Source organism: Enterococcus sp. UD-01 (assembly GCF_044909655.1).
Taxonomy (GTDB): domain Bacteria; phylum Bacillota; class Bacilli; order Lactobacillales; family Enterococcaceae; genus Enterococcus_L.
The window spans coordinates 1-230,686 of the sequence record NZ_JBIYEU010000003.1 but is presented as its reverse complement, the minus strand read 5'-3'; the positions used below and the strand labels follow the sequence as shown (position 1 = coordinate 230,686).

At 38.9% G+C, this 230,686-nt stretch carries 231 protein-coding genes and 1 riboswitch (1 of these 232 cut by a window edge); of the genes, 167 read left to right on the top strand and 64 right to left on the bottom strand.

The window, feature by feature from the left end; all coding sequences use genetic code 11:
• From ABH902_RS04755 to ABH902_RS04700, 12 genes are all read left to right on the top strand, one after another.
• Positions 1–77, top strand: partial view of an anthranilate synthase component II gene (locus ABH902_RS04755; protein ID WP_404589405.1) — the 3' portion only. 517 nt of this gene lie to the left of the window's left edge; the window shows 77 of its 594 coding nt (coding positions 518–594); its start codon lies beyond the left edge, outside the window; the stop codon is at positions 75–77.
• Positions 61–1,074, top strand: a complete 1,014-nt coding sequence (gene trpD, locus ABH902_RS04750) for an anthranilate phosphoribosyltransferase (RefSeq protein ID WP_404589430.1) — start codon at positions 61–63, stop codon at positions 1,072–1,074. The genes ABH902_RS04755 and trpD overlap by 17 nt, the downstream gene beginning before the upstream one ends.
• A complete protein-coding gene (gene trpC / locus ABH902_RS04745; RefSeq protein ID WP_404589404.1) occupies positions 1,075–1,833 on the top strand; it encodes an indole-3-glycerol phosphate synthase TrpC in 759 nt (252 codons plus the stop codon).
• A complete protein-coding gene (locus tag ABH902_RS04740) occupies positions 1,830–2,423 on the top strand; it encodes a phosphoribosylanthranilate isomerase (protein ID WP_404589403.1) in 594 nt (197 codons plus the stop codon). Before trpC ends, ABH902_RS04740 begins: the two co-directional genes overlap by 4 nt.
• Entirely contained in the window at positions 2,416–3,609 is a 1,194-nt protein-coding gene (gene trpB, locus ABH902_RS04735; protein ID WP_404589402.1) for a tryptophan synthase subunit beta, read from the top strand. Before ABH902_RS04740 ends, trpB begins: the two co-directional genes overlap by 8 nt.
• Entirely contained in the window at positions 3,606–4,370 is a 765-nt protein-coding gene (gene trpA, locus ABH902_RS04730) for a tryptophan synthase subunit alpha (protein WP_404589401.1), read from the top strand. Before trpB ends, trpA begins: the two co-directional genes overlap by 4 nt.
• A 95-nt stretch (positions 4,371–4,465) precedes the next feature.
• On the top strand, positions 4,466–5,056 hold the full coding sequence (locus ABH902_RS04725; protein WP_404589400.1) for a GNAT family N-acetyltransferase: 591 nt from the start codon (positions 4,466–4,468) through the stop codon (positions 5,054–5,056).
• Between the two features lie 18 nt (positions 5,057–5,074).
• Positions 5,075–5,692, top strand: coding sequence for a DUF1054 domain-containing protein (locus tag ABH902_RS04720; RefSeq protein ID WP_404589399.1), 618 nt, complete (start codon positions 5,075–5,077; stop codon positions 5,690–5,692).
• A 402-nt stretch (positions 5,693–6,094) separates the two neighbouring features.
• Positions 6,095–7,324: a nucleotide sugar dehydrogenase gene (locus tag ABH902_RS04715; protein WP_404589398.1), complete on the top strand. Its 1,230-nt coding sequence runs from the start codon at positions 6,095–6,097 to the stop codon at positions 7,322–7,324.
• Between the two features lie 65 nt (positions 7,325–7,389).
• Positions 7,390–8,655 (top strand): glycosyltransferase, encoded by a 1,266-nt coding sequence (locus ABH902_RS04710; protein ID WP_404589397.1) that lies wholly within the window; start codon positions 7,390–7,392, stop codon positions 8,653–8,655.
• Between the two features lie 77 nt (positions 8,656–8,732).
• A complete protein-coding gene (locus ABH902_RS04705; protein WP_404589396.1) occupies positions 8,733–9,125 on the top strand; it encodes a hypothetical protein in 393 nt (130 codons plus the stop codon).
• A 27-nt stretch (positions 9,126–9,152) separates the two neighbouring features.
• The gene (locus ABH902_RS04700; protein ID WP_404589395.1) at positions 9,153–9,671 is read left to right on the top strand and encodes a GNAT family N-acetyltransferase; all 519 of its coding nucleotides are present in this window, start codon (positions 9,153–9,155) and stop codon (positions 9,669–9,671) included.
• 61 nt (positions 9,672–9,732) lie between these two features.
• Here ABH902_RS04700 and lepB read toward each other — a convergent pair whose 3' ends face one another.
• Positions 9,733–10,281, bottom strand: coding sequence for a signal peptidase I (gene lepB, locus ABH902_RS04695; protein ID WP_404589394.1), 549 nt, complete (start codon positions 10,279–10,281; stop codon positions 9,733–9,735).
• 135 nt (positions 10,282–10,416) lie between these two features.
• On the opposite strand from lepB, the gene ABH902_RS04690 reads away from it, so the two are divergent.
• On the top strand, positions 10,417–11,502 hold the full coding sequence (locus ABH902_RS04690) for an ABC transporter permease (protein WP_404589393.1): 1,086 nt from the start codon (positions 10,417–10,419) through the stop codon (positions 11,500–11,502).
• Between the two features lie 34 nt (positions 11,503–11,536).
• Complete coding sequence (locus tag ABH902_RS04685; RefSeq protein ID WP_404589392.1) at positions 11,537–12,211, top strand: ABC transporter ATP-binding protein; 675 nt, start codon at positions 11,537–11,539, stop codon at positions 12,209–12,211.
• Between the two features lie 122 nt (positions 12,212–12,333).
• On the opposite strand, the gene rpsD is transcribed toward ABH902_RS04685, so the two are convergent.
• A complete protein-coding gene (rpsD, locus tag ABH902_RS04680; RefSeq protein WP_404589391.1) occupies positions 12,334–12,945 on the bottom strand; it encodes a 30S ribosomal protein S4 in 612 nt (203 codons plus the stop codon).
• Positions 12,946–13,568: 623 nt separating this feature from the next.
• Here rpsD and ABH902_RS04675 point away from each other — a divergent pair.
• From ABH902_RS04675 to ABH902_RS04665, 3 genes are all read left to right on the top strand, one after another.
• The gene (locus ABH902_RS04675) at positions 13,569–14,366 is read left to right on the top strand and encodes a formate/nitrite transporter family protein (protein WP_404589390.1); all 798 of its coding nucleotides are present in this window, start codon (positions 13,569–13,571) and stop codon (positions 14,364–14,366) included.
• An 87-nt stretch (positions 14,367–14,453) separates the two neighbouring features.
• Positions 14,454–15,101, top strand: coding sequence for a DNA alkylation repair protein (locus tag ABH902_RS04670; RefSeq protein ID WP_404589389.1), 648 nt, complete (start codon positions 14,454–14,456; stop codon positions 15,099–15,101).
• 22 nt (positions 15,102–15,123) lie between these two features.
• Positions 15,124–15,900 carry a Cof-type HAD-IIB family hydrolase gene (locus tag ABH902_RS04665; protein WP_404589388.1) on the top strand — a complete coding sequence of 259 codons (777 nt, stop codon included), beginning with the start codon at positions 15,124–15,126 and terminating at the stop codon, positions 15,898–15,900.
• A gap of 36 nt (positions 15,901–15,936) precedes the next feature.
• On the opposite strand, the gene def is transcribed toward ABH902_RS04665, so the two are convergent.
• Entirely contained in the window at positions 15,937–16,500 is a 564-nt protein-coding gene (gene def, locus ABH902_RS04660) for a peptide deformylase (RefSeq protein ID WP_404589387.1), read from the bottom strand.
• Between the two features lie 286 nt (positions 16,501–16,786).
• Here def and rpsO point away from each other — a divergent pair, with 286 nt between their 5' ends.
• The 7 genes from rpsO to ABH902_RS04625 all read left to right on the top strand — a co-directional run bounded on the left by rpsO (position 16,787) and on the right by ABH902_RS04625 (position 24,478).
• Positions 16,787–17,056: a 30S ribosomal protein S15 gene (rpsO, locus tag ABH902_RS04655; RefSeq protein ID WP_154776814.1), complete on the top strand. Its 270-nt coding sequence runs from the start codon at positions 16,787–16,789 to the stop codon at positions 17,054–17,056.
• A gap of 294 nt (positions 17,057–17,350) precedes the next feature.
• A complete protein-coding gene (gene pnp, locus ABH902_RS04650) occupies positions 17,351–19,465 on the top strand; it encodes a polyribonucleotide nucleotidyltransferase (RefSeq protein WP_404589386.1) in 2,115 nt (704 codons plus the stop codon).
• A gap of 168 nt (positions 19,466–19,633) precedes the next feature.
• Complete coding sequence (mreC, locus tag ABH902_RS04645; protein ID WP_404589385.1) at positions 19,634–20,494, top strand: rod shape-determining protein MreC; 861 nt, start codon at positions 19,634–19,636, stop codon at positions 20,492–20,494.
• Positions 20,495–20,501: 7 nt separating this feature from the next.
• Positions 20,502–21,011: a rod shape-determining protein MreD gene (gene mreD, locus ABH902_RS04640; RefSeq protein WP_404589384.1), complete on the top strand. Its 510-nt coding sequence runs from the start codon at positions 20,502–20,504 to the stop codon at positions 21,009–21,011.
• A 163-nt stretch (positions 21,012–21,174) separates the two neighbouring features.
• On the top strand, positions 21,175–22,497 hold the full coding sequence (locus ABH902_RS04635) for a coiled-coil domain-containing protein (protein ID WP_404589383.1): 1,323 nt from the start codon (positions 21,175–21,177) through the stop codon (positions 22,495–22,497).
• Between the two features lie 251 nt (positions 22,498–22,748).
• Positions 22,749–24,068 carry an NlpC/P60 family protein gene (locus tag ABH902_RS04630; protein ID WP_404589382.1) on the top strand — a complete coding sequence of 440 codons (1,320 nt, stop codon included), beginning with the start codon at positions 22,749–22,751 and terminating at the stop codon, positions 24,066–24,068.
• 95 nt (positions 24,069–24,163) lie between these two features.
• Positions 24,164–24,478, top strand: coding sequence for a hypothetical protein (locus ABH902_RS04625; RefSeq protein ID WP_404589381.1), 315 nt, complete (start codon positions 24,164–24,166; stop codon positions 24,476–24,478).
• A gap of 75 nt (positions 24,479–24,553) precedes the next feature.
• Here ABH902_RS04625 and ABH902_RS04620 read toward each other — a convergent pair whose 3' ends face one another.
• Positions 24,554–26,362 (bottom strand): M3 family oligoendopeptidase, encoded by a 1,809-nt coding sequence (locus tag ABH902_RS04620; protein ID WP_404589380.1) that lies wholly within the window; start codon positions 26,360–26,362, stop codon positions 24,554–24,556.
• 114 nt (positions 26,363–26,476) lie between these two features.
• Between ABH902_RS04620 and ABH902_RS04615 the strand changes: the two genes are divergently transcribed.
• From ABH902_RS04615 to ABH902_RS04605, 3 genes are all read left to right on the top strand, one after another.
• Entirely contained in the window at positions 26,477–26,986 is a 510-nt protein-coding gene (locus tag ABH902_RS04615; protein WP_404589379.1) for a VanZ family protein, read from the top strand.
• Between the two features lie 424 nt (positions 26,987–27,410).
• Positions 27,411–27,806, top strand: coding sequence for a YxeA family protein (locus tag ABH902_RS04610; protein WP_404589378.1), 396 nt, complete (start codon positions 27,411–27,413; stop codon positions 27,804–27,806).
• A gap of 265 nt (positions 27,807–28,071) precedes the next feature.
• Positions 28,072–28,797: a YebC/PmpR family DNA-binding transcriptional regulator gene (locus tag ABH902_RS04605; RefSeq protein WP_404589377.1), complete on the top strand. Its 726-nt coding sequence runs from the start codon at positions 28,072–28,074 to the stop codon at positions 28,795–28,797.
• A 48-nt stretch (positions 28,798–28,845) separates the two neighbouring features.
• Here ABH902_RS04605 and ABH902_RS04600 read toward each other — a convergent pair whose 3' ends face one another.
• Positions 28,846–29,778, bottom strand: a complete 933-nt coding sequence (locus ABH902_RS04600; RefSeq protein ID WP_404589376.1) for a LacI family DNA-binding transcriptional regulator — start codon at positions 29,776–29,778, stop codon at positions 28,846–28,848.
• A 19-nt stretch (positions 29,779–29,797) separates the two neighbouring features.
• Positions 29,798–30,088, bottom strand: coding sequence for a hypothetical protein (locus ABH902_RS04595; protein WP_404589375.1), 291 nt, complete (start codon positions 30,086–30,088; stop codon positions 29,798–29,800).
• Positions 30,089–30,266: 178 nt separating this feature from the next.
• Here ABH902_RS04595 and lacD point away from each other — a divergent pair, with 178 nt between their 5' ends.
• The 5 genes from lacD (at position 30,267) to ABH902_RS04570 (ending at position 39,156) form a co-directional block, all read left to right on the top strand.
• Positions 30,267–31,256 carry a tagatose-bisphosphate aldolase gene (lacD, locus tag ABH902_RS04590; protein ID WP_404589374.1) on the top strand — a complete coding sequence of 330 codons (990 nt, stop codon included), beginning with the start codon at positions 30,267–30,269 and terminating at the stop codon, positions 31,254–31,256.
• 387 nt (positions 31,257–31,643) lie between these two features.
• On the top strand, positions 31,644–32,720 hold the full coding sequence (locus ABH902_RS04585) for a M42 family metallopeptidase (protein WP_404589373.1): 1,077 nt from the start codon (positions 31,644–31,646) through the stop codon (positions 32,718–32,720).
• Between the two features lie 23 nt (positions 32,721–32,743).
• A complete protein-coding gene (locus tag ABH902_RS04580; RefSeq protein ID WP_404589372.1) occupies positions 32,744–34,375 on the top strand; it encodes a peptide ABC transporter substrate-binding protein in 1,632 nt (543 codons plus the stop codon).
• 557 nt (positions 34,376–34,932) lie between these two features.
• Positions 34,933–38,307 carry a M60 family metallopeptidase gene (locus ABH902_RS04575; RefSeq protein ID WP_404589371.1) on the top strand — a complete coding sequence of 1,125 codons (3,375 nt, stop codon included), beginning with the start codon at positions 34,933–34,935 and terminating at the stop codon, positions 38,305–38,307.
• A 354-nt stretch (positions 38,308–38,661) separates the two neighbouring features.
• A complete protein-coding gene (locus tag ABH902_RS04570; protein WP_404589370.1) occupies positions 38,662–39,156 on the top strand; it encodes a DUF1456 family protein in 495 nt (164 codons plus the stop codon).
• 236 nt (positions 39,157–39,392) lie between these two features.
• Here the strand turns inward: ABH902_RS04570 and ABH902_RS04565 are convergent, their stop codons facing one another.
• From ABH902_RS04565 to licT, 4 genes are all read right to left on the bottom strand, one after another.
• Positions 39,393–40,403: a linear amide C-N hydrolase gene (locus ABH902_RS04565; RefSeq protein ID WP_404589369.1), complete on the bottom strand. Its 1,011-nt coding sequence runs from the start codon at positions 40,401–40,403 to the stop codon at positions 39,393–39,395.
• A 187-nt stretch (positions 40,404–40,590) separates the two neighbouring features.
• A complete protein-coding gene (locus tag ABH902_RS04560; protein ID WP_404589368.1) occupies positions 40,591–42,021 on the bottom strand; it encodes a glycoside hydrolase family 1 protein in 1,431 nt (476 codons plus the stop codon).
• 70 nt (positions 42,022–42,091) lie between these two features.
• A complete protein-coding gene (locus ABH902_RS04555; RefSeq protein ID WP_404589367.1) occupies positions 42,092–43,990 on the bottom strand; it encodes a beta-glucoside-specific PTS transporter subunit IIABC in 1,899 nt (632 codons plus the stop codon).
• 134 nt (positions 43,991–44,124) lie between these two features.
• Positions 44,125–44,976, bottom strand: a complete 852-nt coding sequence (gene licT / locus ABH902_RS04550; RefSeq protein ID WP_404589366.1) for a BglG family transcription antiterminator LicT — start codon at positions 44,974–44,976, stop codon at positions 44,125–44,127.
• Positions 44,977–45,368: 392 nt separating this feature from the next.
• Between licT and celB the strand changes: the two genes are divergently transcribed.
• The 5 genes from celB (at position 45,369) to ABH902_RS04525 (ending at position 52,083) form a co-directional block, all read left to right on the top strand.
• On the top strand, positions 45,369–46,637 hold the full coding sequence (gene celB, locus ABH902_RS04545) for a PTS cellobiose transporter subunit IIC (RefSeq protein ID WP_404589365.1): 1,269 nt from the start codon (positions 45,369–45,371) through the stop codon (positions 46,635–46,637).
• A 252-nt stretch (positions 46,638–46,889) separates the two neighbouring features.
• Positions 46,890–47,735: a PRD domain-containing protein gene (locus ABH902_RS04540; RefSeq protein ID WP_404589364.1), complete on the top strand. Its 846-nt coding sequence runs from the start codon at positions 46,890–46,892 to the stop codon at positions 47,733–47,735.
• Between the two features lie 125 nt (positions 47,736–47,860).
• Positions 47,861–49,750, top strand: a complete 1,890-nt coding sequence (locus ABH902_RS04535) for a beta-glucoside-specific PTS transporter subunit IIABC (RefSeq protein ID WP_404589363.1) — start codon at positions 47,861–47,863, stop codon at positions 49,748–49,750.
• Between the two features lie 36 nt (positions 49,751–49,786).
• The gene (locus ABH902_RS04530; RefSeq protein ID WP_404589362.1) at positions 49,787–50,500 is read left to right on the top strand and encodes a glucosamine-6-phosphate deaminase; all 714 of its coding nucleotides are present in this window, start codon (positions 49,787–49,789) and stop codon (positions 50,498–50,500) included.
• A gap of 125 nt (positions 50,501–50,625) precedes the next feature.
• Positions 50,626–52,083, top strand: a complete 1,458-nt coding sequence (locus tag ABH902_RS04525; protein WP_404589361.1) for a glycoside hydrolase family 1 protein — start codon at positions 50,626–50,628, stop codon at positions 52,081–52,083.
• Positions 52,084–52,169: 86 nt separating this feature from the next.
• Here ABH902_RS04525 and ABH902_RS04520 read toward each other — a convergent pair whose 3' ends face one another.
• The gene (locus ABH902_RS04520; protein ID WP_404589360.1) at positions 52,170–53,102 is read right to left on the bottom strand and encodes a YhfZ family protein; all 933 of its coding nucleotides are present in this window, start codon (positions 53,100–53,102) and stop codon (positions 52,170–52,172) included.
• Positions 53,103–53,404: 302 nt separating this feature from the next.
• Between ABH902_RS04520 and ABH902_RS04515 the strand changes: the two genes are divergently transcribed.
• From ABH902_RS04515 to ABH902_RS04490, 6 genes are all read left to right on the top strand, one after another.
• On the top strand, positions 53,405–54,679 hold the full coding sequence (locus ABH902_RS04515) for a PTS transporter subunit IIC (RefSeq protein WP_404589359.1): 1,275 nt from the start codon (positions 53,405–53,407) through the stop codon (positions 54,677–54,679).
• Positions 54,680–54,715: 36 nt separating this feature from the next.
• Complete coding sequence (locus ABH902_RS04510; protein ID WP_404589358.1) at positions 54,716–55,759, top strand: galactitol-1-phosphate 5-dehydrogenase; 1,044 nt, start codon at positions 54,716–54,718, stop codon at positions 55,757–55,759.
• On the top strand, positions 55,759–57,279 hold the full coding sequence (locus tag ABH902_RS04505) for an FGGY-family carbohydrate kinase (protein WP_404589357.1): 1,521 nt from the start codon (positions 55,759–55,761) through the stop codon (positions 57,277–57,279). The genes ABH902_RS04510 and ABH902_RS04505 overlap by 1 nt, the downstream gene beginning before the upstream one ends.
• Positions 57,276–58,211, top strand: coding sequence for a hexose kinase (locus ABH902_RS04500; RefSeq protein WP_404589356.1), 936 nt, complete (start codon positions 57,276–57,278; stop codon positions 58,209–58,211). Before ABH902_RS04505 ends, ABH902_RS04500 begins: the two co-directional genes overlap by 4 nt.
• 184 nt (positions 58,212–58,395) lie before the next feature.
• Positions 58,396–59,760: an FAD-binding oxidoreductase gene (locus tag ABH902_RS04495; RefSeq protein WP_404589355.1), complete on the top strand. Its 1,365-nt coding sequence runs from the start codon at positions 58,396–58,398 to the stop codon at positions 59,758–59,760.
• 42 nt (positions 59,761–59,802) lie between these two features.
• The gene (locus tag ABH902_RS04490; RefSeq protein WP_404589354.1) at positions 59,803–60,624 is read left to right on the top strand and encodes a class I fructose-bisphosphate aldolase; all 822 of its coding nucleotides are present in this window, start codon (positions 59,803–59,805) and stop codon (positions 60,622–60,624) included.
• Between the two features lie 57 nt (positions 60,625–60,681).
• Here ABH902_RS04490 and ABH902_RS04485 read toward each other — a convergent pair whose 3' ends face one another.
• Both ABH902_RS04485 and ABH902_RS04480 read right to left on the bottom strand, forming a co-directional pair.
• On the bottom strand, positions 60,682–60,900 hold the full coding sequence (locus ABH902_RS04485; RefSeq protein WP_404589353.1) for a hypothetical protein: 219 nt from the start codon (positions 60,898–60,900) through the stop codon (positions 60,682–60,684).
• A gap of 1 nt (position 60,901) precedes the next feature.
• Positions 60,902–61,210 carry a putative quinol monooxygenase gene (locus tag ABH902_RS04480; protein ID WP_404589352.1) on the bottom strand — a complete coding sequence of 103 codons (309 nt, stop codon included), beginning with the start codon at positions 61,208–61,210 and terminating at the stop codon, positions 60,902–60,904.
• Between the two features lie 68 nt (positions 61,211–61,278).
• On the opposite strand from ABH902_RS04480, the gene ABH902_RS04475 reads away from it, so the two are divergent.
• The 10 genes from ABH902_RS04475 (at position 61,279) to ptsG (ending at position 72,266) form a co-directional block, all read left to right on the top strand.
• Positions 61,279–61,629, top strand: a complete 351-nt coding sequence (locus ABH902_RS04475) for a MerR family transcriptional regulator (protein WP_404589351.1) — start codon at positions 61,279–61,281, stop codon at positions 61,627–61,629.
• Positions 61,630–62,109: 480 nt separating this feature from the next.
• Positions 62,110–64,029, top strand: a complete 1,920-nt coding sequence (locus tag ABH902_RS04470) for a BglG family transcription antiterminator (RefSeq protein WP_404589350.1) — start codon at positions 62,110–62,112, stop codon at positions 64,027–64,029.
• Between the two features lies 1 nt (position 64,030).
• Complete coding sequence (locus tag ABH902_RS04465) at positions 64,031–64,504, top strand: fructose PTS transporter subunit IIA (RefSeq protein ID WP_404589349.1); 474 nt, start codon at positions 64,031–64,033, stop codon at positions 64,502–64,504.
• Positions 64,505–64,517: 13 nt separating this feature from the next.
• The gene (locus ABH902_RS04460) at positions 64,518–64,832 is read left to right on the top strand and encodes a PTS fructose transporter subunit IIB (protein WP_404589348.1); all 315 of its coding nucleotides are present in this window, start codon (positions 64,518–64,520) and stop codon (positions 64,830–64,832) included.
• Between the two features lie 23 nt (positions 64,833–64,855).
• Positions 64,856–65,926, top strand: coding sequence for a PTS fructose transporter subunit IIC (locus ABH902_RS04455; RefSeq protein WP_404589347.1), 1,071 nt, complete (start codon positions 64,856–64,858; stop codon positions 65,924–65,926).
• A gap of 83 nt (positions 65,927–66,009) precedes the next feature.
• A complete protein-coding gene (locus tag ABH902_RS04450; protein ID WP_404589346.1) occupies positions 66,010–66,705 on the top strand; it encodes an HAD family hydrolase in 696 nt (231 codons plus the stop codon).
• 258 nt (positions 66,706–66,963) lie between these two features.
• Positions 66,964–68,244 (top strand): class II D-tagatose-bisphosphate aldolase non-catalytic subunit, encoded by a 1,281-nt coding sequence (locus ABH902_RS04445; RefSeq protein WP_404589345.1) that lies wholly within the window; start codon positions 66,964–66,966, stop codon positions 68,242–68,244.
• Positions 68,245–68,546: 302 nt separating this feature from the next.
• A complete protein-coding gene (locus ABH902_RS04440) occupies positions 68,547–69,539 on the top strand; it encodes a sugar-binding transcriptional regulator (RefSeq protein ID WP_404589344.1) in 993 nt (330 codons plus the stop codon).
• A gap of 223 nt (positions 69,540–69,762) precedes the next feature.
• Positions 69,763–70,197 carry an RDD family protein gene (locus tag ABH902_RS04435; RefSeq protein ID WP_404589343.1) on the top strand — a complete coding sequence of 145 codons (435 nt, stop codon included), beginning with the start codon at positions 69,763–69,765 and terminating at the stop codon, positions 70,195–70,197.
• An 8-nt stretch (positions 70,198–70,205) separates the two neighbouring features.
• Positions 70,206–72,266 carry a glucose-specific PTS transporter subunit IIBC gene (gene ptsG / locus ABH902_RS04430; RefSeq protein WP_404589342.1) on the top strand — a complete coding sequence of 687 codons (2,061 nt, stop codon included), beginning with the start codon at positions 70,206–70,208 and terminating at the stop codon, positions 72,264–72,266.
• A 78-nt stretch (positions 72,267–72,344) separates the two neighbouring features.
• Here ptsG and ABH902_RS04425 read toward each other — a convergent pair whose 3' ends face one another.
• Entirely contained in the window at positions 72,345–73,121 is a 777-nt protein-coding gene (locus ABH902_RS04425) for a glycyl-radical enzyme activating protein (RefSeq protein WP_404589341.1), read from the bottom strand.
• Positions 73,122–73,266: 145 nt separating this feature from the next.
• Between ABH902_RS04425 and ABH902_RS04420 the strand changes: the two genes are divergently transcribed.
• The 16 genes from ABH902_RS04420 to ABH902_RS04345 all read left to right on the top strand — a co-directional run bounded on the left by ABH902_RS04420 (position 73,267) and on the right by ABH902_RS04345 (position 91,523).
• Entirely contained in the window at positions 73,267–74,010 is a 744-nt protein-coding gene (locus ABH902_RS04420; protein WP_404589340.1) for a DeoR/GlpR family DNA-binding transcription regulator, read from the top strand.
• A 136-nt stretch (positions 74,011–74,146) separates the two neighbouring features.
• Positions 74,147–76,588, top strand: a complete 2,442-nt coding sequence (locus ABH902_RS04415; RefSeq protein WP_404589339.1) for a glycyl radical protein — start codon at positions 74,147–74,149, stop codon at positions 76,586–76,588.
• 163 nt (positions 76,589–76,751) lie between these two features.
• Positions 76,752–77,432, top strand: a complete 681-nt coding sequence (locus ABH902_RS04410; protein WP_404589338.1) for a fructose-6-phosphate aldolase — start codon at positions 76,752–76,754, stop codon at positions 77,430–77,432.
• 26 nt (positions 77,433–77,458) lie between these two features.
• Entirely contained in the window at positions 77,459–78,553 is a 1,095-nt protein-coding gene (locus ABH902_RS04405; protein ID WP_404589337.1) for a glycerol dehydrogenase, read from the top strand.
• 166 nt (positions 78,554–78,719) lie between these two features.
• Positions 78,720–80,675: a BglG family transcription antiterminator gene (locus ABH902_RS04400; RefSeq protein WP_404589336.1), complete on the top strand. Its 1,956-nt coding sequence runs from the start codon at positions 78,720–78,722 to the stop codon at positions 80,673–80,675.
• Entirely contained in the window at positions 80,665–81,120 is a 456-nt protein-coding gene (locus tag ABH902_RS04395) for a PTS sugar transporter subunit IIA (protein ID WP_404589335.1), read from the top strand. The genes ABH902_RS04400 and ABH902_RS04395 overlap by 11 nt, the downstream gene beginning before the upstream one ends.
• 12 nt (positions 81,121–81,132) lie before the next feature.
• Entirely contained in the window at positions 81,133–82,470 is a 1,338-nt protein-coding gene (locus ABH902_RS04390) for a PTS galactitol transporter subunit IIC (protein ID WP_404589334.1), read from the top strand.
• Between the two features lie 12 nt (positions 82,471–82,482).
• Positions 82,483–82,767: a PTS sugar transporter subunit IIB gene (locus ABH902_RS04385; protein ID WP_404589333.1), complete on the top strand. Its 285-nt coding sequence runs from the start codon at positions 82,483–82,485 to the stop codon at positions 82,765–82,767.
• A gap of 15 nt (positions 82,768–82,782) precedes the next feature.
• Positions 82,783–83,631, top strand: coding sequence for a ketose-bisphosphate aldolase (locus tag ABH902_RS04380; RefSeq protein ID WP_404589332.1), 849 nt, complete (start codon positions 82,783–82,785; stop codon positions 83,629–83,631).
• Positions 83,628–84,332: a triose-phosphate isomerase gene (locus tag ABH902_RS04375; RefSeq protein WP_404589331.1), complete on the top strand. Its 705-nt coding sequence runs from the start codon at positions 83,628–83,630 to the stop codon at positions 84,330–84,332. Before ABH902_RS04380 ends, ABH902_RS04375 begins: the two co-directional genes overlap by 4 nt.
• A complete protein-coding gene (locus ABH902_RS04370; protein WP_404589330.1) occupies positions 84,329–84,844 on the top strand; it encodes a YjbQ family protein in 516 nt (171 codons plus the stop codon). The genes ABH902_RS04375 and ABH902_RS04370 overlap by 4 nt, the downstream gene beginning before the upstream one ends.
• A gap of 355 nt (positions 84,845–85,199) precedes the next feature.
• Positions 85,200–85,826 carry a PepSY domain-containing protein gene (locus ABH902_RS04365; RefSeq protein ID WP_404589329.1) on the top strand — a complete coding sequence of 209 codons (627 nt, stop codon included), beginning with the start codon at positions 85,200–85,202 and terminating at the stop codon, positions 85,824–85,826.
• Between the two features lie 159 nt (positions 85,827–85,985).
• On the top strand, positions 85,986–87,764 hold the full coding sequence (locus ABH902_RS04360) for a PDZ domain-containing protein (RefSeq protein ID WP_404589328.1): 1,779 nt from the start codon (positions 85,986–85,988) through the stop codon (positions 87,762–87,764).
• Positions 87,764–88,366 carry a LuxR C-terminal-related transcriptional regulator gene (locus tag ABH902_RS04355; protein WP_404589327.1) on the top strand — a complete coding sequence of 201 codons (603 nt, stop codon included), beginning with the start codon at positions 87,764–87,766 and terminating at the stop codon, positions 88,364–88,366. The genes ABH902_RS04360 and ABH902_RS04355 overlap by 1 nt, the downstream gene beginning before the upstream one ends.
• Positions 88,367–88,557: 191 nt before the next feature.
• Positions 88,558–89,253, top strand: a complete 696-nt coding sequence (locus ABH902_RS04350) for an ABC transporter ATP-binding protein (RefSeq protein ID WP_404589326.1) — start codon at positions 88,558–88,560, stop codon at positions 89,251–89,253.
• Entirely contained in the window at positions 89,250–91,523 is a 2,274-nt protein-coding gene (locus ABH902_RS04345; protein WP_404589325.1) for an ABC transporter permease, read from the top strand. Before ABH902_RS04350 ends, ABH902_RS04345 begins: the two co-directional genes overlap by 4 nt.
• A gap of 386 nt (positions 91,524–91,909) precedes the next feature.
• Here ABH902_RS04345 and ABH902_RS04340 read toward each other — a convergent pair whose 3' ends face one another.
• From ABH902_RS04340 to ABH902_RS04330, 3 genes are all read right to left on the bottom strand, one after another.
• Entirely contained in the window at positions 91,910–92,323 is a 414-nt protein-coding gene (locus ABH902_RS04340) for a hypothetical protein (protein WP_404589324.1), read from the bottom strand.
• 657 nt (positions 92,324–92,980) lie between these two features.
• A complete protein-coding gene (locus ABH902_RS04335; RefSeq protein ID WP_404589429.1) occupies positions 92,981–93,130 on the bottom strand; it encodes a hypothetical protein in 150 nt (49 codons plus the stop codon).
• A 410-nt stretch (positions 93,131–93,540) separates the two neighbouring features.
• Positions 93,541–94,389, bottom strand: a complete 849-nt coding sequence (locus ABH902_RS04330; protein ID WP_404589323.1) for a helix-turn-helix domain-containing protein — start codon at positions 94,387–94,389, stop codon at positions 93,541–93,543.
• A 114-nt stretch (positions 94,390–94,503) separates the two neighbouring features.
• On the opposite strand from ABH902_RS04330, the gene ABH902_RS04325 reads away from it, so the two are divergent.
• Positions 94,504–96,744 (top strand): ATP-binding cassette domain-containing protein, encoded by a 2,241-nt coding sequence (locus tag ABH902_RS04325; protein ID WP_404589322.1) that lies wholly within the window; start codon positions 94,504–94,506, stop codon positions 96,742–96,744.
• Between the two features lie 159 nt (positions 96,745–96,903).
• Positions 96,904–97,143 carry a hypothetical protein gene (locus ABH902_RS04320; protein ID WP_404589321.1) on the top strand — a complete coding sequence of 80 codons (240 nt, stop codon included), beginning with the start codon at positions 96,904–96,906 and terminating at the stop codon, positions 97,141–97,143.
• A gap of 51 nt (positions 97,144–97,194) precedes the next feature.
• Here the strand turns inward: ABH902_RS04320 and ABH902_RS04315 are convergent, their stop codons facing one another.
• Positions 97,195–97,947, bottom strand: coding sequence for a MerR family transcriptional regulator (locus ABH902_RS04315; RefSeq protein WP_404589320.1), 753 nt, complete (start codon positions 97,945–97,947; stop codon positions 97,195–97,197).
• 71 nt (positions 97,948–98,018) lie between these two features.
• Here ABH902_RS04315 and ABH902_RS04310 point away from each other — a divergent pair, with 71 nt between their 5' ends.
• Together ABH902_RS04310 and ABH902_RS04305 are read left to right on the top strand one after the other, a co-directional pair.
• On the top strand, positions 98,019–98,828 hold the full coding sequence (locus ABH902_RS04310) for an Hsp33 family molecular chaperone HslO (protein ID WP_404589319.1): 810 nt from the start codon (positions 98,019–98,021) through the stop codon (positions 98,826–98,828).
• Between the two features lie 106 nt (positions 98,829–98,934).
• A complete protein-coding gene (locus ABH902_RS04305) occupies positions 98,935–100,152 on the top strand; it encodes a hypothetical protein (protein ID WP_404589318.1) in 1,218 nt (405 codons plus the stop codon).
• A gap of 64 nt (positions 100,153–100,216) precedes the next feature.
• Here ABH902_RS04305 and ABH902_RS04300 read toward each other — a convergent pair whose 3' ends face one another.
• The 4 genes from ABH902_RS04300 to ABH902_RS04285 all read right to left on the bottom strand — a co-directional run bounded on the left by ABH902_RS04300 (position 100,217) and on the right by ABH902_RS04285 (position 104,762).
• The gene (locus ABH902_RS04300) at positions 100,217–101,233 is read right to left on the bottom strand and encodes a DUF916 and DUF3324 domain-containing protein (RefSeq protein ID WP_404589317.1); all 1,017 of its coding nucleotides are present in this window, start codon (positions 101,231–101,233) and stop codon (positions 100,217–100,219) included.
• A 160-nt stretch (positions 101,234–101,393) separates the two neighbouring features.
• The gene (locus tag ABH902_RS04295) at positions 101,394–101,924 is read right to left on the bottom strand and encodes a hypothetical protein (RefSeq protein WP_404589316.1); all 531 of its coding nucleotides are present in this window, start codon (positions 101,922–101,924) and stop codon (positions 101,394–101,396) included.
• 126 nt (positions 101,925–102,050) lie between these two features.
• Positions 102,051–103,745, bottom strand: a complete 1,695-nt coding sequence (locus ABH902_RS04290) for a BspA family leucine-rich repeat surface protein (RefSeq protein WP_404589315.1) — start codon at positions 103,743–103,745, stop codon at positions 102,051–102,053.
• Positions 103,746–104,186: 441 nt separating this feature from the next.
• The gene (locus ABH902_RS04285; RefSeq protein ID WP_404589314.1) at positions 104,187–104,762 is read right to left on the bottom strand and encodes a helix-turn-helix domain-containing protein; all 576 of its coding nucleotides are present in this window, start codon (positions 104,760–104,762) and stop codon (positions 104,187–104,189) included.
• Between the two features lie 749 nt (positions 104,763–105,511).
• Between ABH902_RS04285 and ABH902_RS04280 the strand changes: the two genes are divergently transcribed.
• Positions 105,512–105,880, top strand: coding sequence for a hypothetical protein (locus tag ABH902_RS04280; protein WP_404589313.1), 369 nt, complete (start codon positions 105,512–105,514; stop codon positions 105,878–105,880).
• 55 nt (positions 105,881–105,935) lie between these two features.
• On the opposite strand, the gene ABH902_RS04275 is transcribed toward ABH902_RS04280, so the two are convergent.
• From ABH902_RS04275 to ABH902_RS04265, 3 genes are read right to left on the bottom strand one after another with little or no spacing between them, the layout of a single operon-like run.
• On the bottom strand, positions 105,936–106,085 hold the full coding sequence (locus ABH902_RS04275; RefSeq protein ID WP_404589312.1) for a hypothetical protein: 150 nt from the start codon (positions 106,083–106,085) through the stop codon (positions 105,936–105,938).
• A 27-nt stretch (positions 106,086–106,112) separates the two neighbouring features.
• Complete coding sequence (locus ABH902_RS04270; RefSeq protein ID WP_404589311.1) at positions 106,113–106,652, bottom strand: DUF1697 domain-containing protein; 540 nt, start codon at positions 106,650–106,652, stop codon at positions 106,113–106,115.
• A 22-nt stretch (positions 106,653–106,674) separates the two neighbouring features.
• Positions 106,675–107,514, bottom strand: a complete 840-nt coding sequence (locus tag ABH902_RS04265; protein ID WP_404589428.1) for a helix-turn-helix transcriptional regulator — start codon at positions 107,512–107,514, stop codon at positions 106,675–106,677.
• Positions 107,515–107,911: 397 nt separating this feature from the next.
• Between ABH902_RS04265 and ptcA the strand changes: the two genes are divergently transcribed.
• The 4 genes from ptcA (at position 107,912) to arcC (ending at position 112,416) form a co-directional block, all read left to right on the top strand.
• The gene (ptcA, locus tag ABH902_RS04260) at positions 107,912–108,931 is read left to right on the top strand and encodes a putrescine carbamoyltransferase (protein WP_404589310.1); all 1,020 of its coding nucleotides are present in this window, start codon (positions 107,912–107,914) and stop codon (positions 108,929–108,931) included.
• 77 nt (positions 108,932–109,008) lie between these two features.
• Entirely contained in the window at positions 109,009–110,385 is a 1,377-nt protein-coding gene (locus tag ABH902_RS04255; protein ID WP_404589309.1) for an APC family permease, read from the top strand.
• Entirely contained in the window at positions 110,378–111,475 is a 1,098-nt protein-coding gene (aguA, locus tag ABH902_RS04250; RefSeq protein WP_404589308.1) for an agmatine deiminase, read from the top strand. Before ABH902_RS04255 ends, aguA begins: the two co-directional genes overlap by 8 nt.
• Before the next feature lie 11 nt (positions 111,476–111,486).
• Entirely contained in the window at positions 111,487–112,416 is a 930-nt protein-coding gene (arcC, locus tag ABH902_RS04245) for a carbamate kinase (protein WP_404589307.1), read from the top strand.
• A gap of 272 nt (positions 112,417–112,688) precedes the next feature.
• Here the strand turns inward: arcC and pdxA are convergent, their stop codons facing one another.
• The 3 genes from pdxA to ABH902_RS04230 are packed head-to-tail and all read right to left on the bottom strand — an operon-like array spanning position 112,689 to position 115,841.
• Positions 112,689–113,669, bottom strand: coding sequence for a 4-hydroxythreonine-4-phosphate dehydrogenase PdxA (gene pdxA / locus ABH902_RS04240; protein WP_404589427.1), 981 nt, complete (start codon positions 113,667–113,669; stop codon positions 112,689–112,691).
• 14 nt (positions 113,670–113,683) lie between these two features.
• Positions 113,684–114,880: a four-carbon acid sugar kinase family protein gene (locus tag ABH902_RS04235; RefSeq protein ID WP_404589306.1), complete on the bottom strand. Its 1,197-nt coding sequence runs from the start codon at positions 114,878–114,880 to the stop codon at positions 113,684–113,686.
• Positions 114,870–115,841 (bottom strand): 2-keto-3-deoxygluconate permease, encoded by a 972-nt coding sequence (locus tag ABH902_RS04230; RefSeq protein ID WP_404589305.1) that lies wholly within the window; start codon positions 115,839–115,841, stop codon positions 114,870–114,872. The genes ABH902_RS04235 and ABH902_RS04230 overlap by 11 nt, the downstream gene beginning before the upstream one ends.
• A gap of 187 nt (positions 115,842–116,028) precedes the next feature.
• Between ABH902_RS04230 and ABH902_RS04225 the strand changes: the two genes are divergently transcribed.
• Positions 116,029–117,747: a PrpR N-terminal domain-containing protein gene (locus ABH902_RS04225; RefSeq protein ID WP_404589304.1), complete on the top strand. Its 1,719-nt coding sequence runs from the start codon at positions 116,029–116,031 to the stop codon at positions 117,745–117,747.
• A gap of 524 nt (positions 117,748–118,271) precedes the next feature.
• Here the strand turns inward: ABH902_RS04225 and ABH902_RS04220 are convergent.
• From ABH902_RS04220 to ABH902_RS04195, 6 genes are all read right to left on the bottom strand, one after another.
• Positions 118,272–118,469 carry a hypothetical protein gene (locus tag ABH902_RS04220; RefSeq protein WP_404589303.1) on the bottom strand — a complete coding sequence of 66 codons (198 nt, stop codon included), beginning with the start codon at positions 118,467–118,469 and terminating at the stop codon, positions 118,272–118,274.
• Between the two features lie 805 nt (positions 118,470–119,274).
• The gene (locus ABH902_RS04215; RefSeq protein ID WP_404589302.1) at positions 119,275–119,739 is read right to left on the bottom strand and encodes a DUF2247 family protein; all 465 of its coding nucleotides are present in this window, start codon (positions 119,737–119,739) and stop codon (positions 119,275–119,277) included.
• Between the two features lies 1 nt (position 119,740).
• A complete protein-coding gene (locus ABH902_RS04210; RefSeq protein WP_404589301.1) occupies positions 119,741–121,186 on the bottom strand; it encodes a transposase in 1,446 nt (481 codons plus the stop codon).
• Positions 121,179–121,535: a DUF3958 family protein gene (locus ABH902_RS04205; RefSeq protein ID WP_404589300.1), complete on the bottom strand. Its 357-nt coding sequence runs from the start codon at positions 121,533–121,535 to the stop codon at positions 121,179–121,181. Before ABH902_RS04205 ends, ABH902_RS04210 begins: the two co-directional genes overlap by 8 nt.
• Positions 121,532–121,837: a TIGR04197 family type VII secretion effector gene (locus tag ABH902_RS04200; protein WP_404589299.1), complete on the bottom strand. Its 306-nt coding sequence runs from the start codon at positions 121,835–121,837 to the stop codon at positions 121,532–121,534. Before ABH902_RS04200 ends, ABH902_RS04205 begins: the two co-directional genes overlap by 4 nt.
• 258 nt (positions 121,838–122,095) lie before the next feature.
• Complete coding sequence (locus ABH902_RS04195) at positions 122,096–122,323, bottom strand: hypothetical protein (RefSeq protein WP_404589298.1); 228 nt, start codon at positions 122,321–122,323, stop codon at positions 122,096–122,098.
• 124 nt (positions 122,324–122,447) lie between these two features.
• Between ABH902_RS04195 and ABH902_RS04190 the strand changes: the two genes are divergently transcribed.
• On the top strand, positions 122,448–122,672 hold the full coding sequence (locus ABH902_RS04190; protein ID WP_404589297.1) for a helix-turn-helix domain-containing protein: 225 nt from the start codon (positions 122,448–122,450) through the stop codon (positions 122,670–122,672).
• Positions 122,673–122,766: 94 nt separating this feature from the next.
• On the top strand, positions 122,767–122,997 hold the full coding sequence (locus ABH902_RS04185) for a helix-turn-helix domain-containing protein (protein WP_404589296.1): 231 nt from the start codon (positions 122,767–122,769) through the stop codon (positions 122,995–122,997).
• 140 nt (positions 122,998–123,137) lie between these two features.
• Here ABH902_RS04185 and ABH902_RS04180 read toward each other — a convergent pair whose 3' ends face one another.
• Together ABH902_RS04180 and ABH902_RS04175 are read right to left on the bottom strand one after the other, a co-directional pair.
• A complete protein-coding gene (locus tag ABH902_RS04180; protein ID WP_404589295.1) occupies positions 123,138–123,458 on the bottom strand; it encodes a hypothetical protein in 321 nt (106 codons plus the stop codon).
• Positions 123,459–123,486: 28 nt separating this feature from the next.
• Positions 123,487–124,251 carry a helix-turn-helix domain-containing protein gene (locus ABH902_RS04175; RefSeq protein ID WP_404589294.1) on the bottom strand — a complete coding sequence of 255 codons (765 nt, stop codon included), beginning with the start codon at positions 124,249–124,251 and terminating at the stop codon, positions 123,487–123,489.
• A 311-nt stretch (positions 124,252–124,562) separates the two neighbouring features.
• On the opposite strand from ABH902_RS04175, the gene ABH902_RS04170 reads away from it, so the two are divergent.
• From ABH902_RS04170 to ABH902_RS04155, 4 genes are read left to right on the top strand one after another with little or no spacing between them, the layout of a single operon-like run.
• Entirely contained in the window at positions 124,563–124,958 is a 396-nt protein-coding gene (locus ABH902_RS04170; protein WP_404589293.1) for a DUF1310 family protein, read from the top strand.
• Entirely contained in the window at positions 124,948–126,222 is a 1,275-nt protein-coding gene (locus ABH902_RS04165; protein ID WP_404589292.1) for a hypothetical protein, read from the top strand. Before ABH902_RS04170 ends, ABH902_RS04165 begins: the two co-directional genes overlap by 11 nt.
• Positions 126,215–126,580 carry a hypothetical protein gene (locus tag ABH902_RS04160; RefSeq protein WP_404589291.1) on the top strand — a complete coding sequence of 122 codons (366 nt, stop codon included), beginning with the start codon at positions 126,215–126,217 and terminating at the stop codon, positions 126,578–126,580. Before ABH902_RS04165 ends, ABH902_RS04160 begins: the two co-directional genes overlap by 8 nt.
• Position 126,581: 1 nt before the next feature.
• The gene (locus tag ABH902_RS04155) at positions 126,582–126,848 is read left to right on the top strand and encodes a hypothetical protein (protein ID WP_404589290.1); all 267 of its coding nucleotides are present in this window, start codon (positions 126,582–126,584) and stop codon (positions 126,846–126,848) included.
• 103 nt (positions 126,849–126,951) lie between these two features.
• Here the strand turns inward: ABH902_RS04155 and ABH902_RS04150 are convergent, their stop codons facing one another.
• From ABH902_RS04150 to ABH902_RS04140, 3 genes are all read right to left on the bottom strand, one after another.
• Complete coding sequence (locus tag ABH902_RS04150) at positions 126,952–127,086, bottom strand: hypothetical protein (protein ID WP_404589289.1); 135 nt, start codon at positions 127,084–127,086, stop codon at positions 126,952–126,954.
• 125 nt (positions 127,087–127,211) lie between these two features.
• Positions 127,212–127,436 carry a helix-turn-helix domain-containing protein gene (locus ABH902_RS04145; protein ID WP_404589288.1) on the bottom strand — a complete coding sequence of 75 codons (225 nt, stop codon included), beginning with the start codon at positions 127,434–127,436 and terminating at the stop codon, positions 127,212–127,214.
• A gap of 89 nt (positions 127,437–127,525) precedes the next feature.
• Entirely contained in the window at positions 127,526–127,744 is a 219-nt protein-coding gene (locus ABH902_RS04140) for a helix-turn-helix domain-containing protein (protein ID WP_404589287.1), read from the bottom strand.
• 85 nt (positions 127,745–127,829) lie between these two features.
• Between ABH902_RS04140 and ABH902_RS04135 the strand changes: the two genes are divergently transcribed.
• The gene (locus ABH902_RS04135) at positions 127,830–128,144 is read left to right on the top strand and encodes a hypothetical protein (RefSeq protein ID WP_404589286.1); all 315 of its coding nucleotides are present in this window, start codon (positions 127,830–127,832) and stop codon (positions 128,142–128,144) included.
• Between the two features lie 389 nt (positions 128,145–128,533).
• On the opposite strand, the gene ABH902_RS04130 is transcribed toward ABH902_RS04135, so the two are convergent.
• The 9 genes from ABH902_RS04130 to ABH902_RS04090 form a co-directional block, all read right to left on the bottom strand.
• Entirely contained in the window at positions 128,534–129,901 is a 1,368-nt protein-coding gene (locus ABH902_RS04130) for a hypothetical protein (protein ID WP_404589285.1), read from the bottom strand.
• The gene (locus ABH902_RS04125) at positions 129,902–131,875 is read right to left on the bottom strand and encodes an ATP-binding protein (protein ID WP_404589284.1); all 1,974 of its coding nucleotides are present in this window, start codon (positions 131,873–131,875) and stop codon (positions 129,902–129,904) included. It lies immediately after the preceding gene.
• A 34-nt stretch (positions 131,876–131,909) separates the two neighbouring features.
• The gene (locus tag ABH902_RS04120) at positions 131,910–132,815 is read right to left on the bottom strand and encodes a DNA adenine methylase (RefSeq protein ID WP_404589283.1); all 906 of its coding nucleotides are present in this window, start codon (positions 132,813–132,815) and stop codon (positions 131,910–131,912) included.
• Between the two features lie 99 nt (positions 132,816–132,914).
• Positions 132,915–134,615: a DUF6119 family protein gene (locus tag ABH902_RS04115; protein WP_404589282.1), complete on the bottom strand. Its 1,701-nt coding sequence runs from the start codon at positions 134,613–134,615 to the stop codon at positions 132,915–132,917.
• A gap of 554 nt (positions 134,616–135,169) precedes the next feature.
• Positions 135,170–135,439, bottom strand: coding sequence for a hypothetical protein (locus ABH902_RS04110; RefSeq protein ID WP_069697125.1), 270 nt, complete (start codon positions 135,437–135,439; stop codon positions 135,170–135,172).
• Between the two features lie 12 nt (positions 135,440–135,451).
• Positions 135,452–135,760 carry a hypothetical protein gene (locus ABH902_RS04105; RefSeq protein ID WP_404589281.1) on the bottom strand — a complete coding sequence of 103 codons (309 nt, stop codon included), beginning with the start codon at positions 135,758–135,760 and terminating at the stop codon, positions 135,452–135,454.
• 14 nt (positions 135,761–135,774) lie between these two features.
• Positions 135,775–136,995, bottom strand: a complete 1,221-nt coding sequence (locus ABH902_RS04100; protein ID WP_404589280.1) for a hypothetical protein — start codon at positions 136,993–136,995, stop codon at positions 135,775–135,777.
• Complete coding sequence (locus ABH902_RS04095; RefSeq protein WP_404589279.1) at positions 136,995–137,390, bottom strand: hypothetical protein; 396 nt, start codon at positions 137,388–137,390, stop codon at positions 136,995–136,997. The genes ABH902_RS04100 and ABH902_RS04095 overlap by 1 nt, the downstream gene beginning before the upstream one ends.
• A 134-nt stretch (positions 137,391–137,524) precedes the next feature.
• A complete protein-coding gene (locus ABH902_RS04090) occupies positions 137,525–138,148 on the bottom strand; it encodes a helix-turn-helix domain-containing protein (protein ID WP_404589278.1) in 624 nt (207 codons plus the stop codon).
• A 160-nt stretch (positions 138,149–138,308) separates the two neighbouring features.
• Between ABH902_RS04090 and ABH902_RS04085 the strand changes: the two genes are divergently transcribed.
• From ABH902_RS04085 to ABH902_RS04065, 5 genes are all read left to right on the top strand, one after another.
• Positions 138,309–138,785 (top strand): hypothetical protein, encoded by a 477-nt coding sequence (locus ABH902_RS04085; RefSeq protein ID WP_404589277.1) that lies wholly within the window; start codon positions 138,309–138,311, stop codon positions 138,783–138,785.
• A gap of 235 nt (positions 138,786–139,020) precedes the next feature.
• On the top strand, positions 139,021–140,097 hold the full coding sequence (locus ABH902_RS04080; RefSeq protein WP_404589276.1) for a replication initiation factor domain-containing protein: 1,077 nt from the start codon (positions 139,021–139,023) through the stop codon (positions 140,095–140,097).
• A 63-nt stretch (positions 140,098–140,160) separates the two neighbouring features.
• Entirely contained in the window at positions 140,161–140,379 is a 219-nt protein-coding gene (locus ABH902_RS04075; RefSeq protein WP_404589275.1) for a DUF3173 family protein, read from the top strand.
• The gene (locus tag ABH902_RS04070; protein WP_404589274.1) at positions 140,363–141,577 is read left to right on the top strand and encodes a tyrosine-type recombinase/integrase; all 1,215 of its coding nucleotides are present in this window, start codon (positions 140,363–140,365) and stop codon (positions 141,575–141,577) included. Before ABH902_RS04075 ends, ABH902_RS04070 begins: the two co-directional genes overlap by 17 nt.
• Entirely contained in the window at positions 141,549–141,908 is a 360-nt protein-coding gene (locus tag ABH902_RS04065; RefSeq protein WP_404589273.1) for a hypothetical protein, read from the top strand. Before ABH902_RS04070 ends, ABH902_RS04065 begins: the two co-directional genes overlap by 29 nt.
• 154 nt (positions 141,909–142,062) lie before the next feature.
• On the opposite strand, the gene ABH902_RS04060 is transcribed toward ABH902_RS04065, so the two are convergent.
• Complete coding sequence (locus ABH902_RS04060) at positions 142,063–142,467, bottom strand: hypothetical protein (protein ID WP_404589272.1); 405 nt, start codon at positions 142,465–142,467, stop codon at positions 142,063–142,065.
• Between the two features lie 191 nt (positions 142,468–142,658).
• Here ABH902_RS04060 and ABH902_RS04055 point away from each other — a divergent pair, with 191 nt between their 5' ends.
• Positions 142,659–143,504, top strand: a complete 846-nt coding sequence (locus ABH902_RS04055) for a hypothetical protein (protein WP_404589271.1) — start codon at positions 142,659–142,661, stop codon at positions 143,502–143,504.
• Positions 143,505–143,630: 126 nt separating this feature from the next.
• Here ABH902_RS04055 and guaA read toward each other — a convergent pair whose 3' ends face one another.
• On the bottom strand, positions 143,631–145,187 hold the full coding sequence (gene guaA, locus ABH902_RS04050; protein ID WP_404589270.1) for a glutamine-hydrolyzing GMP synthase: 1,557 nt from the start codon (positions 145,185–145,187) through the stop codon (positions 143,631–143,633).
• Between the two features lie 408 nt (positions 145,188–145,595).
• Positions 145,596–146,519 (bottom strand): type I pantothenate kinase, encoded by a 924-nt coding sequence (gene coaA / locus ABH902_RS04045; protein WP_404589269.1) that lies wholly within the window; start codon positions 146,517–146,519, stop codon positions 145,596–145,598.
• A 203-nt stretch (positions 146,520–146,722) separates the two neighbouring features.
• Here coaA and ABH902_RS04040 point away from each other — a divergent pair, with 203 nt between their 5' ends.
• Complete coding sequence (locus ABH902_RS04040) at positions 146,723–147,313, top strand: SGNH/GDSL hydrolase family protein (RefSeq protein WP_404589268.1); 591 nt, start codon at positions 146,723–146,725, stop codon at positions 147,311–147,313.
• A 10-nt stretch (positions 147,314–147,323) separates the two neighbouring features.
• Positions 147,324–147,929, top strand: a complete 606-nt coding sequence (locus ABH902_RS04035) for a class I SAM-dependent methyltransferase (protein ID WP_404589267.1) — start codon at positions 147,324–147,326, stop codon at positions 147,927–147,929.
• 43 nt (positions 147,930–147,972) lie between these two features.
• Here ABH902_RS04035 and add read toward each other — a convergent pair whose 3' ends face one another.
• Positions 147,973–148,995 (bottom strand): adenosine deaminase, encoded by a 1,023-nt coding sequence (add, locus tag ABH902_RS04030; protein ID WP_404589266.1) that lies wholly within the window; start codon positions 148,993–148,995, stop codon positions 147,973–147,975.
• A 191-nt stretch (positions 148,996–149,186) separates the two neighbouring features.
• Between add and ABH902_RS04025 the strand changes: the two genes are divergently transcribed.
• The 13 genes from ABH902_RS04025 (at position 149,187) to ABH902_RS03965 (ending at position 163,116) form a co-directional block, all read left to right on the top strand.
• Positions 149,187–149,672, top strand: coding sequence for an AmiS/UreI family transporter (locus tag ABH902_RS04025; protein ID WP_404589265.1), 486 nt, complete (start codon positions 149,187–149,189; stop codon positions 149,670–149,672).
• Positions 149,673–149,851: 179 nt separating this feature from the next.
• Positions 149,852–150,880, top strand: coding sequence for a LacI family DNA-binding transcriptional regulator (locus ABH902_RS04020; RefSeq protein WP_404589264.1), 1,029 nt, complete (start codon positions 149,852–149,854; stop codon positions 150,878–150,880).
• A gap of 123 nt (positions 150,881–151,003) precedes the next feature.
• On the top strand, positions 151,004–152,302 hold the full coding sequence (locus ABH902_RS04015) for a pyrimidine-nucleoside phosphorylase (RefSeq protein WP_404589263.1): 1,299 nt from the start codon (positions 151,004–151,006) through the stop codon (positions 152,300–152,302).
• Between the two features lie 18 nt (positions 152,303–152,320).
• Entirely contained in the window at positions 152,321–152,983 is a 663-nt protein-coding gene (gene deoC / locus ABH902_RS04010; protein WP_404589262.1) for a deoxyribose-phosphate aldolase, read from the top strand.
• A gap of 24 nt (positions 152,984–153,007) precedes the next feature.
• Positions 153,008–153,403, top strand: coding sequence for a cytidine deaminase (locus ABH902_RS04005; RefSeq protein WP_404589261.1), 396 nt, complete (start codon positions 153,008–153,010; stop codon positions 153,401–153,403).
• Positions 153,404–154,006: 603 nt separating this feature from the next.
• Positions 154,007–155,101, top strand: coding sequence for a BMP family protein (locus tag ABH902_RS04000; protein WP_404589260.1), 1,095 nt, complete (start codon positions 154,007–154,009; stop codon positions 155,099–155,101).
• 228 nt (positions 155,102–155,329) lie between these two features.
• Positions 155,330–156,895, top strand: a complete 1,566-nt coding sequence (locus tag ABH902_RS03995) for an ABC transporter ATP-binding protein (protein WP_404589259.1) — start codon at positions 155,330–155,332, stop codon at positions 156,893–156,895.
• Positions 156,888–158,021 carry an ABC transporter permease gene (locus ABH902_RS03990; RefSeq protein ID WP_404589258.1) on the top strand — a complete coding sequence of 378 codons (1,134 nt, stop codon included), beginning with the start codon at positions 156,888–156,890 and terminating at the stop codon, positions 158,019–158,021. Before ABH902_RS03995 ends, ABH902_RS03990 begins: the two co-directional genes overlap by 8 nt.
• A complete protein-coding gene (locus tag ABH902_RS03985) occupies positions 158,021–158,983 on the top strand; it encodes an ABC transporter permease (protein WP_404589257.1) in 963 nt (320 codons plus the stop codon). The genes ABH902_RS03990 and ABH902_RS03985 overlap by 1 nt, the downstream gene beginning before the upstream one ends.
• Before the next feature lie 129 nt (positions 158,984–159,112).
• Positions 159,113–160,279: a phosphopentomutase gene (deoB, locus tag ABH902_RS03980; RefSeq protein ID WP_404589256.1), complete on the top strand. Its 1,167-nt coding sequence runs from the start codon at positions 159,113–159,115 to the stop codon at positions 160,277–160,279.
• An 8-nt stretch (positions 160,280–160,287) separates the two neighbouring features.
• On the top strand, positions 160,288–161,106 hold the full coding sequence (locus ABH902_RS03975; protein WP_404589426.1) for a purine-nucleoside phosphorylase: 819 nt from the start codon (positions 160,288–160,290) through the stop codon (positions 161,104–161,106).
• A gap of 25 nt (positions 161,107–161,131) precedes the next feature.
• The gene (gene deoD, locus ABH902_RS03970) at positions 161,132–161,839 is read left to right on the top strand and encodes a purine-nucleoside phosphorylase (RefSeq protein ID WP_404589255.1); all 708 of its coding nucleotides are present in this window, start codon (positions 161,132–161,134) and stop codon (positions 161,837–161,839) included.
• Between the two features lie 86 nt (positions 161,840–161,925).
• Positions 161,926–163,116: an iron-containing alcohol dehydrogenase gene (locus tag ABH902_RS03965; RefSeq protein WP_404589254.1), complete on the top strand. Its 1,191-nt coding sequence runs from the start codon at positions 161,926–161,928 to the stop codon at positions 163,114–163,116.
• 50 nt (positions 163,117–163,166) lie between these two features.
• Here the strand turns inward: ABH902_RS03965 and ABH902_RS03960 are convergent, their stop codons facing one another.
• The 3 genes from ABH902_RS03960 to rpiA all read right to left on the bottom strand — a co-directional run bounded on the left by ABH902_RS03960 (position 163,167) and on the right by rpiA (position 165,426).
• Positions 163,167–163,853 (bottom strand): 2,3-diphosphoglycerate-dependent phosphoglycerate mutase, encoded by a 687-nt coding sequence (locus ABH902_RS03960; RefSeq protein ID WP_154776697.1) that lies wholly within the window; start codon positions 163,851–163,853, stop codon positions 163,167–163,169.
• Between the two features lie 196 nt (positions 163,854–164,049).
• Positions 164,050–164,628 (bottom strand): recombinase family protein, encoded by a 579-nt coding sequence (locus tag ABH902_RS03955; protein WP_404589253.1) that lies wholly within the window; start codon positions 164,626–164,628, stop codon positions 164,050–164,052.
• 120 nt (positions 164,629–164,748) lie between these two features.
• Positions 164,749–165,426, bottom strand: a complete 678-nt coding sequence (rpiA, locus tag ABH902_RS03950; protein WP_404589252.1) for a ribose-5-phosphate isomerase RpiA — start codon at positions 165,424–165,426, stop codon at positions 164,749–164,751.
• A 345-nt stretch (positions 165,427–165,771) separates the two neighbouring features.
• Here rpiA and rpsL point away from each other — a divergent pair, with 345 nt between their 5' ends.
• The 40 genes from rpsL (at position 165,772) to truA (ending at position 192,437) form a co-directional block, all read left to right on the top strand.
• Complete coding sequence (gene rpsL, locus ABH902_RS03945; protein ID WP_069697083.1) at positions 165,772–166,191, top strand: 30S ribosomal protein S12; 420 nt, start codon at positions 165,772–165,774, stop codon at positions 166,189–166,191.
• Positions 166,192–166,247: 56 nt separating this feature from the next.
• Complete coding sequence (gene rpsG, locus ABH902_RS03940) at positions 166,248–166,718, top strand: 30S ribosomal protein S7 (RefSeq protein ID WP_069662405.1); 471 nt, start codon at positions 166,248–166,250, stop codon at positions 166,716–166,718.
• Between the two features lie 78 nt (positions 166,719–166,796).
• Positions 166,797–168,884 (top strand): elongation factor G, encoded by a 2,088-nt coding sequence (fusA, locus tag ABH902_RS03935; RefSeq protein ID WP_404589251.1) that lies wholly within the window; start codon positions 166,797–166,799, stop codon positions 168,882–168,884.
• Between the two features lie 129 nt (positions 168,885–169,013).
• Positions 169,014–170,201, top strand: a complete 1,188-nt coding sequence (gene tuf, locus ABH902_RS03930) for an elongation factor Tu (RefSeq protein WP_154776693.1) — start codon at positions 169,014–169,016, stop codon at positions 170,199–170,201.
• A gap of 267 nt (positions 170,202–170,468) precedes the next feature.
• Positions 170,469–171,635 (top strand): class I SAM-dependent methyltransferase, encoded by a 1,167-nt coding sequence (locus ABH902_RS03925; RefSeq protein ID WP_404589250.1) that lies wholly within the window; start codon positions 170,469–170,471, stop codon positions 171,633–171,635.
• Positions 171,636–171,974: 339 nt separating this feature from the next.
• Positions 171,975–172,283: a 30S ribosomal protein S10 gene (rpsJ, locus tag ABH902_RS03920; protein WP_002389727.1), complete on the top strand. Its 309-nt coding sequence runs from the start codon at positions 171,975–171,977 to the stop codon at positions 172,281–172,283.
• A gap of 24 nt (positions 172,284–172,307) precedes the next feature.
• On the top strand, positions 172,308–172,937 hold the full coding sequence (gene rplC, locus ABH902_RS03915) for a 50S ribosomal protein L3 (protein ID WP_404589249.1): 630 nt from the start codon (positions 172,308–172,310) through the stop codon (positions 172,935–172,937).
• A gap of 25 nt (positions 172,938–172,962) precedes the next feature.
• The gene (rplD, locus tag ABH902_RS03910; RefSeq protein WP_154776691.1) at positions 172,963–173,586 is read left to right on the top strand and encodes a 50S ribosomal protein L4; all 624 of its coding nucleotides are present in this window, start codon (positions 172,963–172,965) and stop codon (positions 173,584–173,586) included.
• Positions 173,586–173,879: a 50S ribosomal protein L23 gene (locus ABH902_RS03905; RefSeq protein WP_154776690.1), complete on the top strand. Its 294-nt coding sequence runs from the start codon at positions 173,586–173,588 to the stop codon at positions 173,877–173,879. The genes rplD and ABH902_RS03905 overlap by 1 nt, the downstream gene beginning before the upstream one ends.
• 39 nt (positions 173,880–173,918) lie before the next feature.
• Positions 173,919–174,749 (top strand): 50S ribosomal protein L2, encoded by an 831-nt coding sequence (gene rplB / locus ABH902_RS03900; RefSeq protein ID WP_404589248.1) that lies wholly within the window; start codon positions 173,919–173,921, stop codon positions 174,747–174,749.
• A 42-nt stretch (positions 174,750–174,791) separates the two neighbouring features.
• The gene (rpsS, locus tag ABH902_RS03895) at positions 174,792–175,070 is read left to right on the top strand and encodes a 30S ribosomal protein S19 (RefSeq protein ID WP_154776689.1); all 279 of its coding nucleotides are present in this window, start codon (positions 174,792–174,794) and stop codon (positions 175,068–175,070) included.
• Positions 175,071–175,090: 20 nt separating this feature from the next.
• Positions 175,091–175,438: a 50S ribosomal protein L22 gene (rplV, locus tag ABH902_RS03890; protein WP_154776688.1), complete on the top strand. Its 348-nt coding sequence runs from the start codon at positions 175,091–175,093 to the stop codon at positions 175,436–175,438.
• A gap of 147 nt (positions 175,439–175,585) precedes the next feature.
• A complete protein-coding gene (rpsC, locus tag ABH902_RS03885) occupies positions 175,586–176,242 on the top strand; it encodes a 30S ribosomal protein S3 (RefSeq protein ID WP_404589247.1) in 657 nt (218 codons plus the stop codon).
• 2 nt (positions 176,243–176,244) lie between these two features.
• Positions 176,245–176,679: a 50S ribosomal protein L16 gene (rplP, locus tag ABH902_RS03880; protein ID WP_002356208.1), complete on the top strand. Its 435-nt coding sequence runs from the start codon at positions 176,245–176,247 to the stop codon at positions 176,677–176,679.
• Positions 176,669–176,857 carry a 50S ribosomal protein L29 gene (rpmC, locus tag ABH902_RS03875; protein ID WP_010766220.1) on the top strand — a complete coding sequence of 63 codons (189 nt, stop codon included), beginning with the start codon at positions 176,669–176,671 and terminating at the stop codon, positions 176,855–176,857. The genes rplP and rpmC overlap by 11 nt, the downstream gene beginning before the upstream one ends.
• 23 nt (positions 176,858–176,880) lie before the next feature.
• Positions 176,881–177,147, top strand: coding sequence for a 30S ribosomal protein S17 (rpsQ, locus tag ABH902_RS03870; RefSeq protein WP_154776687.1), 267 nt, complete (start codon positions 176,881–176,883; stop codon positions 177,145–177,147).
• A gap of 58 nt (positions 177,148–177,205) precedes the next feature.
• Entirely contained in the window at positions 177,206–177,574 is a 369-nt protein-coding gene (rplN, locus tag ABH902_RS03865; RefSeq protein ID WP_010766218.1) for a 50S ribosomal protein L14, read from the top strand.
• Between the two features lie 34 nt (positions 177,575–177,608).
• On the top strand, positions 177,609–177,917 hold the full coding sequence (gene rplX, locus ABH902_RS03860) for a 50S ribosomal protein L24 (RefSeq protein WP_404589246.1): 309 nt from the start codon (positions 177,609–177,611) through the stop codon (positions 177,915–177,917).
• A 26-nt stretch (positions 177,918–177,943) separates the two neighbouring features.
• Complete coding sequence (gene rplE, locus ABH902_RS03855) at positions 177,944–178,483, top strand: 50S ribosomal protein L5 (protein ID WP_404589245.1); 540 nt, start codon at positions 177,944–177,946, stop codon at positions 178,481–178,483.
• 18 nt (positions 178,484–178,501) lie between these two features.
• Complete coding sequence (locus tag ABH902_RS03850; protein ID WP_002356214.1) at positions 178,502–178,687, top strand: type Z 30S ribosomal protein S14; 186 nt, start codon at positions 178,502–178,504, stop codon at positions 178,685–178,687.
• A gap of 35 nt (positions 178,688–178,722) precedes the next feature.
• A complete protein-coding gene (gene rpsH / locus ABH902_RS03845) occupies positions 178,723–179,121 on the top strand; it encodes a 30S ribosomal protein S8 (protein ID WP_010770626.1) in 399 nt (132 codons plus the stop codon).
• A gap of 30 nt (positions 179,122–179,151) precedes the next feature.
• Positions 179,152–179,688 (top strand): 50S ribosomal protein L6, encoded by a 537-nt coding sequence (gene rplF / locus ABH902_RS03840; RefSeq protein WP_404589244.1) that lies wholly within the window; start codon positions 179,152–179,154, stop codon positions 179,686–179,688.
• Positions 179,689–179,784: 96 nt separating this feature from the next.
• A complete protein-coding gene (rplR, locus tag ABH902_RS03835) occupies positions 179,785–180,141 on the top strand; it encodes a 50S ribosomal protein L18 (RefSeq protein ID WP_404589243.1) in 357 nt (118 codons plus the stop codon).
• 20 nt (positions 180,142–180,161) lie between these two features.
• The gene (gene rpsE, locus ABH902_RS03830) at positions 180,162–180,662 is read left to right on the top strand and encodes a 30S ribosomal protein S5 (protein WP_154776684.1); all 501 of its coding nucleotides are present in this window, start codon (positions 180,162–180,164) and stop codon (positions 180,660–180,662) included.
• A gap of 13 nt (positions 180,663–180,675) precedes the next feature.
• Positions 180,676–180,855 carry a 50S ribosomal protein L30 gene (gene rpmD / locus ABH902_RS03825; protein ID WP_404589242.1) on the top strand — a complete coding sequence of 60 codons (180 nt, stop codon included), beginning with the start codon at positions 180,676–180,678 and terminating at the stop codon, positions 180,853–180,855.
• Positions 180,856–180,892: 37 nt separating this feature from the next.
• Positions 180,893–181,333 (top strand): 50S ribosomal protein L15, encoded by a 441-nt coding sequence (gene rplO / locus ABH902_RS03820; RefSeq protein ID WP_069662429.1) that lies wholly within the window; start codon positions 180,893–180,895, stop codon positions 181,331–181,333.
• Positions 181,333–182,631 (top strand): preprotein translocase subunit SecY, encoded by a 1,299-nt coding sequence (secY, locus tag ABH902_RS03815; protein WP_404589241.1) that lies wholly within the window; start codon positions 181,333–181,335, stop codon positions 182,629–182,631. Before rplO ends, secY begins: the two co-directional genes overlap by 1 nt.
• 176 nt (positions 182,632–182,807) lie before the next feature.
• On the top strand, positions 182,808–183,455 hold the full coding sequence (locus ABH902_RS03810) for an adenylate kinase (RefSeq protein WP_404589240.1): 648 nt from the start codon (positions 182,808–182,810) through the stop codon (positions 183,453–183,455).
• A 197-nt stretch (positions 183,456–183,652) separates the two neighbouring features.
• A complete protein-coding gene (gene infA, locus ABH902_RS03805) occupies positions 183,653–183,871 on the top strand; it encodes a translation initiation factor IF-1 (RefSeq protein ID WP_002356224.1) in 219 nt (72 codons plus the stop codon).
• A 31-nt stretch (positions 183,872–183,902) separates the two neighbouring features.
• A complete protein-coding gene (gene rpmJ / locus ABH902_RS03800; RefSeq protein WP_002288710.1) occupies positions 183,903–184,019 on the top strand; it encodes a 50S ribosomal protein L36 in 117 nt (38 codons plus the stop codon).
• An 18-nt stretch (positions 184,020–184,037) separates the two neighbouring features.
• Positions 184,038–184,403, top strand: coding sequence for a 30S ribosomal protein S13 (rpsM, locus tag ABH902_RS03795; protein ID WP_154776680.1), 366 nt, complete (start codon positions 184,038–184,040; stop codon positions 184,401–184,403).
• A 27-nt stretch (positions 184,404–184,430) separates the two neighbouring features.
• The gene (gene rpsK, locus ABH902_RS03790; protein ID WP_154776679.1) at positions 184,431–184,820 is read left to right on the top strand and encodes a 30S ribosomal protein S11; all 390 of its coding nucleotides are present in this window, start codon (positions 184,431–184,433) and stop codon (positions 184,818–184,820) included.
• An 80-nt stretch (positions 184,821–184,900) separates the two neighbouring features.
• Positions 184,901–185,839: a DNA-directed RNA polymerase subunit alpha gene (locus tag ABH902_RS03785; protein WP_069662434.1), complete on the top strand. Its 939-nt coding sequence runs from the start codon at positions 184,901–184,903 to the stop codon at positions 185,837–185,839.
• 84 nt (positions 185,840–185,923) lie between these two features.
• A complete protein-coding gene (gene rplQ / locus ABH902_RS03780) occupies positions 185,924–186,307 on the top strand; it encodes a 50S ribosomal protein L17 (protein WP_404589239.1) in 384 nt (127 codons plus the stop codon).
• Between the two features lie 274 nt (positions 186,308–186,581).
• On the top strand, positions 186,582–187,784 hold the full coding sequence (locus tag ABH902_RS03775) for a hypothetical protein (RefSeq protein WP_404589238.1): 1,203 nt from the start codon (positions 186,582–186,584) through the stop codon (positions 187,782–187,784).
• A 15-nt stretch (positions 187,785–187,799) separates the two neighbouring features.
• Positions 187,800–188,969, top strand: a complete 1,170-nt coding sequence (locus tag ABH902_RS03770) for a M20 family metallopeptidase (protein WP_404589237.1) — start codon at positions 187,800–187,802, stop codon at positions 188,967–188,969.
• A gap of 223 nt (positions 188,970–189,192) precedes the next feature.
• Positions 189,193–190,032, top strand: coding sequence for an energy-coupling factor ABC transporter ATP-binding protein (locus ABH902_RS03765; protein ID WP_404589236.1), 840 nt, complete (start codon positions 189,193–189,195; stop codon positions 190,030–190,032).
• Positions 190,008–190,877 (top strand): energy-coupling factor ABC transporter ATP-binding protein, encoded by an 870-nt coding sequence (locus ABH902_RS03760; RefSeq protein ID WP_404589425.1) that lies wholly within the window; start codon positions 190,008–190,010, stop codon positions 190,875–190,877. Before ABH902_RS03765 ends, ABH902_RS03760 begins: the two co-directional genes overlap by 25 nt.
• Entirely contained in the window at positions 190,874–191,671 is a 798-nt protein-coding gene (locus ABH902_RS03755) for an energy-coupling factor transporter transmembrane component T family protein (protein WP_404589235.1), read from the top strand. Before ABH902_RS03760 ends, ABH902_RS03755 begins: the two co-directional genes overlap by 4 nt.
• Positions 191,672–191,690: 19 nt before the next feature.
• The gene (truA, locus tag ABH902_RS03750) at positions 191,691–192,437 is read left to right on the top strand and encodes a tRNA pseudouridine(38-40) synthase TruA (RefSeq protein ID WP_404589234.1); all 747 of its coding nucleotides are present in this window, start codon (positions 191,691–191,693) and stop codon (positions 192,435–192,437) included.
• A gap of 181 nt (positions 192,438–192,618) precedes the next feature.
• Here the strand turns inward: truA and ABH902_RS03745 are convergent, their stop codons facing one another.
• The 4 genes from ABH902_RS03745 to ABH902_RS03730 form a co-directional block, all read right to left on the bottom strand.
• Positions 192,619–194,124 carry a helix-turn-helix domain-containing protein gene (locus ABH902_RS03745; RefSeq protein WP_404589233.1) on the bottom strand — a complete coding sequence of 502 codons (1,506 nt, stop codon included), beginning with the start codon at positions 194,122–194,124 and terminating at the stop codon, positions 192,619–192,621.
• A gap of 191 nt (positions 194,125–194,315) precedes the next feature.
• Positions 194,316–195,668, bottom strand: a complete 1,353-nt coding sequence (brnQ, locus tag ABH902_RS03740; RefSeq protein ID WP_404589232.1) for a branched-chain amino acid transport system II carrier protein — start codon at positions 195,666–195,668, stop codon at positions 194,316–194,318.
• A 104-nt stretch (positions 195,669–195,772) separates the two neighbouring features.
• Entirely contained in the window at positions 195,773–196,267 is a 495-nt protein-coding gene (locus tag ABH902_RS03735) for a GNAT family N-acetyltransferase (protein ID WP_404589231.1), read from the bottom strand.
• Complete coding sequence (locus ABH902_RS03730) at positions 196,264–196,608, bottom strand: MazG nucleotide pyrophosphohydrolase domain-containing protein (protein ID WP_404589230.1); 345 nt, start codon at positions 196,606–196,608, stop codon at positions 196,264–196,266. The genes ABH902_RS03735 and ABH902_RS03730 overlap by 4 nt, the downstream gene beginning before the upstream one ends.
• 118 nt (positions 196,609–196,726) lie before the next feature.
• On the opposite strand from ABH902_RS03730, the gene ABH902_RS03725 reads away from it, so the two are divergent.
• Together ABH902_RS03725 and ABH902_RS03720 are read left to right on the top strand one after the other, a co-directional pair.
• On the top strand, positions 196,727–197,362 hold the full coding sequence (locus ABH902_RS03725; protein WP_404589229.1) for a histidine phosphatase family protein: 636 nt from the start codon (positions 196,727–196,729) through the stop codon (positions 197,360–197,362).
• A 40-nt stretch (positions 197,363–197,402) separates the two neighbouring features.
• Positions 197,403–197,969, top strand: coding sequence for a TIGR00730 family Rossman fold protein (locus ABH902_RS03720; protein WP_404589228.1), 567 nt, complete (start codon positions 197,403–197,405; stop codon positions 197,967–197,969).
• Between the two features lie 71 nt (positions 197,970–198,040).
• Here the strand turns inward: ABH902_RS03720 and ABH902_RS03715 are convergent, their stop codons facing one another.
• The 3 genes from ABH902_RS03715 to ABH902_RS03705 all read right to left on the bottom strand — a co-directional run bounded on the left by ABH902_RS03715 (position 198,041) and on the right by ABH902_RS03705 (position 203,520).
• Positions 198,041–200,749 carry a SpaA isopeptide-forming pilin-related protein gene (locus ABH902_RS03715; RefSeq protein ID WP_404589227.1) on the bottom strand — a complete coding sequence of 903 codons (2,709 nt, stop codon included), beginning with the start codon at positions 200,747–200,749 and terminating at the stop codon, positions 198,041–198,043.
• Positions 200,750–201,187: 438 nt separating this feature from the next.
• Complete coding sequence (locus ABH902_RS03710) at positions 201,188–201,931, bottom strand: amino acid ABC transporter ATP-binding protein (protein WP_404589226.1); 744 nt, start codon at positions 201,929–201,931, stop codon at positions 201,188–201,190.
• Between the two features lie 11 nt (positions 201,932–201,942).
• Positions 201,943–203,520, bottom strand: a complete 1,578-nt coding sequence (locus ABH902_RS03705) for an ABC transporter substrate-binding protein/permease (protein ID WP_404589225.1) — start codon at positions 203,518–203,520, stop codon at positions 201,943–201,945.
• 213 nt (positions 203,521–203,733) lie between these two features.
• Positions 203,734–203,905, bottom strand: a riboswitch (Lysine riboswitch).
• Between the two features lie 222 nt (positions 203,906–204,127).
• Between ABH902_RS03705 and ABH902_RS03700 the strand changes: the two genes are divergently transcribed.
• Entirely contained in the window at positions 204,128–207,121 is a 2,994-nt protein-coding gene (locus tag ABH902_RS03700; RefSeq protein ID WP_404589224.1) for an LTA synthase family protein, read from the top strand.
• A 132-nt stretch (positions 207,122–207,253) separates the two neighbouring features.
• Here ABH902_RS03700 and ABH902_RS03695 read toward each other — a convergent pair whose 3' ends face one another.
• Positions 207,254–207,550: a hypothetical protein gene (locus ABH902_RS03695; protein ID WP_216646695.1), complete on the bottom strand. Its 297-nt coding sequence runs from the start codon at positions 207,548–207,550 to the stop codon at positions 207,254–207,256.
• Positions 207,551–207,727: 177 nt separating this feature from the next.
• On the opposite strand from ABH902_RS03695, the gene ABH902_RS03690 reads away from it, so the two are divergent.
• From ABH902_RS03690 to ABH902_RS03675, 4 genes are all read left to right on the top strand, one after another.
• On the top strand, positions 207,728–208,432 hold the full coding sequence (locus tag ABH902_RS03690; RefSeq protein ID WP_404589223.1) for an NAD-dependent protein deacylase: 705 nt from the start codon (positions 207,728–207,730) through the stop codon (positions 208,430–208,432).
• A gap of 1 nt (position 208,433) precedes the next feature.
• Positions 208,434–209,276: a chorismate mutase gene (locus tag ABH902_RS03685; protein ID WP_404589222.1), complete on the top strand. Its 843-nt coding sequence runs from the start codon at positions 208,434–208,436 to the stop codon at positions 209,274–209,276.
• Between the two features lie 15 nt (positions 209,277–209,291).
• The gene (locus ABH902_RS03680; RefSeq protein ID WP_404589221.1) at positions 209,292–209,810 is read left to right on the top strand and encodes a transcription repressor NadR; all 519 of its coding nucleotides are present in this window, start codon (positions 209,292–209,294) and stop codon (positions 209,808–209,810) included.
• A 191-nt stretch (positions 209,811–210,001) separates the two neighbouring features.
• Positions 210,002–211,498, top strand: a complete 1,497-nt coding sequence (locus tag ABH902_RS03675; protein WP_404589220.1) for an aldehyde dehydrogenase family protein — start codon at positions 210,002–210,004, stop codon at positions 211,496–211,498.
• Between the two features lie 83 nt (positions 211,499–211,581).
• On the opposite strand, the gene ABH902_RS03670 is transcribed toward ABH902_RS03675, so the two are convergent.
• Positions 211,582–212,562 (bottom strand): L-lactate dehydrogenase, encoded by a 981-nt coding sequence (locus tag ABH902_RS03670; protein WP_404589219.1) that lies wholly within the window; start codon positions 212,560–212,562, stop codon positions 211,582–211,584.
• A gap of 329 nt (positions 212,563–212,891) precedes the next feature.
• On the opposite strand from ABH902_RS03670, the gene pth reads away from it, so the two are divergent.
• From pth to lysS, 13 genes are all read left to right on the top strand, one after another.
• Positions 212,892–213,458, top strand: coding sequence for an aminoacyl-tRNA hydrolase (gene pth / locus ABH902_RS03665; RefSeq protein ID WP_404589218.1), 567 nt, complete (start codon positions 212,892–212,894; stop codon positions 213,456–213,458).
• A 27-nt stretch (positions 213,459–213,485) separates the two neighbouring features.
• Entirely contained in the window at positions 213,486–217,022 is a 3,537-nt protein-coding gene (mfd, locus tag ABH902_RS03660) for a transcription-repair coupling factor (RefSeq protein WP_404589217.1), read from the top strand.
• A 1,260-nt stretch (positions 217,023–218,282) separates the two neighbouring features.
• On the top strand, positions 218,283–219,869 hold the full coding sequence (locus ABH902_RS03655) for a polysaccharide biosynthesis protein (protein WP_404589216.1): 1,587 nt from the start codon (positions 218,283–218,285) through the stop codon (positions 219,867–219,869).
• A gap of 4 nt (positions 219,870–219,873) precedes the next feature.
• Entirely contained in the window at positions 219,874–220,149 is a 276-nt protein-coding gene (locus ABH902_RS03650) for an RNA-binding S4 domain-containing protein (protein ID WP_404589215.1), read from the top strand.
• 62 nt (positions 220,150–220,211) lie between these two features.
• On the top strand, positions 220,212–220,664 hold the full coding sequence (locus ABH902_RS03645) for a septum formation initiator family protein (protein ID WP_404589214.1): 453 nt from the start codon (positions 220,212–220,214) through the stop codon (positions 220,662–220,664).
• Between the two features lie 55 nt (positions 220,665–220,719).
• The gene (locus tag ABH902_RS03640) at positions 220,720–221,193 is read left to right on the top strand and encodes a S1 domain-containing RNA-binding protein (RefSeq protein ID WP_154776657.1); all 474 of its coding nucleotides are present in this window, start codon (positions 220,720–220,722) and stop codon (positions 221,191–221,193) included.
• A 75-nt stretch (positions 221,194–221,268) separates the two neighbouring features.
• Positions 221,269–222,663, top strand: a complete 1,395-nt coding sequence (tilS, locus tag ABH902_RS03635) for a tRNA lysidine(34) synthetase TilS (protein WP_404589213.1) — start codon at positions 221,269–221,271, stop codon at positions 222,661–222,663.
• A gap of 163 nt (positions 222,664–222,826) precedes the next feature.
• Entirely contained in the window at positions 222,827–223,372 is a 546-nt protein-coding gene (gene hpt, locus ABH902_RS03630) for a hypoxanthine phosphoribosyltransferase (RefSeq protein WP_404589212.1), read from the top strand.
• Positions 223,373–223,467: 95 nt separating this feature from the next.
• On the top strand, positions 223,468–225,627 hold the full coding sequence (gene ftsH / locus ABH902_RS03625; protein WP_404589211.1) for an ATP-dependent zinc metalloprotease FtsH: 2,160 nt from the start codon (positions 223,468–223,470) through the stop codon (positions 225,625–225,627).
• A gap of 371 nt (positions 225,628–225,998) precedes the next feature.
• Positions 225,999–226,487, top strand: a complete 489-nt coding sequence (locus tag ABH902_RS03620) for a helix-turn-helix transcriptional regulator (RefSeq protein ID WP_404589210.1) — start codon at positions 225,999–226,001, stop codon at positions 226,485–226,487.
• A 179-nt stretch (positions 226,488–226,666) separates the two neighbouring features.
• Positions 226,667–227,563 (top strand): Hsp33 family molecular chaperone HslO, encoded by an 897-nt coding sequence (gene hslO / locus ABH902_RS03615; RefSeq protein ID WP_404589209.1) that lies wholly within the window; start codon positions 226,667–226,669, stop codon positions 227,561–227,563.
• A 12-nt stretch (positions 227,564–227,575) separates the two neighbouring features.
• Entirely contained in the window at positions 227,576–228,580 is a 1,005-nt protein-coding gene (gene dusB, locus ABH902_RS03610; protein WP_404589208.1) for a tRNA dihydrouridine synthase DusB, read from the top strand.
• Positions 228,581–228,674: 94 nt separating this feature from the next.
• Positions 228,675–230,171 (top strand): lysine--tRNA ligase, encoded by a 1,497-nt coding sequence (gene lysS / locus ABH902_RS03605; RefSeq protein WP_404589207.1) that lies wholly within the window; start codon positions 228,675–228,677, stop codon positions 230,169–230,171.
• The last annotated feature ends 515 nt before the right edge of the window (positions 230,172–230,686 follow it).

The window sequence follows — 230,686 nt, the reverse complement described above, 5'->3', positions numbered from 1 at the left end:
GAACACAGTACGGAGCAGCAATACTTCAAAATTTCATTGAATTAACGGAGGAATATGATGATGAAAACAATTTTTGAAAAAGTTTATCAGCAGGAGCATTTAACCCATGAGGAAGCGAGTTGCATAGCTGAGCTGATGTTCGAAGGGAAGCTGACGGATAGCCAAATTGCGGCGTTTTTAACTGCCTTAAAATGTAAGGGAGAAACGGCCGCAGAAATGGCAGGAATTGCGCAAACGATCCAGCAAAAGGCGCTGTCCATTGAATGCCAGCAGGAGAATGTAATGGATAATTGTGGAACTGGTGGGGATCAGTCCGGCAGCTTCAATATAAGTACGACGGCTGCATTTGTCTTAGCTGCTGGCGGCGTAACGGTAGCTAAGCATGGAAATCGCAGTGTTTCCAGTAAATCAGGCAGCGCAGATATTTTCGAATATTTAGGAGTAGAGATTAAGCTGACCTCAGAAAAAATCAGCTTTTTGCTTAATGAGGTGGGCTTAGCTTTTCTATTTGCCCCCCATATGCATCCAAAAATGAACTATGTGATGAACGTAAGAAAGGAACTGGGAACACCTACGATTCTCAATCTGATCGGACCATTAACGAATCCTGTCGCTTTAACTTCACAGTTGATGGGAACTTATCGGCGCGATTTATTGGAGGAAACAGCGGAAACTTTGGGACATTTAGGTCGGCGACGTGCAGTGGTCGTTAATGGCTTTGGCGGAGTGGACGAAGCAACCTTAGCCGGTACGACACATTTTGCTTTGCTGGAAGATCAGACGATTACGATGCATCAGTTTGAACCGGAAGATCTGGGCTTTAAACGTTTACCTTTAGCGGCTATTCAAGGCGGCAATGCTAAGCAGAACACGGAAATTTTACTTTCTGTCTTGAAGAATCAGGCAAGTCCTTATTTAGACACAGTTGTTTTAAATGCGGCTTTAGGCTTTTTCAGTAATGGTAAAGTAGCTACGCTTAAAGACGGCGTCGTACTGGCAAAAGAATGTCTAGACAGCGGTGCGGCCTTGGCTAAATTAGAGCAGCTAATCCGTCTGCAAAAGGAGGTCGCTTAAATGAATTTTTTAGAAAAAATAATTCAGGTCAAAGTAAAAGAAGTAGCAAACATGCCCTTAGAAGCCCTTCAGCCCCTTCGTTCGACGTATTCTTTTTACCAGCGAGTCAAAGAGCAGCCAGAGTATATGCATATTATCGGTGAAGTCAAACGTGCTTCTCCTTCAAAAGGGGATTTTCATCTTTCTGTTGATATCTGTGAACAAGCATTGGCTTATGAGCAAGCAGGTGTAACGGCGATTTCTGTTTTAACGGATGAGCAATTTTTCAAAGGCTCTATTGAAGATCTGCGTCAAGTGGCAAAGCGGGTAACGATACCGGTATTATGCAAAGACTTTATTATTGATAAAAAACAGCTAGTTCGGGCCCGCAATGCCGGCGCAACAATGGTGCTGCTGATCGTGGCCGCTCTTTCCAGAACAAAGCTAGAAGAGCTTTATAACCAAGCTCGTGATTTAGAGCTTGAGGTACTGATGGAGGTTCATAATGAAACAGAGCTGGCGATTGCCCAGCAGCTGGATGCGCAATTAATCGGTGTAAACAACCGTGATTTAAAAACTTTCGAGGTTGCTATTGAGGTCAGCAGGAGCCTTGCTTCGCAACAAACAACAGATGCTGTGTACATCAGTGAATCTGGCTTTGCAACAGGGGAGCAAGTGGCACAAGTCAAAGCAGACTATCAGGCTGTATTGGTAGGAGAAAGTCTTATGCGCAGTGGCGAGCCCCAAGCCAAGGTTCAAGAATTGCGGGTGAAAAGATGAAGGTAAAAATATGCGGTTTAAAAACAACAGAGCAGGTAAATACAGCAGTGGTCAATGGTGCAGATTACTTAGGCTTTGTCTTTGCTGAAAGTAAACGGCAAGTGACACCGGAACAGGTTCGCAGTATAACGACTCACGTTCCGAAAAGGATTAAAAAAGTCGGAGTCTTTGTATCGCCGGAAAGAACCGAGGTTGAACGAATTATTCAACTGGCTGGTCTGGATTTGATACAGCTTCACGGAAAGCTGAAAGCGATCGAGTATTCTGTTCCTTGGATTCAGGCCTTAGCGGTCGGTCAGGAACTGGAGCCGGCTGCTACAGCGGAATATATCTTATTTGATGCACCACCTAAAGAATTTATGGGTGGAAATGGCAAACCGTTTGACTGGCAAAAGCTGGATGTGAACAAATGGCGAGATAAGAAGATTTTTATTGCCGGAGGCTTAACTGCTCAAAACGTTCAGGAAGCGAGAAGAATATTTCAGCCTTATGCAGTAGATGTCTCTAGCGGCGTGGAAACAAAGGGTGAAAAGGATAGCGCAAAAATTGCAGCTTTTTTGAAAAAAGCAAAGGAGGAAAACAATGTATAATCAGCCAAAGGAAGGATTTTATGGAAATTACGGAGGTCAATTTGTCCCGGAAACATTAATGTATGCAGTCAAGGAATTGGCAGAGGTTTATGAAGCTTCAAAAACAGATGAAACCTTTCAGCAAGAGCTGGCGTATTATTTGAAGCAATATGTAGGACGTGAAACACCGCTCTATTTTGCTGAACGCTTAACGGATTATGCCGGCGGTGCGAAAATTTATCTGAAAAGGGAAGATCTCAATCATACCGGTGCGCATAAAATCAACAATACAATTGGTCAGATCTTACTCGCTAAAAAGATGGGTAAGAACAAAGTTGTTGCCGAAACGGGTGCAGGTCAGCATGGGGTTGCAACAGCAACGGTAGCCGCTTTATTCGGTATGGAATGCACGGTTTTCATGGGTGCGGTGGATGTAGCACGCCAAGCACTGAATGTTTTTCGGATGGAGCTGTTAGGTGCTAAAGTAGTTAGTGTCACTTCAGGAAGCGAAACGTTAAAAGATGCAGTGAATGAAGTGCTACGTTTTTGGGTAGCGAATGTTGAGGATACACATTACGTTATGGGCTCTGTGTTGGGGCCGCACCCATTTCCCGAAATTGTTCGTGATTATCAAAGTGTCATTGGCCTTGAGGCACGACGTCAATTTATCGAAGCAGAGCAAAAATTGCCGGATGCTGTAGTAGCTTGTGTGGGTGGCGGCAGTAATGCGATGGGCATTTTCTATCCTTTTATCAATGATGAAACCGCGTTGATCGGTGTTGAAGCAGCCGGTTTAGGTTTGGAAACAGATCAGCATGCAGCCACTATTACGAAGGGAAAAACAGGCATCCTGCATGGAGCAATGATGAAGTTGCTGCAGGATGATCATGGTCAAATCTTAGAAGCCTTTTCGATCTCAGCAGGTTTGGATTATCCTGGCGTAGGACCGGAGCATTGCCATTTAAATGACGCAAAGCGCGCCAGCTATGAATCAGTAACTGATGAACAAGCGTTAGCGGCATTTGAATTATTATGTCGAACGGAAGGGATTATTCCCGCGCTGGAAAGTGCGCACGCAGTTAGCTACGCCGTTGAGCTTGCGCAAAAGCTTGGCAAGGAACAGCAGATCATTGTTTGTCTTTCTGGACGCGGAGATAAAGACGTACAGCAGATCAAAGCATTAGTTGAAAAGGAGGCAGCGCAATGAAAACATTAACGAAAGTATTGACTGAACAACAGCAGGCCGGCAAAACGATTTTTGTTCCTTACATCATGGTAGGAGCACAGGGTTTGGAACGGCTGGCAGAAGAAATTCAGCTGCTCAGTGAAGCAGGCGCCAGCGCTATTGAGCTGGGAATCCCCTTTTCCGATCCGGTGGCAGATGGTCCTGTCATTCAAAAAGCTGGTTTAAAAGCTTTGGAAAAGCAAGTAACGCTGGAAAAAATTATTGAAACATTGACAAAAATTACGACAACAACACCTTTAGTGATAATGACGTACGTCAATCCTATTTATAGCTTTGGCTTGGAGCGTTTCGTTCAGGCTTTGGCAGCTACGCCGGTGCAAGGGCTGGTTATTCCCGATTTACCTTACGAGCATCGCGATCTTTTAGCTCCTTTATTGGACGAAAATGATCTGGCACTTATTCCGCTGATCGCTCTGACGACTCCGAGAGCACGAATGACTGAATTAATTGCAACGGGTGAAGGCTTTATTTATGCAGTTGCAGTGAATGGTGTTACAGGAACGGACAGAGAATATCAAGAGGCATTGGATGAGCATTTGGCGTATATTCAAGCAATCAGCGATAAGCCGGTACTAGCTGGCTTTGGCATTTCCAGTAAAGAGCATGTAACACGTTTTAGAAAAAGCTGTGCAGGCGTGATTGTCGGTAGTAAAATTGTCCAGCTGCTGGATGAAGGGAAAAATGCGGAAGTACGTTCTTTTGTCAAAGAACTAATTGGTTAAACAGAAAAATAATTAATGTACAAGGCTTCTTCTTTATTTTGGACTTGCTTAGTTAGCGTTCTTTCTGTAAAGTAGTATGAAAAGTGGGTGTAAGGATGGAACTTTTACTAAATCGTAATTTGGTTTTTGCTGAAAATCAGCGTTTGGAAACAGAACGCCTGATTTTGCGTCCGGTCAGCTTGGCAGATGCAGAGGATATGTTTGAATATGCTTCTGATGAAGAAACAGTGGTTTTTGTTTTCCCGCAACATCAGACACTAAAGGAAACCAGAGAAAATATCGCTAATTATTTCTTAACCGAACCGTTGGGAAAATATGGTATCGAGCTAAAAGAAACGGGAAAATTGATCGGAACCATTGATCTGCGCGTAGATGAGCAAAATAGTATAGCTGAAATAGGCTATGCCTTAAATAAACACTTTTGGGGGCAAGGCTTGATGCCGGAAGCAGGTAGAGAAATCCTGCGAGTAGGTTTTGAAAAATTACGACTGATTCGGATTTTCGCAAGTCACGATATTAAAAATCCTCAATCCGGTCGGGTAATGGAAAAGCTGGGGATGAAAAAAGAAGGACAAATTGCTAATGCACGGATGTGGAAAGGACAAGCTGTCACTGACATTTTGCGTGGCATTACCATAGAAGAGTGGCAGGAGTTTGCTAAAAAGAATGAAGCAGGCAATTTATAAATAGAGGAGCATCAGGCAATGTTAATGTTTACCGAAAAGGATTTTGAGATCTTTACAATCGAAGGCTTGGACGCACGAATGACTGAAATTCGTGCTGAAATTCAACCAAAATTTCAAGAATTAGATGAGTATTTCGCACAAGAATTGTCCCAGCAGCTAGATACGGAATTTTTCGTTCATATTGCCCAGCATAGACGAAGAACGGTATATCCACCGGCAAATACTTGGTCTGCATTGAGTCAGAAAAAGCGCGGCTACAAAATGGAGGCGCATTTTCAATTAGGCATTTGGCCGGAATATCTCTTTATGTGGCTGTCACTGATTGACAATCCCAAAAATGAAAAAGAAATAGCACAAGCCTTTCTAGATCATCCCGCCTTATTTGAACAGCTGCCGGAAGATTTTTATGTGTCCATTGATCATACGCAGCCCGAAATCGTACGTTTGTCAGAGCTGGATTTAGAAAAAAGTCTGCTACGTTTTCGTGATGTCAAGAAAGGTGAATTCCAAATTGGTCGCATCATCAAAAAAGAGGCCGCAATTCTTGCCACTCCTGAAAAAGCCAGAGCCTACATGCTGGATACCTACAAGCAATTAGTGCCATTGTATGAACTAGCCATCGCACAACAAAACTAGACAAATAAAAAGCTGAAGCAAGATCCGTTTTTCTTGAAAAAGAAGACGGATTTTTTTAATTATTTTTTACAATTAGTTATTTTATTTATCTCCTGAACGATAGACAAAATAAAAAAAGAAGATTTTTAACTATTATTTTAGACTTGTTTCGATAATAAAAATATATAAAATTCGATAAAATAATGGTTGTGAAGGTTATGCGAATTGCAAAATTATAATTTGCACTTGCTTTTTTGTACGTGTAGAACTGTTTTTATATAGTTTTGGTAAATAATAATTGTAATTATATGGTGAAAATAGAATAACTAAATGTTTTGAATATATATAGACAATTATATCGAAAATATGTTATCTTACGTGGAAGATAATATAATCAGATCGTGTACAATGGAGTGTGGGAAGATGAAAAAGGAAGTTGCTGTAATTGGGTTGGGGTATGTAGGGTTACCCAGTGTAATCAATCATGCAGAAAATGGCCACCAAGTCACTGGTTTTGATATTGATCAAAGAAAAGTTGACTTATTGAATCAAGGAACCAGTCATATCAATACAGTAGCTGACGAAACGGTTCAAGGCTTGCTGGAACAAGGAGTTATATTTACAGCAGATGAGCAGTTAGTGCTGCACAAAGATGTTTATATTATAGACGTGCCGACACCGATTGATGACAAGAAAACGCCAAATTTAAGTTATATTCAAGCTGCGATCAGCATGCTGGAGGGGAAAGTCAAAAAAGGTGCGTTGATTGTATTGGAAAGTACGACTTATCCGGGGACTACAGAAGAATATTTAGTGAATAGATTTACTTCTTTAGGCTACGAAATCGGCACGGACTTATTCATTGCGTATTCACCGGAACGGATCGACCCGGGCAATACTCAATCATTAGGTGCTAAAATTCCGAGAATTGTTGCCGGTTATACTGAACACTGTTTAGCGCAGGCAAAAGCTTTTTTTGGTGAGCATGTCACACCTGTTTCTGACTTAAAAACAGCAGAGCTGGCCAAAATATATGAAAATACCTTTCGTTTAGTAAATATCGCTTTGGCAGATGAACTGCAAAAAATTTCCGATAATTTAGCTATTGATGCAGGGGAAGTGATTGAAGCGGCTGCGACCAAACCTTTTGGCTTTATGAAATTCACGCCAAATCTTGGTATTGGCGGGCATTGTATCCCTGTAGATCCTTATTATCTAACATGGTTGATGAACAAGCGCGGAGTGGAAACGCCGCTAATTGAAGTTGCCGGAAAAATCAACGATTCGATGCTTGACTATTATTTACAAAAGCTGGAAGAGTACATGGCAGTGAACGACAAAAAGCTGACTGATTTAAATGTCGCTGTTTTAGGCATAACCTATAAGAAAAATATTGCAGATACGCGTATGTCGGGTGTCATTACTTTGATGGAAAGATTAAAAAAACTGGGGATTAACGTTGTCGCGTTTGATGATGTTTTGCACGCCTACGATTTAGAAACCGTAGAAAAAATTCATTGCTTAAAAGAAAACTATGATCAATTAAAAGACTTCGATTTAGTTATCTATGCTGTAGGACATGATTTATATGAAGCAAAAAAATCACTAATCGTTGAGAACAGTCAGCTGTTTTATGATTTAACCACCGTATAAATGAAGGAAGCACTAGAAAATCGGAGGAATTACTTAACGCGTAACGTAGAGTAGGGGGAGTAAAATTGACGAAGGCGATGAAATTTGTTTTGCCATATTTGTTAGGTACTTTTTTGATTTTTTTGATATTCGCCTTTAAACAATCAATGGATCCCGACTATAAATTTGTTTATCTTTTTTATTCAGTGAACTTTGTCTATTTAATGGTCAAAATAGTTTTTGCGTATCCTTACACGCCTTGTAAAAGCCCAGTGAAAAAATTCAAGGTTTCTGTAGTGATGCCCAGCTATAACGAATCCGAAGAATCGGTAGTTAAAGCGGTAAAAACGTTATTAAAACAAACCTATAAAATTCATGAGATCATTTTTGTCGATGACGGCAGTACTAGTGATGCTGCGTATCAGGCGGTGAAAAAGATTAATCTAAAGACATTAGCAGGAATTAATGAAGTCAACCGTTCTACAAAAATAATCTGTCTGCGCTTGGAAAAAAACGCAGGTAAGAAAAAAGCACAGGAAATCGGCTTTCAAAGAGCGACAGGGGAATTGTTTTTGTTAGTGGATTCTGATGGTGAAATTACGACTAATGCACTTGAAGAAATGATTCGACCGTTTTACTCGTCGCGGGTAGGTTCTGTAGTTGGCAGAGTGGAAGTGCGTAATGTCAATGATAGCTATTGGACCAGAGTGCAGGATATTTTTTATTCCAATTCTTTTCAAATCGGTCGAGCTGCTCAATCACAGACAGGCTGTGTCGTTGTTTGTTCAGGTGCGCTGAGTCTTCACAGAGCGAAATTTGTCCGCCGAAATATGCAAACCTTCCAAAAAGAAAAATTTTTCGGAATTCCTTGTTCGGCTGGTGATGATCGTTTACTAACAGATATTTCTTTAGAACGATCGTACAAGACCGTTTATCAGTCCACCGCTGTTTGTTATACAGATGTGCCGGTGACCTTTAAGCAATTGTTCAAGCAGCAGGCTCGCTGGGCCAAATCAGCGTATTTGATGACGATTTATTCTCTGCGCTATTTTTTCATTCGTCCGGTAGCTGTTCTGTGGTCAATGACTGAAACGTATCTGTGGCTGTATAATTTTATCGGCATGGTGGTTTTACTTTGCAAAGGGCAACTAGGGTTGAATCTACAAATGCTGTTGGCTGCGCTCGTCTATTTTGTATTAATTAGCTACTTAACGAATACCTATTATTCCAGAAAAAATTTACTTACTTATCTTTTTTCTTTTTACTATTCGATCGGCTATTCAGTTGTACTGCTGGTCATTCGCTTATATGCTTTGGCAACGATTTTTAAAACCGGCTGGGCCACACGATGATATAAGTTCAATAAATGACAGTAACATGTTATGCTGCTGTCTTTTTTGGTATACTGTAAATAAAAAAGGAGAAAATAATGACGTTGAAGTATAAGCCGAAAATTTGGCTGACACCTTTATATCTGCTGTTAATTTTAGGCAGCTTATTTATTTATCTTTCGAAAAGGTGGGAATTAGAGCTGTTTCTGTCAGTGTATCCGGATTTTTATTTACATGTATCTAATTTTTCCATCAGTTTAATATTTGGTTTGATTAGCTATATATGGCTGTTGTTTGGTATTGAATTTAAGTATGTTGTTTTCTATTTACTGGCGATTGTTAGTGCCAATTTTTTGTGTGAAACAGTGTTGGGCTTTATGAACACGACTGATATGACAGATGCTCTTTTTGGCTGTGTTGGTGTTGCTATCAGCTTTATTTTCTTACTCGTTACAGTAAAATATGGAATGGAAGAAATTGACGTACAATAAGAATAAGCGAATGAAAGGGGATTTTTTATGAGTGACATTCAAAAAATAGATCAGCGCAGTTTAGATACACTTCAAGAAATTAGCATTCGAACCTTTTCCGATACTTTTGCAAAAGACAATAAACCAGAAGATCTGGCAAATTATTTAACCCATGCCTATTCAAAAGAAAAACTAGGCAAGGAACTGGCGAATCCAAATTCGGAATTCTATTTTATCTATTCGCAGGATCAACTGGCCGGTTACATAAAGCTAAATGTAAATGAAGCACAAACAGAAGATCTTGATAAAAATGGACTGGAAATTGAGCGGATATACATTGATTCAGCCTTTAAGCGTTTAGGTCTAGGGAAAAAGCTATATGAATTAGCGTTGCAAAGAGCAGAAGAATTGAATAAAACGTCTATATGGCTGGGTGTCTGGGAAAAGAATTTTCCGGCAATTGAATTTTACAATAAAATGGGCTTTACACATGTAGGGCAGCATGCCTTCTTTATGGGCGAGGATGAACAAGTTGATTTCATCATGCAAAAAAAATTAACAAAATAAATCTGTATAATCCAGCTGAAAAAAGCTTTGCCGTTTATCAATGAGGCAAAGCTTTTTAATGTTATTGTAAACCAATTTTATTCAATGGATAGTATCGGAAGTAAACGACACCTGCAATTGATTCTTGATCCACAAAGCCGAAATAACGACTGTCATCAGCTACTCTGCGATTATCTCCCAATACGAAGTACTTTCCTTCAGGCACTTTAGTCGTGGCCCCGACTTGAATGGTTTCCAGTGAAAAATCGGCTGTTAAAGGCGCGTCGTCATTGACAGAGGCTTTAGCTTTGTCTAAATAAGGTTCGTCATATTTTTTATCATTGATATACAGCTGGTCGTTTTCCATGCGAATGGTGTCGCCGGGCAGGCCAATCACTCGTTTTAAAATTCGTTTGCCATTTCGTGGACTAGGGAAGGTGGCTACATCAAATCGCTTAGGACTGACTAAAGAGGTTTGCCATAAACGGTCAGTTTCATGATAATTTGGTTCCATTGAAATGCCGATAACCTCTACAGGAGTTAACACAAATTTCCTCAAAAATAAAACGAACAATAAAATAACCGTAAATTGAACAATTGTCTGGACAATGGTGGCTCTATTTTTAACCATAGAAAAACTCCTTTTTGTGTTTAGTATACCAGATTAAAGAGCAGTAAATGAAAAAAAGAAGCAGATGTTTTGTTCCATTTTTTTTCGTTTGTTATACTTCTGATAGAGCTTATCAACTGATAAGGAGGAAAATAGATGTTTTTAGCTTGGAATGAAATTACACGTTCAAAATTGCGTTACGCACTGATTATCAGTGTGATGTTTTTAATTTCCTATCTGGTCTTTTTTTTAACTGGACTAGCTTATGGACTGGCACAAGATAACCGAACTGCTGTGGATAAATGGCAGGCGGACGGTATTGTTTTGTCTGATGAATCGAATACGAATATTAATATGTCGATGATTCCCATGAAAACAATCGATAAAGTCGATGCGAAAGAAAAGGCTGTTTTGGGTCAAACTGCGGCGGTCATTCAATTAGATAAGAAGAAAGCTGAAAAAATCAACGCCAGCTTCTTCGGTATCGACAAAGAACAATTTTTAATGCCGAATATTATTGAAGGAAGAGCCTTCGAGAATGATGATGAAGCAGTTGTAGACAGCAGCCTGAAAGAAGAAAACAACATTAAACTGGGAGATACGGTCAAATTATCCGGCAATGACAAGAAACTCAAAGTGGTAGGCTTTACGGATAATGCGAAATTCAACGTGGCGCCTGTCCTGTATATCACCACAAATGCGTTCCAGCAAATTCGCTTTGAAAAATCGGATACATCGGAAAACGCACGAATCAATGCGATTGTTTTTCGGGCAAAGGATCATTCGTTAAAGAATGTAGAGTTAAAAGATGACGATCTAACGAGCTATGGTATAAAAAAATTTATTAATGAATTGCCCGGCTACAACGCACAGGTACTGACTTTTGGCTTTATGATCGGCTTTTTAATTGTGATTGCCGCTATTGTCATTGGGATTTTCATTTATGTATTAACGATGCAAAAAGCAACGATTTTCGGCATTATGAAAGCACAAGGAATCTCGGGCTCTTATATTGCAGTCTCGGTAATTGTGCAAACCTTTATACTAGCTCTTTTAGGAATCAGTATTGGTTTATTAGGAACAGTCGGCACCTCTTTAGTTCTGCCAACGGCCGTTCCGTTTCAAACAAATTGGCTGTTCTTTTTAGCGATTGGCGGCTTAATGCTGATTATTGCTGTGTTGGGTGCCTTATTTTCAGTAAGAACAATCGTAAAAATTGATCCATTAAAAGCAATTGGCTAATGATAGAACACAGGACAGAAGAAAGGAGATCAACATGAAAGCTATTGAATTTTCATCTGTGGATAAGCAGTTTTTAGATGGCGATACCACGATCGAAGCATTAAAGAAAACTGATTTTTCTGTGGAAAAAGGCAAGTTTGTTGCTGTAATTGGCCCCAGTGGTTCGGGTAAGAGTACCTTTTTGACATTGGCGGGCGGTCTGCAGACACCAACGAACGGAGAAGTGAAGATCAACAACCAGTCGTTCAGTACAGAAAACGAAAAAAGCAGAGCGAAGCTGCGTTTTGCCCAAATCGGCTTTATTTTGCAGGCATCGAACCTAGTACCGTTTTTAACTGTGGAAAAGCAGCTGCGTTTAGTGGACAAAGTCAAAAAAGAAAAGGCAGACACGAAAAAAATCAATGAGTTATTAACACAGCTGGGGATAGAGAAGCTGAAGAAAAAATATCCGGATGAAATCTCAGGCGGGGAACGTCAGCGAGTGGCAATTGCACGAGCATTGTACAATGATCCGGCGATTATTTTAGCGGATGAGCCTACAGCCAGCTTGGATTCCGAGCGTGCCTTTGAGGTAGTGGAAATCTTGGCTAGAGAAACCAAAGAAAAAAATAAAGCAACGATAATGGTCACGCATGACCAGCGTCTAATTGATTATTGTGATGAAGTTTATGTTATGAAAGACGGCGTGTTGAAAAAACAGGAGCCATGAAATTTGAAAAGAGGGAGTTAGAAGTGGAACTACTTTTAACTCCCTCTTTTGTATAAAAAAACCTTGTCCAACAAAGTCGGACAAGGGCTTCCAAAGTTCCACAATATCGAAATAATGGAATCTTAAAGTTTTTGGTTGTAGTATTCAACGACAAGAGCTTCGTCGATTTCAGGATATAGCTCATCGCGTTCTGGTAAACGAGTGAAGCTTCCTTCTAATTTTTCAGTGTCAAAGCTTACGAATGCTGGACGTCCAACAGTTGCTTCAACCGCTTCTTTAATTGTTACGATGCTTTGTGATTTTTCACGAACACCAATTACTTGACCAATTTCAACGTGGTATGAAGGGATATCTACACGTTTGCCATCAACAGTGATGTGGCCGTGGTTTACTAATTGACGTGCTTGACGACGAGTAGTAGCAAGACCTAAACGGTAAACAACATTATCTAAACGTTGTTCTAGTAAGATCATGAAGTTAACCCCGTGTTTACCTTCTTTAATTTTGCTTGCTTTCACGAACAAGTTAACGAATTGACGTTCGTTCATGCCGTACATATGACGTAATTTTTGTTTTTCAGTTAATTGCATACCATATTCAGACTGTTTGCCACGGCTGTTTGGTCCGTGTTGTCCTGGTTTGTAAGGGCGACGTGCTAGTTCTTTACCAGTTCCTGATAGAGAGATACCTAGACGACGAGAGATTTTCCATGATGGTCCTGTATAACGAGACATTCAAAATTCCTCCAATAAAATAAGTTTTTGGAGTAAAATAATCTTCTGAAAAATTCATATTCGTTCAGTTCATTCTTCAACCTTCACCTTTGCAGCCGCGGTTACGCAGTTGAACCTGAAAAGTGCATCTGGTCATTGACCGAAACACAAATCAAGGCAATGGACTGTTGACGAGACTATTATTTTTCTGCTGCATTATTTTACACGAAACTTAGTATACCCCAGAATAAGGGGAAACTCAAGTCTTTTCTTACAATGGAAAGCTGTTGGCTACCAGTCACCAGATACGCCACCACCACCACCGGAAGAATGAAGTGATAGTTGTCATCTGTAGAGACCTCTTTTATTTACGTCTGTGCTTTAATGTTAACCTATTGATTGTAAAAATACACTTGCGCATTTTTTTCATTTTCTTCGTATATATTGTATTATTTTAGTAAATGGAATGAAGATTAACCAATATATTATTGGAAATAAGCAGAAAATGTGATTGTTTTAACGAGGTTTGCAGAAAACTGTATTTTTCTGCGAAAAACACTAGACAAAACGCTGGTAGGTCATTAAAATAGTAAAGAATGTTTTTGAAAATAAATATTGAAAACAAATTGAAAAGGAGAAACGAAATGAAACCTGTATCGCCATTATTTGAACAGATAGACAAGTCGATTAGCAAAAAGATGAGCTTATTCCAAAATAGTTTTCTACGTTATGCGTTTCGGGCGATGCTTGCCTGTATGTTTTTAACGCTAGGAACTGCAGTTGCGTTTGTTATTGCCATGAAAGGTGAAGATATTGCACATGGTTTAGGCAAAATGCTGTATGCGTTTATGTTTAGTTGGTCGTTAGTTATGATTCTTTATATGAATGCAGAATTAGGAACCTCGAATATGCTTTATATGACAGTTGGTGTTTATCGTAAAAAAATCAATTTTTCTTTTGCTGCCAAGATTTTATTCACTTGTATCTTATTTAACTTAGTCGGCGGTGTTTTATTCGCTTATTTGGTTTCACTAACGGTACCTTTTCAAAATTTAGCATCTGACAGCTTCTTTTTTACCTCTATTGCTGGAAAATTAGATAAGACGACTACTCAGATTATTGTAGAAGGTATTTTTGCTAATATCGTGGTTAATACTGCTGTGTTAGTTAGTATGAGAATGAAGGACGATGCAGGAAAAGTCGCTGCGATTATCTTTATTATCTTTATCTTTGCCTTTTTAGGCTATGAACACGTTATTGCAAACTTCCCGGCATTCAGCTTGGCTTATTTTGCTTCTCACGGAACAATTGCTGCGATGACAGCCGGCAGTGTGGCACATAATTTAATCTGCGCGCTAATCGGTAACTTTATCGGCGGCGGTTTAGTGATGGGCTTGGGCTATGCTTGGCTGAATAATGCGGATACTACTTATTTAGATTAATACTTATTTAACGAATGCATGGAACTAGAATATAACTGGCAGGTTATACGCTAGTTCCTTTTTTATGAGTGGTCGAGGAGGAAAAGCATGAACGAAGTAATTTTTGAGCGGAATGAAGACAAAGCTGTGTCAATGGCGGCTTACATGAAAAATTTATTTCCGTTTGCTGGTATCCCTGCACCGGAAAGAATACAGTTGACCAAGCTTGCTCTCCGGGAAAGCAAGCAGCTTCCTTTTGACGAACTGGCAGCGTTGGTGCGCTTTTACTATGATAAGCCGGAACGTGAATATCAGTATTTAGCCATTGATTTAATCACAGCTAATGTTAAGCGACTGACTTTTGATCAATTACTGCACTTTAAACCCTTCGTAATAGAAAAAGCCTGGTGGGACAGCGTGGACGCCTGGCGAAAATTTTTTGGGCTCTGGGGAGCAGCGAATTTTACTGAAATGCCGCAGGTCTTCGCCGCTTTTTTTGGTGAAGCTGATTTTTGGCATCGCAGAATCGCTATCAATCTTCAGCTGATGTACAAGGAAAACACCGATACGGGATTGTTGAAAAAGGCCATCATTTATGATAAAACTACAAAGGAGTTCTTTATTCAAAAAGCCATTGGCTGGTCATTGCGCCAATATAGTAAATCCGATCCGGCTTGGGTCAGAGCTTTTATTGAAACGACGGAACTGAGTTCTTTAGCAGTTAGAGAAGGCAGCAAGTATCTGCCAAGAAATTAGAAAGCGAGCGAGTTATTTCTCCATGAAAAGAAAACTTTTTGCATTTGATATTGACGGAACATTATTAGGCACAGACAAACAGCCACTGGAAAGTACCAGAGAAGCCTTGCAGATCTTAAGACGACAAGGGCATCTTGTGACGATTGCAACAGGACGCAGCCGCTTTATGGCGCAGGATATTATTTTAGATTTAGGCTTTACAAATTATATTTTATGTAATGGCGCCGCTGCTTTTTTAGATCATGAGCAATATTATCAAAATCTGCTGGATCCGACGGAATTAGAGCGATTTGCTGCAGATGTGGAGCAAAGAGGAATCGGCTTAGCTTACGTGGGATTAGACGATGTTAAAAAAAATAACCATCATCGCTTAGCACAAATGGATGAAGCGATGCGCACTATTAATTACCAAGCCCCCGACTATGATGAAACGTTTCAAGAAAAAAACGATATTTATCAAGGCTTGGCGTTTTATGATGAAACGGATGATGGACTTTTCGATCAGAAGTACGATAAATTTCGTTTTATCCGCTGGCATAAAGAAAGCGTAGATATTGTGCCAAAAGGCGGGTCAAAAGCCGCGACTTTATTGAATTTAGCAGATCGTGTGGGCATCAAGCAAGAAGATATCATTACATTCGGTGACGGCGAAAACGACCGCGAAATGCTGCGTGAAGCAGGCGTTGGCGTAGCTATGGGCAATGCGGCACCTCACATTCAAAAAGAAGCAAAGCTTGTAACAGCTACCAATGATAATGACGGAATTTGGAAAGCGTTGAAGGAATTGAAAGCAATATAAAAAATGGGGCGTGACATTACAGTCGCGCCCCATTTTTTATTCAATAACCAGTACGCCTTCTTTTAATGCGAAAGGATTGTCTTGATTAATATGATCGTAAAACATGACACCATTCAGATGGTCGATTTCATGCTGAACCACAATCGCTTCGTAATTTTTTAAGCGAAGCTTTTGTTTTTCGCCTGCAGCGTCAATATAAGAAACAGTAATCTTGTTATGACGAACTACATAGCCCGGGACTTCCCGGTCAACGGATAAGCAGCCTTCACCCTCTCCAAGACAAGCATCCTGAACGGAGTGGCTTAAAATTTTAGGATTATACATCACGGCACTTAACGTAGGCTCCGGATTTTCCAGATCACCATTCGGCACGTGAACCGCGATAATTCGCTTAGAAATATCTAATTGTGGTGCTGCTAAACCAACACCGCCGCGTAATTTTAGCTCTTCAGCCTTCACAGGATCTTGACTGTTTTGTAAAAATTCCATCATATCTTTGCCTAATTGAATGTCCTCTTCAGAAAGCGGTAATTCAACTTCTTTGGCTACTGCCCTCAATGTGGGGTTTCCTTCACGGATAATATCCTCCATGGTAAGCATGGGATAATTCCTCCTTCAACTATTTGAAAATCTAGATTTGGCTGATTCAATGCAAATCTATCAGAGACCTCTATTTCATTTGCTCATTTAGTTTATCATAAAACCTTTGTAAATGGGGATAAATTGTTCAAAAAAGCAGTGGAATGTCAAGCTTGGTCTTGCATTTCTACAGGTTTTCCTGTAAAGTGTACCTGTATGAAATCATACCGTCTTTTTACTTGGTTGTGCGAATCACCAACGTATTACTCAGTAATAAGATGACTATTGAAAAGAAGAGGTGAAAAACATGGCAATGTCTAAAGAACAAAAAAACGAAATCATTAAAGAGTATGCTCGTCATGAAGGAGATACTGGTTCACCAGAAGTACAGATCGCTGTATTAACTGCTGATATCAACCACTTGAACGAACATGCCCGCGTTCACAAAAAAGATCATCATTCTTACCGTGGACTAATGAAAAAAATTGGACACCGTCGTAACTTATTAGCTTACTTACGTAAAACTGATATCCAACGTTACCGCGAATTGATCCAACGCTTAGGATTACGTCGTTAATCATTAAGAGGCTGAGTCAGAAGCGGGCTCCTGGAAGTAAGAAGAAATCTGCGAGGCTTTTAGCCTGTGCTTATTTCCGTTTATTTCGGATGGTGCTGCTTCTGTCTCGCCGTTTTTTACTTTTTAACCAAAATAGTAAGGCAAAATCTCTTGCCCGAAAATATAAAAAAACACGCCCTCATTGGGAAGGTTAAGTGAATCTACTAACCAAATAAAAGGACTCAATTCGTTTGAATCTTTTCATTTGTTTAGTAGCAGTCTGACTTTTCCAAAGGGTAAAAGGAGAGCAGAATTATGTCAGAAAAACAAGTATTTAAAACTACCTGGGGCGGTCGACCGCTGCAAGTAGAGATCGGCCAATTGGCAAAACAAGCGAACGGAGCTGTTTTAGTTCGTTATGGGGAAACCGTTGTTTTGAGTGCAGCTGTAGCGTCTAAAGATGCCAGAGACTTTGACTTTTTCCCATTAACGGTCAACTACGAAGAAAAAATGTACGCGGTAGGTAAAATTCCTGGAGGCTTCATCAAGCGTGAAGGTCGTCCAAGTGAACGTGCGACATTAACCGCTCGTTTGATTGACCGCCCGATTCGTCCGATGTTTGCTGAAGGCTTCCGTAATGAAGTTCAAATCACGAATACAGTGATGAGTGTGGAACAAGATTGCACGCCGGAAATGGCTGCTATGTTTGGTTCATCTTTAGCTTTGGCTATTTCAGATATTCCGTTTGACGGACCGATTGCCGGAGTAGAGGTAGGTCGTGTAGATGGCGAATACGTCTTAAATCCAACTGTCGAACAAGCAGAAAAAACAGATATTGAATTAACGGTTGCCGGTACGAAAAAAGCCATTAATATGGTAGAAAGCGGCGCAAAAGAAGTTTCTGAAGAAGATATGCTGGGCGCTTTGCTTTTCGGTTTTGAAGCGATCAAAGAATTAGTTGCCTTCCAAGAAGAAATCGTTGCTGCAGTCGGCAAAGAAAAAATGGAAATCAAATTATTACAAGTAGATGCTGATTTGAAAAAAGAAATCTTCGATGCTTATTATGGGGCAATGAAAGAAGCCGTTATGACCGAAGAAAAATTAGCGCGTGAAGTAAATATTGATGCAATCAAAGACCAAGTAAAAGAAGTCTATGCTGAAAAATTTGCTGGTCATGAAGAAGAAGATCAGTTCGCTAAAGAAGTGAAGCAAATTGCTGAAGATTTAGAAAAAGATGTTGTACGTGAACTGATTACAATTGACAAAATTCGTCCTGATGGTCGTAAGTTAGATGAAATTCGTCCATTATCTTCAGAAGTTGGTATTTTACCGCGTGTTCATGGTTCTGGTCTATTTACTCGTGGACAAACGCAGGCATTGTCTGTCTGTACCTTGGCTCCGCTTGGAGAACATCAAATTATTGATGGTTTGGGCGTAGAAGACAGCAAACGTTTCATCCACCATTACAACTTCCCGCAGTTTTCTGTTGGGTCAACAGGACGGGCAGGCTCTCCCGGTCGTCGTGAAATCGGTCATGGCGCGCTAGGTGAACGTGCGATGGCACAAGTGATTCCGAGTGAAGCTGATTTCCCTTATACAATTCGTGTTGTATCTGAAGTATTGGAATCAAATGGTTCTTCTTCTCAAGCAAGTATCTGTGCCGGTATTTTAGCGCTGATGGATGCTGGTGTACCGATTAAAGCGCCGGTAGCCGGCATTGCCATGGGTCTAGTCAGCGATGGTGAAAACTATACGATTCTAACAGATATTCAAGGCTTGGAAGATCATTTAGGCGATATGGACTTTAAGGTTGCTGGGACTAAAGACGGTATCACTGCATTACAAATGGATATCAAGATTCAAGGGATTACTGAACAAATCCTGACAGAAGCCTTAACGCAAGCGAAAAAAGCCCGTATGGAAATTCTAGCTGAATTAACGTCAACGCTGGCTGGTCCGCGTCCTGAATTAAGCAAATATGCACCGAAAATTGAAATGATCCAAATTGCTCCTGCTAAAATCAAAGATGTTATTGGTAAAGGCGGCGAAACAATTAACGGCATCATTGACGAAACCGGCGTAAAAATTGATATCGACCAAGAAGGAAATGTAAGCATCGCTTCAGCGGACGCAGACATGATTAAAAAGGCGATTAAGATTATTGAAGAATTAACCAAAGAAGTTGAAGTTGGACAAGTTTACCTAGGAAAAGTTGTTCGCGTAGAAAAATTTGGGGCATTCGTTAACTTAATTAAAGGTAAAGATGGACTGATCCATATTTCTCAATTAGCCAATGAACGCGTAAATAATGTAGAAGACGTAGTGAAACTGGGCGATGAAGTACTTGTAAAAGTAACAGAAATCGACAAGCAAGGTCGGGTCAACGTTTCGCGTAAAGCATTATTAAACGAAGAAAAGAAAGACAAATAAACTATTAACCGAGTAAAGTAGAGCAGGCGCAAGTGCCGCTCTGCTTTTTTTTGTGAAATAATACGGATTTACTAAAAAAAAGGTAAAGTCACACCACAGCCCTTTTGTTTGCCAGAAATTAGTGGTAAAATTATTGCTATCAGTCTAAAGATTAGTCGGGGTGTCGAAGTGAAAAAATTTAATCCAAATAAAAATATAATCATCACATTGATTGTTGTCATTATTGTTGTAACAATCATCAGCTTAACTGCCGCTCATCGGGCAAATGATGGTAAAACCAATCTTGGTCAGTCTGCTGTTAATGATAGCGTCGGCTTTATCGATAAGATTATTACATTTCCAGCAAGAGCTGTCAGCAATGGCTTTTCATCCATTGGCTCATTATTTAATACATATGATGAAAACGAGCGCTTAAAAGAAAGAATCGATAGCTATGGCGAATTATCCATTCAAAACAGTAACCTGAAAAAGGAAAATGAAGCGCTAAAAAAAGAATTGGAACTTAATGCTACTTTAGGCAATTATGAAAAAGTTTCAGCAACCGTTATTTCCAGATCACCTGACATGTGGCAGGATTTACTAATTGTTGATCGCGGCTCAAAAGACGGCATCAAGCCAAACATGGCGGTTATGGCACAAAAAGGCTTAATTGGACGTGTCATTGAAGTAAATGCTGCTTCTTCAAAAGTGGAGCTGCTAACTTCTGAAAACCAAAGCTCCAACCATTTTCCAGTCCAAATCAACTCCCAAAATGGTGATTCTTATGGATTACTAAAAAAATACGATGACAAAGAAAATGCCCTAGTTGTTACTCAAGTAGTGGGAGACGTCGAAATTAAAGAAGGCGATGTGGTTCAAACCTCCGGACTAGGTCAAAATTCACCAGCGAACCTACCTGTTGGCGTTGTTAAAAAGGTGAAACCTGACAGCTATGGTTTAGAAAGAGAAATTTATGTAACACCTTATTCAGAAATGTACGGTATCCCCGTTGTCACCATTGTCAAAAGACTAGCTGGAGCGGGGGAATGATGAGCTGATGATTCAAAAAGAAAATGTAAAATATTATGCGCCGGTAGTTTTCTTTCTATTGATGCTCATTGATGGGCAACTGACTAAAGGGGCTGTTACTCTAACCGATAACGTTTATTTTGCGAATGCCCATTTTTTACTACTGGCTTTTTTGATGGCGATACCGAACCTTTCGAAGCGGTATTTGCTAATCGCTGCATTGATCTTAGGCTGGATTTGCGACAGCTATTATATCGGAATTATTGGCATCTACACGGTAGCTTTAACCGCGACCGTTATGATGATGTATCGTTTCCAGCGTGTTGTTCACACAAATCTGTTGACTTCTTTTTTTGGTATGATCATTTTTGTCACGGTCTATGAACTGATCGCCGTAGCTATGCAGATTATTTTTCATTTGTCCAATGTCGCACCGTTGTTATTTGTCATAAAAGTATTAGGACCGACCTTACTTTTCAACATGCTGATTTTTGTTTTATTTTCATACTTATTAAAGAGACTATTTGCAAATGAATAGTCTTTTCTTTTTGAAAAGAGAAAAAAAGGCATAGCGGTGAAATGTTTTTGTAATCTTTCTTTTATCTAACTGTTATACTGCTATGATACAATAATGCCGTTGCTAAATTAGAATATGATGAAATATTATTCAAAAATCGTAAACCACCGGAGGATTAATTAGCGTGAAAAAAAGTATATTATCGGCCCTGATGGTCTGTTCAATAACCTTGACGTCAGTAAGCTTGCCTATAGCTGTATCTGCAGAAGACTATGATTCAAAAATTCAACAACAAGACGACAAAATCAATGAATTAAAAACTAAAGAATCAGAAGCAGAAACAAAACTTGCATCAATTGAATCAACCATGCTTGAAACAGCTACCAAAATTGATGAATTGAATACTAAAAAAGAAACACTTACTAAAAAAATAAAAAAATTATACGCTGAAATTTCTGATTTGAATGTTCGTATTCAAAAAAGAGAAGTCCAAATGCGCAATCAAGCAAGAGATGTGCAGGTTAGCGGCTCAAATTCCAATTATTTAGAAGTGATTATCAATTCTGAATCAATTTCAGATGCGATTAGCCGTGTGCAGGGGATTTCTACTTTGGTTAATGCGAATAACGAATTATTAAAACAACAAAACAACGATAAGAAAAAAGTAGAAGAAAAATCTAAAACTGCTGAATCACAATTAACAGATTTAGAAACAGCTAAAAAAGAGCTTGACTCAAAACAAGCTTCTTTAAACACGTTAAAAATTGAACAAGAAATTGCCAAAAATGAATTAGAAGCACAGCGTTCAACTGAGGAAAAGAAAAAATCTGAATATGTTGAACAAAAAGCTGCTGCTCAAAAGAAATTAGCAGAAGAACAGGCAAAACAAGCGAAACAGGCGGAAGAACGCCGTAAAGCAGAAGCGCAAGCTGCTGCAAAATTAGCAGAAGCACAAGCTGCTAACCCGGGTCTTGCTAAAACAAACGTGGTGAATCAGGATGGCACAACTCAAAGTGCGGAAACTCCTGTCCAAACGCCATCTGATAATGGAAATACAGGCAATAGTAATAGTATTGGTCAGGGCGGAGTGTCTGCCAAGAAGAAAAAAGCAGCACAAATCGCTTTAAGTGCCGTAGGTCAAACCAATCCTACAGGTTGGGGACAAAGCGGAGAATGTATCGTAGCTGTTCAAAACTGGTTGAACGCTGCTGGGATTACTTTTAGTCCGGGCGGCCCGCACAGTGGCTATACACAATCGGGTGCAGTTCAAGTCTCTTGGTCTGACGTTCAAGTAGGAGACGTTGTTCAATATGAGAATGCAATGAGTCCGGATTCTTGGCTTGATGGTGTTCATACTGTCTTAGTTGTAGGTGTGAACGGCAGCACTGTCCAAATTGTTGAATCGAATAATCCGGCAGGCTCCGGGTATGTGTCGACAACTACCGGCTGGACGCCAAGTCCATATGCAGCTGGATTTAGAGCCGTTGTTTGGCGTTTCCCAGGTTAAATTTGATTATTAAAAGTCTAGGCTAACTATAGAGGCAGCCTAGACTTTTTTGCTTGCTCTTGACGAGTAAGTTAAAGAAAAAGCTTTGTAAATTTTCATTGTCACTTTACTATATTCAAATGAAATATTCCTGTAACATTATTTTTATCTCTATGACATGTGGTTATGCTACAATAACTTCGTTACTTATAAAAGAATGTAAATTACTCAGACGATGAATATAATTATATGTAAATTCGGAGGAATGAATAGTGAAGAAAAGTGTATTACCGATTTTGATGGTTTGTTCATTGACCCTTACTTCTATTGCGATGCCATTGGGAGCATCAGCTGATGAAGTGGATTCGAAAATCCAACAAAAAGATCAAACAATTACTGGTCTAAAAGCTCAAGAAGCAGATGCGCAAAACCAAGTTGCAGCTGTTCAAGAACAAGTTGCATCAATCAACGAAAAAGCACAAAGCTTACTAGCTGAACAAGGCAAGTTAAGAAGCACAACTAAAAACTTAGAAAAAGAAATTACTCAATTAAATAACCGCATCAAAAAACGTGAAGTGGCTATCAAAAAACAAGCACGTGATGTACAAGTAAACGGCAACAGCGCAAGCTACATGGATGCTGTTTTAAATGCAAAATCTTTCTCAGATGCGATCACTCGCGTAACAGCAATGACAACAATTGTTAATGCAAACAATGATCTTGTGAAACAACAACAAGCAGACAAAAAAGCTGTAGAAACGAAAAAAGCTGAAAATGAAAGCAAATTAAAAGAACTTGAAGCCAATCAAGTAGAACTTGAAGCTCAAAAAGGCGATCTTGTAAAAGCAGAAGCTGATTTAAATGTATTACAAACGACTCTTGCAGCTGAAAGAGCAACTGCTGAAGATCAAAAAGCTGGTTTAGTGAAAGAAAAAGAAGCAGCAGTAGCAGAACGCGCACGTATTGCTGAACAAGAAAAACTTGTAGCAGAAAATGCTAAGAAAGAAAAAGAAGCGGCGGCAGCAGCAAAAGAAACAGCAAGCAGCTCTACAACAGCTTCATCATCTTCTAGCGAAGAACAATCTACTACACCAAGTAGCTCAACAGAAACACCTGCTAATACTGGAACGACGAATACAGGAGGCAATGAAACTCCTGCTAATAACAATGGTGGCGGCGGTTCAAATGATCAGCCATCTACCCCAATACCAGATCCAGATCCAACTCCTGTACCGGAACCAACTGGCGGTTCAGCAGTTGCGATTGCAGCAGCACAAGTTGGCAAACCTTATGTATGGGGTGCTAAAGGACCAAACAGCTTTGACTGTTCTGGCTTAGTATACTATGCTTATATGCAAGCAACTGGCCGTAATGTCGGTGGTTATACAGTAGCACAAGAAAGTGCTGGTACACGTATCTCAGTAGGCGAAGCGCAAGCTGGAGATTTATACTTCTGGGGTAGCCCAGGTGCTTCTTATCACGTAGCGATTGCTACAGGTGGCGGTGGTTATATCCACGCCGGTAACGAAAGTACAGGTGTTGAATACAGCAATGTTGGTTCATTTACACCAAGTTTTGCAGTTCGTATGTAATTATATTAAATTACCAAAGAGAGAAAACAGCGTAATGTTTTCTCTCTTTTTTGTGTTAAACTTGTAGAAATAGACTTATAAAGGAGATGTTGAAAATGAAGAAAAGAATTGTTGTGATGGTTAGTTTAATAATAGGACCAATAATTGCAGGAACCGGTATTGGGTTTATTATTAATATTCCAATGCTATACATCATAAGTGTGATCTATGCACTTATGCTTTTCATCATGATTCCTTCAGATGTTTTTTCGAAAAGTACACTTGATTACACCATAAAGTCTGTGAATCCATCGTATAAAAAAGAGCCGTTGGACATTCACGCTGGAACGAAAGAGCAGCTACTTAATTTTCTTCTAGTCACAGTAATGCTCATTATCTGCTTACTAAGTATTTATTTTTTAGATCATTAATTTTTAAAGGTTGTTCATTACAGCTAAAAGAAACCAACCTGAGCTTAATCATCAGGTTGGTTCTTTGTATTGGCATTATTTGGTTACATAGCCTTCAGTGAGCTGCATAAATTCGTTCACGTCTTTTATGACTTGATCGATACCTGCTTGCCAAAAATCGGGCTGTGTCAGATCTACACCAAGATGTTTTTTCGCTAAATCCTCTGAACTCATAGAAGCAGTATCGCGAAGTAGAGCAATATACTGATCTTCAAAATTGCTGCCTTGTTGATTTGCGTATGCATAAATTCCCATGCTAAATAAGTAGCCAAAAGTGTAAGGGAAATTATAAAAAGGAACGTCATCAATAAAGAAATGTAATTTGCTTGCCCAGAAATGAGGATGATAGGTTCCCAAGCTGTCTTGGTAGCTTTCCTTTTGAGCTTCAAGCATTAATTCCGTTATTTCATCTTCACTCAATAGTCCGTTTTGGCGAGCGGTATAAAATTTATTCTCAAAAATAAAGCGAGCATGGATATTCATAAACATGGCAATAGCATTTTGCATTTTTGTGTCCAGTAGATTGATTTTCTCTTCTGGTGTTTGTGCTTCCTTCAAGGTCGCATCTGCCACAATTAATTCTGCAAACGTACTAGCTGTTTCAGCAACGTTCATGGCGTATTCTCGATCCAAAACAGGAAGATCCCACATGACACTACTGTGGAAGGCGTGTCCCAGTTCATGTGCCAAAGTAGCTACTTCATTAATAGAATTACCAAAGGTCATAAAAATGCGTGATTCTTTTGTTTCAGGTAGTTCTGTACAATAGCCGCCGGGACGTTTGTCCGGGCGATCTTCGGCTTCAATCCAGCTTTTTTCAAAGGCTGTTTTAGCGAAATCCGCCATTTTAGGACTGAATTTCTGAAAATTTTCTAAGATGAATTCGGCTGCAGCATCGAAACTAAAGGTCTTTTCCTTTAAGTCGCCCAGAATAATCGGCGCATCCTGATCCTGCCATTCCATCTTATTTTTTCCAAAGAGCTGGGCTTTACGAGTTAAGAAGTCGACAAAAGGCTGTTTATTTTTTTGAATTGTCGCCCACATGGCATCTAAGGTTTCCTTTTTCATGCGGTTATAGTTTAATGGATTTTCTAAGAAGTCAGTTTCTCCATGAAGCTGATAATTACTCAAGCGGAAGCCGTCTAAATGATTTAAGGTATCTGCTAATAAGGGCGCTTTTTCACTCCAAGCGGCTTCCCATTTGTCAAAAAGAGCTGCTCGTACTTCAGGATCTGGATCTCCCATCATACGATTGAAGGCTTGACCAGCAGAAAGCTGTACTTCTTGCCCATTTTCCTTGAAAGGAATAGTGATTGTGGCAACGATTGTATCGTAATGACTACTCCAAGCATTTAAACCGTCAAGTGATAAGGTATTGATAATATTTTCAGCGTCTTCGGATAAAAGCTTTTGACCGTCACGACGAATTTCACCTAAACGAAAAGCAATCGGCTGAAAGTCTGGCAACGTAATTAACTGCTGCCATTGTTCATCGGAAATCGCCGTGATTTTTTTACTAAAAATTGTTTCAGCTAACTGAATAGCAGGTAATAAAGCGTACAAATCGCCGGATAGAATTTTGGCTTGTTTATCTTTTATATTGGAAGACAATAAGGCGTTGATGAAACTGTTGCACTGAGAAAAGCCATCTGAAATGCTTCCTTGTAGCTCCAAAATTGCCGTTAGTTCCTGATAGTTGGTGTCGGCTTCCGGTTGCCACTGATCGATGAGCTGATGATAGCTATGGGTTTGTTCTTTTAATTTTGTCATACGTTGGGCTAATTGAGCTGACTGGCTGCCGCCAGGGAAAATGCTGTCTAAATCCCAGTTTAGGGAATAGGTCATGTGGATTCCTTCTTTCTACTTGCTATTTCTTCTAGTATAGCATAAGTAAAAAAAATTGAGAGATTGTTTCTTTTAGATAAAAGAGCCTTTATAATAGAGGAGTGAGGTGACGAGTTGAAAAAATATCTGAAAAGTGGAGATTTCTATATTGTTGTCGCTTTTTTAATTATGGCGATTCTTTTTTATAGTTCTTCACAGACATATGAACAGCAGTCGCAGGTCGGCTTGCTGAATAAGTGGTTAAATGGTCAGCCCTTTAAAGAGCAGCTACAGGGGATTTCGTTTATTTATGCTGGCGATACTGTCAGTATTCAAGCGAAAGGCTATGCTAAATTTATTGAGTTTTTTATTAGAAAAGGTGCGCATTTCGGAACATATTTTCTATTAGGCGGCAGCTGGTTTTTAGGATTAAATGCCAAGCTGAAGCAGCCGCTTTTAATTGCTGTAGTTGCTTGGCTGAGCGCGACTGGTTATGCTGGGCTGGATGAATTTCATCAAATGCTGACAGGCGGCAGAACGCCGTTGTTTCAAGATGTAATGCTGGATGCGACAGGTGCATTAACGGCTGTATTGTTTTGTCTGATAGTTATTGGCGTTAAAAAAATGCATAAAAGAAGCCGCTGACTTCAAACCACCGTTTAATCAAGGTTGAGTTAGAAGTCGTTAAGGTTCGAGCAATTGGAGTAAAAGCTGACAAATGCGTTATTGGCATTGACAGCTTTTATGAAATTGCCGAAGAAGCTGACTTCAAACCACTGTTTAATCAAGGTTGAGTTAGAAGTCGTTAAGGTTCGAGCAATTGGAGTAAAAGCTGACAAATGCGTTATTGGCATTGACAGATTTTATGAAATTGCCGAAGAAACTGACTTCAAACCACCGTTTAATCGAGGTTGAGTTAGAAGTCGTTAAGGTTGGAGCGAAACTATTTTTAGTTTTCGTTCCAGCCTTTTTCGCTTTGTTTCGTAAATCAGACTTAAGCTGGATGAAAAGAACACAAAAAACGGCTAAGATAGCTAATAGAGAAAAAAGGTGAGAGAGGAGGATTCGGATGAAATGCTTTTGTAAAACACTCGTAACGGCAGTGCTTTTTTTCATTGCTATATTGGTTGGTTTAAGAATATATACTTATAATAATATGTCTGATGCTGCAGCAATGATTGATCGTCTGAATCCTTTTGTCAAAACGAAAATCCTTTATACTAAAACAAGTGAAAAGTATGAATACTGCTATCCGGATGCTGTGAGCAAGGTCGATAATTACACCTATCAACAAACCTGTTATACGGGTGAAGGAGAGCCAAGGAAAATGAAGTTTGTTTCTTTTTCCAAGAAGCTGCATGCGGACAGATACCTCAAGCTGACAGTTAAAGGACAGCACGTATTACTGTGGGAGGAAATTAGCCAAGATGAACTGCCGGAAAAAGCAGCGTTGAAATTAGAATAACTGATTATTAAGGAGAATGGTTGACTAGGTTGAATAGTGCGGTGGTATAATAGAAAAAAAGAGCGAGAAAACAGCTGATGACCGCATGAGCTTTTGCTGAAAAGCACAATGGAAAAATTGAACTGATGAACGGTATAAGACTTGCTGGGAATCACAACGAAAGAAAAGAGTTGATGATGAACAGTACAAGACTTTCGTAAGAAAGTGTTGTACATTTTTCTACAAGGCTAAGCGGCTCATTCCGCTTTTAAATCAGGAGGTTTTTATGGCTGGTCATAGTAAATGGAAGAATATTCAAGGTAGGAAGAATGCGCAGGATGCTAAGCGTGGGAAGATTTTTCAGAAGTTATCCAGAGAGATTTATGTCGCTGCCAAGGCAGGAGGAGGAGATCCTTCTGTAAATGCAGCGCTGCGTTTGGTCATGGATAAGGCGAAGGCAGCTAATATGCCAAACGACAATATTGAGCGGGCGATTAAAAAAGCCAGTAGTGCCGGCGACAATGAGCATTATGATGAGATTACTTATGAAGGATATGGACCGGGAGGCTCTGCTATTTTGGTGTATGCGTTGACGGATAATCGAAATCGGACGGCAACGAATGTGCGGGTGGCCTTTACACGCAACGGTGGTTCTTTAGGTGAAACAGGTTCTGTGAGTTATTTGTTTGATCGTAAAGGCTATCTAGTGATTGAACGGACGGCATTGACAGTAGATGAGGATGTAATGCTGGAGCTTGTGCTGGAGGCCGGAGCGGAGGATTTAGAAACATCTGATGAGGTGTTCGAAATTTACACTGCGCCGGAAGATTTTACGGCTGTTCGTGATGCGTTGGAAAAAAGTGGCTATACGTTAGCGCAAGCGGAACTCACGATGATTCCACAAACGCTTGTTGCACTAACGGATGACCAAAAAGCACAATTGCAGCAATTAATAGACAAATTAGAAGATGATGACGATGTTTCAGAAGTTTTCACTTCTGCAGACATCTAGAAAAATTTCTAAAATAACAGACAGCTAACTTTTAAAGCCAGCTGTCTGTTATCTTTTGTTTCTTTCAATATAAGTATGGGGAATCGTTATTGTTTTTTTCTTTTTTTCAAACAATAACTGAAAGGCAGCTTCACCGCACTGATCTAAATGATGATCCACAGTAGAGAAATTTAATAAGCGGCTTGGTAGCAAATTTTCTTCACCGATGATATCGATTGATGTTAACGCGTCGTTTTGCAATACACCAGCAGCAACATCATCTCCGTTGGTAACGATAACTTCAAGTGATTTTAAGGTGGCAAAATAATCGCCAGCTTTTACGCCATCTTCAAAGGTGCGGCAGTTTTTTACAATGTATGTATCGTCTTTTCGACCGGTCACAGAGCGATAAGTGTCTAAAACGATACTGGTACTGGCACTGTCCTTTGCGGCCCGGCCGACAATTAAGCCGATATTGCGATAGCCTTTTTCTATGAGGGCTGTAAAAAGCTCATGATAGGATTTTCTGCGATCGATGGCGACACAAGAGAGCGGATAGTCTCCGGTTTCTTCGCAGCAAACAATCGGAGCGTATTTTAAATAGGAAGAAATCACTTCAAATGAAAGCTTCTTTGAAGTGATGATCATACCGTCCCAGGCTTGAGCAGCAAGCTCATCTAAGTAACGTTTTTCAATCGTTGGATCATAATTCGTCGGCAGCAATGTTACTTTATAGCCAGCTTCAAAGGCGGCACTTAAAATGCCGCTGACGATTTTATCTGTACAAGGATGAGTGGCAAATGGAATCATTACCGCAATGTGTTTGGATACGCCAATACTTAAATTTCTGGCTTTGATATTGGGAATATAATCTAATTCTTTAATGAGCGCCAAAATTTTTCGCCGTTTTTCTTCTGAAACATAAGGATGATTGTTTAAGACGCGAGAAACGGTGGCAACAGAGTAGCCTGATAATTTAGCAATATCTCGAATAGTTGTCATAGCAGTCTCCTTTTATATACTAAGGATGAAGCGTTGCAGGAAATAGGATCGCTTTGAAAAACGGCAGAATCTGGTTGCCATATTCCACAAAGTGAAAATGTTCCTTATTATAATCAAAACATACATAACCCAGTCCTGCTGATTCTTCAATGATTAAACCTTCTATTTCCGCCAATTGTACTTCTTTGTGGATGGCTTTGCAATAACTATTCAGACTTTGGATGAAAAGTGTGTTCCCTTCTTTTTTCAATGAAACAAAGTAATAATCCATTCCTAGTTGATCGGTTAGTTCAAGCATTCCATGATTCATAATGATTTCCTCCTGTCTTTTTTTTACTATAAAGTATGAAACGCGTATCAGGTCAAGGGGTGCTTGCTACTTTTTTTCTTTTACTGCCGATTATTCTTCTTATTTGTTTTTATAAAAAGCGCGAGTATACTCTAGTTAAAGAAGTTCTCTTACAAAAATGTGTAAAGGAGACAGGAGCATGATTAAAATCAGTCAAGCGAAAATGGATGCTTTAAATCGTTTATCCAATGATCAAGGCTTAATCGAGGCGTTGGCAATCGATCAGCGCGGTTCTTTGAAAAAAATGATTGCCGATGCCAGTACGACAGCGACAGGAGAGGAAATTGTTGAGTTTAAAAAAGTCGCTTCTGAGGAATTGACTCCTTATTCAACGGCAATTTTACTTGATCCCGAGTATGGCTTGCCTGCCGTTGAGGTCAAGAATAACAATTGTGGCTTGCTTTTAGCTTATGAAAAGACCGGCTATGATGCGACTGTTCCGGGACGAATGCCGGATTTGCTGGAAGACTGGTCAGTCTCCCGTTTGAAAGCGGCAGGTGCCGATGCGATTAAGTTTTTACTTTATTATGATCCGGATGAGCCACAGGCGATTAATCATTTGAAACATGTATTCGTGGAGCGGTTAGGCAGTGAATGTTTAGGCGAAGATATTCCATTTTTTGTGGAAATTGTGACGTATGACACAGAAATTACCGATGCAAAATCTGCTGCCTTTGCTAGAGTGAAACCGCATAAAGTATTTGAGTCAATGATTGAATTTTCCAAGCCAGAATATCACATCGATGTGTTAAAAATGGAAGTGCCGGTAAATATGCAGTATGTGGAAGGATTTGCAGAAAGTGAAGTTGTTTATAGCAGGAAAGAAGCGCTTGGTTATTTTAAAAAGCAAAGCGAGTTAACGGAGCTGCCTTTCATTTTCCTAAGCGCCGGTGTATCAACCGAGCTGTTTCAAAAGACGCTGGAATTCGCGAAAGAAGCAGGTTCGACTTTTAGTGGGGTACTATGTGGACGAGCGACTTGGCGTGAAGGAGTAAAACCATTTGCGGCCGAAGGCGAAGAAGCAGGCAGACAGTGGTTTGCTACACAAGGAAAACAAAATATTGAAACCTTAGATGAAATTGTCGGGCGTTGTGCAACGTCATGGCGCACAAAAGTAGAAGTGAAATAAAGAACAATCAAAACCTTCGTCAAAAGTTAAACTTTTGGCGAATTTTTTTGTTTAAAATGCGCTTTAAATAACATAGTTGTGAGTAATGACAATGAGGAACTTTAACAGAGTTTTTTAATTCTTTAAGTCTGATATAATGTATAAATTAGTTAAATTATTGAAGATTCTTGAGATATCAAGTATAGTATAGCTTTGTTTAAGATTTTAATTAAGATAAAAATATTTTTTTGTTATGTATTGCAGATGAACTTTCATTAAACTATAATCTAATTAGTGGAATTTAAAAGATAAAATAATAGACAGCTTGCATCGCTAATTTGCCGGAGGACCCATTAATCAGTCGTGCAAATTAGTAATTATAGTGTTATTAGGAGGAAAAGCGAAGCAATGGAAAAAAAAGAATCATTAGAATTAATCGAACGTTTATCCAATGCATCGGGTGTCTCAGGTTTTGAAGATGATGTCACGGCCGTTGCCAAAGAATTTTCTGCATCTTTTGCGGAAGTATCGGAAGATCACATCCGCAATGTGTATATGCGGGTCGGAGAACAAAAGGCAGATCGCCCGACGATCGTCTTTGATGCACACAGTGATGAAGTTGGATTCATTGTTCAAGCGATCAAACCAAACGGAACGCTGCGCTTTTTACCTTTAGGCGGCTGGGTGCCGAATACTATTCCGGCGCACCGTGTCCGGATCAAAACAGCTGACGGCAGCGAAGTACCGGGGATTATTGCCAGCAAGCCACCGCATTTTATGACTGACGCCGAACGTCAAAAGGTACAAACGATTGACGATATGGTTATTGATGTTGGTTGTACCAGTGCGAAAGAGGTTGCGGAAAAGCTAAATATCGCAATCGGTGATCCTGTCATTCCTGATGTTCATTTCGAATATCTGGAACCAACGGATGTTATGATCGGTAAAGCTTTTGACTGTCGTATCGGCTGTGCTTGTTTATTGGAAACGCTAAAAGAGCTTTCAGCTACAGCGCCTGATTTTAATTTAATCGGCATGATGACAGCTCAAGAAGAAGTCGGTGAACGCGGCGCAACAGTCGCTATGAACAATGTGAAGCCTGATTTAGCAATTGTTTTTGAAGGCTGTCCTGCTGACGACACCTTTTCCGAGGAATATATGATTCAATCTGGCTTAAAACGAGGACCAATGCTGCGTAATTTTGATGTCTCCATGATTACGAATCCACGCTTTCAACGTTTTGCGAAAGAAACGGCTGAAAAGTATGGCTTACCAATGCAAAGTTCAGTAAGAAAAGGTGGAGGTACGAACGGAGCCATTATTAATTTAACCAATAAAGGTGTACCGGCGATTGTAATTGGTGTACCGGTGCGCTATGCACATACGCATTATGGCTATGTTGCTTATGAAGATTACCAAACGGCCTGTAAATTAGCTGTTGCTATCGTGAACGAGTTAGACAAAGACACGATTGACAGTTTTTAATAAAGATTCTAGGAGGAAAATAAATGACTATGAAAAAGTGGCTAACCACAACCGTTGCTGCTGGGGCTTTAATGTTAACGCTGGCTGCCTGCAGTACTGGAAGCAAAAAAGATGAATCAACTGGCGATAAAAAGCAAGTATTAAAAGTATTAGAAAGTGCTGAATTACCAACCATGGATCTTTCACAGGCGACAGATGTTGTCAGCTTTTCTGCAATCAGTCAAGTAATGGAAGGCTTATACGAATTCGCTGATGATAGTACCTCTGCGCCGGCGATAGCCAAAGAAGTCGCAACGCCGACAGATGACGGGAAAAAATATACGATTGAACTACGTGACGATGCGAAATGGAGCAACGGCGATCCAGTAACAGCCAACGACTTTGTTTATTCTTGGAAACGTACGGCAGATCCGAAAACAGGCTCTGAATATGCGTATCTATTTGATGGCTTTAAAAACTACTCAGCAATCTCTAAAGGGGAAAAACCTGCTTCTGAGCTAGGTGTCAAAGCAGTAGATGATTACACGCTGGAAATTGATTTGGAATACCCAATTCCTTATCTATCTTCTCTTTTAGCAAAACCAACCTTCTATCCTTTGAATGAAAAATATGTTGAAGAAAAAGGCAAAGAATACGGTACAAGCAGTGACAACATGATTTATAACGGACCATTTACTCTTGAAGACTGGGACGGCACTAGCATTACGTGGAAATACGTGAAAAATGACAAATACAGAGATGCTAAAAATGTAAAATTAGACGAAGTAAATGTTCAAGTAAGTAAAGAAATCGGAACAAACGTTAACCTGTTCAAGGGCGGCGAAACCGATATTGCGCCGATTAAAGGCGAATATGTAGATCAGGAAAAAGAAAATCCAGAGCTAGTAATCCGTACGTATCCGTCAACTTCTTATTTACAATACAATACGGAAAATCAGATTTTTGCGAATAAAAATGCTAGAAATGCGATCACTAAGCTGATTGATTCTGATCAAATCGCTAAAAATATCTTGAAAGACGGCTCTAAAGCCATTAATGCATTTGTGCCGAAGGGAATTTCGAATCAGGATACAGGAAAAGATTTTGCTGAAGAAGCCGGTGCATTGATGAAGACTGATGTTGAAGGCGGCAAGAAACTTTGGGAACAAGCGAAAAAAGAATTGGGCATTGATTCTGCATCCATTACGCTATTAACCTCTGATACCGATTCAGCGAAAAAATTATCTGAATATATTCAAGGCTTACTAACGGAAAATCTAAGCGGCTTAAAAGTAACGATTTCAAGCGTGCCATTTAAGAATCGTTTAGACCAAATGAGCAAAGGCGACTTTGATGTTGTATTAGCCGGCTGGGCTGCGACTTATGCTGATCCATACGACTTCTTGCAATTGCTTAGATCAGACGGTGAACAAAACTACGGTAAGTTCAAAAACGAAGAATATGATAAATTATTAAACGATTCTGCCACAACCTATGCAACGGATAATGAAAAACGCTGGAATACACTATTAGATGCTCAAAAAGTCTTTATGGAAAACTCTCCAGTAACACCATTGTACCAATCATCAGAAGCATTCCTAGTGAATGATCGTGTAGAAGGCTTAGTTTACCGCGCTTTAGGTGCACCTTACTACAAAAATGTTTCTGTAAAATAGTAATTTAGTGATTCATACGGTATATGATTTTTCTGTAGATAGAACGTTAACGTAAAAAGACCGACCTGTATACGCTGTTTAATGTCAAACTAAAAATGACGACAGTGATGTACAGGTCGGTTATTTTTGTTTTTTTTTTAATTTTACTAGTTTGTTGTCCGAAGTAAGTTATAGGGAAAGAAAAGGATTGAAATAGAATGCTCATCACAGTAAGAGGTTCGTTAAATAGCTGCGGTCGACTACGAACAGCTACATACTCTATAAGTTATCTGCTGCTAATTTTTTCTCGAATATTTCATTTTTATTCGTTTTTTATATTAAAATTATTGAATTTTGATATAATTTAAAGTAAGATAAGCTTATAGTGAGTAAAATGATTCTTTAGATAAAGTTTTTCTAATCATAATTCAGCTGAATCTTTTGATGGACGGATTTGATTTAAAATCATCTATTTGTGGGGAATAAGATGGATTTATAAAGGTGTTTTAGCTCTTTTATGATTATATGATTTAACTTTTTAGAATGAATTATTTAAAAAATAATGATGAGGTGTTTATTTGTTAAAGAAAGTGTTTGTTTTTTTGATGTTTATTTTTTGTGCTTTAATGCCAGCTATTTCAGTGCAGGCAGAGGAAATGGTGAATATAACTGCAATACCGAGAAGTGATCCGGCCAGCAGTACGAGCAATGAGCAGCGTGGCTTCCATCACTCTTCCTTTGAAGTAACAGGTCTATTTTTACCGCAGGGTGAAGAAATAGTCGTAGAAGTTGAAGAAGCCCCTGAGAATGCACAGATAATGATCGGTCAATGGGGTGAATATAATGGTGTTGAAAATATAACCAATGGAAAATTAAATTTTGGCGGTGGTTCTTTTAAATTAGTGAAAGGAGAAAACCGCTTTTCTAATACTAAAACAGGCGGCATGGTGTACATTAATAACCTTTCTGATACTCAAACGCTGCATGTTAAAGTTACAGGCGGACGCAAAGTGCCGCTGTATATTCAAGGAACGACGGATATAAATGAATTTAAAACAGCGCTGACGAATGCTCAGGATGTGCCGTTTATGGAGTTAGTCAATGATAAAGTAATTGTTACAACTCGAATTGATCGTACAAAAGATATCTTTTTAAAGGGCAATCAAGCAGATGATTTCTTGACTTACGCAAAAGAAATTGTTGATTTGGAAAATCAAGCAGCAGATTTATCGATGGAAGGATCCCATTCATCGAAGAAAGCTCCGCAACGCTTGCACATTGCCAATCCTACGACAGGGGCAGGCAAATTTTATTGTACAGATTATTTTTTAGGAATTCACAGTGAGTCAACCGGCGATCGCACGGTCTTCAGCAGTAAGTCTGGGCAAAGCTCGTGGGGACTTTTTCATGAAATTGGGCATTCCTATCAAAATCCATACTATACTTGGAATAATATGGGAGAAGTAACGGTTAATATCTACTCTAATTATGTTAGCGGACATATGTCAGGGATTAACAGCCCATACGATGCTGTGGAAAGTAAAACAAAAAATAATTCCTATCGAAGCGTAATAAAGCGTTATTTTGACAATAAAGCGAAAGATTCTACTTGGTCTATTGAAAAAGAAACTGCCGCTTATAGTTCAAATTATCATTATGGTGTCTTAGGAATGTATGTAGGGCTGGAACGCGCTTTTGGAGATAATTTTTACCCAATGTTAAATCGTCTTTATCGAACGACCCCAAGCCAGCAGCTGCCGACTAACAACCTTGAGAAGCAGCAATATTTTGTTATTCAAACTTCTAAGTTAACGAAGACAGATTTAACACCCTATTTTGATTTTTGGGGAGTACCGATTACTGAAGAAACACGTAAAGAATTAGACAGTTTAGGGTATCCGATTTTAAAGAAGGAAATTTGGAAAGATTTATTAGCGACTGAAGCAGAGGAAAAAGCCGGCACATATCGGATTTCAAAACAAATTCAATCAGTGGAAAGTTTTCCGCAGGCAACACCGCGTAATGATGTCACGGAATTAAAGGTTCAAGAGTTAAATCGCATAAATGCCAAAGATTACTTCACTGATTTGCATTCTGAGCCAACACCATCAAAAGTAACATCTGTTGTTTTTGAAGAGGGAGATTTCTGGCGATTGTCGACTCAAACTTCCAAAGTCTTTTTGAAAAATGAGCTGGGAGTAAGTGAGAGAGCATTCTTCAAGTTAAAAGTAGTCCCGCAAGATACGTATGTGATGTCCGGACAGCGAGGCGTGTACATGATTTTGGATTACGATAAGGTCAATCAGGAATTAGTCGCTAAAGGGCGTAATGTCAAAATTTTAGAAAACTTACCTAATAATGTCTATCCTGTCGTTACTATTTACGATGAAAATTATACTATGAAAAAAGAAGTGACAGGTAAAGGAAGTACTTACGGGAATCAACTAGCCCGCCAATTGGATAAAGAAAAAGTAGCCGTGGGCGATATTGTCAAAATTTACCATAAGGAAGCACAGAAACGCTCAATGCGCTATGTTAACGGTTCAAAGGTAACAACTTCACAAGATACTTATTACTACAAGATTACTGAAAACGGCTGGCTGCCGGTTGAACCCAAACCAACAGGCAATGGAGTGGAACGAACTATTCGCATTGGCGAAGAAGTGACCGCAGAAGATATGGTTACGAATGTCGATCCGGTGATTGGTAAGCAGCTTAAAATTGCTTGGAGTAAACTGCCGGTTTATGCTGGTAATTTTGGTAAAGATGATCTGGTTAATATGCAGGAAGTTTCAGTTAAATTAACGAATGGAATCGGCGAAAATACTTGGATATTTACAGATTTGACTATTAAACGCGGCAATAGTTTGAAAATCACCGGAGAATCTCATAAAGAAAAAGTTTCCATGGTTGTCAATGAGAAGCACCAGTTAAAAGCTTATGGAGCAAACAGCACTTTCCATAATGGAACATATAAAGAAAAGAATTATAATCAGATTCAGATTTTTACAAAAGAGGGTACATTAAAAAAAGCCGTGACTTCTTTTGGTAAAGATACAGGAGCTAGTGCAGCCGAGCAACTGCACAATCTGCAGTTAGAGGTGGGCGATTATATTAGGGTCATCTCGGCAGAAGGCGACAGTCACTTTTTTGCATATGAACAAGATCAAGTAGCACCTAAAAAGAGTACCAGCGGTGATCTTATTACGTATCAGGTGACGAATGATGGCTGGGAGCAAGTAGTCGTTCAGCCGAATATAACTAGTCAAAATCAAACGTTCCAAATCGGTCAGACACCGACTGCCGAAGATTTTGTCAGTGCAAGTGACTATTTATTCGGCAATGAGCTATTGTCATTTAAATGGGGAACAAATCAGCCTAAAACACTGAGTAAAGGGGTGTCCTTGTCCGACTATCTGCAACAACAGGTAATGATTGAGCCGCTTGTTTCAAAAATGCCTGCGAGTCAAGTGTCCGCGTCATTATCGTACCGATTGAATAATACAATCAATGTCGTTCGACATGGCGGTTATGGAACGTTTATTACCTATGACCCGTCCATTCAAAAGCTGACAGCTCAAGGGACCGATCCATATACGTTAAATGGCAGCAACAAAGATACGAAAACCCCTCTGCTAACGCTTGAAGTAATCTATCAAGCTGCTGATAAACAGCCGTTTATGCTTCAGGTCTTTAATAATACGAAAGCCAGTGAACTAACGAGCCGCATAAATAATGCCAATCTGCAACTTGAAATCGGTGATATCGTTAAAATCACTCACGCTCGCCAAAATCAAGAGGGACTTAGCTTAGATGCAGACACAAAAAAATATGTAACTAAAGCAATGACAGCATTCATTGACGATCAGAAAATCGACCAGTTCAGCGGAACAAGTCAATACTATTTAATTACGCCGGCTGGCTTAGAGCTTCATCAAAACGCTTTAGATTAAACGAATAACTACGTAAAAATAAGTAGCTACTTAAAGCAACAACAGAATCAACGGGGAAGTTAAAAAAATGAATGAAAGCTCGTTCCCATAAAACATTTATGAGGGAAAAGTAACGTTGACCGCCCAAGCAATCGACCTGACCACTATTTTCTATCCCATTAAACAGATAGAGATGGTGAACAGGTCGATTTTTTATTAAAAAGCCGATAGTGAAGCAGGAGAGAACAAAAGTTTTTATTATTGGCTTTTTACACTTTTATAATCAGATTATCTTTTTAGCAAACAGAATAATTTAGTGCATTCCGCCAACGAAACCGATATACTAGAAACGAAGACAAGTTTTGGAGGCTGAGAATGAATAATAACGATATTTTGATTCGTCTACGCTATGCGTTGGATCTTAAAGATACAGAAATGCTGAAGATTTTTGAATTAGGCGGCAAGAAGGTTACTCGTGAGGAACTGCGGGTGCTTTTAACCAAACAAGATAAAGAAGAACTGCCAAAGGATGCAGTATGTGACAATCATACGCTGGAGACTTTTTTGAATGGCTTCATTACCTACAAAAGAGGCAAACCGCCTGTTAAAAATGGTGTAGCGCCTAAACCAACGTTTTTAATTACCAATCTGAGTAATGTCAATAACGTCCTGTTAAAAAAGGTCAAAATTGCCTTAGCTTTAACCAGTGATGAGATGCTTGACGTGTTAAGGCTTGCAGGCGTTTACGCGTCTGACAGCGAGTTAAGTGCGATCCTTAGAAAAGAAGGTCATCGCAATTATCAGAAATGCGGCGACCGTTATGCTCGCAACTTTTTGAAGGGCTTGGCCATTAAGTATCGGGAAGTATAAGAAGAAAGAAGGGCGACTGTTTTTGTTTTCTCATTTTGCCTTCTGAAAAATTGACGCAGTACGTTGCCTTTTGTGAGGAAGCTTGTGGTTGCTGCAAGTGATAGTTTACGGCGCAAATGATCTCTAAATAGACTTTGATTCAAACAAAATTCTTTGTAAGCTATCAACGATTAATACAAAGAAACAGCTGTAGGGCTCTTTGAACCTTATAGCTGTTTCTTTGTTTATTGTATATTTTAAGAAAGAAATTCTTGTTTTCTATTACGATAAAGAATATCTTCTGTTTCATTGCTGGACCAAATTTTACCGTTTGTAGCATCAAAATCTTCATTATCCAGCTGAATACAGCGAATCCGTTGGTTGTCATAAGTTTTGTAGTAATATTTCAATGAGCTGTTGACCATAATTGCTGTATATTGTGTATAGTCAAAGGCTTTCGAGGTTTTTACTACGCCTTTGGGAACGGAAACATTGGAAAGTAAATGGAAAACTGCAGTGATACCATCCATTTCTGTTTTAATATCCTGTAAGCAGGATTTCAAAAAGGCCGCACGTACAAATCTTGATGGAGAAGTGAAATCTCCGGGAAGACCAAAAGAGCCGCCGCCTTCACCAAAAGGTTTCATGACCATATTTTCTAACTGAAGCTCTGTTTTTTGACTAGGCGCAAGGCCAATATAATTTCTAAGGTTAGTAGTATGCCAAGTATATTCAGGACTGTTGGTCATAATGCCGACTGTGTTATCATGGATAGCTAGCGTTTGATTGGTGTATTCAATGACGATGCTTTTACCGGAAGCATCCGTTACTACCCAGTGGAGCGGCAGTACAATGCCTAGAAAGTCCAGCACTGTATTTTCTACCTGTGCATTTTCCATTGTGCGGGCAACTTCTTCAACAGAGGCACACGTTGAAAGTAAAAAAGGAACTACATCATGAGGAGCAAGGGAGTATTTTTTATGTTCATCCTGGCTGTTGTATTCAGCATAATCAGAGAAATAAAGCGTTGCACAAGACAAGCCTCTTTCATTTAGACCATCTGCAAAAACGAATTGTTCATTAGAGATTTGGCGGGCCATCCCGACAAACGCATACTCATTTTGTCGATTATAGCCATTATCATGATCAAAAACAAATTTCTTTCTAGGAATAAAGGTTGGTTCAGTTTCTAAAATAACTGCAAAATCCATTGTTCTAGCTAACAGCACCGTTTGATCTTCGGTGGTCATTGTGATGCTTGTACACATAGTTATCGCTCCTTTTCTATGAAATATGTATTTTTATAAAATAAAGAAAGAATATCCTTATAAAAGTTTAACTTAATTCATTTTTATATTCAATTAAATGATATGTATTTATATTTTGTTTAAAATAATAGAGGCTAAAGTGAAAGTTACATAGTTTCTTTCACTTTAACCTCATAGCTAATTTTGATTAATCGGTGGTCAAATTTTCTCCGTTTGATTCAATGACTTGTTTGTACCAGTAAAAGGATTTTTTGCGGCTTCGATCCAGTGTGCCGTTTCCTTCATCATCCCGATCGACATAAATAAAGCCGTAGCGCTTGCTCATTTCACCAGTTCCTGCACTAATTAAATCGATACAGCCCCATGGTGTGTAGCCGATCAGCTCAACGCCGTCGTCAATTGCTTTGCCCATTTCTTCAATATGTTGTTTGAAATAATCAATTCGATAGTCATCGTTAATGGAGCCATCAGCTTCGACTTCATCAAAAGCCCCCAGTCCATTTTCTACTACCATTAAAGGAACTTCATAGCGAGAATAAATCTGATTCAACGTGTAACGCAGACCAATCGGATCAATTTGCCAGCCCCAATCGCTAGTTTCCAGATATTCATTCGAAACGCCGCCAAAAAGATTTCCGCCTGATTTGTCGTCCCGCTGATCGAGATCTGCGGCAATACAGGTTGTCATATAGTAGCTGAACGTGTAGTAATCCACTGTGCCCGCTTGTAAAATCTGCTGATCTTCTTCTGTGATTTCAAGCGCAATGTTGTTTTTGGCGAAATAGCTCTTCATGAAGTAAGGATAACGGCCTTTCACTTGAACATCTCCGCAGAAGTAATTAAATTTATCGTTCATTTGCTGTGTTTTCAACACATCTTCCGGTCGACAGGTTTTCGGATACATCGTGATATAAGCCAGCATACAGCCGATTTGGAAATCCGGATTGATTTTGTGCCCGGCAATGACTGCTTTTGCAGAAGCTAAAAAGATGTTATGCAGCGCTTGATACTGCTCTGTTTCAGTATATTCACGGTTAAATAAGCCATTGATGCGTAAACCATGCGCCATTGTCCCAAAGTTAATTTCATTGAAGGTCAGCCAATATTTTACTTTATCTTTATAGCGTTCAAAAAGAGTTGTTGCGTATTTTTCATAGAAGCCGATGGTTCGTTTATCTAAAAAGCCGTCGTAGTTTTTCCCGAGATTAAACGGCAATTCGAAATGTGAAATAGTCACCAGTGGTTCAATTCCATATTTCGCTAATTCATCAAATACCTGATCATAAAATTGCAGGCCGGCTTCATTCGGCTCGGTATCGTCGCCATTTGGAAAAATACGTGTCCACGCAATTGACAGACGATAAACCTTAAAGCCCATTTCGGCAAATAAAGCAATATCTTCTTTGTAGCGATGATAGGAGTCAATTGCCGTATGACTTGGATAGTAATACTTATCCGTATCAATCACTAAATCAAAAGTCCGTGAAGTGCCGGCAGTTCTACTGCCGGCGCGGTTATGATCACTGATTGAATCGCCTTTGCCGTCAACATTCCAGGCACCTTCACATTGATTGGCAGCTGTTGCGCCGCCCCATAAAAAATTCTTTGGAAAACTCATATCCATATACTCCTTTATTATTTAGGTTTAATGTGTAGCTTGTTTTTTAACTTTTGACACACTTTCTCAATTAATTCGCAATAACAGTGGTAATCAGTACATCCCCTGGTTTTACAGAGGGTTCAGCAGTAGCGATGACATCCGCATAATCTGCCGTATTAGTCACAATAATCGGTACCTGAGTATTATAGCCGGCTTCTTCAATTGCTTGAACATCAAAATGTACCAGCTTATCCCCTTTCTTCACGACAGCATTTTGTTCAACGAAGGCTTCAAAACCTTCTCCTTCCAGCTGAACAGTATCAATACCGATATGAATCAATACCTCTGTACCATTTTCTGAAATTAAACCAATGGCGTGGTTCGTCGGGAACAGAGTCATCACTGTACCGTCAAATGGAGCTATAATATCGCCGTTTGCAGGTTCAATGACTAGTCCTTTGCCCATAATTCCTTCTGAAAAGGCAGCATCTCTTGCTTCACTTAGCGGCAACACATTACCGGCAATTGGAGAAAAAACTTCATCCTTCGCTAATTTCTTTTGTTGCCCTGTAGCAGCTAGTTTGGCTTCTTCCTTTGATAGTGCCACAGTAGGCTCATCGTCTTTAAAGCCTAACGCCCACGCAAGAGCAAAGCCTGCACAAAGGGCTGCCGCATCCAAAATCATGTTATAAATGGCAAATCTCATGTTTCCGTCTGGAGCAATGGTTCCTGTATATCTGAAAATCCCTAAGCCGCCCATTTGATAAGCTTGAATCCCTAGACCCATAGCGATTGCACCCGTTACACCACCGACAATACAAGAAGCCCAAAATGGTTTTTTCTTCGGTAAAGTAATCCCGTAAATTGCGGGTTCAGTTACACCAAAGATTCCTGAAATAAAGGCTGGAATCGCCAGCTCTTTTAAGCGTAAATTTTTCGTTTTTAGCATAACGGCAAGTACCGCACCGGTTTGAGCAAAGGAAACACTACCTGAGCCTGTTAAAAGTGAAGTAGGCTGACCTTGAGACAAGGAAATAATCACAAATGGAATCAAGGCCCAATGCATACCGAACATGACCAGAATCTGCCAAGTAAAGCCGACAATCGCACCGAAGATAATCGGGTTGAACGCTTGAACCGCCAGTAAGCCGTTTCCTAAGCCGTCAGCAACAACATTCATGACAGGACCAATGACTAAGAAGGTTAATGGAATCGCAATTAAAGCGGTAAAAAATGGTACTAAGAATAATTTCACAACATCCGGAATAATTTTTCTTAATTGTTTTTCCAGAAACGCACTAAAGGCTGTTGCCGCAATGATCGGCATCACTGTGGAGCCGTAACCTGCAGCCGGTATGGAAAACGGAATCCCAAAGAAATTCAGTCCGCCCGCTTCCGCAAAAGTCGTTGTGGCTGATCCATCAATAAAGCCGGTATACACTAAGCTTGAAGCAATCATCATCCCTAAAAATGGTGAACCGCCAAATTTTTTCATCGCCGTATAGCCAATGAAAATTGGTAGAAATAAGAAGAGTCCATCGCCCATCGCATTAAAGACAGCGTAGGTAGAGCTGCCGGAAAAGCTGCTGCCAAGTGCAAAAGCCAAAATGGCATTTACCCCTTTCAACATACCAGCCGCTGATAATGGTGCCAAGATTGGCTGGAAAATACCTGAAATCATATCAACGAAACGATCAAATAAATTGCCTTTCGGTCCTTCATCAGCAACCGGCTCCAACACGCCAAGAACTGCATCCACATCTTTACGAACATCAGGCACATGATTGCCAATGACAACTTGATATTGTCCGCCGGCCTGCATAACTGTTACTACGCCATCCATGTTTTTCAGTACCTCTGTATTCGCTTTGCTTTCGTCTTTCAGCTTAAAACGGAGACGCGTAATACAGTTTGTTAACGAATTGACATTTTCTTTACCGCCGACTTCCTTGACAATCTTTTTTGCAAGTTCTTCGTATTTACCCATGTTTCATTCCTCCAAATGTATTGTTATTTTTATTTAGAGGTTTCGCCAACTTAATGTCACGATCCTGACCTTTTCCAGAGGCAAACGTCTTCGCCGCTCCTTTCGTCGTGAAATTATCGCAAGAGAGTAATCTCTTAACACCTTGTTTTTTCAATGATTCGAGCTAAATGAATGGTGATATACACCTGTTCGTCCTTTGAAATCGTATAGTTGCGCCGTGTTTTTAATAATTCGGACACCTTTTTAGTGACCTCAAATGCTTCCGGGTACTGCTTGGTTATCAGCAGGTAAAGTTCATTTTCTAGTTGATCATCGGGTTCTTTCGTTGCTTGATTGTTTAGTACGCGTTCAGAAAAGAATTTTAGATGTGTAATGAAACGCTGAAAATATATATCATTTTCTACGAAATTCATTTTAAGTGTATATTTTATAACGGTTAAAATCTCTTCGATCAGCTGAGTAAGGCTGACGGCATCTTCATGATTACTGTCAATACCGGCATTGGTAATATGTAGGGCTAGAAAACCGGCTTCATCATCCGTTAAATGTACCTGCAGCTGCTGATTTACCAGTTGAATGGCTTTACGTGCAATTGCCAGCTCCTTTGGGAAAAAACGTTTAATATCCCACAATAAAAAATTTTTAACGGGAATATTTTTTTGTTCTCGTAAAATAGCGGAATGCAGATGATCGGCAATCGCCAAAAAAGAGGATTTATTTAATTCCTTTTTCAGTGACTGCTGGGCATGAGCTAAAATTTCGTAGGAAATCTTAATAATGTCTTCGGGAATTTCAGTGAAGAGCTTTTCGATTTGTTCTGCTTCTACTTGATTTTCCAGCTTGAATACTTTTTCAATTTTTGACGAGTCAACCCGGGAGCCGTTTTTCATTTGGAAGCCTAGACCATTTCCCATTAAGACAATTTCTTCACATTCTTCACTTACGGCAATCACGACATTGTTATTTAAAACCTTTAGAACTTTCATAATGATTAACCCCCAATTTCCTCGTCTGAAAGAGCTTTTGAATAGAAAAAAACCTAAACAAACCCGCTAAGGGAATTGTTTAGGTTTAGCTTAACTTAATAATCACTATCCTTCTAACAACTCAAATATACTTGATAAGGAAAGCGCTGTCAATAGCTTGTTTGAATGAAAAAGCTGTTAATAGTTATTAAAGAATAAAAGAATACTGTTCAAAAAAAATAGCGATATTTCGCCCTTTACTTAAAACAATGTTCAAATCGTAACAAATGTAGATGAAAATGTAACGGGAGATTATTATACTATTAGAAAGAAGGTTTATTTTTTTACGCAACGAATGTAAGCGCTTTTATTTTAAGGTTAACGAAAAAATAACTATGAATTGAGGTAGAGCCATGGAAAAATTTGAACAAATTATGTTGCCGTTAGCAGAAAAGTTGGATCGAAATCGTTATTTATCAGCTATAAAATCAGGCTTCTTTTTAGTAATGCCCTTATTAATTATTGGTTCAATGTTTTTACTTTTTTCTCAAATACCCTCTGAAAGCTATCAGAATTTTATGCAGCAGCTGTTTGGTGAAGGCTGGGATGCGACGCTGATCCAAATTAACAACGTAACGATGGGCTGTATGACTTTTTTTGTTATTATCGGCATGTCTTATGATTTGGCCAAGTATTATCAAGTAGATGGCATTTCCAGTGTTGTCATTTCTTTAGCCAGTTTTCTAACAGTAACTGAATTATTTTCATTAGAAGAAGGCACGCTGTCTATTTCTTTAAATAATTTAGGAGCAAGTGGGTTGTTTGTAGGAATGATCGTAGCGATTATTGCTACTGAAGTTTTTCGCTGGAGTGTCCAAAAAAATTTAGTAATAAAAATGCCGGATTCTGTTCCGGAAAATGTTTCTAAATCATTTTCAGCTTTAATTCCAGGATTTATTGTGATTATTCTTTTTGCTGTTATTCGCGTTCTTTTTGCGTTAACTGCTTATGGCAGTATTCAAAACTTCATTTTTGATAATCTGCAGACACCATTATTATCCTTGGGAAGCTCTTATCCAGCGACTATTCTGATTTTACTGATTGAAGCTAGTCTGTGGGTATTGGGGATTCATGGTTCTAATATTGTTTTAGCGGTAATGCAGCCGATTTGGATTGCGTTAGCTACTGAAAATGCGCAAGCCTTTGCAGCCGGCAAAGCGTTGCCTCACATAGTAAACTATCAATTTTACAATAATTTTATCAAGCTCGGCGGTTCCAGCGCGACGATTGGTCTGGCGCTTGCCTGTCTGTTTCTTGCTAAATCGACGCAGTATAAAACATTGGGGAGATTAGCGATTATTCCTTCTATTTTTAATATTAATGAGCCGTTGATTTTTGGCGTGCCGATTGTGTTAAATCCGATCATGATGCTGCCGTTCATTTTGGCTCCTTTAATCATGTGTACGCTGGGCTATTTTGCGATGAAACTAGGCTTGGTTCCTATAACGAATGGTTTGCAGATTCCTTGGACAACACCACCTATATTGGCCGGTTTTTTAATTTCAGGCTGGAAAGGCGCCTTGTTGAACATTGTACAGATTTTAGTGAGCGCCGCTCTTTATTGGCCGTTTTTCCGTGTAGTGGATCTGGATGCGCTGGATAAAGAACGGGAGCAGGGATAGGTATCAGGCAGAAGTTTGGGGCAGACCGCAGGTAGCATGTGTTTGCCTCTTTTAATCTGAAAAATAAATAATAAAATAATTTTAAAAATCCGATTGACAGCGTTTACTTATAATGCTATATTAACAAGTGTAATGGAATTGTTACTGATACGATCAGGCATAACCATAGTATAAGTCAATGCAATAAGTAGCTTTATTTATTGTTTTAACTTATGCTATGGTTTTTTCGTAACTAAAAAAGAGGTGAATGGAGTGCTTGTTAAAAAAAGGATAAATAACAATGTCGTCTTGGCTTGCGCCGAAGAGGATCAGACAGATGAGCTGATCTTAATTGGCAAAGGCATTGGTTTTCAGGTCTATCCTGACGATGTGATCGATACGAACAAAATCCAGCAAACCTTTCTTCCCTCTGAGAATCTGAGCGTATCCAAGATGGCCGCTGTTTTAACGGATTCTTCACTTGAGGATGTGCAGCTAGTAGAAGCGATTGTACGTTTAGGAGAAGAACAGTTAGGCAAAAAGCTTCCGTCCGGGATTATCTTTAGCCTGTTAGATCATTTAAATCTAGCTTTTCAGCGCTACAAAGAAGCCATTACGATAAAAAGTCCGCTGGAGTGGGAAGTGAAGCAGTTTTATCGCACTGAAATAGAAATTGGTAAAAAAGCATTAGCGCTTATTCAGCAGGAAAAGCAAATGCTGCTGCCGGATTCTGAAGCAGTATTTATCGCTTTGCATTTTATTAATTATGAGTATGAGCATCAATCAATGGCTGCAACAATGGAATACATGGAAATTATGAAAGACATTTCCAAAATGATTCAATATCAGTTTCAAGTAGATTTGGATGAGCAGTCCGTGGATTATCAGCGCTTTTTAAATCATTTACGCTATTATGTAATCCGCATTAAGGAACAAAAGAAAACCGCTAATTCCAGTAATCAGGAAATTGTGACAATGGTTCAAAAGAAGTACCCGAAAGCCTTTAAAATGAGTGTTATTATCAGTCAATATTTAGAGGATCGGTACCATACCAAAGCGAATATTGATGAAAACTTGTACCTGACGCTACATTTAACGCGCTTACTGCAAATTGAATAATCACGCACGAATACAGGCTTCGTTACAGTTTGGCTGGCATAACCTGATAGTGTACAAAAAGACAGGCTCTTTTTTGTGCATTATCAGGTTTTTTATATCTAAAAAATAGAAAGAAGGATCGAAAAATGAAAGAACTTGCTCAAAAAATTGTTGAACTAGTGGGCGGCGTGGATAACGTTGTTGGGTTAACCCATTGTGTTACGCGACTTAGATTTCAACTAAAGGATGAATCTGTTGCTCAAACGAAAGAACTGGAAGCAATGCCGGATGTCATTAGTGTTCAAAGAAAAGGCGGACAATATCAAGTCGTTGTGGGCGGAAAGGTCGGTAAGGTTTATCAGGAAATTATCCGTCAATATCCCAACCTATCAATGGAACAGGTCGTGGAAAAGGATAACGATCAAAGCTTAATCAACCGTTTGTTAAACACTATTTCTGCTATTTTGATTCCTAGCTTGGCACCAATTGTCGGCGGTGGGATGTTAAAAGGGTTTTTATTTGCACTAACTTCATTTAAACTGCTTGATGGTCAAGGAGATACTGCCATTATTTTAACAATCATGTCAGATGCGATGTTTTATTTCTTCCCGTTCCTGCTGGCAGTCAGTAGTGCGAGAAAGTTCAAAACCAACGATTATATGGCTTTGACCTTGGCTGGTGTTTTGATGTATCCGTCATTGATTGCGGCGGCGACTGAAGGTGCGATCACTAATTATAAATTTCTAGGCTTTATTCCTATTTTGGTCGTAAATTATAGCAGCTCAATCATTCCGATTATTTTATCTGTTTGGTTATTAAGCTATGTGTACCGCTTTTTAGAAAAATACATTCCCGATATGGTGACTGTTATTTTCACACCCTTACTTACATTGATGATTGTGGTACCGATTATGCTGTCTGTTTTAGCGCCGCTAGGGTATTATGCCGGAGAATATGTGGCACTTGGCATTGAAAGTCTGATTAATTTTTCTCCGCTTTTAGCTGGCTTTGTGATTGCCGGCAGTCGTCCACTGTTGGTTTTAATGGGCATGCACCATGCGATTCGTCCGTTGACACAGCAACAGATTTCCACTTACGGCTATTCAACACTGTCCAGTATGAACTTTATGAGTACTATGGCGCAGGCAACTGCAGCATTGGCTATTTATTTGGTCATCAAGGATAAGAAGATGAAACAAGTTGCGCTGTCTTCAACAGTATCCGGTTATTTAGGTATTACAGAGCCGGCGTTATACGGTATTTTAGTGAAATATCGTGCGGCCTTTATTGGAGCTTCGCTTGGCGGCGGTATCGGCGGTGCGGTCGGCGCTGTTTTAGGTGGGAAGGCGCTGGCAATGGTTATGCCAAGTATCTTGTCACTGCCGGTTTATTTGAACGATACAGCAATGGGCTTTTTACTTGGAATGGTTGTTTCTATTGTTAGTACCTTCGTTATCACTCTTTTCTTAGCGAAAAGTTTCTTTAAAGTGAATGAAGCAGAGGTGGTTATGGACACAGAACAGGGCGAAGCAGAGGCATATGTGATTCATTCGCCGGCAGCTGGTACGGTTTATCCATTAAGTGATGTGAACGATCCAGCCTTTTCAAAAGGCTTAATGGGCAAAGGAAACGCGATTTTGGCTACACAGGATGAAATTGTTTCACCGGTAAACGGCGTGGTGCAGGTTGTATTTAAAACCAAGCATGCGATTGGCTTGCGCAGTCAGGAGGGCGTTGAAGTTTTAATTCATGTAGGTATTGATACGGTTGAGCTGGAAGGACAAGGCTTTACAGCGTTATGTAAAGAAGGTGATCAAGTAACCGTGGGTACACCGTTGTTGAAAGTAGATCGTCAGCTATTGGAGGAAAAGGGCTATGATCCATCTGTGATTGTGGTTATAACTAATAGTGATGCTTATTTAGCCGTATTAGAAGTAGATCAGCAAAAAGAAGTACGTGCCGGTGACATGATGATTAATGTCGTACCGGAAAAATCTCAGAGTATGGCACAAGCATTAGTAAGTGAACAAGCGTAAGTAGAGAAATTACCCAAAACGACAGGAGGAATTTAAATGAGAATTATCAAAACAACATCAATGGAAGAATTTAATCAAGTCGGAGTCGAGCTATTATTAACAGAAATGCTGAAAACGGATGACCGGGTGAATCTAGCTATTACAGCCGGTACAACGCCAATTGGCATTTATGAACAGCTGGTACCTCGCGTGAAGGAGCGAGCGTATTTAACCAATGTGCACTATTACAATTTTGATGAAATTCCGCATAAGTTGTCAGATGATGAAGGAATTACGATGACGGATTTAAGAACGCTTTACTTCAATCCAGCTCAAATTGCGGAAGAAAAGATCCATAAACTGGACGAAAAAAATTATCCAACGCAGGATGAACGAATCAAAGTAGCTGGCGGTTTAGATGCGATTTTATTAGGGATCGGAGCAGATGGTCATTATTGCGGAAATTTACCGGGAACGACTAAATTTTCAGATTTAACGACCGAGGTTGCCTGCGATGAAAAAATGAAGCAGAGAATTGGCCGCTTGTTTAATGATGAAAACGACGTACCTGAAAGCTACGTAACGATGGGGCCAAGAAGCATTATGAACGCGAAGCATTTAATTTTGGCCGCTTGTGGCGCGCATAAAGCGGAGATTATTCGGACCTTTTTGGAAGGCGGAGTGGATGAAAAAATTCCAGCCAGCATCTTAAAAATGCATCCTAATCTAACGTTATTAGTAGATGAAGAAGCTGGTAAATGGGTGAAATAAAGCTGAAACCCAGCTACTAAAATAGCAATACATGAAAGGATTTCTTTCTCACTGGGGACACGATTTTGTCAGAGAAAAGAAGTCCTTTCAATCAGCAGTGACAAAGAAAGAGAGGAAAACGAACAATGGGATTTCCACAGAATTTTTTATGGGGCGGTGCGACTGCAGCCAATCAATATGAAGGCGGCTATTTAGCCGGCGGGAAAGGCTTAAGCACCTTAGATGCCATTACCGGCGGCAGTAAGGATCAGCCCCGTATGATTACGTTTAAAACAAAAGAAGGGGAAGTGCAGCAGGTCACTCGTGAATCGAGCTTGCCAGAAGGAGCAGTGGGCTATGTTGATCCTGAGCAGTATTACCCCAGTCATGTAGCAACAGATTTTTATCATCATTATAAAGAAGATATCGCTTTATTTGCGGAAATGGGTTTTAATTGCTTCCGTTTTTCAATTTCGTGGGCGCGTGTTTGTCCAAAGGGATTGAAGGAAATCAACGAAGAAGGGCTGGCATTTTACGATCGAGTGATTGATGAGCTGCTAAAATATAATATTGAGCCGGTAGTGACCATTAATCACTTCGATATTCCAATGTATTTGGCGGATACGTATGATGGCTGGTCCGATCGCAACGTAATTGATTATTTCTTGTTCTTTTGTGAAACTATTTTTAAACGCTATAAAGGCAAAGTGAAGTATTGGATGACGTTTAATGAAATTAATTTTCTGAGAAGCTGGACGCAAATCGGTATCCATAACAGTACGCCACAAAGTAAATTTCAAGCAGCTCATCACTTGTTCGTGGCAAGCGCTAAAGCAGTTGAGTTGGGCCACAGCATCAATCCGGAAAATCAAATCGGGATGATGGTGGCGTATATTCCAAGCTATCCAATGACCAGCAAACCAGAAGATGTCTGGGCAGCGATCGAGTACAATCGTCAACAGGAATTCTACATGGATGTTCAAGTGAAGGGGTACTATCCAGAGCATCAGCTAAAAAAATATGAGCGCGAAGGCATTACCATTCACAAAGAAGCAGGAGACGATGACTGGATTGCCAAAGGAACGGTTGATTTCATCGGCTTTAGCTATTATATGTCAACGGCTTCTACGGCAGATCCGGAAAATGCGAAATATGTTGGCGGCAACCAAGTACCGGCAGTTAAAAATCCGTATCTGAACGAATCTGAATGGGGCTGGGCTATTGATCCATTAGGCTTACGGATTTCACTGGTTCAAATGTACGAGCGTTATCATGTTCCGTTATTTATTGTGGAGAACGGCTTTGGTGCGGTGGATGAATTGACAGTGGCTGGAACAGTCGAAGATGATTATCGCATCGATTATTTTGCGAAGCATATTCAATGTATGAAAGAAGCTGTCGAGCTGGATGGCGTTGACTTGATTGGCTATACTCCCTGGGGCTGTATTGATCTGGTTTCAGCTGGAACTGGTGAAATGAAAAAACGTTATGGTTTTATTTACGTAGATATGGATGACCAAGGAAACGGCACGCTGAAGCGTTATAAAAAGAAATCCTTTGATTGGTATAAAGAGGTTATTCGAAGCAATGGGGAGAAGCTGTAAATAGAGAAGAGCTAACTTCTGGTTACTCTATAACAATAAAAAACGAATGCTTTTTGGCATTCGTTTTTTTAGGTTCATTTATTCCGTTAAAAAATCGCTTCGAGTTGATTATTCAGTACTTCTTTTTGAATGCGAATGACCTTATTAATATCAATGTGGCTAAGAAGATCAGCGACTAGTTTATTTTGTTGATTAATCGTAAGAACCGCCTCGCAAACCTCAGATAAATTGATCTCTTTAGACATTGCTTGTGTGATTTTTTCTGTGTGGATCAATGATTCGGAAAAGAAGCGTTGCTGAATGGTCCGGTGCCAAACCGCACAATCAATGGAATTATTTAAGACTTCAAAAGGAATATCCGCATATTTTACCTCTACATAATTGGCATTCGGATAAATTTTTCGTGTTAGTTCCGCCTGATCATAGGAATTCGGGTCAATACCAACACGTAAACTGGCATTTGCCGAAGTGTTGCTGGCTTTATTTTCCAATAGCATAAGACTGTGATTATCGTAGAAAGAGTGTTCTTTGAAATGTAAAGCAATCTCTAAATCAGAGGAGCTTTCTTGGCGATCCTTTGCTGAAGCTAAAGATGAGATGACAAAATCTTCCGGCGCATCATTTTCTAATATCCGGTCGAAACGAACTTTAGACCCATATCCATAAACAATAACCAGCGGGATATTAAAGTCATTTAAGGCCGTTCGGATACCCATTGCAAGTCCGCGCATTTCTAAGCTAAGCGGTTCCGGAAACAGGCCGACTAAATGTCGGTTGGGTAAAAATCCCCAAAGCTGTTTGATATCTTTATATTCTAAAATGGTACCATAACGCGGCTGAGCCTGTAATCGAATAATGCCGTTTTGTTCAAATTCTTTCATAGCACTTTGAATAGTACCTGTACCTACGCTAAGTTGTTTATGTAATTCACTGAAAGTTGGGATTTGACTGCCGATTTTGCAGGATAAAAGAATTTCAGCAAGCTTTTGCTGAGTACGTCCTTTTTGACTTAAATACATGCGGTTTTGCCACCTACCTTTGATATAGCTTCTTTTATAATTCTAACAAACGATTCATTTATATTCAATTTTACCTGAGATCAAGTCAAAATTAAATATAACACGTCTAAATGATGTAGCCAACCTTTTTAATAAAAATTGTGTTGACTATTTTTACATAATACAGTATCCTGTATATTGAATAAAGGGATATCGTAATAAGAGGGAGGAGTATAATTGATAATGGTCAGGGAGAAAGGAAGTCATGTATCATTATATTTTTTGGTACAAAAAGCAAACGCTTACAAAGGAGGAAAGAATGAATGGATATTTTAAAAAATGCGATTGATTGGTTTATCGGCTTAGGAGGTACGTACTTTGTGCCAATTGTAATGTTAATGATAGGTTTGGCGAGTCGAGCTGGGTTGAAGACCAGTATTACCAGTGCATTGTTAATTGGGATTGGTTTGACAGGACTGAATTTAATTACTGATTTTTCGGTTCAAGCAATGCAGCCGGTCACTAAGGCGTTATCTACACGTCTGAATACGGACTTTTCCATTGTTGATATCGGTTATGGCAGTGTTACAGCTGCTTGGAGCTGGCCGGGCGTACCTTGGGTCATATTGGGGATTATTCTGGTGAATCTATTGTTTGTCTCTTTAAAGTGGACGTCTACTTTGTGGGTGGATATGTGGAATATCTGGCATGGTGAAGCGCTAGGCGTTATGTTCTGGGCGTTTACCGGCAACTTATGGCTGGGAATTGCTGTAGGTGTTGGCACATTGGTTTTATCGATGTTTTTAGCGGATTTTCATGCAGAAAAGTTTCAGGAATTCAATAAGCTGGACGGTGTTACGATTCCAGCACCTTCAGCAACCTTTCCGGCAACCTTCGCCTTTTTCATGATGAAAATTATCAATGTAATTCCCGGCTTAAATAAAGTCAAAGCTTCTTCAGCTGATTTAAAAGAAAAATTTGGGTTGTTGGGTGAAAATAGTGTTATTGGCGCCTTGTTAGGAATTGTTATCGGAATTGTAAGTGGCATTGAGGTTGCGGCAATTATTCAATTAGCCATTAAATTGGCTGCGATTTTAGTTATTTTACCGGCTATGCTGCAGTTCGTGGCGGATGGTATTTTGCCAATTACAGCGAATTTATCGACTTTTATGAAGGAACGGTTCAAGGGACGTAAATTAAATATTGCCGTTGACCCGGTGATGCTCTTATCAGATCCGTCTGTGATGTCTACAGTAGTCATTATGTATCCAATTGCTATTTTTCTTTCTGCCTTTTTACCTGGAAATAACTTTTTACCGGTAGCCAGTCTGGCAGCCTTGCCTTATTGGATTGGCGGAATGGCGCCGTACACTAAAGGAAATATTATTTACAATGTTATTTTAACGACAATCTGGATCATTCCAACAACGTTAGTCGCGACTCAGCTTGCAGCGCTGACTACAGGAGCAGCAGATCTTACGAATGTTTTAAACGGAAGTGTGGCCAAAGATGTCTTAGTAAACTGCTGGGATGAAGGCGGCAATCTTTTGCTTTGGGTAATTGTCAAAATATCAGAGTTAGTGGGTATTGGCGGTTAGTGTAAAAGCAGTTGATTTATAAGGAGGAATATAGCAATGAAAGCTTTATTAGTGAAAGACAAAGAAAAAATGGAACTGGCTGAGGTAGCTAAACCGCAAATTAAAGATGATGAAGTGTTAATCAAAGTCGCGTTTTGTGGTGTTTGCGGTTCTGATTTACCGCGTTATTTTGAAGGTGCAGTTCACCAATTTCCGCAAATTTTAGGACATGAATTCTCCGGCACAATAGCCGAGGTAGGACAAAAGGTTTCCTCTGTTGCAGTCGGTGAACGTGTGATTGCCGCGCCTCTAACAGTTTGTGGAAAATGTGAGTTTTGTTTATCCGGACAACCGCAAATGTGTGAAAATTATGGCTTCATCGGTTCACATCAGCCGGGAGCCTTTGCTGAATATGTAGCTGTTCCAGCTCAAAATATTAATAAGGTGCCGGATCAAGTTAGTCTAAAAGAAGCTGCGCTGATCGAACCATTTACTGTGGGATTACATGCAGTGGAACGATTGCCGTTAAAAGCGGGTGAAACCTGTGTTGTTTTTGGAGCTGGTACGATTGGCTTAATGGTACTGACTGCTTTAAGAGCTAAAGGAGTAGGACAAATTATTATGATAGACGTAAATGATCAGCGCTTAGAATTTGCCAAAGCTTTTGGCGCTGATGTGGGCTTAAACCCCAGCAAGGTTGACTTAATTGCCTATTTTAGCGAGCATGCCCAGCCGACTGCTGTCTATGAAACGGCCGGTCATCCGACAACGCAGGTTCAAGCGATTACTGTGACGAAAAAGAAAGGCAAGGTCATCTATGTCGGTACCAGCCATCGGGATGTTCTTTTCAAGCCCAAAGAATTTGAACAAATTTTTAGAAAGGAATTGATTGTTACCGGTTCTATGATGTCTTATTCTGCACCATTTCCCGGCTATGAATGGGCGACAGCCTTAGATTTTATAGAGCGGGGTATGATTCATTTACGCCCTTTGATTACCGGTGTTTATCATCTAACGGATGCAGCTGAGCCGTTTTACGCTTTAACCGAAAAAAATTCAAAACACATTAAAGCACTCTACGAAATTGGAGGTGAAGAGTAATGAAAGATGCCTTGTTAGGTATTGATATCGGTACATCAAGCTGTAAGCTGACTGCGTTTCTGACAGACGGCACCGTTTTGGTTTCTGTAACAGAAAAGTATCCTGTTTATTATCCGGAAGCTGGCTGGGTGGAACAAGATCCTAATGAATGGTGGCAGGCAGTTTGTGCTGCAACTAAGAAAATATTAGGACATCAAGCAATGGCAGACAAAGCGATTCGCGGGATCGGGATTGACGGGCAGGGCTGGTCGATGATTCCAATCGATAAAGACGGCAACGTGGTCTACAACAATCCTATTTGGATGGACACACGTGCCGCTGCTCTTTGCGAAAAAGTGAAGTCTGAAATTGGCGAAGAGAAAATTTTTGAGGTGAGCGGCAATTCTTTTGAACCGACGTATAGCTTGCCAAAATTACTTTGGCTAAAGGAAAATGAGCCAGAAGTTTATGCCAAAATCGATCAGGTGCTGCAGGCAAACAGCTATATTGTCTACAAGCTGACCGGCGCGAAAACACAGGATATTTCACAAGGCTACGGCATGCATTGCTTTGATATGAGGAAAGGTGAATGGAGCGAGGAAATGTGTCAGCTGTTTGGCATTTCTCCCGACCTTTTACCGCCGATTTATAACAGTGATGAAGTCGTAGGGAAGGTTTCTGCCAAAGCTTCTGCTGAAACTTGGCTAGGTGAGGGCATTCCGGTAGTTGCTGGCGGCTTGGATGCGGCGTGCGGCGCTTTAGGTGTGGGTGTGATTGCTCACGGCGAAACACAGGAGCAAGGCGGACAAGCAGAAGGAATGAGCATTTGCTTGAAGGAATATGTGGCTGATCCTAGTTTAATCATGGGTTATCATGTTGTTCCGGGACATTGGCTGCTGCAGGGCGGTACAGTCGGCGGCGGTGGTGTGATTGACTGGGTGAAAAATAATTTCTGTTTTGAAGAAAAAACCAATGCGCAATATCATGGCACCAATGCTTATTATGAAATGGATCAATTATCCGCATCGATTTCAGCCGGCTCTGATGGAGTAATCTTTTTACCCTATATGAAGGGAGAGCGTTCGCCAATTTGGAATCCTTATGCAAAAGGAGTTTATTATGGCTTTGAATTCACTAAAACACGTGCGCATATGATTCGTGCTTCGCAGGAGGGCGTTGCGTATTCCTTACAACACAATCTGGTACTTGCCGAAAATACAGGTGCTAAAGTGGAAGAGCTGTGGGCAATGGGCGGTTCTGCCAATTCAGAAGTCTTTATGCAAATTAAAGCAGATGTGACAAATAAAACCATCAGGGTACCTTCTTCTGATACAGCGACCACCTTAGGAGCGGCGTTGTTGGCCGGTATTGGCGTAGGCATTTATAGAGATTATGCGCAAGCCCGAGAAAAGACGATTAAAGTGCAGCGGGTTTATGAACCAATTGAAGAGAATGTTCAAGTATACAAGCGCGGCTTTGAAAAATATCTAAAACTGTATCAACAGCTTGAATGCATGATGGTTGAGGAGGAAAACGTGTGATACTAACCGTTACAATGAATGCTTCAGTGGATATTACGTATGTTTTGAGTGAATTCCAGCTGGGTCAAACAAATCGAGTAGCAACTATTGAAAAAACTGCTGGCGGTAAAGGCTTAAATGTCTCCAGAGTGCTGCATCAGGTCAAAGGACAGGTGTGTGCCAGCGGTATGCTAGGCGGTACGACGGGTGAGTTTATTCAAAATTCGTTGACGGAACAGGGCTTAGAGCAGCATTTTTATCAAATACAGCAGGAATCCCGCAATAATATTTCGATTATTAGCGGAGCAGAGCAAACAGAAATTCTAGAAGCTGGTCCTACTGTAAGTGAAGAAGAGCAGCAACAGTTCGTTGCATTATTTAAAACTTTACTGGGACAAGTTGATACAGTCGTGCTGTCGGGAAGTTTGCCGGCAGGAATGAAGCCAAGCTTTTACAGCTGGCTGGTAGCTTGTGCCCAAGAACAAGGCAAGCAGGTTCTATTGGATACGTCAGGCGCACCGCTTAAAGAAAGTATTGAAGCGCCTATTAAGCCAACCCTGATTAAACCAAATGAGCATGAACTTGCGGATTTATTAGGAACAACTATTGATCCCGATAACTTGCCTGATTTAAAAGAAAAGCTGGCCGCGCCTATTTTTCAACGAATTCCGTGGCTTGTGGTTTCATTGGGAGCAGCCGGAGCGATTATTAAGCAGGGAGAAGAGTATTATTATGCCAAGGTACCGAAAATTCAAGCCGTCAATGCGATTGGTTCCGGCGATTCAGTGATTGCCGGCTTAGCATTAGGCCTTGATTTGCAGGAAGAGCCGACAGCGATTATTAAACGTGGTATGGCTTATGGGGTGTTGAATGCTTTAGAAGAACGTCCCGGATATTTAAAATTGGCAAAGCTTTCTGAGATTATCGCTCAAATTGAAGTTTCAAAAATTTAAAGCTAAAAAATAATACAGACTGTCATGCTGGAAACAGCATGGCAGCTTTGCTTTCGCAAAGAAAAATAGCTCGAATGCATCCGCACAATTGAAAAAAAGTAAAAAAATGGCGAAATACATTTGACTTATTTTTCATAATACAGTATTCTGTATATTGTAAATAAGAAAAGTAGGAGGAGTAAGAATGGATTTCATCACTGAGAAGGAAGCAAAGAAAAAATATATCATCGATTGGTGGCCGGCAATCAATAAATGGCCGCAAGCAAAACTAGACGCACATTTACCTGAAATTGTGGCAGTTCCTAAAGATGTTGCAGAGGTTCAAGAAGCTGTAAAATACGCATACGATCATAATTTGGCTGTAGTGCCATTTGGCGGAGCTTCCGGTGTTTTAGGCGGTATTGTTCCTGAAAAACCATCGTTAACAATTGACATGCAAAAAATTACTGGCGTTGTAGAATTCGACCAAGACAATCATTTAATCACAGTGAATGCCGGCATGTTCGGTCGTGAGCTGGAAGATTATTTAAATGAACGCGGCTATACAACCGGGCATTATCCTCAATCGATTGATTTAGCGACCGTGGGTGGCTTGGTAGCTACTAAATCTGCCGGAACGTTTAGTAGTAAATACGGAAATATTGAAGACATGCTGCAATGTGTGGAAGTTGTTTTACCCAATGGAGAAATTTTCAGCAACCGCAATGTGCCGCGTTCTGCGACTGGACCGCACCTTCCAACTCTCTTTATTGGTTCAGAAGGAAGCTTAGGAATTATTACTAAAGTAACCTTAAAAGTCTGGAAAATTCCGGAACGTCGTGAATTTCGCGGGATTGAATTTGATACGTTAGAAGATGCTATTATGACAGCGCGTGAATTTTATCGTCGGGACATTGTGCCTGCTGTTGTGCGTATTTACAACCCGGCGGAAGCTCAAAACCTTTATGAAAAAATCAATCATCGCTCCGATAAAGTATTAATGGTTGTTGGGATTGTGGGCGCAGAAACAGTTGCACCTGAGATCATGAAACAGGTATTATTAACAGCAGAGAGAAGAACCGGTCATGATCTTGGTTCTGAAATTGGACATGCTTGGGAGCAGCATCGTTACAATGCAGACTGGCTGGAAGATGGCAATGCTGAAGATACAATCATTGCAGATGCAATTGAAGTTTCCGGCAACTGGACGGTATTGCCAAAAATGTACGACGTTGTTTCTAAACGTTTGGAAGGTAAAGTGGATAAGCTATGGGCGCATTGCTCACATTGCTATCCAAGCGGTGCCAATATTTACTTCATTATCTTTGCTTCCGGTAAAGATGCGGCAGATACCTTAAACAAATTCAATGAAATTTGGGAAATTATTATGGAAGGCGTTCATGAAGCAGGTGGTTCAGGTGCACATCACCATGGCATTGGACGTCAGCGTTTGCCTTGGTTCAAAGAAGAAATCGGTGCGGTGTCTCACGAAATATTGGAAAAAATTAAACAGGACTTTGATGAAAAAGGTGCCTTCAATCCGGGAATTTTAGGTTTAGCTACGAAATAATTTTGAGCTACAAAAAAATCATAATAAAGGGAGAATAAAACAATGGTAGTGAAAAATACGAATCAAGTCGGCAAAGAATTACGCATTAGTCGTTTTTTAAATCCAGAATCACAGCGCTGTGTCATGGTCGCTTATGCACACGGAATTTTATTAGGACCAATTAAAGGCATGACTACAAATGAAGAAATAAAAGCGCAGACTAAAACCTTGCGTGCAGCAGATGCAATCTTGATGCCAATGGGCTTTTTACCAGCCTGTCAAGAGTTGTTTACGGGCAAAGATGCACCTGAAATGATTGCCTTGTACGACTGGCAAAGTGTTTCTCGTCCTAAAAACCATGTCGGCTATGTTGAAGGAGCAGTGGAGCCGGTTACTTCCATTGAACGAGTATTAGCCAGCGGTGCAACCGGTGTGATGACTTATTTATTTATTGGACAGGATGATCCAGAGATAGAAGCAAAAGAGATGCGCCGTAACTATGAAGTGAATGAACTCTGCCAAAAATATGGTTTAATTCATATCATTGAGCCGCGTGTGATTAAAAGTAAAGAAACCAATCCGGACGGTACTATGAAATTTGATTTAATGAAGGTTCACACACGAATGGCAGCTGAGCTGGGAGCTGATTTCATTAAAGTAAAATATCCGGATACACCAGAGCAACTAAAAGAATTGCAGGACATTTCTCCTGCACCGCTAATGGTTGCTGGGGGCTCAAAAATTGCGGACAGTGATGCAGATGCGATGGCTCAAGCCTCAGTAACTGCTGGCACCGCCGGCATCGTTTTTGGTCGTAATATCTACCAAGCAGATGATCCCAGAGCTGCATTAGAACGCTTCAAGAAAATTGTGCATAAAAATTAATCAATAAAAGATCGGGACAAACAGCTATTTTACTTCTGTCCCGATCTTTTATTTTATTTAGTAGAATAATTTTTTCAAAAAATGGTGCATTAATTGCGGTAAAAATCGGCCTAAGATCGTAATTAATACAAAAACCAGCAACCAAGTTTTCAGCCAGAGAAACCATCGAATAGAACCATTCGCCAAAAAGTGTAATAGTAAGGTCAGCAAGCCGGTAGTCACTAAAGAAGTCAGCAGTGAATGAACAAGAGTATAATATCTTTTCGACAGTTTCATCTTACAAGTGAACCTTTTCTGAGCTTTCAAAAAATTCAATTGTATCCAGCTCCGCTTTGAAAAATTCTTTGGTATAACTTTGTTCATGATGAGCATAAAAGGCTGCTTGATCCTGCCAAATTTCCCATAAGGCAAAGCGCTCCCGTTCCTTCTCCAAGGGAACTACTTGAAATAAAATACAGCCGGGTTCTTTGACTGTTTGTTCGCACAGCTTTTTTAACGCTGCGGTCAGTTCGGCGTAGGGGACTTTTCCAGTGGATTGAATTACAGCAGTACAGTACAAATAAGGTGTTGCTTCATTTAGTTTCATCGATTATCCTCCTTTATTTGTGTTAAGCTTAATCTATGGAGTATACTCGATAGCAAGGAGAAATGTAGATGTTAATTAAAGAATTTGCACTCAAAACTGGTCTTACGATTGACACATTGCGCTATTACGAAGAGGAAGGACTGTTGCTGCCGGATAGAGATGACCGGAATTATCGAATTTATACCGAGGAAGACTATTGTTGGGTCCAGTTGCTGTTAAAAATGAAACAAACAGGTATGACTTTAGCCGATATCAAAACCTTCGCTGCCCTGCAAAAGCAAGGGGATACGTCCTTGGCTAAACGAACTGCTATACTGGAAAAACATATGGTTAAATTACATGAGCAGCAAGAGCGCCTTTCAGAAACGATTGACTTTGTTACACATAAGATAGAAGGTTATCGTCGAACGCTCTCATAACCATTAGAATTGAGGAGCTTTAAGCTCAATTCCAATCATTCATCCTAAAAAGGTGAATGGTTGGAGTTTTTTTGTATGTAAATTGAGGTTGAGCCAAAAGTCGTTTAGGTTCGAGCAATTGGAGTAAAAGACGACCAATATGTTTTTTATATTGATCGTCTTTTATGAAATTGCCGAAGAACCTGACTTTTGGCCACCGTTTATTCGTAAGTAGATGGGACAAAACTGTTTTTAGTTTTGTCCTATCCACTTAGAACTAATAAATTTTCGGAAGCGGTGTTTTCGTCCTTTAAGAAATTTGTAAAACGTTAATAAGCCGCAAGAAAAACAAATTGCAACAACTAAACAAATGAATTGCAGTACTTGTTGCAGGAAAATGTAATATTCAAAGGATAACCGGGTCATTATAATGAAGATATATTCATGATAACGCTATCAAATAAGGGCCTTTATTATTAAGTTAAGGAAGTGTTTATCATTATGCTTACAAAACGGCAAAAAGAATTTCTTGAACTGTTGGCTGAACAAAGTGATTTTCAAACAGTTGAGTATTTTGCAAGCAAGTTAGGAGTTTCAAAGCGTACGGCTCATTCTGAGCTTAAGATTATTGAAGAATATATCCAAAAATCTGGTGAGTATTTGGAAAAAAAACGGGGAGTTGGCATTGCTTTAAGGAAGTTAAAGGAAAGCAGCTTGCTGGAGGAAGCTAGAGAGGAAAGTGATGTCTGCTCAACGATCAATCGTAGAATTCAATTGATGAACATGCTGCTCTTTGAAGATAAAAAAGTCAGTTTTAATTATTTATCTGAATTTTTTATGGTAAGTAAAACCTCAATTGTTCGAGATTTTGAACTAATCATGAAAATTTTGAAAGCGGGTTCATCGATTAAGCTGGCTAACGATGCAAAGGGAACTTTTTTAAGTGGAACGGAAGAGGATTTTCAAAAAGCCTTCCTGCAATTTAATCGTTATTTATTCAGTAATTCTGATTATTATTTAGGTAGTGATTTTACTGAAAAAATAAAATTGCTGGAGCCTTATTACGGTGAAACTTTAATCAGTGTTTGTACCAATATTTTGTACACGTATGTTAGAGAAAATATTAACGTTATTTCGGATTATTACATCCAAAACGTTTTGAATATTTTTGTTATTTTAGTTTATCGAATTCAGCAGCAACAACATTTAGATAAAAAAAATTTAAGACAAGTGAAGGAACAGGATTTGTTTTTTGAAAAGAGTGCGGTTCAAATGATTCACAAAGCAGCTTTACGCTTAAATTTAGCCTATACCAATGAAGATGTTCAATACTTCTCACAGCAGTTAATATCCAATCGTTTTGAACCATTGCCGGAGCAGGAAACGGATACGGACATTACTAACCAATTATTATTTAAGGTTTCAGAAGCGTTGACCATTGATTTTTCTAAGGATCGTGAGCTGGAAACACAATTGAAAAATCATATTCCTCCTATGTTATATCGCTTACGCTCTAACAATAAGGCGGAAAATCCGTTCACTTCACAAATCAAAAATGAATTTTCACTGACCTTCAATGTAATTTGGGTAGTTTTAAGCGAATATGAACAAAGCCTAGCTATTCACTTCAATGAAGATGAAATCGCCTTTTTGACGATGTATTTTCAGGCCGCTATTGAACGAGCGCGGATGAACCGTAAAATTCTAGTGGTTTGTCAAATGGGGATTGCGACTTCAGAGTTGCTAATTAACCGAATTAAAAGTGTGTTACCGTCATTGGACACCCTGGAGGTAGCATCTTTTGCTGAGTTAGAGCAAAAGGAAACAGCAGACTATGACTTAATTATTTCTACAATAAAAGTCACTATTCCCCACAAAAAGGTGGTATATGTTTCCCCCTTTTTAACGGATAAAGATATTGAAAAGATTCATAACTCCGGCTATCGTCCTAAAAAAATAAGTCAGGTGGCACAGGTTACGCGAGGGCATCATTTACAAAAATTTGTTCGCCGGGAGTTTATTTATTTAAATGCGGCTTATTCGTCTAAAGACGAGCTCATTTCTCAGGTTGGGCAGGATTTAATCGCCAAGGGCTATGTGCAGCCGAAATTTATTGAAAGTGTTAAAGAGAGAGAAGAGTTTGGAGGAACGGATTTACCTTCTGGAACTACTGTACCTCATGGGAATTCAATTTATGTAAACCAGACGGTGATCGTAGTGGTTAAAAACCGGAAAAAAATCAAATGGAGCAAGTACTCAGTTGATCTCGCTTTTTTGATCTGTATTGCCAAGCAAGACACGTTTCAAACGAGAAATATTTTAGCTGATATTTATAACCTAATTGATAATAATCAAGGCTTGAAAGAATTAAGGAATGCGAACTCAAAAGAAAGATTATACAAGAAACTCGGGAGTGAATAGGATGGGAAAAATGCAGGAAACAGAAAAAGGAGTCATTTCTCCGGAGCTGATTTTTTTGGATCAGAAAATGTCCAATCAAGAAGATGTCATTCAATTTATCGTAAAAAAGGCTGCTTCTTCAAACTATGTTTCAAACGCCGCAGAATTATATGCAGCTGTAAAAAAACGTGAAGCAGAGGTTTCAACCGCCATTGGCTATGACATTGCTATTCCTCATGGAAAAACAACCGCTGTTACACAGCCGTTTATTGCATTTCTAAGAGTGCAGGAAGCATTCCGATGGGCACAAAGTAACGAAGAAAATGTTCGGCTTATTTTTTTAATCGGTGTTCCTCAAGAAAGTGAAAATAAGCTGCATTTAAAGTTTATTTCTCAATTAAGCAAAAGACTGCTAAATGATGAATTCAGAGAAAAATTAATAACAGAAATTGACCCAAATAAAATTTTTGAGCAATTAAGCTCAATTGAAATTTAAGGAGGAATTAGTGATGAAAGTAGTAGCAGTTACAGCATGTCCCACAGGAGTGGCCCATACGTATATGGCTCAGGAAGCAATTGAAAAAGAATGTCGCAAGCGTGGTTATGAAGTGCAGGTAGAAACCCAAGGCAGTATGGGGATTGAAAATGAGCTTGAGCAAGCAGATGTTGATGCAGCAGATGCAGTAATTTTGGCCGTAGCCATTGGTATTGAAGGTGAAGAACGCTTTGATGAGAAAACGGATGCGGGAAAAGTTTTAGTCATTGACCCCGGTGAAATGATCAAGCATCCTGCTGAAATTTTAGATAAGGTAGAAAAACTTTAATAAGACACAGGGAGCTGAAAACAATGAAAAAAGAAAATAAATTTTTTAAGGATTTGCAGAAAGCCTTTAATACTGGGGTATCCTTTATGCTACCTGCCGTAGTAGTGGGCGGGATTTTTCTGGCGGTAGCCTTAGCCACGGGGAAAGCAACGGATGCAGGGATGGAAATTACCAGTCCCTTCATGAAAAACCTAAATGATCTGGGAGCAGCCGGTTTTGCTATGATGATTCCGCTACTTTCAGGATACATTGCTAATTCCTTGGCAGGCAAGCCGGCGTTAGCGCCAGCTATGATTTTAGGCTATATTGCGAACAATCCAATTGGCGAGGGTCAAGTAAAAACGGGCTTTTTAGGCGCGATGATCATGGGTGTAGCGGTTGGTTATTTTGTTCGCTGGTGCAAAACGTGGAAAGTACCTGCAACTATTCGTACGATTATGCCGATTTTAATTGTGCCTGTCGTGACAACCTTCTTTTTAGGAATGATTTATATTTATATCATTGCTGTTCCAATTGGAGCTGCAATGGATTGGTTAGTAAAAGTGTTAGGTCAGATGCAAGGCGGCAGCGCAATTATTTTAGGCTTGATTATTGGAGCAATGACAGCCGTTGATATGGGAGGACCAATTAATAAAACGGCAACTGCATTTACGTTAGCTTTAATGTCGGAAGGAATTTATGCCCCAAATGGCGCGCATAGAATTGCAGTTGCGATTCCACCTTTAGCGTTGGCGATTTCAACCTTTATTGACCGGAAAAAATATACTTCTGAAGATAAGGATTTGGGGATTTCCGCCTTTTTCATGGGCTTAATTGGTATTACAGAAGGTGCGATTCCTTTTGCCGTAAAAGATATTAAGCGGGTGTTGCCGGCCATCATTATCGGTAGCGCAGTTGGTGGAGCGCTCGGAATGGCCAATGGCGTTGAAGCGTTAGTTCCGCATGGCGGCTTGATTATTTTGCCGGTTGTAAATGGTAAGCTGTGGTATGTACTGGCAATGCTGATTGGAACATTGGTATCAGTTGCTATTTTACATTTTACAAAACCGAATCTGGATGAGCCGGACAATCAGAAAAATAAAGCTGAAAAATAAAAAGCAACGGACAAACTAGTGGAGATTGCGACATTAAGCAAAAACTTATGTTGCAGTCTCTATTTTTTAGGAGTGAAAAGATAATGGACGCTTTAATTTTTGATGTTGATGATACGCTGTATGATCAATTAGTTCCTTTTCGGCAAGCTATAGAGAAAAATTTTTCACTGGGGAATCTTTCAGTAGAGGCACTTTATTTAAAAAGTCGCCAGTTAAGCGATGCTGTTTTTCATTTAACGGAGAAGGGGGAAATGGCGCTTTTAGAGATGCAGATATATCGGATACAGCAGGCGTTAGCTTTTTTTGGAAGAACGATTTCGCGAAAAGAAGCCATTCAATTTCAGCAGGATTATCAGTTTTTCCAGCAGCATATTCATTTAATTCCTGATGTGGAGTCTACCTTGGATTTTTGTCTTCAAAAGAAGATTCAATTGGGCATTATAACTAATGGTCCGGCCCAACATCAAAGAAATAAATTGCAGCAGCTACAGATCGAAAGGTGGCTGTCACCTGAGCGGATATTTATTTCTTCAGAGGTTGGTTTGGCAAAACCTGATGTTCGTATCTTTAACTATGTTCAAAAGCAATTAGGCTTAACGAAAGCCGTGACTTATTATTGTGGCGATTCTTTGGAAAATGATGTTTTGGGTGCGAAAAATGCAGGCTGGCAAGCTATTTGGAGTAATCGCCGCCATTACCCGCCAAAGAGCCAAACGTATGATTATATGCTAACTGCTCAGCATTCTTTGTTTGCCTTTGTTCAAGCGCAGGTTTCTTAGTTTAAAAAGGGCAAAGAGCTGGATGGCGCAAAAGATGGAACGCTGGCTTTTTCTATTGTTGCTTTTCTGATGCAGGACAGTGCTTTTGATAGTTCTAGCCAATGTCTCTTGCAACGTGAAAACTTGCAACAAGTCTACAAGCGCGTGGTGAAACTTGTTGCAGAAAAATGTAATATTCAAGCTGTCTGGATGACCGTATACTTTAAGTGTGTTAACCAATGCTACTCAAAAAGTCAAAGAAATGGAGATGTAGACCCAATGGAAAAATTACCAATAAAGCAGGTGGTAGAAGGGTTACTGAAGTTGCAAGCAACAGGTGCGAGCGCTACCTTGCTGGGGATTGGCCCCATGTCAAAAAATTGTGTGCAGGCAACATTAGAATTATCTAAAGAAGACGATTATCCGGTGATGTTTATTGCCAGCCGCAATCAGGTAGACGCGGATGAATTAGGTGGCGGCTATGTTAATGGTTGGAATCAAGCGACCTTTGCCCAAGCAGTAGCAGAAGTAGCTGCTGACATTGATTATGATAATTTATACTATTTATGTCGGGATCACGGCGGACCCTGGCAGCGCGACAAGGAGCGCAACGACCATTTGCCAACTGAGCAGGCAATGGCTTTAGGTAAGCAGTCCTATGTTGCCGATATTGAAGCAGGCTTTGATTTATTGATGATTGATCCAACGAAAGATCCCTTTGAAGTTGGCAAAGTAATTCCTTTGGAAACTGTTTTAGAGCGGACGGTTGATTTAATCGCCTATTGTGAACAAGAACGTAAGGCGCGCAACTTACCGGAAATTGGTTATGAGGTAGGGACAGAGGAAACAAATGGCGGTTTGACCTCAACAGAAACGTATGAAACATTTATTATCCGCTTGAAAGACGAGCTGGGAAAACGCGGGCTACCAATGCCAACCTTTATTGTAGGACAAACAGGTACCCTGACTCGGAAAACAGAGCAGGTCGGTACGTTTAATTTAAAAAATGCCTATGACTTAGCTCAAATGGCTAAAAAATATGGTGTGGGTCTAAAAGAGCACAACGGGGATTATTTAGATGATGTCACGCTGCTGGAGCATATTCCTTCACAAATTACGGCAACAAATGTGGCTCCGCAGTACGGAACAGAAGAAACGCGGGCTTATTTAAATCTTGCTTCCGTCGAAGCTAAGCTAGTAGAATACGGCTTGGTGTCTGAACCCTCACAAACACGAGAGGTCCTTTTAGAACATGCAATCAAAAGTGAACGCTGGCGCAAGTGGATGATTGGTGAGCAAAAGGAATTAACAGTCGAACAAATTATGACTCAAAACGATACTGTTTTACAAGCTGAAATTCTAGATATTGCTGGTCATTATACGTTTAATGATCAAGAAGTAAAAGCTGAAATTGAAAAAATGTATGCCAATTTACACGCTCATAATATTGACGGTCAACGGTATGTAATTGACCATATCAAACGACCAATTAGAGATTATGCTGAATGCTACAATTTAAAAGGTGCAACTAGCCGAATTAAAGCGCAGCTTAATCGATAAACAAATATCGCTAAAAAAATAGCTGGAACAAGTCCGTGCGAATGTCACGATTTGTTCCAGCTTTTTTAGTATCTTTCCAGAGAGGGAGCAACTCTAGCGGGAAGACAAAACTAAAGAACACGTTTAAAATGGTGGCTAAAAATCATGCTTTTCAGTGAAATGCCTGATATAACCTAAAAGAACAATTAGCAGAAACGGGCTTACATTAGAAATCTAAATTCGTTTCATACGATGCTTTTTAATGATAAAATAAACGTAAGGATATTTGTAGATGACTAAAGTGTTAACGGAAAGGAGCAGGTATGAACGAAAAGAGAAAAAAATTATTGGCTAAGGTTGCCTATCTTTATTACATTGAAAATCAAACGCAAGCAGAGATTTCAAAGGCTTTAGGTATTTATCGAACAACCATTAGTCGCATGCTCGCAACAGCTAAAAAAGAAGGAATTGTCAAAATTGACATTAGCGGCTTTGATTCAAATGTTTTTGCTTTGGAAGAATACTTTAGAAAAAAATATGCGCTACAGCAGGTAGAAATCGCTGTGAGTCATTCTACGGCGACAGAAATACATAAGGATGAAGCACTGGCTGAGACAGCGGCCAGCTTTATTAGGAATCTTGTTGCGGATAATCAGGTGGTGGGTATTTCCTGGGGTGCGACCTTAAGCCGCATGATCGAGAAGCTGGAAAACAGACATGTGGAAAATACTGTGTTTTGTCCGTTAGCCGGTGGTCCCAGTCACATCAATTCTAAGTATCATGTCAATACATTGGTGTATGAAATGGCCAGAAAATTTCATGGAAAAAGTGCCTTTGTGAATGCCACAGTCGTACAGGAATCAGAAAGATTAGCCCAAGGCATTCTGCGGTCTAAGTATTTTCAGGATATTCTAGGATATTGGGAACATTTAGATATTGCTATTGTCGGCGTAGGTGGCAGTCTTGATGAAAGCAGTAATAGCCAATGGCGCGATTTACTAACAGCGGAGGACTATCAGGTGCTGGCTCAAAATAAGGCTGTCGGGGAATGTTCGTGTCGTTTTTTTGATCAAACAGGACAGCTGGTACACAATGAGCTGCAAAAGCGTACGATTGGTATTCCGCTGGAAAAAATCGGTGAGCTGCCTAAATCAGTGGCCATTGCTAGAGGAAAGTCAAAGGCTCAGGCTATTTTAGCCATGCTTCGTAAAAAATATATCAATTGCTTAGTGAGTGATCGCGAAACTATTATAGCGATTTTACGTTTGGATCAGGATGATTCATTCAAAACGAGTAGTTTGGATCAGGAGCGTTAGTAAGTACAGGAATTTCTTCCTAGTGCGTACTAACGCTTTTTTGTTAGGAAAAAGCTGCTCTTAAGAGGAGACAGGATTGTTTAGAGTAAAAAAATTTGAAAAGCACAAATGTGCAATTTGAATTTTATTGAACAACTGTTGTTGACGAAAACGTTTTCAAAAGATATTCTTTTACTTACGAAAGACATTTAATTTGGTTTCAAAAGAAGAAAGGAGAAAAGTTATGCAGGGAAGCTTAAAAAGGAAGAGAATTTTTGCTGCTGTGACGGATGTTTTTATTTTTTCTGTGTTGGTTCGTGTCTTGCTTTTTGGTTTTTATCAAGCAGGTCTTAAGCCAGAGGGAGCATTGTTTTTAAGCCTATTTAGTGGAGGAGTGTTGAATTATGTGGGTATTCCCTTGTTTTTAGGGAAGCAGACTCTAGGAATGAGAATGAACGGATTGATGTATAGCTTTGTGAAAAAGGGCACGTTTGAAAATGGACTTATATTGACTTTACGTTTTATTGTGCAGTTTGTGTTGAATGTTGTGTTTTTGGGCGCACCGCTGGCCTTGAATTTATTTTGCCTATTATGGCGCAGGGAAGGACGTACGCTGACAGATCAGCTTTTTTCTCGGGTGATGTCAATCGACTATTCATTGGTGATTAGAAAGGGATGAGGAGTTTTATGAAGAAATTATTTGGTATTTTACAGAAGGTAGGAAAGTCATTAATGCTGCCGGTAGCGACATTGCCGGCGGCCGGTATTTTACTCGCATTCGGTAATTTATTTCATCAGGAAACCGTGTTAACTCAGTTTACTTTTTTACAGGCCGGCTGGTTTCAGGTCGTTGCTGATGTAATGGAGCAGTCAGGCTCGATTATTTTCGGTAATTTGCCGTTGCTCTTTGCCATCGCGGTTGCCATTGGACTGGCCAATAATGATGGCAGTGCAGCTTTGGCGGGAGTTGTCGGGTATTTGATGATGAATATGGCGATGGGAGCTGTCTTAGGGATTACGCCGGAAATGGTGGCTGAAAATGGTCAAAAATATGCTACTGTTTTAGGAATTCCAACACTGCAAACAGGTGTTTTCGGAGGGATTATCGCCGGTGTTATCGCCGCAAATTGCTTTAATAAATTCTATAAAATTGAATTGCCTGCCTATTTAGGCTTCTTTTCAGGGAAACGCTTTGTTCCTATGGTGACGGCAGTGTTCTCATTATTAGCAGCGAGTATTTTGTGTTTTATCTGGCCGCCGATACAGGATGGTTTGAATGGTTTTTCAGCCACTGTTATTGAGGCCAATCAAACGTTAGCTGTGTTTATCTTTGGTGTCATTGAACGGGCTTTGATTCCCTTTGGCTTGCATCACGTATTTTATGCGCCATTTTGGTTTCAATTTGGCTCTTACACCTCTGCTTCTGGTGCGATCATTCATGGGGACCAACAGATTTTCTTCCAACAAATGCGTGACGGCGTTCCATTGACTGCCGGGGCCTTTATGACTGGTAAATTTCCATTTATGATGTTTGGCTTGCCGGCTGCGGCCTATGCAATGTATAAGGAAGCAAAACCAGAAAGAAAGCTAATGGCTAGCGGGATTTTACTTTCCGGAGCGTTAACTGCATTTTTAACTGGAATTACTGAGCCCTTAGAATTTTCATTTCTTTTTATTGCTCCAGCTTTGTACGGGATTCATTGCTTGCTAGCCGGTGTTTCGTTTGCTGTGATGAATATTTTAAAGGTAAAAATCGGTATGACTTTGTCCGGCGGTCTGATTGATTATATCTTGTTTGGCGTATTGGTCAATCGTACTGCGTGGTGGTTGGTGATTCCGGTGGGGCTCTGCTTTGCTGCAGTCTATTACTTTGTGTTCCGTTTTATGATTGTTAAATTAAACCTGCCAACACCTGGACGTGAAGATAATTCTAAGGAAGACGATCTGGATATCGTAACTAGCGGGGACAATCTGGCAGTAAGCTGGGGAATTATTGATGCACTGGGTGGTAAAGCCAATCTTCGCTCGGTGGAAGCTTGTATTACTCGCTTGAGAACTGTGCTGGCAGATAATTCCATTGTTGACGAAGCGACCTTAAAGAAATTAGGTGCGGTAGGCGTGGTTCATGTGGGGGATGGATTTCAAGCAATTTTTGGTGCAAAATCAGATATTTATGCAACGACGATTAATGAGATTATCGCTTCAAATATGCAAAAACCAGCTGAATTTGACTTTCAAAAAACAATTTCTGTAGAAGAGCCTTTAACGATTCAATTGCAGGATGCCTGCGCCGGTCTGAAAGATAAGATTGTTTCACCGGTGGCTGGGAAAATTCTGCCAATGAATGAAGTGCCTGATCCAGTATTTTCTCAAAAGATGATGGGCGATGGTTTTGCGATTCTGCCAGAGAATAAAACCATTGTTTCACCGATTGACGGAAAAGTAGTCAATGTATTTCCGACTGAACATGCCGTGGGTCTGATAACGGATTGCGGCATTGAAGTGATTGTTCACGTGGGTCTGGATACCGTGGCGCTAAAGGGCAAAGGGTTCCAAGTGCTGGTAAATGAAGGCGACCGAGTCTACAAAGGACAAAAACTTTTTGTGGTGGATTTTGATTATCTGAAAGCACAAGGCAAAAATACAATGACGATCGTCGCTTTCCCTAATTTAGTGAATAAAGAAATTAAGATTATTGCAGCGGACAATGTTTCTGAAAATCAAGGATTAATTGTCGATTTAGCTTAGTGAGCCAGAACAACCGTGTTTAGAGCAAGTAAAAAAGACGAGCAAGGTGGATGAACCGACCGTGCTTGTCTTTTTTACTTAGTGGACATAACAGGAAATAGCATGCTCTTCAAAAATAGTCTTAAAATAATCAAGTTCTTCTGTATGCAGCTGCGGAATATCTTTCATTGCATAATCGCGATCTAAAAAAGTATATTTCTTTTCGCCAAATTGGTGAAACGGCAGTAGCTCTACTCGGCCAACATCTAAACGGTTAAACAAACGCGCAAAAGCCTCGGCATTTTCATCTCCATCATTAAACCGGGGAATGACGGGCACTCTAACGACTAGGTTAGGGTGTGTGTGTAAGGCATACTGTAAGTTATTCAAGATTGGTTTTAAAGACACACCCGTTCCTTCTTTGTGTTTTTGCTCATCGTGATGCTTTACATCAAAATAGAGGAGATCCACTTGTTCAATATAGCGTTTAAAGACCGCTTCTTTAGCAAAGCCTGTCGTTTCACTGGCAGTGTGAATGCCCTTTTCCTTTAAACGGCGCAATAATTCAGTCGCAAATTCCGCTTGAAAAAGGACTTCACCACCGGATAAGGTCACACCGCCGCCGGATTCTTCATAAAAGGGCTGATCCTTCATTACCTCAGTGATGATGTCGTCCATTGTTTTATATTCTCCAACCAGCGACTGGGCTTTTTTATGAGAATCCCACATTTGTTCAGGGGTTCCCGCCTGCGATTCAGGATTGGAGCACCAAAAGCATCTTAAAGGGCAGCCTTTAAAGAAAACAACTGTACGAATACCGGGACCATCATGAATACTAAATTTTTGAATATTAAAAATACAGGCTTTATCAATCATCTGGACACACCTTCCTTTTTTGTTAATTTTAGCACAAGTTTATTCTTACGTAAATATATTTTATTTCGTACGAAAGTTATATGTTTTTCTATATTGTTGTCAAAAAGAAAATATGCTATTCTGATAAAAACAAAGGAGGAGCAGCATGTCCAGAGAAGAGGAAATCCTTTCTATAGTTAGCAAGAAGAAAAAAATCGAAGTCAATGAGCTTTCAGAATTACTAAACGTATCCAAAGTAACGATTCGTAAAGATCTCGATAAGCTTGAAGCTAGAGGCCTTTTGCATCGCCAGCATGGATATGCCTTATTAAATAATACAGATGATATTAATTACCGCTTAGCGCAAAATTATGATCTTAAAAGAAAAATCGCTTTAGAAGCCAGCAAGCTGATTCATGACGGCGATGTGATCATGATTGAATCCGGCTCAACCTGCGCCTTACTGGCAGAAGAAATTGCCTTTAACAGAAATGACGTGACGATTATTACGAACTCGTGCTTTATTGCTTCTTACGTTAGAAAAGCGGATTCAGTGAAGGTTATTTTAATTGGCGGCGAATACCAGAAAGAATCTCAAGTTAACGTAGGACCATTGGTGAAGCAGGTCATTAGCGAATTTTTTGTCGATAAATTATTTGTAGGCATTGACGGCTTAGACCCAAACAGGGGCTTTACCGGTAGTGATTTAACTAGATGTGATACTACGAGAACCTTAGCTACGGCTGCTAATCAGACCATCGTATTAACCGATTCAAGTAAGTTCACGCAAAAGGGCGTTGTCTCGGAATTTGGTTTTAACGAAATTAGCAAAGTCTTTACAGATGCCGGGATTGAAGAGCAGACGCTTGCCTTTTTAAATAAACAAAAAATTGATGTTATTACGGTTTAGATATTGCACAAATGTGCAATATTTTTTTTTCGCTTGTTTCCTTTATTCTGCAGTTGACGGCACTGATTTTCACGTGGTATTATTTCTTCGTAAGAAACGATAAATAATTACGAACGAAATAAAAGGAGGTAATATCATGAGTACTCAAATCAAAGAAAAAACAGTTGTGAGCAACCAGCCTTATTTTGGTCATTTATCTAAGCGTATGAACACTTATCGGGAAGCTGTTTTGAACAAAAAACCGTATATCTGTGCCGAACGCGCACTATTGGCAACGGAAGCCTACCAAAAATACCAAAATCAGCCGAATGTCATGAAGCGGGCGTATATGCTGGAAAATATTTTGAAAAAAATGTCGATTTATATTGAAGATGAAACACTAATTGTAGGAAATCAGGCCGCTTCAAACAAAGATGCGCCGATTTTTCCGGAATATACATTGGAATTTGTGTTGAACGAGCTGGATTTATTCGAAAAACGTGACGGCGATGTTTTCTATATTACTGAAAAAACGAAGGAGGATTTACGCTCGATCGCGCCTTTTTGGGAAAATAATAACTTAAGAGCCAAAGCCGGTGCTTTATTGCCGGAAGAGGTTTCTGTCTTTATGGAAACCGGTTTTTTTGGAATGGAAGGGAAAATGAATTCTGGCGATGCACATTTGGCTGTTGACTATCGCCAAGTGCTGGAGGTCGGTTTGGCCGGCTATAAGCAACGTACCTTAAAAGAAAAAGCGCAGCTTGATTTAACCGATCCGCAAAGTATTGATAAATACCACTTCTATAATGCGATCCTAATTGTATTGGATGCTGTAAAAGCCTACGCAGAACGCTTCGCTACTTTGGCACAGAAAATGGCAAAAACGGCAGCACCGGCTCGAAAAGCAGAATTACTGGAAATCAGCCGGATTTGTTCAAAGGTACCGAACCAACCGGCAGAAACTTTCCATGAAGCGGTGCAATCTGTCTGGTTTATTCAATTGATTTTGCAAATTGAGTCAAATGGACACTCACTTTCCTATGGCCGCTTCGATCAGTATATGTACCCTTATTTGAAGTCTGATTTGGAAAAAGGTAAAATAACAGATGAACAAGCAGTGGAGCTGTTGACGAATTTATGGATTAAAACCTTAACAATTAATAAGGTTCGCAGCCAAGCACATACCTTCAGCAGTGCCGGCAGTCCTTTATACCAAAATGTAACCATTGGCGGTCAAACCAGAGAGAAAAAGGATGCGGTTAATCCATTATCCTACTTGGTTTTACGAAGTGTGGCTCAAACGAAATTACCACAGCCAAATTTGACGGTTCGTTATCATTCCGGCTTAGATCCTCAGTTTATGAATGAATGTATCGAAGTAATGAAGCTTGGCTTTGGCATGCCGGCGTTTAACAATGATGAGATTATCATCCCTTCGTTTATAAATGTGGGCGTTAAAGAAGGGGATGCGTATGACTACAGTGCGATTGGTTGTGTGGAAACCGCTGTTCCGGGTAAATGGGGCTATCGTTGTACGGGTATGAGCTACATGAATTTTCCTAAGATCTTGATGATTGCCATGAATGATGGGATTGATCCTGTTTCAGGTAAACGTTTTGTCAAAGGCTATGGGCATTTCACTGAAATGAAAACGTTTGAAGAGCTGCAAACTGTTTGGGACAAAACAGTACGGGAATTAACTCGAATGAGCGTCATTGTTGAAAATGCGATTGATTTAGGTTTGGAACGTGAAGTACCGGATGTTTTATGCTCGGCGTTAACAGAAGATTGTATCGGCAGAGGCAAAACCTTAAAAGAAGGCGGTGCTGTCTACGACTTTATTTCAGGATTGCAGGTAGGGATTGCTAATTTAGCTGATTCATTGGCAGCGATTAAAAAGCTGGTTTTTGAAGAAGGAAAAGTCAGTCAAGCTGAACTTTGGGAAGCATTAATAACGGATTACGCAAGCGACCGCAGCAAAGAAATTCAGCAAATGATTATCAACGACGTACCTAAATACGGCAACGATGATGACTACGCCGATCAATTAGTGACGAAAGCCTATGACAGCTACATTGATGAAGTGAAAAAATACCCAAATACCCGTTATGGTCGCGGACCGATTGGCGGCACACGCTATTCCGGCACCTCCTCCATTTCAGCCAATGTGGGGCAAGGAAAAGGAACGATGGCTACTCCTGATGGTAGAAACGCTTGGGTACCTTTAGCAGAAGGCTGTTCACCGGCTCATAACATGGATAAAAATGGTCCGACCTCTGTATTGAAATCAGTTTCTAAGCTAAGAACGGATGAAATTATTGGAGGCGTCCTACTCAACCAAAAAGTAAATCCGCAAACCTTAGCCAAAGAAGAAGACAAACAAAAATTAATCATGCTGCTGCGGACTTTCTTTAATAAATTACATGGGTATCATATTCAGTATAATGTGGTTTCCCGTGAAACGCTGATTGATGCCCAAAAGAATCCTGAAAAGCATCGGGACTTGATCGTCCGGGTAGCCGGCTACTCAGCCTTTTTCAATGTATTATCCAAGGCAACACAAGACGATATCATTGAGCGGACAGAGCATGTCATATAAACCAAAAGCCTAATGAAGCATTCAGCTCTAAGAGCAATGATCAGTTGCTTCTTGGAGCTTGGCTTCTATTGGGCAAAAGCAACAATTAGACAGAAAATATTGTGAAAAACAGCACAAGATAAAACTACAGAAAAAGTAGAAAATAGAAAGTGAAGTGTACGGAATGGAATTTATGCTGGATACCGCAAATTTAGACGAGATAAAAAAATACGAAGCCATCATTCCCTTAGCAGGTGTAACCTCTAATCCTTCTATTGTAAAAAATGAAGGGAAAATTGACTTTTTTGCTCATATGCAACAAATCAGAGCCATTATTGGATCTGAAAAATCCCTGCATGTTCAAGTAGTTGCTACAGATTATGAGGGCATGCTGAAGGATGCTGAAACGATTTTAGAAAAAATTGACCGTAACGTTTTTGTCAAGGTTCCCGTTAGTGAAACAGGCTTAACGGTGATTAAAGAGCTGAAAGCTCGCGGAATAAACGTAACCGCAACAGCTATTTATACAAAGTTCCAGGCGTATCTGGCGATTGCTGCGGGAGCGGATTATATTGCGCCTTATTTTAACCGGATGGAGAACCTAAATATTGATCCAAAGGCTGCGCTTACGGAAATGGCACAGGAAATCGCCCGCACAAACAGCCGGACCAAAATTCTGGCTGCCAGCTTTAAAAATGTCGGTCAAGTCAATGCAGCCCTTGAATGCGGTGCACAAGCAGCGACGATGGGAGCCGCGATCATTCAGCAAGCCTTTGCTATGCCGTCCATTGAGCAGGCAGTGACTGACTTTACGCAAGATTGGGAAACGAGTTTTGGTGAAGGAACGACCATTTCTTCACTTTAATGAATACATTTTTTAGGAGGTTCGTTATGGAAAAAGTATTTGCAAGTCCCTCAAGGTATGTCCAAGGGAAAGGTGTGCTGGTCACAGGCATCAATCATATCAAAGCATTAGGCAGTCAAGCGCTGCTACTATGTGATGATGTTGTTTGGAGCATTGTGGGTGAAGCCTTTAATGAGAACTTGGAAAAAGCAGGGCTGACGGTGACGCATGTACCATTCAACGGTGAAGCTTCGACAAAAGAAATTCAGCGTGTGAGCGAAATTGGTACGTCGACTAACTGTGACGTTATCATCGGTTTAGGCGGCGGCAAGACGATTGATGCGGCTAAGGCGATCAGTGATCAATTAACCGTACCGGTGGCCGTGGTCCCTACCATCGCCTCAACGGATGCACCTACTTCGGCGTTATCCGTCATTTATTCAGAAACCGGCACGTTTGAAAAGTATCTGTTTTATAAGAAAAATCCGGAATTAGTGCTAGTGGACACAGGTGTTATTGCTAAAGCACCTTGTCGTTTACTGGCGTCCGGAATTGCAGATGCACTGGCAACTTGGGTAGAAGGACGCTCCGTGATTGAAGCACATGGTCAAACCATGAGCGGTGCGGCGCCAACCTTGGCAGCAGAAGCGATTGCAGCAAAATGTGAAGCAGTGCTGTTTGCCAATGCCTTTCAAGCAATGGAGGCTTGCCGGGCTAACGTAGTTACACCTGCTTTAGAAGCAGTAGTAGAAGCAAATACCCTACTTAGCGGGATTGGTTTTGAAAGCTGCGGCTTAGCAGCGGCACATGCGATTCACAACGGCTTTACGGCATTGCATGGCGAAATTCATACATTGACGCATGGTGAAAAGGTCGCTTACGGAACGTTAACACAATTATTCTTGGAAAACAAACCGAAAGAGCTACTGGATAGCTTTATTTCTTTCTATCAAGCGTTAGGTTTGCCAACAACATTGAAGGAATTAAAACTGGAAAATATTACTTATGAAGAGCTGCTGAAAGTAGGGAAATTAGCAACACAGCCAGGCGAAACAATTCACCAGATGGCAGCTAGCTTTACAGCTGAAGATGTGACGGATGCATTATTCGCAGTGGACGCATATGTTCATTCTTTGAACTAATTAAATGAGTAGGCAAAAAGAAGCGAGGGATCGCTTCTTTTTTTGTTTCTCTAATAGAAAGTCGGAGTAAGAATTACCACATTAATGTGGTAAGTACATATTATTTACTCTTAGGCCACCATCAACTAAGATATACATAAGGAAAGCGCTTTCTGGAGGTGGGTATATGTTTTTAAGTAAAAGAGAGAATCAATTATTACGTTTATTGCTGGAACAAACGGATTATCTACCGGCCGCATTTTTTCAAAAGAAGCTCTATGTTTCTCCCAAAACGGTGTACAACGATTTGGCTCATTTAGAAGAAAAAATTAGAGAAACAGGCTTGCACATCTCACGACTACCCAGGAAAGGAGTCAAGCTGGAAGGCGATCAGGCTGCTAAGCAAAAGGCCTATCGTTTATTGATTAAAAAAGAACAGGTTATTGATGCTTTTTCACCAGAATACCGCAAGCTGTTTATTTTCGCCAACTATCTTTTTGCGGAAAAGCCGATGCACTATCAAGAATTTGCGGATTATTTTTACGTCAGCTATCAATCGATCAAAAAAGATGTAGATGAAATTTTAAGCTTTTGCCGTAATCGGCAGATCCAGGGGAAGCTGACGTCAGCCGGTCTGCAGCTGGATACAGTAGAATCTATTAAACAGCGGACTTTCAAAGCTTTTCTAGAGGAATATATTGATAGCGCCAATGCGAACAGTCCATCTGTTCAAGGCCTATTTTCACCACAAATCATTGAGTTAACGAGAACATTGCTTTCAGAAATGTTACAGGCGATCGGTAGACAGCTAAACAACTATTTTATTGAATCATTGACTTTTTCATTGGCAATCTTTATAGCCAGAATTCAGAAAAATCAACATATCGAACGGCAGGAACAGTTAGTTTTTGATGAGCTTAAACAAATGAAACTGTATATGTTGGGGATTTCATTTGCGGAGAGAATGGAGCAGGAGCTGGCAGTAACCTTGACAGATTCGGATATTCAATATATTTGTTCGTTGTTATTGGCACACGGAATTGAACCGTATATGCAAGTGACTGAAAAGCAGGAAAATCAGGTCGTCGAAGGCACCAAAGAAATTATTCGGAAGATGTCGGAATTATTGAAAGTAGATTTAACGAAGGATCAACTCTTATTACAGGCATTATTATCACATATCGTCCCTATGATTCACCGGCTGAAAAATGGCATGTTTATCAAAAATCCGCTCATCAAAAGCATTAAAAAGCAATATTCTACCATGTTTACTTTAACGAAATATGCGATTGGCGAGCTGGAAAAAAGCTTTGGCATTTCTTTAACCGAAGATGAGGTTTCCTTTTTAACGATTCATTTTCAGCTGGCTTTCGAAAAGGTCAAGGTCACCAAGCATATTTTAATTGTCTGTAGCTCAGGTCTGGCGACTTCAGAGCTGATTTTTAACCGGATTAAGCAGACGATTTCAGCAGATGTCATTTTAGAAATTATTCAAGCAGAAAAGCTGGCCAGTACTTCACTGGAAGTTGTAGATTTGATTATTTCCACGATTCCTTTAGAAGAAGAAACAACACGCGTATTGTATGTTTCGCCATTACCGACAACGGAGGAAATCGCGAAAATATCCGCCAGCATTTCTAATTTGAATGAGAATGAAAAAAAGTTTCACTCACAGCAGTATCAAAGCTCGGAGCTATTGCAAAAATATTTAGATATAGCCTTTTTATTCATTAACCAATCCTTAGCAACCAAGGAAGCCGTTTTGGATTTTTTAGCGAATGATTACCTACAAAAAGGCTTGGTGACCGCAGACTTTAAACAATCATTGATCGATCGTGAAGAGCTGGGCAGTACGGGATTAAAGACGGGAGTTGCGATTCCTCATGCTGATCCGCAAACAGTAAAAACAACGAAGCTGGCCTTTGTTACGCTGGCATCCCCAATTCGCTGGGGCGATACCGAAATTCAGCTGGTTGTACTACTAGCTATCGCTGAAAAAAATATGACAGAAGCTAAAGAGCTAATTGCTTCTATTTATGATTTGTTTAATTCTGCTGAAGAAATTCGCTGGGTGGTCAGCAGCCAAAATCAAGAAGAGCTTTATCGTAGACTTTTAAGAGGAGGGAATGCGCATGTTTTTTGACCGTCAGATTGCCTTGCTGAAACAAAAACCAGCTTCGCAGGAAGCAGCCTTTCAGCTGTTGGCAGATGAACTTGTGAAAGAGCAATGTGTCAATGCAGATTTTTTAGAAAATATTATTAAAAGGGAACTTGTTTTTCCCACCGGGCTGGAAATTAATGGAATCGGCGTTGCCATTCCCCACACTGATAGTCAGTATGTGAAAGAATCTCAGGTCGCTTTTATGTCGCTTACAGAGCCGATTCCGTTTATCGAAATGGGAACAAACGACAAAGAAATTCAGGTTTCCTTATTGTTTATGCTGGCATTAAAGGAACCTCATGAACAATTGGAAATGCTGCAAAATTTAATTGAAATGTTTCAAAAAACGGGCGTATTAGAAAAGCTGCTCGCGGCTGAAACAATTGGGGAATATCAAGAAATTATTCAAAAAAATGGCTTAAATTAAGGAGGAAGCACCATGTTAAATGCGTTACAGTGGTTTGTTGATTTAGGTTCTATCGTAGTACTACCGATTTTGATTTTTATCTTCGGCATGATTTTAGGTACAAAACCGGGCAAAGCTTTTACCTCTGCTTTAACCGTCGGCGTTGGCTTTGTCGGCTTGAATCTGGTTATTGATTTATTAAGCAACAGTCTAGGACCGGCTGCCCAAAAGATGGTTGAACGCTTTGGCTTGAATTTAACGACGATTGATGTTGGCTGGCCGGCTGCTGCGGCGATTTCCTATGGTACGATTTTAGGCAGTTTGGCAATTCCGATTGGCGTTGTTTTAAATATTGTGTTGATTATTCTAGGGTTAACTAAAACTTTGAATGTGGACATTTGGAATATTTGGCACGCGGCGTTTATTTCTTCATTAGTTTATGCTTTAACCGGCAACTTTGCGCTGGGGATTGCAGCGACAGTGATTTACTTGATGATGATTCTGTTGATGGGGGATATCTTAGGACCGGTAATCAATAAGTTCTACGGCTTTCCGAATATTACCTTCCCTCATGGAACGGCTGCACCTGGTTTTGTCTTTGCATTGCCGATGAATTGGCTGTTTGACCGCATTCCTGGCTTAAAGGATTGGAAGGCGGATCCTGAAACGATTCAAAAGAAATTCGGTGTCTTTGGTGATTCAACCGTTATGGGCTTTTTGATTGGTTTAGTAATCGGTGTTCTGGCAGGATATGATGTGGCTGGAATCGGTCAATTAGCTGTGAAAACCGGAGCAGTTATGGTTATTATGCCGAAAATGGTTGCTTTGTTAATGGAAGGCTTAACCCCTATTTCAGAATCTGCCAATGAATTTGTCAAGAAACGTTTTCCGGGACGCGAATTATACATCGGAATGGATGCGGCATTGTCTGTCGGACATCCGGCGGTCTTATCATCTTCATTATTACTAGTGCCGATTACAATCTTACTAGCCGTTATTTTACCGGGAAATACCACTTTGCCGTTTGGCGATTTAGCAACGATTCCGTTTCTTGTCTGTCTGATGGCTGCGGTATTCGGAGGCAATATTATCCGAACAGTCATTGCCGGCACCCTTTATATGACCAGCATATTGTATATTACTTCTTGGGTCGCACCCTTGGTTACTGCCGCAGCGAAATCTGCGAACTTTGATTTGCAGGGGAATTCTACGATTACTGCATTGGCAGAAGGTGGTTTGTGGACTACTTGGGCTTATGTTGGCTTAACCAAGCTGTTGAGCTGGGGCGGTTTAGCCATCATCGGAGCTATCGTTGTCATTGGGTTAATTTACGTGAATAAAGTATTACCAAAAAGACAAGCAGCAAAATAGGAGGAAAGACTTATGAAAAAATTATTAATTATGTGCGGAACAGGCGTTGCTACATCAACCGTTGTCACCAATAAGGTCAAAGAATGGTTAAAGGAAAAAGGTTTATCCGATCAAGTGAAATTGTATCAGTCCAAGGTTGCTGATGAGGTCAACAGGATTGATGATTATGACATTGTCGTTAGTACAACGGTTGTGCCCGATTCTATTAAAGACAAGGTCATCATGGGCTTGCCGCTGTTGACAGGAATCGGCACGACTGAAATGTACGATGAAATTGAGCAAAAAATCAAGGCGTAAAGGAGAGTTAAACTCATGCTTGTAACAACGAAAGAAATGTTTGCAGCAGCTGAAAAAAATAACTATGCGATTCCCGCAGCGAACTTTTTCGATCTGGATAGTGCCCGCACCTTTGTGGAAACCGCGGATCGTCTGAAAAAACCATTAATTTTAGCTTTCGCCCAAGCGCATATGGAAATGATGAGCTTGGAGGAAGCTGCCCTAATCGGCAAGTATTTAGCCGAAAAAAGCAGTAGTCCAGTCGCTTTGCATTTAGATCATGGACAGGATGAAGCAGTGATTAAACAAGCCATCGAGCTAGGTTTTACCTCGGTCATGATTGATGCTTCTGAAGACTCATTTGCCGAAAATGTTCGCCGCTCCAAAGCGATTGCCGACTATGCCCATGAACGTCAGGTGGTAGTGGAAGCTGAAATCGGTCATGTAGGCTCCGGTGACAGCTTGGAGGCTAGCAACAGTGATTCCATTTACACCGATTTTCATGAAGCAGTCAACTTTGCGGAGCAAACGGGCGTTGATTCATTAGCGGTTTCCATTGGTACTGCTCATGGACATTATCATGGCATGCCGAAAATTAATTTTGAGGTATTGGCGCAGCTGCACGAGGCTTTGGCGATTCCATTGGTTTTACACGGCGGTTCTTCTTCCGGAGATGATAATTTGGAAAAATGTGCGCTGGGTGGTATTCGCAAAATCAATATTTTTACTGATTTTATTACCGCAGCTATGCAAGCAATCACAGCAAACAAACCAGCTGATTATTTTGAGCTAAAAAAACTCGCAAATCAGGCCATTGCAGAAACCTTAACGCATTATTTTACTGTTTTTCATACCGCTAATCAGGAGAAAGGAGCAGCCAAATGAAAACGAAGAGAACCTTGAGACGTCCATTTTTTGTCGTGAATCCCAAAGCCTATTTGTATGGAGAAGAGTCACTAAAGCTGGCGAAAGTCGCAGATCAGCTGGCCGACAAGCTGGATATCGACATTTTGTTTACGGTTCAGCAGGTGGATGCGGCTAAAATTAAAGCAGAAACAAAGCATCTGTTTATCACTGTTCAGCATCTAGACGGCCTTACTGTCGGTCGCGGTATGGGCTACATTTTACCGGAAGCAGTCGCTGCGGCTGGAGTATCGGCTACGTTTCTAAATCATGCGGAGCATCCAATGGCCGTATCCGATTTGGTTAAAGCGGTTAAAAGGGCGGATGAGTTGGGGATTTTAACAATTGTTTGTGCCGATTCTCTAACAGAAGCCAAAGCCTGTGCCGCTTTAAACCCAGATATTATGGTTTGTGAGCCCACGGAATTAATCGGTACAGGTCAAACGAGTGACTTAGCCTATATGGAAGCAACCAATGCAGCGATTCGTGCGATTAATCCAAAGATCAAAATTTTACAAGCTGCCGGTATTTCTACAGCAGATGATGTAGAAAAAGCGCTGCTTTCCGGCGCTGACGGCACCGGAGGAACCAGCGGGATTGTTTGTGCTAAAGAGCCGGCAAAGGTTTTAACGGAGATGCTACAGCGAGTTGACGCACTGAAACAGGGAGGGAAAATCAAATGAAATTTGCGAAAGAACAGCTGACCTTGACATCCAACGGCAGCCGGGTTACGTATCATAATATCACTGAAGAAGTGAAACGTTTTGTGGCAGAAAGCCAAATAAAAAACGGCATTTGCTTAGTCCAGTCACCACATACCACTTGCTCCGTTATCTTTGAAGAATTCATGCATGATACTGATTTTAATGGAGACGAATTTTTGCAGGTGGATTTGAATCGGATTCTGGATAAGATTATTCCAAGAGAGCTTTCTGAAAACACGGATTACCGCTATCCGGGACCAAAACATTTAGACTTTTTAATGAGCTTGGACGATCCCAATTATCCTACCGATCCGGGTACTATTTTAAATGGGGATGCACATATTCGCTCTACCTTTTTAGGGGCGAGTGAAAGCTTTATTTTAAGCGAAGGAAAACTGGAAATCGGTTCAGTAGGCTACATTTATTTTATTGATTTCGACCAAAATCGTGTGCGCAACAGAACCTGTCATTTAATGGTCATGGGTGAATAATCGCCTAAAAAGGGCAGGACAAAACTAAAAAAAGGTTTGTCTTGCCCACTACTTACAAATAAATGGTGGTCGAAAGTCAGGTTCTTCGGCAATTTCAAATAAGGTAAGATCATTAAGACTGTCGCCGATCGCAAAGCGAGTGGTGTCCGTAAGTTGATAGATGTTTTATGAAAAAAATCAGACGGATACATTTCATTGTAATAGTAATTATACTTAAAGGCTCAGGTAAATTTAGTGAAATGAGCAAAAATTAGTAAAAAAGTCCTCATTTTTAGAAAAAATAGGGCTTAAGACAGAGTTATTTTTCATATTTTTAGTATACTATTTTTAAAAAGGTATGAATGGAGAGAAAAATATGAAGAAAATTATTTTAAGTACTGCTATTTTATCATTGTCACTATTATTTATGGGCTGTTCAACTAATGAGAAAAACACAGCCGCTACTAATGCATCCAGTGCTAGCTCTAATGCTAATTCCAGCACTAACACAGCTACTAACACATCTTTGGTAGAAAGTAGCAGCTCCGCACAAAATCAAGCAATAAAAATTACTTTAGATCAAGCATTGGAAAAATATGAAGAAGCCTATCCTGATACTACAGTTACCTCTGTTGAATTAGACACCTCATTTGGCACCTACTATTATAAAATTGATGGTGTTGATGACACGAAAGAGTATGAGCTAAGTGTTCAAGCTGTGACTGGTGAAGTTAAAAAAGAACGTGAAGAAACTTTGGATAGGGATGAACAAAACGGCGTTAAAAAGCAAGAAGATGCGGTTGAAACAAAAGGAATTATTTCTGTTGAAGAAGCCGGTAGACTAGCGGAAAAAGAAGCAGGAAAAGGAACGGCAGAAGAATGGAAGCTTGAACAAGATATGGGCATTACGTATTGGGAAGTCAAGGTTGTAGACGGACGCCAAGAAGTTGAAGTAAAAGTAAATGCTAAAACAAGTGAAATTCTAGAAAGATCAGAAGATTAATAGTATGAGATAAACAGTTTTAAGGAAGAATCGGGTGTTTTTTATCCGGTTCTTTTTTATATATTATTTAATGATTGAATCCTATATAGTATAATGTTTGGTAAAACATACTTTTTAAATGATTCAAGATGCAAAAAATGAAAGAAATGAGAGATGAGAATGAAGAAGCGCCTTTGGTTAAAAACAACAAGAATTGTTTTACTATTGTTTGTGATCGTTTCTATTTTTTTCATTTTATCTATCAAAAATCAGACGTACTTAGGCATTAGAGCGGAAAAAGAGGGGAATGTCTGGGTGATTAAAAAAATTCAGTCTGGTGGTGCTGCTCAAGCACAGCTGCAAAAAGGAGATATTATTACACAAATTGATGATAAACAGCCAGATGAGAATGCTGTTCTGACGAAATGGTTAATAGTAGAAGGTGCTTCAGAAATCCACGTTTTTAGGGATGGAGAACAGCTGACTCTATCTTTTTCTGGAGGAAATAACATTTTAGCTGAACAATTCATCTTTACACTTATAGGGCTCATTTGCTTAAGTATTCTTTTTATTTTACCAACGCTCCTGTATTCATCAACGACTTACCGATTATTTTTTCTTTTTGTTACGACCCTTTCATTTTCGTTGATTTCCGTGATCCCTTCAAGTATTGGTAATGATTTAGCTAGAGTGATGATAATTTTAGTAGTCACCTTTTTACCTTTGTTTTACTTTAAATTTTCTGAATTTGGAAGAAGTTATTTTTACAGAACAAAGAGAATGACGACTATAATCATTTTCATATGTGTAATCAATAGTTTAATTTTAATTTTAAATCTATGCGGCCTGCGAAATTATTGGTTTTCAGAATATTTGGCAATTGGCATATTCTATGTCTTCGGTCTACTGTTAATCGCTCTTGTCTTGTCTAATATTTTTTTTACGACGGATATAGCTCAAACGATCGCTATGACGCAAGTCAATTTACCAGTAATTACCATTTTAAGTTTTGTGCCGTTTTTCTGTTTCTATGTGTTGCCACCGCAACGTAATGCCCCATTTCACTTAGTGATATTGTTTCTTCTCTTACCGCTAGCAGCGATTATTCATTTGCTTCTTATCAATCGATTAATTAAACATAAAGCGAAAGCCGATCCAGCAATTTTAACTGCTTTTATGGCAATCGGAGCTGGAAGTATCGTTGGTTTATTCATTGAATTAGGCAAGTATATTTCAACTATTTATCTAGGTTTATTTGCTGCCGCGCTGTTTTATGCATTGCAGCCCTTATTATCTGAATCATTATCGGTCATCAATAAAAGAAGAGCGGGTGCCCAGGGGATTCAGACATTTATTGCTGCAGAGGAAGAGCGGGAGAATATTTCGACTTATGTTCACGATACAATTATTCAAGAAGTTATCTTTGAAATGAATCGATTGGAACAAAAAGAGTCGATAGAACCGCAAGAAGTAAAAGTCGTTTTTGATGAAGTGATCTACGGTTTAAGAGAATTATGTACAGAAATTTACCCCTTAATGATTCAAGAGGTGGGTGTCGAAAATACCCTCAAAACCACCATTAATTCCATTCAACAAAAGTATCCCGTCATGATTGAGCTGACGCTTGATCCAAAAATTGAACAGCTTTCATTAAGGATCAAGAATTTCCTGCTTAGAACCATTCGTGAAACTATTACGAATAGTATTAAGCATGGAAAAGCAACAAAAATCGAAATAACTTTTCTTCATTCAGAAAAGAACTTTGTTTTAACGGTTTTTGATAACGGAGATTTTGCCGATCATTTGGAAACGAAAGAGAATCATTTCGGCATCCATTTAATTAACGAAAAAGTTAAGATGATAGGTGGTTTGGCTTCGTTGACTAAAGAAATAAACGGCACCCAGTTTCAGCTTGAAATGCCAAGTAGCTTTGAAAAAACTAATGAGGTGAGCACATAATGATTAAACTCGTATTAATAGACGATCATGCATTGGTCCTACAAGGAATGCAGGAAAAATTATCGCAATCTGCTTTAATTGAGGTCAGTGGTGTGTTTACTTCTGTAGAGGAATTCATATTATACGTTACCTATCAAGAATATGATGTCTTGATTATGGATTTGATGCTTCATGGTAATTACGGGTTTGACCTTGTCAGGAAGATACTAAATGAAATAAAACCAGACAGTAAAATAATCCTCATTTCCGGCTTTTATGATGAGCTGCTACATAAACGTGCGCTTGATCTTGGTGTTAAAGCTTTTCTTAGAAAAGAAGCTTCCTATGAAGAGCTGATCGGAGCAATAGTGAATGTCCATCAAGGTAATCATATTATTCCGGAATTTCTAATTGATACCACCTCAAATCAATTATTATCGGAAATAGAATTAAAAGTCTTAAAGCTGATTGTTGACGAATATACAAATGAAAAAATTGCAAAAGAACTATTTATCAGCAAAAGAACCGTGGAAAGTCATGTCTCGAATATATGTAGAAAACTCAATGTAAACAGTCGCATTGGTGCTGTAAGAGAAGCAATGCGGCTTAATTTAAATCAATAATTGCGGTGACTCGCAAAAAAGCATTCGTAAAATACGGATGCTTTTTATTTAGAGAAAATTTATGCTGAAATGTAAGAAACTAACGGAATGTGGCAATCAGCAATGAATTTGTCATGCTGCTGAGTGCTTACTTTTTGATTAATAAACGGCAAAGAGACGCATGATTGTTACTAAAACTTAGGAGGAAAGCAATGATTTACTTTGAAAATGTATCAAAAATATATGGTGAGGGTGATCATCAGGTAAAAGCTTTAAATCAGGTGTCGTTCAATATTGAGCCGGCAAAATTCACCTTAATTTTAGGTCCTTCTGGTTCTGGAAAAAGTACACTTTTAAATATACTTGGCGGAATGGATCGATTAACCGACGGGAAATTTTATTATGATAAAAAAGATCTGTCTCATGTAACGGACAATGCTCTCTCTGATTATAGGAAAGAGGTTATTGGCTTTGTTTTCCAATTTTATAATTTAATTCCCAGCTTAACAGCGTATGAAAATATCGCTATTGCAGCGGATTTGAATAATAATAAGGCAGCGGTGGAGCAATTGCTGGCTAATGTTGGTTTGACGCATCGGCGGAATAACTTTCCTGCTCAGCTATCAGGTGGGGAAATGCAGCGTGTGTCTATTGCCCGCGCTTTAGCGAAAAAGCCTAAGCTATTGCTTTGTGATGAACCGACAGGAGCGTTAGATTCAGAAACGGGCAGCAAAATTTTAGCTATTTTACGTCAGACCACTGAAACAAAGACAGCTGTAGTGATGGTGACCCATAACGAAGAATTTGTTCCATATGCTGATAAAGTTATTCGTTTGTCAGATGGAAAAATTCAAGCTATGACAGAAAATGATGCAAGAGAGAAATCGCGAGTGGAGGAAGAGGAATGAGGTTTCTTACGATTAAATTATTCCGAGATATTAAAAATAATTGGTCGCAGTTTTTTTCTGTTTTTTTGATGGCCTTTTTATGTGTCTTGGTTTTTATGGGGTTACAAGGAGCTTGGGGCGGCTTGGAGAAAAGTCTGAACACGTTCATTAGCAAAAATGATTTAGCGGATGGCTGGGTTATTACAACAGGTTTAACAAAAAACAGTGTAGAAGAAATCAAGAATCTCTCCGGCATAACAGAAGTGACAACAAAGTTCAGAGTGTCTGTTAAAAATCAGGCTCAAAAGGGCTCCTCTTTATCCTTGGACTCTTATTCAGATAAAAATATTTCTAAATTCTCGATTGCTGCAGGCAAAGGGTTAAAAAAAGGAAAGACGGATCAAGTTTTACTAAATAAAGAGTATGCGGAAGCAAATCAGTATAAAATTGGCGATACTCTTACTGTTGAGAACGATTTGGGCAAACAGACAAAGCTGATTATTTGCGGACTGATACAAGCTCCTGAGAAAATTTATTATACAGGAACGCAAGAGTTTATTGCACCAAACTATAAAAAGTACGGGTATGGCTTTGTAGCTGAAGAGACGATGAAGCAGGGCATAAGTTATCTGGGGGTACCAAACATCGTTGAATTTAAAGGACGGGCTAAAGATTATCGTAAAGACATTGAAGAAATATTGGGTGAATCTTACGTTTCCTATTTTAATCAAACTACCTTGAATGATGTTGCCAATGCGTTGGAGCGGGTGGGTCAAATTAAAAATCTTTCTTACCTTTTTTCTTTCTTATTTATTCTACTCGCCATTTTAGCGATGTATACAACGATCAGAAGATTAATTGAAACACAAACAAAGGAAATTGCTGTGCTAAAGGCTTTAGGCTTTTCAAATGTGCGGGTAGGTCTTCATTATGCCAGCTTTGGCTTGATTATCGGCAGTTTTGGGGCATTATTAGGAGCAGCGGCTGCACCATTGATTTCCTGGTTTGTTTTAAGTACTCAAAAAGAAATGTTTTCAATTCCGAAATGGTACGTTTCGTATAACTATAGCGCTCTTTTGCTCGTTGGTTTAGTGATAATAATTAGTACTCTTTCAGCCTATTCAGCTTCTCGCCAGGCACGGTCAGCGCTGCCGGCCGAATTTTTATCCGGCGGCAATGCCAAGAAGGTGCATCATATTTTGCTGGAAAAAATACCGGGCTGGAATAAAATCAGTTTCGGCAATCGCTGGGCTTTAAGAGATGTCACCCTTAATCGCGTGCGTTTTTTAATGGGAATTGTTGGTGTGGCAGGAGGTATGATGCTGTTACTTGCCGGCTTTGGGATGCCGGAATCTATCAATACACTGGTTGATAAAGCTTATACCGAAGATTTTACATATGATCGCAGGATCTACACACCGGATTATCAAGCATTGAAGGAACAAGCGGATATCGGCCAGTGGGTTCAACTTTCATCCGCGCATTTTCAGCCGGATGATGGCTATAATCGTCTGTTGATGGTAATTAGTGATGGTGAATTTGTAAATATGCAAACAGAAGACAATCAAGCAATAAAAGCGGACGGTATCTATATTACCAAAGGCTTTGCGCAAAGAGCTAAAATTAAAACGGGCGATCGTTTATCTGTTCAGCCTTCTTTAGAACGGAAAAAATATACATTTATTGTTGCTGGAATTATTACCAGTGAAACTAATCAAGGCGCATACATTAAACAAAGCTTATGGGAACAAAAAGGCGGAAGCTTTGCCCCGACGACCCTGTTGGTAAATAAAGAAACGAAGCTTTCTTCTATTTCAGGACTCAATACGATTACAGAAGTGATAAAACTTGCAGATCAAAAAAAGAACGCTTATGATTTTGTTGCCAGCTTGATGAGTATTTTCATGATGATTATCGGTTTTGCCATTCTTCTAGTTGTAGTTATTCTTTACAATTTAGGGTCCTTAAACTTTGTTGAGCGCATGAGAGATTTTGCTACATTGAGAGTGTTAGGCTTTAAGAAAAATCAGCTTCGTAGGATTACGATGTATGAAAATGTAGTAACGACATTTATTGGCTGGCTGATTGGTATGCCACTGGGTTTTTGGTTTCTTGACCAATACGTGAAAACTTTTTCTACGATTCATCTAGAGTATACCTCCCATATTGGTCTGTTGAATCTGACCTTGGCTTCGCTAGTTGTTTGGCTCTGTTCATTGTCAACCACCTTTTTCGTTGGCAGAAGAATTAAAAAAATAGATATGGTTAGTGCACTAAAAGGTGTGGAATAAGCATAGAATTGAAAAAAGTAAGGAAACTTGAACTCTGTCAAATAATTTTTGACAGGGTTCTTTTTAACGGGAGCTATCAATGAGTCACAAGGAATATAGAGAAGCTGCCAATCAATGTTATTGCAGCCAACACTATAAATAGAAACGCAAACGGACGCGGACAGAGAATGCTTTATAGCGCATACAACATTATTGAACTCGTGGGGCTACCATGACTTATCTGACGAGTTAAAAGCAAAGCTGGACAAGTCAGTATCAAAATCTACTGATAAAGAGAGCCGGTAGAAAGAGCTGTAGCATTTATGAAAAATCTAATAACCGTCTGCGCAGAAGATTATTATCACGCAGGCGGTTAATGCTATGTTCTATAAGTCAATTAGTTATTTTTAATTAGCAGTATCAATTGTTAAAGACATTTTTGAAATGGGGGTCCAAGTTTTAGACGTATCATAACGAAAGGCTGTAACTTGGCCTTCGCCTTTATAACTTGCCGTTTTCGAATAAGGACCTTCAGCAATATTCATTAGAGGAATCACACCCTCATAAAGGAAATAGACTACTTTTCCGTTACTATCTCGATTATATAAAGTCCGTGACGATTGAGCAGTCTCTGAGACTGCTGCACCTTTTTTCAAAATATTGTTGTTGACTAGTTTTGTCGTTTTAGGAACCTTCACATTATTGGGACCGCGATAGATAATTTTTTCCGCATGAGCAGAAGAAGGGACTAAACTTAAAGCTAGTCCAAAGCATAACATCATAACCACAACCAAGGTATTTCTTTTCTTTTTATTTTTCATTACTTGAGTTCTTCCTTTCTTTATTTTGAAGCTTAAAATAACATAGCATATTTAAGTTAACATGGTTTTACAGTGTATGTCAAAGGTATTAATTTGAGAAAATTATATCTTTTAAATAACAATTTCCATATTTTTTAGCATTGGAATTGTTAAAAAGTTGACGTGCTTACGATAACAATAAAAGTATTTTTTAGCGAAAATGATTTGGTTTTAGGACGTTTATTTTATAAAGTGTTTTAGAGTGACAAAAAAAAGCAAAGGACTCGAAAGGAGAGGGTGGCTTTTTTCATTTATTTTATGCCAGTTTTGTTTTAAGATAGCGTTTAAGTCTGCTTATGCAGATACAGCTAATGAAAATGCCGGAGAAAAAAGGAAAAGCAAAAGTTTGTTAGAAAAGTTTTGTCAATTCCTAACAGGAGTAAGCTGTATAAAGATAGTTCAAGGGCTTCTTTTTTTCAGAATGAGTAGGATTTTCCAGCTTATTTTTATAGTGTAAGCTATACTCTAAACTAGCCTAGAAATCCATGGCAAACGTTCGAAATTGAATCTCAACCTTGATTCTTTTAGTGTTGATAAGAAACTATACCAGTATCTCAATAATCACATGTACACTGCGATATCCGCTAGGCTTAGGTTTTTCTAAGTAGTTTTCTAATCTTAAAATTTGAATATCCGATGCCGCTTTAATGCGTCGTAAATATCATCGCTGTAAGAGCAAATAACTCTTAAGCCGGCGAAATATTGGCTGTTGGTAATAATGGTTTCTTTTGAATAATTTAGCTGCTTTCTATTTAGTTTATTAACAATACTTTTAAACCGCTTAATGCGTTTTTGGATCTGATGAATACTATTTTTCTACCTCTGTGACTATTGCTGCTGAGTCTCAATCAATAATTAATAAATTAGTTTCCGCTTCATCTAGTGCTGAATGATAATAGACCACCAACTCTTGATAAAGTTCAATAGCTTCAACACCCCTAACATCAGTTTCCTTATTCAAAACGTCGTCTAGGTGTGTGATTGGAAATTCAAGTATTCTGGTTCGTTCTTTTAGCAGCAGTATGCCATTACTACTATATTTAAATAGTAAAATAAATATCGACGTAACTACTTGTAACTAAAAAAGCGACCGTACTCTGTAAAGAGTTGATCGCTTTTTTGGTAATAGTACTAAAAGGATTTATGAATAGTTTTATTCAAGCCTTAATAAAAAGTAACTACTTAATTGGAATATAAATGTGAATGAAAGAAGTATCTTTTATGTAGTGTTCAAAGCTCTTTCGAGTAGCATCGTAGTTCCCCTGATAAGAATGAATCCAGATATTCCAAATGTAACGATAAGTTAAATCTAAAGAGTGATAAGTAGATGTGTGCTTGAAAATAGCATAATTACCACCTTCTACGATTTTATTTTTAAAGCGCATAGGCATTTCTTTATAACTGGATTTTTTTTTATAACACAAAAATTGATTAAAAATACTATCACCATTATCAGCCAGAAGGGCATTAGAACTTTCGCAAATAGCAAATGATTCATAGGTATCCGGTAAGAAAGGGTCTATTTCAGCATTAAAATTAGCCCATTGTAAATCCAGCTGATTATTTTTTAAGGAGGTAGTTACGAGCATACCAATAACTTCAAAGCTTGATAAAGTAGTTTCTTCTGGGATGAACTTCAAATGATTCATTACATGGTTTAATAGCGCCTCGTCGAAGTACGAATGGTTCATTAAGTAAGAGAACTTGTTGCTTTTCCGAAAATAAAACGGAGATCTACCGAATCTTTCTTTAATTTCACGGCTAAATGCTTCATAGGATCGGTAACCTATACTTGCTGAAATATCGATTAGGCTTTTTCGAGAATACAGTAGCTGAGACGAAGCAAAATCGATTTTTCTTATTTTTATGTAATTACCTAGGGTTATTCCTGTATATTTCAAGAAAATTTTCGAATAGTGATAAGGTGAATAATACGAATTTTTTGCAACGTCATGAAGGGTAATATCCCGATCGATATTCTCTTCAATGAATTGAATCCCCATTTTGATAGCCAGTATATAGTCCATGTTTGAAAACCTCCACACCTTATGTTAACAGGATTTAATTTGGAATTGTAGCAAGAATTATCAAGAATTAATAAATTTTTCTTGTTATGATTTGTTTGAAAGGAGCTGTTAAACATGAACTACATTAAAATTAGAGGATTGATGCAAAATAACCTCAAAAATGTGGATTTGGACATACCGAAACAAAAAATCAATGTCTTTACGGGTGTTTCTGGATCTGGAAAGTCCAGTCTTGTTTTTGATACCATCGCAACAGAGTCCAGCCGACAGATGAATGAAACATTTCCTGTCTTTATCAAAAGTAAGCTGCCGCAATATTCCAAGCCGAATTTGCAAAGTATTGAAAACTTGTCGCCAGCTGTTATTATTGATCAGTCCCCTTTGGGAGGAAACGCCCGCTCAACAGTTGGTACAGCGAGCGATCTGTATACAGATTTAAGAGTATTATTCTCAAGAATAGGTTTGCCATATGTGGGCAGTGCTTCTTATTTTTCTTTCAATGATCCTAAAGGAATGTGTCTTGAGTGTTCAGGTCTAGGAACAATCTTGAATTTAGATATTCATAAAATCATTGATTTTACTAAATCATTAAATGAGGGCTGTATAGCGGATACTACTTATGCTCCTCACACTTGGTACTGGCGGCAATATGCAGAATCTGGTCTGTTTGATTTGGATAAACCCGTTAATAAATATTCGACGGAAGAATTGAATTTATTATTATATGGTTCAACAGTAGTAGCGGGGGAACAACTGCATCCTAAAGTAATCGGAATCGCTAAGAAATATCGACAGACTTACTTAACTCGAGATATAAGTGATATGAGCAGAACGATGAAAGAAAAAGCGAGGAAGTTCACTACGAAGCAATTTTGTACTTGTTGCGGAGGTCAACGTTTAAATGCAGCGGTTCTGAATTGTAAGATTAATGGCTACTCGATTGCTGATATGTGTGAGATGGAACTCAAAGATTTACGAGAAGTAATTACAGAAGTCAGCAGTGAGCAGGTAGCTTCTTTAACCCTCTCTTTAAAAAATGGACTCACACGAATGATTGATATTGGCTTAGCTTATCTTCAACTAGGGAGAGCAACCAGCAGCTTGTCCGGAGGTGAAGCCCAACGGTTAAAACTTGTCCGCTACATGGGAAGCAGCCTATCAGATATGCTATATATTTTTGATGAACCCAGTACTGGAATGCATTTACATGATGTAAAAAAAGTAAATCGGCTTATAAAGAATTTAAAAGCGCGCGGAAATACAATTTTAGTGGTGGAGCATGATAAAGAAGTCATTAAAATTGCAGATGAAATTATTGATATTGGAATGTACGCAGGCCAAAAGGGAGGCAACATTGTTTTTCAAGGCAGCTATGAAGAATTATTGAAAGCACAAACATTAACGGCTAAATCAATACAAAAAAATAGTCCAATAAAGAGCGCTGTAAGAGTGCCAAAAACTTTTTATCCTATTAACAATGCAACAATGTATAATCTGAAAAACGTTACAGTTAAAATTCCAGCCGAAATTTTGACTGTGATAACGGGGGTTGCTGGTTCTGGTAAAAGTACATTAATTACTAAAATTTTTGCCGATACCTACAAAGAAGATGTTATCATAGTGAACCAAAAACCTGCTTTTGCGACAAATCGCTCAACGCCGGTTACATTTTTAGGTATTTTTGATGATATAAGAAATGTCTTTTCAAAAGAAAATAACGTGGCAAAGAGCTATTTTAGCTTTAACAGTAAAGGTGCCTGTAAAGAATGTCAGGGAAAAGGAGTGGTAGTGACCGAATTAGTGCATATGTCACCTGTGATTTCTACCTGTGAGTCGTGTAATGGTGGACGTTATAGTGAGTATGCTTGTTCCTTAACCTATAAAGGCAAAAATATTTTGGATGTGTTGTCAATGAACATAGATCAAGCATTGGACTTCTTTGCAGATGCCAAAATAGCAAAAAAAATAACGTCTTTAAAAAAAGTTGGACTCTCTTATCTTACCCTAGGACAGCCACTATCTACGTTATCTGGCGGCGAGATTCAACGAATAAAACTAGCACAAGCGCTAAATAAAAAAGGGAAGATATACATCTTGGATGAGCCGACAACTGGACTGCATGCTTCTGATGTTAGTAAGCAGATGGTATTGTTCAACTCTTTAGTGGATAAAGGGAACACAGTCATTGTGATAGAACATAATCTGGATGTAATCAAACAAGCGGATTGGATTATTGATATTGGTCCTGAAGCTGGCAAAAATGGTGGTCAACTCGTTTTTCAAGGAACCCCACAAGAAGCTTTTGACAATGCCGATACTTTAACAGGAAAGTGTTTGAGAGCCGATCTGGCTTGATCTTACAATGAATGTTATTTTGTAAAGCTATTCTGTTTTTTCTTTAATTGGAAAACAAACTTCTTTTTATCAATTATTTTTTGAACCTCCACATCTAGGAACCCAACAGAATCGTTGTTATGGACAATCGCTACGTCAAATGCAGGACTAGTATATTTGATGTTTGAGGACTTAGTATTTGATCAAGAGCATTCCATGATGACCATCCTGATCAAAAGAAATTATCCACATATTTTTCAATTAATTGTGTGTATTAACCCGTTTACTTACGTGATTGATTCATTGCGCAATATAATTACTGATAATTCTGTGAACTGGCAGTCATTTAGTCTTTCAGTTGGAATTATGCTAGTTTTAACTTTGTTTATCGGTACGATTACCATTAAAAAATTAAAGTAAGTAGCAACAAACGTCAAATATAAATAAAAAAAGACCAATGACTTGGAATTATCAATTCTTGTTATTGGTCTTTTGTACATCATTTTCCTCTGCATACACAACAAGTGCCTGATATAAAAACTGATTAAAGTTCTTACCATATTGCAATAAGTAATCCTTAGCTTCCGAATTTTCTAAATAGATTTTAGCAAAATTCGGAATATTTGCTAACCGAAAGGAGGCGCCATAGCTTTTTTGCAAATGAGAGACGAACAGTGAAATTTCATTTTGGATTGATGGGTCCGCTGGATTTTGTCCTTGATGCTGGGCAATTTTTTTGAAGTAACGGTCAAAAGGAATCGTTCTTGGGTTATTTTTTAGCTGCTGCAGGTCTTGAACATTCGTAAAATCTAAATCCCAAATCGTTGAAATTTTGTTCTTTAATGGATTGTTCTCGATAAAGGCTTTTTTTAGGGCTGCTTCTTCTAATGTTTGTTCATTTTTACTCATATCAATCAGCCACTCTAAATTAGCAAGCTGTTGCTTGATTTCTTGGGCTTTACGAATCAGAAGCTTTCTTTGTAAACGTAAGGAAGATGTTAAATCATTTGGACGCTCTAACTGGATATGCTGGCTAATTTCCTCTAATGTGATGCCCAGGCTTTTTAGCAAAATAATTTCATTTACTGTCACTAAGTTTGCGTAAGAATAAAGGCGGTGCCCGTTTTCTTTTCGATCAGGAACCAGTAAACCAATTTCGTCGTAATAGTGTAAAGTCCTGATGGTTAAACCGGTAATAGCTGAAAACTCAGTAATTTTAAACATTTTTATTGCACCTCACGTTACGTTATGAATTAAGCTGATTATAGCATAATTCCCATAGGAGGATAACACGAATGGAAAATACAATTACAAAGTACTTAATAGAAAATAAAGAAATCAGAATGTATTTGCTGGTCGGTAAACAGATTTATCATAAAGTTACAAACATGAGCATAGACATCAATAGAAAGGAACCGTTCATACAAGCACTCAATATTGCTGCCTTAGCCAATTCTCTGGATACTGAAAAACGACTTTCCTATTCCTTTATTTCCAAAAATAAAACCAGCAAAATAACAACAGAATCATTTTCTAATCAAACGATAACTGGATTACTGACTTTCAAAGAGGACAACCCTTGCTTTAAAGGCGGTACCTTACAAGTGATAGCAAGTGCAGATAGTCAATACAGTCGCTCGCATACTTCGTATTCTACAATTGAAGACGGTGATTTTTATAAAGCTATTGAACGTTTTTACCTTGACAGTGAGCAAACTGCTACGTACTTAGTTCCGCTGTCAGCCAAGCAAAATTCAGATAATATTGTTCTGCTCATTCAGCCGCTGCCATTTGTAAACGAACAAAAAGTCAAAGCGGTTTTAAAACAAATCAACGACATCAGACAAGAGTTGCGTCATTTAGAGTATTCAACAGTTGAAAAAAAGCTTTCTGCGTTATGGTCGGATCTCCTCTTTTTGGAAACAGTGTCGATTGATTATGAATGCGGCTGCTCAAAAGAAGCATTTTTAGGCATCCTTTTCTCACTAGCACAGGATGAATTTGAAACAATTATTTCTCAAAATAAAACACTAACGATTCCTTGTTCTTTATGCGGTGAGGAATATAGTTATACGGCAGAAGATATCCGTAATTATTTAAATTGATGAGGTTAAAAAAATTAATACAAAATAGGTCATTTTTATGCTACGCTTATTTTAAGAGAACAAACAAGTTTACTTAGAACTAAGAATATTTGACAAGGAGAACCCGATGGATAATCAATTGTTTAACATTCACCAAGGTAAGTTATTCTATGATAATAAAGCATTCTTGGGCGCCAATAAAACACCATTATTTACAAACTACGAGTTTCTCTCCATGCTGGGAGAAGGCGCTAACGGCATCACTTTTTTAGTACGCCATAAATTTTTGCAGGTAAAGCAGGTACTGAAAATCTATGCTGATACAATTTCTTATGATAAAGCGGTCAATGAAATTCGAAAAAATGCGCTGCTGCAGCTTCAATCAATCAACGCGGTTAATTGTGATGGCGGTGAAATCTGGGCACCTTTTCATTCCTGTTATGCCATAATGGAAATTGTTGAAGGGCATACGACATTGAAAAACTGGATTAGTAGTCGGGACCATTTCTATGAAAGCCTAGATCTACAAGGTCCGGATTTTAAAACTATAGAAGAATTTACTTATTCTGCTACATTGAATATGGCGGTTTCGCTTTTAAAAACGATCGTATTAAAAAATGAAACAACAATTGTGCATGGGGATTTAAATGATAATAATATTTTGGTTTACAATATTTTCGAGCACTTCAGCACAGAAAATGGTAATGATTGCAATAACGAAGCGCAGCTCGCTTTTGCCAACAAACATCGTAACTTAAGAATCGGTACGTTAAATGAATTTTCGAATAAATTAATTGATATGGGCACCAGTCAGGTGGAAGGGACAGATAAAGCATACGGTCAGGCGAGAGAGGCGTGGTTTATTTTTGACAATCTTAGAAAACTACTGAAGCCATTTTTTGTGACGACTAAGCTTAATTATAAGGAATTATTTCATTTCACGGTTGATACAAAGAAAAAGAAGCTGAGTACTGTCGCTGGTACGGCTGTAAATTATGAAATCTTGACAAATGATTTTGTAAGACTCATTTTGCTTTTTAACTTTATGCTGGGGCTTTTATATAATTGGGATGGCAAGCTGGATTTATTTGCCACGCTTGGCAAAAATTCCGATGCCAGATGGATTAATATTTTTGTTAGTGAAGACTTTACAGAGCTTTTATTACCTGAAATATGTGATGCTTCCTTGATGTACTCATTGTCTTTAGCAGCTAAAAAAAGCAAAAATAGTTATCTCGATTGGAATAAGGTGTGGCAATACTTTGGACAAAGATTTCCCAACAGTGGTTTGGAGCAATACATATTTCGCCCTGGGAATTATGGAATGGCCATTCACAGAAAATAAAAAGCTAAAAGAAATAGCCTAAAATCTGACAATGTATTTTTGCAGGTTTTAGGCATTTTTTTAGTTAAGCTTTCGGTTTTTTATTTCTTTGCAGCCACAGAAATAAGATAATCAGCAGTAAAATGAGAATGACAATTCCCATTCCAATAGTTAAATAGAGCCAGGCAGGAGTTGCTGCTGTTTTATCCACAGAAGTGGTATTGTATTGATTTTCTTCTTTTTTAGAGATGGAAAAATCTTTGGAGAATACCCATTCTTCGTCTGTGTTATTCAACTTAATGGTGTACGTGTATTTTCCGGCTGAAAACTTTTGGCCGAACAGTGTTTGCAGTGTAAAGGAGTGGTTAGGAGCAATACTTAAATTCTTTTTGGTTTCATTGACAATTACTTTATTGCTGCCTTTTTCTTTAATGGTAAATGTACCTGTCATTTTTGTTAATAATGTGGCAGTGGTGTTTTGAATAGACATTGTGACAGCATTATACGCGTTTTCTTGCGTTAAAGTGACTTTGCCTCCGACAAGTTTTGGTGTTACTTTCGTTTCGGTTTGTGTTACTTGGACAGCAATCACATATCGGTATTGGTTAGCGACCATTATCTGTGTCGCATTGGCATCATCAGCTTTTTTGGCAATTTGAATTCCGCCCAATAGAATGCCGTCAAAAGAAGTGGTAGGCATGGTTATTTCAACATAGACCGTTTGTTGACTAGCGGCAGGAATCGTAACTTCCTTTGATTCTATAGTAACTAAGTCGCGAATATTAATATTCGGTTCGCCGCTTAAGGTGACATCCTTAAGTGTATAGTCAACAATTCCATTACTATTCGTGGCTGCCGTGTGAAATTGGATGGAAAAGGTTGCTTCTTCCTCACTTTTATTTGCTATAGTAACCGGCAGCCTATCTTTTTGACTAGGCGCTAAGCGTAAATTAAAATAGCTACTGACTCCTTCAATTTGATTCGCAGTAGGAGCTATAGAAACAGTATAATCAGTTGTTGTATCAGTCGCTGATGCTGTATTAGGAAAGCTTCCAAAAAACAGGCACAAAATGAAAAAACCAAAACAACTTATTTTTTTCATCTTATTTCCTTTCTTAAATAAAATCGAGTATGTGTAGTGTATGGGAACGTGGAACAGCTGGCAAAGTGCTAAAAAGTGTTTATTTCTGCAACGTCATAGCATTGTTTTAGGGTGTGGGCGGAAGTGTTGTCGACTTTTGCCCACACCCTATTTTTGCAGTCTAGGTGGTCGGAGTTGCGCCTAAAGTCCAGACTACAGTTGTAGCATATGTTCCTGTTCCTACAGAAGCTGGGATTTCCAGCGAGCCGTTGTAAGTAACTGCCTGTGCGGCTTCATAATTTGAATCGGAAGCTGCTTGTGAAAAGGCTGGGCTATCGGTTGTGCCAACGGTGATTGTATCTTCAGCATTTTCCGTGTTGACTAAAGTCAATGACATACCAGTTCCCCAAGTCTGTTCAGTTCCTTGTGTACGTTTGACTGTTACTCCCCAGCCCTCAAAGTTACCGCGGGCATCATTAACAGTGATAGTGGCACTGTTGCCGGAAGTCGCAGTTAGAGGCGAACCTGTATAGGCTAGATCAGCAAATGTTAATTCAGCATCTGCCGTAATGCTCCAATCACCGGCAATGACTGTTGACGATACATTTGTTTCGCCAGAGGTTGCTGCCTGTACGGTAGTTGCAGCAAGCGCTAAGGAACCTGCTGTAGCTGTAAGGGTTAATGCTAAAACCCCGCATAGTTGTTTTTTCATGTGTGTTCTCCAATACTATTTATTTATAACAAAGTGATGTGAATCAGCTTTATTATTTCGTAATTAAGCCTGCTGTATTTTTCTGTTATTGTATAAAAATCAATGCACAGCAGAATAGAAAGACAGTTAGTTCTCCGGGCCAGCCTGCAGTGTCCAGGTAAGAACGGCAGAATAATCACCGGCGCCTACCGAAGGGTCTAATGCTAGCTTCAACCCTTCACTATCAGCAGAGGTGCCCCAATTTTCAGAGATGATCTGTGTTCCGCCGGAAGCGGCTGAAGCAATTGCTTGTTGTTGATCATTAAGTCTGATCTGATTAGAATCAGCATCTATATAATGGAAGACTGCGCCAGGTGCGACAGTTCCGGTAGCTTTATGCGTCATAGGTGTAGAGACGGAAACAAAAAGTCCCCAGCCCTCTTTTTCAGAAGTGTCCAATGTGTCTTTGACCACTAAGCTTTCATTTAAAGCAGTCCCTATCATTTGCGATTTTCCGGTATAAGTAATGGGACTAAAAGCAAAGCTGGTCGGCAGTAGTAAGCTGAGTTTTCCGATGACATTATACGTTACAGTCGTATCGACAGTGGCCAAATAAAGCAAGCTATTTTCTGGTCGTGTAACATCATATCCTTGTTCATCCAGTAGACGGATGGTCTGAGTAATAGCGTCAATAGTTGTTAAATCTACTTCATCCCACAAATTATAACCAGTCAATTTAAGTGTATAGTCAGATAGCACAGTATCTTTTTGCTGGAATGTAATGGTGAGAGTAGCTGGCACGGCTTCTACCACGATGGTGGCCGTTTTTGTTAAAGCGCCGTAGGTATAAGTAACTTCATAGGAATTCGCTGTTTTCGTATCCACAGCTCCGGCAACGGTAATAGCGGAAAAAGGAACTGCTTCCCCGTAATCATCCGTAGCTTGAACGAAATTATCTTCTGCAGACCAGCTGTCACTTGTTTTTATCACACTATCTTTTACCGTTAAGGTTGGCTGCTTTTGCCAGATATAAGTACCTGGATAGACAGGATTATAATTAACCATAAAGTCATCACTAGAGGAATACAAGACGCCGTGATTTGTATCAGAAGTACCAATCCAGCCACCAGTATATTCGCCTGAAGAATGATCAATTTCAGGTAAAATCATTTCGGTTGAAAGCAGACTTTGTGTACCTAAAGTCAGTTCTCGCAAATTAGTGTTTTCGAAAAACATATTTCTTGTTTCAGTACTGCTGGCGATAGTAAAGGAGGAGATATCTAATTTTTCTAAGCTATAGTTGTGGTAAAACATTCCCATAAAACTTGTTACGCTGCGGGTATCAAACGTGGTCGGGGCTAAAGTGGTCAGAAGTCTGGCGTTGGCGAACATCGCGCGCATATCGGTTACCTTGCTTGTATCAAAAGAGGATAAATCCAACTGAGAAACACCAACGAAATTAAACATATAAAACATATTGGTGACGTTGGATGTATCTAATAAATTCAGGCCATCAATGGCAGTGAGATTCGTTAATCCCGTACTACTATCACCAGTTCCAAATAAATACGAAGAGTTGGCAGGAGCAATTGTCTGATGGGTAAAGGTGATTTTAGTAATTGCTGTAGGATCTATTCCTTCCCCGTCTGTGTTCCACGGGGCACTTTTGTAATCAGCTAATTGTCCGCCAGCTGTAAACGTTAGCCTGCCTGTAGAATGATCATAACTCCAAGGCACATCCCCCCAAGTACCGATAATTTCTTCTGCATAAGCTGTTTTGAAGGAGAAAATTAAAAATATTATGAAAAATATGATTAAAATAAAATATTTATTCTGTTTCATTAATAAAATCCTCCAAATTAAAATAACAAACGTTCGTTAACTTGTTTTTGTCTTGAATATTGATTTAAAAGTATTTTATGAAGAAATACGTCTATTAATATAACTTTAATTTGAAAATATGTCAAATTTTTAACGATATTTGATATAAATTAGAACGGAAAATGATATAAAAATATATTTTTAATCTTTTTGATTTTATATAATATATCTAAATTTAGTGAATGAGTGATTAACCGGCTACTTAGTAAGGTAAATGGTGTAATGGATAATGAAAAAATTTCTAATTTTATCTATTTTTACGCACAAAAATGTGGGCGGACAAAACTAAAAAACAGTTTTGTTCCACCCACTACTTACGAATAAACGGTGACCGAAGAACCTGAACGATTTTTGGTTCAACCTCTATTTTTATTGAGAAAGGCATTATAAGTAGCTTCTTGTCTAAGTAAGCCAAAACCATAAAAAACCAATGACAACAGTCACTAATCCAGCTAACAATGAAACTGCCAAAACAATTGCGAACTTATGCCAGCTATCTTGTTTTTTATTCCGCAGTTTTCTTGCTGCTTCAATATCTCCGCCTTCAGTAAAAGCTAATATTTCCGCGTAAGTTTGAATATTTTTTTCTTTCTTGATCTTTTCAATTTTCATTGCAGCAATCATAGCAATTACCCAAAAAGCAAAGGAAATAATTGCTCCATACCAGCCCCATAAATCGAAGAATGGCAGTACCGTGATAATAAGTAATACAAGAAAAATAATCATTACCCATGTATACTTGTTCATTTTCTCCACATCAATACTAGCTTTCATTTTTTCTACATCTCCTTTAATTAACTCATCTAAGGTGACATCAAAAAGCGTGCTCAGCGCAATTAAATTATGAATATCAGGATAGCTGTGATCATTCTCCCATTTCGAAATCGTTTGTCGCGTAACATAAATTTTTCCGGCAAGCTCTTCTTGAGAAAAACCGTCCCGTTCCCGATACATTTTTAATTGTTTACTAAAGTTCATTTTTTGTTGCCTCCTTTGAATTTAGCATAGCTCAGAGAAGCTAGATTTGTCTGTCTATTTGAGTATACCTTGAAGAAAAATGGATGTATATCTTTGTTTACAGGTAGGGAAAGGTTGATGTAGAAGGATTTTGATAAGATAAACGAACTGAATCAGTTTGCTATTTTAGGAAAAAATAGAGAGGGACTAAGCTGTAAGTAGTATGATTTTTTTGAGGAGTACTGCAATGAAAGAGTATAAAATAGTTTAAAAGTTTCTATTTGTTAAAGAAAATTAGATTGCTTTCAAAACGAGATTTTGCTATCCTAATTAATGATAGCGTTTTCAATGTGATTTGAAAATTATCCTATATTATTTTTAAGTGAATCCAATGATTTAAAAGGGGGAGTCAAAAATAGGAAAAAAAGTATTGTATACGTTTTATTAATTGGGTTGCTATTCTTGGGAGGAATAGCTTATGCAGATGGCAGAACTGCTACTACTACAGACCATGATATAAATGTGCTATTAAACATTACTGGGCACATGTACAGTACGAACAATATGGAAAGATAAGTGAAGACAATCAAAAAAGTTAATCCCCAAAGCCATGTCTAAAACCTTGAAGGTTATGCCACAAGCTGTATCGAAATGAGAGCACTCCGGATCTACAAACGCTTTTAAACCTGAATAATTATTTAATGTTTCTGTTGATGAAATCTTACGTAAAAAAATCCAATCTTTTTTCTAAAATGAAAGGAAGCCAGCAAATGAAAACTACACAAAAACAAACAACGAACCAAAATCTAGCAAAAAGAGTAATGATTTTTGATATTGTGTTTAGTTTGATCACGGATCAAGGTCTTTTACCAACTCAAGAATTACATAGGAAGTTAGAATTACTTATGAAGAAGAAGGGACAAAATATTACGATCGAGACATACAATTCCAATAAGATAAAACAGTATGCCGAAGAAGCAGATCTCATATTATTAACCCCTTCTTTTGCCTATGCTAAAGAAGAGATCGAAGAAAATTTCCCCAAAGTGCCAGTTATAGCTATTTCTAAAAAAGAGTATGGCTTGTTAGATAGTGAAAAATTGTACGATGAAATAATTAAAGCATTGGGCATGGAATAATCAAAGCTGCTTAAACGCACACAAGGGTTTAAGCAGCTTTTGTTTTTTCAGCTATTCAACTCTTAACTTTTTTGGCTACTTCCTCTGGAGAATAAGCCTTCATCAATCGTTTTGTTTCATGTTCAATATTATAAATGAGCGCTTTGGTACTACCTAAATTTTTTAAGGCTAACGTTAAATAATTAAAAAAATCCTTCTCTGACAATTTCCTCACTCCTGTTCTATTAACTAATTATTTTACCGCTATTTTTCTTACTGTATTTGCTGTTCGAATGGTTAGTCTGTCTTTAACGATCGAGGTTGCAGTCTTCGACCACCAATTTGTCTTTTGATAATCCTTGCGGCTAAAAGACCAAAAAACAGTATTTTTATACGCATAAATTTTTTCATAGGCTTCATGTGGTGCACCAATTTCAGCATAAAGCTCTTCATAAGATAATGGAGGCAGGATAAATATAAGATTATCATAGCTCGCTTTATTTTCACTTCCCCACCAATCAGGCGCATAGGCTAATAATTCTTGTAACTCTTCTTGCAAAAGTACATAAACAGGAATCGCTAGTCCAAAAACTTGTTGTATCATTACTTTAATTTTAAAGGAAAGATCCTCAGTAGCTTCAATAGGACTGGAAAAGATAATATTACCACTGTTAAGATAAGTCACAACCTCCATAAAGCCGAGCTTTTCACATTCCTTTTTTAGCTCGGTCATACCCAGTTTGTTTTTCCCGCTTATATTTATTCCCCGTAAAAGAGCGATATATCTCTTCATAAGTCACCTCCAATCGTAGTAGTCATAGACTATGCTCCATTTGCTGTTTTGAAAATAATTGATAACTGGCAAAGACTTCCGAGCGTTTTTTCACATCTAGTTTCACAAAAATATTATGAATATGGGTTTTCACAGTGCCGATCGATAAAAAAAGCTCATTGGCAATATCTTGATTGCTTTTACATTCTAAAAGTAGAGAAATAACCTCCCGTTCTCTGTGGGTTAGTTGGTAAGTATCGCAAAACGGCTTTAACAGGATTAGTTCTTTTGAATCTGGTTCTTGGGTAATCAGTGGGTGCTCTGTTTTAGTAAATAAGGGAAAATCACGATTACAGAAATAAATAATGGCAATGGAGAGAATAATAGAATATATATCTTCTGAGAGATTGCGATTATTGATTTTAAAGACAATATCTGAATATTGATCGATATTAAAAATTACAAACGTGTCTTCTAAAAGAATTGCTAAGCCAAAGAAGATACTTAGCCAGCCCAGAAAACGCAAATATTTTTTTGCAAGCGTGGATAAATGCTGCGCTCGTAGCTTAAGTGCATAGAAGCCCAGATAAATTAAATATAATTGATTCGGCAAATAATACAGCCAGACCTTTAACGCAGAATTTTGAGAAAACGGAATGCCGATCATCCATAAACCGATTAGAAATAATAATATAAATTGAATTTTTTTTAGTTTAGTTTTTCCGATAGTTGCCATAATTTTTAAATAAGTAAAATTACAGCAAATAAAAATAATGGTTTTTAAAAAAGGCGCCGTCATAAAGGTTTGATTATACTCCGTTGCAAACGAATTAATAAATTCTGTCATATAAATAATGACATTATCGCAAATAAAAATGACCATTAAAAGGAGCAACAATAGAAAAATAGGCTGTTTGTTTTTTAGATAGAGGTTTAAGGTGAAGGTTGAGGTAAAGGAATACAAAATAATCAGTAAAATATTATAAATAAAAACGATTGTCACGGTTGGAAACCCCTTTCATCTTTTTATTTTAATAGAACGATTCTTCAGAATAATTATACCATTATCTATTCTCAGAGTGGTTGGAATCAACCGGAAAATTCACCTAAACTTTTATAAACCCTTGATAGACCAGCAGTTTATATCTTTAAATAAACTTTTTTTGAAGAGAAATATGTATGCTTGGTAAGCGTTTTCTATCTTTTGGCTGATAGTAAACATCCCCCTAAACTTGCTAAAGTCATCCTGTAAACAAAAACAACTTTAGGAGGAAAGAAGCATGAAAAGAGATTACATTACAACAGAAACTTATACGAAAGAGGAGATGACCTATTTAGTAGAACTATCCTTAAAAATTAAAGCAGCGATTAAAAATGGCTATTATCCACAATTATTAAAGAATAAATCCTTAGGAATGATTTTCCAACAATCTTCTACTCGGACACGGGTATCTTTTGAAACAGCGATGGAACAGCTGGGCGGGCACGGAGAATATTTAGCCCCAGGTCAAATTCAATTAGGCGGGCATGAAACGATTGAAGATACCAGCCGTGTGTTATCTCGTTTAGTTGATATTGTGATGGCTCGGGTGGAACGTCATCATAGTATTGTCGATTTAGCAAGATGCGCCACCATTCCAGTTATTAACGGGATGTCTGACTATAATCATCCAACCCAAGAGTTAGGCGATTTATGTACAATGGTGGAACATTTACCAGAAGGAAAAAAATTAGAAGATTGTAAAGTAGTTTTTGTCGGAGATGCCACACAGGTTTGCTTCTCATTAGGTTTAATTACAACGAAAATGGGAATGAACTTCGTCCATTTTGGGCCTAAAGGCTTCCAATTAAATGAAGAGCATCAAGCAAAATTAGCGAAAAACTGTGAAGTTTCAGGCGGCAGCTTCCTTGTGACAGATGATGAACATTCTGTAGAAGGATCAGATTTCTTATATACAGATGTTTGGTATGGTCTTTATGAGGCTGAATTATCTGAAGAAGAACGCATGAAAATCTTTTATCCAAAATATCAAGTCAATCAAGCAATGATGGATCGTGCAGGTGCGAACTGTAAATTTATGCACTGCTTGCCTGCAACTCGCGGAGAAGAAGTCACGGATGAAGTGATTGACGGCAAAAATTCCATTTGTTTTGATGAAGCGGAAAACCGTTTAACGTCTATTCGCGGGTTACTTGTTTATTTAATGAATGACTATGCAGCTAAAAATCCTTATGACTTAGAAAAACAAGCAGAAGCCAAAAAAGAACTGGAAGTATTTCTGGATACTCAAAGTCTGTAACATGTGGTTTGAGGTTGGGGCAGAGATCTGTTTGCTTCCTGTCCTAACCTTGGTTTACAAAGAGAGGAAGAATAGTCATGGAGGGAAAAAAGAAATTTAGTTTAGCCAGTGCCATTTTGTCGGTGATTTGCGTTGTTTTTGTGGCTGAAGCAGCTGCGCCGGTTGCCGCCATTGGCAATTCCCAATTTTTCTGGTGGATTTTCTTATTAATTGCGTTTTTATTACCGTACGGCTTAATTTCGTCTGAATTGGGCACCACGTATATTGGCGAAGGCGGGATTTATGACTGGGTCACCAAAGCGTATGGTCATCGCTGGGGCTCCAGAGTTTCTTGGTATTATTGGATTAACTATCCATTATGGTTAGCTTCGTTAGCGGTTATGACACCGGATTTATTAACGACAATCACAGGAATCAAGTTTTCCACGCCGATGATGATTGTGGTGGAATTGCTGTTTACCTGGATTATTGTTTGGATTAGCTTTTATCCGGTAAGTGATAGTATCTGGATTTTAAATGGTGCTGCGGTAATTAAAATGATTTTAGCGGTGCTGATTGGCGGACTGGGCTTATACGTTGCTTTGACGAAAGGTGTAGCGAATGAATTTACGCTGAAATCAATGATTCCAACCTTTGATTTGCGCAGCTTATCCTTTATTTCAGTGATCATTTTTAATCTGTTGGGCTTTGAAGTTATTTGTACCTTTGCGAATGATATGGAAAATCCTAAAAAGCAAATTCCTCAATCTATTATTGCTGCCGGTTTGGTGATTGCGGCCATTTATATTTTTTCAGCGTTTGGTATCGGTGTGGCAATTCCCACAGATCAAATTAGTACAGGTAGTGGAATGATGGACAGCTTTAAATTACTAACAGGCTCAACAGAAGGCTGGTTTATTATGTTAATGGCCTTTCTGTTCTTACTAACCTTATTTGGAAATATGATTTCTTGGTCATTAGGTGTGAATAGTACAGCGTGCTATGCTGCTGAAAATGGCGACATGCCAAAATTTTTCAAAAAGAGAAGTAAGAAAAACGACATGCCGATTGGTGCAGCGTTAATGAATGGCATCGTAGCTTCAATAGTGATCGTTCTAGCACCTATTTTACCCAATCAAGATTTATTCTGGGCCTTTTTCTCATTGAACTTGGTAATGTTCTTGCTGTCCTATGTGCCGGTCTTTCCAGCATTTTATAAGCTTAGAAAGATGGATCCGGACACTCCAAGACCATTTAAGGTAAGCGGGAAACCAGGATTTTTGAAGCTTTTAGTCGCATTACCGATGATTATGATTGTTATTTCTTTGATTTTCACTGCACTTCCTTTGGATTTTAGTCCGGATGCGTTAAGTGAAAAATTACCGATAACCATTGGTGCGATCATCTTTATTTTGTTTGGTGAAGGAATTATTTTTGTGAAAAAAATTAAGAAAGGGACGAAGGAAAATGGCTAAACGAATTGTAGGAAGTACCCCAAAACAAGACGGCTTTAGAATGCCGGGAGAATTTGAACCGCAGGAGAAGGTTTGGATGATTTGGCCGGAAAGACCAGACAACTGGCGTGATGGCGGCAAGCCGGTGCAAGAAGCCTTTACAAATGTCGCTAAAGCAATCAGTCAATTTACCCCGATGAATGTAGTCGTTTCACAGCAACAGTTTCAAAATTGTCGCCGGCAATTGCCGCCTGAAATTACAGTTTACGAAATGTCCAATAACGATGCCTGGGTTCGTGATTGCGGTCCATCGTTTGTGATTAATGATAAAGGCGAAATCCGCGGTGTGGACTGGACGTTTAATGCGTGGGGCGGTTTGGTAGATGGCTTATATTTCCCTTGGGATCAAGATGATTTAGTGGCGCAAAAGATTTGTGAAATTGAGCATGTTGATTCTTATCGCACCGATGATTTTGTGCTAGAAGGCGGCTCGATTCACGTAGACGGCGAAGGAACTGTTTTGACCACAGAAATGTGCTTATTAAGCGACGGTCGTAATCCACAGCTGACAAAAGCAGAAATTGAACAAAAATTATGTGACTATTTAAACTGTGAAAAAGTCCTTTGGCTAGGAGACGGTATTGATCCGGAAGAAACCAACGGGCATGTGGACGATGTGGCTTGCTTTATAGCGCCGGGAGAAGTAGCCTGCATTTACACCGAAGATAAAAATAGTCCGTTTTACGAAGCAGCGCAAGATGCGTACCAACGTTTAACTAAAATGACCGATGCCAAAGGTCGTCAATTAAAGGTTCATAAATTATGCTGTCCGGTTGAGAATGTGACGATTAAAGGCTCCTTTAAAATTGATTTTGTCGAAGGAACCATGCCGAGAGAAGACGGAGATATCTGTATTGCTTCCTATATGAACTTTTTAATTACAAATGATGGAGTAATTGTACCGCAATATGGAGATGCGAACGATGCCTTGGCTTTACAGCAAGTTCAAGCGATGTTCCCAAATAAAAAAGTCGTCGGCGTAAATACCGTGGAAGTCGTCTATGGCGGCGGCAATATTCACTGTATTACACAACAAGAACCGAAACGCTAGGAGTGAAGGACATGTCAAAAATAGTCATTGCTTTAGGTGGAAATGCCCTAGGAAATTCTGCCAAGGAGCAGCTGGAAAAAGCGAGAACGGCGGCAAAATCGATTGTTGATTTGATTGAACAAGGGCATCAAGTGGTCATTGCTCATGGTAATGGACCACAGGTGGGCAAAATCCGGTTGGCCTTTGAAGAAACCAGTCAGTCGCCGGAAGAGGTCGTTCCTTTTCCAGAATGCACTGCGATGAGTCAGGGCTACATCGGCTATCATTTACAGCAAGCCATTGATGAAGAATTAGTGGCACGAAATTTAGGTGAAAAACCGGTGGTCACCTTAATTACACAAGTAGTGGTTGATCCCAAAGACCCTGCCTTTCAAGAACCGACCAAACCTATTGGCGGCTATTATGATGAAGCGACAGCTAAACAATTAATGAAAGAAACCGGCAATGTTTATCAAGAAGATGCCGGCCGCGGCTGGCGCCGAATAGTTCCCTCACCAAAACCAATAGATATTTATGAAAAAGTCAGCTTGCGCACGCTGGTGCAAGCCGGCCAAATCGTGATTGCCTGCGGTGGTGGCGGTGTGCCGATTGCCTACGAAGGGCCTGTCTATCATGGCGTTGATGCAGTCATTGATAAAGATTTTGCAGCAGCAAAAATGGCAGAGCTGATTGAAGCGGATATTTTCGTGGTGTTAACCGCTGTAGAGCATGTCTTTGTGAACTTTGGCAAAGAAAATCAAAAAGCACTTAGAGATAGCAGTGTTGCTGAAATGCAGCAATATATCAAAGAAAACCAATTTGCTTCCGGCAGTATGTTGCCTAAAGTCGAAGCAGCGATCGGTTTTGCTGAAAGTAAACCAAACCGTCAAGCGATTATTGGGCTCCTCGAATTAGCTTCCGAAGCAATTCAAGGACAAAGCGGGACGCGTATTCATTTATAACATAACTCCTTATGAAAAATAATGCCTATTAAATGAAAGAATTTATATATTAGCTGAAAAGCCTTAATAACCCTTGCTCATAAGGATTATTAAGGTTTTTTCTTACTTTTACTTTGTTGTAAGTAAAATGTTTTTTAATGAAAATCCTCTACTGAATAACTATCATCTAATCAATAAAAAACCGTGCAGTAATCTTATCCCAAACTAGGATAAAGATTACTAACACGGTTTATCGTTTTAAATCATTAGACAACTAAAAAGCCAAAGAGCTTTTAAGCTTCCTCCGAAAATCTTACGCCAAGCTTGATCGCTTCAAGCATGGATTGTTCATTGGCAATTCCTTTGCCGGCAATGTTGAAGGCTGTACCGTGATCAACAGAAGTTCGAATGATCGGTAATCCTAAGGTAACGTTAACCCCTTCATCAAAAGCTAGAATTTTCATTGGAATATGTCCTTGATCATGATACATAGCTACCACGATATCATAGTCGCCATTTGCTGCACTGCGAAAGACCGTATCCGGTGGCACAGGTCCAGTGACATTCAGTCCTTCCTGCTGTTTTTGTTCAACCGCTGGCGTGATCTCTTCAATATCTTCATTGCCAAAGAGACCAGCTTCCCCAATATGTGGATTTAGACCAGCAACAGCAATGCGGGGCTGTTGAATGCCAAGCTTTAAAAGAGCCGCTTGCGCAAGATCAATACATTCCATGACTCGTTCCTTTTTGACAAGATCGCAGGCTTTGCGTAAGGCAACGTGGGTTGAGACATGGACAACACTTAATCTTTCACTCCAGAGCATCATAGTATATTTCTTTGTCTTAGTTAAGGTAGCGAAAATTTCCGTGTGTCCATCAAAATTGTGTCCGCCTAAATGCAATGCTTCTTTATTTAGCGGCGCAGTGACGACCGGACCAATCTTCCCTGCCAAAGACAGCTTAATTGCAACGTCTAAATATTGATAAGCAGCATCGCCGGAAGTTGCACTCACTTCACCAATCGGAATTTCAGCTAGTGGCAGATCTACAACATTAAAAAGATTTAGCGAGCCTTGCTTAAACTGGCTGACATCATCAATGACATTGATCGGCGTCGTAATATTAAGCAAATCACGGTAATGTTCCATAATGCTCAACGTGCCAAAAATAATGGTGTGATTCAAATAATCATTGTTGCTTTTTAAAGCCTTTAGAGTGATTTCAGGACCAATGCCTGAAGGGTCACCAATTGTAATACCGATTAAATCATTCATCATTCATACCTTCTTTATTTCATTTTTTGAATACTATTATACAAAGAATCTTCTTTCCCAAAAGCGCCCGCCTTGGTGGTAATCAGTAATCCTTCAAAAGCGCCGCCTAGTAATTGACATTGGACAATCCCAGGCTCGACCTCAGCTAAAATTTTACAGCCGGTTCCTTGAAGCTCATGGATTACTTCAATGGCAGTATCGCCGCCGGTTAGAAAAAGGCCGGAAACAGCGGTGCTTTTTAAGGTATTGGCGGTGATTTTTGCTAAGGACTCGCGAATGATTCGGCTGATTTCTTTTTTATCAGGAATGCCCAAACGATTGAACAAGTCAATTGTTTCGGTGTAATCATTTTTTTTGCGGGTGACTGTCAAAATCGTATCGCCTTTTTTAAGCGATTCTTCCAGCAGCTGGCTATATTTAGCAATGCGATTTTCCGCAACTAAATCATTTAAATCAATGGTGACAGATAGAACGCCGTTTTTCTCCGCGACGTTCATTTGCTGCAGGCTGACTTCACTCACGCTACCTACAACAGAGAGCGTTGGTAATTGTGGTTTTTCAAAAAGATATTCTGCTAAGCCGGCTGAGCCAACGAACAGCTGCTTCTTGTCGCGTTTTTTGGCAATGCTTGCCAAGCGTTCCAAATCGCTGTCCTCTTGAATATCGAAAATATGGATCAACCCTTCCGGCCAAATTCCTTGGGCTAAATCGGCTACTGAATGCAAAACAATCGTGCTGGTAAAATCCTTTTTCAATAACTCCATTATATCGTCTGTCCAGATGGGCGTTAATGGATCATTGGCGATTTCCGTTTCCATCAAGGGCTTACCGTCTAAATAATGGCGACCATTTTTAGTGGTTCGTTTAATTTTGGGAAATGCAGGCGCTATGATAATTTCATCCGGCTGTGTGACATCCATCACGGCCTGGATTTCTTTGGCGATATTACCTCTTAACGTGGAATCTATTTTTTTATAGATAAATTGAAAATCGTTATTTTGGGCAACCTTCGTTGTCAGCGCCTTCACCTTTTGATAAGCTTCCTCAGGCGGTAAAATGCGTGATTCTGTGTCTAAAACAACAGAATGATCTAAGGCTTCTTCTGTTGGAAAAAGCAATACTTCCACATCAAGTCCTTTTTTTCTTAATTGAACCCCAGTATCGTTGGAGCCTGTAAAGTCATCTGCAATAATCAATGCTTTATTGTTCATTTGTCAAAGCCTCACTTTTTCGATTGCGACGTTTTTTATCCACCCGATCCAAAAAGCTTACAAGGATAGGGCAAAGAATCGCAGTAATAATAATAGCTGCTGCAACTTGAGCAGTCGCTTCAGAAGCGATTTTTGAAAAGCTTGGATCAATCGCTGCCACCGCAGCAGGAGTACCGATCGCATTTCCGGCAGTAGCACCGACCGCTGCACCGACCGCCGGGAATTTGAATTTCAAAATCCGAAAGACAAAGAAACCAGCCAAACCAGTAATAAGTGTACAAAATACCCCTAAAAGAATGCCGGAGATTCCAGCAGTAAGCAACTGACTAAGATTTAAGCCAGCCCCTAAAGGAAAAGCAAAGAAAGGAATCAATAAAGAAGTACCGGGAGCTAAGAATTTTTGAATATTTTCATCTAAATTACCCAAAATAAAACCAATTAAAATCGGCATAACTGCTGCCAACAAAGCATTTAAAGGAATCTGTGCTAAGCCAGTCGCGCCAAAAGCAATCATCGTAAAGAAAGGACCATCACTTAAAGCAATGATTGACGTTGCACCAACATCTGTAGAATCACCATATTCACCGGCAAGCGCTGCATATAAGCCGCCGTTTTTATTCGTCAATGAAGAAACAATTGCAAGAGGACTAATACCTAAAACACCATAAATTCCGAAAAAATGATTCACTAAAATACCAAGTAACGCACCAATCAACACTTTAGTAATCAGTAAAACAACGCCTTTATAAACCGAAATTCCAGCTTGCTTCACATTAATTTGAGCGCCACTACAAAAAAGAAAAGCGCCTAAAAGAGCCGTCGCCCCTGTTTTAAAAAGAGCCTCTGTAAACCCACCCAAAGCAAAAAAGCTAGGGAAAAACGTATTCGTCAAGGCACCTAACAGCAATGGAACCACCATCATACCGCCGGGCACTTTTTTAACTGTATCTAATATTTTCATCAATCGAAACCTCCATAGAATTTTGTGCATCCGGATTACAAACTTATAATAAAACGATTACATAAATGGAACAATAGATGAAACCGCTTTTATTGTTTTATATTGAAACAATTTATAATTTGTTTTACACTATGTTTATACTTGCTATAAAAATTGTTTTAAAATGAAACGAATGGTGGCGGAGAACATGTTAAAAATCTTGGCGATTAGTCCCTATGAAAATTTACAAGTACGCTTTGAAGAACTGCGGAAAAAATATCCCGAGATTTATTTAGAAACCTTTGTAGGCGATTTGGAGCAGGGCGTTCAGATTGCTTTAGCGAAGGAAAAGTCATTTGATTTAATCATTTCCCGCGGAGGGACGGCGCAGGAGATTAGAAAAGCCAGCCGTTTGCCGGTGGTGGAAGTAGAAATATCAATTTTAGATATTTTAAGAATTATTAAAATGGTCGATCATTATGATCAAAAATATACATTTATCGGTTTTTCCAATATTACGAAACAGGTTCAAATTCTATCAGAAATTTTAGATAAAAATGTAGACGTCATCACTATCCAAAATCAAAGCGAGCTGCCTGACTTGATTGAAGCGCTGAAACGCAGCGGCTATTCCTTGATTATTGGAGACCGCATCACCTACAAAACAGCGCAAGCTATGGGTTTGAACTCAATTTTAATTGAGACTGGGGAAGAAAGTGTCGAAAATGCGATCAAAAATGCCTTGAACATAGGCAGTAATTTACAAAATCTGCGGCTACAATCGGAGCTTTTACAGAAACTACAAAAGAACCTAACTTTTTCTGTCGCAGTATTTAATCAGCAAAAACAGCTAGTCTACAGTGAAGTTGCCGGAGAAAACAAAGGCATCATTAGTTTAGTTAAGAATTATTTGAAAAAACAGGAAGTGAAAAGCGGGCAAAGAGTCAGCTTCTACGAACAATATTATGGCAAAATCTATCTGATCGAAGGAGCCAATGATGGTCAGAATTACTACTTTATTCTTTCGAAGACGCTGCCGGCTCCGACTACTCAAACTTTCCTTGAACCGATGATTTTTCAGCAAGAGCTAAATAAAAACAGCGCCCTCTTAATTGGCGATACAATCACTATTTTAGAAACAGAGCTTAAGCGTCAAAGTAAAATGATGATTATTGGCGAGCCGGGTACGGGAAAATCAAGCTTAAAGCAAATCATTCATTCGTTTGAAAAAGACCGAAAGTTTTGGCAGCTGCATTTAGATGCGAAGGCAACGGATAATCTGTGGTTTAACCTCTTTGATACCGCAAACTCGCCGCTATATGACTACGATGCGACCTTTTTTGTGGACGGTATTACAGAAAAAACGCTGGAACGCCTGCAGGATCTTCTCTATTTTATTAAACAGCAGGACAACAGCGAAAATCAGTGGCTCTTTTTTGCACCAAAACAACCGGAAGTAATCGAAGAAATCAGCTCTTTGGATGATTTGTACCAAATAGAATTACAATCGATCCGCGAGCGCAAAAGTGAATTAAATGCCATTATCAGTCTGTATATTTACGAAATTAATAACGAATTAAATACAGCTACGCTAGGCTTTGATACAGCAGCGATGGATGAAATGCTGAGCTATGACTGGCCGGGCAATTTTCGCCAATTAAAAAAAGCCATCCGTGCGATGATCAGCCAAACAAGAAGTGTGTTTATCTCACTAGAAACCGTGAAGAAGCAATTAAGCGTTGAAAGATCCATGGAGCAAAACAAGCCGAATCGCTCAGTTGATTTTCTAAAAGGCAAAACCATGGCCGAAATTCAAAGACTGGTAATCGAACAAAGCTTGGAAGAAAACAACGGCAACCGAACAAAAACGGCAGAGCAATTGCAAATCAGCCGCAGTAAAGTATGGCGGTTGTTGAAAGAAGGATGAATAAAACAGCATTGGAAGTGAATGTATTTACTTCCAATGCTGTTTTTTCATTTAATTGCTGTTCACTTGTTTTTTTGTCCAAGATGGTAATAGAATCAAGTATGAAACTTGCGATCAGAGCTAGAACAAAAACGAGTCCTGATAGTACATAAATATTTTTTTGAATGTATGATTTTTTTGCTTTCATTCGATAAAACATCGATCAATTGTAACGTCATAAAGCTTACTCAATGAAGATAGAACGTATAAAAAGCAATTGTACAAGCTTTGTTGCTGGATTTTCTACCACAGCAAAAGGAAATGGGCAACTCAAGAGAAACAAACATTTAAGCAAATGACTAGCAAATTTGATAAGTGCTAAGGCAGAGGTGTATCTTGATAATCAAAAATTAATTGTTATATAATATAACGTCGCAAGTAGAAGGGGATGTATTGCCCCGAAAATGTTTAACTTTTGGGGGTCTCTTCACTCGATAAATATCCTTCTACTTTTTTTGGATAAATTGCGTTTTAAACAGAAACACTTAAAAGTTAACGAAAAAACACATGAATGCGACTGCGATAAAAATCAAAGCAAATACTAAACTATTCCATAGACCTAGCATAATAAAAGGAGAAGTATTTTTATCTCCATCTTTCTTAAGACCAGTGAATGTACGCCAAGTGATTATGAACTGCCAAATACTTATTAATAAAAAAATAAATCCAAATAAATATCTCATATAATTACCTCCTCTATATAAGAATACTACTTAGAGAAAGCGTTATCAATCTTTGGATAATTTTCATTAGATACAATGAAAAAATATTTTGCATCTACTATAGATTCTTTTGAAAAAAGTTACAGAAAATGACGATCTTTTTGTTTACATTGGAAATAGCGAGTGTAGTGATTGCTCCATGTTCTCAAAAACTAAAAAAAAAAAGAAGTTGAAACATTTCCATTAAAAAATTCGCTATATTTGGTTGAAATCAGTAATATACATTCTGATAAGAAACGGTGGATGGATTTCAAAAGAAAATATGGTTTTAGCCAATCACCAGCATTTTTATTATTTAAAAATGGAAAAATACAAAGTATGATTGAGTGGTTTGAGCAGAAAGGATTAAGTCCCGAAGAGTTTTTCATAACTGGTTAGAGAGTAATAAATCAGTTATAAAACAGCTTGAGCGCTGAATTCATTATGAAATTTTTAGATGGGATAGCATTTACTCTGTCTTTCTATAAAAGTATCTAGTAAATGCTAAATATTGAATAGTTAATTTCTTTTGTAGAAAGTTTTTAGTTTGTAAAATGGTTGCATTACCAAAAAAACTGAGAGACCCTTTAATATCAAAGGGTCTCACGATTTCTTTAATTATTCCTACTCAAAAGTAAGTTGATTTTGTATAATAGGAAACAGTTGATTTTATACTGTTTTAAGCAATATAAAAAGATTTGAATTACGTGTATTTTTAACAGAGTGTTATCAAAGTGTGATCAGTTTGAATGGAATTAACACTAGACACATTCTAATAAATTACTTTTTAGTAGGACTCAAACTTGTCTTTAGCATTCTTTAAATACTCCTGCCATGATTCATCCATACTTTTTCCCTCAATTGAAGGCATGTAACCAATAAAACCAGCCATATCTTCTGGATAATCAAAATCAGCATAGATCTCTTCAACTTTTCCATTAAAATTATCAATATTAGCTCTTTGTTTATATAGTTCTTTCAAAAGTACGTATCTCCATTTATCTTTGATAAAACTATCCTGTTCAGGTGTTTCTAAATAGCATAACTCATGCAAATAGGAAACTATGTCCTCGTGTTCATCAGCTATAGCTATTTTTAATACTAAATCGAAGCCTTGAATGTCTTCTTCAAGAATGTGAGTAGCGTAATTTATAATATCTTTTTTTTCAATTATTTTGTTTTCTAAGCCAAATAATAATTCTTGCCAGCTCCATTTTTCTTCTGTTAGTGAAAAATCATATTTTTTATACAAATTAATAACCTCCTTTAGGAACTTTTTGATTTGGGAAACCTGTGATTTTACCACCTGTAATAAATCTTTGATGAGTTATCTTTCCCGTAGAATCTAAAATGTATTCGTATATTCCATCCACTCCATTTAAGTTTCCTTTTGTTTGAAGCAATGAATATGACTTATTATCACTACCAGTAAAACTTGTAACCCTTCCATTGGCAAGTTGTTCTTCCGACACAAAACTTGCAGATCTGTGGCTAGGATCATCTTTTAAGCCACTACCGATTCTATCAGCGTTAGGAATTTCCTTAGAAGCATATTCTCCCTTTAATTTTTCAAACTGTGATAAATCTTTTGAAGTTTGATTAAAATCGTTACTTTTCTTGTTATCCACAGTAACCGAACCATTTTGTGTCGCCATTCGATAGGTCGCATAGGTAAAGCCTAAGGTTTGTAAAGCAATGCCAATATCAGTTTCATTGATCCATGTATAAACATCTTCTGCATACTGTGAACCAGCCACTAAGCCGCCAAGTAAGGGATTATACGTTTCGCCCGTGACATAGTTGTAGCCGTTGCGCCAACCATCTTTGATCTTTGCATTCCAGCTGTCATAATCCATAAATTCGAACATATCAGGATCTAAATAAACACCTGCTTTGTCCAAATACTGATACAATTCGGGATTCATTAGACCTTTACCGTCTTTTTCCAACTGCCACATGACTTTAGGATTGCCGTCTAAATCATAGTAGACCACAGCGTATATCGTATATTCCTTTAGCTGTTCAACTTTTTGATCGTCAATTCCCTTCAGCCGCTTATCCCTTAGCTGCCAACTGGCACCAATTGTTCCGGTCCATGATAAATCTGTTGGGATAGTAAAAGAACTACCATTCCATGAGCTCGAGGCTTGTGCTCTACCTTTGTCGACAATTGCCTTTAAATTTGAGATGTTCGCAAATAATTGTGGCGAGGATGCTTCAAATTGCAGGAGCTTATTTAATTTGTCTTGTAGCATCGTTTTCATATTAAAGATACGTTCCATCGTTTGACCGTTTTGAAATAGTTGATTGCCTTTTATATTATCAGGAATATCTTTCAGAGAATTCTCTCGCCAAATGGCTTCTAAACGATTGATTTGTACCTGTGCTTCATTAATTTGTCTTTCCAAAACTTCTGAATCCAAGTCACAGCTATCTACTTCGGCTTGATACGTATCGGTAAATTTTTGACACGCCTCAGCTACTGCTTCGGTTAATAAAATGCTCGCTTTGACAAACGGAATCAACACAGAGCTGTAATAGTTTTTCGCATTATCATACGCCATAGATTTAAGCTGTTCTTCATTAACAAATAACTGTAATGACTGTATCAGATTTTCATACGCTTGTACAGTTGCGGTACTCTTTGAAGAAACGCTGGACGCTTGGGTTTGAGAAGCAGCGAGCACCATTTTAACCATGAGCCTTCTCCTCCTCAGCCAATAAACGTTTATGCGCATAAGCAAGTTCTTCGTATTCGTTTTCTAGCCCGCGTTGTTGTTTATGTAAAATTTCATGACTTTCCTCAAATGAGTTGAAAATGTTTCTCTGTTGGATTTGCAAATCAATTACTTGATCTTCAAGATACCAATGATTAGTAGAGTTACAATAAGCTGCTTGCAATTCGGAAGTATAATGAGTCAAGCGGTGAAAAAAATCATCATATTCTGCTTCAAGTTGGTGAATGTTGCGCCGTTGAGTTTCAATTTGCTCCATTTTCCTGTTCAACTGCCTTTTTTCAGCTTGAATAGTTTCGATTGTTTGGTTCATTGGCTGCTCCCTCCGCTAAAGGTAGGAAGCGGACTGGTAAAGATAGCTCTCGTCGCCTGATCCATCGCTTCAAAATCAGCCGCAATTGACTGTAAATTAGTGGAAGCTTGACCAACAGCTTGAAGCACGCTATTTGTAGTATCCGACATGGCTTGGATTGCTTCAGCCGCAGTTGTATTTCCTGAAATAGTCGTTTGAGTATCGCTTGTAATAACGCCGCCAGTGGATAAGCCATCTAACGATCGAGCGATAGAAGTGGCGATTAAACTTGCGGTGCCTGTATTGCTCTTGATGTTCGCCATAGATTTCCCTCCTTAATGTAAAATAATCTTTATATTAAAAATAGTTTATCATATGTAAATGTTTAACTAAAGGTGAATTTTGGGAATTGAAGAAGTTTAATTGCATGGTGATTGAAAAAAATAAAGAATAATACGATGAAAAAGCAGCTATTAAAGTTTAATTACTCACTTTAATAGCTGCTTTTCAATTTATTGTTGCTCAAGCTCGGTTCGGCTGATGCTTGGGCAATTTTAAAATCCTAATTTGCTGCTAGGATCTTAAATCACAAAGTATTTCAGTTTCTTTTTTCGTTTGAGCTTTTTCGCTTCATCATTCAAATCATTTACTATTTTCTCGTGTTCATAAAAGAAAGCATCGGAAATAGTCGGTTTTGGAGAATCTTCGTTTATTTGTTTGAATCTTTCATGCCAGTTTTCCAGTTGTTTTACTGAGTGAATCAGTTTATGTAAGTCTTGATAGGTAATCATTTTTATTGGGTGAGCCATGGGAATCCTCCTAACTTTTATTTTGATAGATATCTTCTTAAATCTATTTTAGAGTTTATTGCTCTAAAAGTCAATAGAGTTTATAACTCTATAATAAAATAATTTGAAAAAGGAGGAAAGAACTGTGAACTATTTTGAAAGGATACGAGCGCTGCGTGAAGATAATGATTACACACAAAGGGAAATCGCTGCATTGTTAAATGTAGGACAAAGAACCTATGCAGATTATGAATACGGAGAAACAAGAATTCCTGTCAGTTCGCTCATTATATTGGCTAAATTTTACGATGTAGATATGAATTATATTTGTGGTGTCAGTAATGCAAAAAAGGCATTTCCTAAATCCTGAGGAAAAGATTATGACTGTTTTAAGAGTTTATAACTCTAAAATGATATAGAGTTTTAAACTCTATTGTACGATGTTCAAAAAAAGGGGAATAGGGATGGACTATATTAACCGGATAAGATCATTACGTGAAGATAATGATTATACACAAAAAGAAGTTGCTAGGTTGTTAAATGTAGGGCAGAGAACCTATGCTGATTATGAATATGGGAAAACAAGAATTCCTTTGGATTCGATCATTAAACTTGCCAAATTTTATGATGTGGATATGAATTATATCTGTGGGGTTAGTCAGGTGAAAAAACATTTTCCAAACTCGAAAATGTAGCTATCAGTCCTTAGATATCTATTGATTTTGTTTCTTTTTTTAAAACAAAACAGAAAATAGGAAAGAAGAACAGGTAATAGAAACTGCGTCATTACCTGTTCTTCTTTTCCCCCTTCTTTAGTTAACTGAATTGCCAATGTTTAAAAAGTCGCGTATATCTTTCCTGTGTAGGTTACTTGCCATAAGCCGTTTACTAAAGTTGCATTTGTACGCGCTAAGCGTCCGCGCCACCAAGCGCCCATATTATACTCAGAGTAATCATAATATTGGGTGATTTGATTCCAATACAAGTATCTAGTAATTGACTTGTTAACAGATACTAATCCCCTAGGACTGATTTTTTTAATTGTTTGTGATTCCTCAAGGGGGGCTGTTTCTGCAGCCTCTGTTTTCATCGACTGCAAGAAGAATATACCTACAACTAAACTTACCCATAAAATTACTTTTACAATTTTTTTCATACAGTACCTCCTAAAATATTTTTTTAATTTAATCCGTTCTAAAAAAAGCAGTAATACTTTCATCCTCATAACGTAAGAAAACAAGCTGTTCTCCGGTCTTCTTTTTGTATTTTACTTCGGAACTAGTATCTTCTAGAACATCATTAAATTTTTGTAATGTTTTATATTGTTCTATTTGAATGTTGCCTCCAAATTTCTCTTGTAATTGCTGTTCACTTGTTTTTTTGTCCAAGATGGTAATAGAATCAATCGTATTTTTTTCATTTCTCATTATCTTCAATGTTGTCTGGGTTATATAGTCTGTATTTTTTATTGGCGACTGCACTAATTTCGTTTCAGCTCCATTAGGTAACGTATCAATAATTTCACTTATAAACGCTTTTTTATAAAAATAACTGTCATTAATAGTTTCGATATAATCAGCATAGTCTGCCCACTCATATTGTTGGATGCTATTTTTTGTTGTGTTATTTGTATGCAAAAGTGTAAAGCTTGCTATCAGAGCTAGAACAAAAACGAGTCCTGATAGTACATAAATAATTTTCTTGAATTTATGATTTTTTTTGCTTTCATTCGATAGAACATCAATCAATTGTTCATCCTCATTGATTAGCTGATCGACTGTTATGCTATAAAGCTTACTCAATGAAACGAGCATACTTAAGTCTGGATAGGTTCGGTTAATTTCCCAGCTGGAAATTGTTGAACGAGAGACACTTAAAATAGTAGCAAGCTCTTCTTGTGTGTAGCCATTTGCCACCCGAAGCTCTTTTAATTTATTTCCGATTTTCATAGAAGGCCTCCTTCATATTACAGGTTATTTCATGTCATGATTAGTGTACATTAAGTTGAACGATAGATAAAGATACTTTTTGTAACTCCTGATATGTAGGGCTTTGCTACAATATGTCGCTGGGAAAATGATTAAAAACAAGTGTCATGTTATAACAATTAAAGGAAAGTATCTACAACAAAAAATCTCCACTTAGAAATGAATTCTTAGTGGAGATTTTTTGATTGTTGATTAGTATGAATAATATTGCTTTGTGCTCTGTTTATTGTTACTCTTAAATAAGAAATAGTTTAGTTTTAGGAGGCGGGAAATTGAGAAAAAAATTGCTGGTCTTAGCGGGAATTATTATCTTGATTATTTTATTTATAGGGGGAAAAAAATATATGGATTCTAAAAAATTAAATGAAGAGATGACGAACATTGTTTATAGCAATGAAGCCAAAAAAATATTTGAAGACGGGTTAAAGAATTTAGATTCAAAAGCTTTAACCAATGACGGCATAATTAAGACTTATGAAATTGATAAAGAAAGTATTAAACATAATCCTATGGGTGGTATAAATGTTACTTTATTTATTAACGGGAATTCTAAATTATATGTATTTTTTGTATTGAATAGTACGGATGATAACAAGTTGATTGATGATGGGGGTGGTAATTCGTCCGAATTGGAAAAATTATTGGAGGGAAAAGGGAATGCCGACTAATGACTATACAGATGAGCAAAGAGTAGAGATAGCTAAGCAACAATACCTTCCGTATAGTGAATCTGATCCGGTAAAGATTGGGAAAAATAAAGAAAAAATAGGCTACGTATCTCAAGTAAACAATAAGCCAACTGGCGAACAATCCTTTGTAATCACTGATAAATACGTTCCCCCTACAGCTTCTCTCTCAGAAAGAAATCAAGTTCAAGAAATTACGGTTTTGTATAAGGGATCAACTGCACCATCTGTTAGCAACGTATTAAATCCATTTGATAAAGAATACGATGATGTAAGAAAAGACTGGCTAGATAATGACGTTCCAACAGCCATTCAAATAATTAACGGTGGCGCGCCGGTAGTGACACCGCAATTACAATCTTCTGCAAATACGCTAAAAGAAGCTATGAGGTTATATCCTAACGCTCAAGTCTATGTTTATGGTCACTCTTTGGGCTCGATGAATGCGCAGTATGCTGTTGCTAATGTAAATAAAAAAGATATCGGTCGTATTAATGGCGGGTTCTTTTATCAAGGGCCAAACATCTATTCTAACTTAACGCCAAAACAACAAGATACGGTCAAAGCATTAAACAGTTTAGATGTATTATTTAATTATGTAGACGCAAAAGACCTCGTCCCAATTGGCTATGGTGTAGGGAAGTCAACAGTGGGTCATTTAATAAGAGTAGATTCTAAAAAAGTAGGGGCTGTGGATCAACATATGTGGGGCGGCTACCAGTTTGACAAAGATGGTAACATTCTCACAGACAAAGAAGGCAGTCTTCAATTAGCTAAGTACGCAACAAATCAGCAATTATCAGCTATCAACAATTTACGCAAGGGTTTTATGAAAAGCGGCGGCGGCTTGTCTTCAGCAGAAGAAATCTTTTTAGATGCAGCAGAAGGATTGGCGATTACTCAAGGAATGAAACAAACGCTACAGGGAGAAATCAGAGATTTAAAAGCGATGTTTGATACAGCCATTGAGAACGCAAAAGAATTATGGCAAAACACGCTTTCCGATGCAAGAGGGATAGGATCAAAATTAACCGAGGCAGAAATACTTACAGCGTTATCAAACGGTGGGGCAACAGAAGCGAAAATCGTAGTAGAAACGGTACAAGAATGCGAAAAGTCATTAGCCGAAGCTACGAAAATAGAACAAGAATACGACCAGCTGTTACAACAAATCAACGAAGCAATAAAAAGTCAGGTAGAAACAGATCAACAATTAGCAAAACAATTAGGGAGTATGTATGGATAAACAAAAACAAGTCTTAGTAAAGTTAGAGATCTTAAAAGACGATTACAACAGAAAAAAAAGAGAATTAGACGAAACGATGACTGCGGTAGAACAAGAAAAATGGCGCTTTAAGCGAGAACTTGAGGAGCTTTCTGAACAAATGAGGTATATCTTCCATAAAAGAGAATATAATGATTCGAATAGCGTACAACAAGCCTACCGTATGATTAGTGCTACTCAAGAAGAAAGCGAATGGGCTATAAAAAAGGTAGTGAAAAAGTTAGACGATGAACAAGAAGAACAGCAAGCTGTATATAAGCAACAAGTGTTGTCTTATGAAGAAGAATTACATCAGTTAAAAAAGGAGAGTGGTACATGATATGTTAGAGGGATTAAAAGAAAATTTGTTAGAAGCACGTAAAAACCTAGAAAAAAGCTTGATCCAAACCTTTGTTGCGAGCCAAAGTCATGCAACCTCAGAAAACCGTAAACAAATGCTGAAAATAATGAAACAAGAAAAGATAGAAGGGATAAAAAGCAATTGTACAAGCTATGTTGCCGGACTTTCTACCACAGCAAAAGGAAAGTGGGTAACTCAAGCGAAACAAACATTTAAGCAAACGACTAGTAAGTTTGATAAATGTTGAGTAAGAAGCTAATTATATATAGATAAAAAGAATCTCGTTAAGAAAAAATCTTAGCAGGATTCTTTTTTACATCGTTTCGATTTTACTTAACGAACTTTTACAACTAATAAATAAAAGATTTTATGCTATTTATGTTTGCCAACGTCGTTTTTCTATCAACATCTTGCTTATCTTCTTCAAGTAAGAGAAACTCCTTTGCGCTCTCTTTACCTAAAATACCGGACAAAGCTTCAGCCATAGAATTAAATTACCTCATCATAAAATCCTTATCTTCTATCAATACAATCATCCCCTTATTTTGAAGTATGATCTAAATTTAAATAAGAACTAAAAAAGTAAAAGAATATCTTCATCGATATCCTTCTACTTTTTGTTTTTACCATAAGGTATTTTTATATCGGTAAGGTTTAAAAGATAATCTACACTTGTTGAATAATATTGCGCCAGTTTTATTAATGATTGACTGGGTATATCCAAATTACCAGTTTCATAACGAGAATAAGTGGTTTGACTGACGTTTAAGAGCTTGGCTAGCTGTTCTTGACTTAAATCCATATCCTCGCGTAAATTGCGAATGCGATAATACATAAGATCACCTCAAAATTATTTTACGTTATGCGGTTTTTGCATATTGACTTTTATGCGTTAAACGCATAAAACGGATTTAGAAATAAAAATTATTTTCTTGGATAGGGTTTTTGTTCATTAGTAAGTCCAACTAAATAATCAATACTTGTAGAATAATATTGAGCTAGCTTTATCAATGATTGACTAGGTATATCCAAATTACCAGTTTCATAACGAGAATAAGTCGTTTGACTAACATTCAAAAGCTTTGCTAGTTGTTCTTGGCTCAAATCAGCGTCTTCACGCAAATTACGAATACGATAGTACATAAAATCACCTCAAGGTTATTTTATAGTATGCATTTTTTGCATAGTTGTTTATATGCGGAAAACGCATAAAAGAAAGGGGATTAAAATGGAAGAGAAGGTAGTAAAAGATGGCAGTCTTCAATTAGTACAAAATAAACAGCCGATAAAAATGATTACTAAACAAGAAATTTATGATTTGAAAATTCACTTAGAACAATTAGCTTCTTGGAAAGAGCCCTTGAAATTATTGGACGAATTTTTTGAAAATCAAGCTATTCCTCTAAATAAAAAGAAAATTATCTATGAATTTCATGCACAAGCAAGAGTTTTTAGTATATTTTACATAAATTTTTTGCTAAGTATGGATATATTGGAGGAGAAGATTTCAAAATTAGAAAAACAGGGAAAATTAAAAACGTAAAAAAATCAGTACAGTAATACTGATTTTTAGGGAAATTAACTTTCCAGAAAAAGTTGATTTTCTGATATATAGCTTATCTCAGGTAATAATGAGATAAGTTTTTTGTTTCTAATGAGGAAAACGATATGTTTCGATTGATAATATTGCAAAGATTATGGATGCTATTGGAAATAGACTCATATAAATTATTAATAAGGAAAGACCGTTCTTTTTAGAAAATAAAAAAGTAATAATGTTTATCTTTTAATCACTTTTTTGATTTTGTGGATGACACGTAGCAACAGTAGTCTTAATAATAGAACATAGACAAACTAAAAACAGAGAGTATTGTACACTTTGATAGGTTTACTCTCTGTTTTTAGTTTATTTTGCTAGTCTCCGGATTGGAGTCACTTATTTAATTCTTGTTTTACAAATTTTTCTAAAATTGAGACTCCAGGTTTTTGAGAGATTGAAACTGCTTGATTAATAACTGAAATTGGTAATAGTGAATTCTCGTAGGAATTGCTTTTCAGAAGAGCAAGTGTACCTAATATTTTATCAACTTGACCAATTAATTGAGATTTATCACCTTCTTGATAATAGGCATTTGATTTCGAAGGAATACTTACAACGTAAATGTACCCTTTTTGAGCCTTAAATATTATTTTCCCGCTATAGTAAGATGTAGGGGCATATTCTTTATCTAAAATATATGTTGGTTTTATATTTGTATTGATGTATTTGTTGCTAAGGAAAAGTGCGTTGTAATCATTTATGTTATCTTCGATCATTAAGGCATGTTCTACGAAAGTTCCACTTTTTTCAACTCCCACCATATTAATTGTTTTATTTTTGCTATTAAAATAAATTATTAATTCTCTGAATAATTTATGAATGTTAGCCGTTTGTCCGAAGAAGCCTAATGGACCATCTTTAATAAATAATGTTTTAGATAGGAGTATAGGCTGTTTTTCGATAATATCTCTAATAAGTGAGAGCAACATAAAATGTTCTAATACGTTAGTAACATACCCCATAACACCAGTAGCACCTAACTCATTATCCACTACTTCAAAAAGTCGGAAAACATCTGTGAAGTAAATTAAACTCCCACAATGTTTACATGTAGTAGTGTAGTTTTCAATTAAGTCACGTTCATCTAATACAATATTTTTTTCAGTACATTGAGTATTTGGGCAACTAGCTAAAGTATAGCGTCCGTCAGACTCTTTTCGCTCTCTATTATTTTTATATTTTTTAAATAACAGCCAATAAAGATTATCAATAAGAGAATATGAAGAACCAGATTCTTTATTAAAAAATAGATCAAAAAATGCTTCTCGAAAAGAAGTTTCAAAATCAAAATTATGTTTGTAGTTTACATTCTTCATAGGTAAACAAAAATCATCATGTTCAACATTACGAACCTTTTTCATCATTTGAGTAGATATAAACTCTGATTCTTCTAAAGTTATCAGATCGTCTCGACGAAGTAATACTGCACCAAATTGAAAGAAACTTAGAGAAGATGAAGGAAAGGATTTTTTTATGGATATTTCACTGTATCCACCATCAATAGCAATAATAAATTCAAACATTTCCTTTTCAGATATTTCTTCAAAATGTATATCTGAAAAATCAATTTCATCAATACTTTTCGGAAGACTAACTTTCTGTAACAAATCTTGTATTGCTGGATTTTGTATTATTTTTGAATGCGACACACGACTAGCATGCTCGTTTCTTTTTCGCCCTTCTTTAGAAGTATAAGCCATTTAACTACTCTCCTTATTATTTGTAAACTTGTCAATTTGAGTAGGAACTACAAATGAACTTGAAAAGGTTTTGATTCTAGCAAATCCTTTATCAGAAGTATTACTATATCTTATAAGTGCATCCGTGAAATCGCTAAAATCATAATATTTTTTCAATTCTTTTGTTTCGTCAGAATTATTAAGGTGTGAAATAAACCAATTTTGCGTATTTTTCAATATATTTTTACTGATAGAACTTACTTCTTGTGTTGCATAAGTGATTCCTAACCTGAGTTTAGCACCTTCTTTAGCAAGACGATTATAGATATTTTTCAAATCGGTTTCATTTTGCTTAGGAAAAAGATTATGAGCTTCTTCAAAATAAAATTGAATATAATTATGGTTTTGTGTTTCATTTTCAGTGAACATTTTCATTGAGTCTGAGAAAATCCTTTTACTAAGCCTCTCAGAATTTATATTTTGGATTGACGAATCGCCTTGAGATAAATCTAGAATGACAATTTTACCAGCCCTCAGTTCACTCAAAATTTCAGTCTCATAAGATTTGTTAACTGTAGGGGTATGGAAGACTCGAACAGGTTCAATCTTTTTAAATCCACTAATATTTGACGATCCGATGTCCTTTCCTGCATTAGCTCTACATAAAACTTTAAGAATACTCTTTAAGTCTTCGTCTGCCCATTCTTTTCCCTTTTTTTCTTTGTATTCATTAAAATAAGGCGCTGTATAATTTTCCCACACACCTTCGAACCATAAACAAGCATCTTCTATGGGAATTCCTTTATCGGGGACAATTTCTTTACCTGAAAGACTATTTAAATCCTTATTACCAGCAAATCGTACGTTTATATTGTTTTGTTCAAACCCTGCTTTATATAGCACGCACTTATATGCAACTGTTGCTCTCAATAATCTTGTATAAGCACTCATATTTTTTTCTTTCAAAGCCTGAAGGTCGTCTTCGTCTGCCAACTCAATTCCAAGAAATGAGGCTATGTAGTCATTGCCACTAAGATCTGAGAAATGAGATTTAATATATTCAAATCCTGTTAAAATTTCTGAATAAAAATTGATTTTCATTTCTTTAAACCCATCTTTAGGCATGACACTATACCGACTGACATTACCAGAAAATTTTTCAAAAATAGAAGTATCATCTTGCTGATTTTTGTTTGCGTATTCTCCATTGATATCAAAAATAATTTGGCCTACTTTTTTATCCCCTAAATTTCCAACAATATGGGGATTGTTCTGTTCGATTTTATCATTAATAGAAACTGTTTCTTCGATGATCTTTTTCACGGTATTTGATTTACCTGTTCGAGTCATTCCAAATAAAGCAGTTCGTTTGCCTATAAGGTCTAACGGATCAATTCTAACTTCTACATCATCATCTTCAGACTGATAACGCATGCTGGAACTAAATCTCACTTTTCCGATTCGAACGGTGTCACCCTCAGTACCATCATAAAAATTGATTATTTTGTTTAAGACATTCTGCCTTGGTTTGTATATTTTGTAATTATTAGGAGAATAAAAATTTTCAACGTCAGATCCAAAACAAAGTTCATCACTTTTTCCATCTAAATAAAAAGTTCCTAAAATGCGACATTCTAAGCCTGAAAAACTCATATCAAAACGAGTAAAATCATCTAGCTCGTTCAATTTATCTGTAGTATCGATTCCTTCTTTGTAATATTCAATCATTGTCGAAACCATCTCATTATCAGTAGGGATTTTTATAGGAGAAAGAACACGAAGAAGTAAGGCTTCTTTATTTTCATTCATTGCACTATTATTATAAAATGCAAGCAAGAAGGAACTTTGGGGTATTCCATTTACTTTATTTTTATCAAAATCATTTGTAAGAAGGCTCAGCTTATCATAAGTTAATGAAAAAGCATTTCCAACAAAACGCTCTTCATCTTTTGATAAATCAAAAATATTTACGTCCATTTTTTTTAAAAAATTCATTGACACTCTACTCCTTTGTGTAAAACTAAAAATACTAAGTATTAGTACCTAACAACCTCGCCCAATCATTAAGTAAGGGGACATTAGGAAAGTTTAAATTGTCAGACAATGCTAAAAATTCATATTCATCACGCTTGTTTTTAACATAATATCTAAGTTTGTAGCTAAATCTTTGATTAATGTTTGAATATAATGGTAATAACTCTTCATGTAAATCATAAGTTAATAACCATTTATAATCAGTTTGAATAATTTTTTCTGCAAGTTTTTTATGTTCATCTATTTCATTGATAGGAAGGTATAGTCGTCGTCCTTCTTTAACATAAGGGGGGTCAATGAACAATAATGAGTTACTGATATCTATATAGTCAGGAATCAGGTTTTGAAAATCTTTAATCATATCTAGTCTAGTAACTGTTATTTGATCAGCATATTTGCCTATCTCTTCCAATAAGGGTCTTAGATTCTCTTTTTTAAACTGACAATCAATTTTCCAGTCACCGGTTTGATTGAGTCCGCCAATTGGGGTAGCTCCTCTAAGAATTCCAGAAAAATTAGTTCTATTTAAAAAGTATGTTGCAAAACCCAAGTCTAATTTTTGATTTCTGCCTAATTTCTTTCGACTAGATAGATCATCGAATATCATTTTTTGATTGTGCCACTCATCAATTGTCACCTGAATTAAATCGAACTTTACAAGGAAGTCATCATTTCTATTGACTATTGACCACCAAAAAGAATATACAGCGATGTCTAAATCATTTAAGATGATTTGCTCTACCTGATTTGTCAATAATAAATTGACGGCAAGACCCGCACCACCAGCGAAAGCTTCAATATAGGTTCCATCAATATCATTTTCTTTTAACACTTGTTTTACAAATTTTAACATATTATATTTTCCACCAGGGTATCTTAATGGAGATCTCCATGCTCGCATTGTTATCACCTCTTTACACAATTACCATTAGTTTACTCTATTTCTATATGCTTAACTAGCTAAATAAAAACTATTGTCTCTAAAACTAAGCTTATAAATTCATTTTTTTCTAGGTTTATCTATTGCAAAATATAATTTTGGATTATACCCGTGATCTTTTGTAAAAGAATACCAATCTATTATTTTAAGCTTTAACATTATCGACTTGAAATCCTTCAATTTGAAGCTTTGGGAGATAATTCCATCGAAAATATACTTTTTCTTATTATCGACGAGCCATAATACAGAAGCATTTTTGCAAGCAGTTATATTTGCTACATTGTTCTCTCGTATGTTAGGATACTTTTTAGCATTCTTATATTTTTTTCTGTTGTTATATTTAAGTAATTCTTTTTCTACCTTAAACTCCTTTTTATTTGCCAAAATTTGTACGGAAAGTAATGATTGTTCAAAGCTATACATAGCTAAAGAAGTGTCCGTTCCTCGTTTTATAGCAAAAAGTTCATCCTTTTTTTTATCATATATATCAGCTACTTCTATTGTGGTTCCTGACACAGATAGATTACGTTTATGAAGTTTTATCAAGTGATCTCTTTTAGAAATTTCTTCAATATATCCACCCTCACCAGAAAATTCGCCTGTTTCATAAGAGTCATACTCAATACTAAAATCATTTTCAAAAACTACTTTTTCATCTATTTCCAATAATTTTTCCTCAAGTAATTCATAGAATCTGTCATTAAAAAATCCCCAATTACCATTATCTAAAACATAAAGTGTTCCATCTAATTCTATCTCACAATAAACTAACTGAGAAAATGGTATCTCTTTTTTTATACAAGTTCCTTCTTCATTGTACAATGCAAATTTAATTTGTTCTGTACTTGAAATAATATCATCATTTTTTTTAATATATTCAATAATTTCTGTTCCACTTATTTCAATATCTTCTTCTTTTTTCCTTTTTTTGCCTGAAAGATAGATGCTCAATCTTTTTTCATTTTCTAGAATACTTATTCCATTTCCGATTAATTGTATTCTGTTTACATCTAGTAGTATTTGGCTCTTATTTGAATCAGCTTTCAGGTCATTTAATAGTGTAGTATTTAATTTATTATGTTTTTCATCTTTTTTTGAGACTTTGTGTAATCTAGGTATAGTTGATTTTTTGCCTTTCAGGTGTAAGGCAGTATCAATTTCATTAAATAATTGACAAAATTTTTCAACCCTAACTTTGTCTCTGAGATTATAGTTTTCTGCAAAAGTGATACCTGTTCCGCAATCTACACTAGATCCAAAAATATTTTCCATCTCAGGTTTTCCGCTGACATAAAAGTAGCTTTCGCTTGCTTGAGGAAATTCATTTTGATCTTTTTTATAGTTTGTAATCCCTCGCATCTTATTTCTTTGAATGTAACTTACGCTTTTCAATAAAATATCTTTACTTTGAATTGTTTTTTCAGCAAAATCTAATCCAAAATCTAAATTTGCTAATTTTTCAGCTACCCAGAACGCGTGACCTTTGGGTAATAAGTAAGTAGATTTTTCTGTCTGAACGACCATAATAGCGTTATACTGATTAGGAATTTCTGTTTCAAAAATATTTTCTGAATTAAAAAAAAGTAACAATTCCTCCACCCAATCTGGAATGGACTTTTTATGCAAATCAAAGAAGAGGGATATTTTAATTTTTGTATCCTTAAAATTTTTAGTATTCCCAATCTGCTTATACTGATTTTCAAGTAATGATTCTTGAATTTCAGCAAAAGTGTACTTTGATTTATATACCTTTGGCTTCACAATTGCAATCTCCCTTTAAACTTCCTATTTATAATATTTGAATATTCCGTGTTTAATGCACATACTATATATCAATTATATCATAATTTCTTCCTTTTTGTCATTTTATGTTAAGGTTGAATAGTTTTGCAATGTAAAAAATATTGAATATAATTATTTTTTATATTGTTCATACTTTACTAGTCCAATAGTTTTTTTATCAAAATTACATTTAGGATTATTCTCAAAAGAGTAACCGAATATAGCATATCATCTTCATATTTCGAGTTTACTTTAATATCTAAAAAAAAATTCCGCCAAAATTCTTGGCGGAATTTTGACGGAAAACCATATCAATTCATTACATTTCAATCCATTTTACAACACATGAAAACTTGTTAAATCAATGTTTACACATCAAGTGATGTATCTACATTATTCCCACTCAAAAATCAACGAGTTTTATCTAATGTAAAATAGTTAATTTTACGTCGTTTTAAGCGATTTGAAATCATTTAAAACGAGTACAATTTTAGTAGAGTGTTATCAAAGTGTTATCAATTTAATTATGAATGCTAAGAAGATAGCTTATCTAAAGTTTGTTGTTGTTTCTCAAAAGTTTCTGTTACTTTTTTTCCAAACTGCCCTTTAACAGCACCTTCTAAAGTTTGAGAGGAAGAAGACAATGCTGTTTTAGCACTTTCTATTGCTGTTTGACCTTGTTTCTCAGCCTCTTGTTTCTTAGTGTGTGATTTCTGTATTTTTGCTGAACCAATCGCTTGGACACGTATTTTCTCTAAATTCTTTTTAAGCTCTTTTAATAGTTTTTTAGCGAGTTCTTCCAACGTAGTAACCTCTTATTCTTCATTTATTTTCTGAAGATCCTTTCGATAGCTTTGTTCAAGTTCTTCTTGTTGCTGATAAACTTGTTTTTTTGCTCTCGATAACTCCTCTTGATAATCATTTTCTACTTGCATGACTGCTTGTTTTGCACGATCAAAAGGTTCGCTATCTACAGCTGACTGTTGAACAATACGATAAATATCTGACAACGTTTCTTGTATTAATTGATCCCCTTCTCTTTGTGTATTTTTTAGTATATCTTCATCATCTTCAAGTTCACGGCGTTTTCGCTGATAATCTGCTGTAATCTGTTCTTCTTTCATATTTTCGCTCCTTTTTAAGACCTTAGTTGTTGAGCTAATTGCTGGTCTAGTTGAACAAGTTCATTAATTTTACTTTTAATTTCTTTAGATAATGACTCAAATTTTTCATCCATCATTTTTGCTTTATTGATTTTTTGCTGAAAAAATTCTGTTGGTTCCCCTACTATTCGCTGTTCTGTAGCCCCTATTGCAGATAAGCTATCCTTCATTTCATTATCAGATAATTCTTCTATTTGAGCGCGTGCTTCCCTTAATGTTTCTTGCCAAATATCTTCTGCCTCTGTAATTGCATTCTGATATACTTTTATAGCATTTGCCATTGCATTTTGATAAGCAGATCGCCCAGTATTAACAGCTAATAATGCTTGTTGATCATCCAAATAGATTTTTTCGTTATTAGAAAGCCCTCCACCGCTAGCTGTTAGTTTTGCTTTTAATTGGTCTAGCATCGTTAATTGAGCTAAAAATCCACGCATAATAAAATGACTTTGTTGTATCATTGCTCCTTCAGAATTTCCCAAACTATCGGGAATTTTTAACTGTCCTGTTTTTTCGTCAAAGTCCCAACTTTCTAATTTATGACTACTACCATCCATCCAAACGATCGTTCCAAAATCATCACTATTTCCCCATCTTTTATTGAAATCATTCCATATTGTCACATCATCATTCTTCTGTCGATAATTTATAAACAAATGAGGATTTTCTTTCATAAATTTTTCTTCTGCTTCTGTCAACGAGCGGTATTGGAACCACCCACTAAATACCGTTGCAGGAATACCAAAATGAGCGCCAACTTTCAACATATAAGCAGACTGTGAATACCCTGATAACTGATTAATTGTCCAATCAGGGTGATCAGATATAAGATCACCCACATAGTTCAATGCCACATCATCTTGAGGAGAACCGTTGGGAGACATCCCTTTTAAAGCAGCTTTAAAATCTCTTCCATCGTCAGGATACGTTCCAGCTGCCACAACTGTTACTTGAGATACATCAGGTGTACCGTTTACTATCGGTGCCACAGCCATTCCTTGAAAGCCATAATCGCCGTCTTTTACTGATAATACTTTAAATTTTTTACCACCTGCGATAACTACATTTTTTTCATTCTTTCCTAAATTACCATCTGATTTATCTGTAAGCTTAGTTTTGTTTCCACCATCTTTAAAATTTGGATCGACTTTATAAACATTTTTATTTAAATCTCTCAATTCTTTTTCTGTCGCCATCACAATTCCCCTTCACTTGCATTAGAATAAATAATTTTGACTTTTTTCTCTGTGATCCCCTGTTCAAATTCAGTACCACCAATATAAGATTCTAAAGTTTTAGCCCTATTATTTGGTGAAAAATCAGTTCCTATAGTCCCTACAACACCATCGTCCGTAGATATCGTAACATCTACAGATGTAAATCCTGCTAAAGTATTTTCGACATAATCTTCAGAAAACTCAATTTTAGTCACATTCGCAAAGGTATTTTTAATTTGTTTCGCCGTAATTGTTTCCATTCTTACCATTTCTTGTTCTTTTCGTTCTGCCTCGTTTTGTTTAAACCACATGAACCCAACACCTCCAATTAGTATAAGTAAAATTAAACCAATAAACCATGTTTTCTTTTTCAAAGTCTCACACTCCTCAATGTATCAAGTTATTAGTATAAGAATATATACGTATATAGAATCGTTCTAAAAATTAATTATCTCAAATAAATCATATGGAGTAAATGTTTAGTTTGAAAATATAAGTAAAAGTAAGGTTATAAAAAATCATCTTCATATTCGTCATTTGAAAAGTAATCATCTTTTTCTAAAATTGACATATCATTTGCACGAATAGCACGAAATCCCGTAGCATATTCATCAAATCTTTTTTTGATTTGTGTTTCAGCTCGCGTTAGTTCATTTTCTATTTTTGAATCAAACATAAGCTCAATTAATTCTATTTTTTCTTCTCTTGTAATGTCCAACTTTCCTTTTAGAATTATATCTAGTTTTTCATCTTCGATCCCATCAGCAACCCTCTTTTTAAAATCAACTTTATCATAAATCAATCCAGCTATATCCAAGCCTTCTAAATGACGATAGTAGACACCGTTTTTGTCCATATAATCTAAATATTTTGCGATTTGTAATTTTCTTTTTGTATTTTCATCATCATCAATTATTTTTTCTAAAGATAAACCTAAAGCAGTTGCAATTGCTTCCATAACTACAGAATTTGGAACAGTATTTCTGTTTTCGTAATTTTGAATCGTTTTTGCTGATACACCTACAATTTGAGCTAATTTTTTTTGAGACATATTCAACTCTAATCTTTTATTTCGCATATTTTTACTAAAGTTATTAAATATAGAGGTGTAATTAATATAGCTATCTGACATTTTTTCAACTTCTTTCTCTTGAGGAAATATTTTTCCGTTAATTATTGACAGGGGAATAAAATTGCTCTAATATGTAGTTAGAGGAAATTAATTTCTCTTCTAAAGTATTATACTAAATTAATTTCTCTTTGGGAAGAGGAAGAGGGTAAGAGGTGAGAAAATGTATGAATCAGAAGAAGTTGTTTCATTGGTTGAAGGATTGAATAGTGTATCAACCTTTCATAGATGGCGAAAGCTGACAGAAGAATTGTGTCATGTTTCGTTCAAACGAAAAACAAAGCAAGTCGGAGAGACAAGCTACACAAAAATCTATCAATTTTCAGAAGTAGATATAGAAAAATTTCGTCAAGTTTCTGTTCTTCGGAACCGAGGACAACCCATTAAAGAAGCAATTCTTTTTGTATTTAAGGAAGAAAAAAAGCGGACAACTGTAGAAGAACAGAACAAACAGCTCTTTGACAAGTTAATAGAAGCAATTAGGACATTAGATGGAGAAAGACATAAGCAGACAAAATCTATCCATTCACTTGAACGTCAATGGCATCTGATGGTGCAGAGAGTGAATCAGTTAGAACAGCGAATTGAAGCAGTAGAGGTAGAGAAAATGGATAAACCGTTTCAACGTAAGAAATCTTGACAGCTTTCCCGTTCCACCTAGGGCGAGCCCCCAAGGCATAGCCCGACGGATGGAGCGTAGGAAAGATGGCAAGAGGGAGCTTCGCTTGCGAAGCGGAGACACAGTGATCTCTAATAGCACTGTGTAAATGATAATAACTAGTGTGGAAACCTTGCTGTAAAAGGCTTTGTAGGGGATAAATACCTGCACGATTTTTGCGAAAATGGAGGTGGCAAAGGCGAGAAGTAGAGAGTTTGTGACTGCTAAAATTGACTGGCTCCAAATTGTGTTTCATGGATGTGAAATTGAGGAAGTGTTAACAACTGCGCTCCAAATAGACCTTTCTTGCTTTCTGATAGAAAATGGTCGGGTGAAACACAAACCTTATGATATTTGTTACACATATGGCTCCATTAAAGTATTTACAGAAGAAACGCCTAAAACAGGTAACTTAGAATGTTACTTAGTATTGAGTGGAGAAGGTTGTACGATCTATGAGCGTTTATTACAGGCAATGGGATTGACATGGCGAGATTTTTTTCAGCGGTTATTTTGCTATTTTGAAGGGTACTTTGATGTTAAGCGATTGGATGTTGCGTTAGATGATCGTAATGAACAACCGTATTTTACAGTGAAACAATTAATTGCTAAAGCAGAGAAAAAGCAGTTTTATTCTCGAAATCGAAAACACGATGTCTACCAAAGTACAGCAGTAGGAAATAAAAACAGCTTCACTCTCTATATTGGAAAGCGAACATCAGATTTGATGTTTCGTATCTATGATAAAGATTTAGAAACAGCGAAACAGAAGCATTGTGCGGTAGAAGAAATTGGGTCATGGAAACGACTAGAAATCGAACTGAAACGGCAGGTAGCCCACTCTATGGCAAAAGTAATTGCCTTTGATGACCGTTCTTTAGAAGAGCTGATACGGGGCGTAGTAAAAGATGAATTGACCTTTTACACAGATGATACATGGGAAAAGGTTTGGCGACCATGGGAACGATACTTAGGAAACATTCAACCGCTCCATCTTTCGAGAGTGTATGAAATCACTGGTTTAACAAATACACAGGATTGGTTGATTCATGGCGGTGGATTGGCAGGAATCAAAGCTTTTCGATTTTTAGCGGAACATGAAGCATTAGGACATTTGGAGCAACTGGATAACTTGATAGCAGAAACAGAGTATACACGGTCTTTAGCGAAAAAAATTGCTGACCATCTAATAGATATTGGACGTGAAGAATTAATAGAGGTTGTTTATGACCAAACAAAAAAAGAGAACTTAGAAAAAAAGTCCAATGAGACCCCTTCTCCAAGCTCCACTTAAAACTCAACACTTTAAGTATAGCACATGAAGGGTAATCAATGGAAGAAAGATGGAGGAATTTAATTGATTACCATTACCAAAGAGGAATTGATTCAACTGGGATTTGGCACCAGTCAATCACAAACGATTATTCGATTAGCCAAGCATTATATGGTACAAGAAGGTTTTGATTACTACAAAAGTCGCCGATTAGGACGAGTACCTGTTCATGCCGTGGAACATATTTTAGGCATCACTTTAGAGATTTCAAAAGAGGTAGAAGTCCATGGCGAATGTGTATAAAGATAAGAAAAAGGGTACCTATTATTATGTCGCCAGTCTCGGATTTGATGATGTGACAGGCAAAAGAATCCAAAAATTAAAGCGTGGGTTTCCTACTCGGAAAGAGGCAGTACAAGCCTATAATGAGTTGATGAATGACTATGGAAAACTCGCCTTTAAAACTAATAGTACCATGAGTTATGGTGAATATTTTGAAAGTATTTTTCTTCCATGGTACCAAGGGAGAGTAAAAGAACGGACGTACCAGAATCGTTTATCTTCTATGCAGATTCACTTTAAGCCATTTTATAAAAAGAAAGTTTCAACGATTACACCAATTCACATTCAAAAATGGCAGAACGAACTGATGAAAACCATGAGTAATGCGTATGTGAGAAATATCTATGGGTTATTTTCCATGAGTTTAGAACGCGCCTATAAGTTGGGAATGATTCCGCAAAATCCTGCAAAAACAGTAGGAAATGTGAAGAAAGTAAAAGCAGATGTTGATTTTTGGACGAAAGCAGAATTCGAACAGCTTCTTTCTACTTTTGACCGAACAGATTATTATGAACATTTTTCGTTTATGGTGTTGTGGCTGTTTTTTATGACGGGTATGCGTTTTGGAGAAGCCCAAGCGCTACAATGGGAAACGGATATTCAGTTTGATGAAAAAACACTGTCTATTAGTAAATCAATGTTCTACAAAAATGCAAAAGAATTTTATGCTGTAGAAACAAAAACGCGAGCAAGTAAGCGCCTTGTGGCACTGGATGACACAACGATTTCTTATTTAAGAGAATGGCAGGCTCTACAACAAAAGAATATACAAGAAACAACCTACGTTCTTTCGTATAATGGACTACCAACCAATAAACATACGGTACGACACATTATCCGCCGTCATGCGGAATTGGCAGGGATTCACCCTATACGTATTCACGGATTACGGCATTCTCATGCGTCACTACTGATTTCAATGGGAGAAAATCCTTTAATCATCAAAGATCGTTTAGGGCATGAGGATATTAAAACAACGTTAGGCACCTATGGACATTTATACCCAAATATGAATCGAGAAGTCGCAACAAAGCTGACTCATGTATTAACGTGGCAACCAGACAAAGAAATAGAAGGAAAGAAAAAAGCTTTTCAAGGCAATCAATATATCAAGAAAGAAGGAATGGAACATGGCAGAATGGAAAATGAAAGATTTTGATTTAGTCGGACAATTAGGAAAAGAATTACTTTTGGTGGAGGTATCACCTAAACCAAAATATGAAAAAAATGAAGTGACGGGAAAAAATGAGCGTACAGGAGAAATTGATGGTTACACGTATGAGCTTCTCATGAAAGACAAAAAATACAAGAGTATTCGGGTATCTGTTTCAAGTTCAGAACCAATTATCACTCAGAGTGAGCTAGACAAGGCAGGAGAAACGTTTGTGACCTTGGAAGGTATCCATTGTAACCCATATGTATCAAATGGCTTTATCTCGCTTTCTTTCAAAGCAGAAGGAATCAATATTAAGAAAAAACAACCTGCATAAACAAACAAGGGGTATTCCAAAAAGGAGTACCTCTTTTTAGTTACAATCAACACCAATTAATTGCACTTGATTTTTTGTAAAGAAATGGGCTGTATTTCTTTACAAAAAATCGAGTATAGCAAACGGAAGTGCGGTAGTTATAAATCTAAAAAAGTTACTTAAATAAATCTTTTCTCAAAACATTTAACATCAGATTGAAAGATTCTTCATTTATTTGTTCAATGAAATTCATCGTTTGTGTGATAACTTTGGAATTATTAGTGATGAGCTGTAGTTTTGGAATAGTCATCTTTAAGTCGTTCACTGCGTTCTCAATACGTTCTTGTTCTGAAAGCTCTTGTATATTGTATCTTGCTACACCTAAAGAAAATTTAGCTTCTTTTGGATAAAGCGCAATTTGAGCGAAAGTAATAATTGATTCATAAACCCTCTGCTTTTCTTCAAATATATATTTTTTTCTATCTTTGAAGGGGTCAAAAAACAAACTTGATAAAATAAGGGTAAATATAGATGAACTCAAAATGCTAATTAATATAGTGAATATGCTAGTACTGTCCAAATTGAGTACCTCCTTTTTGAGTTTATAAAATATGTTTTAAAAGTACGTGATTACATTATACCAGAATAGTGAATAATAAATAAATTGTATAAATTCGGCAAGCCATTTATTCGTAAGTACGCTCTGGAGAATTCTTTTATCATTATAGTATAATGATATTTAATATATATTTTTTAATGGGAGCTAAGATAATGGATGAGAGAACGAATAATGAAAAAATAGTAAAGCATGAAACTGTAAATATTAAGTTGAGTTTTTCAAAGGATACAAGAATAATCAATCAAAGATGGTATAAAAAAATGGATATTAGAAAACTTTTTAAATCAATTTTCTCACGACTACTTACAATTACTTTGACTTTAGTATTTGCCGTACCTGCTACATATCATATTCAAGAGTTGTTAAAAATAAAAAAAGAAGAGATTACTTATAAAGTAGACTTTGATGCAAAATATATATCTGAGAATGAAATTCAACTTGAAAGAGGATATGGAAAAGAGTATAAATATTCGTTTGGTACGACATTAAATTTAAATATTAGTTCTGGATCATTACAATATGCGTATTTAGTTTATACAAAACACGATAATAAAGAAATATCTAGGACAGATTTCCATAAACTAGATTTTAATCTTCAATCAAATTTGAATGTATTTTCTCTTCTCGATATAACGATTAGGGGAGTTAGTGACGAAAAGATAATAGCGAATGCTGAAATATCTACAGAGCTTTCCTATGGTTCAATGGAACAAAATAAAGTAAAAGATATCTATTTACTTACTATAGACAATCAAAATAATTCTAGTGTTGTATTATTTACTATGCAAGGTACCCATGTTTCACAGCAACTATCAGGAAATGGACATAGCATTTTAAGCACGATTAATCCAACTCCTTTTCAATCTCCTGTAAAATTTGAACAAATAAACTCTTTTGATTTCTTAGATGTGGAAGTTCCAAATAATATTTCAGAATCCTTTGTTAAAAATAAAAAGCAAATATTATCTATTTGTTCAGATTTTACCTCTTTCAAGTAATTTATATTTAGTTTTAAGTGTTGTGAAGTTTAATAAAGATAATACAAACTGTTATCAAATTGTTATCACAGACAAAAGAAAAGCCTTGGAATTCCCTATAAATAAGGATTTCCAAAGCTTTTTGTCTTATTCCCACTCAACAGTAGCCGGTGGCTTACTCGTAATATCATAAACAATCCGATTCACATGAGATACTTCATTCACGATTCTCACAGAAATCTTCTGCAATACATCCCAAGGGATTCGCGCAAAATCAGCCGTCATCCCATCAATCGAAGTCACTGCACGGATACCAACCGTATAATCATACGTACGGCCGTCACCCATCACACCTACTGAACGAATACCAGGCAACACAGTAAAGTACTGCCAGATATCGCGGTCTAAGCCGGCATTAGCGATCTCTTCACGTAAAATCGCATCAGAGTCACGAACGATTTCTAGTTTTTCTTCCGTAATTTCACCAAGGACACGAATGCCTAAGCCAGGTCCCGGGAAGGGTTGGCGCCAAACGAGTGCTTCCGGCATGCCTAGTTCAATACCAAGTGCGCGCACTTCGTCTTTGAATAAGGTATTTAATGGTTCAATTAATTTGAACTGCATATCTTCCGGTAAGCCGCCCACGTTATGGTGAGATTTGATCGTTTGTGCAGTTTCAGTGCCGCTTTCAACGATATCTGTATAAAGGGTTCCTTGTGCTAGGAAGTCGATGCCGTCAAGCTTCGTTGCTTCGTCATCGAATACATAAACGAATTCATTACCAATAATTTTACGTTTTTCTTCTGGGTCGGAAATGCCAGCCAATTTATCTAAGAAGCGTTTTTTGGCATCAACTTTGATAATGTTTAAGCCGAATTTGCCGCCTAAACTTTCCATTACTTGTTCTGCTTCGCCTTTACGCAATAAGCCGTGGTCAACGAAGATACAGGTTAATTGATCGCCGATCGCTTTTTGTAAAAGCACGCCAACAACGCTGGAATCTACGCCGCCAGAAAGACCTAAAAGGACTTTTTTATCGCCGACTTGTTCACGGATTTTGTTGATTTCCATGTCGATGAAGTTATCCATTGTCCAGCTGCCGTCGCAATGGCAAATGTCAAAAGCGAAGTGACGCAGCAAGTCGTTGCCGTATTCTGAATGACGAACCTCCGGATGGAATTGCACGCCATAGAAATTGCGGCTGTCATCTTGAATTGATGCAATCGGGCAATCTTTGCTTGTAGCAATTTTAGTGAAGCCTTCCGGAATTTGAGTCACTAAGTCGCCGTGGCTCATCCAGACTGTTTGCTTAGCTGGTGTTGATTGGAATAAATGAGCATCTGTTCCAATAATTTCCAGCTCCGCTTTGCCGTATTCACGGTTTGCGGCCGGCTCTACTTTACCGCCTAAATTATAAGTCATTAGCTGCATGCCGTAGCAAATCCCTAGAATGGGAATCCCCAATTCATAAATTTCAGGATCGATACGAAAAGCATTTTCGTCATACACACTATTCGGTCCGCCGGAGAAAATAATTCCTTTGGGCGCTATTTCACGGATTTCATCCGCTGTGATTCGATGGCTCAAAAGCTCTGAAAACACACCAAACTCACGAATACGTCGAGTAATCAATTGATTGTACTGACTTCCAAAGTCTAAAACAATGATCTTTTCGACAGTTGTCAAATCGGCAACATTGGTCACGTATATTACCCCTATCCATTTAGATTTATCTAATTAATAGTCAAAAGCGAAATAGCTTCCAACCGATTTAGAAACAAAAAATTGCTGAGAATCACAGCGAAAGAATTGAGCTGATGATGAACAGTACAAGACTTGCTGAGAATCACAGCGAAAGAATTGAGCTGATGATGAACAGAACAAGACTTGCTGAGAATCACAGTGAAAGAAATTGAACTGATGATGAACAGTACAAGACTTTCGCAGAAAGTGTTGAACCTTCTTAATACAATCCAGCTCGTTCCGCTTTTCTATGATCCAGCTCCATGAAGCATCCCGCAAGGAAAATAGACAATCCTCAAATGGAACAAGAAGCGCTCCATCTTCAGATTCCTAATTTTCATACGGGATAACCGCTTCATTCCGCTTTTCCTAATACTTCCGCATATAGATTTTATCAACGATATGATTTTCAGTCTTATGAAGTATAATATCTGCTCTGCCTCGTGTTGGCAAGATATATTCTTCCAAGTTCTTCAAATTCACATTTTTCCAGACTTCTTTGGCCATAGCGAAGGCTGCTTTTCGGTCACCGATCGCATATTGATAATAATAATTATCCGGTTCACGGAAGGCTGTGTCCAATAAGGCGCCGAAGCGTTCCAAATACCATTTTTCAATCAGCTTAGGATCCGCATCCACGAAAACGGAAAAGTCGAAAAAGTCGCTGACGTAAATTTGCTGATTGGCAGGTAATTGTAAGGTGTTGATACCCTCAACGATTAAAATATCCGGCTGCTGGATGACTTCATATTCACCTTCGATAATGTCATACACACTATGAGAATACAGCGGAGCTTTGATTTCATCCTGACCGTTTTTAACCTGATTTAAGAACTGAATTAATTTTTCCATATCATAGCTTTCAGGAAAGCCCTTGCGATCCATAATGCCTTTTGCTTCGAGGACTTTGTTTGGGTATAAAAAGCCGTCTGTCGTAATCAATTGCACATTGCGGCGCTTGAAGGTTCTAGCTAAAATCGTCTGCAGTAGGCGGGCAGTTGTACTTTTGCCGACTGCGACACTGCCGGCAATACCGATGATAAAGGGCGGAACCGGTACATATTCATGCAAAAACAATCCTTTGCTGACAGTCAAAGACTCGAACTCTTTCATATATAAGTGGATCAAGTGAGTCAAAGGCACATAAATGTCCTGTACATCCTTTAAGGAGATTCGGTCATTAAAGCCTTTAATACTTTCTAATTCTTCTTCTGTCAAGGGAGCTTTGCCATTATGATAGAAGCCTTGCCATTCCTCTCTGGAAATGGGGTAGTAATTCATTTTATCGTCCATAATTCCTCCATCGAAGCTGCCTGATCTTTTTAGCTGTTTGTTTGTCACAGGCTAAAAATAAGCTAGGTTCTTTCCGTTATTTATTTTAACACAATTTAGCTATACCTAACACCAATTCCTGAAAGAATTCTTTACTTCGTAAAAAGTGGCGGGTTAATGGTATGATAAACGAAGAGAAAGCTTTGAGTGAAAGGAAAGTGTTTATGAAAAAATTAGTCTTATTTGGCGATAGCATCACTGCTGGCTACGGAGAAGAAGCGATTACGCCGATTCTGCAGGAGTTGATTGCTGCTGGTTTAGCTGCTCAAAATCTAGAAACGATCGAAATCGTAAATGCCGGTATGCCGGGAGATCGGACCGAAGAAGGGCTGCAGCGTTTGGATAAAGATGTGCTAGCTGAAAAACCAGATATTGTTACGATTTTCTTTGGCGCTAATGATACCAATAGTGATCGCTTAGTGCCGCTGGAAAAATATGCGGAAAATCTCGAAACGATGATTGAAAAAATCGGTCGTGAAAAGGTCATTCTACTAACGCCGCCTTACGTGGATTGTCAAAGAAAACCGACGCGTGATGATGCGCGGATTCGTATTTATGTAGAGCGTGTTAAAATCATTGGCGCAAACTATGAGCTGCCGGTCATTGATTTGTATCAGGCGATGGTGGTTTATCCGGGAACAGACGAATTTCTACAAGAAGATGGGCTGCATTTTTCTAAAACAGGCTATGAGTTTCTGGCTGCCTTGATTGTTCGTGAAATAAAAGGTAGACTGATGACAAAAGAAAATAGTTAGGAAGAAGACAATGGGAAATCATTATTATAGTGAAAATCCGGACCTTGCTCATGAGCTTGTGCAGTGGTCGTTTGAATTAAGAGGGAAGACGTTTCAATTTGTAACGGACAGCGGTGTTTTTTCCCGCAGCACAGTGGATTTTGGTTCAAGAGTATTGATTGATGCGTTCGAATGGGAACCATTACCGGAAGGACGTTTGCTGGATGTGGGCTGCGGTTATGGACCGATTGGCTTAACCTTGGCGGCTTTAAGCGGCAGAACGGTGGAAATGATTGATGTGAATCAGCGGGCAGTTGCTTTGGCACAGGAAAATGCGCAAAAAAATCGCATTGAAAATGTTGATATTCATTCATCAAATATTTATGCGGAGCTGCACGAACAGCAGTATGCAGCGATTATCAGTAATCCGCCAATCCGGGCCGGCAAAAAGGTCGTTCACGAGATTTTAAGTGAAGCCTATCCGCGTTTGGTGACTGGCGGCACTTTAACAGTCGTTATTCAGAAAAAACAAGGAGCACCCAGCGCCCAAAAGAAAATGGCGGAAGTCTTCGGCAATGTAGAGATTGTGACGAAGGATAAAGGCTATTATATTTTAAAAAGCGTGAAAGAATCTTAACGTTTATAAAAAAACAGTCAGCTTAAAATACTGACTGTTTTTGCTATTCATCAACTTTTTGATAAGCTTCTTCTAATAATTGATGCAACCCTTGCTTTTCTTTTTCAGAAATAAAGGCGCCGTTTACTGCGTTATGCAAAAGCTGTTCCATATCTGCATAGGTAATGCCGTACCACTCGTGGAGCTTCATGAATTCATCCGTTAAGGTAGTGTTGGAGACGGTTCGGTTATCCGTATTAATGCAGACCTTCAAGCCGGCTTCTTGAAATAAACGGAAAGGATAATCCGCTAGTGTCGTGACTGTTTTGGTTTGAAAATTGCTGGTAGGACAAATTTCGAGTAAAACATCTTTTTCTTTTATCAATGCGAAATGCTCAGATGTATCTTTAAGTGCGATGCCGTGTCCGATTCTAGTGGCGCCCAGCATGACAGCGTCTGCCACGTTTTTCCCACAGCCGCATTCACCCGCATGTAAGGTTAAAGGAATGTTTAGCTGCTTGACCAGTCCCAAGGTTTCTTCAAAGGTATAGGGTGGGAAATCAGCTTCATTACCAGCTAAATCAAAGCCAGCCACACCGGCTTCTTTAAACGTGTTAGCCAGCTGCACGATTCGTTCAATCTCATGGATTTCTTCATGACGCATGCCGCACAACAAGGCGTTGCTTTTCACACCATACTGCTGTTCTCCCTGATGTAAACCTGCTAAAACCGCTGTAATAATTTTCGGTAATGATAACCCTTGTCTGGTATGCAAAGAAGGGGCAAAGCGGACTTCTATGTAGCGAATATTTTCAGCTGCTGCCTGACTGATAACATCCATCGCAGCAGCTTTTAAAGCGTCTTCGGTTTGGAGGCAGGCTAAAACTAAATCAAAACGTTCTAAATAGTCGTTTAAATTTCGGCAGTCTTCTGGTGCGACTAACAGCTCTTTTAGCTGTGCATTGTCAGCTGGCAGCGCAATACCTTGTTGAGCAGCAATTTTGCGCAGTGTTTCCGGTCGGATCGATCCGTCTAAATGGCAGTGCAGCTCGATTTTAGGTAGATTTTTAACATGTTCACGTTTCACGATATCATCCTCTCTGTTTTGCTTGTACGGAATAAGTATTTTGAAGACTTTAACATGTGTGACAAGCTCTGTCAATAACCTGTTGGTAAGAGAAAAACGATTTAGAAAATAAAGTGGTTTTTTTCAATCATTTAAAGTAAAATGTTCCAGTAGTAACCGAGCTTTTTTGATAAGTTATTGGAGGGAATGTAGTGTTAGGCGTAGGATTATTATTTGTAGCGATCACGTTAATCAGCAATGGTTATTGCGGCTTAGCTGGCGTGGATAAAAAATCGACAGGTCTAATCAATTTGTTGACAGGAAGTTTATCCTTCATCATCAATACGATTTATTTGTTTAGAGGGGCTTATTATGATGCAGGAACAGGGTATTTATTTGCTTTTACCTATTTGCTGGTGGGGCTAAGTTATGTGTTTGATTTAGATATGCGCGTTTATGGTATATTTGCTTTATTTGTGGCTGTCAATACACTTCCGGCGGCCTATATTTCCTATACGATTGATGGTGACTGGCGCTTTGCTCTGATTTGGCTGTCATGGGGCCTTTTATGGCTGACAGGTTTTATTGAGTATGTATTGAAAAAGGAAATTGGTAAACCAGTGTTGTACTTGGCGATTTTTGAAGGAATTGTTACGTGCTGGATTCCGGGCCTTTTAATGCTGACGAATAACTGGTAAAAACGTTTTGATCGCTTGCTGTCTGAGGATATATAGATATAGGAAAGCAGTGAGCGGTCGTATTTTTTTGAGTAAAGCTATTCTATTCTAAAAAATTCTGCTAAACTAGAGGCATTCGAAAGTTATTTTGAAAACGTTGACATAATTGGTAGGTCTTGTCGATAAAGGGAGAATGAAGGATGAAATTAACGATTAAAGAAATTGCCGATATGGCAGGCGTTTCAGTGACGACGGTCTCGCAGATTTTAAATGACAAAGGAAGCCGCTTTAGCGAGCAGACTCGAAAAAAAGTCTTGGCGGTCGTAGAAGAATATGATTACAAGCCGGATTATTTTGCGTCTAACATCATTACCAGACATTCTAAAACAATCGGAATGATTGTGCCGGATGTGACGGATTTTTTCTTTTCCAAAGTAATTGAAGGGGTTGAAACCTACCTGAATTCACTCGGCTATATGATTTTACTTTGTAATTCCAAGCATGATGAAGAGAAGGCAGCCAAATATGTAAATGAGCTGATGCATCGCTCTGTGGACGGTATCATTTTTGCCACACCGAATATTTTGCCGGCAGACCATGTTTTAAAAAATAAAGGCAAACAGAAAGTGCCGGTTATCCTATTAGACCGCGGGTTAAATCTTCGGGACAGCGGACGTTTAATTGTAAAAGAATACGAAGGAGCCTATCAGGCTGTAAGCTCTCTAATTGATTTGGGGCATAGGCATATCGGGATGCTGAAAGAAAATGAAGGCTACTATCAATTGACTGAACGAGTAACGGCTTACCAGCACGCTTTAAAAGATCACGGAATTCCGATTAGAACGGAATATATGGCTTGTGGCGATTTAAACTTGGGCGGCGGCTATGAAGCGGCTAAAAAGGTATTGCAAAATCCAGAGATCACGGCAATTTTTTGTGGCAATGATGAAATGGCGATGGGCGCTTATCAGGCAATTGAAGAAAGTGGGAAAAAAATTCCCGATGATATTTCAGTTATCGGTTTTGACGGATTGGAAATTTCAGAATATTTAGTGCCGGGTTTGACGACAGTTTATCAGCCGAGCTTTGATATCGGCTATTATGCAGCGACCTTTTTGGTAGAAGCGATTGATCATCCTGAAAAAAAGATTCCAAATAAAATTTTTGATACAACTTTTATTTTAAGAAATAGCACGAAATCGATTGACAAGTCAGGGGATTTGATTTAATGTTCGTGTTATAAGCGTTTTCATTTTATGGAAGCGTTAGTAAACTGTTTTACTAAAAGGTTTAAACGTAAATAAAATTAGTGTATAATACATCCTTGGGGATTGATTTGGAGGCAAAATGGCATGAGAATGGTCGACTTGATCGAAAAAAAACGTGACGGACAAGAGTTAACAACAGCAGAAATTCAGTTCATTGTTTCAGGCTATACTAAAGGAGACATTCCCGATTATCAGATGAGCGCCTTTTTAATGGCTGTTTATTATCAGGATATGACGGATGAAGAGATTACAACTCTTACGTTGGCAATGGCGCATTCCGGTGAAATGATTGACCTTTCTTCAATTAAAGGGATTAAGGTGGACAAGCATTCGACTGGCGGAGTTGGTGATACAACGACATTAATTCTAGCCCCATTAGTAGCAAGTGTCGGTGTCAGTGTCGCTAAAATGTCAGGTCGCGGCTTAGGATATACAGGCGGTACCATTGACAAATTAGAGGCGATTCCCGGGTTTCATGTTGAGCTTTCCGATGAAGCGTTTATGCGTTTGGTAAATGAAAGCCACGTAGCGGTGATTGGACAGTCAAAAGAAATTGCGCCTGCAGATAAAAAGCTTTATGCACTGCGCGATGTAACCGCGACTGTGAATTCAATTCCGTTGATTGCCAGTTCGATTATGAGTAAAAAAATCGCTGCTGGAGCGGATGCGATCGTTTTAGATGTAACCACTGGTGAAGGTGCCTTTATGAAGAACTTGGACGAGGCTCGGCGTTTGGCAGAAACGATGGTACGGATCGGAAACTTGGCGAACCGACAAACAATGGCAGTTATTTCCGATATGTCGCAGCCGCTGGGTGAGGCGATCGGTAATAGTCTGGAAGTCGTGGAAGCAATTGAAACCCTGCAAGGCAAAGGTCCCGCAGATTTAATGGAAATGTGCTACATCTTAGGTAGTCAAATGGTGGTTTTAGCCAAACAGGCGGCTACTCTTGAAGAAGCGCGCGCCATGCTCGAAGAAGCGCTGCAAAGCGGTAAAGCGTTAGCGAAATTCCGCGAAATGATCCGTAATCAGGGCGGCGATGATACCGTGATCGATCAGCCTGAACGGCTATTGACGGCTGAATATCAGGTGGAGCTACCAGCAAAAACCAGCGGTGTAGTTCAAAAGATTGTAGCTAACGAGGTTGGTATTGCAGCAATGCTTTTAGGAGCCGGTCGAGCAACGAAAGAAGCGGATATTGATCACGCGGTAGGAATTAAGCTGCATAAAAAAGTCGGCATGTCGGTTACAGCAGGTGAATCCTTACTAACGATTTATGCGAATTCAACTAATATCGAAGACGTTAAAGAATTATTATATAAAAATATTGAAATCGGCAGTTCTGGGACAGAACCTGAGCTGGTTCATGATATAATATCATAAAGGATGTGGAAGCAGATCATGGAAATAAATCAAATGATTGATCATACTATTTTAAAGGCGGATGCTACAGAAGCCGATGTTTTACGAATTATTGAAGAAGCGAAAAAATACAACTTTTTCTCCGTATGTATTAACCCTTGCTGGGTGTCTTTAGCCAAAGAAGAATTAGCTGGTACAGATGTCGCGGTATGTACAGTGATCGGGTTCCCTTTAGGTGCCAATACTTCTGAAGTGAAGGCGTATGAAGCAGCTGATGCGATTACTAATGGTGCCACTGAAGTGGATATGGTGATTAATGTAGGTGCGTTGAAATCAAAACAATACAAAAAAGTATTGAAAGATATTCAAGCAGTAGTAGAAGCAGCGAAGGATAAAGCCTTAGTTAAAGTCATCATCGAAACAGCATTATTGACAGACGAAGAAAAAGTCAAGGTTTGTGAGTTAGCTAAAGAAGCAGGCGCGGATTTTGTGAAAACTTCAACTGGTTTTTCTACCGGCGGTGCAACTGTGGCGGATGTCGCACTAATGCGTAAAACCGTTGGACCGGACATGGGCGTTAAAGCATCCGGTGGTATTCACAATGAGCAAGAAGCGCGCGCGATGATCGAAGCAGGTGCTACACGCATTGGTACCAGCGCAGGTGTGGCTATTATGGAAGGTGCCAGCGGGACTGGCTATTAATCTAAGAGAGAAAGCGGCGAAAACATGACAGCAAAACAAGAGTGGCTGACGATTGCCAATGATGCATTGACGAAAGCCTACGTTCCTTATTCTCATTTTCCGGTAGGTGCGTGCCTGGTAACCGCTGACGGAAAAACCTATCAAGGGATTAACATTGAAAATGCTTCTTATGGATTGACGAATTGTGCCGAACGGACGGCCATTTTCAAAGCCGTTTCTGAAGGTGAGCGCGAGTTTCAGCATTTAGTGATTTCAGGAAATACGCCTGAACCGATTTCGCCATGTGGCGCGTGCCGCCAAGTGATGGCTGAATTTTGTGCACCGGATATGCCGGTTACTTTACTTGGCGCAAACGGTGTAAAGCTGGAAACAACGGTTGAAAAGCTATTACCGTACGCCTTTACCGAAAAAGACTTATAATCTAGCGTTTCCTTACTACTATTGCTCAATTTATGGGCAAACACGTTCCACTTTTCTAATGATCCAGTTGCACGAGTAAGAACTTTCGGCAATAACGCAAAGAAATGCGCAGGGCAACCCTGCTAACATTTATTCGCTTTTATTGCTCAAGTTCTGAACGAACTCGTTCCACTTTTCTAATGATCCAGTTGCACGAGTAAGAGCTTTCGGCAATAACGCAAAGAAATGCGCAGGGCAACCCTGCTAACATTTATTCACTTTTATTGCTCAAGTTCTGAACGAACACGTTCCACTTTTCTAATGATCCAGTTGCACGAGTAAGAACTTTCGGCAATAACGCAAAGAAATGTGCAGGGCAACCCTGCTAACATTTATTCGCTTTTATTGCTCAAGTTCTGAACGAACTCGTTCCACTTTTCTAATGATCCAGTTGCACGAGTAAGAACTTTCGGCAATAACGCAAAGAAATGCGCAGGGCAACCCTGCTAACATTTATTCACTTTTATTGCTCAAGTTCTGAACGAACTCGTTTCACTTTTCTATTGGTTTCATTCAGTCTTTGGCTGTTGAAAATATAAAACTATTTTAGGGGGCTTTACAGAAATGAAAAAAGCAAAATTATTTGGTTTTAGCTTAGCTGTGCTGGGCTTAACAGTTACGTTAGCAGCATGCGGCGGAGGGAAAAAGGATTCATCTGGCGGTGATTCAAAAGGCGACAAAAACCACAGTGTGGTCGTAGTCACAGACATCGGCGGAGTAGACGACCGTTCATTTAACCAGTCAGCTTGGGAAGGTCTTCAAGAATGGGGCAAAGAACATGATTTGAAAAAAGGTGCAGATGGCTATGACTACATTCAATCCAACGATGCATCTGAATATGTAACGAACATCGATACAGCAGTTTCAAACGGCTTTAAAACAGTTTTCGGTATTGGTTACTTGTTAGCTGATTCAGTAAGTACAGCAGCAGACGCTAACCCAGATACACAATTCGGTATCATTGATAGTGTTATTGAAGGCAAAGACAATGTTGTATCAGCAACCTTTAAAGACCAAGAAGCTTCTTATTTAGCAGGTGTGGCAGCAGCTTACACAACTAAAACAAACAAAGTAGGCTTCATCGGTGGGGAAGAAGGCGCGGTTATTGACCGTTTTGAAGCTGGTTTCCACCAAGGTGTAATCGATACAGCCAAAGAATTAAACAAAGATATCACAGTAGAAGTAGAATATGCTGCATCATTCGGTGACCCTGCTAAAGGGAAAGCCTTAGCCGCTTCTATGTATCAAAAAGGCGCAGACATCATTTTCCACGCTTCAGGCGGTACAGGCCAAGGTGTCTTCCAAGAAGCTAAAGACTTAAACGAAACAGGTTCAAAAGACAAAGTTTGGGTTATCGGTGTAGATAGCGACCAAGATAAAGAAGGTAAATACAAAACAAAAGACGGTAAAGAAGATAACTTTACTTTAACTTCAACACTTAAAGGTGTTGGTGCAGCGGTGAAAGATATTTCTAACCGTGCTATGGAAGATAAATTCCCAGGCGGCGAACACATCGTTTACGGTCTTAAAGACGGCGGTGTTGATTTAACAGATGGTTATCTATCTGATGATGCAAAAGCTGCAGTAGAAAAAGCGAAAAAATCAATCATCGATGGCGACATCACTGTTCCAGAAACACCAAAAGACGTGAAAGAATAATCTAAGCATTTTTGATCAATACGATTTCTTGAAGGTCGAGATTGGGGCGTGCAGCGAAAATTTTGCTGCCGCTCCCAGTCTCAACTTCTCAAGTACTTTAAGCCTTTAAAGAAGGAAAATGAGCCGCTATCCTTTTTCTTCTTTAGGAGCTTAAACGCTGCTTATTTTTGAAATACACGTTTTAAATAGATGCTTTCAAGTGATTAAAATCGTTAGGATGTGAAAAATGTGGCTCAGGAAAGCTATGTAATTGAAATGCGCAACATCACGAAGCAGTTTGGAACCTTTAAGGCGAATGACAACATTAACTTGACTGTTCGTCCGGGAGAAATCCATGCGTTGCTTGGTGAAAACGGCGCAGGAAAATCAACATTGATGAATATTTTGTCTGGGTTATTGGAACCAACGTCAGGTGAAATATTTATGAATGGCTCAAAGGTATCGATTAATGGACCAACCGGTGCGAATCGTTTGGGAATCGGTATGGTGCATCAGCATTTTATGCTGGTAGAGGCCTTTACGGTAACAGAAAATATTGTTCTCGGCAGTGAGCCGACCAACGGCGGCGTGCTGGATCGTAAGAAAGCGAAAGCCGAAATTCTGCGGGTTTCTGAACAATATGGCTTGTCCGTAGATCCTGATGCTTATATAAGAGACATTTCAGTAGGAGCGCAGCAACGGGTAGAAATTTTAAAAACCTTGTATCGCGGCGCAGATGTTCTGATTTTTGACGAGCCAACTGCTGTGTTGACGCCTCAGGAGATTGATGAGTTAATCGAAATTATGCGCGGACTTGTTAAAGAAGGTAAATCAATTATTTTAATCACTCATAAATTAGATGAAATCAAAAAGGTTGCGGATCGTTGTACGGTTATTCGCCGCGGTCAAAGTATTGATACAGTAAATGTGAAAGATGTTTCTTCTCAACAATTGGCGGATATGATGGTGGGTCGCTCTGTTTCCTTCAAAACAGAGAAAAAGCCGGCTGAGCCAAAAGAAGTTGTTCTTTCCATTAAAGATTTAGTTGTTAAAGAAAGTCGTGGTTTAGAAGCGGTTAAACAGCTTAGTCTAGATATTAGAGCAGGTGAGGTAGTGGGAATCGCCGGGATTGACGGCAACGGTCAAACCGAATTGATTCAAGCGTTGACTGGGTTGCGTAAAGCAGAAAGCGGTTCGGTGAATCTGAAAGGCACAGATATTACTAATAAGCAGCCCCGGGTCATTACAGAAGCCGGCGTTGGTCATGTGCCGGAGGATCGCCATAAATATGGACTGGTTTTGGATATGTCTTTAGCCGAAAATATAGCCTTACAAACCTATTACAAAAAGCCGTTAAGTAAAAATGGCGTATTAAATTATAACCAAATCAATGCGTACGCTCGTCAATTAATCGAAGAATACGATGTGCGAACCACTAATGAATTGGTTCCGGCTAAAGCTTTGTCCGGCGGGAATCAGCAAAAAGCGATTATTGCGCGCGAGATTGACAGAGATCCTGATTTATTGATCGTTTCACAGCCGACGCGCGGCTTGGACGTAGGTGCAATTGAGTATATTCATAAACGCTTGATTGAACAGCGGGATAAAAATAAAGCGGTACTGCTTGTCAGCTTTGAGCTGGAAGAAATCTTAAACGTATCCGATCGAATTGCCGTGATTCATGCGGGGGAAATCGTAGGAATTGTTGATCCTAAAGAAACCACAGAAAATGAGCTGGGCTTGTTGATGGCTGGTTATTCTTTAGAAGCAGCAAGAGCAGAATTAAGTAAAGAGGCAGGTGAGGCAGTTGAATAATCAGGGAGAAAAACTTCGTAACGTTCTAGTGCCTGTTTTGTCAGTACTAATGGGTTTTATTCTTGGCGCAATTATTATGCTTATCTCCGGACAAGATCCAATTTCAGGTTATCAGGCAATGCTTAAAACGGCTTTTCAAAGTCCTAAAAGTATTGGAGAAATTTTCGTAACAGCAGCACCGTTAATTCTTACCGCCTTAGGTTTTGCGGTGGCGAATTCGGCTGGCTTCTTTAACATCGGACTTTCTGGACAAGCTTTATGTGGCTGGGTGGCAAGTATCTGGGTGGCGTTATCCATGCCGGAGGCCTCTCGTTGGGTAGTCTTACCATTGGCCGTTATTGTAGGAGCTTTAGCCGGAGCAGTAGCAGCTGCTATACCAGGCTTTTTGCGAGCGTTCTTTGGTACTAGTGAAGTTATCGTTACCATTATGTTGAATTATGTCTTCTTATATACAAGCACTCACATTGTCAATAATGTGATGTCGCCGGATGTGATGAGCAACAAGGGTGTCACCAAAGTCATTGGTGCCAATGCCAGCTTACGGACAGACTTTTTAAAAGAGCTGAGCGGCGGTTCACGTTTGAATATCGGAATTTTTCTTGCTGTGATTTTCTTGGTGCTGATTTGGTTCTTAATGAAGAAAACCACTTTAGGCTATGAAATCCGTTCTGTCGGCATGAATCCTTTTGCTTCAGAATATGCCGGTATGAGCAGTAAACGGACGATTGTTTTGTCTATGGTCATCTCAGGAACCTTAGCTGGTTTAGGCGGCGTGATTCTTGGGCTTGGTACATTTGGCAATTTCTTTGTTCAAGGTTCTTCTTTAAGTATTGGCTTTGACGGAATGGCGATTTCGCTTCTAGGCGCCGGCAGTTCAGTCGGAATTTTCTTGTCCGCACTACTCTTTAGTGTCTTGAAGCTAGGTGGTCAGGGAATGCCGCTGCGTGCAGGTGTTCCAATTGAATTAGTGGATGTAGTCATTGCCGCGATTATTTTCTTTGTCGCTATCAGCTATTTGATCCGCTTCTTATTGGCAAAAGCTTCAGGCAGCAAAAAAGAAGTAGCGGTTGTTGAAGAATTAGCCGGGAAAACAGATCCTACAAGTCAAGAAGGAGGAAAAATCTAATGGATATTGCTTTAATCGCTGTTTTAGCGCCGATTATTACACAAACTTTGGTTTATTCGACTCCTTTAGTTTTTACAGCGCTTGGCGGAACCTTTTCTGAACGGAGTGGGATTGTAAACGTAGGACTGGAAGGGATCATGGTGATGGGAGCCTTCAGTTCGGTCGTATTTAACTTAACCTTTGCTTCAACTTTTGGTGGAGCAACGCCTTGGCTGGCTTGTCTGGTCGGCGGAATTGTCGGTATGCTGTTTTCCTTACTGCACGCGGTTGCGACAATCAACTTAAGAGCTGATCACATTATTAGTGGTACGGTAGTGAACTTGATGGCACCGGCTTTAGGAATTTTCTTAATCAAAGTTATTTATGGAAAAGGACAAACAGATACGATTACTGAATCTTTTGGCTATTTTTCATTTCCGATTTTAAAAGATATTCCGATTCTTGGTGACTTATTCTTCAAGCAAACAACGTTACCGGCTTTCGTTGCGATTCTAGTAGCGATTCTGGCTTGGTTTGTACTTTTCAAAACACGTTTTGGTTTACGTTTGCGTTCTGTAGGTGAAAATCCGCAGGCGGCAGATACGTTGGGGATTAATGTTTATCTGATGCGTTATGCCGGCGTCTTGATTTCCGGTTTTCTTGGCGGTATCGGCGGTGCGGTTTTTGCACAAACAATCGCTGGTCGTTTTGCTGTAACAACCATTGCTGGACAGGGCTTTATTTCAATGGCAGCGATGATTTTCGGTAAATGGAATCCGCTTGGTGCAATGGGTGCAGCCTTGTTCTTCGGTTTTGCGCAAAATATCAGTATTGCAGGGTCCAGCTTGCCGATCATCTCTTCTATTCCAGCGGTTTACTTGCAGGCAGCACCTTATGTTCTGACGATTATTGTACTAGTCGTCTTCTTAGGAAAAGCCTCTGGGCCAAAAGCAAACGGACAAAATTATATCAAATCAAAATAAATAAGTATAAAATAAAAGGGCGGGGCTATGGGAGATTTTCTTCAGTCATGCCCTTTTTGATTAGTAAGTACAAAAAAGCGGCTATAGGTTACGCTGCTATTTTCAATATAAAAAGAAAGAAGGATGGTTATGTTTAAACGTGTGCATTTAATTGTGATGGATTCTGTCGGAATCGGAGAAGCACCTGATGCTGAAAAATTTGGTGATGTCGGCAGTGATACGTTGGGTCATATCGCTAAAGAAGCTGGTTTAACAATTCCTAATTTGGAAAAATTGGGCTTAGGAACGATTGCACCACTTCAAGGAGTGGAGGCAATTCAAGATCATCAAGGCTACGCAACGAAATTAGAAGAAATTTCTGTTGGCAAAGACACGATGACTGGACACTGGGAAATTATGGGCTTGAATATTCAAAAACCATTTCGTGTCTTTCCGGATGGCTTTCCGGAAGAGCTGTTAAAACAAATTGAAGAGTTTTCAGGACGCAAAATCGTTTGTAATAAACCATACAGCGGTACAGCAGTCATTGATGATTATGGCAAACATCAAATGGAAACGGGCGATTTAATTGTTTATACTTCTGCCGATCCGGTCTTACAGATTGCGGCACACGAAGAAATCATTCCGTTGGAAGAATTGTATCGTATTTGTCAGTATGTACGGGATATCACGAAAGATGAACCGTATATGATCGGCCGCATTATTGCACGTCCTTATGTGGGCGAGCCCGGCAACTTTACACGGACAAGTAATCGTCATGACTACGCCCTTGATCCATTTGGACATACAGTCCTTGATTCATTAAAGGAAAACGGCAAGGATGTTATCGCAATTGGCAAAATCAATGATATCTTCAACGGGCAAGGCATTACAGATTCTGTTCGCACCAAGAGCAATATGGATGGCGTAGATCAGTTAATTAAAGTGATGAAACAAGATTTTAACGGCTTGAGCTTTACTAATTTAGTGGACTTTGATGCATTATACGGTCATCGTCGGGATGTTGTGGGCTATGCGCATGCGATTGAAGCCTTTGATTTACGCTTACCGGAAATTATCGATACGTTGGCCGAGGATGATCTACTGATGATTACCGCCGACCATGGAAACGATCCGACCTTCTCTGGTACAGATCATACAAGAGAATATGTACCGTTGCTTGTATTTAGTAAAAAAATGAGCGGTCAAGGCAGCTTGCCGCAAGGACATTATGCCGATATTTCAGCAACTATTGCCGAAAACTTTGGCGTTCCACAAACGGAAAACGGTTTAAGCTTTTTGAATAATTTAAAATAGGAGAAAAAATAATGAAATTAAGTGAAATGTTAAATGAAACAACTACATTCTTAAAAGAAAAAGGGATCGGCGAAGTTGATTTCGGCTTGATCTTAGGTTCAGGCCTGGGGGAATTGGCAGATGAGGTAACAGATGCAGTGGCGATTCCCTTTGCTGATATTCCTTATTTTGCTGTTTCTACGGTTGTAGGACACGCTGGAAAACTGGTTTATGGCACACTTTCCGGCAAAAAAGTTCTAGCGATGCAAGGACGCTTTCATTATTATGAAGGGCATTCTATGCAAAAGGTGACCTACCCTGTACGGGTAATGGCAGCTTTAGGTGCACATTCCATTGTTGTGACTAACGCAGCTGGCGGTGTAAACGAAAGCTTTACACCAGGTAATTTGATGCTGATCACCGACCATATCAACTTTACAGGCGACAACCCGTTAATCGGCGAAAATGAAGATGCGATGGGTCCGCGCTTCCCGGATATGAGTCATGCCTATACAAAAGAATATCAGGAAATTGCTAAAAAAGTTGCTCAAGCGCAAAACGTACCATTACAAGAAGGCGTGTATATCGGTTTTTCTGGACCGACTTACGAAACACCAGCAGAAATCAGAATGGCTCGTGTAATGGGAGCTGATGCAGTTGGTATGTCAACTGTTTCTGAAGTAATTGTGGCAGCGCACAGCGGCATGAAAGTATTAGGTATTTCATGTATCACTAACTTGGCTGCAGGGATGCAAAGTAGTTTGAATCATGAAGAAGTCGTTGAAACAACAGAACGTGTGAAAGCGCAATTTAAAGAGTTAGTCAAAGCGATGTTAGCTGAATTATAAAAAGTGAGAATAAAGGAGAAAAAAGATGAGTGTTCATATCGAAGCGAAGCAAGGCGAAATTGCTGACAAAGTATTATTACCGGGAGATCCGTTGCGGGCGAAATATATCGCGGAAACCTTTTTAGAAGATCCTGTTTGTTATAACCAAGTAAGAGGTATGCTAGGCTATACAGGCGTATACAAAGGAGAACGCGTTTCAGTACAGGGAACAGGGATGGGGATGCCTTCTGCTGCAATTTATGGTCATGAACTAATTAATTCCTATGGCGTGAAAAAATTGATCCGTGTTGGAACGTGTGGCTCTATTTCTGAAAAAGTAGGCGTAAGAGAGTTGGTTATTGCCCAAGCGGCGACTACACCTTCATCAATGATCCGCAATGATTTCCCAAAATATGACTTCCCGCAAATTGCTACCTTTGATTTGTTGTTGAAGGCTTATACAGTTGCACAGGAAAAAGGTTTTAAGACACACGTGGGTAATGTGCTGTCCGACGACGTATTCTATAAAGAAAGTATGGATGAAGTCTTTAAGCTAGGGAAGCTGGGCGTTCTGGCCATTGAAATGGAAGCTGCTGCGTTGTATTATTTAGCTGCAAAATTTGATGTTCAGGCATTGGCGATTATGACGGTTAGCGATAGCATGGTAACCGGTGAAGAAACGACAGCCGAAGAGCGTCAAACCACCTTTAATGACATGATTGAAGTCGGATTGGAAACAGCGCTGCACGGGTAGAAATTTAAAAGAGCTTGAGCTGATTTTTAGCTTGCTCTTTTTCGGTGTATTATTCTATAAAAGAGACATAAATGGAGGATAAAAAGATGGACAACTTTAGATTTCATGTGCCAACAGATATTCGTTTCGGAAAAGATCGTTTAGAAAGTGAATTACCGCAAGTGCTAGATACATTTGGAAAAACAGTTCTATTAGTATACGGCGGCGGCAGTATTAAGAAAAATGGCTTGTACGATCAAATCGTTACGCTGCTTAAAAATAACCAAAACACACTGGTAGAATTAAGCGGAGTAGAACCGAATCCACGAATTGAAACCGTTCGTCGCGGGGTAGAGCTTTGTCGGGAAAATCAAGTAGACGTTATTTTGGCCGTCGGCGGCGGTTCGACGATCGATTGCTCTAAAGTAATTGCGGTAGGCATTTATAGTGATCAAGATGCTTGGGATATTGTTTTAGGCAGACAAGGCTATCAGGGCAAAGGCTTGCCGATCGTCACCATTTTAACGTTGGCAGCAACAGGCAGTGAAATGAATGCCGGAGCTGTTATCTCAAATATGGCGACAAATCAGAAGCTGGGAACGAGCGGCCCGGCAATGGTACCGAAAGTATCATTTCTTGATCCGCAAAATACTTATACCGTGCCGGCTTCACAAACAGCAGCTGGTTCAGCGGATATTTTAAGTCACTTAATTGAAAGCTATTTTAACGTTACGGAAGCAACTGATGTGCAGGATTTTGTTTCAGAAGGCTTGATGCGTTCAGTGATCAAGCACTGTCCAGTCGCACTGAAAGAGCCAGAAAACTATGATGCACGTGCGAATTTAATGTGGGCCAGCAGCATCGCTTTAAACGGTTTGACTCGCGACGGTAAACACGGCGTCTGGTCTTGCCACCCGATGGAGCATGAATTAAGTGCCTTTTATGACATTACTCATGGCGTTGGTTTGGCTATTTTAACGCCGCGTTGGATGGCACATGTATTGTCTGAACAAACCGTTGCTAAATTTGCTCAATACGCTAAAAACGTTTGGGGAATCAACGAAACAGACAGCATGAAAGCTGCGAAGCAAGCCATTCAGGCAACCTATGATTATTTCCAAGCTTGCGGTATTCCAATGACGTTGCCGGAAGTGGGGATTGACGATGAGAAATTTGCCGAAATGGCGAAGCAAGCCGTTGCTCATAGTATGATCAAAACGGCAGCTTTTGTACCGCTTGATGAAGCGGCTGTGGAAGCTATCTATCGTGACTGTTTAACTGAATCAAGCTATGTATAAATAAAAGCTGAAAAACACCGCTAATGCCGAGGCAAAAGCGGTGTTTTTTATTATAGATAATATTTTTTAGCGACTGTTAAATCGTCATTTAATTCATAAACAAGTGGTTGACCTGTTGGGATTTCAAGATCCATGATATCTTCGTCTGAAATTCCTTCGATATGTTTAGCTAAGGCACGTAAAGAGTTACCGTGTGCTGCAACTAAAACTGTTTTGTTGTCCAATAAAGCTGGCGCAATTTGATCTTGCCAGAAAGGTAGAGCACGTTCTAAAGTAACTTTTAAGTTTTCTCCTCCTGGAACATCGCGTTTGTCCAACATAGCATAACGACGATCGTTTGCTGCTGAACCTGGGTCAGTTGCTTCCAAAAGTGGAGGAAGAGTATCATAAGAACGACGCCAAATATGAACTTGTTCATCTCCGTATTTTTCAGCTGTTTCTTTTTTATTTAAGCCTTGTAATTTACCATAGTGACGTTCGTTCAAGCGCCAAGATTTTACTTGTGGTACCCATAATTGGTCTGAGTTTTCCAAGATTAAGTTACATGTTTTGATGGCACGTGTTAAAACTGAAGTGAAAGCAATATCGAATTCAATTCCTGCTTCTTTGATTTTGCGTCCGCCTTCTTTGGCTTCTTCGATTCCTTCAGGTGCTAAGTCTACATCAACCCAACCAGTAAATTGATTCAATGCATTCCATTCACTAAGTCCATGACGAGAAAAAACTAATTTTGGCATGTATAGCTCTCCTTTGAATTGTAGTTTCTGAAACTTTCATTTCTTTTTCTATTGTACACCGTTTTAAAATAGATTTCCATTGAAAATTGGTAAAATCGACCGAAAGCTGTTGTTGATCTATTATAGGAAGAAAAATCGGCTTGAAAAGCAAAAAAACAAGCTTCGCCGGAAAGACGAAGGCTGGCTTTTTTAACGATTAAAATTTGGTCAGCTCTGTTTCTGGCATCTTAATATACTTATAGCAGCTGCCGACTGACACATTGCACTTAGAAGAGATATATTGGATGGTTTCTTTTTTCTCATAATAAAGATGACGGATTTTCTTGATTGTTCGTTTGTCAATTTTAGGTCGGCCGCCGATTTTGCCTTTTTTGCGTGCGTTATTCAGCCCAACCAGCGTTCGTTCCTTAATTAAATCACATTCCATGGCTGACAACCCGTTCATCAGCTTAAAATAAATTTCTCCCATGGGCTGCCGTGTATCGATTCCCTCGTCTAAGCTGATTAAATGAATACCGGAGCCTTTAAAGGTTTGCGTTAGCTCTGTCAACTGCCTTGTTGAACGTCCTAAGCGATTTAAGCGGCAAATAACCAGTGCATCTCCTCTATTTAAAGAGCAAAGGACCTCTTCCAGCTTGGAAATGATCGGTTCTTCATTAATAATATCATAGGTTTCATGGTGGATCTCATCACAGCCGAATTCAGACAGCAAGTTGATTTGAGCAGTTAAATCATCATCAGTAATTGTTGTTCGTGCATAACCAATTGTTTTCATCGTTCGTCCTTTCTGGAATAAAGTAACTACTAAAAATGTAGCATAGAAACGGACGAAATGGTAGAATTATTTTAGCTTTTTTTAATCTGATTCTTATTTTTGAAATCAAATTCCAATGGACTATTGAACTGCTTGAATCGTCCGAGGTCCGTCTGTACCGCCCACGATAACTGTCGAAACAATATTTAAGAATAAGCCGTGCTCTACGACCCCGACTAAATCATCTAAATAGGCGCCTAAAGCATGCGGATCTGTAATTTCTTCCAGATGCAGATCAATAATGTAGTGACCGCCGTCTGTAACCAACGTTTGACCGTCGGCTGTTTGGCGTAAGCTAGGTGCAAAATCCTTTTCTTCAAACAAACGCATCAGCTGCTGACTGCCGTAAGGAACCACCTCAACTGGCAGCGGGAACTTGCCAAGCTTATCAACAAGTTTTGATTCATCGACGATCCAAATATTTTTCTTTGAATACGTTGCCACAATTTTCTCAAATAATAAAGCAGCGCCGCCGCCTTTGATGCCTTGAAAATCTGCACTGATTTCATCTGCTCCATCAATAGTCAGATCCACATAAGGCACTTCATCAATACTCTTTAAAGGAATTCCCAAAGCTTTTGCCTGACGCTCTGTTTCTTTTGAGGTCGTGACACCAACGATTGAAAGATTTTCCTCTTTTACGCGCCGACCGATTTCATCTACCATATATTTTGCAGTGGAACCCGTTCCTAACCCAACGATCATCTGATCTTTTACATATTTTGCCGCTTCAATACCTGCCATTTGCTTAAGATTCATTTAGCTGTTCGCCCCTTTCAAATAATCAAAAATATTATACCGTTAAATAAATGAAAAAGATAGAACGTTTCGTGATTTACAGAAGGACGAAAAAGGCGGCGTAGCACGCGTTAAAAAGATAAAGTGTTTTAATGAAAAAATCGCTGGAAATGGTTGACAGAGCATAAGGATCATGATATCCTAGCAAAGGTGCTTTATCTACAGGTCTCTCATAGGAGACGTGCTGACTGTCTATCGAAGCATAGTTTGATAATGAGTGCAGAGAATGCATTATTTTTTATCGCTAAAAAAGAACCACCTGGATGTGTGGAACTAGATGCGAAAAGAGGAAGGAGGAAACAAGGAATGCCTACAATTAATCAATTAGTACGTAAACCTCGTAAATCAAAGGTGGAAAAATCTAATTCACCAGCGTTGAACAAAGGATATAACAGCTTCAAAAAATCTCAAACGAACGTTAACTCACCACAAAAGCGTGGGGTTTGTACTCGTGTGGGAACAATGACACCTAAAAAACCGAACTCAGCTTTACGTAAATATGCCCGTGTTCGTTTGTCTAACTTAATCGAAGTAACAGCTTATATCCCAGGAATCGGTCACAACTTACAAGAACACAGCGTGGTATTATTACGCGGTGGACGTGTAAAAGACTTGCCAGGGGTACGTTATCACATCGTACGTGGTGCGCTTGATACAGCCGGCGTTACTGATCGTAAACAAAGCCGCTCTAAATATGGTACGAAAAGACCTAAAGCAGCTAAATAATTTGACAATCACTAAGGTAATCTATAAAAAAGAATTTTCGGAAGGAGGAGTTACGGATGCCACGTAAAGGTCCTGTTGCAAAACGTGATGTTTTACCAGATCCAATTTATAACTCAAAATTAGTAACTCGCTTAATCAACCGTGTAATGGTTGACGGTAAACGCGGGATTGCTGCTAATATCATCTATAATTCATTTGATATCATCAAAGAATCTACAGGGAACGACCCATTGGAAGTTTTCGAACAAGCAATGAAAAACGTTATGCCTGTCTTGGAAGTAAAAGCTCGCCGTGTCGGTGGTTCTAACTACCAAGTACCAGTTGAAGTTCGTCCAGAACGTCGTACAACTTTAGGTTTACGTTGGGTTGTTAACTATGCTCGCCTACGCGGTGAACATACAATGGAACAACGTCTAGCGAAAGAAATCATGGATGCTGCCAATAACACTGGTGCTTCTGTTAAAAAACGTGAAGACACTCATAAAATGGCAGATGCTAACCGTGCGTTTGCACATTATCGTTGGTAGAATCCTCTGTGCACGTAGCTTAGGCTGCGGCCTAGTCACAATGAATTGATTTAAATAAAGAGAGGAGAACACCCTAGAATGGCAAGAGAATTTTCGTTAGAAAAAACTCGTAATATCGGAATCATGGCCCACGTTGATGCTGGTAAAACAACAACAACTGAGCGTATCCTTTATTACACTGGTAAAATCCATAAAATCGGTGAAACACACGAAGGTGCGTCACAGATGGACTGGATGGAACAAGAACAAGAACGTGGTATTACGATCACATCCGCTGCGACAACTGCACAGTGGAAAGGCTACCGGGTAAACATCATTGACACGCCGGGACACGTGGACTTCACAATTGAAGTACAACGTTCACTACGCGTATTGGATGGTGCGGTAACTGTTCTTGACTCACAATCAGGTGTAGAACCTCAAACTGAAACAGTTTGGCGTCAAGCAACTGAATATAAAGTTCCTCGTATTGTTTTCTGTAACAAAATGGATAAAATCGGTGCGGATTTCTTATACTCTGTAAACTCATTACATGATCGTTTACAAGCAAATGCTCATCCAATCCAATTACCAATCGGTGCAGAAGACAGCTTCGAAGGTATCATCGATTTAATTACGATGAAAGCTGAAATTTATACAAATGACTTAGGTACTGACATTCAAGAAACTGAAATTCCAGCAGAATACATGGATCAAGCAGTTGAATGGCGTGAAAAATTAGTTGAAGCTGTTGCTGAAACTGATGAAGACCTAATGATGAAATACCTTGAAGGTGAAGAAATTACAATTGATGAATTGAAAGCGGGTATCCGTCAAGCAACAATCAATGTTGAATTCTTCCCAGTATTAGCTGGTTCAGCCTTCAAAAACAAAGGTGTTCAATTAATGCTTGATGCAGTGCTTGACTACTTGCCTTCACCATTAGATATCGATGCAATTAAAGGTATCGACGTGAAAACAGACGAAGAAACAACTCGTCCGGCTGATGACGAAGCACCATTTGCATCACTTGCATTTAAAGTTATGACTGACCCATTCGTTGGTCGTCTAACATTCTTCCGTGTGTATTCTGGTGTCCTTGAAAGTGGTTCATACGTATTGAACGCTTCTAAAGACAAAAAAGAACGTATCGGTCGTATCCTGCAAATGCACGCCAACACTCGTAAAGAGATTGACAAAGTGTATTCAGGTGATATCGCGGCAGCCGTTGGTTTGAAAGATACAACAACAGGGGATACTTTATGTGCGGTTGACGCACCGGTTATCCTTGAATCAATCGAGTTCCCTGAACCGGTTATCCAAGTTGCTGTTGAACCTAAATCAAAAGCTGACCAAGATAAAATGGGCGTTGCCCTACAAAAACTTGCTGAAGAAGATCCTTCATTCCGCGTTGAAACAAACGTTGAAACTGGTGAAACAGTTATCTCAGGAATGGGTGAATTGCACTTAGACGTATTGGTTGACCGTATGAGACGTGAGTTCAAGGTTGAAGCAAACGTTGGTGCTCCGCAAGTATCTTACCGTGAAACTTTCCGTGCGCCTCTTACTCAGGCAGAAGGTAAGTTTGTACGTCAGTCTGGTGGTAAAGGTCAATACGGTCACGTATGGATCGAATTTACACCAAACGAAGAAGGTAAAGGCTTCGAATTCGAAAACGCAATCGTCGGTGGTGTGGTTCCTCGTGAATACATCCCAGCTGTTGAAAAAGGATTAGAAGAATCTATGAATAACGGTGTACTTGCTGGTTATCCTTTGGTTGACATTAAAGCGAAGCTTTATGATGGTTCTTACCATGATGTCGATTCAAATGAAACTGCCTTCCGTGTAGCAGCTTCTATGGCGCTACGTGCGGCAGCTAAAAAAGCAAACCCTGTTATCCTTGAACCAATGATGAAAGTAACAATCACTGTTCCAGAAGATTACTTAGGTGATATCATGGGACACGTTACAAGTCGTCGTGGACGTGTTGAAGGAATGGAAGCACATGGTAACTCACAAATCGTTAACGCGATGGTACCGTTGGCTGAAATGTTCGGCTATGCTACAACATTACGTTCAGCAACACAAGGACGCGGAACATTCATGATGGTCTTTGATCACTATGAAGATGTACCTAAGTCTGTCCAAGAAGAAATCATTAAGAAAAATGGCGGCAGCAACGCTTAATTAAACTGCGTTGATTTAAAGCTATGCTTTTTGAAGGATTTCGGTTAAAATAGTTAAAGATGATCCGGTAGTCGTTGCTATCGATCAATAAAAAAATAAAATTCATATATTTTAGGAGGAACATTTAAAATGGCTAAAGAAAAATTTGACCGTTCTAAACCCCATGTTAACATTGGTACTATCGGACACGTTGACCATGGTAAAACTACATTAACTGCTGCGATCGCAACTGTGTTGGCTAAACACAACGGCGGAGAAGCTCAAAACTATGCTGATATCGATAACGCTCCAGAAGAAAAAGAACGTGGTATCACAATCAACACTTCTCACATCGAATACGAAACAGACGCACGTCACTATGCGCACGTTGACTGCCCAGGACACGCGGACTACGTTAAAAACATGATCACTGGTGCTGCACAAATGGACGGAGCTATCTTAGTAGTATCTGCTGCTGATGGCCCTATGCCTCAAACTCGTGAACACATCTTGTTATCACGTAACGTTGGTGTACCATACATCGTTGTATTCTTAAACAAAATGGATATGGTTGATGACGAAGAATTATTAGAATTAGTAGAAATGGAAGTTCGTGACTTATTATCTGAATACGACTTCCCAGGTGATGACACTCCTGTTATCGCTGGTTCTGCTTTGAAAGCTTTAGAAGGCGACGCTTCATACGAAGAAAAAATCATGGAATTAATGGCTGCAGTTGACGAGTACATCCCAACTCCAACTCGTGACACTGACAAACCATTCATGATGCCAGTCGAAGACGTATTCTCAATCACTGGACGTGGTACTGTTGCTACAGGCCGTGTTGAACGTGGAGAAGTTCGCGTTGGTGACGAAGTTGAAATCGTAGGTATCAAAGAAGAAACATCTAAAACAACTGTTACAGGTGTTGAAATGTTCCGTAAATTGTTAGACTACGCTGAAGCAGGCGATAACATCGGTGCTTTATTACGTGGTGTAGCTCGTGAAGAAATCGAACGCGGTCAAGTATTATCAAAACCAGCTTCAATTACTCCACACACAAAATTTAAAGCTGAAGTATACGTATTATCAAAAGAAGAAGGCGGACGTCACACTCCATTCTTCACAAACTACCGTCCTCAGTTCTACTTCCGTACAACTGACGTAACTGGTGTCGTTGAATTACCAGAAGGTACTGAAATGGTAATGCCTGGTGATAACGTTGCTATGGACGTTGAATTAATCCACCCAATCGCTATCGAAGACGGAACTCGTTTCTCTATTCGTGAAGGCGGACGTACTGTTGGTTCAGGCGTTGTAACTGAAATCGTTAAATAATTAAGACTTAACTATAGCACGAACCAGTCTAAAAAACTGGGGTACTCGGACGTAAGCCCGGAGGAATATTCCTCCGGGCTTTTTTCTTTGAAAAAAATTTTAAAACGAAGCGTTTTCTTTTGATTTATCATTTTTAAATTTAAGAATTCAGCGTTAAAATAAAGAAATGGACTACTTTTTTAATAAAAGTGAAGAAACGACGTTGATTTTTGTAACGGTCAGCGCCTACCACATGAATAAGCTAAAAGAATTATTGGAGGGATTGCAATGTTACAAAAGGAAGTCTACAATCAATTATTTAAATGGTCTTTTTCTCAAAAAACGGAGGTTACTTACTGGGACGGCTCGGTGAAGGAATATGGGCAAACAGAAGGTGAACCTGTTTTTAAAATCAAAATTAACGAAAAAATTCCAGTGAAAGATCTTGTCAATAATGCTTCACTTACTTTAGGAGAAGCCTATATGGATCGGAAAATCGAAATTGAAGGCGATATTCAAGCGTTAATTTACGATGTTTATAATCAAAAAGATGGATTTTTACACAATAAAGACTTTAAAAAATGGCTACCTAAAGAAAGTCATTCGAAGAAAAAGTCGTTAGAGGATATTCACAGTCATTATGATTTAGGGAATGATTTTTATGAGCTTTGGCTGGATGAAACGTTAACCTACTCTTGTGCTTATTTTAAAACACCGGAGGATACACTGGCACAGGCGCAAATTAATAAAGTGCATCATATTCTCGATAAGCTGTTCATTAAACCGGGCGACACATTGCTTGATATCGGCTGCGGCTGGGGTACGCTGATGTTGATTGCGGTGAAAGAATATGGGGTAAAAGCGACAGGAATTACATTAAGCGAAGAGCAATACCATCATATCCAACATATTATAGAAGCAGAACAGCTACAGGATCAGCTTAAAGTGAAATTAATGGATTATCGGGATCTAAAGGGCGAAGCCTTCGATCATATCACAAGTGTAGGGATGTTTGAGCACGTCGGTGCAGAAAATCTACAGGAATACTTTGAAGTAGTTCAACGAAATCTAGCGCCGAAAGGAACGGCCTTGATTCATGGAATTAGTCGGCAGCAAGGCGGAGCAAAAAATGCTTGGATCAATCGCTACATTTTCCCGGGCGGTTACATTCCCGGAGTAACGGAGCTGGTAGAGCATATGACGCAAACAGATCTACAAATCATTGATTTAGAAAGCCTGCGTCGTGATTATCAATTGACATTGGAGCATTGGACAAAGAACTTCCATGAAATTAAGAAAACCATAGTTGAACAAAAAGGCGACGCGTTTTATCGCATGTGGGACTTGTATTTGCAGGCCTGTGCAGCCTCATTCCAAGCTAGTAATATTGATGTCATTCAATATTTGTTGGTTCATCCTGATAACAATGATATTCCAATGCGAAGACAGGCGTAAACGATTGAAAGTATGTTTTTGTTGCAAAACAGAAGCATGCTTTTTTATTTTGACTAAAGTATGAAAAGCAGATTGAAAATGAATTTATTCTATTTTCAAAACATAGAAAAAATATCCAAATAAAAACCAGAAAAACCTTGCTATCACTGCTTTTTTATAGTACAATTACAAAGGTGCTGTTTACAGAAGTGTGAAAAGCACTGGTATATCAAGCTTTTGATCTACCGGCTAAGAAACGAGAGGTTGCGACACGCCCGGACGCTTTGCCACGAACGAGCGTGACGGAAAAATTTTCGTGGAGCTATGTCTACTTTCAAAATAGGCGAAGGAGGGAACAAGATGGCAAAACAAAAGATTCGTATCCGTTTAAAAGCGTATGAACACCGTATTTTAGATCAATCAGCGGATAAAATTGTGGAAACAGCAAAAAGAACTGGAGCTGACGTATCAGGTCCGATTCCATTACCAACAGAACGCTCACTTTACACAGTTATTCGTGCGACTCATAAATACAAAGATTCACGCGAACAATTCGAAATGCGTACGCACAAACGTCTAATCGACATTGTGAACCCAACACCAAAAACAGTTGATGCTTTAATGAAGCTTGACTTACCATCTGGTGTGAATATTGAAATCAAACTATAAAATTAAGATGATGGAGGTGTACTCATGACCAAAGGAATCTTAGGGAAAAAAGTGGGAATGACACAAATCTTTACTGAGTCTGGTGAATTAATTCCAGTAACAGTAGTTGAAGCTACGCCAAACGTAGTTTTACAAGTAAAAACTGTTGAAACTGACGGATACGAAGCTATCCAAGTTGGTTACCAAGACAAACGTGAAGTTTTATCAAACAAACCTGCGAAAGGTCATGTTGCAAAAGCAAACACGGCTCCTAAGCGCTTCATTAAGGAATTCAAAAATGTTGAGCTAGGAGAATATGAAGTAGGAACAGAAATTAAGGTAGATGTTTTCCAAGCAGGAGACATTATTGATGTTACAGGAACTACGAAAGGTAAAGGATTCCAAGGCGTTATCAAACGTCACGGACAAAGCCGCGGACCAATGAGTCACGGATCTCGTTACCACCGTCGTCCTGGGTCAATGGGTCCAGTAGCACCTAACCGTGTATTTAAAAATAAACGCCTTGCAGGACGCATGGGCGGCAACCGCGTAACAATTCAAAACCTTGAAATTGTTAAAGTGGACGCTGAAAGAAATGTTATCATGATCAAAGGTAACATTCCTGGAGCGAAAAAATCATTAATCACAATCAAATCAGCTGTGAAAGCTAAATAAGCATAAGGAAAGGAGGAACTAAGGAATGCCGAATGTAGCATTATTTAAACAAGATGGAACTCAAAATGGTGAAATCACATTAAACGAAGAAATTTTTGGAATCGAACCAAATGAATCAGTTGTCTACGATGCAATCATCATGCAACGCGCTTCATTAAGACAAGGAACTCATTCAGTAAAACACCGCGGAGAAGTTCGTGGCGGCGGCCGCAAACCATGGCGCCAAAAAGGAACTGGACGTGCCCGTCAAGGTTCAATCCGTTCACCACAATGGCGTGGAGGTGGCGTAGTTTTCGGACCAACACCACGTTCTTACAGCTACAAACTTCCTAAAAAAGTTCGTCGTTTAGCAATGAAATCTGTATTGTCAGACAAAGTTGCTGAAAACAACTTGGTTGCTGTTGATGCATTAAGCTTTGACGCACCAAAAACAAAAGAATTCAAACAAGTACTTGCAAACTTATCTATCGATGCAAAAGTATTAGTTGTTCTAGAAGCTGGAAATGATTTCGCAGCATTGTCTGCACGTAATCTACCAAACGTTTCTGTAGTAACTTCTGATAACGTAAGTGTTCTAGATATCGTTTCTAATACAAAAGTATTGGCAACACAAACTGCTCTTACTCAAATTGAGGAGGTGCTTGCATAATGAACTTACTAGACGTAATCAAACGCCCAGTGATCACTGAAAAATCCATGCTTGCTATGGACGAAAAGAAATACACGTTCGAAGTGGACACTCGCGCAAACAAAACTTTAGTAAAACAAGCTGTAGAAGCAGCTTTTGCTGATGTTAAAGTGAAAAACGTAAACATCATCAACGTGCGTCCAAAATTCAAACGCATGGGCAAATATGCAGGATATACTAAAAAACGTCGCAAAGCTGTTGTGACATTAACAAACGATTCAAAAGAAATCCAAATTTTCGATGCTGCTGAATAAGCAGTCCATGTTTAATTACTAAATGGGAGGGAAAAAGACGTGGCGATTAAAAAGTACAAACCTACCACAAATGGCCGTCGTAATATGACAACGTCTGATTTCGCTGAAATCACGACATCAACACCAGAAAAAACGTTGTTGGCGCCATTAAAAAACAATGCCGGTCGTAATAACAACGGTCGTATCACTGTTCGTCATCAAGGTGGCGGTCACAAGCGTCAATACCGTTTGATCGATTTCAAACGTAATAAAGACAACGTCGTAGCGGTTGTTAAAACAATCGAGTATGATCCAAATCGTTCTGCTAACATCGCGTTAGTACATTACGAAGACGGAGTTAAAGCATACATCTTAGCACCAAAAGGATTAGAAGTAGGTATGCGCCTAGTTTCAGGTCCACAAGCAGATATTAAAGTAGGGAACGCACTACCATTGGAAAACATTCCAGTAGGTACTGTTGTTCACAACATTGAAATGAAACCTGGTAAAGGCGGTCAATTGATCCGTTCTGCTGGAACAAGCGCTCAAGTGCTTGGTAAAGAAGGCAAATACGTATTAATCCGTTTGAACTCTGGTGAAGTTCGTATGATCTTAGCAACTTGCCGTGCAACAATCGGTGCGGTTGGTAACGAACAACACGAATTAATCAACATCGGTAAAGCCGGCCGTTCTCGTTGGATGCGTAAACGCCCAACCGTTCGTGGTAGCGTAATGAACCCTAACGATCACCCACACGGTGGTGGTGAAGGTAAACAACCAATCGGACGTAAAGCGCCAGTTTCACCTTGGGGACAACCAGCTATCGGCTTGAAAACTCGTAACAAAAAAGCTAAATCAGACAAACTTATTGTTCGTCGTCGTACTAAATAATTTTTTTGACCATGTGTCGTACATTTTGAGAGGAGGTTCACCATGGGTCGTAGTTTGAAAAAAGGGCCTTTCGCTGATGAGCATTTAATGAAGAAAGTAGAAGCTCAACAAGGTGCCGAAAAGAAAAAAGTTATCAAAACTTGGTCTCGCCGCTCTACAATTTTTCCACAATTTGTTGGATTTACAATTGCTGTATATGATGGACGTAAACACGTTCCAGTATACATTCAAGAAGATATGGTAGGACATAAATTAGGTGAATTTGCACCAACTAGAACTTATCGTGGCCACGCTGCCGACGATAAAAAAACAAGACGCTAATTTGAGGGGAGGATATCCAAATGGCAGAACAAATCACATCAGCTAAAGCGACTGCTAAAACAGTTCGCGTTTCTCCTCGTAAATCACGTTTAGTAATTGATCTTGTTAGAGGGAAAAGCGTTGCAGACGCAATTTCAATTTTAAAGTTCACGCCGAACAAAGCTGCTGGAGTTATTGAAAAAGTTTTAATGTCAGCAGTAGCTAACGCTGAAAACAACTTTGACTTAGACGTTGAAAACTTGGTAGTCTCTGAAGCTTATGTTAACGAAGGACCAACAATGAAACGTTTCCGTCCGCGTGCAAAAGGTTCAGCATCACCAATCAACAAACGTACAAGTCATATCACTGTCGTTGTATCAGAAAAATAATCTGTGTACTAAAGCAGATATTACTAGATAAGAGGAAGGTCACTTATCTCTAGGTGTTTTTATGCTTTGAGATAACTGGCATCAAGCCTCAAAAAAGAAACTTGTTTCAAAAAAACAAGTGTCACCAATTAAGAGGAGGGACAATCAGTGGGTCAAAAAGTACATCCAATTGGAATGCGTGTAGGCATCATCCGCGACTGGGATGCAAAATGGTATGCTGAAAAAGAGTATGCTGAGTTCTTACACGAAGATTTAAGAATCCGTAAATTTATCGCGACAAAACTTGCTGATGCCGCTGTGTCTACAATTGAGATTGAGCGCGCTGCAAATCGTGTGAACATTTCAATCCACACAGCTAAACCAGGTATGGTTATCGGTAAAGGCGGATCTGAAGTCGAAAACCTAAGAAAAGAATTAAACAAACTAACTGGCAAACGAGTTCACATCAACATCGTTGAAATCAAAAAACCAGATTTAGATGCAAAATTAGTGGGCGAAGGAATTGCACGTCAATTAGAAAACCGTGTTGCTTTCCGTCGTGCGCAAAAACAAGCGATCCAACGCACTATGCGTTCAGGCGCTAAAGGAATCAAAACACAAGTATCAGGTCGTTTAAACGGTGCTGATATCGCTCGTTCAGAAGGTTACTCTGAAGGTACAGTTCCACTTCATACTTTGCGTGCAGATATTGACTACGCATGGGAAGAAGCAGACACAACTTACGGAAAATTAGGAGTTAAAGTGTGGATTTACCGTGGAGAAATTCTTCCAACGAAAAAAAACACTGAGAAAGGAGGGAAATAATCATGTTAGTACCTAAACGTGTGAAACACCGTCGTGAATTTAGAGGTAAAATGCGTGGTGAAGCCAAAGGCGGTAAAGAAGTAGCATTTGGTGAATGGGGTTTACAAGCAACAGAATCTCACTGGATTACTAACCGTCAAATCGAAGCTGCCCGTATCGCTATGACTCGTTATATGAAACGTGGCGGGAAAGTATGGATTAAAATTTTCCCTCACAAATCATATACAAGCAAAGCTATCGGTGTTCGTATGGGTAAAGGTAAAGGGGCTCCTGAAGGCTGGGTATCACCAGTTAAACGTGGCAAGATCATGTTTGAAATCGCAGGCGTACCTGAAGAAGTAGCTCGTGAAGCTCTTCGTCTTGCATCCCACAAATTACCGGTCAAAACTAAGATTGTAAAACGTGAGGAAATGGGTGGTGAATCGAATGAAGGTTAAAGAAATCAGAGAATTAACCACTGCCGAAATGCTTGAAAAAGAAAAGCAATTCAAAGAAGAATTGTTTAATCTTAGATTCCAACTAGCAACAGGTCAATTAGAAAACACTGCACGTATTAAAGAAGTACGTCAATCGATTGCACGCATCAAAACAGTATTGCGTGAACAAGCTAACTAATAGTGGAAGGAGGCCAAACGCGTATGACTGAAGAAAGAAATCAACGCAAAGTTTACCAAGGACGTGTCGTTTCAGATAAGATGGACAAAACAATTACGGTTGTCATCGAAACAAAGAAAAACCACCCTATTTACGGTAAACGTATGAAATATTCTAAAAAGTACAAAGCTCATGATGAAAACAACACTGCAAAAGTTGGAGACATCGTAAGAATCATGGAAACTCGTCCATTATCAGCTACAAAACGTTTCCGCTTACTAGAGGTAGTCGAAGAAGCAGTTATTATCTAATAAAACGAGATTTTCCTATATAGATTGAAGCATAAAATCTGAAAGGGGGATACACATCGTGATCCAACAAGAAAGCCGATTAAAAGTTGCAGACAACTCTGGTGCACGTGAAATCTTAACGATTAAAGTACTAGGTGGTTCTGGACGTAAAACTGCTAATATTGGGGACGTAATTGTTGCTACGGTCAAACAAGCAACGCCAGGTGGAGTTGTTAAAAAAGGTGAAGTAGTAAAAGCCGTTATCGTTCGTACAAAATCAGGAGCTCGTCGTACTGACGGTTCTTATATTAAATTTGATGAAAATGCTGCGGTTATTATCCGTGACGATAAGAGCCCGCGTGGAACTCGTATCTTCGGTCCTGTTGCACGTGAATTGCGTGAAAACAACTTCATGAAGATCGTTTCTCTAGCACCAGAAGTATTATAATCAGGACGCGTATCAAAGGAGGTGCGAAACAATAATGTTTGTTAAAAAAGGCGATAAAGTAAAAGTTATCTCTGGTAAAGACAAAAACAAAGAAGGCGTTGTATTAGCAGCGTTCCCTAAAAAAGACAAAGTCATCGTTGAAGGTGTCAACATCATGAAAAAACACCAAAAGCCTAGCCAAGCAGCGCCGCAAGGTGGCATCTTGGAAGTTGAAGCGCCAATTCATGTTTCTAACGTGATGGTACTTGACGGTAATGGTGTAGCTGGTCGTGTTGGCTACAAAGACGTCGATGGTAAAAAAGTCCGTGTTTCTAAAAAAACCGGTGAAGTCTTAGATAAATAGATTATAAGAAAGGAGGCTGCAAAAGCATGAACCGCCTGAAAGAAAAATATATCAAAGAAATCACACCAGCTTTGGTGGAAAAATTTAATTATAGTTCGGTTATGCAAACACCTAAAGTTGATAAAATCGTTATCAATATGGGTGTGGGTGATGCCGTATCAAATGCAAAAAACTTAGATAAAGCTGTTGAAGAATTAGCCTTGATCACAGGTCAAAAACCATTGATCACGAAAGCTAAGAAATCAATCGCTGGCTTCCGTCTTCGTGAAGGTATGCCAATCGGTGCGAAAGTTACTCTACGCGGAGAAAGAATGTACGAATTTTTAGATAAATTAGTAACAGTTTCTCTACCTCGTGTACGTGACTTCCACGGTGTAAGTAAAAAAGCCTTTGACGGACGCGGTAACTACACTTTAGGTATTAAAGAACAATTAATCTTCCCAGAAGTTGATTATGATTTAGTAGATAAAGTACGTGGTATGGACATCGTTATTGTTACAACAGCTAACACAGATGAAGAATCTCGTGAGTTGTTGACACAATTAGGTATGCCATTCCAAAAATAAAATAAGGAGGCGAACTACGTGGCTAAAAAATCAATGATTGCTAAAAACAAACGCCCTGCCAAACATTCAACACAAGCTTACACTCGTTGTGAACGTTGCGGACGTCCACATTCAGTTTATCGTAAATTTCATCTTTGCCGTATTTGCTTCCGCGAACTTGCCTATAAAGGTCAAATTCCCGGCGTGAAGAAAGCTAGCTGGTAAACAAGTAAACTCGCATAAAGGAGGTAAATAGTTCAATGGTCATGACAGATCCTATTGCAGATTTCCTAACTCGCATTCGTAATGCCAACATGGTAAAACATGAGAGCTTGGAAGTACCTGCGTCAAAAATCAAACGTGATATCGCTGAAATCCTGAAACGTGAAGGATTCGTACGCGATGTAGAATATATCGAAGATGACAAACAAGGCGTAATTCGTGTTTTCCTTAAATACGGTAAAAACGAAGAACGTGTTATCACAAACTTAAAACGTATTTCTAAACCAGGTTTACGTGCTTATGTCAAATCTGATGAAGTGCCTAAAGTCTTAAACGGTCTAGGAATCGCGATTATCTCAACTTCTGAAGGTGTTATCACTGATAAAGAAGCAAGAGCAAAAAATATCGGCGGCGAAGTAATCGCCTACGTATGGTAATTTAAAAAATACACAAGGAGGTGTCTCTAAGTGAGCCGTATTGGTAATAAAATCGTTGTACTTCCTGCTGGCGTTGAAGTCAAACAAGAAGGAAACAACGTGACTGTAAAAGGACCAAAAGGTGAATTGACGCGCGAATTCTCTTCTGATATCACAATGAATATCGAAGGAAATGAAGTAACATTCACTCGTCCAAACGATAGCAAAGACATGAAAACAATTCACGGAACTACTCGTGCCAACTTCAACAACATGGTTGTTGGTGTAAGCACAGGCTTCGAAAAAGGACTTGAACTTATCGGGGTTGGGTACCGTGCTCAAATGCAAGGAACAAAATTGATTCTTAACGTTGGATACTCTCATCCAGTTGAAATCACACCACCTGCTGGTGTAACAGTTGAAGTTCCGTCAAACACACAAGTTGTTGTAAAAGGCGCTAACAAAGAACATGTTGGTGAACTTGCAGCAAACATCCGTGGTGTTCGTCCTCCAGAACCTTATAAAGGCAAAGGAATCCGTTATGTTGGCGAATTCGTACGCCGTAAAGAAGGTAAAACTGGTAAATAATAGTACTTTGGACGTTATTTTTCAACCTTGGTTGGAAGATAACCTTCAAGTAGCTATCGCAGCTTAAATGCTAGCAAATACAAAGAGGTGACAATTGTGATTACAAAACCAGATAAAAATAAAACACGTCAAAAGAGACATCGTCGTGTACGTAACAAAATCTCTGGTACTGCTGAGTGCCCACGCTTGAACGTTTTTCGTTCTAACAAAAACATCTACGCTCAAATTATTGATGACGTAGCGGGTGTAACGCTAGCAAGTGCCTCTGCCTTAGATAAAGAAATTTCAGGTGGAACAAAAACAGAAACAGCTGCAGCTGTGGGTAAACTAGTTGCTGAACGTGCTGCTGAAAAAGGCATTAAAGAAGTAGTCTTTGACCGTGGTGGATACCTTTACCATGGCCGCGTGCAAGCTTTAGCTGAAGCAGCTCGTGAAAATGGACTAGAATTTTAGGAGAAGGAGGAACACCATTCATGGTTTATATTGATCCAAAACACTTGGAATTAGAAGACCGCGTTGTAGCAATCAACCGCGTAACTAAAGTTGTTAAAGGTGGACGTCGTCTACGTTTCGCTGCTTTAGTCGTTGTGGGAGATAAAAACGGACACGTAGGTTTTGGTACTGGTAAAGCACAAGAAGTACCAGAAGCGATCCGTAAAGCAATCGAAGACGCGAAGAAAAACTTAGTTGAAGTGCCTATGGTTGGTTCTACTATCCCTCACGAAGTGATCGGAGTCTTTGGTGGCGGCCGTATCCTTATGAAACCTGCTGTAGAGGGTTCTGGGGTAGCTGCTGGCGGACCAGTTCGTGCCGTATTGGAATTAGCTGGTGTGTTAGATATCACATCAAAATCATTAGGTTCAAATACACCAATCAACGTTGTTCGTGCAACTGTTGAAGGGTTAAAACAATTAAAACGTGCCGAAGAAGTGGCAGCACTTCGCGGTAAATCTGTAGAAGAAATCTTAGGATAAGGAGGACATAAGAATGGCTGAATTAAAAGTAACATTAAAACGCAGCGTGATCGGACGTCCTCAAAACCAAAGAGATACAGTAAAAGCTTTAGGTTTAGGAAAAGTAAACAGCTCTGTTGTGAAGCCTGCCAATGAAGCAATCAAAGGCATGATCAACACTGTGTCACACTTAGTGGACGTTGAAGAAGTTTAATTTACAATAGTACATTGTTTAAGGAGGTGCCAAACCAATGAAACTTCATGAATTAAAACCTGCTGAGGGTTCACGCCAAGTACGTAATCGTGTTGGACGTGGTACTTCATCTGGTAATGGTAAAACAGCCGGCCGTGGACAAAAAGGGCAAAAAGCTCGTTCAGGCGGTGGTGTACGTTTAGGATTTGAAGGGGGTCAAACTCCATTATTCCGTCGTTTACCAAAACGCGGCTTCACTAACATCAACCGTAAAGATTATGCAGTCATCAACTTAGATGTCTTAAATCGTTTTGAAGATGGGACTGAAGTAACACCTGCTGGACTAATTGAAGCTGGAATCGTGAAAAACGAAAAAGCTGGAATTAAAGTTCTTGCAAACGGTGAATTAACCAAAAAATTAACTGTGAAAGCAGCTAAATTCTCTAAAGCAGCTGAGGAAGCAATTGTTGCTGCTGGTGGATCAATCGAGGTGATCTAATGTTCAAACTATTAAAAGATGCTTTTAAAGTCAAAGACATTAGATCAAAAATTTTGTTTACTGTTTTCGTTCTTTTTGTTTTCCGTTTAGGTGCTCATATTACAGTGCCTGGCGTGAATGCAAAAGGTTTGCAAGACTTAAGCAATTTACCGTTTTTAAATATGCTGAATATGGTTAGTGGTAGTGCCATGCAGAACTTCTCTATCTTCTCGATGGGGGTTTCGCCTTACATTACTGCGTCAATCATCATTCAATTATTACAAATGGACATTGTACCAAAATTTGTAGAATGGTCAAAACAAGGTGAAGTGGGCCGCAAAAAACTGAATCAAGCAACCAGATATCTAACGATTGTCTTGGGGATTGCTCAGTCTATGGGGATCACTGCTGGTTTTCAAGGGTTAAGTCAAACAGGGATTGTCACCAATCCAAACCTTAATACCTATATCATGATTGCAATTATCTTAACTGGGGGAACAATGTTTGTGACTTGGTTGGGAGAACAAATTACTGAAAAAGGGATCGGTAATGGTGTTTCTATGATTATTTTCGCGGGGATCATTTCTCGATTGCCTGCAGGAATCAAAGAAATCGTTGAAGATTACTTTATCAATATTGATTCTTCCAGAATTTGGCAGTCTGCGATCTTTATTGTTGTGTTGTTAATCGCTATTTTAATCGTAGTGACTTTAGTGACGTTTTTCCAACAAGCAGAACGAAAAATTCCGATCCAATACACAAAACGTGTTTCCGGAGCACCGACAAGCAGCTATCTACCGTTAAAAGTAAATGCTGCCGGCGTTATTCCAGTAATCTTTGCAAGCTCATTGATTGCCACACCAAACGCTGTTTTGCAGGCTTTTGCTAAGAACTTTTCCGGCAAAGGCTGGTACGACATCATGACACAAATCTTCAGTTATAACACCGTTCCAGGTGCGATTATTTATACTGTACTGATCGTTGCGTTTACATTCTTCTATGCTTTTGTTCAAGTTAACCCTGAGAAATTAGCGGAAAACTTGCAAAAACAAGGAAGCTATATTCCAAGCGTACGACCAGGTAAAGGGACAGAAGAATATATTTCTGGAATGTTGATGAGATTAAGTGTTGTTGGTTCTATCTTCTTGGGACTAGTTGCGTTACTGCCAATCATTGCTCAAATGCTTTGGAAATTACCGCAGTCTATCGGTCTTGGAGGAACCAGCTTGCTGATTGTAATTGGTGTTGCACTAGAAACAGCTAAACAATTAGAAGGTTTAATGTTGAAACGTCAATACGTTGGCTTTATCAACAAGTAGGAATCATATGAGTAGGAAGCAATTCTTACTTCATAAATGGCGTGACTGAAGTAGCTTTCTTGAAAAAATCGATTCTTTGAATGAGGACTTTTAAGAATGAAGCACTTCCGTCTCGACCGTGGTTCTCACACGCGGCTAGCTTCACGAGCCAGCCTTTAAAATTAGGAGGAAAAGAAATGAACCTCATTTTAATGGGATTGCCTGGAGCAGGCAAAGGGACTCAAGCAGAAAAAATCGTTGATACTTACGGTATTCCGCATATTTCTACTGGAGATATGTTCCGTGCAGCAATGAAAAATGAAACTGCTCTTGGCTTAGAAGCGAAATCTTATATTGATAAAGGTGAACTCGTTCCAGATGCTGTAACAAACGGAATCGTCAAAGAACGTTTAGCGGAGTCAGATACTGACAAAGGGTTCTTATTGGACGGCTTTCCAAGAACGTTGGAACAAGCTGAAGCTTTAGATAAAATGTTAACTGAATTAAATAAAAAAATTGATGCTGTCATCGACATCCATGTTGAAGAAGAAATTTTAGTTGAGCGCTTGGCTGGCCGGTTTATCTGTCGCTCATGCGGCGCAACTTACCATAAAATTTTTAACCCTCCAACCGAAGAGGGCACATGCGACCGTTGCGGCGGACATGAATTTTATCAAAGAGAAGATGATAAGCCTGAAACGGTTAAAAATCGTTTGGCAGTCAACATCAAAGGCAGTGCACCAATTTTAGAGTTCTACAAAGCTAAAAATGTGCTGCATACAATAGATGGGAATCGCGAAATAGATACTGTTTTTTCTGAAGTAAAGGAAATCATTGAAAAATAGTTGTATACATTGCCCGCAGCTGACCATTTTGTTGGATTCAGATTCTCTTGCCAAATAGAATAGTTTATGATAGAATATATCAGTCCGACTTCTATCTTTTTATAAGTAGAAGTTTAATTGAAAATTCTAGGTGGGAGCTGAAGTTTCCGCCGTTTTATCGTGTGAAAATGCGAAACAAGTACAAGGAGGTACTGTGCGTGGCAAAAGAAGATATGATTGAAGTCGAAGGTACAGTCGTCGAAACTTTGCCGAATGCAATGTTTAAAGTTGAACTAGAAAATGGACACCAAGTTCTTGCTACTGTTTCCGGTAAGATCCGTATGCATTATATTCGAATTTTACCTGGAGATAAAGTGACTGTAGAGTTATCGCCTTATGATTTAACTCGTGGTCGAATCACTTATCGCTTTAAATAATTGTACTCCGTAAAATCAGGGAGGTATTATCATGAAAGTAAGACCATCAGTAAAACCAATGTGTGAACATTGTAAAGTAATTCGCCGTAAAGGACGTGTTATGGTCATTTGCCCAGCAAATCCAAAACATAAACAACGTCAAGGATAATAGGAGGTGTAACGTAGAATGGCTCGTATTGCAGGAGTAGACATCCCTCGTGATAAACGTGTAGTAATTTCTCTTACTTACATTTATGGTATTGGAAACACTACAGCTAAGAAAGTTTTAGCAAACGTTGGCGTATCTGAAGATATTCGCGTTCGTGATTTAACGAATGAACAAACAGATGCGATCCGTGCGGAAATTGATAAACTTAAAGTTGAAGGGGATCTTCGTCGTGAAGTGAACTTAAACATCAAACGTTTGATGGAAATCGGTTCTTACCGTGGTATCCGTCATCGCCGTGGATTACCAACTCGTGGACAAAACACGAAAAATAATGCACGTACTCGTAAAGGCCCAGCTCGTACTGTAGCAGGCAAGAAAAAATAATTCCTAAGTGAAGGAGGTTAGAACTTCATGGCAGCAAAAAAAGTTAGTCGTAAACGCCGTGTGAAAAAGAATATAGAATCAGGAGTTGCACATATCCATTCTACATTCAATAATACAATTGTGATGATTACCGATACTCACGGGAATGCATTAGCATGGTCATCAGCAGGATCATTAGGCTTTAAAGGTAGTAAAAAATCAACTCCTTTTGCCGCACAAATGGCTGCAGAAGCTGCAACTAAAGCGGCAATGGAACATGGACTTAAAACTGTGGATGTAACAGTTAAAGGACCTGGTTCTGGACGTGAAGCAGCAATTCGTTCATTACAAGCAACAGGTTTAGAAGTGACTGCAATTCGTGACGTGACTCCAGTTCCTCATAATGGATGCCGCCCTCCAAAACGCCGTCGTGTTTAATGAGTGCCACTCATTCTGAGTTTGAATTAAGAACGTCATTGAACAAGACACTTTTCGTTTTGAAAGGGGTATAGATAAGAATGATTGAATTTGAAAAACCAAGAATCGAAAAAATTGATGAGAATAGAGATTATGGCAAGTTCGTCGTTGAACCGCTGGAAAGAGGTTACGGGACTACTTTAGGTAATTCTCTACGTCGTATTTTATTATCTTCTTTACCAGGAGCTGCTATTACTAATATTCAAATTGATGGCGTATTACACGAATTCTCCACTATTAAAGGTGTAAGAGAAGACGTTACGCAAATCATCCTGAATATCAAAGGCTTAGCATTAAAGCTTTACGCTGAAGAAGAAAAAACCCTTGAGATCGATATTACAGGACCTGCTACAGTAACTGCTGGCGATATTATCGTTGACAGCGATGTTGAGATCTTGAATAAAGATTTAGTTATCTGTAGTGTCTCTGAAGGAGCTACTTTCCATGCTCGCTTAACAGTGAAACCTGGTCGTGGCTATGTTCAAGCAGACGAAAACAAAAAGGAAGATATGCCGATTGGTGTTCTCCCAGTTGACTCCATCTATACACCAGTTCGCCGTGTGAACTACCAAGTAGAAAACACTCGTGTTGGTCGTCGTGATGATTTCGACAAATTAACCATGGAAATATGGACTGATGGTTCAATCATTCCTCAAGAAGCTCTTAGCTTAGCTGCTAAGATCATGACGGAGCATTTAGACATCTTTGTTAACTTAACTGATGAAGCGAAAAACGCTGAAATCATGGTTGAAAAAGAAGAAACACAAAAAGAAAAAATGCTTGAAATGACCATCGAAGAACTTGACTTGTCTGTTCGTTCATATAACTGTTTAAAACGTGCAGGTATCAATACTGTACAAGAACTTACGAATAAATCTGAACCAGAAATGATCAAAGTACGTAATTTAGGTCGTAAATCTCTTGAAGAGGTTAAACTAAAATTACATGATTTAGGTTTAGGCTTACGTAAAGACGATTAATACTTTTTACGAAGGATGCTAGTCCGTCTTTCCATAGTATTTAGTCGGACTGTATACGAAACTTAGTGAAGGAGGAAAACCAACGTGGGTTATCGTAAATTAGGACGCACATCAAGCCAACGTAAAGCGATGTTGCGTGACTTAACTACTGATTTATTTATTAACGAACGTATCGTTACGACTGAAGCTCGTGCGAAAGAAGTTCGTTCTACAGCAGAAAAAATGATTACTTTAGGCAAACGTGGAGATCTTCATGCTCGTCGTCAAGCAGCTGCTTTTGTACGTAATGAAGTTGCCAGCGTACGTGAAGAAAACGAAGCAATCGTTGTTGAATCAGCTTTACAAAAGTTGTTTAATGATATTGCACCTCGTTACTCTGAACGCCAAGGTGGTTACACTCGTATCTTGAAGACAGAACCAAGACGCGGAGATGCAGCACCAATGGTAATTTTAGAACTAGTTAAATAATCGAACTATACCGTCACTTTATAAATGATTCTTTTAGAGTGTTATGATGTTGGAGGCGACTCCTAGTCTAGCTCAGCGCTTTCTCTGCCAATAACCTTGGCAGAGAAGCACTCATCATATATCATTATAAGGTGTTTTTTTATGCCCTTAGAAAAGCCTGCTTTTCTAAGGGCTTTTTTCCATTTAAGCAATAAGGCATTGCCTAGCTATGTAAAGTTTAGTATACTTTTATTAGTCGGAATTTTCTGATAATAAGTTAAAAAGGAGGAAATATATGGAACAAATGACTGCATTTGTTTTAGTTACAGGTATTTTGTATATTGGCGATGTTGTCTCAGCGAAAACCAAAGCGTGGGTCTCATCTGTTTTTGTCTGTGCCGTTTTATTTGTGATTGGCTACTGGACATTCTTTCCGGAGAACATTGTTGAGATTGCCGGGATTCCACCAGTCGTAGCGACATTGCTAATGTATTTACTGATTACTAATATGGGAACTTTATTATCAATCAGGGAATTAGTGAATCAATGGAAAACGATTGTAGTGACACTTTCAGGGATCGTCGGTATTATTATTTTATTATTAACTGCAGGAACGGTATTATTTGATCTAGAAACTGTCTTAGTGGCTGTACCGCCGTTAGTCGGCGGCGTGGTATCATCCTTGATTATGTCAGAGGCAGCCCAGACGGCTGGACTAACCTCATTATCTGTTTTGGCCATTTTGATTTATGTCATGCAAGGCTTTGCAGGCTATCCTTTAACCTCAATTATGTTAAAAAGAGAAGGGCAACGTATGCTGAAAAAATATCGTGCCGGAACTTGGCAGCCGCTTGTGGAGCAGGAAGCTGCTGAACAAGTTTCTTCATCAGAGGAGATTCCGCAGTTATTTGCTAAAGTACCAGAAAAATATCATACGGATTTTTCACGAATTTTTCGGTTAGGTTTGGTTGCTTTATTGGCGTATTATTGTTCGGTTTGGGCTGCAGCAATTGTAACGATTAGTCCGTTTGTTTTATGTTTATTTTTCGGCGTAGTGGCATCTTCCGTAGGCTTTTTAGAAAAGCAGCCGTTGAAAAAAGCGAATAGCTTTGGCTTTGCTATTTTAGCGTTGATGCTGTTCATTTTTGATGGCTTAAAAAAGGCGACACCGGAAATGCTGGAGGAATTATTTTTACCGATGATTGGAATTATTGTGATCGGCGTTGTCGGCATGTATTTATTTTCAGCGATTGTCGGTAAACTATTGGGCGTTAGTCCGGAAATGTCATTTGCAGTGTCATTAACGGCTTTGTATGGTTTTCCAGCTGATTATATTATTACGAATGAAGTGATTCAATCACTCACTGATGATGAAAAAGAAAGAGCCGCGTTGACTAGTCACATGCTACCGCCGATGCTGGTTGCAGGTTTTGTCACAGTGACGATTGTTTCAGTAATTTTGGCCGGTATTTTTTCAAGTATCCTATTAAATTTATAGAAATGAGGAAAGTAAATGAACCAATTAAAGGCATTAATTCAAAAATATAAAGCAGACATGATCGACTTTCGCAGAGATCTGCATCAGCATCCTGAATTGCAGTTTGAAGAGTTTAGAACGACGGAGAAAGTCGCACAGGTACTTGATCAGCTTGACATTCCTTACCGCAAGACAGAACCGACGGGGTTAATTGCGGAGCTAAAAGGCGGTCAGCCGGGAAAAACGGTCGCTCTTAGAGCGGATATGGATGCATTACCGGTGCAAGAATTGAACGAGGAACTGACGTATAAATCTTTGGAGGACGGAAAAATGCATGCGTGTGGACATGATGCGCATACAGCCATGCTATTGACAGCAGCGAAGGCATTAAAAGAGGTGCAGGCAGAGCTTAAAGGAACAGTTCGCTTCATTTTTCAGCCTTCAGAGGAAAATGCGCAAGGAGCAAAGGCGATGGTTGCGCAAGGAGCAGTAGAAGGTGTAGATGACGTATTCGGCATTCATATTTGGTCACAGCTGCCCTCAGGAACTGCTTCTTGTGTGGTAGGTTCTTCCTTTGCTTCTGCGGATATATTTTCAGTAGATTTTAAAGGTCAGGGTGGTCACGGAGCAATGCCAGATGCATGTGTGGATGCTGCGGTAATGGTTTCTTCTTTTGTAATGAATGTGCAGGCTGTTGTTTCCAGAGAAACGAATCCGCTTGATCCAGTTGTAGTGACTGTAGGAAAGATGGCGGTTGGAACCAGATTTAATGTGATCGCTGAAAATGCTCGTTTAGAGGGAACGGTTCGCTGCTTTAGTCTTGCGACACGTGATCGGGTGGAACAAGCGTTAAAGCGTTTTGGTGAACAAACTGCGGCGATGTACGGCGGTACAGCAACTGTTCAGTATGAGTATGGAACATTGCCGGTAATTAATGATGAAGCTCCAGCTTTGCTCGCACAAAAAATAATTTCGGAAAGCTTCGGAGAGGGAGCTTTAGTCCAAGCAGAGCCTACAACAGGCGGTGAAGATTTCAGTTATTATACGGAAAAGACTTCCGGTTGTTTTGCGCTGGTTGGCTGCGGTAATCCGGAAAAAGACACCGAGTGGGCGCACCATCATGGTCGGTTCAACGTGGATGAAGATGCTATGGAAGTCGGTGCCGAGCTCTATGCCCGCTACGCGTTTGAGTATTTACAGCAATAATCGAAACAATGCAATGGAGAATGTTGAAAAGTGACTGAGAGATTTCGGTCATTTTTTTATTTTACATTTTTTTCAATAAAAATGCTGTCATGACAGATAAGAACTCCCATAACGGATGTTATTTTGTTATAATAGGAATCAGTGTAAAGCAAAGGATAGATAATTGAAAAAACACTGATTTTTTGTTAGTGTTAGTAAGAATAAATAGTTGAGGGAGTACGCGATGCAATCGATCATTGAATTAAAGAATATTAATTTTAACTATCAGCCAGAAGATGCTTCTCCCGCTTTGAAAGATGTTTCCTTTTCCATCCAACAAGGTGAGTGGATCGCAATTATTGGACATAATGGGTCAGGCAAATCAACCTTGGCAAAAACCATTAACGGTTTATTACTACCTGCTTCTGGAAGTATCACGGTCGGCGGCATGGAACTGAACGAAGCTAATGTCTGGGATATTCGCCGCATGGTAGGGATGGTTTTTCAAAATCCTGATAATCAATTCGTCGGTTCAACCGTGGAGGATGATGTAGCCTTTGGTTTGGAAAATCAGGGGATTCCCCGCGAGGAAATGGTTATAAGAGTGAAGGATGCACTGGAAAAAGTTCGCATGGATGCTTTTGCGACCAGAGAACCGGCTCGTTTATCCGGAGGTCAAAAACAGCGTGTGGCAATCGCTGGCGTAGTAGCGTTGCGGCCGGATATTATTATTTTGGACGAAGCAACCAGCATGCTTGATCCAGAAGGCAGAGAAGAAGTGATTAAGACGATCCAAAAGATCAAAGAAGAAAGTAATTTAACGGTTATTTCCATCACTCATGATATTGACGAAGCAGCAAATGCGAATCGGATTTTAGTGATGAAACAAGGTGAGCTGATTGATGAAGGCACACCAGAAAAGATTTTTTCAGCTGGAACAGAGTTAGTTCAAATGGGCTTAGATCTGCCGTTTCCTGAAAAGCTAAAAATTGCGTTAGCGGATCGCGGTATTGAGGTTCCCAAAGAATACTTGACTGAAGAAGGGATGGTGGAATGGCTATGGACATCCGTTTTGAACAAGTAGACTTTACTTATCAGCCGAACACGCCATTTGAGCAACGGGCATTATTTGATGTGAATCTAACGATTAAAGAAGGCTCTTATACAGCAATTGTCGGACATACCGGCAGTGGTAAATCAACCTTGCTTCAGCATCTAAATGCCTTGGTTAAGCCAACCAAAGGAACCGTTACAATCGGAGATCGGACGATCGTACCGGAAACGAATAATAAAAATTTAAAACCGATTCGCAAAAAGGTCGGTATTGTGTTTCAATTTCCGGAAGCGCAGCTATTTGAAGAAACTGTGGCAAAAGATATTGCGTTTGGACCAAAAAACTTTGGCGTCACGGAGGAAGAGGCACAACAAACAGCAGCCAAAATGCTGCATTTAGTCGGTTTAGACGACAGCTATTTGGATCGTTCGCCATTTGAATTATCAGGCGGTCAAATGCGTCGTGTAGCTATCGCCGGTGTTTTAGCAATGGAACCGGAAGTCTTGGTATTGGATGAACCAACAGCAGGTCTAGATCCGCAAGGGCGCAAAGAAATGATGGAAATGTTTGAGCAACTGCATAAGAAGCAAGGCATTACGATTGTTTTAGTTACGCACTTAATGGATGATGTAGCGAATTATGCGGATCACGTGCTTGTTCTTGAAAAAGGCAAGATTGTTAAAGCGGGGACACCACAAATAGTTTTTGCTGATATTGACTGGTTAAAAGAAAAACAGCTGGGCGTACCAACCGCAGCGGCTTTTGCAGAAAAGCTGATCGCCAAAGGCATGACCTTTGACTACCTGCCGTTAACAGCTGCGCAGCTTGCGGATCAATTGCTGCAAAATGTGGAGAAAGCAGGTGAGGATCAATGATGAATAAATTGATTTTAGGCCGTTATATTCCAGGTGATTCAGTGATTCATCGTTTAGATCCGCGGGCGAAGCTGATTGCTAGCTTTTATTTTATCGGAATTATTTTTTTGGCGAATAATTGGCTGACTTTTGCTGTATTAGCCATTTTTACCTTAGCTGCTATTTTCATGTCTAAAATAAATATTCGTTTTTTCATTCGCGGCGTTAGACCATTGATTTGGCTGATTCTATTCACGGTAGCTTTACAGGTGCTGTTCACTCAAGGTGGCGAGGTTTATTTTAAATGGGGCATTTTTACGCTGTCGGAATTTGGCGTAATGAATGGCTTGATGATTTTCTGCCGTTTTGTGCTGATTATTTTCATGTCCACCTTATTAACCTTAACGACACCGCCGCTTGATTTATCCGATGCGATTGAGTATTTGTTGCGACCTTTGCGTGTGGTTCGTTTTCCAGTCCACGAGGTATCTTTGATGCTGTCGATTGCACTGCGTTTTGTACCGACGTTGATGGATGAAACGGAAAAAATTATGAATGCCCAGCGAGCTAGAGGCGTCGATTTTGGCGAAGGCAGTTTGATTCAAAAAATGAAAGCAGTGGTGCCTTTGTTGATTCCCTTGTTTGTAAGTAGCTTTAATCGGGCAGAAGAGCTGGCGACTGCTATGGAAGCGCGCGGCTATCAGGGCGGAGATGGACGAACCAAATATCGTGTATTGCATTGGCGTACAAATGATACAATGGTGCTGCTTGCTTTTGTCGTATTGACGGCAGTATTAGTTTTTGTAAGAAGTTAGAAGTAAAGGTGGAAAATAAATGCCGCGTTACAAAGCAATAATCGCTTATGATGGGACCAATTTTAATGGTTTTCAGTCACAGCCGGATGGCCGTACGGTTCAAGGCGAAGTTGAAAAAACCTTAAGAAAAATGAATAATGGCAAAACGATTACGATTTTCGGCTCAGGTCGAACCGATGCAGGCGTTCATGCATCAGGGCAGGTCATTCATTTTGATTACCCGCAAACAAGAGACTTGGAAAAAATGCGTTTTGCTTTAGATACTCAAACGCCGGAAGATATCGCCGTAAAGCAGGTTGAAATTGTTTCTGATGAGTTTCATGCCCGCTATCATGTGGTAGAAAAGACCTATCAGTTTAAAGTGGATATTGGTAAGCCGCGAAGCCCATTCAGACGTTTTTACGCTAGTTATTTTCCTTACCCAATTGATATTGAGAAGATCGAACGGGCATTGCCTGATTTGCTGGGTACGCATGATTTTACGTCTTTTTGTGCGTCAGGTACGGAAATAGAGGATAAGGTACGGACGATCCATGAAGCGACGCTTGCAGTGAATGAGGCGGGGGATGAGCTGACATTTACATTTCGCGGGGATGGCTTTTTATATAAAATGATTCGGATTTTAGTTGGAACCTTGCTGAAAATCGGCAATGGCCGTTTGGCTGAAGACTCACTTCCAGAAATTATCCAAAAGAAAGATCGTAATTTAGCTGGACCAACGGCACATCCGGAAGGCCTGTATCTTGTAGAAGTTAAATATGAATAAAAAAATAAGCGAGCATCAAAAGTTTCTTTCACTTTTGATGCTCGCTCTAAATGCGAATAAACGGCGGAAGCAGAAGCAACTCCTTCGGAAATAAGCCGAAATTCACAAAAATTTGAAAAGCAATTTTCGTGAATTTCTTCTTATTTCTCGGAGCTAAACGCTTCTGTTCCCGCCTCTTTTTTTATTCAATACTATTTTTAGCTTCAAATAATTGTCGCAAGGTTTTGTACAAATCTGCTAAATCTTTGCTGCCATAAGAAAGATCCCAGAAATATAAGGGCTTTTGCGGATATTTTTTACGCAGCAATAAAGTGGAGCTGATAACCAGATCGTAGGTATCATTAAGCGTTTCTTGATAAGGAGAAGCATCGACAAAGCCTAAATCATTTAGAAATTGATAAATCATTCTAACTAAAGTGAAGTCATGCTCAAAAGCAATCCCGACCTTGAGATGCTCTGAATAAGTCGGACGATCAAAGGCAGGTAGCAAGATATTCTTGAAAGCAGAGATCATTGCCTTTTTGATTACATAAATAAAGCGGTATTCCTTTTCCTTGACCTTTTCTTCAAAAAATTCAGTTAACTTAGTTTCAAGCAAATCATCCGCTTTTTTACGGACTTGAGGCCCTTCAACTAGCTTTTGTAAATTAGGAAATGGCTGACGCAACACATAAAAAGCAAAGGTAATATTTAAAAGATTTCCAATAATCATCGGATTATCCAGTGCTTCCGGCTCTCTTTTGAAAATATTTGTTTTGCCGTAACTCAAAAATTCCTGAACTAATTCGTAAACAGGATTTGGCCGAGCCGCAAAATCATGCAATGCTTGGAAAAGTGAAGGATCATCAACTAATGTATAAAAAGGCGCATAATGGGCTAAGAAAAACACAAAGCTGCTTTCAGCTTTACTGTGCTTCGGTGAAAGAGCTTGGCTTGAGCCAAGAACAGTGTCTAAAAGTTCGAAATCATAATAAGGGTTGTCCTTCATTAAAAAGTCATAACGGTCATCATATTGAACATACATTCCTTTACGTGTGCGACAGAGGAAAATAGCTGCAAAAAAGGTCAGCTCTTTGGCGCCTAAGTAGGTTTTAGATAATGGAAAATATTTGGCAAATGCATCTGTTATTCTTTTAGCATCTTCAAATGCGACTGTTTCAAAAGGCCAAACAGTACCTCTAGTTCCAAGCCAGAGAGCATCAAATAAAGCCACACGGACACTTCGTTCATCACCGATCATATTCGCTTCCGTATACGTAAACCGTAAATTATATTGCTTAATATGTTTTTTCAACGGCAGCATTTTTCTGGAAACAGTTGAGCGGCTAACATCGTTTCGCACGCAAAAGTCTTCGATATTAGGTGCATCATGATTTAAAAAGTATAGAATAAACTGGAAAGGTACAGACTCCTGCAATAAAAAGTAGCGATATTCGTCAATCGTTACTAATAGTCGTGTGCTATCAACTTTCCCCGCTTTTTTTAGGATAGTTGGATGGTCAGCGTTTATGTGAGTTAAATCCTGGTCAATTTCTGCCAAGACCATTGCGGCATGCTGGTAGTTCATAGATAAATCTTCTGACAGATGGGTAATTGTTATATCTGGCTGATTCATTTTTGTGATTCGTTTAAATAGATTAAACTTCGTTTGCAGCGCAGAGTCCATCATTAATTGTTCATAAAGCATTTTATCACTTCCTCGCTCTTATTTTACTTTACTACAGGAGTATTTGTCAGCTTAAATGATAAGCAGAAAACGTTTCGTGAGATAACCTTAATGAAAAGGCAAGTTTTTTCTAAAGAATGAGACCTTTTACCATCAAAAAAAGGGCTTGAAAAAATAAGCATACCTATTTTTCCCAACCCTTATTATTTATTTTAGTAAGCAGCGTGTCCTTTTTTTCTAAAACTCCAAATTAAACCGATAACAAAACCAATGATTGCTGGTACGACCCAACCCATACCAATTGTAAACAAAGGCAGATAAGATTCAGCAACCTGCAGCACACTGTTGATCAAGGGAGACGCCTTAACAGAATCAGGCATACTGTTCAATGCATCCAGTAGTGCAGCCAGCAAGGTTATATAAGTCGTCATTTGATAGACTTCCTTTCGGTGATGAAAAACCGGTGAAAGAACAACCAGCAGCATAAGTGTCATCGCTAAAGGATAAAGAAACATCAAGACCGGTACAGAAAATTGAATGATATTGGTTAAACCAATATTGGCAAATAAACACGGCAGAATACTAGCAACAGTGATATAAAATCCATAAGATCTTTGTGGAAATAAATCGCTAAAAGTTTCTGCACAAGCTGTGATTAAACCGATTGCCGTTTTTAAACAAGCCAAGATAACAATTAACGCCAATAAAAGACTACCGAAGTCGCCTAAATAATAATTGGCAATTTGTGCTAAAGCAATACCGCCGTTTTCGCTAAGAGAAAATTTACCCAAGCTCATGGTTCCCATATAAGCCAATAAGGTGTAAATAACACCCATCAAAATAACACTGACAGCACCTGATTTAATGGTGTCTTTGGCAATCTCGTTAGGCTTTTCAACGCCCATACCGCGAATCGTTGAAACAATAATAATTCCGAATGCCAAAGAAGCCAATGCATCTAACGTATTGTACCCTTCAGTAAAGCCTTTGAAGAAGGGATTTTCAATATAAACGGGATGAACAGCGGCAGAATGAATCGAACCCATTGGATCAACAAAAGCGAATAAGATTAAAATAGCTAATAAAAATAAGAAAAGCGGGTTCAGAAATTTGCCGACATAATTTAAGATTTTGGTCGGTTTACGTGAAAATGCCCAAGCCACCAAGAAAAAGATGGCTGAAAAAAGTGCTAAAACAATGCCGACTTGATCAGCAGGAATAAATGGTGTTAGCCCGATTTCAAAAGAAGTTGTCGCCAAACGCGGCAATGCAAAGAAAGGGCCAATCGTTAAATAAAGTAAAAGGGTAAAAATAACTGCATATTTTCGATTCACTCGTGTTGCCAAATCAAACAGACCGCTGCTTTTAGAAATACCCATCGCAATCACTCCTAAAAATGGCAGCCCGATTCCAGTGATCAAAAAGCCTAAGTTGGCTAAAAAGATGTTCGCACCTGCTTCTTGTCCCATGTGAACCGGAAAAATCAGGTTACCGGCACCAAAAAACAGACCGAATAGCATAGAACCTACATATAAGTAGTCACGCCATGATAATTTTTTTGTCAAAATCTAACACTCCTAAAATTTAATTCTTAATTAAAGTAACAGAATAAAGTATGAACAGCAAGTGAATTTTCAGAAAATTTCAAAGAGCAGCATGAGTGATTCAATTAAGCGTTATTTGTGAAAAAAGCAAATTGATAATCATCACAATAATGGTCGTCAATATAGAATTCATCCTTGAAAAGGGCTTCTTGGACAAAACCATTTTTTCGATAAAACTGAATGGCCTTAGTATTGGAACCCATCACTCGCAAGCTAAGCTTGTGAATGCCTTCGTTTTTAGCTGTTTCTTTCAAGAAATCCAAGAGCTTTTTACCAATGCCCAGTGATTGGCTGTCTGGATGGACGCCAATCCCCAACATCCATTGTCTTTGATGTGCTAAGAGTGGAGTAGGATGATGAACTGAAATAAAACCATGGACACGTTGAGCAGTTGTCGCGACAAAGATACGTTGATTGCCGATTTTTTCTTTATACTCTTCAACGGAAGCGTAGTGGTGAACGACAGGTGAATTTTTAGTTGTCCAGATCCTATTTTCAATTTCAATCAGCATAGGAAAATCCGCTTCTGTGATCGGACGAATTACAATAGATTGTGTCATAATGATTCCTGCTTTCCTTGGTCAACAGCTTCAAAACGTGCTTCCAATTTATTTTTATGAGAAATTAAAATATCCTCAAAGCGAATATCGTATTTGTCAGCTAAAATAAATAAATTATCCAAAACATCGCCCAGCTCCTCGGTTAAATCCTGTAAGAGAACTTCTCGGGCTTGTGGTGCTTCATCCGGTCGATCCCGCCCAATTTCCAGCGCTCTGACCGCCTGTGCGACCTCACCGGTTTCTTCAGCTAAAAAGCCGATGCGAACGAAAGGATCCAAGGCATACCAGCCGCGCTTTTTATAAAAGGTACTGATCCATTCCTGATACGCTTTAAGTTCCATAATAACTTCTCCTTTGCACTTGCATTGCTCAACTGCAGTTAAGCAAAGTTTTCTTTTTTATAGTATCATAAGTAAGTATGAGATAGTAGCGGAAAAAACTGAAGGGAATTGAAAGCGAATGACGACATTTTACTTTGTACGACATGGAAAAACAGAATTGAATTTAAGCTTGCGTTTTCAAGGAGGAGACATTGATTCTCCCTTATTACCGATTGGTGTTGAGCAGGCTATTCAAGCAGGGCGCTATCTTTGCGACGTGTCCTTTGATTTTGCCGCAGTGAGCACTCAAAAAAGAGCGATGGATACAGCGAATTATCTTTTAAAAGAAAATAATTTTTTAAATGGTTTAACGGTTACCTATCTGGATGATTTGCGTGAAATCAAGTTTGGTGAAAGAGAAGGGGCGGAAATTGATCGCACGGATGAACAAACGCATAATTTACGGCAGCGTCCGGATTTGTACGATCCGACAGCCTTTGGCGGAGAAACGATTGACTCCTTGGTCACACGAGCCAGAGGTGTTGTAGAATATTTAAGCAGCGAATATCCAGAAGGTAAAATTCTGATTGTCGCACACGGTGTTTTGTTGATTACACTGATAAATGCATTAATAGGTAAACCCAAGGCTGATTGGCGTAAGGGCGGTCCTTTGGCAAATACCAGTATTTCTATTATTGAAAAGAAGCAGGATGCATCTTATCAATTAAAGGTCTTTAACGATATTTCCTATCAGACCAATAATGAAGAAGCGTAAGAAAATAAATTGAAACAATAGTTAGACAGGAGCACGGATTATGAAACGTATGGCAGTATATTGTGGTGCAAATGCTGGCAATAGCGCATGCTACCAGCAACAAACAAAAGAATTAGGAGAATGGATGAGTGCCTCCGGTTATGAATTGGTATATGGCGGCGGGAATGTTGGATTAATGGGCTTGCTTGCTGATACAGTGATTGAAACGGGCGGCAGTGCGATAGGTGTCATGCCGACTTTTTTAGTTGAACGTGAAATTGCTCATCAAGGCCTGACCGAAATGCATATAGTCAATGACATGCATGAAAGAAAACGAAAAATGATTGATCTAGCAGGCTGCTATTTAGCTTTGCCGGGAGGCCCGGGCACTTTGGAGGAAATTACGGAGGTCGTTTCTTGGGGCAGAGTGGGCGAGCATCGTAATCCTTGTGTCTTTTTCAATGTGAATGGCTATTATGATTTACTAGCAAGCTTTTTTGACCAGATGGTGACAGAAGGCTTTTTAACAACAGAAGATCGGCAAAAGATTTTCTTTTCAGCTGATTTGGAGGAAATTGGACAATTTATTGAAAATTATACACCTCCTGTGATTCGCTCCTATAAATAGCCGAAAAGCTTCTCAACTCAGAGATTTTTCATCTCCGGGTTAAGAAGCTTTTTTAGTTAGTTTTAGATGTATTACTCACTTACTGGACTTTTTTTAGTATAGTACAGGCTTCCTGCAAAAATGATAAGCAGTAGTCCCATAAGCAACAGCCATGTTTGTGGCCGTTCACCAGCTTTCGGCATTTGGCCGGTTGTTGCTGGCTTGTCTTGACTTGAAGAGGATGGGGTAGTATCGTCTGTTATTTTCTTATTGACTACTTTAGCTGTCCAATTTTCGGGGCTGGTCACAGTCAATTCACCCTGTGGATTCGCTTCAATGGTTATTTGGATCGGCTTGATAGCTTGATAGCCTGTCAAAGGCTCGATCTCTACTAATTGATAGTTTCCTGCTTTTAATTGAGAAAAGGTGACTTGCCCATTTTCATCGGAGCTTTGGATAGAGCCAACTTGTTGCTTTTGTTCATCCAATACCTTAAAGCGGACCCCTTTTAACGGTTGATTCTGTTCATCAACTTTCTTAAAAGCTAGATCAGTAGTCGGTGCGGCTGACAGTGTATTTGTTAGGATGATTTTTCCATCTGCTATTTTCGAAGTTGCTGTGTAGTTTGGATCAACGGCGATTTCTGCTGCCGTGTAGTTAAAGTTTTCCCCTTGATTATTAAAGGCGGCTAAATTGACTGGAACAGCTTCGTTTTTAGGAATAACAGAGTCGATTTCAGTTTGCCATTGGTTCGTTGGCTGTTGGGAAGCATTTAACTGAATAGGCTGACTTTCCTGCCAAGCATCACTTGTGACTGTTGTTCGTTTTAAAACAAAGGAAATAGAATCTGGACGCAAATGTAAAAAGTCATTGTTATCCTGCCAGTTTTTTTCGATCATTATTTTTGTTCCAGGTGCTTTGACTGACGGTATCGGAAAATCTAAAAAGTTACCTTTGCTGACTGGATCTAACGTTGTTCGTCCATTCGCCAAATACCAATGTTCTGGAATAAAGGCGGAAGATTCTGTATCGATCCGGATTTGATAAGTCAGTGTCAAGCGTTCATTAGCTCCCAAATACAAACCGGAAAGCGTGAGCTGCCCATTTTGTTCGCTGACGTTCACTTTATTCAGTAAGTCTGGGGCTTCTACCCAAGAACCAGCAGCATCTTTTCTATAGCCTTTTAGAGAATAATCGGCAGGAGTAAGTGCCGCACCGCTTTTTTGTAGCAGAATCTGTTCTCCCATCGGATCTTGAATTGTTCCGTTGGTGATCGTTCTGTCAACTTTTGCCGCGATGTTTTCTAAGGCTTCGCCTAGTTGCGTTAAGTCAGCATCGATAGGCACGTATTTAGCTTCGCTACTGGCGATATTCTTATCGATGTACTCACCACGTGCGCTAGGTGCCACACCGATTGAATAGAGGTCATAGCCCTTCAATTTTAAATCAACTGCTGTTCCTAAGGTTAAATTGGAAAGTTCTCTTGCATCTGCTAAAGTAGCATTATTTGGATCTCTGTCAACAGTGGTCGGGTTACTTGTGTAGTAAAGTGGCGAGTCGACAGCAAAATCACGATAATAACTATTAGCGCTATAACCATTATAGGCAGTAATCTGTCCATCATTAGTGTAAGAAACAGCATTTTCAGATGGAAAATAAGCACGATTGGCGCTGCCGTCCCCAATATGAACAAGGATTTTTTTCTGGACATTTGGTGTTGCGGAGGTTTCTAACAACGTTTCAGCTGCATGAAGTCCTTTTTGGATAAATGTACCGGAACGGCTTTTACTTGTATCTTCTAAAAAATCGACAAGGGCTTCTTTATCTGTTGTCAAAGGCTGGACATAGGCCTCTCGATTATAGGCAACAATTCCTACATGGACTTTCCCGGAAGATAAGGCATGATCGATTTGATCCAAAAAGGTCTTCACACCAGTAATGGCGTTTTCCAGCTTTTGTCCGTTCATGGTTGAGGAATAGTCAATGATCAGTACGACATCAATTGGGTTAGGGTATTCATTTCCTTTGACATCTAAGGTAACATCGAATAGTCCTTGCTTTCCATTGACTTCCTGTGCTGTTTTTTTCAGGTAAGCTTCATCGCTGTAATTTACGTAGTTTTCGTTATCAAAGGCTGCTTCAGCTGTTTGTCCGTAAGCATAGTTCAACACATTTTTACCGCTTATCCCTTGATCATTGTTAGTCAGATAATTACCCGAACCATCAGCTGTATAGCTAAAATTGATCGTTTTAGGCTGAGTAATGGGCAGATCAGGGAGAGATGAATCAGTTTGTGATGGTTCAACAGTTTTCGTAGACGAACTTGCCGTTTCAGTATGTTTATCGATTACCGGCAAAAGAACTTTCTTAGAAAAATTCTTGCTGTCGATAGTCAAATAAGTGTCTGGTGAAATCGTCTCAACAGGAGCACTTAAGGAAAGCTTGACGTTTCCTTGATAGCTGGAAGCAATCGTTAGTTGAAGCTTGTTGCTTTTAAGCACTGCAGAACCAATCGTTTGATCCTGTTGATCGACTAATGCAACGGCATTATTATCTGGAAACAACAGATTATCGGAAAGGGAAATCACTTGAGTTGAGACGTCGCCAATTGGTTTAGCTAAATTTAGGTGGACAGAGACTTGCTTTGATTCACCTGCTTCGATTTGAACATCATTGAGTGTGACTTTCGCTTCTTGCCCCTCTATTTCTTGGGCAATTACTTGAATAGGAGTGAGCAGCTGGATTATCGCGAGTAAAAAAATACTAAAAAAGGCAGCGGATTTTAGGTGTTTGATTTTCATAATAAGCTCCTTACTTTGTAAGTCATTAGAATGCTTCATTCAGAGCCAATTGTATAAGGAATCCTAAAAGATGTAAAAAATTACGGTCTGCAAATTATAGTTTTTTAGACAAAAACATGTATTTATCTAAAAAAGATAAAAACTATGAGAGCTAGACAAAACTAAAAACAGTTTTGCCTAGCTCTCTATTTACGAATAAACGGCGGAAGCAGAAGCAACTCCTTCGGAAATAAGCCGAAATTGCTGACAACCACGAAGAGTGAAACGATTCGATGCTTGACAGTACCTAATTGGTCACAAAAATTTGAAAAACACCTAGTAGGAATCATTCAACATCGAAAGAAATCTTTCGTGTTTCATGTCATTTTTGTGAATTTCTTCTTATTTCTCGGAGTTAAACGCTTCTGTCCCAGCCTCTAGTTTAATAACATAATTAACTTAATCATTTTTAGACAATATACGATGTAAAAATTCTTTTGTACGTGCTTCTTTTGGATGAATAAAGATATCTTCTGCTGTTCCTTCCTCAGCAATAACGCCTTTATCCATAAAAATCACACGATCAGAGACTTCTTTAGCAAACTCCATTTCATGCGTCACCACAATCATGGTCAAGCCTGTATGAGCCAAATCCTTCATCGTTTTTAACACCTCGCCGACCATTTCTGGATCCAATGCGGAGGTAGGTTCATCAAACAGCATCACATCAGGATTCATGGATAAGGCACGCGCAATCGCGACCCGCTGTTTTTGACCGCCGGAAAGCTGCGCTGGTTTTGCATCAACGAAGCCTTTCATGCCAACCTTTTCCAAATTTTCAAGAGCAATTTTCTTGGCCTCTTCTTTGCTTTTTTTCAAAACAGTAATTTGTCCGGATGTACAGTTTTCTAAAACATTCATGTTGTTAAAAAGATTAAATGATTGAAAAACCATCCCAAGGTGTGTCCGATATTTCGGTAAATTATAGCCGCGCTCCAAGACATTTTCACCGTTATAAATAATGCTGCCGCCTGTTGGCTTCTCCAATAAATTAATACAGCGTAAAAGGGTTGATTTACCAGATCCGGAAGAACCAATGATCGTTACAACTTCGCCTTTATTTACAGAAACATTAATATCTTTTAATACTTCATTTTCACCAAAACTTTTACGTAAATGCTCGACTTCAATAATTGAATTCATCGTTTTTCCTCCTAGCTTTCTTTCATATTATCCACTTCTTCGATTTTTGTGTAAGCAGACGGTCCGTCCATTTTTCGCTCAACCACACGAAGTACGCGAGTAATCGCGAAGGTCATAACTAAATAGATAATACCGACGATTGTAAAGGTTTGGAAAAATTGGAAATTCGCTCCTGCAGCAGAGTTCCCTTGGAAGAACAAGTCAGCAACGCCAATAACACTCAAAACAGCAGTATCTTTAATATTGATGACGAATTCATTACCTGTTGCTGGCAAAATATTACGCAGCACTTGAGGGATTACTACTTTTCTCATCGTTTGTCCGTGTGTCATACCGATTGCTTGGGCAGCTTCAAATTGTCCTTGATCCACAGCAAAAATACCGCCGCGAACGATTTCAGTCATATAAGCTCCTGTATTGATAGAAACGATAAACAATGCAGCAATTGTTCGGTCTAAAGAAATACCGAAAGCTAAAGCTAATCCATAAAAGATAACCATTGCCTGTACCATCATTGGTGTACCGCGGAAAACTTCAATATAGACAGATAATAAAGCATTGCCGATTTTTTGTAAGATGCGAGCTACCTTATTTTCAGCTTCAGGAATTGTGCGAATAACACCAATTAATAATCCTAAGGTTGTCCCGACAAGTGTTCCGATTAAAGCGATAAACAAAGTTAAACCAGCACCGCGTAAAAACATACTGCCGTATTGATCCCAAATAGTTTTAAAATCTGCTAAAATGCCGGACTCTTCACTGTCGCCACTTTCAGCAGCAGGCTGATCTTTTACTGCCTGATCCATGATTTCTGTCCGTTCTTTTGAGGAGATTTTTGCCAGAATATCATTTACTTGGGTGATTTCCGGATCTTGCTTGCGCATTCCTACGGCAATCTGCACATCCTCTGCATTTGTTTGAAAGCCATTTTCCTTGGAAAACTCCAGCATTGTTAAATCCTTATTCACACTAGTTGCAGTTACACCTTCCGGACGTTCACTGACATAGCCGTCAATCATGCCGGAAGCTAAAGCTGTTCGCATCGCAGAAAAATTATCCATCGCCTGTTGTTTATTCACATTGGGAATTTGGTCGATCACGCTGTAGTGAAAGGTATTCAGCTGAGCGGTGATTTTGGCGCCGGATAAATCCTTTAAGTTTTTGGCAGTTGCGTAATCACTTTTTTTCTGTACAACCACAACCAGCTGTGATTCATAGTAAGGATCTGTAAAATCAATTTCCTTCCGACGTTCAGCGGTCGGGCTCATTCCGGCAATAATGGCGTCGATTTTACCAGACTGTAAAGCCGGTGCAAGACCATCCCATTTTGTTTGGATGATTACCAGCTTTTTATTCAAACCAGCCGCAATTTTTTTGGCAATTTGCACATCATAGCCGCCAGCATATGACGAATTTCCTTGAATCGGAACCGCGCCGTTGGCATCTGTTTTTTGAGACCAGTTAAACGGGGCATAGCCGGCCTCCATTCCTACTCGAAATTCTCCCTCTTCGGCGTGAGTAATTTGTGGAACTAGAAAAATACTTAATAAAAGTGCCAACAAACCGAATGAAACAATTTTTTTATACATGTTTTTCTTCCTTTCTTTTGTTTAACATATGCTTTCATTTTAAGTTGAAAAGTAGTATTTGAACAATGATTCACCATTCTTATTTGAAATAAACCGTCCGCAAGCAACAACGCTGGATATTTACTAAAAAGATCCTATTAAATCTGCTTTTCAAATAAAAAAACAGCCCTGCGTATGCGTGCATGGCTGTCTACTATCGTCAGGTACTCTCAACAAAAACATAGCGCAACTTAGCATCACTACTAAGACAGTCCGCAAGTTATTCGCTTGCGTCCCAACACACAACAGAGAGGCTGTTATGCATTTCGGCGATTTTCCCTAGACCTGCTTCATCGTGTCCTCTCACTCCACAAGCGTAATGAAAATCGCAACCTCTACCTCAATTTGAGGTACTATTTAGTTTTCAATTCGAATATAAAGTGTACGTGATTTATCCATAAAAGTCAATGGGTTCAAAAATTATCATTATACAGTTATACGGCTATATCAGAAAGATGAGAAATAGGTGGCAGTAAAAAGAGAAATTGTAAATAATCCTATTTTGCGCTAATATAGGTAAGGTTGAGTTTTTAATAAAAATAATAATTATATATTAGTGGGTGTTTTTGTGAAAAAAAGTGAAACTAACAAGTTTGAAATAGTACCAATAATTGTAGCCATTCTTTTAATGATTGTTCAAAGAGTTTTATTATCGGCAATTAGTATTCCACAATATGGCAGCAACTCCGGTAGGTTTTATCTTTATTCGGCGGCCATGGCGTTGGTTACCGCTGGGTTAACAATAGTCCCGATGTATATGGGCTATCATTCGCAAAAGCTAAGGCCAAAGAATGCTTTTCGTTATTTAAGCAGCTTTTTTCTGGTTTATGCTGTCACTGGTTTAGCCAGCAGTTTCTTTTTTTATTTGCACGATTCAATTTTTCCGATTCGTGACTACTGGATTATTCTCTTTCCAATTAGTGGGAATTATTTCATTTATGGCGTTTCTTGTGTGCTTTTATTATGCAGTATTCCTTATTTAGTACCTTGGCTAAATAAACAAACGCCTCAATTATTGCAAAAAATAGCGATTGGCTTAACGATCGGTTTTGTTGTTTTACCAACGCTATTCAGTAAAGATCTCTGGGGATTCCAAGAAGGTAAGAACTTTATCTGGATTTTTTATTTGTTTTTTGTTGGGTATATCCTAAAACGATTAAACTGGATGGAAAAAATCAAGTTTAATTTTCTGCAATTGTGCTTAAGTGTAGGGATACTTTTAGGGTTGATTGTTCTCATGGTAAAAGTATCAATGATCATGAGAGGCGATGCCTCCACAGCTACTCGCTTTTCAGCGCCGTATTCTATATTTTCCATGTATTATTCAGTCATGCTATTTGTCTTTTTAGAAAGAATAGCTCAAAAGCTTCGATTAAATGTTTCTGGTAAGCTGATCGCTGTCATGTTGATCGTTGTTCAGACGTTGACTAGCTGGTCTTTAACTAATTATCGTCTTTCTGCATATTGGAAAAAGGCTTTTCCGGATTCTGGGGTAGCGTGGGTCGCAAATATCGCAAAATATATCGGATTGTATGTCTTAGCAACTATTTTTTTAGTGGTAGTGTGTTTATTGTTACAAAAAATTCCACTAATTAAGAGAGTACTAGCAGTTACTTCTTTTGAATCCATTGATGATTTAATGGTTAAATTGAGCGCAGTAAAACGTTGGATTTACCAAAAGCGTGCACTCTTTTACACTGCGATTTTCTTTTACTTCTTTACATTTTTACAGCTGTTTTTACATTTGAAAACTGATGGTTGGCGCGAAAATCTCAATATCGCATTAACAATTTTCCTTCAAAAACAGTCAATTATTCTATTGACGGTGATGATTGTTATGGCCTTTTTAGTTTTATTATTGTTGCTGACTAATCGTTTTTGGTATGCATTTGCTATAACCTTGATAATTGATGTGCTGATAACAGTTGCCAGCATTATCAAAGTAGGGTTAAGAGAAGAACCTGTTTTTCCTTCCGATTTAAAAATGCTTAATAGTCTATCGGAACTGTTGTCGATGGTGAGTCCAATCTTAATTGGTGCGGGCATCATACTAGTGCTGTTTTTGATGGTGTCGAGTTTCGTTATTCAAAGACGGCTGCAGCACCAATATGCTTTGAAAATTAACTGGAAAAAAAGAATAATAAGTATTCTCGCTTTACTTGTGTTTTTCTCAGGAGCTTTCTTTATTAATCATAAAAGCTCGCCTGCCTTCTTTATCTTTAACCTGTTTAAAGTAGACAAAACCTTTTTCAATCAAGGAAATGCAGTTAAAGGGAACGGACCTATCCTCCAATTTTTAATTAATTTAGATGTGAAGGTTATGGATAAACCTGATCATTATTCAAAAGAGAAGATTGAGCAAATCATGAAAAAATATGATAAAGAGGCGCAGGTAATCAATGAGTCAAGAAATGATTGGCTGGAAAATCAGACGGTTATTTTAAACTTAAGTGAAAGCTTTAGTGATCCTGCACGTGTTCCGAATTTAACCGTATTAAATAATCCTATACCTAATATTCATCGATTAATGAAAGAAAACACGAGCGGCCTTATGCTTTCTGTTGGCTATGGTGGTGGTACAGCTAATATGGAATGGGAAGGTTTGACTGGTTTAGACATCAGCAGCTTAGCTGCATCGCTAGTTACACCTTATACACAATTAGTAGAAAATCAAAAGGTGAGTCCTAACTTAACCAATCTCTTTGATGAAAAAATTGCTATTCATCCGTATACAGCATCACTTTATAGAAGAAAAGAAGTCTTTGAAAAATTCGGTTTTGACAAATTTTACTATTTAGGAAGTCCCAATAAGTTAACTTACACGGATAAAATTGGCAGAAGTCCGAGAATTTCCGATGAGGCAGCTTATAAAGAAACGCTTAAGGCTTTAAAGAGTAATAATTCAACTAGTCAATTCATTCAATTATCTACTATGCAAAATCATATGCCCTATGCTGATTACTATGATCAGTTAGACTATGATGCCACTGGTTCAGCAGTGCTTGACTTTAAAAAGAGTGAATTAAGAACCTATATGCAAGGACTTCACTATACAGATGAAGCAGTTCTGGAGTTTATTAAGGAACTGGACAAAATTGAAAAACCAATTACTTTTGTTTTTTACGGTGATCATTTGGCTGCTCTCTTTAGCGGAAATGATGGTAAAAAATATGGGTTGGAACAACACGAAACAGATTATTTTATTTACAATAATGCTTATACACGTGAACAAAATAAGAAGCTAAATAAAAAAGTAGTTTCTCCAAGTAACTTCGGTGCAATGGCATTTGAACAAGCCAATATTAAAGTAACTCCTTATTATGCTTTATTAACAAAGGTAACAAATGAACTGCCGGCAGCAACGATTGACCCGGTAGAGAGTCTTTCCAATCGGTATAATGGTAAACAAGTCTTTGTAACTGAAAAAAATAAAATCATCTCTGAAGATCAATTAACGAAAAAACAAAAAGACCTTTTAGAGGATTACAAATATATTCAGTATGATCTGGTTGCCGGCGACCAATATTCTGCAAAATGGGCAGAACAAAAGGTTGCACAATAAGTTTAGTTGAAACGAAAAGAGGCGAGGACAGAAGTGTTAAGCAGTAGTTACTTCTGCTCCCGCTCTCTAAAAAAAGTGCGCTGACGTTGAAATAACTTCAAGGTCAGCGCACTTTTTTTAGAGCTAATGAATTTAAGCTGTTGCAGCTTTAGGCTCACGACCTAAAATTGCTTGTAGAACTGTCAACACACCATAAGAAGCTAAAATTGTATAAATCAAGCTTGAGTATGTTGTAATATCGAAATCCCATGTTTTGTAAACGACTAAAACAATAGCTAAAACAATTCCAAAAATAACATTGAAAAATGCAAAAGCCCATAGATTTCCGTTTTCTTTACGAGAAAGATAGAAAATTGAAAACCATAAACTTAAGACACCCCAGGCGATGCAGACTAAAATAGCTGCCCAATAAATAATAAACGCTACCACGAAGTTTCACCTCACTTTTATACATAGAGTATTCTATCACGTTCTCCTAGGTTTGTCATGAAAAGACAATGAAAATCCATTATAAAAAAAGTCGGAGATAATGTGTTACTTTCCTTTCAATAATCTTTCTCTCTTAGGGATTTTTAAGCTATAATAATTATATCAGGAGCTGATTTTATGAAACGAATCGATAGTCGAGCAGCAGGAGAAATGATGCAACAAGCTACGAAAATTACTTTTTTAACCGGTGCCGGTGTTTCCACTGGCTCGGGCGTGCCTGATTACCGCTCGTTGTCAGGCATATATCAAGGAATCGAACGACCGGAATATCTTTTAAGCTATACTTGCATGAATGAAGAGCCGGAGAAGTTTTATCGCTTTGTTAAAACGTTGTATCACCCCGAAGCTGTGCCAAATGCTAGTCATTTGCAGATGGCTGCTCTGGAAAAAAACAAAGAGATCTGGGTGGTTTCACAAAACATAGATGGTCTTCATCAAAAGGCAGGAAGTCAGCATCTGGTGAATTTTCACGGAGACCTATATGACTGTTATTGTAGAAAATGCGGGCAAAAAATTTCTGCAAAGGAGTATTTGCATTCCGATAGACATCAGCAATGCGGCGGACAGATCCGACCCGCTATTGTTTTATATGAAGAGGGATTAGATGAACAAAAGATTACACAGGCAGTTCAAGCGGTCAGTCAGGCTGAATTAGTCGTGATTGTCGGTACTAGTTTTCAGGTTCATCCTTTCTGTGACCTCATTCATTATGCTGCAAAGCAAGCAGAGGTTTTAGTAATTAATCAAACACCGATTCAGCTGACGCGCGCGGCCTATTACGTAGAAGCAGACGCCGCTACTATTTTTGCAGAGGAGTTTTAAAATGGAAGAAATAAAAACAGAACGTCAAAAGATGATTGACGGAGAATTATATTTTGCTGCTGATCCGGAACTGGTGGCGGCTCGCAAATTTGCCAGAGAACAAATGAAAGTCATTAATCAAGAAGAAGATCGCTATATTCGTCGTCAATTAATAGAAGAAACGTTCGGATCAACAGGAACCGGCTGTTATATTGAACCATCTATCAGCTTTGATTATGGCTTTAATATTCATGTGGGGAAAAATTTTTACGCAAATTTTAACAGCATTTTCTTGGATATTTGTCCTATTACAATTGGAGATAATTGTATGTTTGGTCCTAATGCGCAACTTTATACTGCGACCCATCCATTGAATCCTGTTAAAAGAAACAGCGGACTGGAATACGGGAAGCCGATCACTCTTGGCGATAATGTCTGGCTGGGCGGCAATGTTGTAATTACACCCGGGGTTACTTTAGGCGATAATGTAGTAGTTGCTGCTGGTTCGGTAGTTACTAAGTCATTTCCGGACAATTGCGTGATTGGTGGAAATCCAGCTAGAGTGATCAAAGAGATTGAAGGAGACGATGCACGTTCGCCTTTAGAGATGCAGCGCCAAAAAATTGATCATCTGGATCAGCAAATTGTTGCTTTATTAGAAGAACGGATGACTGTGGTGGAAGCGATTGTTGCGGTTAAGAAAGAAGAGAGCAAAGCAATCTTAGACACCTCAAGAGAACAAGAAGTATTGAAAAAAATCGCGAGCTTTGTAGAAAACAATCGTTATAACGAAGCGATCCAGGAAACGTATCAAGGATTGATGGATGCCTCCAAACGCTTTCAGGAGGAACAGCTTGACGAATAGAACAGGAGAAGACGGATGGACGGAGTAAAAAGACGGGAATTGATTCTTTCCGAGTTGGAAAATACCGATAAGCCTTTAAGTGCCAGACGCTTGGCTGAAAAATTTAAGGTGAGCCGCCAAATCATTGTTGGCGATGTGGCACTACTGAGAGCAGCTGGTATAGAAATTATTGCCACTGCCAGAGGCTATGTGCTGCAGGCGGCAGGAAACAAGCAAGGGCTTGTCCGAAAGATTGCTTGCCAGCATTTACCGGAACAAACAGAAGAAGAATTAATGCTGATTGTTTCTTTAGGCGGCGAAATTGTTGATGTCATTGTGGAGCATCCTATTTATGGCGAGCTGACCGGTGGGCTACATATTCAGACAGAAAAAGAGGTACAGGATTTTGTTAAACTGTATCAAAGCAGCAGTGCTGCCTTATTATCTGAATTAACAGAAGGCGTACATTTACACACCATTCGCTGTGAGGATGAAAAAACATTGGAGCGAATTAAAGCAACGCTGCGAGAAAAACATATTTTATATCAAGATTAAACCAATCATTCGAAATTAGAAGCTAGGGCGAGGCTAATCTATAGTTCCGGCCGGGCTTCTTTCTGTTTTTCGGATAGACCAATAATTAAATATGTAAGAAATTTATAGTAAAAAGCGGAACTAGCTATTTACATTTTTATTTTTAGGGATATAATGTAAGCGTAACCATTAAAAGAAGGAGTGAATTTTTAGTGAGTAGACCAATTGATATTAGCAATGCAGTGGATGAAAGTTATCAATTATACATTGATGGCAAATGGACAAACGGCTCCGGGAATCGTAAAATTACGAGCTATAACCCTAGTAACGGTGAAAAGCTGGCGGATTTTGTTGATGCTACGAATGAAGATGTCGATCAAGCGATAGCCGCGGCACACGAAGCATTCAAAACCTGGAAAGACGTAGACGTAGCAACACGCAGCGGATTACTGCTGCAAATTGCCGATTTAATTGAAGCAAACAAAGAGCACTTGGCACTCGTTGAAACCTTAGACAATGGTAAACCCTTACGTGAAACCTTAACAATTGATGTTCCAGCGACGATCGATCACTTCCGTTATTTTGCCGGAGTTATCCGGGCAGAAGAAGGGACAGTGAAGGATTTTGATCAGGATACTTTATCAATTGTTGTTAAAGAACCGATTGGGGTTGTGGGTCAAATCATTCCTTGGAATTTTCCATTGTTAATGGGCGCGTGGAAGCTGGCACCAGCAATTGCAGCAGGTAATACAGTGGTTATCCATCCTTCCTCTACCACTTCATTAAGCTTATTGGAACTCTTTAAATTATTGGATCAAGTCTTGCCAAAAGGCGTAGTCAACCTGATTACTGGACGTGGTTCAGATTCTGGCAATTATATGCTTGAACACGACGGCTTTGATAAACTGGCCTTTACTGGTTCAACGGAAGTTGGCTATACTGTGGCAAAAGCGGCTGCTGAAAAGCTGATTCCGGCAACCTTGGAGCTGGGCGGCAAGTCAGCAAACATTATTTTTGATGATGCCAATTGGGAACGGGCGCTGGAAGGTGTACAGCTAGGCATTTTGTTTAATCAAGGACAAGTTTGCTGTGCGGGTTCGCGTGTATTTGTCCAAGAAGGCATTTACGATAAATTTGTTGCTGCTTTAAAAGAAAAATTTGAGAAAATTAAAGTCGGCTTACCATGGGAAGACGGCGTACAAATGGGTGCACAAATTAATGAAAAACAATTAAAGGATATTTTAAACTATGTAGAAATCGGTACTAAAGAAGGAGCAACGCTGGTTACAGGCGGTCGTAAAGTTACGGGCAACGGCTTAGAAAACGGCGCCTTTTTAGAACCAACGCTGTTGGCTGATGCGAATAATGCCATGTGTATCGCCCAAGAGGAAATCTTTGGACCGGTTGCGACTGTTATGAAGTTTAAGACGGAAGAAGAGGTTATCGCTTTAGCTAATCAATCCGATTATGGTTTGGGCGGCGCTGTCTTCTCACAAAATATCAACACAGCTTTGCGAGTGGCTCGCAAGGTCAGAACTGGACGTATGTGGGTGAATACGTATAATCAATTACCGGCAGGGGCACCATTTGGCGGCTATAAAAAATCAGGAATCGGTCGTGAAACGCATAAATCAATGCTGGATGCTTATACCCAAATGAAAAATATTTACATTGTTACAAAAGAAGACGTGGATGGATTATATAATTAGCCAATAAAAGCAAAAAGGAGGAAAGCTGACAAGATAAGTCAAATTTCCTCCTTTTAAAATCGTTGTACAGGTAGTGTTTGTGTTTAATTATTTTCAGCTTCAAATTTTTCGAATGCTGATTTAATTACTTCTTTTAACGCTTTAGCAGAAGCATTCATCCGATCCTTTTCAGAATCTGTTAATGGGATTTCGATTACTTGTTGGATTCCTTGACGATTAATTACCGCAGGCGCACCGATATAGATATCATTTTGGCCATATTCACCGTCTAAGTAAACAGAAAGTGGGAAGACAGAATTTTCATCCGCTAAAATAGCTTTTGTTATACGAGCTAATGCAGCTGCGATTCCGTAGAAGGTCGCCCCTTTTTTCTCAATGATAGAATACGCGGCATCGCGAACATTAAAGAATAAATTAACCATCGCTTCTTCATCGACGTCTGGATTATTTTTAATCCATTCGTAAATTTGTAATCCGGCTACATTCGCATGAGACCAAACAGGAAATTCTGTATCGCCATGTTCGCCTAAGATATAAGCATGGACGTTTCTGGCATCCACATCGACTAATTCAGCGATGGCTTGACGGAAACGAGCAGAGTCTAAAGAAGTTCCGGAACCAATAACGCGTTCTTTTGGAAAACCTGAGAATTTCCATGTAGAATAAGTTAAAATATCTACTGGATTTGCTGCAACTAGAAAAATACCGTTAAAGCCGGACTCAACAATCGCTGTCACAATTTGTTTGTTAATTTTTAAGTTTTTGTGAACAAGATCAATTCTTGTTTCGCCGGGCTTTTGAGCAGCACCTGCTGTTAAAACAACAAGATCAGCGTCGTGGCAATCGTCATACGTTGCTGCATAAATCTTCTTAGGTGAAGTAAATGCAAGCGCATGAGATAAGTCAGCAGCATCTCCTTCAGTTTTTTTAGTGTCTATATCTATAATTCCAACTTCTTGGGCAATATTTTGAGTGACTAAGGCAAAAGCATAACTAGATCCGACAGCGCCATCTCCAACTAAAATTACTTTTTGGTGAGCTTTATTTCCTGCTGCTGCAGTCATGTGTATCAATCCTTTCAGATAATTGTTTTAACACTATGATAATACCATCGTTTGTGAGTTCTGTCACGTTATTTGCTTTTAAAAATTGATACAGTTTTTGAACCTGTTTCAAAAGAAAACTCTTTCATGTGCGTTACTTCACTATTTCCGCAGATAGTTATTTTTTTATAAAGGTGTTTTATTGCTCTTATAGCTTTTTTAATAATTTAAAAGATTCGGCTGTTGTAAGTTTTGTGGTATAATTGTAAAAAAACTGGGCAGAGGCTTTTCCTGCTCGGGTATTTTGTGTTGGAAAATGAAACAGGTACTTTACAAGGAGAATATAGTCAATGAAAATGATTGTCGGGTTAGGTAACCCAGGAAGTAAATATCAAACAACAAAACATAATATTGGTTTCATTACAGTCGATGAAATTGCCCATCGCTACAATGCCACTTTTAATAAAAGTCAATTTGAAGCAGACATTGCTCAATTTTTTATTGGTACAGAAAAAATTATGCTGGTTAAACCACTGACCTTTATGAATGAATCCGGACGTTCTGTGGGACCTTTAATGACTTATTACGGGATAACAGAAGCCGAATTAATCGTTATTTATGATGATTTGGATTTAGAAGTAGGAAAAATTCGCTTGCGACAAAAAGGCAGTGCGGGCGGTCACAATGGTGTTAAAAGTCTGATCGCTCATTTAGGAACGAATGTCTTTCCGCGAATAAAAATCGGTATTGGTCGTCCTATGGGCAAGCAAACGGTCATTCAACATGTATTAAGCACTTTCCCTAAAGACAGCCATGAAGCGATGCTTATAGCAGTAAAAAACGCTGCTGATGCAGCTATTTATGCCTGCGAAGGACACAGCTTCGTCGATACAATGAATCAATTCAATGGAAAATAAACGTAAAAAACAAAGGAGGAGCCAGATGTGAATATCATTGAACGAATTGGCAAAAGTGATTTAGTTAAAGACTGGCAAAAGCAATTAAAGAAAAATACACGTCAGTTAATCACCGGCTTAGCTGGCTCAGCCAAAACCTTAGTCATGACAAGCGGCTTTCAGCAAAATAATAAAAAAGTTGTTGTAGCGGTTCCTAATCTCTACTATGCGAATCAGCTGGCAGAGGATTTTCGTAATATTTTATCAGAAGAGGACGTGTATTTATTTCCTGTAGATGAAGTGTTGTCTGCCGAAATGGCTTTTTCTTCCCCAGAAGCACGTGCGGAACGTGTCGCGGCTTTAAATTTTCTTTTAACTGATCAGCCGGGGATTGTCGTTGTACCTGTGGCGGGCTTAAGAAAATATTTGCCAAGCAAACAAACATGGCGTGAGGCTCAGCTTCATTGGGAAGTTGGCGGTGAAATTGATTTAGACTCGCTGGCTCAGCAATTGGTTTTGATGGGCTATGAGCGGCAGTCGTTAGTCGGAAAGCCGGGTGATTTTAGTATTCGGGGCAGTATTATTGATGTCTATCCTTTGAATGCGGAATATCCTGTCAGAGCAGAGCTCTTTGACATTGAAATTGATTCTTTGCGCTACTTTGAAGCGGATACGCAGCGTTCGGTTGCACCGATTGATCAGGTAACCTTATCGCCAATGACCGATTTAATCTTTTCAGCAGCAGACCTTGCTCACGGGGAGAAACAGCTAGAAAAAGCGCTGGAAAAACGTGTAGCGATTGCTAAGGATGCTGCAGAAAAGGACTTTTTACAAGAATATTTTGGGCAATTAAGTACCTCATGGAATCAAGGGCTTCCCACAGATACTGCTCATTATTACACGGATCTTTTATACAAAGAAAAAACAACGTTGCTTGATTATTTTGCCGATGACAGCCTGATTTTTATTGACGATTATGCTCGCATACTCGAGGCAGAGCGTGAAATTACTAGAGAAGAAAATGAATGGCAAGTATTGAAGCTGGAGGAAATGCGTATTTTTCCAGAGCAGACGTTTGGATTGGATTTTCATGAACAGGTACGTAAGCTTTCTCTAGCGGCTACTTTCTTTTCACTTTTTCAAAAAGGAATGGGGAATTTACGTTTTCAAGCAGTGCATAATTTTCAGTATCGTTCGATGCAGCAATTTTTCGGACAAATGCCTTTATTGAAAACTGAAATGGATCGCTGGCAAAAACAAGATCAGACAGTCGTCGTCTTTGTTCCTACAAAAGAACGCAGTCAAAAAGTAGAAGAGCTGTTTCGTGATTTTGATATTACCAGTGTCAATACGGCAGCCGATCAGCTACTGGAAGGCAAAATTCAAATTATTGAAAGCTCACTGCAGTCAGGCTTTGAGCTGCCGACTGAAAAGCTGGTAGCAATTACCGAAAAAGAAATTTTTCATACTACCACGAAAAAAAGAGCGAGACGCCAAACCGTTTCCAACGCCGAACGCTTAAAAAGCTACAGTGATTTAAAAACAGGCGATTATGTTGTTCATGCGAATCATGGGATCGGGAAGTATATTGGAATGCAAACACTGGAAGTGGATGGCGTACACCAAGATTACATCACGATTCTTTATCAAAATGACGATAAGCTGTTCATTCCGGTTACCCAGTTGAATTTAATTCAAAAATTTGTAGCTTCAGAAGCAAAATCGCCTAAAATCAACAAGCTGGGCGGCAGCGAATGGAGCAAAACCAAGCGCAAGGTATCTTCTAAAATTGAAGATATTGCAGACGATTTAATTCAGCTGTATGCTGCACGTGAGTCTGAACAAGGCTATGCTTTTCCGCCTGATGATGCTTACCAAAAAGAATTCGAAGCGGCGTTTCCTTACAGCGAAACAGATGATCAGCTGCGCAGTGCGGCTGAAATCAAGCACGATATGGAAAAAACAAGGCCTATGGATCGCTTGCTAGTGGGCGATGTCGGCTATGGTAAAACAGAAGTTGCCTTAAGAGCTGCTTTTAAAGCAATCAACAATAACAAGCAGGTTGCTTTTTTAGTGCCAACCACAATTTTAGCGCAGCAGCATTATGAAACTATGGTTGATCGGTTTGAAGGTTTTCCGGTAGAAATTGGCTTGTTAAGTCGATTTAGAACGAAAAAGCAGCAAAACGCAACAATTGAAAAGATTAAGCGTGGACAAGTGGATATTGTTGTAGGAACCCATCGTTTGCTTTCGCAGGATGTCACCTTCAGTGATTTAGGTCTTTTGGTCATTGATGAAGAGCAGCGTTTCGGCGTGAAGCACAAAGAACGCTTGAAGCAATTGCGGGCACAGGTAGACGTTTTGACTTTAACAGCGACACCGATTCCTCGTACCTTGCATATGTCGATGCTGGGAGTACGCGATCTTTCCGTTATCGAAACGCCGCCTGAAAATCGTTATCCGATTCAGACCTACGTTATGGAGCAAAATCCGGGAGCGGTTCGGGAAGCTATCGAAAGGGAAATGGCTCGTGACGGGCAAGTCTTTTATTTGTATAATCGAGTAGACACGATTGAGCAAAAGGTAGAAGAACTGCAAGCGCTGGTGCCGAATGCACGCATCGCTTATGCGCATGGTCAAATGACTGAAGTCCAGCTGGAAAATACATTATTTGATTTTATTGAGCGGCAGTATGATATTTTGGTAACCACTACGATTATCGAAACAGGGGTGGATATTCCCAATGCCAATACGCTTTTCGTTGAAAATGCGGATTATATGGGCTTGTCTACGCTGTATCAGCTGCGTGGCAGAGTCGGCCGGAGTAATCGTGTAGCGTACGCTTATTTTATGTATGAGCAGCAAAAGATTTTAAATGAAGTAAGTGAAAAACGTTTAGAAGCAATTAAGGATTTCACTGAATTGGGTTCAGGGTTCAAAATTGCTATGCGTGATCTTTCTATCCGGGGAGCCGGTAATTTATTAGGAGCGCAGCAGCACGGCTTTATTGATTCAGTCGGTTTCGATATGTATTCACAAATGCTGGCAGAAGCAGTGGCTCGCAAGCAAGGGAAAAATATTCAGGATCAAAAAACCTCTGTGGAAATTGATCTGGGCATTGATGCCTATCTTCCGTCAAGCTATATCGCGGATGAACGGCAGAAAATTGAAATTTATAAACGGATTCGTCAATTGGAAAACCAAGAGATGTATGATGAGCTTGAAGCTGATTTACTCGATCGTTTTGGAGAATATCCAGATGAAGTCGCCCATTTGTTAACGACAGGTCTAATCAAAATGAACGGCGATCGTGCGCTGTTTGAATCAATTCGGAAACGGCAGCAGGAAATTGTTTTTACATTAAGCAAAATTGGTACGAAAACATATAATGTAGAACAAATTTTTGAAGCCTTGGCTCATACACAATTAAAAGCCGATTTGGCAGTGGATAATGAGAAGATGACGATTCGTCTAAAAGTACCAAAAACAATGAATCAAGCAGCCTGGCTGCAGGAAGTCGCTTCATTTACAGCAGCGCTAAGACAAGAAAAATACAAAACAACGGCTGTGAAGGAAGAAGAATAGCCATGTGGTATTTTGCTGGAATTACAGTGGAAGATTGAGCGGATGATGAATGGTGCAGGACTTGCTGAGAATCACGATGAAAGAAGAGTGGATGAGGAACAGTACGAGACTTGCTGAGAATCACAATGAAAGAAATGAGTGGACAATGAACGGTACGAGACTTGCTGAGAATCACAACGAATGAAATAAGTTGATGATGAACAGTACAAGACTTGCTGAGAATCACAACGAAAGAAATGAGTTGATGATGAACAGTACAAGACTTTCGTAAGAAAGTGTTGATCATTATTATTATCCAGCTACACAAATCAATCTTTAGGAAAATAGATAAATTGCCAGTGAAACAAAAAGCGTTTCAAAGTCAATTTCCTAATTTTCTACAAGATTAAACGATTTGTTCCGCTTTTAAGTTATCCAGCTGCATGAGCCAGCCTTTCGGGAAAAAGATAAAAATAGTTTGTGGCAGAAAGCGCCACAATCGATTTTTCCTATTTTCCTGTCAAGGCTAAGCGACTCATTCCGCTTTTAATGTTATCCAGCTGCACAAATCAATCCTTAGGAAAATAGATAAATTGCCAGTGAGACAAGGAGCGTCTCAATGTCAATTTCCTAATTTTCTACAGGATTAAGCGATTTGTTCCGCTTTTAAGTTATCCAGCTGCATGAGCCAGCCTTTCGGGAAAAAGATAAAAATAGTTTGTGGCAAAAAGCGCCACAATCGATTTTTCCTATTTGCTGAGAATCACAGTGAAATGAAATTGAACTGATGATGAACAGTACAAGACTTTCGTAGAAAGTGTTGATCATTATTGATATCCAGCTGCACAAATCAATCCTTAGGAAAATAGATAAATTGCCAGTGAGACAAAAAGCGTCTCAATGTCAATTTCCTAATTTTCTACAGGATTAAGCGATTTGTTTCGCTTTTAAGTTATCCAGCTGCACAGGCTAGCTCTTCGGAAAAAAGATAAATTGCGGATAAGGCAAAAGGCGCCTTTTTCTCAATTTCCTATTTTGCTGAGAATCACAACGAAAGAAATGAGTTGATGATGAACAGTACAAGACTTTTAGAAAAAAGTGTTGAACCTTTCCGAAGAGCTGGGCGAGCCTGTTCCGCTTTTAATGTTATCCAGCTGCATGAGCTGACTCCTCGGGAAAAAGATAAAAGCTGTTTGTGACAGAAACCGTCACAATCATCTTTTCCTATTTTCCAGTCGGAGTCGGGCAAGCTCATTCCGCTTTTAATAATAGGAGGTTTTTATGGCGCATAGGGAAATGCGGTCGATGATGCAGGGGGCTTTGGTTTTGACTATTGCTTCATTTATAGCTAAGGTTTTGAGTGCGGTGTATCGGGTGCCGTTTCAAAATTTGGTTGGCGATGAAGGGTTTTATGTGTATCAACAGGTCTATCCGATTTATGGGATTGCTATGACATTGGCGTTGTCAGGTTTACCTCAATTTATTTCTAAAATCGTTGCTGAGCAAAAGGAACTGAGTGCGCAAAAGAAGGTATTACAGCAGTTGTTCCCCTTCGTTTTTATCACTGCAGGTGTTTTATGGGCTTTTTTCTTTTTTGGAAGTCACACGATTGCAGGCTTGATGGGAGATGTTCGACTGACTTCTTTGGTTCAAGTCGTTTCGTTTACGTTTTTGCTGGTGCCGATTCTATCCTTTTATCGCGGTAATTTTCAAGGTCATTTGCTGATGATTCCCAGCGGTGTTTCTCAGGTGGCAGAGCAATTTGTTCGTGTAGGCGTTATTTTAGTCGCTGCATATGCATTTAGTCGTTTTGGCTGGGATGTTTATCAAACCGGAACTGTAGCTATGAGTGGCGCGTTATTAGGCGGCTTAACTGCAGCGGGAATTCTTTGGTACTATAATCGTAAGATTCAGACAGGCAGTTCGGAATATTTGCTGCATTGGTCGATGTCTGGAAATGCTAGACAATTAGTTGGTCGTTTGCTGCTGGAAGGCGGGATTGTTTCTTTGTATAGTGCTTTCCTGATTTTGTTTCAGCTGGTCGATTCCTTTTTTGTTAAAAATTCTTTAGTGTTAGCTGGTTTAAGTGATTCCGCTGCTAAAATTGACAAAGGGGTCTATGATCGGGGTCAGCCGTTGGTGCAGTTGGGCTTAGTGGTAGCATTAGCTTTAAGCTCAAGCTTTTTACCTGCTTTGACAAAGTATTATACGAATGGAGAGCACGGCCGTTTTATCCAAGCAGCCAAAGTTTTTCTACGATTGACAACGACGATTGCCGCAGCCGCCTCGGTTGGTTTGATCCTTTTGCTGCCATATATGAATTTTGCGTTGTTTAAGGATTATAAAGGAAACGGTGTATTGGGGATTTACGTTTGCTCGATTGCTTTAATGGCAGTGATTCAATCCTATCAGAGTATTCTGCAAAGTCGTAATCAGTTTAAAACAGCAATGCTTGCTGCTGCATTTGGTCTTTTGGTAAAATTAGTTGCAACTAGTCCGCTTACTCAATTATGGGGAACTGCTGGAGCAAGCATTTCAACTATTGCCGGTTTAGTCGCTGCCTTAGGGCTTTTAATCCGTTTTTCTAGTAAAGAACTGAATCAATTTGCCGTTGACCATCAATTTTTGAAAAAACTACTGCTTAGCTTGGTGCTGATGGCTGTTGTATTACTCTTGTTTCAAGGGGGCGTCGCTGTGCTACTCGGTGGTAGTGTGGCTCATCGTGGTCAGGCGCTTGTTGTAACACTACTCGGTGTTTTACTGGGTGGTGCGACCTTTATTTATACAATAATTAAAATAAAACTATTTACTTTGCGGGAATGGTTGACATTGCCGTTTGGTGCAAAAATATTAAGAATGAAAAGGTGAACGTATGCGATTAGATAAGTTTTTAAAAGTTTCGCGCATTATTAAAAGAAGAACCGTTGCAAAAGAAGTAGCTGACAAAGGGCGAATTCAAATAAACGGTCTCTTAGCAAAATCATCAAGTAATGTAAAAATTGGCGACCAAGTAAAGATCCAATTTGGGAATAAATTATTAGAAATCAAAGTTATGGAGTTGCACGACTCTACGAAAAAAGAAGATGCCGAAAAAATGTATCAGGTTATTTCTGAAACAAGAGTTGACAATAGTAGCAATTTAGATTAGACAAGCTTCTCAGATGTTGGTATAATAAAGCAGACAATCCCAAAACGAGTGGAGCATAGAACATGGTGAAAAAGAAAAAAGACATGGAGAAAGTTGCTGCGTTGGATAACGAGTATACAAAAGAACAGTATGCCGAATTCCAAAAACAGCAAAAACAGTTGATTTTCAGACGTCGGCGTTTGACGGTAGTTTTTCTTGCAGCTTTTGTGATTTTTGTGTTTTCTGGTATTCAGCTGGTAAAAGATTACAGTCAATTGAATTCTTTTAAAAAACAGCATGCCCAAGTGGTGAAAGAATCAGCTGAAGTGGACAAAAAGGTGAAACGATTGGAACAAGATGTCGCTCTTTTAAATGATGATGATTATGTTGCTAAGCTGGCTCGTGATCGATTTGATGTGTCAAAAGAAGGCGAACAGATTTACAGTATTCCAGATCTGAACAAAGCAAGTAGCTATAACAGCGAACAACAGTCAACAGAAGAAAGTCAATCACAGTCTCATTCATCTGAACAATAATCAGGCGAATAGCTGCAGATATAATAGGGTAAATAATAGGAGGAACATTTTTTTTATGTCAATTGAAGTAGGAGCTAAGTTGCCGGGAAAAGTGTCAGGTATCACTAATTTTGGAGCTTTCATCGATTTAGGTGAAGGGAAAACAGGGTTAGTTCACATTAGTGAAGTATCAAATGGATTCGTAAAAGATATCCACGATGTATTAAGTGTTGGAGATGAAGTGACTGTTAAAGTTACCTCTGTTGGCGATGATGGAAAAATAGGCTTATCCATTCGCAAGGCACAAGAGCAGCCAGTTGAACAAAAGCGTGAGTTCCAGCGCCGTGACAACCATGAATATCAAGGGAATCGCGACCGTAATCAACGTTCAGCACCTAAAAAACAATTTACACGAGCACAGCCAGCGAACTCAAAACAAGATTTTGATTCATTAATGAGCTCATTTTTAAAAGATAGTGACGATCGTTTATCATCTTTAAAACGCAACACTGAAGGCAAACGCGGCGGACGCGGCGGGCGCCGTAACTAATAAATTATCGAAGCTGAGCGAAAGCTCGGCTTTTCTGTTTGAGGTCGTAGGTTTAGATCGAAAAGAGGGGACCGCATGTTTCAGGAATTTTATCGTCGGGGCAAGCAGAATAATTATTGGCAGCCAAAGCAAAAAATTTTAGTGGCCGTTTCTGGCGGCGTTGATTCAATGGTTTTACTGGAGCTGCTGCAAAAAGCTGCTGAAAAAGATCACTTAAGCTTGGCTGTTGCTCACATTGACCACCAATTAAGACCCGTTTCAAAACAAGAAGCGGATTACTTAAAAAGCTATTGTCACGAACGACACTTAACGTTTTATAGTCAAAAATGGCAGGCAAGGGACAAACAAAAAAATACAGAAGCAAGAGCCAGAGCGTTTCGCTATAATTTCTTTTCAAAAATCATGGTAAACGAAAATTATACAGCTGTTATGACAGCGCACCACCAAGATGATCAGGCAGAAACGATTTTAATGAAGCTGACTCGCGGTAGTGCCTTAACTAATCTGGCTGGTATTCGCGACAAGCAAGTTTTTAGCAAGGGTCATTTAATTCGACCGCTTTTAACCTTTTCAAAAGCAGAGCTGCTGGATTACGCGCAGAAAACAAAGTTGATCTATTTTGAAGATGAAACGAACCAAAGCAATGATTATGTCAGAAATCGGCTGCGCCATCAAGTGGTTCCGATACTGAAAAAAGAGAACCCACAATTTTTACAACACATGTCTGAGTTTAGTACACAAGTAGAGCTGGCGGCGGACCTCATTCATTCAGTGATTGAACCTAAATACACTCGTTGGGTACAGTCTAATGAAGTTGGCTGGCAATGTTCATTAGCTGAATTAAAACAGGAAAAAACCAGTGTCCAGACCTTCTTTTTAATGCATCTGTTACAGCAAACCCTTTTACCAAAAGGTGTGCCAGTAAAACATTATCATATGCAACAGCTCTTGGCGATGATAAATCAGCCGACACCACAAATGACGTTAGATATTGGCATGGGGTGGCAGGCGTTGAAGACGTACGAACAAATTTATTTGCAAAAAAAACAGCTTCATGAGAAGCAGCAATCGTATGTACTGCATTTGAATGAACCGCTTTTTTTATCTGAAAATGAATGGCTAGTTTTAGAAAAAGTGACAGAGCCGCTTAAGCTTCCGGAAAGTCTGCAGGATTGGCAAACTTATTCTTTGCCAATTGCTAGTCAACTGAAGCAGCCCTTTTTAGTTAGACATCGTTTAAACGGCGACAAAATAGCGCTGCAGCCCAATCTGACAAAAAAAGTAAGCCGTTTATTTATTGATAATAAAGTACCCAATACTCAAAGGGAACAAGCCTGGCTGATTTGGTCAGCGGACAAAGAGCTGATTTGGATACCAAACTTTGCAAATTCCTATTTGAGTATTCCTAAAGAAACTGATAAAATACACTACAGACTCCTTTATAAAACAAAGCAGCGCTTGAGTGAATAACTCTGACTGTTTTATAGTAAAGGATGCCACCGACATGTTTTGATCTGAACGAAGTTTGAAGCATAAAAGTCCTTAATTGGATGACAAGGAGTAAATGACTCATTATTTTGTGAAGGAAGTAAATTGGGAAAAACAGCGAACCATTAAGGAGAAGGAGAGCGTTATGCTAGAGAAAGACATTAAGCAAGTTTTAATTTCCGAAGAACAAATTCTTGAAAAATCAAAAGAATTAGGAAAACAGCTGACAGAAGATTACAAAGACAAAAATCCTTTAGTGATCGGTATTTTAAAAGGAGCCATTCCTTTTATGGCTGACATTACTCGCTGTATTGATACACATTTAGAAATGGATTTTATGGATGTTTCAAGTTACGGAAATGCGACAGTTTCTTCCGGTGAAGTAAAGATCGTCAAAGATCTTGACACAAATGTCGAAGGACGCAACGTATTGATCGTGGAAGATATTATCGACAGCGGTCGAACACTGGCTTATCTAGTGGATTTATTTAAATATAGAAAAGCCGCATCTGTAAAAATCGTCACTCTTTTAGACAAACCTGAAGGACGTGTGGTGGATATTAATGCTGACTATGTAGGATTTCACGTGCCGAACGAATTCGTTGTCGGCTATGGCTTGGATTATGCAGAAGCTTATCGTAATTTACCTTATGTTGGCGTGTTGAAACCTGAAATATATGAATCAAATTAATATCTCTCTTTGAATTAGTTATGTTACAATGGAAAGGTCAGAATTGATAAAAATACCGTAAATAAATTACGAGCAGTCACTAAAGGAGGACAGGCATGAATAAAAAGAATGGCGGCATGAAAAATGGCCTATATTATGTATTGCTGATCTTGGCGATGGTCATGGTTATTTATTTCATTTTTGGAAATAATAATTCGCAATCTCCAGATATCGAATACTCAACCTTCAATACCCAGTTAGAAGAAGGGAAAGTGAAGGAACTGACAATCCAGCCTACCAACGGCGTTTATAAGATTACAGGTCAGTACAAAGAAAAACAAGAAATCAAAAACACTGGTGGTCTTGCATTATGGGGATCAACAGAAGTAACCACAAAAGCATTTACCACGATTGTCCTGCCAAGTGATATTACACTTTCAGGAATTCAGGATATGGCTCAGAAAAACAATGTAAAACTAACAGTGAAAGAACAATCTACAAGCGGTGCTTGGCTTTCTCTCTTATTTAGCTTCTTACCACTTGTCTTGTTAGTCTTCTTATTCTACATGATGATGGGACAACAAGGTGGCGGTGGCGGTGGCGGCGGCCGTGTGATGAACTTCGGTAAATCCAAAGCCAAAGAAGCCGACAAAAAAGCGAATCGTGTACGTTTCTCTGACGTAGCTGGAGCTGAAGAAGAAAAACAAGAACTAGTAGAAGTGGTTGAATTTCTAAAAGATCCGCGTCGTTTTGTCGAATTAGGTGCACGTATACCAGCAGGTGTTCTTTTAGAGGGACCTCCAGGAACTGGTAAAACTTTACTGGCGAAAGCTGTTGCCGGTGAAGCAGGCGTACCATTCTACTCAATCTCTGGTTCTGATTTCGTTGAAATGTTTGTCGGTGTCGGTGCAAGCCGTGTCCGCGACTTATTTGAAACAGCGAAGAAAAATGCACCAGCGATTATCTTTATTGATGAAATTGATGCTGTAGGACGTCAACGTGGCGCCGGCATGGGCGGCGGTCACGATGAACGTGAACAAACCTTGAACCAATTGCTAGTTGAAATGGATGGTTTCGACGGAAATGAAGGAGTTATTGTCATTGCCGCAACAAACCGTTCAGATGTATTAGATCCGGCGTTATTACGTCCAGGTCGTTTTGACCGTCAAATTCTAGTTGGTCGTCCGGACGTTAAAGGCCGTGAAGCAATTCTGAAAGTTCACGCCCGCAACAAACCGTTGGCAGACGATGTTGACTTGAAAGTTGTTGCGCAACAAACACCAGGCTTTGCCGGTGCAGACTTAGAAAATGTCTTAAACGAAGCAGCCTTAGTTGCCGCTCGTCGCAACAAAAAGAAAATCGATGCGTCAGATGTGGATGAAGCTGAAGACCGTGTGATTGCCGGTCCTGCGAAGAAAGACCGCGTCATCAACAAAAAAGAACGTGAAATGGTTGCTTACCATGAAGCTGGACATACAATTGTCGGTTTAGTGTTAAGCCGTGCGCGTGTGGTTCACAAAGTAACGATCATTCCTCGCGGACGTGCTGGCGGCTACATGATTGCGTTGCCTAAAGAAGATCAATTCTTAATGACAAAAGAAGATATGTTTGAACAAATCGTTGGCTTGCTTGGCGGACGTACAGCGGAAGAAATTATTTTCGGCGTACAATCAACAGGCGCTTCTAATGACTTTGAACAAGCAACAGGTATTGCCCGCAGTATGGTAACTGAATACGGAATGAGTGACAAATTAGGCCCTGTTCAATACGAAGGCAATCACCAAGTTTTTGTTGGACGTGACTATGGTCAAACAAAAGCTTACTCTGAACAAGTCGCCTTTGAAATCGATCAAGAAGTTCGTCGTATCTTAATGGAAGCTCACGATAAAGCCCACGAAATTATCGAAGCACATCGTGCACAGCATAAATTAATTGCTGAAAAACTATTAGAATACGAAACACTAGATGCTCGCAGCATCAAGTCATTGTTTGAAGACGGCGTAATGCCGCAAGACGTGCTTGATAGCCAATTCCCAAGTGAAAAAGCGCAAACTTTTGAAGAAGCAAAACGAGCATTGGAAGAAAAAGATGCGCAAAAACAAGCGGAAGAAAAGAATGATTTCGAGGATGCGAAAAAAGAACTTCATGACGAAGCGGAAAAGGAAGAATCCGACAGCGAAAAGACAGAGGAAACCGTTCAATCTGAACATAAAGATGACGAAGAGAAGAACGATTCCGAGTATGATCGCAATAACTTTGAAGATCGTTACAAATAAAATTGAAGAAGATGCTGGAGTAGAAGTGTTTAGCTCCAAAGCGATTCTATCATTTATTTAGAATTTAAGAGGGCAAGACAAAACTAAAAAAGTTTTGTCTTGCTCTCTTTTTACGAATGAACGGTGACCAAAAGTCAATTGCTCGTATCTAAGCGACTTTTGGTTCAACCTTGGTTAAACGGTGACCAAAAGTCAGGTACTACGGCAATTTCATAAAAACCGCCAATGCGAAAAGCGCATTCGTCGTCTTTTACTCCAACTGCTCGTACCTTAACGACTTTTAGTCAATCCTCTTTTTTAGTTGCGTGCGCAACGCAGGGTATTGCTGTATTTTAGAAATGGTAAAGACTACATTTAAAGGAGAGAGTAACGTGACTTTAGGAAAAATGATTCGTGAGAAACGAATAGAACGTGGGCTGACTCAACAGCAATTGGCTGACAAAGTATATGTTACACGCCAAACGATTTCAAAGTGGGAACTAGAAAAAAGTCAGCCAGATCAGATTTCATTGTATTTAATTGAAAATGCCTTACAGTTTAAATGGCACCACATCACTGAAGAGGGAGAAAGGAGTGAGAGGACAATGTCACGTATAAGAAAAAATATAGCTAGTACAGTTTTTGGTTTATTCTTTTTCGGTATTTTATTTTTGCCTATACGTATAATTGGGGTAATAATCAGAAAAAATTGGAGAAACCCTTTATTACAATACATCGGAATCTCAGTGGCTATTGGTATCTATTCTATGTATATGCACTCATTAACAGTCAAAGCATTTTATGTAGTATTGATTTGTCTGATAGTTTTATATCTGAGCATAAGCATCTATTTTTCGTCGAATGAAATGAATGCTAAATAAAAAATATCATTTTTGGTTGTCTGTTACTCTGTAAAAAACAAGACTTAGCTGCTGATTATAATTGGTAGAAAAGTCTTGCTTTTTATTAGCTTAAAATTCTTTAGTTGAAAAATTAAGTAAATCCTAGTATTATCTGATAATGAGTCAGAAATAGTAGCAAGTGAGAAGAGGAAAATAAAATGGAAGACTATTTAGTAAAAGCTCTGTGTTATAAAGGTTCAATTCGTGCTTATGTAGTGTGTGCAACTGAGACCATTTCAGAAGCACAGCGCCGTCATGATACTTGGAGTTCATCAACTGCAGCGTTGGGTAGAACCATGGTAGGAGCCTTGTTACTAGGCGCTACTTTAAAAGGCGACGACAAGCTAACGGTTAAAATTCACGGAAATGGTCCAGCAGGCAGTATCATAGTTGACAGCGACGGCAGCGGTAATACGAAAGGATACATAAGAAATCCCCATGTTAGTCTAAAACTGAATAAAAATGGTAAGATCGATGTCCGCGGCGCAGTAGGGAATGAAGGGATCTTTACTGTGATTAAGGATTTAGGCTTAAAAGAAACCTTTTCCGGACAAACACCAATTGTTTCAGGTGAAATTGGTGAAGACTTCACTTATTTCATGGCAGTTTCTGAACAAATTCCGTCTGCTGTGGGGTTGAGTGTTCTAGTGGATACAGATGAAACGGTTCGTGCGGCTGGCGGCTTCATGATTCAAGTAATGCCTGGTGCAGATGAAAAGACGATTGATTTTATCGAGCAAAGACTACAAGAGGTTCCGCTGATTTCGCGTTTAATTGATGAAGGTGAATCACCAGAAGGGATTCTGGAGCGTCTATTAGGCAAAGATGAAATCGAGATCTTGGAAAAAATGCCGGTTCAATTCAAATGTGACTGCTCAAAAGAAAAATTTGCCACAGCGATTATTGCGGTCGGTATAGATGAAATTAACGCTATGATTGAAGAAGATCATGGCGCAGAAGCAGTTTGCCAATTTTGTGGTAATAAATACCATTACACCGAGCAAGAATTAATTGATTTAAGAGACGAAGCCATTAAAAATACACAAGAAAACTAGGAGGAAAGCTAGATGTGGAAAATAGGCAATGTTGAGATTCCCAATCGCGTTGTTGTTGCACCGATGGCTGGGATCAGCAACGCAGCTTTCCGAGTAACCGTAAAAGAGTTTGGTGCAGGACTGGTTGTTTGCGAAATGATCAGTGATAAAGGCATTCAGCATAGAAATAAAAAAACGCTGGATATGCTTTATATCGATGATAGAGAGTACCCTTTAAGTGTTCAAATTTTCGGTGGTAATAAAGAAACGTTAGTTGAAGCAGCTAAATTTGTAGAGGAAAATACCAAAGCGGCGATTATTGATATTAATATGGGCTGTCCGGTAAATAAAGTCATCAAAGCAGAAGCTGGAGCGAAATGGCTGTTGGATCCGAATAAGGTTTATGAAATGGTAGCAGCTGTATCCTCTGCGGTTGATTTGCCGGTAACCGTTAAAATGAGAATCGGCTGGGATGAAGACCATCTATTTGCTGTTGAAAACGCCCTGGCTGCTGAAAAAGCAGGGGCTTCTGCCATAGCTATGCATGGCCGGACTCGCGTACAGATGTATGAAGGTAAAGCCAATTGGGAAATTTTGAAAGAAGTGAAGAGCCACCTGACGATTCCGTTTATGGGGAATGGCGATGTAAAGACGCCGGAAGATGCCAAACGAATGTTAGAGTATGTCGGAGCAGATGGTGTGATGATTGGCAGAGCGGCATTGGGCAATCCCTGGATGATTCAGCGGACAAAACAGTACCTTGAAACGGGCGAGCTTCTTGCTGAGCCAACTCCTTTTGAAAAAATCGAAACGGCTAAGGTGCATTTAAACCGTTTGGTTGATCTAAAAGGGGAAAAAATCGCGGTCAGAGAGTTTCGTCAACATGCTGCTTACTATCTAAAAGGAATCCCTAGGGCTGCTAAAGTCAAAGCAGCGATTAATCAAGCAGAAACACAACAGAAAATGACAGATTTGCTGGATGAATTTGTAGAAAAAGTAGAAAAACATCTGGAAAAAGAAACGATTGAAATAATCTAGCAAAAAAAGCAGCCTGAATCAAAAGTTCGGCTTGCTTTTTTTTGTTTTACTATGGCATTATAAGGGTATGCGATTTTAGAATGGAGGAAATAAAGTGGCAGATGAACAACAAGCGCACTTAGAAGAGTTAAACGATCAAATGCTTGTGCGTCGTGAGAAAATGGAAAATCTACGTGAAGAAGGGATCGATCCTTTCGGTAAACGTTTTGACCGTACTCATAATTCAAAAGAATTACATGAACAATTCGACCAAAATTCAAAAGAAGAATTAAACGAACTGGACCTTTCCGCAAGTGTTGCCGGTCGTATGATGACTAAACGCGGCAAAGGAAAAGCAGGCTTTGCTCATTTACAGGATCGGGAAGGACAAATCCAAATTTATGTACGTAAAGATCAAGTAGGGGATGAAGCCTACGACATCTTCAAACACGCAGATTTGGGAGATTTCTTCGGAGTAACTGGTCAAATTATGAAAACAGACACAGGCGAAGTGACCATTAAAGCCCAAACAATTGTGCTGTTGACAAAAGCATTGCGCCCGTTGCCAGATAAGTATCACGGCTTAACAAACATTGAGCAACGTTATCGTCAACGTTACTTAGACTTGATCAGCAATAAAGAAAGCTTTGACCGCTTCATGAAGCGCAGCCAAATTATTAGTGAAATTCGCCGCTATTTAGACAGCAATGGTTATGTAGAAGTAGAAACGCCTGTTTTACATAACGATGCTGGAGGAGCTGCTGCTCGGCCGTTTATTACGCATCATAATGCCTTAGATATGGACTTGTATTTACGGATCGCTTTGGAATTACATCTTAAACGATTAATTGTCGGCGGTATGGAAAAAGTTTACGAAATTGGCCGCGTATTCCGTAATGAAGGAATTGACACAACTCATAATCCGGAGTTTACTATGCTAGAAGCATATACTGCTTATACAGATTATAAAGACGTAATGGATTTAACAGAGGGAATCATCCGCAATGCAGCTGAGAAAGTGTTAGGTACAACAACGATCACTTATGACGGGCAATCCGTGGATTTAGGCTCTGAATTTAAACGTGTTCACATGGCAGATGCCATCAAAGAACAAACAGGTGTTGATTTCTGGCAAGAGATGACCATAGAAGAAGCACGAGAATTAGCGAAAAAACATAATGTAGAGATTAATGACAATATGGCGGTAGGGCATATCTTAAATGAATTCTTTGAAACCTTTGTTGAAGATACGTTAACACAACCTACCTTTGTGTACGGGCATCCAGTAGAAGTTTCGCCATTAGCAAAGAAAAATCCGGAAGATCCGCGTTTCACAGACCGATTTGAATTGTTTATAGTAGGAAAAGAATTTGCAAATGCCTTTACTGAATTAAATGATCCGATTGACCAAAGAGAACGTTTTGAAGAACAAGAAAAAGAACGTGAACAAGGAAATGATGAAGCACATGGTGTGGATGAAGACTTTATTGAAGCGTTAGAATATGGATTGCCGCCAACCGGAGGCTTAGGAATTGGAATTGATCGATTAGTTATGTTGCTGACTGATGCACAATCTATTCGTGATGTTTTACTTTTCCCAACGATGAGATAAAAGTAAAAAACAGATTATCAATGAATAATCTGTTTTTTATTTTATGAAAAAATCCTGAAAAGCAATAATTTTTAACGAGTAAAAGACCATAAAAACGAACAATAAAGGACAAAAAGAAAGGAACAATCGGTAACGAAAAAAAGTTCGAAAAAAATGCAAATTTTAATTGACCTGAGCCAAGAATCTTGGTATATTATTACATGTCGCAAGGCGAGGGTAACCAACGCCGGATGACAACAATAGAATAACACTTCAGGTTTGAAAAAAACTTGAAAAATCAGGAATAAAGTTGTTGACAAATAACAGACAACCTGATAAACTAATGAAGTTGTCGCTGAAAGAAACGACAGCGCCGAGCAGAAAAAACTTTGAAACTTTTTTAAAAAAGTGTTGACATCAAATTGAAGATTTGATATGATATAAAAGTTGCTGCGAGGTAACAACGTAGACCTTTGAAAACTGAACAAAGTAAGACGAACCAAATGTGTAGGTTGTTTTTACAACGGTAAAAACAA

Coding starts and splice junctions, on each gene's coding strand:
- ABH902_RS04455 (WP_404589347.1), top strand. CDS start 64,856: ATGAAAAAAGAAAATAAATTTTTTAAGGATTTGCAGAAAGCCTTTAAT.
- ABH902_RS04315 (WP_404589320.1), bottom strand. CDS start 97,947: ATGTTTAAAATTACTGAGTTTTCAGCTATTACCGGTTTAACCATCAGG.
- rpsK (WP_154776679.1), top strand. CDS start 184,431: ATGGCAGCAAAAAAAGTTAGTCGTAAACGCCGTGTGAAAAAGAATATA.
- trpD (WP_404589430.1), top strand. CDS start 61: ATGAAAACAATTTTTGAAAAAGTTTATCAGCAGGAGCATTTAACCCAT.
- rplE (WP_404589245.1), top strand. CDS start 177,944: ATGAACCGCCTGAAAGAAAAATATATCAAAGAAATCACACCAGCTTTG.
- ABH902_RS04005 (WP_404589261.1), top strand. CDS start 153,008: ATGACAGCAAAACAAGAGTGGCTGACGATTGCCAATGATGCATTGACG.
- ABH902_RS04070 (WP_404589274.1), top strand. CDS start 140,363: ATGGCGAATGTGTATAAAGATAAGAAAAAGGGTACCTATTATTATGTC.
- ABH902_RS03730 (WP_404589230.1), bottom strand. CDS start 196,608: ATGGAACTTAAAGCGTATCAGGAATGGATCAGTACCTTTTATAAAAAG.
- ABH902_RS04105 (WP_404589281.1), bottom strand. CDS start 135,760: ATGAAAGAAGAACAGATTACAGCAGATTATCAGCGAAAACGCCGTGAA.
- ABH902_RS03690 (WP_404589223.1), top strand. CDS start 207,728: ATGAAACGAATCGATAGTCGAGCAGCAGGAGAAATGATGCAACAAGCT.
- trpA (WP_404589401.1), top strand. CDS start 3,606: ATGAAAACATTAACGAAAGTATTGACTGAACAACAGCAGGCCGGCAAA.
- ABH902_RS04490 (WP_404589354.1), top strand. CDS start 59,803: ATGGTAGTGAAAAATACGAATCAAGTCGGCAAAGAATTACGCATTAGT.
- rpsH (WP_010770626.1), top strand. CDS start 178,723: ATGGTCATGACAGATCCTATTGCAGATTTCCTAACTCGCATTCGTAAT.
- ABH902_RS04285 (WP_404589314.1), bottom strand. CDS start 104,762: ATGAACTTTAGTAAACAATTAAAAATGTATCGGGAACGGGACGGTTTT.
- lacD (WP_404589374.1), top strand. CDS start 30,267: ATGATTAAAATCAGTCAAGCGAAAATGGATGCTTTAAATCGTTTATCC.
- ABH902_RS03725 (WP_404589229.1), top strand. CDS start 196,727: ATGACGACATTTTACTTTGTACGACATGGAAAAACAGAATTGAATTTA.
- ABH902_RS04535 (WP_404589363.1), top strand. CDS start 47,861: ATGAAAGAACTTGCTCAAAAAATTGTTGAACTAGTGGGCGGCGTGGAT.
- ABH902_RS04480 (WP_404589352.1), bottom strand. CDS start 61,210: ATGAAACTAAATGAAGCAACACCTTATTTGTACTGTACTGCTGTAATT.
- rplD (WP_154776691.1), top strand. CDS start 172,963: ATGCCGAATGTAGCATTATTTAAACAAGATGGAACTCAAAATGGTGAA.
- rplO (WP_069662429.1), top strand. CDS start 180,893: ATGAAACTTCATGAATTAAAACCTGCTGAGGGTTCACGCCAAGTACGT.
- rpsD (WP_404589391.1), bottom strand. CDS start 12,945: ATGTCTCGTTATACAGGACCATCATGGAAAATCTCTCGTCGTCTAGGT.
- ABH902_RS04610 (WP_404589378.1), top strand. CDS start 27,411: ATGAAATGCTTTTGTAAAACACTCGTAACGGCAGTGCTTTTTTTCATT.
- ABH902_RS03965 (WP_404589254.1), top strand. CDS start 161,926: ATGGACAACTTTAGATTTCATGTGCCAACAGATATTCGTTTCGGAAAA.
- ABH902_RS04305 (WP_404589318.1), top strand. CDS start 98,935: ATGGATAATCAATTGTTTAACATTCACCAAGGTAAGTTATTCTATGAT.
- ABH902_RS04515 (WP_404589359.1), top strand. CDS start 53,405: ATGGATATTTTAAAAAATGCGATTGATTGGTTTATCGGCTTAGGAGGT.
- ABH902_RS04000 (WP_404589260.1), top strand. CDS start 154,007: ATGAAAAAAGCAAAATTATTTGGTTTTAGCTTAGCTGTGCTGGGCTTA.
- ABH902_RS04350 (WP_404589326.1), top strand. CDS start 88,558: ATGATTTACTTTGAAAATGTATCAAAAATATATGGTGAGGGTGATCAT.
- ABH902_RS04585 (WP_404589373.1), top strand. CDS start 31,644: ATGGAAAAAAAAGAATCATTAGAATTAATCGAACGTTTATCCAATGCA.
- ABH902_RS04040 (WP_404589268.1), top strand. CDS start 146,723: ATGAAAAAATTAGTCTTATTTGGCGATAGCATCACTGCTGGCTACGGA.
- ABH902_RS04100 (WP_404589280.1), bottom strand. CDS start 136,995: ATGGCGACAGAAAAAGAATTGAGAGATTTAAATAAAAATGTTTATAAA.
- ABH902_RS04210 (WP_404589301.1), bottom strand. CDS start 121,186: ATGGTTAAAATGGTGCTCGCTGCTTCTCAAACCCAAGCGTCCAGCGTT.
- ABH902_RS04715 (WP_404589398.1), top strand. CDS start 6,095: ATGAAAAAGGAAGTTGCTGTAATTGGGTTGGGGTATGTAGGGTTACCC.
- rpsL (WP_069697083.1), top strand. CDS start 165,772: ATGCCTACAATTAATCAATTAGTACGTAAACCTCGTAAATCAAAGGTG.
- ABH902_RS04085 (WP_404589277.1), top strand. CDS start 138,309: ATGTATGAATCAGAAGAAGTTGTTTCATTGGTTGAAGGATTGAATAGT.
- ABH902_RS04450 (WP_404589346.1), top strand. CDS start 66,010: ATGGACGCTTTAATTTTTGATGTTGATGATACGCTGTATGATCAATTA.
- ABH902_RS04125 (WP_404589284.1), bottom strand. CDS start 131,875: ATGAATTTTTTAAAAAAAATGGACGTAAATATTTTTGATTTATCAAAA.
- ABH902_RS04135 (WP_404589286.1), top strand. CDS start 127,830: ATGGAAGAGAAGGTAGTAAAAGATGGCAGTCTTCAATTAGTACAAAAT.
- ABH902_RS04325 (WP_404589322.1), top strand. CDS start 94,504: ATGAACTACATTAAAATTAGAGGATTGATGCAAAATAACCTCAAAAAT.
- trpC (WP_404589404.1), top strand. CDS start 1,075: ATGAATTTTTTAGAAAAAATAATTCAGGTCAAAGTAAAAGAAGTAGCA.
- ABH902_RS04020 (WP_404589264.1), top strand. CDS start 149,852: ATGAAATTAACGATTAAAGAAATTGCCGATATGGCAGGCGTTTCAGTG.
- rplC (WP_404589249.1), top strand. CDS start 172,308: ATGACCAAAGGAATCTTAGGGAAAAAAGTGGGAATGACACAAATCTTT.
- licT (WP_404589366.1), bottom strand. CDS start 44,976: ATGAAAGTTCTAAAGGTTTTAAATAACAATGTCGTGATTGCCGTAAGT.
- rpsM (WP_154776680.1), top strand. CDS start 184,038: ATGGCTCGTATTGCAGGAGTAGACATCCCTCGTGATAAACGTGTAGTA.
- ABH902_RS03680 (WP_404589221.1), top strand. CDS start 209,292: ATGGACGGAGTAAAAAGACGGGAATTGATTCTTTCCGAGTTGGAAAAT.
- ABH902_RS04595 (WP_404589375.1), bottom strand. CDS start 30,088: ATGAATCATGGAATGCTTGAACTAACCGATCAACTAGGAATGGATTAT.
- ABH902_RS04530 (WP_404589362.1), top strand. CDS start 49,787: ATGAGAATTATCAAAACAACATCAATGGAAGAATTTAATCAAGTCGGA.
- ABH902_RS04700 (WP_404589395.1), top strand. CDS start 9,153: ATGAGTGACATTCAAAAAATAGATCAGCGCAGTTTAGATACACTTCAA.
- rpsQ (WP_154776687.1), top strand. CDS start 176,881: ATGACTGAAGAAAGAAATCAACGCAAAGTTTACCAAGGACGTGTCGTT.
- deoD (WP_404589255.1), top strand. CDS start 161,132: ATGAGTGTTCATATCGAAGCGAAGCAAGGCGAAATTGCTGACAAAGTA.
- ABH902_RS04445 (WP_404589345.1), top strand. CDS start 66,964: ATGGAAAAATTACCAATAAAGCAGGTGGTAGAAGGGTTACTGAAGTTG.
- ABH902_RS04155 (WP_404589290.1), top strand. CDS start 126,582: ATGTTAGAGGGATTAAAAGAAAATTTGTTAGAAGCACGTAAAAACCTA.
- ABH902_RS04570 (WP_404589370.1), top strand. CDS start 38,662: ATGAATAATAACGATATTTTGATTCGTCTACGCTATGCGTTGGATCTT.
- ABH902_RS04370 (WP_404589330.1), top strand. CDS start 84,329: ATGAAATTTGCGAAAGAACAGCTGACCTTGACATCCAACGGCAGCCGG.
- ABH902_RS04465 (WP_404589349.1), top strand. CDS start 64,031: ATGGGAAAAATGCAGGAAACAGAAAAAGGAGTCATTTCTCCGGAGCTG.
- ABH902_RS04180 (WP_404589295.1), bottom strand. CDS start 123,458: ATGAAAAAAATTGTAAAAGTAATTTTATGGGTAAGTTTAGTTGTAGGT.
- ABH902_RS04675 (WP_404589390.1), top strand. CDS start 13,569: ATGAAACCTGTATCGCCATTATTTGAACAGATAGACAAGTCGATTAGC.
- ABH902_RS04195 (WP_404589298.1), bottom strand. CDS start 122,323: ATGGCTCACCCAATAAAAATGATTACCTATCAAGACTTACATAAACTG.
- ABH902_RS03770 (WP_404589237.1), top strand. CDS start 187,800: ATGAACCAATTAAAGGCATTAATTCAAAAATATAAAGCAGACATGATC.
- ABH902_RS04235 (WP_404589306.1), bottom strand. CDS start 114,880: ATGAACAATAAAGCATTGATTATTGCAGATGACTTTACAGGCTCCAAC.
- ABH902_RS04365 (WP_404589329.1), top strand. CDS start 85,200: ATGAAGAAAATTATTTTAAGTACTGCTATTTTATCATTGTCACTATTA.
- rpmC (WP_010766220.1), top strand. CDS start 176,669: ATGAAGGTTAAAGAAATCAGAGAATTAACCACTGCCGAAATGCTTGAA.
- ABH902_RS03720 (WP_404589228.1), top strand. CDS start 197,403: ATGAAACGTATGGCAGTATATTGTGGTGCAAATGCTGGCAATAGCGCA.
- ABH902_RS04495 (WP_404589355.1), top strand. CDS start 58,396: ATGGATTTCATCACTGAGAAGGAAGCAAAGAAAAAATATATCATCGAT.
- dusB (WP_404589208.1), top strand. CDS start 227,576: ATGTGGAAAATAGGCAATGTTGAGATTCCCAATCGCGTTGTTGTTGCA.
- trpB (WP_404589402.1), top strand. CDS start 2,416: ATGTATAATCAGCCAAAGGAAGGATTTTATGGAAATTACGGAGGTCAA.
- ABH902_RS04625 (WP_404589381.1), top strand. CDS start 24,164: ATGAAGAAAAGAATTGTTGTGATGGTTAGTTTAATAATAGGACCAATA.
- truA (WP_404589234.1), top strand. CDS start 191,691: ATGCCGCGTTACAAAGCAATAATCGCTTATGATGGGACCAATTTTAAT.
- deoB (WP_404589256.1), top strand. CDS start 159,113: ATGTTTAAACGTGTGCATTTAATTGTGATGGATTCTGTCGGAATCGGA.
- ABH902_RS04130 (WP_404589285.1), bottom strand. CDS start 129,901: ATGGCTTATACTTCTAAAGAAGGGCGAAAAAGAAACGAGCATGCTAGT.
- fusA (WP_404589251.1), top strand. CDS start 166,797: ATGGCAAGAGAATTTTCGTTAGAAAAAACTCGTAATATCGGAATCATG.
- ABH902_RS04435 (WP_404589343.1), top strand. CDS start 69,763: ATGCAGGGAAGCTTAAAAAGGAAGAGAATTTTTGCTGCTGTGACGGAT.
- ABH902_RS04310 (WP_404589319.1), top strand. CDS start 98,019: ATGGAAAATACAATTACAAAGTACTTAATAGAAAATAAAGAAATCAGA.
- ABH902_RS04290 (WP_404589315.1), bottom strand. CDS start 103,745: ATGAAACAGAATAAATATTTTATTTTAATCATATTTTTCATAATATTT.
- ABH902_RS04720 (WP_404589399.1), top strand. CDS start 5,075: ATGTTAATGTTTACCGAAAAGGATTTTGAGATCTTTACAATCGAAGGC.
- ABH902_RS04510 (WP_404589358.1), top strand. CDS start 54,716: ATGAAAGCTTTATTAGTGAAAGACAAAGAAAAAATGGAACTGGCTGAG.
- ABH902_RS04670 (WP_404589389.1), top strand. CDS start 14,454: ATGAACGAAGTAATTTTTGAGCGGAATGAAGACAAAGCTGTGTCAATG.
- ABH902_RS04725 (WP_404589400.1), top strand. CDS start 4,466: ATGGAACTTTTACTAAATCGTAATTTGGTTTTTGCTGAAAATCAGCGT.
- ABH902_RS04065 (WP_404589273.1), top strand. CDS start 141,549: ATGGCAGAATGGAAAATGAAAGATTTTGATTTAGTCGGACAATTAGGA.
- ABH902_RS04385 (WP_404589333.1), top strand. CDS start 82,483: ATGAAAAAATTATTAATTATGTGCGGAACAGGCGTTGCTACATCAACC.
- ABH902_RS04145 (WP_404589288.1), bottom strand. CDS start 127,436: ATGTATTATCGCATTCGCAATTTACGCGAGGATATGGATTTAAGTCAA.
- arcC (WP_404589307.1), top strand. CDS start 111,487: ATGTCAAAAATAGTCATTGCTTTAGGTGGAAATGCCCTAGGAAATTCT.
- ABH902_RS04265 (WP_404589428.1), bottom strand. CDS start 107,514: ATGGTCATTTTTATTTGCGATAATGTCATTATTTATATGACAGAATTT.
- tilS (WP_404589213.1), top strand. CDS start 221,269: ATGTTTCAGGAATTTTATCGTCGGGGCAAGCAGAATAATTATTGGCAG.
- ABH902_RS03685 (WP_404589222.1), top strand. CDS start 208,434: ATGGAAGAAATAAAAACAGAACGTCAAAAGATGATTGACGGAGAATTA.
- ABH902_RS03735 (WP_404589231.1), bottom strand. CDS start 196,267: ATGACACAATCTATTGTAATTCGTCCGATCACAGAAGCGGATTTTCCT.
- mreD (WP_404589384.1), top strand. CDS start 20,502: ATGATTCAAAAAGAAAATGTAAAATATTATGCGCCGGTAGTTTTCTTT.
- rpmD (WP_404589242.1), top strand. CDS start 180,676: ATGGCTGAATTAAAAGTAACATTAAAACGCAGCGTGATCGGACGTCCT.
- rpsO (WP_154776814.1), top strand. CDS start 16,787: ATGGCAATGTCTAAAGAACAAAAAAACGAAATCATTAAAGAGTATGCT.
- ABH902_RS04055 (WP_404589271.1), top strand. CDS start 142,659: ATGGATGAGAGAACGAATAATGAAAAAATAGTAAAGCATGAAACTGTA.
- tuf (WP_154776693.1), top strand. CDS start 169,014: ATGGCTAAAGAAAAATTTGACCGTTCTAAACCCCATGTTAACATTGGT.
- ABH902_RS04255 (WP_404589309.1), top strand. CDS start 109,009: ATGGAGGGAAAAAAGAAATTTAGTTTAGCCAGTGCCATTTTGTCGGTG.
- ABH902_RS04460 (WP_404589348.1), top strand. CDS start 64,518: ATGAAAGTAGTAGCAGTTACAGCATGTCCCACAGGAGTGGCCCATACG.
- ABH902_RS03650 (WP_404589215.1), top strand. CDS start 219,874: ATGCGATTAGATAAGTTTTTAAAAGTTTCGCGCATTATTAAAAGAAGA.
- ABH902_RS04525 (WP_404589361.1), top strand. CDS start 50,626: ATGGGATTTCCACAGAATTTTTTATGGGGCGGTGCGACTGCAGCCAAT.
- ABH902_RS03775 (WP_404589238.1), top strand. CDS start 186,582: ATGGAACAAATGACTGCATTTGTTTTAGTTACAGGTATTTTGTATATT.
- pnp (WP_404589386.1), top strand. CDS start 17,351: ATGTCAGAAAAACAAGTATTTAAAACTACCTGGGGCGGTCGACCGCTG.
- ABH902_RS04090 (WP_404589278.1), bottom strand. CDS start 138,148: ATGTCAGATAGCTATATTAATTACACCTCTATATTTAATAACTTTAGT.
- hslO (WP_404589209.1), top strand. CDS start 226,667: ATGGAAGACTATTTAGTAAAAGCTCTGTGTTATAAAGGTTCAATTCGT.
- ABH902_RS04165 (WP_404589292.1), top strand. CDS start 124,948: ATGCCGACTAATGACTATACAGATGAGCAAAGAGTAGAGATAGCTAAG.
- ABH902_RS04200 (WP_404589299.1), bottom strand. CDS start 121,837: ATGGCGAACATCAAGAGCAATACAGGCACCGCAAGTTTAATCGCCACT.
- rpiA (WP_404589252.1), bottom strand. CDS start 165,426: ATGAATCTTAAGCAAATGGCAGGTATTGAAGCGGCAAAATATGTAAAA.
- ABH902_RS04175 (WP_404589294.1), bottom strand. CDS start 124,251: ATGAAAATCGGAAATAAATTAAAAGAGCTTCGGGTGGCAAATGGCTAC.
- ftsH (WP_404589211.1), top strand. CDS start 223,468: ATGAATAAAAAGAATGGCGGCATGAAAAATGGCCTATATTATGTATTG.
- ABH902_RS04565 (WP_404589369.1), bottom strand. CDS start 40,403: ATGTGTACAAGCATCACAATGACCACCGAAGATCAAACGGTGCTGTTA.
- ABH902_RS04560 (WP_404589368.1), bottom strand. CDS start 42,021: ATGAGTTTTCCAAAGAATTTTTTATGGGGCGGCGCAACAGCTGCCAAT.
- ABH902_RS03960 (WP_154776697.1), bottom strand. CDS start 163,853: ATGCCAAAATTAGTTTTTTCTCGTCATGGACTTAGTGAATGGAATGCA.
- ABH902_RS03715 (WP_404589227.1), bottom strand. CDS start 200,749: ATGAAAATCAAACACCTAAAATCCGCTGCCTTTTTTAGTATTTTTTTA.
- ABH902_RS04295 (WP_404589316.1), bottom strand. CDS start 101,924: ATGAAAAAACAACTATGCGGGGTTTTAGCATTAACCCTTACAGCTACA.
- ABH902_RS04620 (WP_404589380.1), bottom strand. CDS start 26,362: ATGACCTATTCCCTAAACTGGGATTTAGACAGCATTTTCCCTGGCGGC.
- ABH902_RS03905 (WP_154776690.1), top strand. CDS start 173,586: ATGAACTTACTAGACGTAATCAAACGCCCAGTGATCACTGAAAAATCC.
- rpsE (WP_154776684.1), top strand. CDS start 180,162: ATGGTTTATATTGATCCAAAACACTTGGAATTAGAAGACCGCGTTGTA.
- pdxA (WP_404589427.1), bottom strand. CDS start 113,669: ATGAATGATTTAATCGGTATTACAATTGGTGACCCTTCAGGCATTGGT.
- ABH902_RS04280 (WP_404589313.1), top strand. CDS start 105,512: ATGAAAACTACACAAAAACAAACAACGAACCAAAATCTAGCAAAAAGA.
- ABH902_RS04485 (WP_404589353.1), bottom strand. CDS start 60,900: ATGAAACTGTCGAAAAGATATTATACTCTTGTTCATTCACTGCTGACT.
- ABH902_RS04605 (WP_404589377.1), top strand. CDS start 28,072: ATGGCTGGTCATAGTAAATGGAAGAATATTCAAGGTAGGAAGAATGCG.
- ABH902_RS04520 (WP_404589360.1), bottom strand. CDS start 53,102: ATGTATTTAAGTCAAAAAGGACGTACTCAGCAAAAGCTTGCTGAAATT.
- aguA (WP_404589308.1), top strand. CDS start 110,378: ATGGCTAAACGAATTGTAGGAAGTACCCCAAAACAAGACGGCTTTAGA.
- ABH902_RS03760 (WP_404589425.1), top strand. CDS start 190,008: ATGGACATCCGTTTTGAACAAGTAGACTTTACTTATCAGCCGAACACG.
- ABH902_RS04685 (WP_404589392.1), top strand. CDS start 11,537: ATGAAAGCTATTGAATTTTCATCTGTGGATAAGCAGTTTTTAGATGGC.
- ABH902_RS04555 (WP_404589367.1), bottom strand. CDS start 43,990: ATGGGTAAATACGAAGAACTTGCAAAAAAGATTGTCAAGGAAGTCGGC.
- ABH902_RS04300 (WP_404589317.1), bottom strand. CDS start 101,233: ATGAAAAAAATAAGTTGTTTTGGTTTTTTCATTTTGTGCCTGTTTTTT.
- ABH902_RS03645 (WP_404589214.1), top strand. CDS start 220,212: ATGGTGAAAAAGAAAAAAGACATGGAGAAAGTTGCTGCGTTGGATAAC.
- ABH902_RS04035 (WP_404589267.1), top strand. CDS start 147,324: ATGGGAAATCATTATTATAGTGAAAATCCGGACCTTGCTCATGAGCTT.
- ABH902_RS04415 (WP_404589339.1), top strand. CDS start 74,147: ATGAGTACTCAAATCAAAGAAAAAACAGTTGTGAGCAACCAGCCTTAT.
- ABH902_RS04150 (WP_404589289.1), bottom strand. CDS start 127,086: ATGGCTGAAGCTTTGTCCGGTATTTTAGGTAAAGAGAGCGCAAAGGAG.
- ABH902_RS03785 (WP_069662434.1), top strand. CDS start 184,901: ATGATTGAATTTGAAAAACCAAGAATCGAAAAAATTGATGAGAATAGA.
- def (WP_404589387.1), bottom strand. CDS start 16,500: ATGCTTACCATGGAGGATATTATCCGTGAAGGAAACCCCACATTGAGG.
- ABH902_RS04160 (WP_404589291.1), top strand. CDS start 126,215: ATGGATAAACAAAAACAAGTCTTAGTAAAGTTAGAGATCTTAAAAGAC.
- ABH902_RS04185 (WP_404589296.1), top strand. CDS start 122,767: ATGGACTATATTAACCGGATAAGATCATTACGTGAAGATAATGATTAT.
- rplV (WP_154776688.1), top strand. CDS start 175,091: ATGGCAGAACAAATCACATCAGCTAAAGCGACTGCTAAAACAGTTCGC.
- ABH902_RS03985 (WP_404589257.1), top strand. CDS start 158,021: ATGGATATTGCTTTAATCGCTGTTTTAGCGCCGATTATTACACAAACT.
- ABH902_RS04440 (WP_404589344.1), top strand. CDS start 68,547: ATGAACGAAAAGAGAAAAAAATTATTGGCTAAGGTTGCCTATCTTTAT.
- ABH902_RS04320 (WP_404589321.1), top strand. CDS start 96,904: ATGTTTGAGGACTTAGTATTTGATCAAGAGCATTCCATGATGACCATC.
- ABH902_RS04475 (WP_404589351.1), top strand. CDS start 61,279: ATGTTAATTAAAGAATTTGCACTCAAAACTGGTCTTACGATTGACACA.
- rpsJ (WP_002389727.1), top strand. CDS start 171,975: ATGGCAAAACAAAAGATTCGTATCCGTTTAAAAGCGTATGAACACCGT.
- ABH902_RS03705 (WP_404589225.1), bottom strand. CDS start 203,520: ATGTATAAAAAAATTGTTTCATTCGGTTTGTTGGCACTTTTATTAAGT.
- ABH902_RS03955 (WP_404589253.1), bottom strand. CDS start 164,628: ATGAAAACAATTGGTTATGCACGAACAACAATTACTGATGATGATTTA.
- rplP (WP_002356208.1), top strand. CDS start 176,245: ATGTTAGTACCTAAACGTGTGAAACACCGTCGTGAATTTAGAGGTAAA.
- ABH902_RS04420 (WP_404589340.1), top strand. CDS start 73,267: ATGTCCAGAGAAGAGGAAATCCTTTCTATAGTTAGCAAGAAGAAAAAA.
- hpt (WP_404589212.1), top strand. CDS start 222,827: ATGCTAGAGAAAGACATTAAGCAAGTTTTAATTTCCGAAGAACAAATT.
- ABH902_RS04015 (WP_404589263.1), top strand. CDS start 151,004: ATGAGAATGGTCGACTTGATCGAAAAAAAACGTGACGGACAAGAGTTA.
- ABH902_RS04225 (WP_404589304.1), top strand. CDS start 116,029: ATGTTAAAAATCTTGGCGATTAGTCCCTATGAAAATTTACAAGTACGC.
- ABH902_RS04390 (WP_404589334.1), top strand. CDS start 81,133: ATGTTAAATGCGTTACAGTGGTTTGTTGATTTAGGTTCTATCGTAGTA.
- ABH902_RS04425 (WP_404589341.1), bottom strand. CDS start 73,121: ATGATTGATAAAGCCTGTATTTTTAATATTCAAAAATTTAGTATTCAT.
- ABH902_RS04375 (WP_404589331.1), top strand. CDS start 83,628: ATGAAAACGAAGAGAACCTTGAGACGTCCATTTTTTGTCGTGAATCCC.
- ABH902_RS04340 (WP_404589324.1), bottom strand. CDS start 92,323: ATGAAAAATAAAAAGAAAAGAAATACCTTGGTTGTGGTTATGATGTTA.
- ABH902_RS04360 (WP_404589328.1), top strand. CDS start 85,986: ATGAAGAAGCGCCTTTGGTTAAAAACAACAAGAATTGTTTTACTATTG.
- ABH902_RS04380 (WP_404589332.1), top strand. CDS start 82,783: ATGCTTGTAACAACGAAAGAAATGTTTGCAGCAGCTGAAAAAAATAAC.
- ABH902_RS04230 (WP_404589305.1), bottom strand. CDS start 115,841: ATGAAAATATTAGATACAGTTAAAAAAGTGCCCGGCGGTATGATGGTG.
- ABH902_RS04740 (WP_404589403.1), top strand. CDS start 1,830: ATGAAGGTAAAAATATGCGGTTTAAAAACAACAGAGCAGGTAAATACA.
- ABH902_RS04205 (WP_404589300.1), bottom strand. CDS start 121,535: ATGAACCAAACAATCGAAACTATTCAAGCTGAAAAAAGGCAGTTGAAC.
- ABH902_RS03640 (WP_154776657.1), top strand. CDS start 220,720: ATGTCAATTGAAGTAGGAGCTAAGTTGCCGGGAAAAGTGTCAGGTATC.
- ABH902_RS04405 (WP_404589337.1), top strand. CDS start 77,459: ATGGAAAAAGTATTTGCAAGTCCCTCAAGGTATGTCCAAGGGAAAGGT.
- ABH902_RS03810 (WP_404589240.1), top strand. CDS start 182,808: ATGAACCTCATTTTAATGGGATTGCCTGGAGCAGGCAAAGGGACTCAA.
- ABH902_RS04600 (WP_404589376.1), bottom strand. CDS start 29,778: ATGACAACTATTCGAGATATTGCTAAATTATCAGGCTACTCTGTTGCC.
- ABH902_RS03745 (WP_404589233.1), bottom strand. CDS start 194,124: ATGCTTTATGAACAATTAATGATGGACTCTGCGCTGCAAACGAAGTTT.
- ABH902_RS04140 (WP_404589287.1), bottom strand. CDS start 127,744: ATGTACTATCGTATTCGTAATTTGCGTGAAGACGCTGATTTGAGCCAA.
- ABH902_RS03670 (WP_404589219.1), bottom strand. CDS start 212,562: ATGACTGCAGCAGCAGGAAATAAAGCTCACCAAAAAGTAATTTTAGTT.
- pth (WP_404589218.1), top strand. CDS start 212,892: ATGAAAATGATTGTCGGGTTAGGTAACCCAGGAAGTAAATATCAAACA.
- ptcA (WP_404589310.1), top strand. CDS start 107,912: ATGAAAAGAGATTACATTACAACAGAAACTTATACGAAAGAGGAGATG.
- ABH902_RS04395 (WP_404589335.1), top strand. CDS start 80,665: ATGTTTTTTGACCGTCAGATTGCCTTGCTGAAACAAAAACCAGCTTCG.
- rplX (WP_404589246.1), top strand. CDS start 177,609: ATGTTTGTTAAAAAAGGCGATAAAGTAAAAGTTATCTCTGGTAAAGAC.
- ABH902_RS03755 (WP_404589235.1), top strand. CDS start 190,874: ATGATGAATAAATTGATTTTAGGCCGTTATATTCCAGGTGATTCAGTG.
- rpsS (WP_154776689.1), top strand. CDS start 174,792: ATGGGTCGTAGTTTGAAAAAAGGGCCTTTCGCTGATGAGCATTTAATG.
- ABH902_RS04120 (WP_404589283.1), bottom strand. CDS start 132,815: ATGCGAGCATGGAGATCTCCATTAAGATACCCTGGTGGAAAATATAAT.
- ABH902_RS04345 (WP_404589325.1), top strand. CDS start 89,250: ATGAGGTTTCTTACGATTAAATTATTCCGAGATATTAAAAATAATTGG.
- ABH902_RS04400 (WP_404589336.1), top strand. CDS start 78,720: ATGTTTTTAAGTAAAAGAGAGAATCAATTATTACGTTTATTGCTGGAA.
- lepB (WP_404589394.1), bottom strand. CDS start 10,281: ATGGTTAAAAATAGAGCCACCATTGTCCAGACAATTGTTCAATTTACG.
- ABH902_RS04690 (WP_404589393.1), top strand. CDS start 10,417: ATGTTTTTAGCTTGGAATGAAATTACACGTTCAAAATTGCGTTACGCA.
- ABH902_RS04705 (WP_404589396.1), top strand. CDS start 8,733: ATGACGTTGAAGTATAAGCCGAAAATTTGGCTGACACCTTTATATCTG.
- ABH902_RS03925 (WP_404589250.1), top strand. CDS start 170,469: ATGTTACAAAAGGAAGTCTACAATCAATTATTTAAATGGTCTTTTTCT.
- ptsG (WP_404589342.1), top strand. CDS start 70,206: ATGAAGAAATTATTTGGTATTTTACAGAAGGTAGGAAAGTCATTAATG.
- ABH902_RS04470 (WP_404589350.1), top strand. CDS start 62,110: ATGCTTACAAAACGGCAAAAAGAATTTCTTGAACTGTTGGCTGAACAA.
- ABH902_RS04220 (WP_404589303.1), bottom strand. CDS start 118,469: ATGAGATATTTATTTGGATTTATTTTTTTATTAATAAGTATTTGGCAG.
- coaA (WP_404589269.1), bottom strand. CDS start 146,519: ATGGACGATAAAATGAATTACTACCCCATTTCCAGAGAGGAATGGCAA.
- rpmJ (WP_002288710.1), top strand. CDS start 183,903: ATGAAAGTAAGACCATCAGTAAAACCAATGTGTGAACATTGTAAAGTA.
- ABH902_RS04410 (WP_404589338.1), top strand. CDS start 76,752: ATGGAATTTATGCTGGATACCGCAAATTTAGACGAGATAAAAAAATAC.
- secY (WP_404589241.1), top strand. CDS start 181,333: ATGTTCAAACTATTAAAAGATGCTTTTAAAGTCAAAGACATTAGATCA.
- rpsG (WP_069662405.1), top strand. CDS start 166,248: ATGCCACGTAAAGGTCCTGTTGCAAAACGTGATGTTTTACCAGATCCA.
- ABH902_RS03655 (WP_404589216.1), top strand. CDS start 218,283: ATGGCGCATAGGGAAATGCGGTCGATGATGCAGGGGGCTTTGGTTTTG.
- ABH902_RS04505 (WP_404589357.1), top strand. CDS start 55,759: ATGAAAGATGCCTTGTTAGGTATTGATATCGGTACATCAAGCTGTAAG.
- ABH902_RS04355 (WP_404589327.1), top strand. CDS start 87,764: ATGATTAAACTCGTATTAATAGACGATCATGCATTGGTCCTACAAGGA.
- deoC (WP_404589262.1), top strand. CDS start 152,321: ATGGAAATAAATCAAATGATTGATCATACTATTTTAAAGGCGGATGCT.
- ABH902_RS04270 (WP_404589311.1), bottom strand. CDS start 106,652: ATGAAGAGATATATCGCTCTTTTACGGGGAATAAATATAAGCGGGAAA.
- celB (WP_404589365.1), top strand. CDS start 45,369: ATGGAAAAATTTGAACAAATTATGTTGCCGTTAGCAGAAAAGTTGGAT.
- ABH902_RS03710 (WP_404589226.1), bottom strand. CDS start 201,931: ATGAATTCAATTATTGAAGTCGAGCATTTACGTAAAAGTTTTGGTGAA.
- ABH902_RS04330 (WP_404589323.1), bottom strand. CDS start 94,389: ATGGACTATATACTGGCTATCAAAATGGGGATTCAATTCATTGAAGAG.
- ABH902_RS03765 (WP_404589236.1), top strand. CDS start 189,193: ATGCAATCGATCATTGAATTAAAGAATATTAATTTTAACTATCAGCCA.
- ABH902_RS04665 (WP_404589388.1), top strand. CDS start 15,124: ATGAAAAGAAAACTTTTTGCATTTGATATTGACGGAACATTATTAGGC.
- ABH902_RS04580 (WP_404589372.1), top strand. CDS start 32,744: ATGACTATGAAAAAGTGGCTAACCACAACCGTTGCTGCTGGGGCTTTA.